203 protein-coding genes, 2 pseudogenes and 2 riboswitches (2 of these 207 cut by a window edge) are annotated in these 228,409 nt (G+C 72.3%); of the genes and pseudogenes, 81 read left to right on the forward strand and 124 right to left on the reverse strand.

Annotated features, from left to right (window positions below; genetic code table 11):
- Positions 1-1,206: the 5' end (the start) of a glutamate synthase large subunit gene (gene gltB, locus OG435_RS13310; RefSeq protein ID WP_266881700.1), read on the reverse strand. The gene continues 3,336 nt to the left of window position 1, outside the view; the window shows 1,206 of its 4,542 coding nt (coding positions 1-1,206); it begins with the start codon at positions 1,204-1,206; its stop codon lies off the left edge, out of view.
- Between the two features lie 376 nt (positions 1,207-1,582).
- Complete coding sequence (locus OG435_RS13315; RefSeq protein WP_266877033.1) at positions 1,583-2,314, reverse strand: VIT1/CCC1 transporter family protein; 732 nt, start codon at positions 2,312-2,314, stop codon at positions 1,583-1,585.
- Between the two features lie 279 nt (positions 2,315-2,593).
- Here OG435_RS13315 and OG435_RS13320 point away from each other — a divergent pair, with 279 nt between their 5' ends.
- From OG435_RS13320 to OG435_RS13350, 7 genes are all read left to right on the forward strand, one after another.
- The gene (locus OG435_RS13320) at positions 2,594-3,580 is read left to right on the forward strand and encodes an ADP-ribosylglycohydrolase family protein (protein WP_266877034.1); all 987 of its coding nucleotides are present in this window, start codon (positions 2,594-2,596) and stop codon (positions 3,578-3,580) included.
- 1,124 nt (positions 3,581-4,704) lie between these two features.
- A complete protein-coding gene (locus OG435_RS13325; protein ID WP_430625755.1) occupies positions 4,705-5,967 on the forward strand; it encodes an ADP-ribosylglycohydrolase family protein in 1,263 nt (420 codons plus the stop codon).
- Positions 5,964-7,172, forward strand: coding sequence for an ADP-ribosylglycohydrolase family protein (locus OG435_RS13330; RefSeq protein ID WP_266877035.1), 1,209 nt, complete (start codon positions 5,964-5,966; stop codon positions 7,170-7,172). The genes OG435_RS13325 and OG435_RS13330 overlap by 4 nt, the downstream gene beginning before the upstream one ends.
- Before the next feature lie 146 nt (positions 7,173-7,318).
- Positions 7,319-8,899 (forward strand): ADP-ribosylglycohydrolase family protein, encoded by a 1,581-nt coding sequence (locus OG435_RS13335; protein ID WP_430625625.1) that lies wholly within the window; start codon positions 7,319-7,321, stop codon positions 8,897-8,899.
- Positions 8,896-9,801 carry a ribokinase gene (gene rbsK, locus OG435_RS13340; protein WP_266877037.1) on the forward strand — a complete coding sequence of 302 codons (906 nt, stop codon included), beginning with the start codon at positions 8,896-8,898 and terminating at the stop codon, positions 9,799-9,801. Before OG435_RS13335 ends, rbsK begins: the two co-directional genes overlap by 4 nt.
- A 97-nt stretch (positions 9,802-9,898) precedes the next feature.
- Positions 9,899-11,110 (forward strand): CaiB/BaiF CoA transferase family protein, encoded by a 1,212-nt coding sequence (locus OG435_RS13345; RefSeq protein ID WP_266877038.1) that lies wholly within the window; start codon positions 9,899-9,901, stop codon positions 11,108-11,110.
- Positions 11,107-11,949: an HpcH/HpaI aldolase/citrate lyase family protein gene (locus OG435_RS13350; RefSeq protein ID WP_266877039.1), complete on the forward strand. Its 843-nt coding sequence runs from the start codon at positions 11,107-11,109 to the stop codon at positions 11,947-11,949. Before OG435_RS13345 ends, OG435_RS13350 begins: the two co-directional genes overlap by 4 nt.
- Positions 11,950-12,022: 73 nt before the next feature.
- Here OG435_RS13350 and lgt read toward each other — a convergent pair whose 3' ends face one another.
- From lgt to hisI, 11 genes and pseudogenes are all read right to left on the reverse strand, one after another.
- Complete coding sequence (gene lgt / locus OG435_RS13355; protein ID WP_266877040.1) at positions 12,023-13,018, reverse strand: prolipoprotein diacylglyceryl transferase; 996 nt, start codon at positions 13,016-13,018, stop codon at positions 12,023-12,025.
- A gap of 330 nt (positions 13,019-13,348) precedes the next feature.
- Positions 13,349-14,134, reverse strand: a pseudogene (locus OG435_RS13360) (DsbA family protein); the annotation flags it as partial.
- A 140-nt stretch (positions 14,135-14,274) separates the two neighbouring features.
- Positions 14,275-15,087 carry a tryptophan synthase subunit alpha gene (gene trpA / locus OG435_RS13365; protein WP_266877042.1) on the reverse strand — a complete coding sequence of 271 codons (813 nt, stop codon included), beginning with the start codon at positions 15,085-15,087 and terminating at the stop codon, positions 14,275-14,277.
- The gene (gene trpB / locus OG435_RS13370) at positions 15,084-16,349 is read right to left on the reverse strand and encodes a tryptophan synthase subunit beta (RefSeq protein WP_266877043.1); all 1,266 of its coding nucleotides are present in this window, start codon (positions 16,347-16,349) and stop codon (positions 15,084-15,086) included. Before trpB ends, trpA begins: the two co-directional genes overlap by 4 nt.
- A 196-nt stretch (positions 16,350-16,545) precedes the next feature.
- The gene (trpM, locus tag OG435_RS13375) at positions 16,546-16,755 is read right to left on the reverse strand and encodes a tryptophan biosynthesis modulator TrpM (RefSeq protein ID WP_266877044.1); all 210 of its coding nucleotides are present in this window, start codon (positions 16,753-16,755) and stop codon (positions 16,546-16,548) included.
- Positions 16,756-16,763: 8 nt separating this feature from the next.
- Positions 16,764-17,573 (reverse strand): indole-3-glycerol phosphate synthase TrpC, encoded by an 810-nt coding sequence (gene trpC / locus OG435_RS13380; protein ID WP_250743801.1) that lies wholly within the window; start codon positions 17,571-17,573, stop codon positions 16,764-16,766.
- A 162-nt stretch (positions 17,574-17,735) separates the two neighbouring features.
- On the reverse strand, positions 17,736-18,206 hold the full coding sequence (locus OG435_RS13385; protein WP_266877045.1) for a DUF2752 domain-containing protein: 471 nt from the start codon (positions 18,204-18,206) through the stop codon (positions 17,736-17,738).
- Between the two features lie 71 nt (positions 18,207-18,277).
- Positions 18,278-18,529: an HGxxPAAW family protein gene (locus tag OG435_RS13390; protein WP_266877046.1), complete on the reverse strand. Its 252-nt coding sequence runs from the start codon at positions 18,527-18,529 to the stop codon at positions 18,278-18,280.
- A gap of 215 nt (positions 18,530-18,744) precedes the next feature.
- The gene (locus OG435_RS13395) at positions 18,745-19,419 is read right to left on the reverse strand and encodes a TIGR02234 family membrane protein (RefSeq protein WP_266877047.1); all 675 of its coding nucleotides are present in this window, start codon (positions 19,417-19,419) and stop codon (positions 18,745-18,747) included.
- 14 nt (positions 19,420-19,433) lie between these two features.
- Entirely contained in the window at positions 19,434-20,924 is a 1,491-nt protein-coding gene (locus OG435_RS13400; protein WP_266877048.1) for an anthranilate synthase component I, read from the reverse strand.
- A gap of 31 nt (positions 20,925-20,955) precedes the next feature.
- Complete coding sequence (hisI, locus tag OG435_RS13405; RefSeq protein WP_266877049.1) at positions 20,956-21,336, reverse strand: phosphoribosyl-AMP cyclohydrolase; 381 nt, start codon at positions 21,334-21,336, stop codon at positions 20,956-20,958.
- 92 nt (positions 21,337-21,428) lie between these two features.
- Here hisI and OG435_RS13410 point away from each other — a divergent pair, with 92 nt between their 5' ends.
- The gene (locus OG435_RS13410) at positions 21,429-22,061 is read left to right on the forward strand and encodes a TIGR03085 family metal-binding protein (RefSeq protein ID WP_266877050.1); all 633 of its coding nucleotides are present in this window, start codon (positions 21,429-21,431) and stop codon (positions 22,059-22,061) included.
- A 438-nt stretch (positions 22,062-22,499) separates the two neighbouring features.
- Here OG435_RS13410 and OG435_RS13415 read toward each other — a convergent pair whose 3' ends face one another.
- Genes OG435_RS13415 through hisD form a run of 9 tightly spaced genes read right to left on the reverse strand, consistent with a single transcriptional unit; the run spans position 22,500 to position 29,565 of the window.
- Entirely contained in the window at positions 22,500-23,726 is a 1,227-nt protein-coding gene (locus OG435_RS13415; protein WP_266877051.1) for an MFS transporter, read from the reverse strand.
- A gap of 30 nt (positions 23,727-23,756) precedes the next feature.
- The gene (hisF, locus tag OG435_RS13420) at positions 23,757-24,512 is read right to left on the reverse strand and encodes an imidazole glycerol phosphate synthase subunit HisF (RefSeq protein WP_266877052.1); all 756 of its coding nucleotides are present in this window, start codon (positions 24,510-24,512) and stop codon (positions 23,757-23,759) included.
- A complete protein-coding gene (locus OG435_RS13425; protein WP_266877053.1) occupies positions 24,509-24,943 on the reverse strand; it encodes a RidA family protein in 435 nt (144 codons plus the stop codon). Before OG435_RS13425 ends, hisF begins: the two co-directional genes overlap by 4 nt.
- Entirely contained in the window at positions 24,940-25,674 is a 735-nt protein-coding gene (priA, locus tag OG435_RS13430) for a bifunctional 1-(5-phosphoribosyl)-5-((5-phosphoribosylamino)methylideneamino)imidazole-4-carboxamide isomerase/phosphoribosylanthranilate isomerase PriA (RefSeq protein ID WP_266877054.1), read from the reverse strand. Before priA ends, OG435_RS13425 begins: the two co-directional genes overlap by 4 nt.
- Complete coding sequence (gene hisH / locus OG435_RS13435; protein WP_250743832.1) at positions 25,674-26,315, reverse strand: imidazole glycerol phosphate synthase subunit HisH; 642 nt, start codon at positions 26,313-26,315, stop codon at positions 25,674-25,676. The genes priA and hisH overlap by 1 nt, the downstream gene beginning before the upstream one ends.
- 5 nt (positions 26,316-26,320) lie before the next feature.
- On the reverse strand, positions 26,321-26,488 hold the full coding sequence (locus OG435_RS13440; protein WP_266877055.1) for a hypothetical protein: 168 nt from the start codon (positions 26,486-26,488) through the stop codon (positions 26,321-26,323).
- 1 nt (position 26,489) lies between these two features.
- Complete coding sequence (gene hisB, locus OG435_RS13445) at positions 26,490-27,083, reverse strand: imidazoleglycerol-phosphate dehydratase HisB (RefSeq protein ID WP_215035049.1); 594 nt, start codon at positions 27,081-27,083, stop codon at positions 26,490-26,492.
- Positions 27,080-28,237, reverse strand: coding sequence for a histidinol-phosphate transaminase (locus tag OG435_RS13450; protein WP_266877056.1), 1,158 nt, complete (start codon positions 28,235-28,237; stop codon positions 27,080-27,082). The genes hisB and OG435_RS13450 overlap by 4 nt, the downstream gene beginning before the upstream one ends.
- Positions 28,234-29,565 (reverse strand): histidinol dehydrogenase, encoded by a 1,332-nt coding sequence (gene hisD, locus OG435_RS13455; protein ID WP_266877057.1) that lies wholly within the window; start codon positions 29,563-29,565, stop codon positions 28,234-28,236. The genes OG435_RS13450 and hisD overlap by 4 nt, the downstream gene beginning before the upstream one ends.
- Positions 29,566-29,713: 148 nt before the next feature.
- On the opposite strand from hisD, the gene OG435_RS13460 reads away from it, so the two are divergent.
- From OG435_RS13460 to ybaK, 3 genes are read left to right on the forward strand one after another with little or no spacing between them, the layout of a single operon-like run.
- The gene (locus tag OG435_RS13460; protein WP_266877058.1) at positions 29,714-31,318 is read left to right on the forward strand and encodes an oxidoreductase; all 1,605 of its coding nucleotides are present in this window, start codon (positions 29,714-29,716) and stop codon (positions 31,316-31,318) included.
- 57 nt (positions 31,319-31,375) lie between these two features.
- Positions 31,376-32,113, forward strand: a complete 738-nt coding sequence (locus tag OG435_RS13465) for an LON peptidase substrate-binding domain-containing protein (protein ID WP_266877059.1) — start codon at positions 31,376-31,378, stop codon at positions 32,111-32,113.
- Between the two features lie 20 nt (positions 32,114-32,133).
- Positions 32,134-32,622 (forward strand): Cys-tRNA(Pro) deacylase, encoded by a 489-nt coding sequence (gene ybaK / locus OG435_RS13470; protein ID WP_266877060.1) that lies wholly within the window; start codon positions 32,134-32,136, stop codon positions 32,620-32,622.
- Positions 32,623-32,781: 159 nt separating this feature from the next.
- Here ybaK and OG435_RS13475 read toward each other — a convergent pair whose 3' ends face one another.
- The 4 genes and pseudogenes from OG435_RS13475 to OG435_RS13490 form a co-directional block, all read right to left on the reverse strand.
- Positions 32,782-33,480 carry a hypothetical protein gene (locus tag OG435_RS13475; protein ID WP_266877061.1) on the reverse strand — a complete coding sequence of 233 codons (699 nt, stop codon included), beginning with the start codon at positions 33,478-33,480 and terminating at the stop codon, positions 32,782-32,784.
- Positions 33,481-33,554: 74 nt separating this feature from the next.
- Positions 33,555-34,409 carry an ABC transporter permease gene (locus tag OG435_RS13480; protein WP_430625756.1) on the reverse strand — a complete coding sequence of 285 codons (855 nt, stop codon included), beginning with the start codon at positions 34,407-34,409 and terminating at the stop codon, positions 33,555-33,557.
- A gap of 44 nt (positions 34,410-34,453) precedes the next feature.
- On the reverse strand, positions 34,454-35,503 hold the full coding sequence (locus OG435_RS13485) for an ABC transporter ATP-binding protein (protein ID WP_430625626.1): 1,050 nt from the start codon (positions 35,501-35,503) through the stop codon (positions 34,454-34,456).
- Positions 35,504-35,648: 145 nt separating this feature from the next.
- Positions 35,649-36,905: pseudogene (locus OG435_RS13490) on the reverse strand (NYN domain-containing protein); the annotation flags it as partial.
- A 229-nt stretch (positions 36,906-37,134) separates the two neighbouring features.
- Between OG435_RS13490 and OG435_RS13495 the strand changes: the two are divergent.
- Complete coding sequence (locus OG435_RS13495) at positions 37,135-37,305, forward strand: hypothetical protein (protein ID WP_266877064.1); 171 nt, start codon at positions 37,135-37,137, stop codon at positions 37,303-37,305.
- A gap of 73 nt (positions 37,306-37,378) precedes the next feature.
- Here the strand turns inward: OG435_RS13495 and dnaE are convergent, their stop codons facing one another.
- A complete protein-coding gene (dnaE, locus tag OG435_RS13500) occupies positions 37,379-40,924 on the reverse strand; it encodes a DNA polymerase III subunit alpha (RefSeq protein WP_266877065.1) in 3,546 nt (1,181 codons plus the stop codon).
- A gap of 158 nt (positions 40,925-41,082) precedes the next feature.
- Here dnaE and OG435_RS13505 point away from each other — a divergent pair, with 158 nt between their 5' ends.
- The 5 genes from OG435_RS13505 to OG435_RS13525 all read left to right on the forward strand — a co-directional run bounded on the left by OG435_RS13505 (position 41,083) and on the right by OG435_RS13525 (position 46,964).
- Positions 41,083-42,408 (forward strand): DUF2252 domain-containing protein, encoded by a 1,326-nt coding sequence (locus OG435_RS13505; protein ID WP_266881706.1) that lies wholly within the window; start codon positions 41,083-41,085, stop codon positions 42,406-42,408.
- A gap of 50 nt (positions 42,409-42,458) precedes the next feature.
- Positions 42,459-43,148: a hypothetical protein gene (locus OG435_RS13510; RefSeq protein ID WP_266877066.1), complete on the forward strand. Its 690-nt coding sequence runs from the start codon at positions 42,459-42,461 to the stop codon at positions 43,146-43,148.
- Between the two features lie 64 nt (positions 43,149-43,212).
- Positions 43,213-44,010: a DsbA family protein gene (locus OG435_RS13515; protein WP_266877067.1), complete on the forward strand. Its 798-nt coding sequence runs from the start codon at positions 43,213-43,215 to the stop codon at positions 44,008-44,010.
- A gap of 110 nt (positions 44,011-44,120) precedes the next feature.
- Entirely contained in the window at positions 44,121-45,800 is a 1,680-nt protein-coding gene (locus OG435_RS13520; RefSeq protein WP_266877068.1) for an alkaline phosphatase D family protein, read from the forward strand.
- Between the two features lie 222 nt (positions 45,801-46,022).
- A complete protein-coding gene (locus OG435_RS13525; protein WP_266881708.1) occupies positions 46,023-46,964 on the forward strand; it encodes a zinc metalloprotease in 942 nt (313 codons plus the stop codon).
- 94 nt (positions 46,965-47,058) lie between these two features.
- Here OG435_RS13525 and OG435_RS13530 read toward each other — a convergent pair whose 3' ends face one another.
- Positions 47,059-47,628, reverse strand: a complete 570-nt coding sequence (locus OG435_RS13530; RefSeq protein WP_266877069.1) for a dienelactone hydrolase family protein — start codon at positions 47,626-47,628, stop codon at positions 47,059-47,061.
- 50 nt (positions 47,629-47,678) lie between these two features.
- Between OG435_RS13530 and OG435_RS13535 the strand changes: the two genes are divergently transcribed.
- Positions 47,679-48,707 (forward strand): mechanosensitive ion channel family protein, encoded by a 1,029-nt coding sequence (locus OG435_RS13535; protein WP_266877070.1) that lies wholly within the window; start codon positions 47,679-47,681, stop codon positions 48,705-48,707.
- A gap of 205 nt (positions 48,708-48,912) precedes the next feature.
- Here the strand turns inward: OG435_RS13535 and OG435_RS13540 are convergent, their stop codons facing one another.
- Together OG435_RS13540 and OG435_RS13545 are read right to left on the reverse strand one after the other, a co-directional pair.
- Positions 48,913-50,313 (reverse strand): sensor histidine kinase, encoded by a 1,401-nt coding sequence (locus tag OG435_RS13540; RefSeq protein WP_266877071.1) that lies wholly within the window; start codon positions 50,311-50,313, stop codon positions 48,913-48,915.
- Positions 50,310-50,996: a response regulator transcription factor gene (locus OG435_RS13545; protein WP_266877072.1), complete on the reverse strand. Its 687-nt coding sequence runs from the start codon at positions 50,994-50,996 to the stop codon at positions 50,310-50,312. The genes OG435_RS13540 and OG435_RS13545 overlap by 4 nt, the downstream gene beginning before the upstream one ends.
- Before the next feature lie 72 nt (positions 50,997-51,068).
- On the opposite strand from OG435_RS13545, the gene OG435_RS13550 reads away from it, so the two are divergent.
- Both OG435_RS13550 and OG435_RS13555 read left to right on the forward strand, forming a co-directional pair.
- Positions 51,069-52,271 carry a UDP-N-acetylglucosamine--N-acetylmuramyl-(pentapeptide) pyrophosphoryl-undecaprenol N-acetylglucosamine transferase gene (locus OG435_RS13550; protein WP_266877073.1) on the forward strand — a complete coding sequence of 401 codons (1,203 nt, stop codon included), beginning with the start codon at positions 51,069-51,071 and terminating at the stop codon, positions 52,269-52,271.
- Positions 52,268-53,290, forward strand: a complete 1,023-nt coding sequence (locus OG435_RS13555) for an SDR family NAD(P)-dependent oxidoreductase (protein WP_266877074.1) — start codon at positions 52,268-52,270, stop codon at positions 53,288-53,290. The genes OG435_RS13550 and OG435_RS13555 overlap by 4 nt, the downstream gene beginning before the upstream one ends.
- An 83-nt stretch (positions 53,291-53,373) precedes the next feature.
- On the opposite strand, the gene OG435_RS13560 is transcribed toward OG435_RS13555, so the two are convergent.
- The 5 genes from OG435_RS13560 to OG435_RS13580 all read right to left on the reverse strand — a co-directional run bounded on the left by OG435_RS13560 (position 53,374) and on the right by OG435_RS13580 (position 58,174).
- On the reverse strand, positions 53,374-54,966 hold the full coding sequence (locus OG435_RS13560) for a Na+/H+ antiporter (protein WP_266877075.1): 1,593 nt from the start codon (positions 54,964-54,966) through the stop codon (positions 53,374-53,376).
- 68 nt (positions 54,967-55,034) lie between these two features.
- Positions 55,035-55,508 (reverse strand): GNAT family N-acetyltransferase, encoded by a 474-nt coding sequence (locus OG435_RS13565; RefSeq protein WP_266877076.1) that lies wholly within the window; start codon positions 55,506-55,508, stop codon positions 55,035-55,037.
- The gene (locus OG435_RS13570; protein WP_250743762.1) at positions 55,505-56,446 is read right to left on the reverse strand and encodes an RluA family pseudouridine synthase; all 942 of its coding nucleotides are present in this window, start codon (positions 56,444-56,446) and stop codon (positions 55,505-55,507) included. Before OG435_RS13570 ends, OG435_RS13565 begins: the two co-directional genes overlap by 4 nt.
- Before the next feature lie 41 nt (positions 56,447-56,487).
- Positions 56,488-57,051: a signal peptidase II gene (lspA, locus tag OG435_RS13575; RefSeq protein ID WP_266877077.1), complete on the reverse strand. Its 564-nt coding sequence runs from the start codon at positions 57,049-57,051 to the stop codon at positions 56,488-56,490.
- Positions 57,052-57,292: 241 nt separating this feature from the next.
- A complete protein-coding gene (locus OG435_RS13580; RefSeq protein WP_266877078.1) occupies positions 57,293-58,174 on the reverse strand; it encodes a TraR/DksA family transcriptional regulator in 882 nt (293 codons plus the stop codon).
- Positions 58,175-58,783: 609 nt separating this feature from the next.
- Here OG435_RS13580 and ileS point away from each other — a divergent pair.
- On the forward strand, positions 58,784-61,930 hold the full coding sequence (gene ileS, locus OG435_RS13585) for an isoleucine--tRNA ligase (RefSeq protein WP_266877079.1): 3,147 nt from the start codon (positions 58,784-58,786) through the stop codon (positions 61,928-61,930).
- Positions 61,931-62,282: 352 nt separating this feature from the next.
- Here the strand turns inward: ileS and OG435_RS13590 are convergent, their stop codons facing one another.
- The 16 genes from OG435_RS13590 to rsmH all read right to left on the reverse strand — a co-directional run bounded on the left by OG435_RS13590 (position 62,283) and on the right by rsmH (position 80,631).
- Positions 62,283-63,548: a DivIVA domain-containing protein gene (locus tag OG435_RS13590; RefSeq protein WP_266877080.1), complete on the reverse strand. Its 1,266-nt coding sequence runs from the start codon at positions 63,546-63,548 to the stop codon at positions 62,283-62,285.
- Between the two features lie 82 nt (positions 63,549-63,630).
- The gene (locus tag OG435_RS13595) at positions 63,631-63,927 is read right to left on the reverse strand and encodes a YggT family protein (protein ID WP_112450285.1); all 297 of its coding nucleotides are present in this window, start codon (positions 63,925-63,927) and stop codon (positions 63,631-63,633) included.
- A 60-nt stretch (positions 63,928-63,987) separates the two neighbouring features.
- Positions 63,988-64,608 carry a cell division protein SepF gene (locus OG435_RS13600; protein ID WP_266877081.1) on the reverse strand — a complete coding sequence of 207 codons (621 nt, stop codon included), beginning with the start codon at positions 64,606-64,608 and terminating at the stop codon, positions 63,988-63,990.
- A gap of 151 nt (positions 64,609-64,759) precedes the next feature.
- Positions 64,760-65,479: a YggS family pyridoxal phosphate-dependent enzyme gene (locus OG435_RS13605; protein WP_266877082.1), complete on the reverse strand. Its 720-nt coding sequence runs from the start codon at positions 65,477-65,479 to the stop codon at positions 64,760-64,762.
- 3 nt (positions 65,480-65,482) lie between these two features.
- Entirely contained in the window at positions 65,483-66,214 is a 732-nt protein-coding gene (pgeF, locus tag OG435_RS13610; RefSeq protein ID WP_266877083.1) for a peptidoglycan editing factor PgeF, read from the reverse strand.
- Positions 66,211-67,410, reverse strand: a complete 1,200-nt coding sequence (ftsZ, locus tag OG435_RS13615; RefSeq protein ID WP_243330151.1) for a cell division protein FtsZ — start codon at positions 67,408-67,410, stop codon at positions 66,211-66,213. Before ftsZ ends, pgeF begins: the two co-directional genes overlap by 4 nt.
- A 280-nt stretch (positions 67,411-67,690) precedes the next feature.
- Entirely contained in the window at positions 67,691-68,563 is an 873-nt protein-coding gene (locus OG435_RS13620; protein ID WP_323187824.1) for a cell division protein FtsQ/DivIB, read from the reverse strand.
- 31 nt (positions 68,564-68,594) lie between these two features.
- The gene (murG, locus tag OG435_RS13625) at positions 68,595-69,689 is read right to left on the reverse strand and encodes an undecaprenyldiphospho-muramoylpentapeptide beta-N-acetylglucosaminyltransferase (RefSeq protein ID WP_266877084.1); all 1,095 of its coding nucleotides are present in this window, start codon (positions 69,687-69,689) and stop codon (positions 68,595-68,597) included.
- 6 nt (positions 69,690-69,695) lie between these two features.
- Positions 69,696-71,120, reverse strand: coding sequence for a putative lipid II flippase FtsW (gene ftsW / locus OG435_RS13630; protein ID WP_266877085.1), 1,425 nt, complete (start codon positions 71,118-71,120; stop codon positions 69,696-69,698).
- Positions 71,121-71,197: 77 nt separating this feature from the next.
- Positions 71,198-72,667, reverse strand: coding sequence for a UDP-N-acetylmuramoyl-L-alanine--D-glutamate ligase (gene murD, locus OG435_RS13635; RefSeq protein ID WP_266877086.1), 1,470 nt, complete (start codon positions 72,665-72,667; stop codon positions 71,198-71,200).
- Positions 72,649-73,719: a phospho-N-acetylmuramoyl-pentapeptide-transferase gene (gene mraY / locus OG435_RS13640; RefSeq protein ID WP_266877087.1), complete on the reverse strand. Its 1,071-nt coding sequence runs from the start codon at positions 73,717-73,719 to the stop codon at positions 72,649-72,651. The genes murD and mraY overlap by 19 nt, the downstream gene beginning before the upstream one ends.
- Positions 73,716-75,134 carry a UDP-N-acetylmuramoyl-tripeptide--D-alanyl-D-alanine ligase gene (locus tag OG435_RS13645; protein ID WP_266877088.1) on the reverse strand — a complete coding sequence of 473 codons (1,419 nt, stop codon included), beginning with the start codon at positions 75,132-75,134 and terminating at the stop codon, positions 73,716-73,718. Before OG435_RS13645 ends, mraY begins: the two co-directional genes overlap by 4 nt.
- A complete protein-coding gene (locus OG435_RS13650; RefSeq protein ID WP_266877089.1) occupies positions 75,131-76,831 on the reverse strand; it encodes a UDP-N-acetylmuramoyl-L-alanyl-D-glutamate--2,6-diaminopimelate ligase in 1,701 nt (566 codons plus the stop codon). Before OG435_RS13650 ends, OG435_RS13645 begins: the two co-directional genes overlap by 4 nt.
- 48 nt (positions 76,832-76,879) lie before the next feature.
- Positions 76,880-78,889 (reverse strand): peptidoglycan D,D-transpeptidase FtsI family protein, encoded by a 2,010-nt coding sequence (locus OG435_RS13655; protein ID WP_266877090.1) that lies wholly within the window; start codon positions 78,887-78,889, stop codon positions 76,880-76,882.
- 294 nt (positions 78,890-79,183) lie between these two features.
- Positions 79,184-79,705, reverse strand: coding sequence for a hypothetical protein (locus OG435_RS13660; protein ID WP_266877091.1), 522 nt, complete (start codon positions 79,703-79,705; stop codon positions 79,184-79,186).
- A complete protein-coding gene (gene rsmH / locus OG435_RS13665; protein ID WP_430625757.1) occupies positions 79,702-80,631 on the reverse strand; it encodes a 16S rRNA (cytosine(1402)-N(4))-methyltransferase RsmH in 930 nt (309 codons plus the stop codon). Before rsmH ends, OG435_RS13660 begins: the two co-directional genes overlap by 4 nt.
- 341 nt (positions 80,632-80,972) lie before the next feature.
- Here rsmH and OG435_RS13670 point away from each other — a divergent pair, with 341 nt between their 5' ends.
- The 4 genes from OG435_RS13670 (at position 80,973) to OG435_RS13685 (ending at position 86,566) form a co-directional block, all read left to right on the forward strand.
- Positions 80,973-81,524, forward strand: coding sequence for a beta-class carbonic anhydrase (locus OG435_RS13670; protein ID WP_266877093.1), 552 nt, complete (start codon positions 80,973-80,975; stop codon positions 81,522-81,524).
- A 175-nt stretch (positions 81,525-81,699) separates the two neighbouring features.
- Positions 81,700-82,710, forward strand: a complete 1,011-nt coding sequence (locus tag OG435_RS13675) for an AAA family ATPase (protein ID WP_266877094.1) — start codon at positions 81,700-81,702, stop codon at positions 82,708-82,710.
- Positions 82,710-84,140, forward strand: a complete 1,431-nt coding sequence (locus OG435_RS13680; RefSeq protein WP_266877095.1) for a DUF58 domain-containing protein — start codon at positions 82,710-82,712, stop codon at positions 84,138-84,140. Before OG435_RS13675 ends, OG435_RS13680 begins: the two co-directional genes overlap by 1 nt.
- Positions 84,137-86,566, forward strand: coding sequence for a DUF3488 and transglutaminase-like domain-containing protein (locus OG435_RS13685; protein WP_266877096.1), 2,430 nt, complete (start codon positions 84,137-84,139; stop codon positions 86,564-86,566). The genes OG435_RS13680 and OG435_RS13685 overlap by 4 nt, the downstream gene beginning before the upstream one ends.
- 486 nt (positions 86,567-87,052) lie before the next feature.
- Here the strand turns inward: OG435_RS13685 and OG435_RS13690 are convergent, their stop codons facing one another.
- The 3 genes from OG435_RS13690 to OG435_RS13700 are packed head-to-tail and all read right to left on the reverse strand — an operon-like array spanning position 87,053 to position 90,779.
- Complete coding sequence (locus OG435_RS13690) at positions 87,053-87,685, reverse strand: TetR/AcrR family transcriptional regulator (RefSeq protein WP_323187825.1); 633 nt, start codon at positions 87,683-87,685, stop codon at positions 87,053-87,055.
- 36 nt (positions 87,686-87,721) lie between these two features.
- Complete coding sequence (locus tag OG435_RS13695; RefSeq protein WP_266877098.1) at positions 87,722-89,806, reverse strand: YhgE/Pip domain-containing protein; 2,085 nt, start codon at positions 89,804-89,806, stop codon at positions 87,722-87,724.
- A complete protein-coding gene (locus OG435_RS13700; RefSeq protein ID WP_266877099.1) occupies positions 89,778-90,779 on the reverse strand; it encodes an ATP-binding cassette domain-containing protein in 1,002 nt (333 codons plus the stop codon). The genes OG435_RS13695 and OG435_RS13700 overlap by 29 nt, the downstream gene beginning before the upstream one ends.
- 247 nt (positions 90,780-91,026) lie before the next feature.
- Here OG435_RS13700 and OG435_RS13705 point away from each other — a divergent pair, with 247 nt between their 5' ends.
- The 5 genes from OG435_RS13705 (at position 91,027) to OG435_RS13725 (ending at position 95,169) form a co-directional block, all read left to right on the forward strand.
- Positions 91,027-91,524 carry an SAV_6107 family HEPN domain-containing protein gene (locus OG435_RS13705; protein WP_266877100.1) on the forward strand — a complete coding sequence of 166 codons (498 nt, stop codon included), beginning with the start codon at positions 91,027-91,029 and terminating at the stop codon, positions 91,522-91,524.
- Positions 91,525-91,593: 69 nt separating this feature from the next.
- Positions 91,594-92,352 (forward strand): class I SAM-dependent methyltransferase, encoded by a 759-nt coding sequence (locus tag OG435_RS13710; RefSeq protein WP_266877101.1) that lies wholly within the window; start codon positions 91,594-91,596, stop codon positions 92,350-92,352.
- A gap of 286 nt (positions 92,353-92,638) precedes the next feature.
- Positions 92,639-93,040 carry a DUF3040 domain-containing protein gene (locus OG435_RS13715; protein ID WP_266877102.1) on the forward strand — a complete coding sequence of 134 codons (402 nt, stop codon included), beginning with the start codon at positions 92,639-92,641 and terminating at the stop codon, positions 93,038-93,040.
- A gap of 100 nt (positions 93,041-93,140) precedes the next feature.
- Positions 93,141-93,755 (forward strand): DUF4126 domain-containing protein, encoded by a 615-nt coding sequence (locus OG435_RS13720; RefSeq protein WP_266877103.1) that lies wholly within the window; start codon positions 93,141-93,143, stop codon positions 93,753-93,755.
- 10 nt (positions 93,756-93,765) lie between these two features.
- On the forward strand, positions 93,766-95,169 hold the full coding sequence (locus OG435_RS13725; RefSeq protein ID WP_266877104.1) for a phytoene desaturase family protein: 1,404 nt from the start codon (positions 93,766-93,768) through the stop codon (positions 95,167-95,169).
- Positions 95,170-95,207: 38 nt separating this feature from the next.
- Here OG435_RS13725 and OG435_RS13730 read toward each other — a convergent pair whose 3' ends face one another.
- The 5 genes from OG435_RS13730 to OG435_RS13750 form a co-directional block, all read right to left on the reverse strand.
- On the reverse strand, positions 95,208-96,140 hold the full coding sequence (locus OG435_RS13730; RefSeq protein ID WP_266877105.1) for a hypothetical protein: 933 nt from the start codon (positions 96,138-96,140) through the stop codon (positions 95,208-95,210).
- A 51-nt stretch (positions 96,141-96,191) separates the two neighbouring features.
- Entirely contained in the window at positions 96,192-97,106 is a 915-nt protein-coding gene (metF, locus tag OG435_RS13735) for a methylenetetrahydrofolate reductase [NAD(P)H] (RefSeq protein ID WP_266877106.1), read from the reverse strand.
- 121 nt (positions 97,107-97,227) lie between these two features.
- Positions 97,228-97,944 (reverse strand): thiamine phosphate synthase, encoded by a 717-nt coding sequence (locus OG435_RS13740; RefSeq protein WP_266877108.1) that lies wholly within the window; start codon positions 97,942-97,944, stop codon positions 97,228-97,230.
- A gap of 94 nt (positions 97,945-98,038) precedes the next feature.
- Positions 98,039-98,404, reverse strand: coding sequence for an Rv2175c family DNA-binding protein (locus tag OG435_RS13745; RefSeq protein ID WP_266877109.1), 366 nt, complete (start codon positions 98,402-98,404; stop codon positions 98,039-98,041).
- Between the two features lie 396 nt (positions 98,405-98,800).
- Positions 98,801-100,057 (reverse strand): NAD(P)/FAD-dependent oxidoreductase, encoded by a 1,257-nt coding sequence (locus tag OG435_RS13750; RefSeq protein ID WP_430625627.1) that lies wholly within the window; start codon positions 100,055-100,057, stop codon positions 98,801-98,803.
- A 125-nt stretch (positions 100,058-100,182) separates the two neighbouring features.
- A riboswitch (TPP riboswitch) is annotated at positions 100,183-100,295 on the forward strand.
- Between OG435_RS13750 and thiO the strand changes: the two genes are divergently transcribed.
- From thiO to OG435_RS13780, 6 genes are all read left to right on the forward strand, one after another.
- Positions 100,293-101,504 (forward strand): glycine oxidase ThiO, encoded by a 1,212-nt coding sequence (gene thiO, locus OG435_RS13755; RefSeq protein ID WP_266877110.1) that lies wholly within the window; start codon positions 100,293-100,295, stop codon positions 101,502-101,504. (Overlaps the previous riboswitch by 3 nt.)
- Positions 101,501-101,701, forward strand: coding sequence for a sulfur carrier protein ThiS (gene thiS / locus OG435_RS13760; protein WP_243330100.1), 201 nt, complete (start codon positions 101,501-101,503; stop codon positions 101,699-101,701). The genes thiO and thiS overlap by 4 nt, the downstream gene beginning before the upstream one ends.
- 4 nt (positions 101,702-101,705) lie before the next feature.
- Positions 101,706-102,500: a thiazole synthase gene (locus tag OG435_RS13765; RefSeq protein WP_266877111.1), complete on the forward strand. Its 795-nt coding sequence runs from the start codon at positions 101,706-101,708 to the stop codon at positions 102,498-102,500.
- A 364-nt stretch (positions 102,501-102,864) separates the two neighbouring features.
- Complete coding sequence (gene pknB, locus OG435_RS13770; protein WP_266877112.1) at positions 102,865-104,793, forward strand: Stk1 family PASTA domain-containing Ser/Thr kinase; 1,929 nt, start codon at positions 102,865-102,867, stop codon at positions 104,791-104,793.
- A 9-nt stretch (positions 104,794-104,802) separates the two neighbouring features.
- Positions 104,803-105,678 (forward strand): deoxyribonuclease IV, encoded by an 876-nt coding sequence (locus OG435_RS13775; protein WP_266877113.1) that lies wholly within the window; start codon positions 104,803-104,805, stop codon positions 105,676-105,678.
- An 88-nt stretch (positions 105,679-105,766) separates the two neighbouring features.
- On the forward strand, positions 105,767-106,273 hold the full coding sequence (locus tag OG435_RS13780) for a DUF4396 domain-containing protein (RefSeq protein ID WP_266877114.1): 507 nt from the start codon (positions 105,767-105,769) through the stop codon (positions 106,271-106,273).
- A 23-nt stretch (positions 106,274-106,296) separates the two neighbouring features.
- On the opposite strand, the gene OG435_RS13785 is transcribed toward OG435_RS13780, so the two are convergent.
- Positions 106,297-106,929 (reverse strand): sulfite oxidase-like oxidoreductase, encoded by a 633-nt coding sequence (locus tag OG435_RS13785; protein ID WP_266877115.1) that lies wholly within the window; start codon positions 106,927-106,929, stop codon positions 106,297-106,299.
- 173 nt (positions 106,930-107,102) lie between these two features.
- Between OG435_RS13785 and bfr the strand changes: the two genes are divergently transcribed.
- On the forward strand, positions 107,103-107,579 hold the full coding sequence (gene bfr / locus OG435_RS13790; protein ID WP_112446344.1) for a bacterioferritin: 477 nt from the start codon (positions 107,103-107,105) through the stop codon (positions 107,577-107,579).
- Positions 107,580-107,622: 43 nt separating this feature from the next.
- Here bfr and OG435_RS13795 read toward each other — a convergent pair whose 3' ends face one another.
- On the reverse strand, positions 107,623-107,889 hold the full coding sequence (locus OG435_RS13795) for a (2Fe-2S)-binding protein (protein WP_266877117.1): 267 nt from the start codon (positions 107,887-107,889) through the stop codon (positions 107,623-107,625).
- Between the two features lie 163 nt (positions 107,890-108,052).
- The gene (locus OG435_RS13800; protein WP_430625628.1) at positions 108,053-109,417 is read right to left on the reverse strand and encodes a class II 3-deoxy-7-phosphoheptulonate synthase; all 1,365 of its coding nucleotides are present in this window, start codon (positions 109,415-109,417) and stop codon (positions 108,053-108,055) included.
- 301 nt (positions 109,418-109,718) lie between these two features.
- On the opposite strand from OG435_RS13800, the gene OG435_RS13805 reads away from it, so the two are divergent.
- Positions 109,719-111,629, forward strand: a complete 1,911-nt coding sequence (locus OG435_RS13805; protein ID WP_266877119.1) for an anthranilate synthase family protein — start codon at positions 109,719-109,721, stop codon at positions 111,627-111,629.
- 22 nt (positions 111,630-111,651) lie between these two features.
- On the opposite strand, the gene OG435_RS13810 is transcribed toward OG435_RS13805, so the two are convergent.
- From OG435_RS13810 to OG435_RS13830, 5 genes are all read right to left on the reverse strand, one after another.
- A complete protein-coding gene (locus OG435_RS13810) occupies positions 111,652-112,653 on the reverse strand; it encodes a 2-hydroxyacid dehydrogenase (RefSeq protein WP_266877120.1) in 1,002 nt (333 codons plus the stop codon).
- A gap of 82 nt (positions 112,654-112,735) precedes the next feature.
- Positions 112,736-113,764 (reverse strand): 6-phosphofructokinase, encoded by a 1,029-nt coding sequence (locus OG435_RS13815; protein WP_266881714.1) that lies wholly within the window; start codon positions 113,762-113,764, stop codon positions 112,736-112,738.
- A 182-nt stretch (positions 113,765-113,946) separates the two neighbouring features.
- Positions 113,947-114,591: a response regulator gene (locus OG435_RS13820; RefSeq protein ID WP_266881716.1), complete on the reverse strand. Its 645-nt coding sequence runs from the start codon at positions 114,589-114,591 to the stop codon at positions 113,947-113,949.
- Positions 114,592-114,677: 86 nt separating this feature from the next.
- The gene (gene macS / locus OG435_RS13825) at positions 114,678-115,886 is read right to left on the reverse strand and encodes a MacS family sensor histidine kinase (protein ID WP_266877121.1); all 1,209 of its coding nucleotides are present in this window, start codon (positions 115,884-115,886) and stop codon (positions 114,678-114,680) included.
- Between the two features lie 41 nt (positions 115,887-115,927).
- Positions 115,928-116,683, reverse strand: coding sequence for a lysophospholipid acyltransferase family protein (locus OG435_RS13830; protein ID WP_266881718.1), 756 nt, complete (start codon positions 116,681-116,683; stop codon positions 115,928-115,930).
- A gap of 163 nt (positions 116,684-116,846) precedes the next feature.
- On the opposite strand from OG435_RS13830, the gene OG435_RS13835 reads away from it, so the two are divergent.
- Both OG435_RS13835 and OG435_RS13840 read left to right on the forward strand, forming a co-directional pair.
- Complete coding sequence (locus OG435_RS13835; protein WP_266877122.1) at positions 116,847-117,626, forward strand: alpha/beta hydrolase; 780 nt, start codon at positions 116,847-116,849, stop codon at positions 117,624-117,626.
- The gene (locus tag OG435_RS13840; RefSeq protein ID WP_266877123.1) at positions 117,619-118,215 is read left to right on the forward strand and encodes a hypothetical protein; all 597 of its coding nucleotides are present in this window, start codon (positions 117,619-117,621) and stop codon (positions 118,213-118,215) included. Before OG435_RS13835 ends, OG435_RS13840 begins: the two co-directional genes overlap by 8 nt.
- A gap of 103 nt (positions 118,216-118,318) precedes the next feature.
- Here the strand turns inward: OG435_RS13840 and OG435_RS13845 are convergent, their stop codons facing one another.
- From OG435_RS13845 to OG435_RS13870, 6 genes are all read right to left on the reverse strand, one after another.
- Positions 118,319-119,086, reverse strand: a complete 768-nt coding sequence (locus OG435_RS13845; protein ID WP_266877124.1) for an endonuclease/exonuclease/phosphatase family protein — start codon at positions 119,084-119,086, stop codon at positions 118,319-118,321.
- 84 nt (positions 119,087-119,170) lie between these two features.
- The gene (locus tag OG435_RS13850) at positions 119,171-120,112 is read right to left on the reverse strand and encodes an ROK family glucokinase (RefSeq protein ID WP_266877125.1); all 942 of its coding nucleotides are present in this window, start codon (positions 120,110-120,112) and stop codon (positions 119,171-119,173) included.
- A gap of 61 nt (positions 120,113-120,173) precedes the next feature.
- Entirely contained in the window at positions 120,174-120,677 is a 504-nt protein-coding gene (locus OG435_RS13855) for a DUF5304 domain-containing protein (RefSeq protein WP_266877126.1), read from the reverse strand.
- A 94-nt stretch (positions 120,678-120,771) separates the two neighbouring features.
- Positions 120,772-121,920: an ArsA family ATPase gene (locus OG435_RS13860; protein WP_266877127.1), complete on the reverse strand. Its 1,149-nt coding sequence runs from the start codon at positions 121,918-121,920 to the stop codon at positions 120,772-120,774.
- Positions 121,921-122,474: 554 nt separating this feature from the next.
- Positions 122,475-122,927, reverse strand: a complete 453-nt coding sequence (locus OG435_RS13865; protein ID WP_266877128.1) for an SRPBCC family protein — start codon at positions 122,925-122,927, stop codon at positions 122,475-122,477.
- Between the two features lie 107 nt (positions 122,928-123,034).
- Positions 123,035-123,817, reverse strand: a complete 783-nt coding sequence (locus OG435_RS13870; protein WP_266877129.1) for a metallophosphoesterase family protein — start codon at positions 123,815-123,817, stop codon at positions 123,035-123,037.
- A gap of 240 nt (positions 123,818-124,057) precedes the next feature.
- Here OG435_RS13870 and OG435_RS13875 point away from each other — a divergent pair, with 240 nt between their 5' ends.
- Positions 124,058-125,854, forward strand: coding sequence for an AMP-dependent synthetase/ligase (locus OG435_RS13875; RefSeq protein WP_266877130.1), 1,797 nt, complete (start codon positions 124,058-124,060; stop codon positions 125,852-125,854).
- A gap of 53 nt (positions 125,855-125,907) precedes the next feature.
- On the opposite strand, the gene OG435_RS13880 is transcribed toward OG435_RS13875, so the two are convergent.
- The 7 genes from OG435_RS13880 to OG435_RS13910 form a co-directional block, all read right to left on the reverse strand.
- Positions 125,908-127,524 (reverse strand): GMC oxidoreductase, encoded by a 1,617-nt coding sequence (locus tag OG435_RS13880; RefSeq protein ID WP_266877131.1) that lies wholly within the window; start codon positions 127,522-127,524, stop codon positions 125,908-125,910.
- A gap of 186 nt (positions 127,525-127,710) precedes the next feature.
- Positions 127,711-128,853, reverse strand: a complete 1,143-nt coding sequence (locus OG435_RS13885; protein ID WP_266877132.1) for a glycosyltransferase family 4 protein — start codon at positions 128,851-128,853, stop codon at positions 127,711-127,713.
- Between the two features lie 247 nt (positions 128,854-129,100).
- On the reverse strand, positions 129,101-130,288 hold the full coding sequence (locus tag OG435_RS13890) for a hypothetical protein (RefSeq protein ID WP_266877133.1): 1,188 nt from the start codon (positions 130,286-130,288) through the stop codon (positions 129,101-129,103).
- Between the two features lie 106 nt (positions 130,289-130,394).
- Positions 130,395-131,447 (reverse strand): C40 family peptidase, encoded by a 1,053-nt coding sequence (locus tag OG435_RS13895; RefSeq protein WP_266877134.1) that lies wholly within the window; start codon positions 131,445-131,447, stop codon positions 130,395-130,397.
- A 254-nt stretch (positions 131,448-131,701) separates the two neighbouring features.
- Positions 131,702-132,733 carry a C40 family peptidase gene (locus tag OG435_RS13900; RefSeq protein ID WP_266877135.1) on the reverse strand — a complete coding sequence of 344 codons (1,032 nt, stop codon included), beginning with the start codon at positions 132,731-132,733 and terminating at the stop codon, positions 131,702-131,704.
- 277 nt (positions 132,734-133,010) lie between these two features.
- The gene (locus OG435_RS13905) at positions 133,011-134,375 is read right to left on the reverse strand and encodes an NYN domain-containing protein (protein ID WP_266881720.1); all 1,365 of its coding nucleotides are present in this window, start codon (positions 134,373-134,375) and stop codon (positions 133,011-133,013) included.
- A 40-nt stretch (positions 134,376-134,415) separates the two neighbouring features.
- A complete protein-coding gene (locus tag OG435_RS13910; protein ID WP_008738811.1) occupies positions 134,416-134,655 on the reverse strand; it encodes a hypothetical protein in 240 nt (79 codons plus the stop codon).
- Positions 134,656-134,796: 141 nt separating this feature from the next.
- On the opposite strand from OG435_RS13910, the gene OG435_RS13915 reads away from it, so the two are divergent.
- Complete coding sequence (locus OG435_RS13915; RefSeq protein WP_266877136.1) at positions 134,797-135,531, forward strand: rhomboid family intramembrane serine protease; 735 nt, start codon at positions 134,797-134,799, stop codon at positions 135,529-135,531.
- Positions 135,528-135,809, forward strand: a complete 282-nt coding sequence (locus OG435_RS13920; RefSeq protein ID WP_266877137.1) for an Lrp/AsnC family transcriptional regulator — start codon at positions 135,528-135,530, stop codon at positions 135,807-135,809. The genes OG435_RS13915 and OG435_RS13920 overlap by 4 nt, the downstream gene beginning before the upstream one ends.
- 19 nt (positions 135,810-135,828) lie before the next feature.
- Here OG435_RS13920 and OG435_RS13925 read toward each other — a convergent pair whose 3' ends face one another.
- The 7 genes from OG435_RS13925 to ctaE all read right to left on the reverse strand — a co-directional run bounded on the left by OG435_RS13925 (position 135,829) and on the right by ctaE (position 143,692).
- Positions 135,829-136,404, reverse strand: a complete 576-nt coding sequence (locus OG435_RS13925) for a ferredoxin (protein ID WP_266877138.1) — start codon at positions 136,402-136,404, stop codon at positions 135,829-135,831.
- 13 nt (positions 136,405-136,417) lie between these two features.
- Positions 136,418-137,806: an aminotransferase class V-fold PLP-dependent enzyme gene (locus OG435_RS13930; protein WP_266877139.1), complete on the reverse strand. Its 1,389-nt coding sequence runs from the start codon at positions 137,804-137,806 to the stop codon at positions 136,418-136,420.
- Between the two features lie 233 nt (positions 137,807-138,039).
- Positions 138,040-138,156, reverse strand: a riboswitch (SAM riboswitch).
- A gap of 115 nt (positions 138,157-138,271) precedes the next feature.
- On the reverse strand, positions 138,272-139,336 hold the full coding sequence (gene trpD, locus OG435_RS13935) for an anthranilate phosphoribosyltransferase (protein ID WP_266877140.1): 1,065 nt from the start codon (positions 139,334-139,336) through the stop codon (positions 138,272-138,274).
- A 166-nt stretch (positions 139,337-139,502) separates the two neighbouring features.
- Positions 139,503-141,131: a cytochrome bc1 complex cytochrome b subunit gene (gene qcrB / locus OG435_RS13940; RefSeq protein WP_266877141.1), complete on the reverse strand. Its 1,629-nt coding sequence runs from the start codon at positions 141,129-141,131 to the stop codon at positions 139,503-139,505.
- Positions 141,128-142,189: a cytochrome bc1 complex Rieske iron-sulfur subunit gene (gene qcrA, locus OG435_RS13945; protein WP_266877142.1), complete on the reverse strand. Its 1,062-nt coding sequence runs from the start codon at positions 142,187-142,189 to the stop codon at positions 141,128-141,130. Before qcrA ends, qcrB begins: the two co-directional genes overlap by 4 nt.
- Positions 142,186-142,995: a cytochrome bc1 complex diheme cytochrome c subunit gene (qcrC, locus tag OG435_RS13950; RefSeq protein ID WP_266877143.1), complete on the reverse strand. Its 810-nt coding sequence runs from the start codon at positions 142,993-142,995 to the stop codon at positions 142,186-142,188. Before qcrC ends, qcrA begins: the two co-directional genes overlap by 4 nt.
- Positions 142,996-143,071: 76 nt before the next feature.
- Positions 143,072-143,692 (reverse strand): aa3-type cytochrome oxidase subunit III, encoded by a 621-nt coding sequence (gene ctaE, locus OG435_RS13955; RefSeq protein ID WP_008738823.1) that lies wholly within the window; start codon positions 143,690-143,692, stop codon positions 143,072-143,074.
- A gap of 212 nt (positions 143,693-143,904) precedes the next feature.
- Here ctaE and OG435_RS13960 point away from each other — a divergent pair, with 212 nt between their 5' ends.
- Positions 143,905-144,306, forward strand: coding sequence for a hypothetical protein (locus OG435_RS13960; protein ID WP_250742508.1), 402 nt, complete (start codon positions 143,905-143,907; stop codon positions 144,304-144,306).
- Positions 144,307-144,472: 166 nt separating this feature from the next.
- On the opposite strand, the gene OG435_RS13965 is transcribed toward OG435_RS13960, so the two are convergent.
- From OG435_RS13965 to ctaC, 4 genes are all read right to left on the reverse strand, one after another.
- Positions 144,473-145,720 (reverse strand): L,D-transpeptidase, encoded by a 1,248-nt coding sequence (locus OG435_RS13965; RefSeq protein ID WP_266877144.1) that lies wholly within the window; start codon positions 145,718-145,720, stop codon positions 144,473-144,475.
- Between the two features lie 138 nt (positions 145,721-145,858).
- The gene (locus OG435_RS13970; protein ID WP_266877145.1) at positions 145,859-146,257 is read right to left on the reverse strand and encodes a cytochrome c oxidase subunit 4; all 399 of its coding nucleotides are present in this window, start codon (positions 146,255-146,257) and stop codon (positions 145,859-145,861) included.
- Complete coding sequence (ctaD, locus tag OG435_RS13975) at positions 146,254-147,984, reverse strand: aa3-type cytochrome oxidase subunit I (protein ID WP_266877146.1); 1,731 nt, start codon at positions 147,982-147,984, stop codon at positions 146,254-146,256. The genes OG435_RS13970 and ctaD overlap by 4 nt, the downstream gene beginning before the upstream one ends.
- Positions 147,981-148,955 (reverse strand): aa3-type cytochrome oxidase subunit II, encoded by a 975-nt coding sequence (gene ctaC, locus OG435_RS13980; protein WP_266877147.1) that lies wholly within the window; start codon positions 148,953-148,955, stop codon positions 147,981-147,983. Before ctaC ends, ctaD begins: the two co-directional genes overlap by 4 nt.
- Before the next feature lie 294 nt (positions 148,956-149,249).
- Here ctaC and OG435_RS13985 point away from each other — a divergent pair, with 294 nt between their 5' ends.
- A complete protein-coding gene (locus tag OG435_RS13985) occupies positions 149,250-150,632 on the forward strand; it encodes a cysteine desulfurase/sulfurtransferase TusA family protein (RefSeq protein ID WP_266877148.1) in 1,383 nt (460 codons plus the stop codon).
- Positions 150,633-150,840: 208 nt separating this feature from the next.
- On the opposite strand, the gene OG435_RS13990 is transcribed toward OG435_RS13985, so the two are convergent.
- Complete coding sequence (locus OG435_RS13990) at positions 150,841-151,818, reverse strand: carbohydrate kinase family protein (protein ID WP_266877149.1); 978 nt, start codon at positions 151,816-151,818, stop codon at positions 150,841-150,843.
- A 131-nt stretch (positions 151,819-151,949) separates the two neighbouring features.
- On the opposite strand from OG435_RS13990, the gene OG435_RS13995 reads away from it, so the two are divergent.
- Positions 151,950-152,168: a hypothetical protein gene (locus OG435_RS13995; RefSeq protein ID WP_266877150.1), complete on the forward strand. Its 219-nt coding sequence runs from the start codon at positions 151,950-151,952 to the stop codon at positions 152,166-152,168.
- A 73-nt stretch (positions 152,169-152,241) separates the two neighbouring features.
- Positions 152,242-153,747 (forward strand): hypothetical protein, encoded by a 1,506-nt coding sequence (locus tag OG435_RS14000; RefSeq protein ID WP_266877151.1) that lies wholly within the window; start codon positions 152,242-152,244, stop codon positions 153,745-153,747.
- A gap of 99 nt (positions 153,748-153,846) precedes the next feature.
- On the opposite strand, the gene erpA is transcribed toward OG435_RS14000, so the two are convergent.
- Positions 153,847-154,203: an iron-sulfur cluster insertion protein ErpA gene (erpA, locus tag OG435_RS14005; RefSeq protein ID WP_243330017.1), complete on the reverse strand. Its 357-nt coding sequence runs from the start codon at positions 154,201-154,203 to the stop codon at positions 153,847-153,849.
- 318 nt (positions 154,204-154,521) lie between these two features.
- On the opposite strand from erpA, the gene nadA reads away from it, so the two are divergent.
- On the forward strand, positions 154,522-155,724 hold the full coding sequence (gene nadA, locus OG435_RS14010; protein WP_430625629.1) for a quinolinate synthase NadA: 1,203 nt from the start codon (positions 154,522-154,524) through the stop codon (positions 155,722-155,724).
- A gap of 88 nt (positions 155,725-155,812) precedes the next feature.
- Here nadA and OG435_RS14015 read toward each other — a convergent pair whose 3' ends face one another.
- The 3 genes from OG435_RS14015 to OG435_RS14025 all read right to left on the reverse strand — a co-directional run bounded on the left by OG435_RS14015 (position 155,813) and on the right by OG435_RS14025 (position 160,778).
- On the reverse strand, positions 155,813-158,944 hold the full coding sequence (locus tag OG435_RS14015) for an efflux RND transporter permease subunit (protein ID WP_266877153.1): 3,132 nt from the start codon (positions 158,942-158,944) through the stop codon (positions 155,813-155,815).
- A gap of 210 nt (positions 158,945-159,154) precedes the next feature.
- A complete protein-coding gene (locus tag OG435_RS14020) occupies positions 159,155-159,871 on the reverse strand; it encodes a response regulator (protein ID WP_266877154.1) in 717 nt (238 codons plus the stop codon).
- 85 nt (positions 159,872-159,956) lie between these two features.
- Positions 159,957-160,778 carry an adenosylcobinamide-GDP ribazoletransferase gene (locus OG435_RS14025; RefSeq protein WP_266877155.1) on the reverse strand — a complete coding sequence of 274 codons (822 nt, stop codon included), beginning with the start codon at positions 160,776-160,778 and terminating at the stop codon, positions 159,957-159,959.
- 70 nt (positions 160,779-160,848) lie between these two features.
- Here OG435_RS14025 and OG435_RS14030 point away from each other — a divergent pair, with 70 nt between their 5' ends.
- Complete coding sequence (locus OG435_RS14030) at positions 160,849-161,616, forward strand: hypothetical protein (protein WP_266877156.1); 768 nt, start codon at positions 160,849-160,851, stop codon at positions 161,614-161,616.
- A gap of 68 nt (positions 161,617-161,684) precedes the next feature.
- Here OG435_RS14030 and pspAA read toward each other — a convergent pair whose 3' ends face one another.
- Both pspAA and OG435_RS14040 read right to left on the reverse strand, forming a co-directional pair.
- Entirely contained in the window at positions 161,685-161,963 is a 279-nt protein-coding gene (gene pspAA / locus OG435_RS14035) for a PspA-associated protein PspAA (protein WP_266877157.1), read from the reverse strand.
- Positions 161,964-161,976: 13 nt separating this feature from the next.
- Positions 161,977-162,771 carry a PspA/IM30 family protein gene (locus OG435_RS14040; protein ID WP_266877158.1) on the reverse strand — a complete coding sequence of 265 codons (795 nt, stop codon included), beginning with the start codon at positions 162,769-162,771 and terminating at the stop codon, positions 161,977-161,979.
- 240 nt (positions 162,772-163,011) lie between these two features.
- On the opposite strand from OG435_RS14040, the gene OG435_RS14045 reads away from it, so the two are divergent.
- Entirely contained in the window at positions 163,012-163,611 is a 600-nt protein-coding gene (locus tag OG435_RS14045) for a DUF3043 domain-containing protein (RefSeq protein ID WP_266877159.1), read from the forward strand.
- A gap of 89 nt (positions 163,612-163,700) precedes the next feature.
- Positions 163,701-164,423: a class I SAM-dependent methyltransferase gene (locus OG435_RS14050; protein WP_266877160.1), complete on the forward strand. Its 723-nt coding sequence runs from the start codon at positions 163,701-163,703 to the stop codon at positions 164,421-164,423.
- Positions 164,424-164,509: 86 nt separating this feature from the next.
- On the opposite strand, the gene OG435_RS14055 is transcribed toward OG435_RS14050, so the two are convergent.
- Positions 164,510-164,722 (reverse strand): hypothetical protein, encoded by a 213-nt coding sequence (locus OG435_RS14055; protein WP_266877161.1) that lies wholly within the window; start codon positions 164,720-164,722, stop codon positions 164,510-164,512.
- Positions 164,723-164,826: 104 nt separating this feature from the next.
- Between OG435_RS14055 and OG435_RS14060 the strand changes: the two genes are divergently transcribed.
- The 6 genes from OG435_RS14060 (at position 164,827) to OG435_RS14085 (ending at position 172,361) form a co-directional block, all read left to right on the forward strand.
- On the forward strand, positions 164,827-166,032 hold the full coding sequence (locus OG435_RS14060) for a bifunctional adenosylcobinamide kinase/adenosylcobinamide-phosphate guanylyltransferase (RefSeq protein ID WP_266877162.1): 1,206 nt from the start codon (positions 164,827-164,829) through the stop codon (positions 166,030-166,032).
- Between the two features lie 74 nt (positions 166,033-166,106).
- Complete coding sequence (gene cobT / locus OG435_RS14065) at positions 166,107-167,168, forward strand: nicotinate-nucleotide--dimethylbenzimidazole phosphoribosyltransferase (RefSeq protein WP_266877163.1); 1,062 nt, start codon at positions 166,107-166,109, stop codon at positions 167,166-167,168.
- 83 nt (positions 167,169-167,251) lie between these two features.
- Positions 167,252-169,189 (forward strand): phosphatidylglycerol lysyltransferase domain-containing protein, encoded by a 1,938-nt coding sequence (locus OG435_RS14070; RefSeq protein WP_266877164.1) that lies wholly within the window; start codon positions 167,252-167,254, stop codon positions 169,187-169,189.
- Positions 169,186-169,941: a hypothetical protein gene (locus OG435_RS14075; protein ID WP_266877165.1), complete on the forward strand. Its 756-nt coding sequence runs from the start codon at positions 169,186-169,188 to the stop codon at positions 169,939-169,941. Before OG435_RS14070 ends, OG435_RS14075 begins: the two co-directional genes overlap by 4 nt.
- 71 nt (positions 169,942-170,012) lie before the next feature.
- Positions 170,013-171,194: a sensor histidine kinase gene (locus tag OG435_RS14080; protein WP_266881722.1), complete on the forward strand. Its 1,182-nt coding sequence runs from the start codon at positions 170,013-170,015 to the stop codon at positions 171,192-171,194.
- Between the two features lie 144 nt (positions 171,195-171,338).
- Positions 171,339-172,361 (forward strand): hypothetical protein, encoded by a 1,023-nt coding sequence (locus tag OG435_RS14085; RefSeq protein ID WP_266877166.1) that lies wholly within the window; start codon positions 171,339-171,341, stop codon positions 172,359-172,361.
- 31 nt (positions 172,362-172,392) lie between these two features.
- Here OG435_RS14085 and OG435_RS14090 read toward each other — a convergent pair whose 3' ends face one another.
- From OG435_RS14090 to OG435_RS14110, 5 genes are all read right to left on the reverse strand, one after another.
- The gene (locus OG435_RS14090) at positions 172,393-173,250 is read right to left on the reverse strand and encodes an endo alpha-1,4 polygalactosaminidase (protein WP_266877167.1); all 858 of its coding nucleotides are present in this window, start codon (positions 173,248-173,250) and stop codon (positions 172,393-172,395) included.
- Positions 173,247-173,906, reverse strand: coding sequence for a spherulation-specific family 4 protein (locus OG435_RS14095; protein WP_266881724.1), 660 nt, complete (start codon positions 173,904-173,906; stop codon positions 173,247-173,249). Before OG435_RS14095 ends, OG435_RS14090 begins: the two co-directional genes overlap by 4 nt.
- A gap of 62 nt (positions 173,907-173,968) precedes the next feature.
- Complete coding sequence (locus tag OG435_RS14100) at positions 173,969-175,603, reverse strand: hypothetical protein (protein ID WP_266877168.1); 1,635 nt, start codon at positions 175,601-175,603, stop codon at positions 173,969-173,971.
- The gene (gene pelF, locus OG435_RS14105; protein WP_266877169.1) at positions 175,600-177,123 is read right to left on the reverse strand and encodes a GT4 family glycosyltransferase PelF; all 1,524 of its coding nucleotides are present in this window, start codon (positions 177,121-177,123) and stop codon (positions 175,600-175,602) included. Before pelF ends, OG435_RS14100 begins: the two co-directional genes overlap by 4 nt.
- Before the next feature lie 118 nt (positions 177,124-177,241).
- Positions 177,242-179,266: a hypothetical protein gene (locus OG435_RS14110; RefSeq protein WP_266877170.1), complete on the reverse strand. Its 2,025-nt coding sequence runs from the start codon at positions 179,264-179,266 to the stop codon at positions 177,242-177,244.
- Between the two features lie 345 nt (positions 179,267-179,611).
- Here OG435_RS14110 and OG435_RS14115 point away from each other — a divergent pair, with 345 nt between their 5' ends.
- The 5 genes from OG435_RS14115 (at position 179,612) to aceE (ending at position 188,413) form a co-directional block, all read left to right on the forward strand.
- Entirely contained in the window at positions 179,612-181,147 is a 1,536-nt protein-coding gene (locus OG435_RS14115; RefSeq protein WP_266877171.1) for a leucyl aminopeptidase, read from the forward strand.
- 296 nt (positions 181,148-181,443) lie between these two features.
- The gene (gene lpdA, locus OG435_RS14120; RefSeq protein ID WP_250742547.1) at positions 181,444-182,832 is read left to right on the forward strand and encodes a dihydrolipoyl dehydrogenase; all 1,389 of its coding nucleotides are present in this window, start codon (positions 181,444-181,446) and stop codon (positions 182,830-182,832) included.
- A gap of 54 nt (positions 182,833-182,886) precedes the next feature.
- A complete protein-coding gene (gene sucB, locus OG435_RS14125) occupies positions 182,887-184,617 on the forward strand; it encodes a 2-oxoglutarate dehydrogenase, E2 component, dihydrolipoamide succinyltransferase (protein WP_266877172.1) in 1,731 nt (576 codons plus the stop codon).
- Positions 184,618-184,860: 243 nt separating this feature from the next.
- On the forward strand, positions 184,861-185,484 hold the full coding sequence (locus OG435_RS14130; RefSeq protein WP_266881726.1) for a GntR family transcriptional regulator: 624 nt from the start codon (positions 184,861-184,863) through the stop codon (positions 185,482-185,484).
- Between the two features lie 244 nt (positions 185,485-185,728).
- Entirely contained in the window at positions 185,729-188,413 is a 2,685-nt protein-coding gene (aceE, locus tag OG435_RS14135) for a pyruvate dehydrogenase (acetyl-transferring), homodimeric type (protein ID WP_266877173.1), read from the forward strand.
- 56 nt (positions 188,414-188,469) lie between these two features.
- Here aceE and OG435_RS14140 read toward each other — a convergent pair whose 3' ends face one another.
- On the reverse strand, positions 188,470-189,966 hold the full coding sequence (locus tag OG435_RS14140) for a serine/threonine-protein kinase (protein ID WP_266877174.1): 1,497 nt from the start codon (positions 189,964-189,966) through the stop codon (positions 188,470-188,472).
- A 134-nt stretch (positions 189,967-190,100) separates the two neighbouring features.
- Here OG435_RS14140 and OG435_RS14145 point away from each other — a divergent pair, with 134 nt between their 5' ends.
- Positions 190,101-190,619, forward strand: a complete 519-nt coding sequence (locus OG435_RS14145; protein WP_266881731.1) for a DUF4240 domain-containing protein — start codon at positions 190,101-190,103, stop codon at positions 190,617-190,619.
- A gap of 15 nt (positions 190,620-190,634) precedes the next feature.
- Here the strand turns inward: OG435_RS14145 and OG435_RS14150 are convergent, their stop codons facing one another.
- Positions 190,635-191,405 (reverse strand): SDR family NAD(P)-dependent oxidoreductase, encoded by a 771-nt coding sequence (locus tag OG435_RS14150; RefSeq protein ID WP_266877175.1) that lies wholly within the window; start codon positions 191,403-191,405, stop codon positions 190,635-190,637.
- An 86-nt stretch (positions 191,406-191,491) separates the two neighbouring features.
- Here OG435_RS14150 and OG435_RS14155 point away from each other — a divergent pair, with 86 nt between their 5' ends.
- Positions 191,492-192,145 carry a TetR/AcrR family transcriptional regulator gene (locus OG435_RS14155; RefSeq protein ID WP_266877176.1) on the forward strand — a complete coding sequence of 218 codons (654 nt, stop codon included), beginning with the start codon at positions 191,492-191,494 and terminating at the stop codon, positions 192,143-192,145.
- Between the two features lie 46 nt (positions 192,146-192,191).
- Here the strand turns inward: OG435_RS14155 and OG435_RS14160 are convergent, their stop codons facing one another.
- Together OG435_RS14160 and glnA are read right to left on the reverse strand one after the other, a co-directional pair.
- Positions 192,192-192,509: a MazG-like family protein gene (locus OG435_RS14160; RefSeq protein ID WP_266877177.1), complete on the reverse strand. Its 318-nt coding sequence runs from the start codon at positions 192,507-192,509 to the stop codon at positions 192,192-192,194.
- A gap of 109 nt (positions 192,510-192,618) precedes the next feature.
- Positions 192,619-194,028, reverse strand: a complete 1,410-nt coding sequence (gene glnA / locus OG435_RS14165) for a type I glutamate--ammonia ligase (protein ID WP_266877178.1) — start codon at positions 194,026-194,028, stop codon at positions 192,619-192,621.
- 186 nt (positions 194,029-194,214) lie between these two features.
- Between glnA and OG435_RS14170 the strand changes: the two genes are divergently transcribed.
- Positions 194,215-194,682 (forward strand): RDD family protein, encoded by a 468-nt coding sequence (locus OG435_RS14170; RefSeq protein WP_266877179.1) that lies wholly within the window; start codon positions 194,215-194,217, stop codon positions 194,680-194,682.
- 87 nt (positions 194,683-194,769) lie between these two features.
- Here the strand turns inward: OG435_RS14170 and OG435_RS14175 are convergent, their stop codons facing one another.
- The 5 genes from OG435_RS14175 to OG435_RS14195 all read right to left on the reverse strand — a co-directional run bounded on the left by OG435_RS14175 (position 194,770) and on the right by OG435_RS14195 (position 198,208).
- On the reverse strand, positions 194,770-195,468 hold the full coding sequence (locus tag OG435_RS14175) for a DUF4191 domain-containing protein (RefSeq protein ID WP_266877180.1): 699 nt from the start codon (positions 195,466-195,468) through the stop codon (positions 194,770-194,772).
- Between the two features lie 10 nt (positions 195,469-195,478).
- Positions 195,479-195,676, reverse strand: a complete 198-nt coding sequence (locus tag OG435_RS14180; RefSeq protein ID WP_250743563.1) for an SCO2195 family GlnR-regulated protein — start codon at positions 195,674-195,676, stop codon at positions 195,479-195,481.
- 247 nt (positions 195,677-195,923) lie between these two features.
- Positions 195,924-196,871: a lipoyl synthase gene (gene lipA / locus OG435_RS14185; RefSeq protein WP_266877181.1), complete on the reverse strand. Its 948-nt coding sequence runs from the start codon at positions 196,869-196,871 to the stop codon at positions 195,924-195,926.
- A gap of 109 nt (positions 196,872-196,980) precedes the next feature.
- The gene (gene lipB / locus OG435_RS14190; RefSeq protein WP_266877182.1) at positions 196,981-197,778 is read right to left on the reverse strand and encodes a lipoyl(octanoyl) transferase LipB; all 798 of its coding nucleotides are present in this window, start codon (positions 197,776-197,778) and stop codon (positions 196,981-196,983) included.
- 88 nt (positions 197,779-197,866) lie between these two features.
- Positions 197,867-198,208, reverse strand: a complete 342-nt coding sequence (locus OG435_RS14195; RefSeq protein ID WP_266877183.1) for a hypothetical protein — start codon at positions 198,206-198,208, stop codon at positions 197,867-197,869.
- Between the two features lie 173 nt (positions 198,209-198,381).
- Here OG435_RS14195 and OG435_RS14200 point away from each other — a divergent pair, with 173 nt between their 5' ends.
- Positions 198,382-199,881, forward strand: a complete 1,500-nt coding sequence (locus OG435_RS14200) for a regulator (protein ID WP_266877184.1) — start codon at positions 198,382-198,384, stop codon at positions 199,879-199,881.
- 190 nt (positions 199,882-200,071) lie between these two features.
- Here the strand turns inward: OG435_RS14200 and OG435_RS14205 are convergent, their stop codons facing one another.
- From OG435_RS14205 to OG435_RS14215, 3 genes are all read right to left on the reverse strand, one after another.
- Positions 200,072-201,289: an FAD-dependent oxidoreductase gene (locus tag OG435_RS14205; protein WP_323187828.1), complete on the reverse strand. Its 1,218-nt coding sequence runs from the start codon at positions 201,287-201,289 to the stop codon at positions 200,072-200,074.
- Positions 201,290-201,513: 224 nt separating this feature from the next.
- Positions 201,514-202,407, reverse strand: coding sequence for a TIGR01777 family oxidoreductase (locus tag OG435_RS14210; protein ID WP_266877186.1), 894 nt, complete (start codon positions 202,405-202,407; stop codon positions 201,514-201,516).
- A gap of 404 nt (positions 202,408-202,811) precedes the next feature.
- A complete protein-coding gene (locus tag OG435_RS14215) occupies positions 202,812-203,480 on the reverse strand; it encodes a VIT1/CCC1 transporter family protein (protein ID WP_266881733.1) in 669 nt (222 codons plus the stop codon).
- A 116-nt stretch (positions 203,481-203,596) separates the two neighbouring features.
- Between OG435_RS14215 and OG435_RS14220 the strand changes: the two genes are divergently transcribed.
- Positions 203,597-204,727: a PP2C family protein-serine/threonine phosphatase gene (locus OG435_RS14220; RefSeq protein WP_266877187.1), complete on the forward strand. Its 1,131-nt coding sequence runs from the start codon at positions 203,597-203,599 to the stop codon at positions 204,725-204,727.
- Positions 204,728-204,834: 107 nt separating this feature from the next.
- Positions 204,835-205,620, forward strand: coding sequence for a polysaccharide deacetylase family protein (locus tag OG435_RS14225; RefSeq protein ID WP_266877188.1), 786 nt, complete (start codon positions 204,835-204,837; stop codon positions 205,618-205,620).
- 3 nt (positions 205,621-205,623) lie between these two features.
- Here OG435_RS14225 and OG435_RS14230 read toward each other — a convergent pair whose 3' ends face one another.
- Positions 205,624-205,887 carry a hypothetical protein gene (locus OG435_RS14230; protein ID WP_266877189.1) on the reverse strand — a complete coding sequence of 88 codons (264 nt, stop codon included), beginning with the start codon at positions 205,885-205,887 and terminating at the stop codon, positions 205,624-205,626.
- A gap of 106 nt (positions 205,888-205,993) precedes the next feature.
- Here OG435_RS14230 and OG435_RS14235 point away from each other — a divergent pair, with 106 nt between their 5' ends.
- Positions 205,994-206,365, forward strand: a complete 372-nt coding sequence (locus OG435_RS14235) for an ArsC/Spx/MgsR family protein (protein WP_266877190.1) — start codon at positions 205,994-205,996, stop codon at positions 206,363-206,365.
- On the opposite strand, the gene OG435_RS14240 is transcribed toward OG435_RS14235, so the two are convergent.
- From OG435_RS14240 to OG435_RS14250, 3 genes are all read right to left on the reverse strand, one after another.
- Positions 206,362-207,456, reverse strand: a complete 1,095-nt coding sequence (locus tag OG435_RS14240; RefSeq protein ID WP_266877191.1) for a serine hydrolase domain-containing protein — start codon at positions 207,454-207,456, stop codon at positions 206,362-206,364. The genes OG435_RS14235 and OG435_RS14240 overlap by 4 nt on opposite strands.
- A gap of 172 nt (positions 207,457-207,628) precedes the next feature.
- Positions 207,629-208,555, reverse strand: coding sequence for a 2-dehydropantoate 2-reductase (locus OG435_RS14245; protein ID WP_266877192.1), 927 nt, complete (start codon positions 208,553-208,555; stop codon positions 207,629-207,631).
- Entirely contained in the window at positions 208,552-209,259 is a 708-nt protein-coding gene (locus tag OG435_RS14250) for an NADPH-dependent F420 reductase (RefSeq protein WP_266877193.1), read from the reverse strand. The genes OG435_RS14245 and OG435_RS14250 overlap by 4 nt, the downstream gene beginning before the upstream one ends.
- A 163-nt stretch (positions 209,260-209,422) precedes the next feature.
- On the opposite strand from OG435_RS14250, the gene OG435_RS14255 reads away from it, so the two are divergent.
- Complete coding sequence (locus OG435_RS14255; protein WP_266877194.1) at positions 209,423-209,995, forward strand: hypothetical protein; 573 nt, start codon at positions 209,423-209,425, stop codon at positions 209,993-209,995.
- A 53-nt stretch (positions 209,996-210,048) separates the two neighbouring features.
- Here the strand turns inward: OG435_RS14255 and OG435_RS14260 are convergent, their stop codons facing one another.
- Positions 210,049-210,978, reverse strand: a complete 930-nt coding sequence (locus OG435_RS14260) for a Gfo/Idh/MocA family protein (RefSeq protein ID WP_430625758.1) — start codon at positions 210,976-210,978, stop codon at positions 210,049-210,051.
- Positions 210,979-211,257: 279 nt separating this feature from the next.
- Here OG435_RS14260 and glnII point away from each other — a divergent pair, with 279 nt between their 5' ends.
- The 4 genes from glnII to OG435_RS14285 all read left to right on the forward strand — a co-directional run bounded on the left by glnII (position 211,258) and on the right by OG435_RS14285 (position 216,178).
- Positions 211,258-212,277 (forward strand): glutamine synthetase, encoded by a 1,020-nt coding sequence (gene glnII / locus OG435_RS14265; RefSeq protein ID WP_266877195.1) that lies wholly within the window; start codon positions 211,258-211,260, stop codon positions 212,275-212,277.
- A 93-nt stretch (positions 212,278-212,370) separates the two neighbouring features.
- Positions 212,371-213,279, forward strand: a complete 909-nt coding sequence (locus OG435_RS14270; RefSeq protein ID WP_266877196.1) for a DUF6891 domain-containing protein — start codon at positions 212,371-212,373, stop codon at positions 213,277-213,279.
- Positions 213,280-213,630: 351 nt separating this feature from the next.
- Entirely contained in the window at positions 213,631-214,224 is a 594-nt protein-coding gene (locus OG435_RS14280; protein ID WP_266877198.1) for a winged helix-turn-helix domain-containing protein, read from the forward strand.
- 160 nt (positions 214,225-214,384) lie between these two features.
- Positions 214,385-216,178, forward strand: coding sequence for a serine/threonine-protein kinase (locus OG435_RS14285; RefSeq protein ID WP_266877199.1), 1,794 nt, complete (start codon positions 214,385-214,387; stop codon positions 216,176-216,178).
- A gap of 48 nt (positions 216,179-216,226) precedes the next feature.
- Here the strand turns inward: OG435_RS14285 and OG435_RS14290 are convergent, their stop codons facing one another.
- Both OG435_RS14290 and OG435_RS14295 read right to left on the reverse strand, forming a co-directional pair.
- The gene (locus OG435_RS14290) at positions 216,227-217,708 is read right to left on the reverse strand and encodes a PepSY-associated TM helix domain-containing protein (RefSeq protein WP_266877200.1); all 1,482 of its coding nucleotides are present in this window, start codon (positions 217,706-217,708) and stop codon (positions 216,227-216,229) included.
- Between the two features lie 79 nt (positions 217,709-217,787).
- Positions 217,788-218,555, reverse strand: coding sequence for a hypothetical protein (locus tag OG435_RS14295; RefSeq protein WP_266877201.1), 768 nt, complete (start codon positions 218,553-218,555; stop codon positions 217,788-217,790).
- A 66-nt stretch (positions 218,556-218,621) separates the two neighbouring features.
- On the opposite strand from OG435_RS14295, the gene OG435_RS14300 reads away from it, so the two are divergent.
- The 7 genes from OG435_RS14300 (at position 218,622) to OG435_RS14330 (ending at position 225,568) form a co-directional block, all read left to right on the forward strand.
- Complete coding sequence (locus tag OG435_RS14300) at positions 218,622-219,254, forward strand: rhomboid-like protein (RefSeq protein WP_266877202.1); 633 nt, start codon at positions 218,622-218,624, stop codon at positions 219,252-219,254.
- A 66-nt stretch (positions 219,255-219,320) separates the two neighbouring features.
- The gene (locus OG435_RS14305) at positions 219,321-220,136 is read left to right on the forward strand and encodes a tyrosine-protein phosphatase (RefSeq protein WP_266877203.1); all 816 of its coding nucleotides are present in this window, start codon (positions 219,321-219,323) and stop codon (positions 220,134-220,136) included.
- Between the two features lie 75 nt (positions 220,137-220,211).
- Complete coding sequence (locus tag OG435_RS14310; RefSeq protein ID WP_430625630.1) at positions 220,212-222,140, forward strand: hypothetical protein; 1,929 nt, start codon at positions 220,212-220,214, stop codon at positions 222,138-222,140.
- Positions 222,141-222,222: 82 nt separating this feature from the next.
- A complete protein-coding gene (locus tag OG435_RS14315; RefSeq protein WP_266877204.1) occupies positions 222,223-223,125 on the forward strand; it encodes a metal-dependent hydrolase in 903 nt (300 codons plus the stop codon).
- A complete protein-coding gene (locus tag OG435_RS14320) occupies positions 223,122-224,174 on the forward strand; it encodes a PDR/VanB family oxidoreductase (RefSeq protein WP_266877205.1) in 1,053 nt (350 codons plus the stop codon). Before OG435_RS14315 ends, OG435_RS14320 begins: the two co-directional genes overlap by 4 nt.
- Positions 224,175-224,209: 35 nt before the next feature.
- Complete coding sequence (locus tag OG435_RS14325) at positions 224,210-224,983, forward strand: TetR/AcrR family transcriptional regulator (protein ID WP_266877206.1); 774 nt, start codon at positions 224,210-224,212, stop codon at positions 224,981-224,983.
- A 39-nt stretch (positions 224,984-225,022) separates the two neighbouring features.
- Positions 225,023-225,568 (forward strand): GNAT family N-acetyltransferase, encoded by a 546-nt coding sequence (locus tag OG435_RS14330; RefSeq protein WP_266877207.1) that lies wholly within the window; start codon positions 225,023-225,025, stop codon positions 225,566-225,568.
- Here OG435_RS14330 and pulA read toward each other — a convergent pair.
- Positions 225,555-228,409, reverse strand: the 3' portion of a protein-coding gene (gene pulA / locus OG435_RS14335; protein ID WP_266877208.1) for a pullulanase-type alpha-1,6-glucosidase. Its footprint extends 2,557 nt past the window's final position; only the last 2,855 of its 5,412 coding nucleotides appear in the window; the start codon falls outside the window, past its right edge; its stop codon occupies positions 225,555-225,557. The two genes, OG435_RS14330 and pulA, sit on opposite strands and share 14 nt — an antisense overlap.

Consider the following 228,409-nt stretch of genomic DNA (forward strand, 5'->3'; position numbering starts at 1 on the left):
GACGAGGAACATCTTGCCGGGCTGCAGGCGGCCCTTGCGGACGACCTTGGCCGGGTCGATGTCCAGGACGCCGACCTCGGAGGAGAGCACGACGAAGTCGTCGTCGGTGACCCAGTAGCGGCCGGGGCGCAGACCGTTGCGGTCGAGGACCGCGCCGACCTGGGTGCCGTCGGTGAAGGTGACGCAGGCGGGGCCGTCCCACGGCTCCATCTGCGTGGAGTGGTACTTGTAGAACGCGCGGCGGGCTGGCGACATGGAGGTGTGGTTCTCCCACGCCTCCGGGATCATCATCAGCACGCTGTGCGGCAGGGACCGGCCGCCGAGGTGGAGCAGCTCCAGGACCTCGTCGAAGGAGGCCGAGTCGGAGGCGTCCGGGGTGCAGATCGGGAAGATCCGCTCGAGGGCGCCCTCGCCGAAGAGGCCGGAGGCCAGCTGGGACTCGCGGGCCTTCATCCAGTTCCGGTTGCCCTTGACCGTATTGATCTCGCCGTTGTGCGCGACGAAGCGGTACGGGTGGGCCAGCGGCCACGACGGGAAGGTGTTCGTCGAGAACCGGGAGTGGACCAGGGCGATCGCGGAGGCGAAGCGGCGGTCGGAGAGGTCCGGGAAGAACGGCTCCAGCTGGCCGGTGGTCAGCATGCCCTTGTAGACGATCGTGCGGGCGGAGAGCGAGGGGAAGTAGACCCCGGCCTCGCGCTCGGCGCGCTTGCGCAGCACGAAGGCCTTGCGGTCCAGCTCGATGCCGGTCGTCCCGTTGCTCACGAAGAGCTGCGAGAAGGCCGGCATGGTGGCGCGGGCGCCGTTGCCGAGCAGGTCGGGGGTGACCGGGACCTCGCGCCAGCCGAGAACCGTGAGGTTCTCCTCGGCGGCGATGGCCTCGATCTGCTCCACGGCGACGGCCTGTGCGGTGCCGTCGGCGGGGAGGAAGGCGATGCCGACGGCGTACGCGCCGGCCTCGGGAAGGTCGAAACCGGCCACCTCGCGCAGGAACGCGTCGGGGACCTGGGAGAGGATGCCGGCGCCGTCGCCCGAGTCGGGCTCGGATCCGGTGGCGCCTCGGTGCTCGAGGTTCCGCAATACGGTCAGCGCCTGCTCGACCAGCGTGTGGCTGGCCTCGCCGGTGAGGTTGGCCACAAAGCCGACGCCACAGGCGTCGTGCTCGTTGCGCGGGTCGTACATGCCCTGCTGGGCGGGGCGACCGTCCATGGGCGACCAGGCGGTGTTGCTGAGGCCGGTCGCGGAGTGCGTGGATGCGGAACGCATCGGCTCTCCCGTCGTCGTCGTGGCATATGTGCATAGCCGAGGGACGACGTTGGCCCTCTGCGAAATTTCGTGCAGATTACATGATGACGACAATCCCGAGAAGCGGATATGTCATTCCAACATGCGGACACTGCACGGAGCAGACAAGAGGGGACTTTCGCAGGTGCCCGACTCTCGGGACACGGGACGAAGGTCCCGCAACGGGGCGGGCCTCATTGCCCGGCGCCCAGGGTCTGATGCCCGGCGGACACAGGATCGAAACCGCCGAGTAACTGACTACTTATGTTGTCTACTGCATAGTGTCTCACTCTCCGCGCGGTCAGCCTACGGCGCCACCGATCCAGGTTCCCAGGATGTACGTCACACCCGCGGCGGCGCCACCCAGGACGAGCTGGCGCATCCCGCTGTACCACCAGGACCGGGCCGTGACCCGGGAGACCACCGCGCCGCAGGCGAAGAGACCCAGCAGTGCGAGCAGGACCGCCGGCCACAGGGTGACCGCTCCGAGCAGGTACGGGAGCAGCGGGATCAGCGCGCCGAGGGCGAAGGACCCGAAGGAGGACACGGCCGCGACCATCGGCGACGGCAGGTCGTCCGGGTCGATCCCGAGCTCCTCGCGGGCGTGGATCTCCAGCGCCTGCTCCGGGTCGCGGGACAGCTGCATGGCCACCTCGCGGGCCAGCGCCGGCTCGACGCCTCGCGAGACGTAGAGCTCGGCCAGCTCCTCCATCTCGTCGATGGGGTGCTTGCGCAACTGCTGGCGTTCTATGTCCAGTTCGGCGAGGACGAGCTCGCGCTGCGAGGCGACCGAGGTGTACTCCCCCGCCGCCATGGAGAAGGCTCCGGCGGCGAGGCCGGCCAGGCCGGTGACGACGATGACGTGCGGGGCGACGGCGCCCCCGGCCACGCCGGTCATCAGGGCGAGGTTGGAGACGAGCCCGTCCATCGCACCGAAGACCGCCGGGCGCAGCCATCCGCCGTTGACGTCACGGTGGGTGTGGTTGTCGCGGTGGGCGGTGTGAAGCGGCGCTTCGATATCGATGATGGACATACCGGCTATCTCCTCTTTTGTACGAGTGAGCGCACAGAGCTGTGCCGTGCACGACGCGCGGACACCCACTCCCCCTGAACTCCTCGAAACTACGCACGATTTCCGCCGCCCGCCAGCAAGGAAGGCCGTACTTACCTGGGGTTTTGGGGATCGGCGACCGGGTGACGGGGACCTGCGGCGGGTGTTTCGCAACGAGCGACAAACCACATGCCATGGCACAAATCCCCCAAGGGCTCAATATGAGTTCCATCCAAGTGGGAGAGGCGCGCCATGGAGCTGATGAAGCAGATTGCATGCAATCCGCAGGTCCTCCTCGAACGGGCCCGGGGTGCTCTTCTCGGACTCGCGGTGGGTGACGCGCTGGGCGCCCCCGCGGAGAACATGAAGCCGTCGGAGATCCGTGCGAAGTGGGGCCGGATCGAGGGCTTCGTCTCGGACGACCCGGCGGGCACGGACGACACCGAGTACGCGATCTTCTCGGGCCTGCTGCTGGCCCGCCACGGATCGGCGCTGACGGTCGCCCACGTCGAACGGGCGTGGCACCACTGGATCGCCGACCTGGACGAGGGCCCGTTCCGCGGCGCGGGCTTCTCGGAGCGCGGCACCCTGGAGAACCTCCGCCGGGGCCTGGCGGCCCCCATCTCCGCGCAGCACCGGCACGCCTGGTCGGACGGTCTGGCCATGCGGGCGGCCCCCTTCGGCGTCTTCTCGGCGGGCCGGCCCGCCGAAGCCGCCCGGCTGGTCGCCATCGACGGCTGCGTCAGCCACGACGGCGAGGGCATCTACGGCGGCCAGGCCGTCGCGGCGGGGGTCGCGGCGGCGATGGCCGGCGGCTCCGCGGCCTCCGTCATCTCGGCCGCCCTCTCCGTCATCCCCTCCGACTCCTGGACGGCCCGCTCCCTGCGCCGGGCCGTGACGGCCGCCCCGCGCGGCGAGCGGGCGGTCCGCTCGGCGGTGGTCATCGGCGGCTACCCCTGGACGGACCTGGCCCCGGAGGCGGTGGGCCTCGCCTTCGGCGCGTTCGCCGCGTGCGGCGGCGACTTCGCCGGCTCCGTCCTCATGGCGGTCAACATGGGCCGCGACGCGGACACCACGGCCGCCGTCGCGGGCGCGCTCGCCGGAGCGATGTCCGGCGCCCCCGCCATCCCGGCCGCCTGGTCCTCGGCGATCGGCCCGGTCCGCGGAAGCTGCCTCCCCTCGATGCGCGGCTACCACGTCCTGGACATCGCGGACCTCCTCACTCCGGAAACCGAGACCCCCCGATGACCCTGACCCCCACCACCCCGCCCCCACCCCAGGAAGCCAACCCCCTGACGGGCCCTCCGCGCCCGTCCCCGGAGGACTCCGCCGGGCCCGAGCGGTCCCGGGAGGGCTACACACCGACCGGGCAGCCCCGACGTGGCGACGCCCTCACCGAACCGGCCCCGGAGGGCGACGCACCGGACGGGCAGACCCCACGAGGCAACGCCCCGACCGGGCCGGGCCCGGAGGGCGACCCCAAGCCCGAGCGCGCCCGGCAGGGCGACACCCTCACCGAGCTGGCCCCGGAGGGCAACGCACCGACCGGGCAGACCCCACGGGGCGACGCCCTCACCGGGCCGGGCAGGGGGCCCGCCGGTACGCCGGTGCCCCGGTTCCTTCGAGCCGCGACCGCGGTACGGGGCAACGCCGCCCCCGGGGCCGCGGAGGTGCCGGCCGCGCCGGTCCGGGGGCCCGGGGGCCTGCCCCCGGTTTCGGGAAGGGGCGGGTACGGGGAGAGTCCCCCCGCCCCGCACGACGCCCCGCCGCGCACGCAGGCCCGTACCGCCGACGCGCTCGAGGCCCCCGGCCAGGAAACCGGGGGCCACACCCCGCCCCCGCACGGGCCCGCCACCGGCCGGGAAACCCCGCCGAGCGGGACGCCACAGCCGTGCACCCCGGGGGCCGCCTCCGGCCCGGTCACCACCCCGTTGGGGGCCACGTCCAGCCCGGTCACCACCCCCACGGGCGCCCTCTCCGGCCCGGTCACCACCCCCACGGGGACCACGTCCAGCCCGCACACCACCCCCACGGGCGCCTCCTCCGGCCCGCACACCACCCCCACGGGGGCCCTCTCCGGCCCGGTCACCACCCCCACGGGGGCCTCGTCCCGCTCGCACACCGCCCCCACGGGCGCTCTCTCCGGCCCGGTCACCACCCCCGCGGGGACCACGTCCAGCCCGCACACCACCCCCGTGGGGGCTACGCCCAGCCCGCACACCACCCCCGTAGGCGCCGCCTCCGGCCCGCACACCACCCCCACAGAGGCCGCCCCCGGCCAGCGCGCCACCCCGCCCTACCCATCGACCCGCACCGCCCCGCCAGGGCCCTGGGCCACCCCCGGCCCCGCGGCCCGCACCGCCCCGGCGGAGGTGACGGGCGGCCCGCTCACCGCCCCGTCGGGACCCGCCCCGCGGGACGCGCAGGCCCGTACGACCACGGCCACCGCCCCCCAGGCCGAGGCGTCCCCCGGCCCCCGCCGCATCGAGGGCCTGCTCCTCGGGCTCGCCGCGGGCGACGCCGCCGGATGGCCCGCGGCCCGCCACCGCGCCAGCCGCATGCCCGAGTGGACCCGCCGCCTCACCCGCGAGCTCGACACCTTCGCGGAGCAGAACGCCACCACCACCCTCCCCGTCCCCATCGCCCTCAACCAGCCCCCGGAACCCCTGCGGCTGGGGCCGAGTGACGACGCCGAGTGGGCCGCCTTCGCCGCCGAGTCCGTCCTCACCGCCGCCGGCGTGCTGCTCAGCGACCTCTCCCGGTCCCGCCGCATGCGCGCCGCCATCGACCTCGCCTGGAACGCCCTGGCCAGCGAGGTCGCCGCGGCAGCGGAACGCGCGCCCGAGGTCGAGTCCGCCGTCCTGCCCCTCCGTGCCCGGATCTCCGTCCGCGCCGGCCTCGGCAACCTCGCCGCCGGCCTGCGTCCGCCCGCCACCGGCCACGACAACCCGCACTACTTCGACGACGCCGCCTGCATCCGCGCCTGCGTCCTCGCCGTCGTCCATCCCGGGGACCCCGAGGCCGCCGCGGACCTCGCGGAGTTCGACGCCCGCTACACGCAGGACGGCGACGGGGTCCACGGCGCCCGCGCCATGGCCGCCGCCATCGCCACCGCCCTCGCGGGCAGCGGAACCTGCACGGCCTCCGACACCGACGCGGCCGTCGACGCCGCCCTCGCGCAGCTCCCGGAGTCCACCGAGATCGGCCGCAACGCCCGGCACGCGGTGAAACTCGCCCGAGCCGAGACGAGCGGCGGGACCGGCGGAGCCTTCGCCATCGTCCCGCTCCTGGAGCACCAGATCGTCGACCACGTCTACAGCTACGGCATCGCCGCCGCGGAAACCGTCCCCGTGGCCCTGGCCCTCGCCACCGCCGCCCGCGGCCGGGTCGGCGAGGCGGTCCCGGCCGCCGCCTGCCTGTCGCGCGTCGCGGACTCCGCCCCCGCCCTCGCCGGCGCGCTGACCGGCGCGCTCGGCGGCGGCGACTCGCTCCCCGCCGCCTGGCGCGAAGCGTGCCGCACCCTCTCCGGCTGCGCCCTCCCCCGCCTCGCGGGCACCGACCTCGTCGAACTGGCCGCGTTGCTCACCCGTACGGAACTCACCTCACCCAAGCCCCAAGGAAAGCCCCGGACATGACGACCCTGACCCCCGTGGACCCCACCCCCCACACCACCTCGCCCACCACCTCGACCACCACCTCCCCCACCCTGGACGACCGGATCACCGGCGCCCTCGTCGGCGCGGCCGTCGGCGACGCGCTGGGCGGCCCGGTGGAGGGCTGGACCCCGGAACAGATCGTGGAGCGGCACGGCGGCCGGGTACGCGGCATCGTCGGCCCGTGGCACGAGGACTGGCGTACGGCCCGCCCGATCGCCCCGTACCACAAGGGCGACGGCCACGTCACCGACGACACCCTGATGACGCACGCGCTGGTACGGGTCTACGAGGCCGTACGGGACCACCTGGACGCCTACGCGATCGCCGAGCACCTGGTCCCGGACCTGATGACGACCCCCCGCTGGATCCCCGAACTGGAGGCGGAGGCCCTCCCCCTCCAGCGGATCTTCCTCGCCGAGAAGTGGATCGTGACCCGGCTGCACTACGCGCACGCGGACCCGCGGGAGGCGGGCAGCGGCAACATCGTCAACTGCGGCGCGGCGATGTACATGGCGCCGGTGGGCCTCGTCAACGCGGGCCATCCGGCCGGGGCGTACGCGGAGGCGCTGGACGTCACCGGCGCGCACCAGTCCTCGTACGGGCGGGAGGCGGCGGGCGTGTTCGCGGCGGCGGTCGCGGCGGCCTGCGTGCCGGGCGCCACCGCCTCCTCCGTGGTCGAAACGGCCCTCTCCCTGGCCAAGGACGGCACCCGCGCGGCCATCGCGGCGGTCTGCGAAGTCGCCGCCCGCCACCGGGACTTCGAGTCGGCGCTGGCCCCGCTCCGGGCGGCGGTCGCCCCGTACGACTCGGTCGGCCCGGACTACCGCAACCCGTCCCTGGGCGCACGGCGCCCCTCCCGCCTGCACTCCATCGAGGAACTCCCCATCGCCCTGGGCATGTTGCTCGTCGCGGACGGCTGCTACGAGACCTCCGTGCTCGGCGCGGTCAACTACGGCCGGGACTGCGACTCCATCGCCACCATGGCCGGTGCGATCGCGGGCGCCCTGTCGGGCGGGGCGGCGGTCCCGCCCGCCTGGGCGGACCGGGTCGCCGAGGCCAGCCGCCTGGACCTGCACGCCCCGGCGTCCGCCCTGGCCGCGGTGACCCGGGAGATCTTCACCCGCGACCACTCCCGCCGCCGCACCCACGAAGCCGCCTTCGCCACCCTGACGGCCCCCCGATGACCCCCACCTCCCCAACCCCGCCCGCTCCCCCGGCCACACCCACGGCCCCGCCGCCCTCTCGGGCCCAGGCCACGACCGGGACCGGGACCGGGACCGCGGCAGGGGCCGGGACCGCGGCAGGGGCCGGGACAGGCCGGCTGACCTGGGTGCAGCCCGAGGATCTGGTCGGACACGAGTTCCGGCAGGCCGCCGAGGACGGCCGCGGGGAGGCCGCGGAGCCGCTGCTGCGCGTCTGGCTCGCCGCGGGCGGCCACCTCGCCCCGGCCCGGGCGGGCGCCTCCCCCACCCCGGCCCCGCCGGAACTCCGCGCCCTCGCCACCGACCTCCTGACGGCCCTCGCGGCCCTCCCCCACCCCACCTCCGACACGGAACAAGCCCCCTGGGCCACCCCCACCCCGGGGTCCAGGGGCCTGCCCCCGGTTTCGGAAAGGGGCGGGGTGGGGGAACTCTCCCCCACCGGAGCCGCCGGCACCCGCACCCGGACCCCCAGCCCCGCGGCCGCAGCAAGGGCCGAGCCAGAACCCAGGGCAAAGGCCGGCCCCAGCCCCGCAAGCCCCGCCTCCGCCGGAGCCGGAGCCGGAGCCGAAGACGGAGGAGCCGAAGCCGCCGCCCGAGCGGTCAAGCCCGCCCCCCGGGCCAAGGCGTCCGCCCCCGACCCCGCCCTGCGCCGCCGCCTGGAGGCGGCATGGCTGGGCCGCGCCGTCGGGTGCGTGCTCGGGAAGCCCGTGGAGAAGCTGCCCCTGCACGGGATCCGGGCCCTGGCGCGGGCCGCCGGGAACTGGCCGCTCGCCGACTGGTTCACCGAGCGCGGCGTACCACCGGAGGTACTCGCCGCCCACCCCTGGAACCGCCGCTCCGCGCCCACCTCCCTCGCCGAGAACATCGACGGCACCCCCGAGGACGACGACCTCAACTACCCCCTCCTCGGCCTGCTGCTCCTCCAGCGCCACGGCAAGGCCTTCACCACCGCCGACGTCGGCCGGCTCTGGCTCGACGAGCTGCCGGCAGGCCGTACGTTCACGGCCGAGCGGGTCGCGTACCGCAATCTCCTCCAGGGGCTGGAGCCCCCCGCCACCGCCACCCACCACAACCCCTTCCGCGAATGGATCGGCGCACTGATCCGCGCCGACGTCCACGGCTGGACCAACCCGGGCGATCCGGCCGCCGCCGCGGCCCAGGCGCACCGGGACGCCGCCCTCACCCACACCGGCAACGGCGCCCACGCCGCCGCGTTCGTGGCCGCCGCCACCGCCGCCGCGGCCACCGGCCGGGCCGACGTGCACACGGCGCTCCGGGCCGGTCTGGCCGTCGTACCGCCCCGTTCCCGCCTCGCCGAGGCCGTCCGCTTCGGGATCGGGACCGCCTCCGACGCGCGCGCCACCGGCACCGACTTCGATGGCGTCGTCGACCTGCTCCACGCCCGCTACGGCCACTACCACTGGGTCCACGCCGTCCCCAACACCGCCGTGATCGCCGCCTCCCTCACCCACGCCGACGGGGACTTCACCCACTCCGTCTGCCGCGCCGTGTCCGGCGGCTGGGACACCGACTCCAACGGCGCCACCGCCGGCGCCCTCGCCGGACTGGTCGCCGGCTCCCCCGACGCCCTCCCGCACCGCTGGACGGCCCCGCTGAAGAACCGCCTCGCCACCACCGTTCCCGGCTTCGACGGCATCGGCTTCGACGCCCTCGCCCACCTCACCGCACAGGAGGCAGCCCGCTCATGACGGCCATCGCCGTGCTCGGCAGTACCAACATGGACCTCGTCGCCTACGTCTCCAAGGCCCCCCGCCTCGGCGAGACCGTCACCGGCCGCGAATTCCGCACGGTCCCCGGCGGGAAGGGTGCCAACCAGGCCGTCGCCGCCGCCCGCTGCGGCGCGGAGGTGGTGATGATCGGCGCGGTCGGGGCCGACGAGTTCGGCGTACGGCTGCGCTCCGCGCTCACCGGCGCCGGGGTCGGGACGACGGCCCTGCGCACCGTCGAGGGCGCCAGCGGCACCGCGCACATCACCGTGGACGACGAGGGCGGCAACAGCATCATCGTCATCCCCGGCGCCAACGCCCTCGTCACCTCCCTGGAACCGGGCGACGAAGGCCGCATCGGCGCCGCCGACTCCCTGCTCCTCCAGCTCGAACTGCCCCTGGAGGCGGTGCTCGCCGGCGCGCTGGCCGCCCGCGCCCACGGCGTACGGACCGTCCTCACTCCGGCCCCCGCCCAGCCGCTGCCCGCCGAACTCCTCGCCGCGACGGACCTGCTGGTGCCCAACGAGCACGAGGCCGCCGCCCTCACCGGGCTCACCGACGTGCACCTGGCCGCGGCCGCCCTGCTCCAGGACGTGCCGGAGGTGGTCGTCACCCTCGGCGCGGCCGGGGTGCTGTACGCCGCCCGCGGCCGCGAGTCCCTGACCGTGCCCGCGCCACGCGTACGGGCCGTGGACACCACCGCCGCCGGGGACACCTTCGTCGGCGCGCTCGCCGTGGCCCTGGGCGAGGGCCGGCCGATGCGCAGCGCCCTCGCCTGGGCCTCGTGTGCCGCCGCCCTGTCGGTACAGCGCCCCGGCGCCCAGGACTCGATGCCGACCCGTGCCGAGGTCGTCGCATTCGCGGCCGGACAGGATGTCCGCTGATGACCGAACCCCTCTCCGCACCCCGAACCGGCTCCGGATCCGGCGGCCGGGGCCGCGCATCCGTCTCCGGGCCGCACCCCTCTTCCGGAGCCGCCTCGTGAGTACCGACGCCCCGTCCCCCACCGCCCCGCCCCTGCGCGGACTCCGCGTCCTCGACCTCGCCACCCTCTTCGCCGGTCCCCTCGCCGCCACCCTCCTCGGCGACTTCGGCGCCGAGGTCGTCAAGGTCGAGCACCCGACCCGCCCCGACCCCTCGCGCGGCCACGGCCCCGCCAAGGACGGCATCGGCCTCTGGTGGAAGCTGCTCGGCCGCAACAAGCGGACGATGACCCTCGATCTGTCCACCCCCGGCGGCCGGGAGACCCTGCTGCGCCTGGTGGCCACCGCCGACGTGGTGATCGAGAACTTCCGCCCCGGCACCCTGGAGCGCTGGGGTCTGGGCTGGCCCGAACTGTCCGCCGCGAACCCGCGGCTGATCCTGACCCGCGTGACGGCCTTCGGCCAGGAGGGCCCGTACGCCCACCGCCCCGGCTTCGGCACCCTCGCGGAGGCGATGAGCGGGTTCGCCGCGATCACGGGCGAGCCCGAGGGGCCGCCCACCCTCCCGCCCTTCGGGCTCGCGGACTCGATCGCCGCGCTGACCACCGCGTACGCCGTGATGGCGGCGCTCGCCGGGCGCGACCGCACCGGGCACGGGCAGGTGGTGGACCTGGCGATCATCGAGCCGATCCTGACCGTCCTCGGGCCGCACCCGCTCTGGTACGACCAGCTCGGCTACGTCCAGCCGCGCACCGGCAACCGTTCCACCAACAACGCGCCCCGCAACACCTACCGCAGCCTGGACGGCCGCTGGCTGGCGGTCTCCACCTCCGCCCAGTCCATCGCCGAGCGCGTGATGCGGCTCGTGGGGCGGCCGGAGCTGATCTCCGAGCCGTGGTTCGCGTCGGGTTCCGGCCGGGCCGGTCACGCGGACGTGCTCGACGAGGCGGTCGGCGGGTGGATCGCCCGCCACAAGGCGGACGAGGTGACGGCCGCCTTCGAGGAGGCCGAGGCCGCCGTCGCGCTGGTCTACGACGTACGGGACGTCATGGCCGATCCGCAGTACGCGGCCCTGGACACGATCACCGAGGTCGAGGACCCGGAGCTGGGCCCGATCCGCATGCAGAACGTCCTCTTCCGGCTCTCGGACACCCCGGGCTCCATCCGCTGGGCGGGCCGCCCGCACGGCGCGGACACCGATGCCGTACTCGCCGAGATCGGCCTCTCCCCGGCCGAGATCACCGCTCTCCGCACGGAAGGGGCCCTGTGATCCTGACCTGGCTCTACGTCCCCGGCGACCGCCCGGAGGTGGTCTCCAAGGCCCTGCACGCCGGGGCCGACGCCGTGATCGTGGACCTGGAGGACGCGGTGTCGGCCTCCCGCAAGGAGTACGCCCGCCACGCCACCGCCGAGCTGCTCTCCGCCCACCACCCGGTCCCGGTCCACGTACGCGTCAACGCGCTGGACTCCCCCTGGGGCGGCGCCGACCTCAGCGCGCTGGGCGGGCTCCACGGCCTGGCCGGGCTGCGCCTGCCCAAGATCTCCTCGCCGGAGCAGATCGCCGCCTCCGCGGACCGCACCGCCGGGGTGGCCCTGTACGCCCTGCTGGAGTCGGCGATCGGCGTGGAACGGGCCTACGAGATCGCCCGCGCGCACCCCGCCCTGCGCGGGCTGTCCCTGGGCGAGGCCGACCTGCGGGCCGACCTGGGCGTCACCTCGGAGTCGGGCCTGGACTGGCCGCGTTCCCGGGTGGTGGTCGCGGCCCGCGCGGCCGGGCTGGCGCCGCCGGCCCAGTCGGTGTTCCCCGACATCCGGAACCTGGAGGCGCTGGCGGCCTCCTGCGCCAGGGGCCGCGCCCTCGGCTTCCTGGGCCGCGCGGCGATCCATCCGCGCCAGCTCCCGGTGATCGAGCGGGCCTACCTGCCCGGCCCGGCCGAGGTCAGTGCCGCCGAGGAGATCGTGGCGGCGGCCCGCCGCACCCCGGGCGCGGTGGCCCTCCCCGACGGCCGCTTCGTCGACCCGGCGATGCTGGCGGGCGCGGAACGGGTCGTGGCCCTGTCCCGCCGGAACGCGACCGCCCCTTGCCGGGAGGCCCCCGAACCCTCCTGAGCCCCCGCCGCACGAAAACGGGAGGGGCGCCGCGCGGATGCGCGGTGCCCCTCCCGTGCGACCGGCCCTCCGGTCAGAGCTTCTTGGCCCCGGGGACCTCGGCCTCGGCGTCAGCCGTGACCCCGTCCTCGGCCTCTGTGTCCTCAGGCTCGGGCTCGGCGTCCGCCTTGTTCCCGTCCTTGGCCTTGGCCTCGTCGCCCTCGGCCTTGCCGTCCCCGGCCGGGGTGTCCCCGTCCTTGGCGCCGGCCACGGCGTCAGCGTCGGGCTCGACGACCTCTTCGCGGCCCGGCCGCAGCTTCGCCGACAGCACCAGGTAGACCACGGCGAGCACGAAGACGACGATCGAGGTCCAGACGTTGAGTCGCAGGCCGAGGATGTGGTGGGCCTCGTCGACCCGCATGTACTCGATCCAGCCGCGCCCCACGCAGTACGCGGCGACGTACAGCGCGAACGCCCGCCCGTGTCCGAGCTTGAAGCGGCGGTCGGCCCAGATCACCAGCAGGGCGACACCGACGCACCAGAGGGACTCGTAGAGGAAGGTCGGGTGGTAGGTCCCGGCGACCCGGTTCGGGCCGTCGCTGATCTCCACCGCCCACGGCAGATCGGTGGCGCGGCCGTACAGCTCCTGGTTGAACCAGTTGCCCCAGCGTCCGCAGGCCTGGGCCAGCGCGATGCCGGGGGCCAGGGCGTCGGCCCAGGCCGGCAGCGGGATGCCCCGTCGGCGACAGCCGATCCAGGCACCGACCGCGCCCAGCGCGATGGCGCCCCAGATGCCGAGGCCGCCCTCCCAGATCTTGAAGGCGTCGACCCAGTCGCGGCCCTCGCCGAAGTAGAGCTGGTAGTCGGTGATCACGTGGTAGAGGCGACCGCCGACCAGGCCGAACGGCACCGCCCACACGGCGATGTCCGCGACCGTGCCCGGCTTACCGCCGCGCGCGACCCAGCGCTTGTTGCCGAGCCAGACGGCGACGAAGACGCCGATGATGATGCAGAACGCGTAGCCGCGCAGCGGGATCGGCCCGAGATGGAGCACGCCCGTCGACGGACTGGGAATGAAGGCAAGGTTCATGGCAAGAGCCGACGCTACCTTGCCGGACGGTGGTGACCGCAACCCGTCCGGCAAGCTGCTGCCGAATCGAGACGGCCGTCAGTGCCCCATGGGCATCCCGTCGTGGTCCGGGGAGGCGTCGGCGGAGCCCGGACCGCCCGTGGCCGGCCGTCCCGCCGAGCGCTCCGACGCGGAGGCCGAGGGCGCGCCCGAGCGGGCCTTCGCGGAGCCCGAAGCGGTCGGCGACGGCGACCCGGAGCCGGACTTGGACTTGGCGGACGAGCCGGATGCCGACGGGGACGGGGACGGGGACAGGGACGGGGACGGGGATCCCTTCACTCCGCCCGGGCCGCCCTTCCCGGCCGCCTCCACCTTCTCCTTCAGCTTCTGCGGGGTCAGCGGGTTGGCCTGGTCCGCGAAGATGTCCGTGCCGTCGAGCAGCACGGTCGGAGTGCCGCGGAAGTTGCCCGCGCCGAAGGCGTCCTGCGACTTGTTCACCCAGCTGTCGTGCGTGCCGTCCTCGACGCAGGTGCGGAACGCCGGGGTGTCCAGTCCGTCGACCTTCCCGGCCAGTTCCAGCAGCTTGGCGTTATTGCCGTAGGCGTCGTTGGTCTCCTCGGGCTGGTTCTCGAAGAGCACGTCGTGGTACGGGGCGAACTTCCCGGCGTCCTGCGCGCAGGCCGCGGCGTTGGCGCTCTTGAGGGAGCCGCTGCCGCCCATGTTCCCGTCGATCAGGGTGACGATGTGGTACTCGACCTTGAGGAGGCCCTTTGCCTCCAGCTCGTGGATCGTGTCCCGGTAGTTGGTCTCGAAGGCCTTGCAGGCCGGGCAGCGGAAGTCCTCCCACACGGTCAGCGTGGAGGGGGCCTCGTTCTTGCCGGTCGGGATGGCGAGCGCGTCTTTGCCCGTGGCCCCGGCCGGGGCCACCAGAGGGCCTCCCTTGGCGGAGGATCCGCCCTTGCCGGTGTTCGCCGCGATCAGGCCGACGACGGCCGCCAGTCCGAGTACGCCGACCACCGCCGCCGACACGACGAGGGTCCGCCGTCGCTTGTCCCTCGCCTTCTGTTTCTCGCGCTCCACCTGGAGTCGCTCGCGGGCCGATCGTTTCGTCGCATCGCGGTTCGCACCGTCGTTCATGTCGCTCACGTTCGGCCAAACGAAGCAGGGAGGCACTCTCGTGCCTCCCTGCCCCTACTTCCACCCGATCGGGCTACAGAACCCGCTCAGGGGTCCGCCTGCGCGATCGAACGCGCCGCCCGTCGGCTCCAGCGTACGCCTCAGCTCCGGCGCACGCCCGCGGCGAGCTCGCCCGCCAGTGCCTCGACGGCGGCCAGCCCGGCGGGCAGGTCCGGCGCGTCGAGCAGCAGCTTCACGAAGGCCGAGCCGACGATGACGCCGTCGGCGAAGCCCGCGACCTCCTTGGCCTGGGCGGCGTTGGAGACGCCCAGTCCCACGCAGACCGGCAGGTCGCTGGTGGCGCGGGTGCGGCGGACCAGGTCGGCCGCCTGGTTGCCGACCGACTCGCGGGTGCCGGTGACACCCATGAGGGACGCGGCGTAGACGAAGCCGGAACCGGCCGCCGTGATGGTGGCGAGGCGCTCGTCCTTGCTGCTGGGAGCCACGACGAAGACGGTCGCCAGACCGTGCTTCTCCGCGTGCTCGCGCCACAGCGCGGACTCCTGGACCGGCAGGTCGGGCAGGATGCAGCCCGCGCCGCCGGCCTCGGCGAGCTCCGCGGTGAACCGCTCGACGCCGTAGCGGTCGATGGGGTTCCAGTACGTCATGACGAGGATCGGGGCGCCCGTGGCCTCGTACGCCTCGCGGACGGTCCGCAGGGTGTCCGCGATCTTGACGCCGCCGCGCAGGGCGATGTCGTCGGCGGTCTGGATGATGGCGCCGTCCAGGACCGGGTCGCTGTGCGGGAGGCCGATCTCGACCACGTCCGCGCCGCCGGCGATGACGGCCTTGACGGCCTCGATGGCCCCGTCGACGGTCGGGAAGCCGGCCGGGAGGTAGGCGACGAGGGCCGCGCGGTCCTCGGACTTCGCCTTCGCGAGGGTCGCCGACAGGAGTTCGATGGTGCCGCTCACTTGGTCTCCCCCTCGGTGCTGCCGGTGGTCTCGGCGTCGTACAGGTCGAAGTACCGGGCGGCGGTGTCCATGTCCTTGTCGCCGCGGCCGGACAGGTTGACGACGAGCAGCCCGTCCTTGCCGAGCTCCTTGCCGAGGTCCAGCGCGCCCGCGAGGGCGTGCGCCGACTCGATGGCCGGGATGATGCCCTCGGTGCGCGAGAGCAGCCGCAGGGCCTGCATCGCCTGGTCGTCGGTGACCGCGCGGTACTCGGCGCGGCCCGCGTCCTTGAGGTACGAGTGCTCCGGGCCGATGCCCGGGTAGTCCAGACCGGCCGAGATGGAGTAGGGCTCGGTGATCTGGCCCTCCTCGTCCTGCAGGACGTAGGAGCGCGATCCGTGCAGGATGCCGGGCTCGCCCGCGGTCAGTGTCGCCGCGTGCTCGCCGGTCTCCACGCCGTGCCCGGCGGGCTCGAAGCCGACCAGGCGGACGTCGGCGTCCGGGATGAAGGCGTGGAACAGGCCGATCGCGTTGGATCCGCCGCCCACGCACGCCGCGACCGCGTCGGGCAGGCGTCCGGCGCGCTCCAGGATCTGGCGGCGGGCCTCGACACCGATGACGCGGTGGAAGTCGCGGACCATCGCCGGGAAGGGGTGCGGGCCCGCGACCGTGCCGAAGAGGTAGTGGGTGCGGTCCACGTTGGCGACCCAGTCGCGGAACGCCTCGTTGATGGCGTCCTTCAGCGTCCGGGAGCCGGACTTGACCGCGATGACCTCGGCGCCGAGGATCCGCATCCGCGCCACGTTCAGGGCCTGGCGCTGAGTGTCGATCTCACCCATGTAGATCGTGCACTCGAGACCGAACAGGGCGCAGGCGGTGGCGGTGGCCACGCCGTGCTGGCCGGCGCCGGTCTCGGCGATGACGCGGGTCTTGCCCATGCGCTTGGTGAGCAGCGCCTGGCCCAGCACGTTGTTGATCTTGTGCGAGCCGGTGTGGTTCAGGTCCTCGCGCTTGAGGAAGATCCGGGCCCCGCCGGCGTGCTCGGCGAACCGCGGCACCTCGGTCAGGGAGCTGGGGCGGCCGGTGTAGTTGACCATCAGGTCGTTGAGCTCGGCCGCGAAGGCCGGGTCGCCCTTGGCCTTCTCGTACTCGACGGCGACCTCGTCCACGGCGGCGGCGAGCGCCTCCGGGATGAACTTGCCGCCGAAGTCACCGAAGTAGCCCTCGGCGTTGGGGATGTGACCCTCGGGGTCCGGGATGAAGAAACTGCTGGCGCTGGACATGCCCAGGTACTCCTACGGATGCGACGCGGATGTCTTCACCGTATTGCGCCGTCCGCCCGCGACGCGCACACCCCGCTGGGGCATGGGCGTACGACGGTACGGAGCGGCCCGCCCCGGAGCCGACGGCTCGGGGGACGGACCGTAAGGGGGCGCCGACCGACGTGGGTGTACGACGTACACCGTCCGGCGGGCCTCGTTACGACGCGACGGGGGGTCGCCATCGCATGCCGTTGACCTGACCGGGCTCGGAGCCGATCACGTACCGGACCCGCCGCCCGCGCACGCGCCGGGCCGGGGCGCGGCAGCCGCGAGGGCGGCAGCCGCGCGCCAGGGGCGCGTGCGCCGTCGGCACACCGGCCAGGCCGGAGCCCGGTCGGGTGCGGACGGAGGGGCGGTTTCGGGCCATGGTGCGGGTCAGCTCCGCCCGTGGCGCAGGGCGGGGTGGGCGCCGGCGGCGACGAGGTCGGCCACGGCCGCCTTCGGGTCGCGGCCGGTCACCAGGGACTCCCCGACGAGGACGGCGTCCGCGCCCTCGTTCGCATAGGCGATCAGGTCGTGCGGCCCGCGGATGCCGGACTCGGCAACCTTCACGATGTGGGCCGGGATCTCTCCGACGATCCGCTCGAAGGTGGAGCGGTCGACCTTGAGGTCCTTCAGGTTGCGGGCGTTGACACCGATGATCTTGGCGCCCGCCGCGACCGCACGCTCGATCTCCTCCTCGTCGTGGACCTCGACGAGCGGGGTGAGACCGATGGACTCGGCCCGCTCGATGAGGGAGACGAGGGCCTCCTGCTCCAGGGCCGCGACGATCAGCAGCACGAGGTCGGCGCCGTAGGCGCGGGCCTCCCACAGCTGGTACGCCGTGACGATGAAGTCCTTGCGCAGGATCGGGATGTCCACGCGGGCGCGGACGGCCTCCAGGTCGGCCAGCGAGCCACCGAAACGACGCTGCTCGGTGAGGACGGAAATGACCGCCGCACCGCCCGCTTCGTAGTCGGCGGCGAGCCCGGCCGGATCGGCGATGGCGGCCAGCGCGCCCTTGGAGGGGCTGGAACGCTTGACCTCGCAGATCACCTTGACGCTGTCGCCGCGCAGGGCAGCGACGCCGTCCTTGGCCTGGGGCGCCTTGGCGGCACGCTCCTTGAGCTCGTCGAGGCTGACGCGCGCCTGCCGTTCGGCAAGGTCTTCGCGGACCCCTTCGATGATCTCGTCGAGCACACTCACGCGAGCGGCCCCCTTCCGGGTCGATGACGGTCGGCCGCCTTGCAGACACGTACAACTGCAAGGTCAGCAGTTCAAATGGTATCCGCAGGACGCCTTGCCCTCCGCACGCGGTTGACGGCGTCCCATTAAATGGACATCCGGAATCTTTACTTCAGCTATACCTCAGGGCGCCAGGAAAGAGCCCGCGGGCAGGTTCCGGACAACGGAGAAGAGCAGGGCCGCCGCACCGATCCCCCACGCGTACAACGGCCGTACGACGAGCCTCGGGGCCGGTACCCCGCGATAGGCCCGAACCAGCCACAGGAGCATGAAACCGGCGAAGAGGAAGTAGCCCGCGACCGCCAGGGCATTTGCCCCGATAGCCGTGACGAGATCGCCGTGGGCGAACGCGTGGGCGCTGCGCAGCCCGCCGCAGCCGGGGCACAGGACCCCGGTCAGCCGGAACAGCGGGCAGACCGGATAGTGGCCCGGCTCGTTCGGATCCACGGTCCCCACATAGGCGAGGGCCGCCGCGGCCGCCGCCAGCGTGAGCGCCGGACGCACCAGCCGGCCCGCCCGGGAGACGGGCGTGGGAGGCGGTGCGAGGTCGGTCGTTCCGGAGGAGGCGTCCACCCGCTGATTCTCTCCGCTCATGACAAAAGGCGCAGCCCGACAGGGCCGCGCCTTTCGAAAACCTGCGTACCCGCTACCGCCCGGTCGGCCCGTCAGACCTTCGCGGCGACGCGGTTCGCGGCGATGACCTCGGCGAGGTCGTTGTGCGCGGCCTTCGGCGCGCCCATGCCCGCGGCCTTCATCGCCATGCCCACGACACCGCCGATGACGACGACGACGAGGCCCGCGTAGAAGCCCAGCGGGTTCGCCAGCACCATGAAGGCACCGGAGATGCAGAAACCGATGAAGGCGATGATGACACCGGTCCAGGCGGCCGGGGTGTGTCCGTGGCTAGTGCCCGCCATGAGTTGCTCCTCGTACTCGGGTGTGCTCTGTCGCACGCCGCACGTGCTGTGTCGAACGGTGCTGTGGTCAACGCTCGGTGGTCATTGTCCCGCACCGGGCCGCGACCTCGTTCACGGGGTCGGGTCCGGGTCCACGCGTCGGGTCCGGGGGTTCCCGCGTCGGGTCCGGAGGTTCCCGCGTCGGGTCCGGAGGTTCCCGCGTCGCGGATGCGGGTTCAGCGGGCCGGGTCCTGGCCGGTGGGGTCCTCGCCCCGGTCCAGAGCCTTCCACAGGTCCTCCGGCCGGTCCGGGTCCACCACGGCCGCCTTGCGCGGTCGCGGGCTGCCGTCACGCTCGTGGCGGCCGCCCATCGTGGGCCAGGCGCTCCCGAAGCGCAGCGCGAGGAGTCCCGCCAGCAGGATCAGCGCCCCGCCGGCGGCCGTCACGTAGGGCCAGGCCGTCTGGGTCAGGCCGGCCACATGGGCCGCGGCGTCGGCCGTCGTACGGGCCGCCTCCGCGTCCAGCGCGCCGCGGCCGTCCGCGCCGGCCAGCGCGGCCACCGTCGCGCCCAGGCCACTCAGCGCGAGCAGCCCCGATACCAGCAGCCGGCTCCGGCCGCGTACGGCGAAGACGGCGACCAGGGCGGCGAGCCCCACGATGGCCAGGGCCGCGGGCAGGCCGGTGACGGCCCGCCCGTCGGCGGTCACCGGCAGCGAGCCGCCGCCGACGGCGGCGACGCCCCGGGCCCAGACGCGGCCGGAGGCGAGCAGGACGACGGTGGCGCCGAGCGCGCCGAACAGCAGGGCGACGGCCACGCTGCGGCGGCCGCCTCGGCCCGAGGGGGCCTCGGGCTCGGCGGTGGCATCGGCGTGTTCGGTTCGGGGCGGGGGTACGGCACTCACGTACCCCACTATCCCCTACGGGCTCAGGAGCCGTGGAGGCGGTTCGCCGCTGCCACCGCGCGGAGCACCGCCGCGGCCTTGTTGCGGCACTCGGCATCCTCCAGCTCGGGCACCGAGTCGGCGACGACCCCGGCGCCGGCCTGCACGTACGCCTTCCCGTCGCGCAGCAGCGCGGTGCGGATGGCGATGGCGGTGTCGGAGTCCCCGGCGAAGTCGAGGTAGCCGACGCAGCCGCCGTAGAGCCCGCGGCGGGTGGGCTCCAGCTCCTCGATGATCTGCATGGCGCGCGGCTTGGGCGCGCCGGACAGGGTGCCGGCCGGGAAGCAGGCCGTGAGCACGTCGAAGGCGGTCTTCCCCTCGGCGACGCGCCCGGTGACGGTGGAGACGATGTGCATGACGTGCGAGTACCGCTCGATGCTCATGAAGTCGACGACCTCCACCGAGCCCGGCTCGCAGACCCGGCCGAGGTCGTTGCGGCCGAGGTCGACGAGCATGAGGTGCTCGGCGCGCTCCTTGGGGTCGGCGAGCAGCTCGTCGGCGAGCTCGTTGTCCAGCTGCGGGGTGGCGCCGCGGTGCCGGGTGCCGGCGATGGGGTGGACCATGGCCCGCCCGTCCTCGACCTTGACCAGCGCCTCGGGGCTGGACCCGACGACGTCGAAGCCGTTCTCGAAGCGGAAGAGGTACATGTACGGGGAGGGGTTGGTGGCCCGCAGGACCCGGTACACGTCCAGGGCGGAGGCCGTGCACGGGGTCTCGAACCGCTGCGAGGGCACCACCTGGAAGGCCTCGCCGGCCCGGATCCGCTCCTTCACGTCCTCCACGGCGGCCTGGTACTTCTCGCCGCCCCACAGGACCGAGTACTCCGGCAGTTCGGAGGCGGGCAGCGGCATCGGAGCGTACGGGGCGGGCCGCGCGAGGTCGGCCTCCATGGCGTCGAGGCGGGCCACCGCGTCCGCGTACGCCTCGTCCACGCCCGCGGCGAGGTCGTTGTGGTTGATGGCGTTGGCGATGAGCTGGACGGTGCCGTCCCAGTGGTCCAGTACCGCCAGGTCGGAGGTGAGCAGCATCGTCAGCTCGGGCAGCCGCAGGTCGTCCTCGGTGTGCTCACCGATGCGCTCCAGGCGCCGCACGATGTCGTAGCCGAGGTAGCCGACCATGCCGCCGGTGAAGGGCGGCATGCCGGAGGCGAGGTCCCGGGGGGTGTGCAGGGCCTCCACGGTCTGCCGCAGGGCCTCCAGGGGGTCGCCCGAGACCGGGACGCCGACGGGCGGGGTGCCGATCCAGTGGGCCTGGCCGTCCTTGACCGTGAGGGTGGAGGCGCTGCGGACGCCGACGAAGGAGTAGCGCGACCAGGAGCGGCCGTTCTCGGCGGACTCCAGGAGGAACGTCCCGGGGCGTTCGGCGGCCAGCTTGCGGTAGAGCCCGACGGGCGTGTCACCGTCCGCCAGCAGCTTGCGGCTGACGGGGATGACGCGGCGGTCGGCCGCGAGCTTGCGGAACGTCTCAAGATCCATGGCGTGGGACCTTACTTGTGATCGGCTTCGGCTATTCGGCTTCGGCGGTGGGGCCGGGGGGACCGGCCAGGGGGAGCACATCGGCATCGAAACACGTCCGGGCACCGGTGTGGCAGGCCGCGCCGACCTGGTCCACCCGGACGAGCAAGGTGTCGGCGTCGCAGTCGAGCGCGACGGACTTCACGTGCTGGAAGTGACCGGAGGTGTCGCCTTTCACCCAGTACTCCTGACGGCTGCGCGACCAGTACGTGCACCGGCCGGTGGTCAGGGTGCGGTGCAGGGCCTCGTCATCCATCCAGCCGAGCATGAGCACCTCACCGGTGTCGTACTGCTGGGCGATGGCCGGGACCAGACTGTCCGCGGAGCGCTTGAGGCGGGCGGCGATGGCGGGATCGAGGGAGGACGTACTCATGGGGCCATTGTGCCGGGCCGGGGGGACGATCAAGGATCACTGTCCGCCTGATGGGCAGCCACGGGGCGGGTTCCAGCCGTAGGCTGGCCCGTATGTCTACCCATGCGAAGCGTGAACGACTGCTGCTGGCCGACCTGTTGGAATCCGCCGGCCCGGAGGCGCCGACGCTGTGCGAAGGCTGGCGGACGCGGGAGCTCGCCGCGCACGTGGTGGTCCGGGAGCGTCGCCCGGACGCGGCGGGCGGACTGCTGCTGAACGTCCTGAAGGCCCGCCTCGACAGGGCGATGGAGGAGTACGGGGCCAAGCCGTACGAGGAGCTCATCCAGCTGATCCGCACGGGCCCGCCGAAGCTGTCCCCCTACTCGCTGAAGCAGATCGACGAGCTGGCGAACGCGGTGGAGTTCTACGTCCACTCCGAGGACGTCCGCCGCGCCCAGCCGGACTGGTCCCCGCGTCCCCTGGACCCGGTCTTCTCCGACTCCCTCTGGTCCCGCCTGGAGAAGCTGTCCCGCCTGACGGGCCGCCGCTCCCCGGTGGGCCTGGTCCTGCGCCGCCCGAACGGCCAGACGGCGGTGGCGCACAAGGGCGCGCCGGTGGTGACGGTCACGGGCGAGCCGGGCGAGCTCACGCTCTTCTGCTTCGGCCGCCAGGACGCCGCCGCGGTGGAATTGGACGGCCCGAAGGAGGCCATCGCGCAGCTCACGGTGGCCCGCCTGGGCATGTGAGCCCTGCCCCCTCTTTGACGCGCCCCTCGCACCGCTGCGCGGGCACCTCCTTGACGCGCCGCTCGCTCCCCGCTGCGCGGGCTTCGTGGCGCTGCGCCGAACTCCGTCCGGCGGTGGCGGGTCGGCGCTTGCGCCACGGCCGTCCCGGCGTGGGGCCGGTGGGCGGGTGCGGCTGGGTCGGCCCTGCGGGGCTGGGTCCCCTACCCACCCTTCGCCCGTTCCCCGGGCTGCGCCCGGACCCTTTGCCGGGTGCGGCGCCGTTGCCGGGGGCCAGCCCCCGGACCCCCGCTCCTCAAACGCCGGAGGGGCTGGGCAGATCCAGCCTCGCCGGCGTTTGAGGACTGGGTCAGGGCAGGGCCCTGGGAACGGGCGAAGGGCGGGTAGGGGACTTCGCCCCGCAGGGCCGGACACCCGCACGGGCCCACCGGGCCGGGCCGCTCAGGCGAAGGCAAGCTCCGCGCGGCGGACCGCGGGGGCCGAGGTGCCGACGATCGCGCCGGCCATACTCACCGCCGCCCCTGCCAGGAAGACCGGGGTCACCCCCCACGCGTCCGCCGCGAAGCCGAAGACGGGGTAGGCCAGCGGGGCCAGGCCGACCGCCGTGAAGGCCATCACGGAGCTGACCCGCCCCAGGTACGAGGGATCCGTGGCCGTCTGGATGAGGGCGACGGCCAGGCCGCCGCAGATCCCGCACACCAGACCGGTCAGCACGGCCAGCCCCACCGCCACCGGCAGGCTCGGGGCGAGGACCAGGCCGCCGATGCCGGCCGAGCCGATGATCAGGGTGAGGTTCTGGATCGCCCCGGCCCGGGGGAACCTCGGGATCAGGGTGAGCACCAGCGCGCTCGACGCCGCGCCCGCGCCCATCCCGCCGATGATCCAGCCGACCCCGCCGGGCCCCCAGCCGCGCTCCTCGGAGACGAGGATGAGCCCCAGCGTCATCGGTGCGGACGTGCCCAGCTGACTCAGGGCCCCGGACAGCATCAGGGGGCCTATCAGCCCGTGCCTCCGGATGTACCCGAGCCCCGAGCGGAGCTGGCTCCAGGGGCTCTCGGAAGGGGGAGCCGCCGCGGGCTCCGCGGAGGCCGGCAGCGGGGCGATCCGTACCGCCACCAGCAGCGCCAGGGAGATCCCGAACAGCACCGACGCCACCGCGAACGCGGACGCCGGCCCGCCCAGCCCCATCGCCAGCCCCGCCACCGGCGGCCCGGCGGTGTGCCCGACGCGTTCGGCGAGGCTGCGCAGCCCCTGGACCCGTACCAGTTGCCCGGGCCCCGCGATCCGGGGCGGCAGCGCGCCGACGGCCGGCATGAACAGTGCGTCCACGATGCCGAAGACCAGCGCGACGAGTACGAGGACCCACAGGCCCGGGGAGCCGAGGGCCAAGGCGAGCGACAGTCCCAGGACGACACCGCAGCGCACCGCGTCGGAGGAGATGACCACCAGCCGGGGCCCGAAGCGGTCGGCGATCACCCCGCCGCCCAGCATGAGCAGGGCCCTCGGTATCGCGCCGACCGCCATGACCAGGCCGACCTCGGCCGGGCCGGCCGTCTGGGCGGCGGCCCAGCCGAGGGCGAGGAAGTAGACCCCGTCCCCGACGAGCGAAGCCCCGTAGGCGGCCAGCCAGCGCAGGACGTTGCCGTCCCGCCAGACGTTCCCGTTCACGAACCGGCCCCCCCACGGGCGAAGCGAACCTCAGCGGACCGGGTGGCCGGCTTCCCTCAGCGCTTCCTTGACCTGGCCGATGCGCAGGTCGCCGAAGTGGAACACCGACGCCGCGAGCACCGCGTCGGCGCCCGCCGCGATCGCCGGCGGGAAGTGCGCGAGCTTGCCCGCGCCGCCCGAGGCGATCACCGGGACCGTGACGTGCTTGCGCACGGCCGCGATCATCTCGGTGTCGTAGCCGTCCTTGGTACCGTCCGCGTCCATCGAGTTCAACAGGATTTCCCCGGCGCCCAGTTCGGCCGCCCGGTGCGCCCACTCGACGGCGTCGATGCCGGCGCTCCGCCGGCCGCCGTGGGTGGTCACCTCGAAGGAGCCGGAGGCGGTCCGGCGGGCGTCGACGGACAGGACGAGCACCTGCCGGCCGAAGCGTTCGGCGATCTCCTGGATGAGCTCGGGCCGGGCGATGGCGGCGGTGTTCACGCCGACCTTGTCGGCGCCGGCCCGCAGCAGCTTGTCGACGTCGTCCGCGGTGCGGACCCCGCCGCCCACGGTCAGCGGGATGAAGACCTGCTCGGCGGTGCGGCGCACCACGTCGCAGGTGGTCTCCCGGTTCCCGGAGGACGCGGTGATGTCGAGGAAGGTCAGCTCGTCGGCGCCCTCGGCGTCGTAGAGCTTGGCCATCTCGACGGGGTCGCCGGCGTCGCGCAGGTTCTGGAAGTTGACGCCCTTGACCACACGGCCGTTGTCCACGTCCAGGCAGGGGATCACCCGTACGGCGAGGGTCATGCCGAGCCTCCCGCGACGGGGGCGGGAGCGGGAGCGGGGCCGAAGGCCTCGACCTCCACCTCGACGACCATGCTCGGGTCCACGAACCCGTTGACGATGATCAGCGTCGAGGCGGGGCGGATCTTGTCGAAGAGCTCGCTGTGCGCGCGGCCGACCTCGTCCACGTCACGGGCGTGCGTGAGGTAGAGGCGGGTGCGGACCACGTGCTCGGGGCCGAGCCCGGCCTGCTCCAGCGCCGCGAAGGCCACGGAGAAGGCCTTCTTCGTCTGGTCGTACGGGCCACCCGCGTCGGCCCCGGTGCAGCCGGAGACCAGGACCAGCCCGTTGGGGAGCTGGACGGCGCGGGAGTAGCCGAGTACGTCCTCGTAGGCGCCGCCGGAGGAGATGCGCCGGACGTCGGAACGGTTCGTGGAGCTGTTCTCGGAACTCATGCGGAGACCACCTTCAGGGCTTCTTCGAGCGTGAACGCCTTGGCGTACAGGGCCTTGCCTACGATGGCGCCCTCGACGCCCGCCCCGACGAGCCCGGCCAGTGCGCGCAGGTCGTCGAGGGAGGAGATGCCGCCGGAGGCCACGACGGGCCGGTCGGTGGCGGCGCAGACGTTCTTCAGCAGCTCCAGGTTGGGGCCGGTGAGGGTGCCGTCCTTGCCGATGTCGGTGACGACGTACCGGGCGCAGCCCTCGGAGTCCAGGCGCGCGAGGGTCTCGTAGAGGTCCCCGCCCTCGCTGGTCCAGCCGCGGCCCTTGAGGGTGGTGCCGCGCACGTCGAGGCCCACCGCGATCTTGTCACCGTGCTCGGCGATGGCCTTGGCGGCCCACTCGGGGGTCTCCAGGGCGGCGGTGCCCAGGTTGACGCGGGTGCAGCCGGTGGCGAGGGCCGCGGCGAGCGAGGCGTCGTCGCGGATGCCGCCGGACAGCTCGACCTTGATGTCCATGGCGCCGGTGATCTCGGCGACGAGCGCGCGGTTGTCACCGGTCCCGAAGGCGGCGTCCAGGTCGACCAGGTGCAGCCATTCGGCGCCGGCGGACTGCCAGGCGAGGGCGGCCTGGAGCGGGGAGCCGTAGGAGGTCTCGCTGCCGGACACGCCGTGCACGAGGCGGACGGCCTGGCCGTCGCGGACGTCGACGGCGGGGAGCAGTTCGAGCTTCTTCGACGTCGTCATCACAGGGTCTCGATCCAGTTGGTGAGGAGCTGGGCGCCGGCGTCCCCGGACTTCTCGGGGTGGAACTGGGTGGCCCACAGGGCCCCGTTCTCCACCGCCGCGACGAACCGCTCGCCGTGCGTGGCCCAGGTGACCTTGGGGGCCTTGATCAGCGGGTTGGTGACTTCCAGCGACCAGTCGTGGGCCGCGTAGGAGTGCACGAAGTAGAAGCGGGCGTCCTCGTCCAGGCCGGCGAAGGCCTGGCTGTCGGCGGGCGCGTCCACCGTGTTCCAGCCCATGTGGGGGACGATCGGGGCCTGGAGCGGGCCGACCGTGCCGGGCCACTCGTCCAGTCCCTCGGTCTCCACGCCGTGCTCGATGCCGCGCTCGAAGAGGATCTGCATGCCGACGCAGATGCCCATGACCGGACGGCCGCCGGAGAGCCGGCGGCCGATGATCCAGTCGCCGCGCGCGTCCTTGAGCCCCTGCATGCAGGCGGAGAAGGCGCCGACGCCGGGGACGAGGAGTCCGTCGGCGTCCATGGCCTTGTCGTAGTCGCGGGTGATCTCCACGTCCGCGCCGGCGCGCGCGAGGGCGCGCTCGGCGGAGCGGACGTTGCCGAAGCCGTAGTCGAAGACGACGACCTTCTTGGTGGGGGTCAAAGCACTCACTCCCAAATCCCCTGGATCCGCAGCACTCCGGCGGCCAGGCACATCGCGGAGCCGAGGGCGAGCAGGACGACGACGGACGTGGAGATCTTCTGCTTCTTGAAGGAATAGGCGCCACCGGCCAGGAACAGGCCGAGGAAGATCAGGATCGAGTTGAGCCCGTTCACGCTAGAGGGCGCCCTTCGTGGAAGGCAGGATCCCGGCGGCGCGCGGGTCGAACTCGGCGGCGTAGCGCAGGGCCCGGGCCAGCGCCTTGAACTGGCACTCCACGATGTGGTGGGCGTTGCGGCCGTACGGCACGTGGATGTGCAGGGCGATCTGGGCCTGCGCGACGAAGGACTCGAAGATGTGCCGGGTCATCGTCGTGTCGTACGAGCCGATCATCGGCGCCATGTTCTCGGGCTCGGTGTGCACGAGGTACGGGCGGCCGGACAGGTCGACGGTCACCTGGGCGAGGGACTCGTCGAGCGGCACGGTGCAGTTGCCGAAGCGGTAGATGCCGACCTTGTCGCCGAGGGCCTGCTTGAAGGCGGCGCCGAGCGCCAGCGCGCTGTCCTCGATGGTGTGGTGGCTGTCGATGTGCAGGTCGCCCTCGGTCTTGACCGTGAGGTCGAAGAGGCCGTGGCGGCCGAGCTGGTCGAGCATGTGGTCGTAGAAGCCCACGCCCGTCGAGACGTCGACCTTGCCGGTGCCGTCGAGGTTTATCTCGACGAGGACCGAGGTCTCCTTCGTGGTCCGTTCGACCCGTCCGATGCGGCTCATGCGTGCTGCTCCTTCTTCAGTGCGCGAACCGCTTCCAGGAACGCGTCGTTCTCGGCCGGGGTGCCCGCGGTGACCCGCAGCCATCCCGGTACGCCGTTGTCCCGGACCAGGACGCCCTGGTCGAGGATCTTCTGCCAGGCGGTGTGGGAGTTCTCGAACCGGCCGAACTGTACGAAGTTCGAGTCGGAGTCGGTGACCTCGAAGCCGATCCCCCGCAGCTCGGTGACCAGGCGGTCCCGCTCGGCCTTGAGCTGCTCGACGTAGCCGAGCAGGGTGTCGGTGAATTCCAGGGCGGCCAGCGCGGTCGCCTGGGTGACGGCCGACAGGTGGTACGGCAGGCGTACGAGCTGTACGGCGTCCACGACGGCGGGGTGCGCGGCCAGGTAGCCCAGGCGCAGTCCGGCGGCGCCGAAGGCCTTGGACATGGTCCGGGAGATCACCAGGTTGGGGCGGCCCTCGATCAGCGGCAGCAGCGAGTCCCGGTGGCTGAACTCCACGTAGGCCTCGTCCACGATGACCAGGCTGGGCCGGGCCGCCTGCGCGGCCTCGTAGAGGGCCAGGACCGTCTCCGCCCCGACCGCGGTGCCCGTGGGGTTGTTGGGCGAGGTGATGAAGACGACGTCGGGCGCGTGCTCCGTGATGGCGCGCTCGGCGGCCTCCACGTCGATGGTGAAGTCCTCCCGGCGCGGCCCGGAGATCCAGTCGGTCCCGGTGCCGCGCGCGATCAGCGCGTGCATCGAGTACGAGGGCTCGAAGCCGATCGCGGTGCGGCCGGGCCCGCCGAAGGTCTGCAGCAGCTGCTGGAGGACCTCGTTGGAGCCGTTGGCGGCCCATACGTTCTCGCGCGCGACCGGGTGCTTGCCGGTACGGGTGAGGTAGGCGGCGAGCTCGGTGCGCAGCTCGACCGCGTCCCGGTCGGGGTACCGGTTGAGGGTGCGGGCGGCCTCGGCGACGCGCTCGGCGATGCGGGCGACGAGAGGCTCGGGCAGGCCGTACGGGTTCTCGTTGGTGTTGAGCTGGACGGGCACGTCCAGCTGCGGGGCGCCGTACGGGGTCTTGCCGCGGAGCTCGTCCCGGATGGGGAGGTCGTCGATGCCGATGACGGCCTCGGCGCCGGTGGCGGTGCCGTCCGTGCTGTCAGTGGTGCCGGTCATGCCTGCGGAACCTTCCAACCGAATCGTGCCTTGAGAGCCGCGCCGTGCGCGGGCAGGTCCTCGGCCTCGGCGAGGGTCACCACGTGGTGGGTGACCTCGGCGAGGGCGTCGCGCGTGTAGTCCACGATGTGGATGCCGCGCAGGAAGGACTGCACGGACAGGCCCGAGGAGTGGCAGGCGCAGCCGCCGGTGGGCAGTACGTGGTTGGAGCCGGCGCAGTAGTCGCCGAGCGAGACCGGGGACCACGGGCCGACGAAGATCGCTCCGGCGTTGCGCACACGGGCTGCCCAGGCGGCCGCGTCGGCGGTCTGGATCTCCAGGTGCTCGGCGCCGTACGCGTCGACGACCTTGAGGCCGTCCTCCAGGCTGTCGACCAGCACGATCGCGGACTGGCGGCCGGCCAGCGCGGGCTTGATCCGGTCCTCGATGTGCTTGGTGGCCGCGACCTGCGGCTCCAGCTCCTTCTCGACGGCGGCCGCGAGCTCCTCGGAGTCCGTGACGAGCACGGCGGCGGCCAGCGGGTCGTGCTCGGCCTGGCTGATCAGGTCGGCGGCGACGTGCACCGGGTCGGCCGTGGAGTCGGCGAGGACCGCGATCTCGGTCGGGCCGGCCTCGGTGTCGATGCCGATCCTGCCGGTGAAGTAGCGCTTGGCGGCGGCGACCCAGATGTTGCCGGGGCCCGTCACCATGTTGGCGGGAGGACACCCGTCCTCGCCGGTGGTTCCGTACGCGAACATCGCGACGGCCTGGGCGCCGCCCGCCGCGTACACCTCGTCCACGCCGAGCAGCGCGCAGGCGGCCAGGATCGTCGGGTGCGGCAGTCCGCCGAAGTCGGCCTGCGGCGGGGACGCGAGCGCGATGGACCGCACGCCCGCCTCCTGGGCCGGGACCACGTTCATGACGACGGAGGACGGGTACACCGAGCGGCCGCCCGGGGCGTACAGCCCCACGCGCTCCACCGGAACCCACTTCTCGGTCACCGTTCCGCCGGGGACCACCTGGGTGGTGTGCTCGGTGCGGCGCTGGCCCCGGTGCACGATCCGGGCGCGCCGGATCGACTCTTCCAGAGCGGCGCGGACGGCCGGGTCGAGCTGCTCCAGAGCGGTCCGCAGCGCCTCGACGGGCACCCTGACCTGCTTGAGCTCCACCCCGTCGAACTTCTGCGCGTACTCGATCAGCGCCGCCGTCCCACGATGGTGGACGTCCTCGCAGATGGGCCGCACCTTCTCCAGGGCGGCTTCCACGTCGAACTCGGCACGGGGCAGCAGATCGCGCAGGGCGCCACCCTCGGGGAGGGAGTCACCGCGCAGGTCGATACGAGAGATCACCCGGCAATTCTCTCAGACCGCCCAGCGCCACCGTTCGTCCGTATCACTGGCTGATACAAGCCACGGACGTTTCCCGATGTCACAGCGGCCCTCTAGCGTGCGGGTAGGCGCGGTGGGTGTCCGCGCGGACGAGCGGAGGGGGGCCGCCATGGCCGAAGCACGCCCGGACGGGGCACCGGACGATCTCACCGGCCCCGAACGGCTCATGTGGGACGCGTACCGGACCGGCAGCGTCTGCGATCTCAGCACCCGCACCGCCGAGCGGGACGATCCGCACGCCGACCGGGTCTGGGGCCCCGGGCGCAGCGTCCGCGCGGACGTGGTGGCCCTGCTGCTGCTCCACGGACCGGGCCCGGTGCCGGGCCGGGTGGCCTCCCTGAAACTGCGCGGCGTCCGGATCACGGGCCGCCTCGACCTCTCCGGGGGCACGGTCACCCCGTACGTGGAGCTCCAGTCCTGCCGCTTCGACGGCGAGGTGCAGCTCTCCGAGACCCGCTTCGGCACCCTGCGCCTGGTCAACTGCGCGATACCCCGGCTGGAGGCGGCCCGCCTGCAGACGGAAGGCGACCTGCACCTGCCGCGCTGCCGGGTGGCGCGCGGGATCCGGCTGACCGACGCGCAGATCGGCACCGACCTGCTGATCAGCGAGGCGGTGCTGCAGCGCGACAACAAGGGGCGGGCCCTGGCCGCCGACGGCATGTCGGTGGCGCAGGACTTCCAGGGCGAGCTGCTGCGGACCTACGGGGAGGTGAGCCTGCGCGGAGCCAAGGTCGGCGTGTCGATGAGCCTGCGCGGGGCCCGCCTGATCAATCCGGCCGGGAAGCGGGCGCTGAACGCCCCGCAGCTCACCGTCGAGCGCACCCTCTACCTGACCTCCATAGCCCTGGACTACACCCTGGGCGACTCCGGTTCCTCCACTCCCCCCTACGGGCAGGGCCACACCCCGCTGCGGGGCCGGCCCGCGCAGCACTTCGAGTGCCGGGGCGGCCTGCGGCTGGACGACGGCCGCTTCGGGGACGCCGTGGACTTCTACGGGGCCCGGTTCACCCTCACGGAGGACCAGGAGATCTCGCTGCGCCGCATCCACACCCCGGAGCTGCGGTTCGTGGGCGAGCGCCCGGAGCGGGGACGGGTGGTGCTGTCGGGCTCGCAGGTGGTCAAGCTCGTGGACATGGTCACGAGCTGGCCGGCCCGCCCGGGCCGGCTGTCCATCGAGGGATTCGCCTACGAGAACCTCGCGCCCCGGGGCCTCTTCCCGCCGGCCCGCCGGCTGGAGTGGGTCGAGGCGGCCACCCCCGAGTACTCCCCGGAACCGTACGAACGGCTCGCCGCGGTCCTGCGGGCCTCAGGGGAGGACTCGGACGCCCGCGGGGTGCTGCTGGCCAAACAGCGGCGCCGACGGGCGACGCTGCCGCCGGCGCTGCGCGCGTGGGGCTACCTGCAGGACTGGACGGTGGTCTACGGCTACCGGCCGGGCCGGGCGGCGCTGTGGATGGCCGTGCTGTGGGCGGCCGGAGCCGTGCTCTTCGCCGTGCACGGCGAGCCGCCGCCGGTCAAGGCGGACGAGCACCCCGACTGGGACGCGGCGCTGTTCGCCCTGGACCTGCTGCTGCCGGTGATCGACCTGGGCCTGCAGGACCAGTGGATCCTGCGGGGCGGCTGGCAGTGGGTCACGACGGCCCTGGTCATCCTGGGCTGGATCCTGGCCACGACGGTCGCGGCGGGAGCCTCCCGCGTCCTGAGGCGGGGATGACGGCAGGGGGTGTCCCAGGGACACGCCCTACGGCCCCCGGCCACTACCCTGTGCCTCGTGACCACCGTTCGCCTGCCCCTCTTCCCGCTGAACTCGGTGCTGTTCCCGGGACTCGTCCTCCCGCTGAACATCTTCGAGGAGCGTTATCGCGCCATGATGCGCGAGCTGCTGCAGGCGGGAGAGGACGAGCCCCGCCGCTTCGCGGTCGTCGCGATCCGCGACGGCCGGGAGGTCGCCCCGACCGCGCCCGGCCTGCCCGACCAGACGGCCGTGCCTGAGCGCGGCCCGGCCGCCGGTTTCGGCGCGGACCCGGTCCAGGCCTTCCACCGGGTGGGCTGCATCGCGGACGCGGCCTCCATCCGGGAACGGGAGGACGGCAGCTTCGAGGTGATGGCCACCGGCACGGTCCGGGTCCGGCTGCTGTCGGTCGACGCGTCCGGCCCGTTCCTCGTGGCGGAGCTGGAGGAGCTCCCGGAGGACGCGGGCGACGGCGCGGGCGCGCTGGCGGAGGGCGTGCTGCGGGCGTTCCGCACGTACCAGAAGCGGCTCGCGGGAGCCCGCGAACGGTCCCTGACCGGCATGGACCTCCCCGACGAGCCCTCGGTGGTCTCGTACCTGGTCGCGGCTGCCGCGGTGCTGGACATCCCGGCGAAGCAGCGCCTGCTCCAGGCCCCGGACACGGCGACCCGCCTCGCGGAGGAGCTGAAGCTGCTGCGCAGCGAGACGGCCGTCATCCGCCACCTCCCCTCGCTCCCGGCCGTGGACCTCACCCGCGCGCCGACGAGCCCCAACTGACGCGATCCGACGAGGGACCCATGGCGAAGAAGAAACCGGCGGGCACTCCGGCGATCGTGGCCCTGACGGCGGCCGGCGCCGCATTCACCGTGCACGCCTACGAGCACGACCCGGCCCACCCCTCCTACGGCGAGGAGGCGGCCCAGGCCCTCGGGGTCTCCCCCGCGCAGGTCTTCAAGACCCTCCTCGCCGACGTGGACGGCTCCCTGGTGGTCGCGGTGGTCCCGGTCTCGGGGAGCCTCGATCTGAAGGCCCTGGCCGCCGCGGTGGGCGGCAAGCGGGCGGCGATGGCCGATCCGGCCCTGGCCGAGCGCACCACGGGCTACGTCCTGGGCGGCATCTCCCCCCTGGGCCAGCGCAAGCGCCTCCCCACGGTCCTGGACGCCTCGGCCTCCGGCTTCCCCACGATCTGCGTCTCGGCGGGCCGCCGCGGCCTGGAGGTCGAACTGGCCCCGGCCACCCTGGCCGCCCTGACCTCGGCCCCCCTGGCCCCGATCGCCCGGGCGTAGCGCCCCCGGCCCTGCGGGGCGGAGTCCTCAAACGCCGGCGGGGCTGGATGTATCCAGCCCCGCCGGCGTTTGAGGCGCGGGGTCTGGGGCGGAGCCCCAGGGAACGGGCGAAGGGCGGGTAGGGGACAGCCCCGCAGGGCACCTCTCCCGAGCCGGGGGCTACGGGCGCGGAGGCTCCGTGCCGGACGGGTCCGGGGACGGCCCCGGGGAGTCGGCCGGGCCCGCAGGGGCCTGGTAGTACCCGGACGGCCACACCCCGGGCTCCGGCGCCGGATCCCGCGTCCCCCACAGCGCCGTCAGGGCGAGGTGGACGACGACCGCCGCCATCGGCCACCCGAGCAGCGCCCCGTGCGCGAGCAGCTCCAGCGGGGCGTCGAAGGGGACACCCTTCCCCGCCTTCCGCGCGGCCGCCACGAGGTCCGAGGACGGCCCCAGCCACAGACCCACCCGCCAGCCCACCAGCGCCGCGAAGACCGATCCGACCGCGAGCCCGACGACCTGCGCCGCGCCCCCGCTCCGGCGCCACAGGAAGACGGCCAGCGCGCTCAGCACGCCGAATCCGACGGACAGCAGGAGGAAGGTCCCGTCGGCGCCGATCCGCGCCTCGCTCTCGGTGTCCCGCAGGAACACCGCCTCACCGTTGGAGACGTACTGCACGCGCGGCGCGAGCCAGACCCACAGCAGCCCGAGGAGCACGCCGGCCACGCCGATCACGAGGGCGATGGCGGCCCCGTCGCGGATGTCGGACGGGGAGAAGGCGGGCTCGGGCGCGGGCCCGGCCCCAGCCTCTGTCGCAGCGGAAGACGGCTCCGACGGCGGCTGGTCGGGCTTGTCATAGGGGGTCACGGCTTCGGTCACCCCCACATCGTGCCAGGAAGTGTTTGATTTAACGATCGGCGCCGCCACGCCCGCCGCCACGCCCCTGGCGGGCCTCAGCGGACCGCTGCCCGCCGATAGGCCCAGGTCGCGACGGCCAGGGACAGCGCGCCCACCCCCGCGCACACGCCGAGGTCGAGGAGGACCGCCGCCCAGTCGGGATGCGGCTCGAAGGTCCGGGCGAACGCCTCCACGCCGTACGTCGACGGCAGCAGGTCCCGGGCCCAGACGATGACGTCCGGCATCCGCTCGGGCGGCAGCACGCCCAGCAGCAGGGCCGCGGACATGCCGAGCTGTCCGGCGAGGGTGGCCAGCTCCTGCCGGGGGGCGAGCAGGCCCAGCGCCGCGCCGAGCCCGGCGAGGGCGGCGCCGGCCAGCGGCACCACGGCGGCCAGGATCCACAGTCCGCCCATCGGCAGCCCGAACAGCACGCTGCCGAAGACGGCCGTCACCAGCGTGCCGGGCAGCGTGAAGGAGGCGTAGGCGGCGGCCGTTCCCAGCACCACGGACGCGGGCGGCACCGGCAGGGTGGCGTAGTGGTCGAGCCCGCCACTGGCCCGGAGCTGGCCGAAGTACTGCGCGAGCAGGTTCAGCGCGACGAAGGCGACGACCAGCACGGAGGAACCGGCGACGACGGCCCGCGCCTCGGAGCCCCCGTCGACCACGCCCCGCATCAGGATCATGATCCCGACGGACTGGAAGGTGGCCACGAACAGCAGGGGGATCCGCGAGACCCGCGCCCGGGACAGCTGGGCCCGGTAGACGGCGGCCAGCGCCGGAAAGAACCGGGCGCGGGGCGCCAGCGGCGCGGCGGCGGAGTGGTGTCGGACCGTGTTCGGCAAGGCGCCGCCCTGCCCGGCGGTCACGGGCGCGGCGGCGATCGGCACGCCGTTTGCGGGCACGCCGGCCATCGGCGCGGCTCCGATCGGCGCGACGGCGCCTGCGGGACGGTCGCTCACGACTTCACCAGCCCTTTCATCTTCCCGCCCAGCGCGAGGTACACGTCCTCAAGGCTCGGCGTGGCCAGTGTGAAATCGTCGAGGGCTCCGAAGGCCGGACCGCCGGTCACCGCGGCGACCGCGGCCCGCGCCTCGTCGGGCCCGAGCCTCAGCACCCAGCGCCGCCCCGTCTCCACTGCGAGCTCACGCAGCTCCGCGACCTCCGGAAAACCCAGCGGGGCGGACTCGCGCCAGACCAGTTCGAGCCGGACCTCGCCGGACACCTGCGCCTTGAGCCCGGCGGGGGTGTCACAGGCGATGACCCGGCCCTGGTCGATGACGGCGACCCGGTCGAGGACGGTCTCGGCCTCGATGACGTTGTGGGTGACCAGCAGCACGGTGGCCCCGGTCTCGGCGCGGCGGCGGTCGACGGCGGCCCAGACGGCCCGCCGGGCCACCGGGTCCATGCCGGTCGTGGGCTCGTCGAGCACCAGGACGGGCCGCTCCCCCACCAGCGCGGCGGCGAAGCACGCGAGGCGCCGCTGTCCGCCGGACAGCTTCTTCAGGGGGCGTCCGGCGATCCCGGTCAGGCCGAGCTCCTCCAGTACGGAGTCCCGTGCGGCCCGCGCCTCGCGCAGGCCGAGGCCGCGCAGCCGGCCGGTGGTCTCGGCGGCCAGCGAGACCGTGAGCTCGTCTAGGGCGGTGGATTCCTGCCCCAGGTAGGAGAGCAGCCGGGCGGAGCGGTCGGGGTGGCGTACGAGGTCGTGGCCGAGCAGGGTCACGGAGCCGGAGTCGGGCCGCAGCAGGCCGGTGAGCTGGCGGACCAGGGTCGATTTGCCGGCGCCGTTGGGGCCGAGCAGCCCGAAGATCTCACCGCGCCGCACGTCCAGGGAGATCCCGTCGGTGGCACGGGTCTCGGGCAGGGCCGGGGCCCCGCGCCGTCCTCGTACCGCGGGATACGTCTTGACCAGGTCACGTACCGCGCAGACCACGTCGGAGGCCGGTCCCGCGGCCCCTGCCGTGCGGCTACCGCGCGGCGGTCCTGCCTGTGCTGTCCCCGTACTCACGAGGGAGCAGCCTACGGGGTTGCGGCCCCTACTCGGCTGCCGGGGCCGCCTGGGCCACCGCCACGGGGGCCGCGGGAGCCCCGGTCGCCGCGGCCGGGACCGCGGCCGTGGCTCCCGCCGGGCCGGGCGTACCCCCGGCGGCGCCGCCGCCGGCCACGTGTTCCGCGGCCGCCCGTACGTCGATCTCGCGCCAGAAGCCGGCCCGGATGGCGTAGCGGTCGTGCTCGTCGATCTGGTCGTCCTTGTGCGCGAGGAGCCCGAAGCGGGCGGCGTAGCGCAGCAGCTCCCCGTCGATCCGGTGCGGGATCCGGGGGTACATCGTGGCGAGCTTCTGCAGGTGCACGGTCTCCGGGAGCCGTTCCATCCAGCGCCGGGCGAACACCTGGCCGACCTCGAAGGGGTCGCCGCCGACGGTGGTGATGTCCTCCTCGCGGTCCGCCCAGCGCTGCTCGGCGGAGGTGAGCTGGGCGAGGGTGGGCAGGGAAGCGGTCTCGGCGGGCTCGCCGAGCGGCCCGGCGCGGTCGACCCACCCCTTGTCGGAGGACCACCGCAGGGCGCTGCCCGCCGGGGCCGCGCCGAGGGCGTGTCCGGGCCCGGGGGCGGCTGCGGGGGCCCCAGGGGCGCGCAGGGCTCCCGCGAGATCCTTCGGGGTGGGGACGTTCCTGCCGTTGGCGGTGCCGGCCGCGGCGGTGGTGGCCGTTCCGCCCTCCTCGGGCTCCACGGAGGCCTCGGGCCGGCTTCCGCCGCCGCTGCCGCGGGCGGCCTCCGCGAGGGCGGCCTCGGGCAGCGGCGCGGAGAGGATGGCGGCGATCTCGGGGCGCGGGGCCGGCGCCGGGGCACAGAGTCCGGTGAGGTCGCGGGCGCGGACGGCGCGGGTGATCCAGGTGCGGTCCAGGACGCGGCGTTCGTCGGCTTCGGCGACGAGGTCCTCGGACTGGTTGTAGTCCCCGTCGGCGGCCTGGACGGCCCACAGGTGGACGGCGACCCCGTGTTCCTTGGCGGACATCAGGCCGGGCAGCAGGTCCCCGTCGCCGGTGACGAGCACGACGTCCGAGCAGGCCCGGTTGCGGGCGAGCTCGGTGAGCTCGGCGTGCATGGCCGCGTCGACGCCCTTCTGGGCCCAGCGGCCGTCGCTGCGGGTCAGGGCGCCCAGGCGGACGGTGACGCGAGGCATGACGCGCAGTCGCCGGTGCTCGGGCTGGGGTACCCGGTCGGGGGCGCCGTCGAACCAGTAGATCCGCAGGAGCGGCTGCTCGGTGTCGGCTTCGGCGCGCTCGCGCAGGCCCTGGATGAGCGCCGCATGGTCGACGGTGATCCGGGAGCGGGACGGCTCTCCTGCGAGGAGGCTCGCGGCGGCGCCCAGCAGGTAGCCGGCGTCCACCAGGACGACGCAGCGGTCCACGCGTACCACCCTCTTCCCCTGGGGGTCCTCTGTCTCTTTCGCGGTTTCCCCGAGTCTGCCCGACGGCAACGGCCTTGACGGCCGGAACTCGATCATCGGCGTGGCGTATCTCTCGGAGTGCCCCGGCAGGAGCCCCGACTACGCGCGGTAATGATCCAAAATGCGCCGTTTACGGCGCTGTGTGAGTGTGAAGGCGGCCCTGGCCCCTAAACCCCCACGGAGGCATCCCATGGCCAAGAACAAGAACCGCCAGCAGCCCGCCAAGTCCGAAGAGCGCTCGGCCGCACAGGATCCGGGGAAGAGTTCGATGGACTCCTCGTCCTCGGCCTCGACCCCGGCCGCCCCGAGCCCGCTGCAGATGGCCGGCAAGCGCAAGGAAAAGAAGTTCGGCCACAACTGACGCCTCCACCACGCACGAGGAGGGCCCGCCCCGGTCGACCGGGGCGGGCCCTCCTCGTGCGTGCCGGCTGCGGCTACCCGGCCAGGCAGGACGGGCCGAGCAGCACCTTGAGGTCGCCGAAGAGCGCCGGGTCGGGCTTGACCCGGTGCTTGTCGAGCCGGAGCACGGTGGTGGTGCGCGGCCCCTGGAGCTTGATCCGGACCTCGCTGTTGCCCTGGTGGTGGCGCAGGATCTCGCCGAGCCGGGTCACCATCGGCGGGGTGACCTTGACGGTCGGGATGGTGAGGACCACGGGGGCGTTGGTGCCGGCGTTGGACAGGTCGGGGACCATCATCTCCATGGCGACCAGCCGGGGGACGTCCTCGCGCTTGTCCAGGCGGCCCTTGACGAAGACGACGGTGTCCTCGACCAGCTGCGTGGAGACGAGCTGGTAGGTCGCGGGGAAGAACATGCACTCGATGGAGCCGGCCAGGTCCTCCACGGTGGCGATGGCCCAGGCGTTGCCCTGCTTGGTCATCTTGCGCTGGAGGCCCGAGATGATGCCGCCGATGGTGACGACCGCGCCGTCGCCGTGCTCCCCGCCGGTGAGCTGGGAGATGCCCGCGTCGGTCTTGTCGGAGAGCACGTGCTCCAGGCCGAAGAGCGGGTGGTCGGAGACGTAGAGGCCGAGCATCTCGCGCTCCTGGGCGAGCAGGTAGGCCTTCTCCCACTCGACGTCGGAGAACTCCACGTCGAGGCCGAAGCCGGGCTCGTCGCCCGCGTCCGCGTCACCCATTCCGCCGAAGAGGTCGAACTGCCCCTCGGCCTCCTTGCGCTTGACCGCGACCACGTTGTCGATCATCGGCTCGTGGTGGGCGACCAGGCCCTTGCGGGTGTGGCCCATCTCGTCGAAGGCGCCGGCCTTGATCAGGGACTCGATCGTGCGCTTGTTGCAGACGACCGCTTCGACCTTGTCGAGGAAGTCGGGGAAGGTGGAGTACTTCCCCTTCGCCTTCCTGCTCTTGATGATCGACTCGACGACGTTGGTGCCGACGTTGCGCACGGCGGTGAGGCCGAAGAGGATCACGTCGTCGCCCTGGGCGGCGAAGTTCGCCTCCGACTCGTTCACGTTCGGCGGGAGCACCTTGATGCCCATCCGGCGGCACTCGTTCAGGTAGATCGCGGACTTGTCCTTGTCGTCCTTGACCGAGGTGAGCAGGCCCGCCATGTACTCGGCCGGGAAATTGGCCTTGAGGTAGGCGGTCCAGTAGGAGACCAGGCCGTACGCGGCCGAGTGGGCCTTGTTGAAGGCGTAGCCGGCGAAGGGCACCAGGACGTCCCACAGCGCCTTGATCGCCTGGTCGCTGAAGCCCTTCTCCTTGGCTCCGGCCTCGAAGATGACGAAGTTCTTCGCCAGTTCGTCGGGCTTCTTCTTGCCCATCACGCGGCGCAGGATGTCGGCCTCGCCGAGCGAGTACCCGGCGATGATCTGGGCGGCCTTCTGGACCTGCTCCTGGTAGACGATGAGGCCGTAGGTGACGCCGAGGATCTCCCTGAGCGGCTCCTCCAGCTCCGGGTGGATCGGGGTGATCTCCTGCTGCTTGTTCTTGCGCAGCGCGTAGTTCGTGTGCGAGTTCATGCCCATCGGGCCCGGCCGGTACAGGGCCGAGACGGCGGAGATGTCCTCGAAGTTGTCGGGCTTCATCAGGCGCAGCAGGGAGCGCATCGGCCCGCCGTCGAACTGGAACACGCCGAGGGTGTCGCCGCGGCCGAGCAGTTCGAAGGTCTTGGGGTCGTCGAGCGGCAGGCCCAGGAGGTCGAGGTCGATCCCCTTGTTGGCCTTCACCATCTTGACGGCGTCGTCCATGATCGTGAGGTTGCGCAGGCCCAGGAAGTCCATCTTGATCAGGCCGAGCGACTCGCACTGGGGGTAGTCCCACTGCGTGATGGTCACGCCGTCCGTGTGCCGCACCCAGACCGGTGCGTGATCGACGATCGGCTCGCTGGACATGATCACGCCGGCGGCGTGCACGCCCATCTGGCGGACCAGGCCCTCCACACCGCGGGCGGTGTCGATGACCTTCTTCACGTCCGGCTCGTTCTCGTACATCGCCCGGATCTCGCCCGCCTCGCCGTAGCGCGGGTGCGAGGGGTCGGTGATGCCGTTGAGGTCGATGCCCTTGCCGAGGACGTCGGCGGGCATGGCCTTGGTGAGCCGGTCGCCCATGGCGTACGGGTAGCCGAGGACCCGGGCCGAGTCCTTGATGGCGTTCTTCGCCTTGATCTTTCCGTACGTACCGATCATGGCGACCTTGTCGTCGCCGTACTTGTCGGTCACGTACCGGATCACTTCGACGCGCCTGCGCTCGTCGAAGTCGATGTCGACATCGGGCATGGAGACGCGCTCGGGGTTCAGGAACCGCTCGAAGATCAGGCCGTGGGTGATCGGGTCGAGGTCGGTGATGCCCATGGCGTAGGCGACGATCGAGCCGGCGGCGGAGCCTCGGCCGGGGCCGACGGCGATGCCCTGGTTCTTGGCCCACATGATGAAGTCGGCGACGACGAGGAAGTAGCCCGGGAACCCCATCTGGATGATGACGTCCAGCTCGTACTCGGCCTGCTTCTGCCGGTCCTCGGGGACCCCTCCGGGGTAGCGGCGGGCCATGCCGCGCCGCACTTCCTCCTTGAACCAGGTGATCTCGGTGTAGCCGTCTTCCGGGATCTCGAACTTCGGCATGAGGTTCTTGGCCTCGAACATGCCGGTGGTGTCGATCTGCTCGGCCACCAGGAGGGTGTTGCGGCAGCCCTCCTGCCAGGCGTCCGAGGAGTCGACCGCGTACATCTCGTCCGTGGACTTGAGGTAGTAGCCGGTGCCGTCGAAGCGGAAGCGGTCCGGGTCGGAGAGGTTCTTGCCGGTCTGGATGCACAGCAGGGCGTCGTGCGCGGCCGACTCGTGCGCGTAGGTGTAGTGCGAGTCGTTCGTCACCAGCGGCGGGATGCCGAGCTTCTTGCCGACCTCCAGCAGCCCGTCGCGGACCCGGCGCTCGATCTCGATGCCGTGGTCCATCAGCTCCAGGAAGTAGCGGTCCTTGCCGAAGATGTCCTGGTATTCGGAGGCCGCCTTCAGGGCCTCGTCGAACTGGCCGAGGCGCAGCCTGGTCTGGAGCTCCCCGGAGGGGCAGCCGGTGGAGGCGATCAGCCCCTCCGACCACTGGGAGATGGTCTCCTTGTCCATGCGCGGCCACTTCGTGAGCCAGCCCTCGGCGTACGCGTCGGAGGACAGCCGGAAGAGGTTGTGCAGCCCGGTGGAGTTCGCCGCCCAGATCGTCTTGTGGGTGTAACCACCGGAACCGGACACGTCGTCGCGCTTCTGGTGCGGCTGGCCCCACTGGATGCGCCGCTTGTTGCGCCGGGACTCCGGAGCGACGTACGCCTCGATGCCGATGATCGGCGTCACACCGGCCTTCTTCGCCGTGTGGAAGAAGTCATAGGCCCCGTGCAGGTTGCCGTGGTCGGACATGGCGATGTGCGTCATGCCCATCTCGTTGCACGCGTTGAACATGTCCTTCAGCCGCGCGGCACCGTCCAGCAGGGAGTACTGGGTGTGGACGTGCAGGTGCGTGAACGGCGTCTTGGTCACGGTGGGGGCCTCCGGGCGGGGAGAGAGGGGCGGCAGCTATGAATCCTACGTGGCCCAAGTGACAGTTCCCGGGCACGGCGGGGTAGCTTCATCCGTTGCAGACCCAAGGACCCGTGTCCGATATGCGATCCACCCCGCGCCACCTGGAGGCACCCGCCATGGCGGTTCCCGAGACGACCGACGAGCAGCGCGCCGAGCAGATACTCGACGTGTTCGACATCGCCTTCGGCGAGCTGATCACCGCCGACCCCGCGGCCTTCCGGGTCAAGTTCCGCAAGATGGCGGCCTCGGCCTTCGCCTTCTACCGGGGCACCGCCTGCCTCTTCTACGCCGACCTGGAGCGCGAGCGGCACGGCGGCCCGTACCTGGACGAGCGCACCGGCCGGGTGTGGATCCACGGCGATCTGCACGCCGAGAACTTCGGCACCTACATGAACGCCCAGGGCCGGCTGGTCTTCAACGTCAACGACTTCGACGAGGCCTACGTCGGCCCCTTCACCTGGGACCTGAAGCGGTTCTCCGCCTCCGTGGCCCTGCTCGGCTACACCAAGGCGCTCAGCGACGACCAGATCAGCGAGCTGGTACGGATCTACGCGGCCGCCTACCGGGAGCGCATCCACGCACTGGCGACCGGGGCCAAGAACGACGAGGTGCCCGCCTTCACCCTGGACACCGCCGAGGGACCGCTGCTGGAGGCCCTGCGCCACGCCCGCCGCCGCACCCGCTTCTCGCTACTCGACTCGATGACCGAGATCCGCGAGTTCGAGCGCCGCTTCTCCCCCGGACCCGGGACCATCGAGCTGGACGCGGCCACCCGCTACAAGGTGCTCGCCGCCTTCGACGGCTATCTGGAGACCCTGCCCGACGAGTCCCTGGTCCGCCCGGACTCCTACCGGGTCAAGGACGTGGTGGGCCGCCGGGGCGTCGGGATCGGCTCGGCGGGCCTGCCCTCGTACAACATCCTGCTGGAGGGGCACAGCGACGCCCTGGAGAACGACGTCGTGATCTACCTCAAGCAGGCGCAGACCCCGGCGGTGTCCCGGCACGTGACCGACCGCGCGGTGCGCGAGTACTTCCTGCACGAGGGCCACCGCACGGTGATCTCCCAGCGGGCCCTGCAGGCGCACGCCGACCCGTGGCTCGGCTGGACCGAGCTGGACGGGGCCGGTCAGCTCGTCGCGGAGGTCTCCCCGTACGCGGTGGACCTGGACTGGTCCGACCTGGACGACCCGGAGGAGATCGCGGCCGTGGTCGCCGACCTGGGCCGGGCCACGGCGACCATGCACGGCGCGGCGGACGAGCAGGAGAGCGGCCACACGCTGGTCCCGTTCTCCACCGAGCGGGCCATCGACGCGGCCATCGCCGCCGACGAGGAGGGCTTCGCGAACCTGCTGGTGGACTTCGCCCACGCCTACGGCGCCCGGGCCCGCGCCGACCACCAGATCTTCGTGGACCTCTTCCGCAACGGCCGGATCCTCCCCTAGACGGGGACCTAGGGACCGTCCTCACAGGGACGCATGGCACACTCGCGACGATGGACATATCCGGGGTGGGTCTCCGAGGGCTGCGGGCCGCGCTTTTCAGCGCGGTCGTCGTGCTGCTCTCGACCGGCTCTCACGTCCTGATGTCCCGGGTGCCACTGCCTCCCGCCCTGGTGGGCGGGGCCTTCGCCGCGGTGTTCGCGATCGCCTTCGCCCTGGCCGGACGGGAGCGGGGCCTCGGTCGCATCGCCGGGCTGCTCGTCCCCCTGGAACTGGCCGCCGACACCCTCCTGACCTCCGGCCAGCACCTCTGCTACGGCCCCGCGGGCGGCCCCGTCTCGGGTCCGCTGCACGCCATGGGGCTCGCCGACTTCTGCGGCGGCAGCCCGGTGGGCGGTGCGCTGGCCGAGGTGGGCGGGCCCGTCGGCCCGGCCGCGCTGCTTCCCGCGCCCGGACCGTGGACGCCCTGGCTGCTGCTGGGTGCGCACGTATCGGTCGGACTGCTCGCCTCGCTGTGGCTGCACCGCGGGGAGCGGGCGCTCGGCCGGCTGCTGCGCGCGGCGTCCGCCGGCGCCTTCCGCCCGCTGCGGATGGCCTCGGCCCGTACGGCGCGGGCCCTGGCTCCGGTACGGCTCTCGCCGCCGCGGGCCCTGCGGAGCACGGTGGCCCGTACCCGCTTCCCCGCGCACTCCGTGGGACGGCGGGGACCTCCTCCCGCGTACGGCGCGTTCGCCCGCGCCTGACGTACGAGGACAGTCCCCCCTTCCAGCCGGCTCCACCGCGGAGCCACACCCCACGGAGAGAACGATGAGCGCACGCAACAGCCATGCGAACAAGGCGGCGGCCCGCGAGAAGCTGCGCATAGAGCGCGAGCAGCAGGCCAAGAAGGCCAAGGTCCGCCGGCAGGTGTTCGTGGCGGGCGGCGTCGTGGCCGCCCTCGCCCTGGCCGGCGGCGTCGGTTACGCCGTCGTCCAGTCCAACAAGCCGGGCGCCTGGGAGAAGGCCGCCGACGCGCCCCTGGTCGCGCCGAAGAACACCACGGGCGACAACGGCACGACGGTGGTCATCGGCAAGGCCGACGCCAAGAAGACCCTGGAGCTGTACGAGGACTCGCGCTGCCCGGTCTGCGCCAGCTTCGAACAGGCGGTCGGCCCGCAGCTCAAGAAGGACCTCGACGCCGGCAAGTACAAGATCCAGTACATCGGCGCCACCTTCCTGGACAAGGGCTTCCCCGGCAGCGGTTCGAAGAACGCCCTGAGCGCCCTGGGCGCGGCCCTCAACGTGAGCCCCGAGGCGTTCCTGGAGTACAAGACGGCCCTCTACTCCGCGGCGAACCACCCGGAGGAGAAGGACGACAAGTTCGCCAAGGACGACTACCTGCTGACGGTCGCGGACCAGGTCCCGGCCCTCAAGGGGAACGCCGAGTTCAAGAAGGCGGTCGAGGACGGCACCTACGACCGGTGGGCGCTGGAGATGTCCAAGACCTTCGACAAGAGCGGGGTGACGGGCACGCCGACGCTGAAGATGGACGGCAAGAAGATCGACCCGCTGCCGCAGTCGCCCGAGCAGTTCACGACGGCGATCGACAAGGCCATCGCCGGCTGACCCCTCCTTATCGCAGCACCCCGACGGACGGGCGAACTCCCAGAGTTCGCCCGTCCGTTGCTTTCACGGGTCTGGTCCGGAGCGGATACCCGTCGGTAATGTGATTGTCCGTGACCAGTCAACTCTCCCCCTCCGCCCCGGAATCGGCGACCGTGCCGACCCCCCGCCGCCGTACGGTCGTCCTGGCCGCGGCGGCCACGGCGGCACTCGTCCCGATCGCCGCGCTGGGCGCCGAAGCCGCCCACGCCGCCACCGGTGAAGACGTCCCCTCCTTCCTGCACGGCGTCGCCTCGGGCGACCCGCTCCCCGACGGGGTCCTGCTGTGGACCCGCGTCACCCCGACCGCCGCGGCCGTACCGGGCTCCGGCGCGGGCCCGGCCGTCGCGGTGGGCTGGGAGGTCGCCGAGGACAAGGCCTTCTCCCGGATCGTCGCGAGCGGCACCGTCACCGCGAGCGCGGCCTCCGACCACACCGTCAAGGCCGACGTACGGGGCCTGCGGCCGCAGACGGCCTACTGGTACCGGTTCACCGCCGGCACCACCGTCTCCCCGGCCGGGCGCACCCGTACCGCCCCCGCCACCACCACCGCGCCCGCCGGGGTGCGCTTCGGCGTGGTCTCCTGCGCCAACTGGGAGGCCGGGTACTTCTCCGCGTACCGCCACCTGGCCGCGCGGGCCGATCTGGACGCCGTACTGCACCTGGGCGACTACATCTACGAGTACCGGAGCGGCGGCTACCCGGAGGCGAAGTACGTCGTACGGCAGCACGAGCCGCTGCACGAGATCCTCACCCTGGCCGACTACCGCACCCGGCACGGGAAGTACAAGACCGACCCCGACCTCCAGGCCCTGCACCAGGCACACCCGGTCATCGCGATCTGGGACGACCACGAGATCGCCAACGACACCTGGTCCGGCGGCGCCGAGAACCACGACCCCGCCACCGAGGGCTCCTTCGCGGCCCGCGCGGCCGCCGCCCGGCAGGCGTACTTCGAGTGGATGCCGGTCCGCACCTCCACCGAGGGCACCGTCTACCGCCGGCTGCGCTTCGGCACCCTCGCCGACCTGCACCTGCTGGACCTGCGCACCTTCCGCTCGCAGCAGGCGGGCGTCGGCAGCGGCGCGGTGGACGACCCGGAGCGCAGCATCACCGGGCGCGCCCAGCTGGACTGGCTGAAGGCCGGACTGGCCGGCTCGCAGGCCACCTGGAAGCTGGTGGGCACCTCGGTGATGATCTCGCCGGTGGCCTTCGGCTCGCTTCCGGCGCACCTGCTGGGGCCCCTCACCGAACTGCTCGGCCTGCCCGCGGGCGGCCTCGCGGTCAACGTGGACCAGTGGGACGGGTACACGGACGACCGCCGGGAGCTGCTGGGGCACCTGACGGACCGTTCCGTCCGCAACACCGTCTTCCTGACCGGTGACATCCACATGGCCTGGGCGAACGACGTCCCGGTGACGGCGGCCACCTACCCGTGGTCGCGGTCGGCGGGCGTGGAGTTCGTGGTGACGTCGGTGACCTCCGACAACATCGACGACCTGCTGCACGTGCCGGCCGACACGGTCTCGCTGGTCGCGGAAACGGCCATCAAGGCCGCCAACCGGCACGTGAAGTGGCTGGACATGGACGCCCACGGCTACGGCGTGCTGGACGTGACGGCCGAGCGTTCCCAGATGGACTACTACGTGGTTTCGGACAAGCGGCGCCAGGACGCCACGACTGCCTGGGCACGCTCGTACCGCACGCTGAACGGGACCCAGAAGGTCGAGCGGGCGGACCGGCCGGTGCGCTGACATTCAGCCAGATTTACTGTGGGCAGGGGCGCTTGGCGTAGACCAGGCGCCCCTTCGTCATCAGAAGCAACAAATCTTTTACGTAGAGCACTTGACCCGTTTATGACATGCGCACGTAAGATTCCCGCCAGCTGAGGAGATCCCTCCCGCTCAACCCCCCACTCGCGAGGAGCACACGTGCGCGCTCTTGCCCGCATATCCCCCCTTCTTCGCCGCCGCCTGATGGGCGCCGCCGTACTCACCGGCACCCTGGCCTTCACCCCGCTCGGCGCCCCCACCGTCGTGTCGGCCGCGCCCAAGACCGGAGCCGAGGTGTGTGCCGAGAGCGCCTCCGGCCCCGCCAACGCCCGTGTGGCGCGCCCCAAGGACCAGCACGCGGCCGAGCCCAACGAGGTCACCGAGGCGCAGGCCAAGGCCATGGACGCCGACCTCAAGGCGAAGCTGGACACGATCTCGAAGGAACACCGGAGCCTGCGCGCCGCCGAGGCGGCCACGAGCATCCCCGTGTACTTCCACGTCATCCACTCCGGCACCACCGGAAAGCTGACGGCCACCGACATCAGCAAGCAGCTGGCGGTCCTCAACGCGGCCTACGCCGGCCAGGGCACCGGAAACGTCGACAGCACCTACCAGTTCACCCTGGCGGGCACCGACTACACGGACAACGCGAGCTGGTACAACCTGGCTTCCGGCTCCACGGCCGAGAAGAACATGAAGAACACCCTGCGCAAGGGCGGCGCGAACGCCCTCAACTTCTACACCGCCAACCTCTCCGGCGGGCTGCTGGGCTGGGCCACCTTCCCCAGCTCCTACGCCTCCCAGCCGAAGATGGACGGCGTCGTCGTCCTGGACACCTCGCTGCCGGGCGGCTCCGCCGCCAACTACAACGAGGGCGACACCGCGACCCACGAGGTCGGCCACTGGATGGGGCTCTACCACACCTTCCAGGGCGGCTGTAACGGCTCGGGCGACTCCGTTTCGGACACCCCGGCCGAGAAGAGCGCGGCCTTCGAGTGCCCGACCGGACGGGACACCTGCACCAGCAAGGCGGGCGTCGACCCGATCCACAACTTCATGGACTACACGTACGACTCGTGCATGTACCAGTTCACCGCCGGCCAGGTGGCCCGCATGAAGAGCATGTGGACGTCCTACCGCGGCTGAGGCCCCGGCACTCCGACGCACCCATGACGAAGGGGCCCCGCGAGCGGGGCCCCTTCCTCGCGTCTTCTTCGCGTCCGCTTCCCAGCGTCCGCGCCTAGAGCCCGTCGAGGAAGGCGAGGGCGACCGCCCAGGCCTGCTCCGCGGCCTCGGCGTCGTAGTCGTCCAGCCCCGGGTCGGTGAACAGGTGCCCGGCCCCCGGATAGCCGTGGACCTCCACGTCGGCCCCGGCCTTGCGCATCCGCAGGTACCAGGCCGTCAGCCAGTCGTGCGGCTCGAAGGGGTCCGGGTCGGCGATGTGCAGCTGCACCGGCAGCTCGTCGACGTAGACGCCCTCCTCCAGGTCGGCCGTCCCGTGCAGGAGCAGCAGCCCGCGCGTCTTCTCGTCGGCGAGCGCCAGGTGCTGGGCGATCGAGCCGCCGAAGGAGAAGCCGGCGTAGACCAGGCCCTGGTCGGAGTAGGGAGCGGCGGCCAGGACCGCCCGCTTGAGCAGCTCGTCACGGCCGATCTCGTCCCGGTGGGCCATGCCCTCCTCGACGGTCTCGAAGGTGCGCCCCTCGAAGAGGTCCGGCACCTGGACCTGGTGCCCGGCCGCGCGCAGCCGGTCGGCCGCCTCCCGCACGGCGGGCCGCAGCCCGTAGGTCGAATGGAAAAGCACGATGTTCATGCCCCCATCGTGCCAGTTGCGAGCGACCCCCTCCGGTTACGTTGGCCTGCATGGACACGGACTCCTTCCTGCGCCCGATCGCGGCCGTCGCCGGCACCCTGGCCGTCACCCTGCTCGCGGGCTGGCTCCTGGACCTGCTGCTGCGCCGCGCCGACGCCCGGCACAGCGAGACCCCGCTGTGGGGGCTGCTGCGCCGCTGCCGCCCGCCGTTCCTGGTGGTCCTGGCCGCCTCCCTGCTCCAGGCGGTGCGCCGGCGCGCGGACGGCCCCGGGCACGTGCTGACCCTGGTCCTGATCGCGGCGGCCGCGTGGCTGCTGATCCGCATCACGACGGCGATCGTGGACTCCACGTACGCCCGCTACGCGGCCGACGCCTCCGACCAGGCACGGGTCCGCAGGGTCCGCACGCAGGTCACCCTCATCCAGCGGGTGGTCACGGCGGTGGTGATCGTGGTGGCCCTCGGCGCGATGCTCCTGACGTTCCCCGAGATGCGGACGGTCGGCGCCTCGATGCTGGCCTCGGCGGGCGTGCTCGGCATCGTGGCGGGCATCGCGGCGCAGGCCGCCCTCGGCAACCTCTTCGCCGGACTCCAGATCGCCTTCGGCGACACCGTCCGGATCGGGGACACGGTGGTCGTGGACAAGGAGTGGGGCACGGTGGAGGAGATCACCCTCACCTTCCTCACGGTCCGCACCTGGGACGAGCGCCGGATCACGATGCCGGTCTCGTACTTCACGAGCAAGCCCTACGAGAACTGGTCGCGCGGTGGCGCGCAGATGACGGGCACCGTGTTCTGGCACCTGGACCACAGCGCTCCGGTGGACCTGATGCGCGAGGAACTCCAGCGGATCCTCAAGACCATCCCGGAATGGGACGGCCGCACCGGCACCCTGGCCGTCACCGACACCACCCCGCACACCATCCAGGTCCGCGCGGTGGTCACGGCGAAGGACGGCGACGCCGTCTGGACCGTCCGCTGCGCGGTCCGAGAACGCCTCATCACCTGGCTGACCACCCACCACCCGTACGCCCTCCCCCACATCGCCACGACGCAGGCGACGCCCCCACCGGGCCCGTAACCGCCGGGGTTTGGTCTTTTCAACCGTCCGGCGTTTGAGGGCCGGGGTCTGGGCGGAGCCCGGGGCTTTCAGCCGTCCGGCGTTTGAGAACCGGGGTCTGGGGCGGAGTCCCAGAAGGGGTCCGGGCGCAGCCCGGGGAACGGGCGAAGGGCGGGTAGGGGACCTCTCCCCGCAGGGCACGCCCCGCACAGACATGCGCCCTCCCTCAGCCCGGAGCGGCGAAGGTCAGCCGGAACAGCGCGCCCCCGCCGGGGGCGGCTTCGGCCACCAGCTCCGCCTCGTGCGCCCGCGCGATCTGCCGGGCCATCGCCAACCCCAGCCCCGACCCCGGCAGGGCCCGCGCCGCCCCGGCCCGGTAGAACCGGTCGAAGACGTACGGCAGATCCCCTTCCGAGATCCCCGGCCCGTGATCCCGTACGGTCACCTCCACACCCCCGCCCCGCACCACAAGACCGACCTCCACCTCCGCCCCCACCGGGCTGAACTTCGCCGCGTTGTCGAGCAGGTTCCCCAGCAGCCGGCTGAGCCGAGCCGGCACCCCCGCCACCACCACGGCCTCCTCCCGGGACGGCCCCCGCACGCGGAACCCCACCCCCGGCCAGTGCGCCCGCGCGGCCCCCACGCAGTACTCCACCAGCGGAGCCAGCCGCACCTGTTCCACCAGCAGCTGCGGCTCCTCGTCGCGGGCCAGCTCGATCAGGTCGTTGACCAGCCCCGTCACCTCCCGCAGCTGCCTGCCGAGCGCCAGCGAGGCCCGTTCCCGCTGCTCCCCCGTCAGCCGGTCACCCCGTGCGAGCAGTTCCGCGTTGGTGCGCAGCGCCGTCAGCGGGGTCCGCAGCTCGTGCGAGGCGTCCGCGACGAGCCGCCGCTGCGCGGTGACGGACTGCTCCAGCTCCCCGAGCATGGTGTTGAAGCTCCCGGCCAGCCGGGTGATCTCGTCCTCGCGGCCGCGCCCGGGAGCCGGCAGTTCGATCCGGTGTCTCGGATCCCTGGTGGCGGCGATCCGCTCGGCGGTGGCGGTGAGCCGGGTGACGGGTGCCAGCCCGGTCCGCGCGACCCAGTACCCGAGCAGCGCCGCGAGCAGCACCCCGGCCGCCGCCGTCAGCGCCAGCCACCACGCGGCCTGCTCGATGCCGTCCTCCACGGTGTCCGCCCGCAACGCCACCTGGAGCGCCCGCCCCTTGCCGTAGTCGGTGGTGAGCATCCGCGCCGGATGCCCGGCGTGCACGATGGCGGTGTAGTACGGGGCCCGCGTGCCCGCCGCCACGGCCCGCGCGGCCGGAGTCACCGGCAGCAGGTACGGCGCCTTGGGGTCCCGCGCCGGATCCGCCGGCACCACCTCCGCGCAGGCGGGCGCCGCCCGGAACCGGCATTCCCCGGACAGGGTTCCCGGCCCGGAGTCCAGGTTGCGCTGGGCGGCGAGGCGGGCGGACTGGGTCAGGCTGAGCTCGAGCTGCTGGTACAGCGCCCCGCGCACGACCAGGAAGGCCGCCGCGCACACGCCGAGGGCCACGAAGGCCACCGCGGCCGTGACGGCGAGCGCCAGCCGGGTCCGCAGCGGCCGCCTGCGCCGCCACCGCGCGCCGAGCCCGCGTCGCCGGCTCACGCGGCGTCCAGCCGGTAGCCGACCCCGTGCACGGTGTGCACCAGCCGGGGCTCGCCGCCCGCCTCCAGCTTGCGGCGCAGGTAGCCGACGTAGACGGCCAGGGAGTTGGAGTCCGGGCCGAAGTCCCGGCCCCAGACCAGTTCGAGGACCAGCTCGCGCGGCAGCACCTGCCCGGGGTGGCGCAGCAGCAGTTCGAGGAGCGCCGACTCGGTGCGGCTGAACTCCAGCGCCCGCTCGCCGCGCCGCCCGGTACGGGTGGCGGGGTCGAGGACGAGGTCCCCGTACGCGAGCACCTGCGCGCCCCCGGCCGGATCGTCGGGGGCGGCCCGCCGCAGGAGGGCCCGTACCCGGGCCACGAGCTCGTCGAGCGCGAACGGTTTGACCAGGTAGTCGTCGGCGCCCGCCTCCAGCCCGTCGACGCGGTCGCTCACCGCGTCCAGGGCCGTGAGGACGAGGACGGGCGTACGGTCGCCCACCGCGCGCAGCTGCCGGCAGACGGCGAGCCCGTCCAGCACCGGCATCATCACGTCGAGGACCACCGCGTCCGGCTGCCAGAGGGCCACCTCGGACAGCGCGGCCAGCCCGTCGGCCGCGCCGCGCACCTCGTACCCCTCGACGGCGAGGCCGTCCTCGACGGCGGCCCGCACCTCGGGCTCGTCGTCCACCACCAGAATCCGCTGCATGCGGCAAAGCCTCCCAAATACTCCGGGAGTACCTCTTAGAACCTTCTTAGGGCGCACCGGAAGTCTGCGTCCATGACCTCCTCACCCTCCCCCTCACTCTCACGCTGGCCGCTCTCCGTCGTGATCGGCGCGGGCGGAACCGGCGGCCACATCTATCCGGGCCTCGCCCTGGCGGAGGCGCTGCGCGCCGCCGTCCCGGACGCGACGATCTCGTTCATCGGCACCGAACGCGGGCTGGAGACCGAGCTGATCCCGGCCGCCGGCTACCGCCTGCACACCGTGGACATGATCCCCTTCGACCCGGCCCTGGGCGCCAAGCGCTACCTCCTCCCGGCGGCGCTGCTGCGCTCGGCCGGGCAGGCGCGGGCCGTGATCCGGGCGCAGGGCGCGCACGTGGCCGTCGGCATGGGCGGCTATCCGAGCGCGCCCGCCGTGCTCGGGGCCCGGCTGGCCGGACTGCCGGCGGTGATCCACGAGTCCAACGCGGTACCGGGCCGGGCCAACCAGTTCGCGGCCCGCCTCACCCCGCACATGGCGGTGGCCTTCGACCGCAGCCGGGAGCACCTGGCGGGCGGGGCGCGGGCGCTGACCACCGGAATGCCCATCTCCGCCGCGCTGTCGGGCCTCGCCGAGCTGCCCCGCCCCGAGCGGGCCGCCCTGCGCGCGCGGGCCCGGCGGGAGCTGGGGGTGCCGGACGGGCGGCGGCTCGTGGTGTTCAACGGCGGCAGCCTGGGCGCCGTACGCCTGACCACGGCGGCGGCCGGGCTGGCGGCCGCCTGGCAGGCGCGGGAGGACGTGCAGCTGCTGATCAAGACGGGGCCGGCGGCGCTCGCGGACACCGTGGCCGGGCTGTCCGCCTCGGGCGGGCGGCGGATCGCACAGGCCGTGCCCTACCTGGACCGGATGGACCTGGTCTACGCGGCCGCCGACCTGGTGGTGTGCCGGGCGGGCTCGGCGACGGTGGCGGAGCTCGCCGCGACCGGGGTCCCCGCGGTCCTGGTCCCCTACCCGTACGCCCCGGGCGACCACCAGACGCACAACGCCCGGGTGCTGTCCGACGCGGGCGCCGGCCTGCTGCTGGCGGACGCCGAGGCCACGGCCGGCCGCCTCGCGGAACTGCTCGCCCCGCTGCTGGCCGACCCGGCCCGGCTGGCGGCGATGGCCGGCGCGGCCGACCCGGGCCCGCACGCGCGGGCCGCCGAACTGCTGGCCTCGCAGGTCCTGCGGGTCGCCGGCTTCCCCTCCTACTCCCCCACTCCCCTGGAGCTCGTATGACCACGCACAAGCCCACGCCCGCACCCGCCGACTGGAGCGGCCGTACGGTCCTGGTCACGGGCGCCGAGGGGTTCATCGGCTCCACGCTCGTCGACCTGCTGGTCGCGCGGGGCGCGAAGGTGCGCGCCTTCGTGCACTACAAACCGTACGCCGAGAAGGGCCACCTGGCCCGCTACCTGGCCGACCCGGGCGGCCCGGTGGAGATGTGGGCCGGCGACGTCCGCGACGCGGGCCGGGTCAGCGACGCGGTGGCCGGCTGCGACACGGTCTTCCACCTGGCGGCACTGATCGGGATCCCGTACAGCTACGCCTCGCCCGGCGCGTACGTCCAGACCAACGTCACCGGCACCGAGAACATGGCCGAGGCCTGCCGCCGCCACGGCGTGCGCCGCCTCGTCCACACCTCCACCAGCGAGGTCTACGGCACCGCCCTGACGGCCCCGATCTCCGAGAGCCACCCGCTCCAGCCGCAGTCCCCGTACTCCGCTTCGAAGATCGGCGCCGACATGATGGCGCTCTCCTTCCACCACGCGTTCGAACTGCCGGTGACGGTGGTCCGGCCGTTCAACACCTACGGCCCCCGCCAGTCGGCCCGCGCGGTCATCCCCACCATCCTGGCCCAGCTCCACTCGGGTGCCCGCGAGATCCGCCTGGGCTCCCTGACGCCCACCCGGGACTTCACCTACGTGACCGACACCGCGGCCGGCTTCCTCGCCGTCGCCGCATGCGACCGGGCCCTGGGTGAGGTGGTGAACCTCGGCGCCGGAGAGGAGATCTCCATCGGCGACCTGGCCCGGGCCCTGATCACAGCGTCCGGCCGGGACGCGGAGGTGGTCGTCGACCCGGCCCGGCTGCGTCCCTCGGGGAGCGAGGTCCACCGCCTGCTCTCGGACAACACCCGGGCCCGCGACTGGGCCGGCTGGAAGCCTGAGGTCTCCCTCCAGGAGGGCCTGGCCCGCACCTCGGACTGGATAGCCGCCCACCTCCACCTCTTCGCCCCGGACCGCTACCAGGTGTAGCCCGCCGTCCTGCGGATCGAGCGCGGGGCCGGTCGCGGAACCGGACGACCGGCCCCGCGCCCGGCCGGCCACGGCCGCCAGCTCTACGGATTGCGCAGGCTGCGGACGTCCAGATGCCGCAGCACCCGGTCGACGATCTCCGGATCGGCGCCCGGTTCGCTGCGCGCGGCCAGCACCTCGTGCCGGGCGGCGGACATCATCTCCCGCTGGATGCGCGCCACGTCGCGGATCCGCTCCACCCGCTTCGCGTACGCCTCGCGCCGCTCCTCGTCGACCATGTCCGGGCTGATCCTGGCGCCCACGTCGTACGCCCTGCGGTAGAGCACCTCCACCAGGTCCTCGGGCAGGTCCTCCACCTCCTCGATCTCCTTCAGCCGTCGCTTCGCGGCCTTGGCGGCGCGGATCGCGAGCGCGCGGGCGATCTCCGCCTCCGCGTCGGAGTCGGCCTCCACCCCGAGCCGGCGGACCAGCCACGGCAGGGTGAGCCCCTGAACCACCAGGGTGCTCATGATCACGGCGAAGGCGATGAAGACGATCTCCTTCCGGGCCGGGAAGGGATCACCCGCGTCCGTCTCGAAGGGAATGGCGAGCGCGAGCGCCACCGAGGCCACGCCCCGCATGCCCGCCCACCACATCACCACGGACTCCCGCCAGCTCAGCGGGATCTCCTCCTCGTAGTCGCGCCGCGAGTGGAGCCGTTTGGCGAGCCAGCCGGCCGGCAGCAGCCACGCCAGCCGTACGCCGACCACCACCGCGACCACGGCCGCCGCCCACCCGGCCATCTCCCACGCCCGGCCGCCGGCGGTCCCGAACACGTGGTGCAGCTCCAGCCCGATCAGGCCGAAGGCCACACCGGTGACCAGCATGTCGACGACCTCCCAGAACGTGTGCCCGGCGAGCCTGCCCAGCACGTCGTCGGCGTCGGTGGCGTACTCGGCGAGGAACAGCGCCGTGGTCAGCACGGCCAGCACGCCGGACCCGAGGAACTCCTCCGCCACCACGTACGCCACGAACGGCACGAGCAGCGTCAGCCCGATCTGGAGCGTGGCATCGCCGAGCCGCCCCATGAGCCGGTTGGCGGCCCAGCCGAGCCCGAGCCCCACCACGACGGCCACGACGGCCGACAGCACGAACTCCCCGAGCGCCTCGGGCCACGAGAAGGTGCCGCTGACGGCGGCGGCGATGGCCACGTGGTAGAGCACGATGGCGGTGACGTCGTTGAAGAGCCCCTCGCCCTCCAGGATCGACACCATGCGCCGGGGCAGCCCGAGCGACCCGGCCACGGCGGTGGCGGCGACGGGGTCGGGCGGGGCGACGAGCGCGCCGAGCGCGACGGCCGCGGCGATCGAGAGCCCCGGTACGAGGGCGTGCGCGGTCCAGGCGACGGCCACGGTGGTCACGAAGACGAGGGCGACGGCCAGGAGCAGGATGGGCCGTAGGTTGGCGGCGAACTGCCGCCAGGAGGTCCGCTGCACGGAGGCGTACAGCAGCGGGGGCAGCACGAGCGGCAGGATGTACTCCGGCGGGATGTCGACATTGGGCACGGCGGGCACCAGGGCGAGCACCACCCCGCCGAGCGTCATCAGCACCGGCGAGGGAAGCCCCAACCGGTCCCCGAGCGGCACCGTCACCACGGCCCCGAGCAACAGCACGAACAACAGCAGGAGCTGATCCACTCCCACACACTGCCAGCCCGCCGCACCGAGCGACGCGGACCGCGGCGCGTGTCGGGCTCCGCCCGGGGCTACGGCAGCGCGCGCCGCATCGACCGGTGCGGGATCCCCGCGTCCAGGAACTCCGGCCCGTAGGCCGCGTACCCCAGCCGCTCGTAGAACCCCATCGCCTGGGTCTGCGCCCCGAGATCCACGGCCGCGAGGCCGAGCCGGCCCGCCTCCGCCTCGATCGCCCGCACCAGCGCGACGCCCACCCCGAGCCCGCGCGCGGCCTTGGTGACGGCGAGCCGTCCCAGCGAGCCGACCTCCGGGGAGCCCGTCTTGCCGAGGGCCTCCGGCCCGTACAGCAGCCGGCCGGTGCCCAGCGGCACCCCGTCCGGCCCCTCGGCCAGCACGTGCACCGCGATCTCGTCGTACGCGTCGTACTCGAGCGACTCCGGCACCGACTGCTCGACCACGAAGACCTCGGTGCGCACGCCGAAGCAGGCCTTCAGATCCTCATCCGTGACGACGACCCGTACGACGCCGCCGCCGCCCGCGGTCACTCGCTCTCCTTGCGGATCACGTCCAGCGCGTTCTGCAGGTCCGCCGGGTAGGTGCTCGCGAACTCCACCCACTGCCCGTCCGAGGGGTGCTCGAACCCGAGCCGCACCGCGTGCAGCCACTGCCGGGTGAGCCCGAGGCGCTTCGCGACGGTCGGGTCGGCGCCGTAGGTCAGGTCGCCGACGCAGGGGTGTTTGTGCGCGGCCATGTGCACGCGGATCTGGTGCGTGCGGCCGGTCTCCAGCTTGATGTCCAGCAGCGAGGCGGCGCGGAAGGCCTCGATCAGGTCGTAGTGGGTGACGGAGGGCTTGCCCTCCTGGGTCACGGCCCACTTGTAGTCGGCGCTGGGGTGGCGCCCGATCGGCGCGTCGATCGTGCCGCTCATCGGGTCCGGGTGGCCCTGCACCAGCGCGTGGTAGCGCTTGTCGACGATCCGCTCGCGGAACTGGTTCTTCAGCGAGGTGTACGCGCGCTCCGACTTCGCGACGGCCATCAGGCCGGAGGTGCCGACGTCGAGCCGGTGCACGATGCCCTGGCGCTCGGAGGCGCCGGAGGTGGAGATGCGGTAGCCGGCGGCGGCCAGGCCGCCGATGACGGTGGTTCCGGTCCAGCCGGGGCTGGGGTGGGCGGCGACGCCGACCGGCTTCATGATGACGACGATGTCGTCGTCGTCATGGACGATCTCCATGCCGGGGACGGGCTCGGCGACGAGCTCGACCTTGCGCGGCGGTTCGGGCATCTCGACCTCGAGCCAGGCGCCACCGTGCACACGCTCGGACTTCCCGACGACACTGCCGTCGACCAGCACCTTTCCCGCGGCCGCGAGTTCGGCCGCCTTCGTCCGGGAAAATCCGAACATACGGGCGATAGCGGCGTCGACGCGCTCGCCCTCGAGGCCATCGGGAACGGGCAGGGTGCGGATCTCGGGAATCGTACTCACCTGTCGAGTATGCAGGACTCGACAGAAGACCATTCCCGCGATCAGTCCTTGTGGACGGTGCCGTCCGGGTCCAGCCCCTTGAACGAGAGCAGGACGATCAGGATCCCGCCGCACACGATCGCCGAGTCCGCGAGGTTGAAGACGGCGAAGTGCGCGGGCGCGATGAAGTCGACGACCGCTCCGCGGAAGACGCCCGGCGAGCGGAAGATCCGGTCGGTCAGGTTGCCCAGCGCCCCGCCCAGCAGCAGGCCCAGCGCGATCGCCCAGGGCAGGCTGTACAGCTTCCGCGCGAGCCGCACGATCACCACGATGACGGTGGCGGCGATGCAGGTGAAGATGATCGTGAAGGCCTCGCCGAAGCCGAAGGCGGCTCCGGGGTTCCGGATCGCGTCGAACTTCAGCAGATCTCCGATGACCTGGATCGACGGCTGGTGCTCCAGCTTCGCGACGACCAGCATCTTGCTGCCCAGGTCGACCAGGTAGGCGAGAAGCGCCACGACGAGCAGCGCGACGATCCGCCGCCGCCCCTTGGGCGCGGCGGATTCGGGCTGGGCGCCGTCTTCCCCGACCTCCGGCGTACCGATGATGCGCTCCGCCTCTGCCACGTGAGTCCCTCGAACTAGCTCGAACCAGGTTGTAGGACGGCACGGCGCCGACCGACCCGCCAGGCTCCTGGACCCTGACGAGAAACGAGAGTACGTCAGGGCACCCTTCGGCCGCCGCCTCGGCCGCCGACCCGACCGGACCCGGGCCGGTCCCGCCGGCGCGGGGCCGGGCCCCCGCGGTGCCCGCTCAGGGCCGTCAGACGCCCGCCGGGCGCCCGTCCGTCCCGCTCGCGGCCCCCGCTCAGTGCCGCCGCTCCTGCTTCTGCTTGCAGTCCACGCACAGCGTGGCCCGCGGGAAGGCCTGCATCCGCGCCTTGCCGATGGGCTGCCCGCAGTTCTCGCAGAGGCCGTACGTGCCCGACTCCAGCCGTTCCAGCGCGCGCTCGGTCTGCTCCAGCATCGAGTTCGCGTTCGCGGCGAGGGCGAGCTCGGACTCCCGGGTGATGTTCTTGGTCCCCGTATCGGCCTGGTCGTCTCCGGCGCCGTCGCCGGAGTCCCTCATCAGCCCCGAGATGGCCGCGTCGGAGGCCTGGAGCTCGGCGCGCAGCCGCAGCACCTCGCTCTCCAGCTCGGCCCGCGCGTCGGCGACCTCGTCCGGGGTCCAGGGGTCCTCGCCGGGCCGTACGGCGAGCTCGCCGGGGGCCAGGCCCGCGGTGCCCCGCGTCTTCGGCAGCCCGCTGGTCGCGGCCGTGGCCGTCTTCCTGGCCGTGCCGGTGCTCTTCTTGGCAACCACTTTCCGGGCTCCCGTCTCGTGCGCGGCCTCGGCCGCCCCCTCGGCCGCGACCGTCTTGGCCGTGGCCTTCTTCGCGGCCGTCTTCTTCACGGCGGCCGCCTTCCCGGCAGGCGCCTTCCCGGCGGCCACTTCCTCCGCGCCGGTGGCCTTCGACCCGGCCGCCACCTTCTTCGTGGCCGCCTTGGTCCCGGCGGCCGCCTTCGTTCCAGCCGCCGTCTTCGCGGTCGCCTTCTTCACGGCCGCCGCCTTCTTCCCGGCGGCGGCCCCTTCCACCGGTCCGGCCTCCGGATCGGGGGCCGCCACCTCCGTCACCGGCTCCTTCGCCGGCTTCTCCGCAGCCTTCCCGACAGCCTTCTTGGCAGTACTCCCGGCGGTCTTCTTCGCCACCATGGCCGCGGCCCCTTCACATACTGTGATCATTGCTCGCGAATCGTGCCGGAACGATAAATCGACTCCGGCCCCGCGGCAACGGGGCACGCGTCCATCGAGGTCAACCTGCATCCGTTGTGCCCAGCGGGGAGCCCGATAATCCGCCCCACCGGCCCCCTCCGCACCCCGGAGCGGCCCGTCGGCCCATTCGGGTCATCCCGGCCCCCCTCCCGGCCCCCCTCCCGGCCCCCGCCCGCGCCCCGCCGCGGGCCCCGCGCCACGCCCCGTAAACCGGTCTGCCGACGGGCGCCCCGGCCCGTACACTGGGCCCAGCGAGAGGCATGGATGGGGACGAGTAGCGTCGGACGCAGCCAGGAGCGACCCGGGGACGGTGAGAGCCCGGGGGCGAGCGCGATGCGAAGGATCACCCCGGAGCCGCCGGAAGAAAGCCCGCCGGGATTCCCGTAGGGCGAGTAGAACCGGCTTCGCACCCCAATGAGGGGGCCGACGGACCACGGGTCCGCAGGCCAAGGAGGGTGGTACCGCGGGAGCAGCAGGTCCTTGGGAACGAGGGCGGCTCTCGTCCCTCCGGACGGAAGTGACACCCCGCCGGAGGAAGAGTTCAGCCTCATGACCACACCGCCGCAGTACCGCCCGGTACCCGCCCAGGTCGACCTGCCTGCCCTCGAGCACGCGGTCCTCGACTTCTGGCGCGAGAGCAAGACCTTCGCCAAGACCCTGGAGCAGTCCGAGGGCCGCCCCGAATGGGTCTTCTACGAGGGCCCGCCCACCGCGAACGGCATGCCCGGCGCGCACCACATCGAGGCCCGCGTCTTCAAGGACGTCTTCCCCCGGTTCCGCACCATGCGCGGCTACCACGTGGCCCGCAAGGCCGGCTGGGACTGCCACGGCCTGCCCGTCGAGCTCGCCGTCGAGAAGGAACTGGGCTTCAACGGCAAGAAGGACATCGAGGCCTACGGCATCGCCGAGTTCAACGCCAAGTGCCGCGAGTCGGTGACCCGGCACACCGACGCCTTCACCGAGCTCACGAACCGGATGGGCTACTGGGTCGACCTCGACGACGCCTACCGCACCATGGACCCCGAGTACGTCGAGTCCGTGTGGTGGTCGCTGAAGGAGATCTTCAACAAGGGCCTGCTCACCCAGGACCACCGCGTCGCCCCCTGGTGCCCCCGCTGCGGCACCGGCCTCTCCGACCACGAGCTGGCCCAGGGCTACGAGACGGTCATCGACCCCTCGGTCTACGTCCGCTTCCCGCTGACCTCCGGCCCCCTCGCGGGCGAGGCGGCGCTCCTGGTCTGGACGACCACGCCCTGGACCCTGGTGTCCAACACCGCGGTGGCCGCGCACCCCGACGTCACGTACGTCGTCGCGACCAATGGTGACGAGAAGGTCGTCGTCGCCCAGCCCCTCCTCGAGAAGTCCCTCGGCGAGGGCTGGGAGGCCACCGGCGAGTCCTTCACGGGCAAGGAGATGGAGCGCTGGACGTACCAGCGCCCCTTCGACCTGGTCGCGTTCCCGGAGCCCGCCCACTACGTCGTGAACGCCGAGTACGTCACGACCGAGGACGGCACCGGTCTGGTCCACCAGTCCCCCGCCTTCGGCGCCGACGACCTCGCGGTCTGCCGCGCGTACGGCCTGCCGGTCGTGAACCCGGTCCGCCCCGACGGCACCTTCGAGGAGGAGGTCCCGCTCGTCGGCGGCGTCTTCTTCAAGAAGGCCGACGAGAAGCTGACCGCCGACCTGGACGCGCGCGGCCTGCTCTTCAAGCACATCGCCTACGAGCACAGCTACCCGCACTGCTGGCGCTGCCACACCGCCCTGCTCTACTACGCGCAGCCGTCCTGGTACGTCCGCACCACCGCCGTCAAGGACGCGATGCTGCGGGAGAACGAGAAGACCAACTGGTTCCCGGACTCCGTCAAGCAGGGCCGCTTCGGCGACTGGCTGAACAACAACATCGACTGGGCGCTGTCCCGCAACCGCTACTGGGGCACCCCGCTGCCCATCTGGCGCTGCGAGGAGAACCACCTCACCTGCGTCGGCTCGCTCTCCGAGCTGAGCGACCTGACGGGCACGGACCAGTCGAACCTGGACCCGCACCGCCCCTACATCGACGAGGTCACCTTCCCCTGCACGGCGGAGGGCTGCGCGCTCACCTCGGTCCGCGTGCCGGAGGTCATCGACGCCTGGTACGACTCGGGTTCGATGCCGTTCGCGCAGTGGGGCTACCCGCACAAGAACAAGGAGATCTTCGAGAAGCGCTACCCGGCGCAGTTCATCTCGGAGGCCATCGACCAGACGCGCGGGTGGTTCTACACGCTGATGGCGGTCGGCACCCTCGTCTTCGACAAGTCCTCCTACGAGAACGTGGTCTGCCTGGGCCACATCCTCGCCGAGGACGGCCGCAAGATGTCCAAGCACCTGGGCAACACCCTCGAACCGATCCAGCTGATGGACACGCACGGCGCCGACGCCGTCCGCTGGTTCATGGCGGCCGGCGGCTCCCCGTGGGCGGCGCGCCGCGTCGGCCACGGCACCATCCAGGAGGTCGTCCGCAAGACGCTCCTCACGTACTGGAACACGGTCGCCTTCCAGGCCCTGTACGCCCGCACGTCGAACTGGGCCCCCTCGGCCTCCGACCCGGCGCCCGCGGACCGCACGGTCCTGGACCGCTGGCTGCTCTCGGAACTCCACACCCTGACGACCGAGGTCACGGAGGCGATGGAGTCCTACGACACCCAGCGCGCCGGCAAGCTCCTCTCGTCCTTCGTGGACGACCTCTCCAACTGGTACGTCCGCCGCTCTCGGCGCCGCTTCTGGCAGGGCGACGCGGCCGCGCTGCGCACCCTGCACGAGGTGGTGGAGACGGTCACCCTCCTCCTGGCCCCCCTCACCCCCTTCATCACGGAGCGGGTCTGGCAGGACATGGTCGTCCCGGTCACCCCGGACGCCCCGGAGTCGGTGCACCTGACCACCTGGCCGGTCCCGGACGCCTCGGCGATCGACCCGGAGCTGTCCCGGCAGATGCTGCTGGTACGCCGCCTCGTGGAGCTGGGCCGCGCCACGCGGGCCGAGTCGGGCGTGAAGACCCGCCAGCCGCTGTCCCGCGCGCTGGTCGCCGTATCGGGCTTCGAGACGCTCTCCCCCGAGCTGCACTCCCAGATCACGGAGGAGCTGAACGTCTCCTCCCTGGCCTCGCTCTCGGAGGTGGGCGGCTCCCTGGTCGACACCACGGCCAAGGCGAACTTCAGGGCGCTGGGCAAGCGCTTCGGCAAGGGCGTGCAGGACGTGGCGAAGGCGGTGGCCGCGGCCGACGCGGCGGCGCTGTCGCTGGCCCTGCGCTCCGGTGAGGCCTCGGTCGAGGTGAACGGTGAGCCGGTCGCCCTCACCCCGGAGGAGGTCATCATCACGGAGACCCCGCGCGAGGGCTGGTCGGTGGCGTCCGACTCCGGCGCGACGGTCGCCCTGGACCTGGAGATCACCCCGGAGCTGCGGCTCGCGGGCCTGGCCCGTGACGCGATCCGCCTGATCCAGGAGGCCCGGAAGAACTCCGGCCTCGACGTGGCGGACCGCATCGCCCTGCGCTGGTCCACCTCGGACCCTGAGCTGGTGACGGCCCTGACGGACCACGCGACGCTGATCGCGGACGAGGTCCTGGCCACGGACTACGCCTCCGGCGAGGCGGACGTGTCGTACGGCGATCCCTTCACGGACGAGCCCCTCGGCCTGACCTTCCGCCTCCGCAAGGCGTAGCCCTCCGGCCCTGTGGCCCGGCGTCCCCTCCTGGGGGGGGGTGCCGGGCCACAGCTGTTTCTTCTCCCCGCCCCGCCCTTTCTCCGTTTCCCGGGCTCCGCCCGGACCCCGTACGTGCGCTGCGCGCCCGTGCCCTCAAACGCCGGGCGGGCTGGATTGCCCGCAGGGCAACTCCAGCCCCGCCGGCGTTTGAGGCGCGGGGTCTGGGGCGGAGCCCCAGGGAACGGGCGAAGGGCGGGTAGGGGACAGCCCCCGCAGGGCCCCGTACCGCCCCTGGTACGCAAACGGGCCGGGCCCGGTGCCCCCGAAGGGGAACCGGGCCCGGCCCGAACCGTCTGCCGACGGCTACCGCTTAGTTGTCGTCCTCGTCGATCAGGAAGCCCCGCATGGGAGACGGCGCCTGCTGCATCGGCTGCGGACCAGCCGGCCGCACCGGAGCCATCGGCTGCGTCATCGCCGGGGACATCTGCTGCTGACCGCCACCGTAGGAGGGGGCCATCGGCGACGGACCACCCATCGGGGAGGGGCCACCGCCCATGGACGGACCGCCCATGGAGTGCATCGCACCGGCCGGAGCCATCGACGGGGTCGGCGACGGCGGCAGCGCGGGACCGGCGGGGTTCCGCGGCGGAGCCAGCGAGTCGTCGGCCTGCGTCTCCAGCTGGCGCAGCTGCGACTCCAGGTAGGACTTCAGACGGGTGCGGTACTCACGCTCGAAGCCCCGCAGGTCCTCGACCTTGCGCTCCAGCGTGGCGCGGGCGGACTCCAGGGAGCCCATCGCGACGCGGTGCTTCTCCTGCGCGTCCCGCTCCAGCGCGTCGGCCTTGGCGCGGGCGTCCCGCTCCAGACCCTCGGCGCGCGACCGGGCCTCTCCGACGATCTTGTTGGCCTCGGAGCGGGCCTCCGCGATCGCCTGGTCGGCGGTCTGCTGCGCGAGCGACAGGACGCGGGCGGCGCTGTCGCCACCGGGACCCTGCTGCGGGAGCTGCTGCGGCTGCTGGTGCATCTGCTGCCCCATGGGTTGCATCTGCTGGCCCATCGGCTGCATCTGCTGGCCCATGGGCTGGCCCATCTGCTGGCCGAGCGGGTTCTGGCCACCCATGGACTGCTGCTGCATCGGGTTGCCCATCGGGCCGGGACCCTGCTGGCCCATGCCCTGCTGGCCCATGCCCTGCTGCCCCATGCCCTGCTGGCCCATCTGCTGCTGCCCACCCATGGTGTGCTGCTGCATCGGGTTGCCCATCGGGCCGGGACCCTGCTGACCGTGCCCACCGGGGCCGGCCGGAAGCTGGGGCGGGCCACCCTGGAGCTGCGGCGGACCCATCTGGGGCTGCTGCTGCGGGGGGCCGGATATGGCCGCGGGCACGGGGGCGCCGGGGCCACGCTGGCCTCCGCCGTCCTGGGGGTCCGGCTTGCGCATGCCCTGCTGCTGGTTCTGCGCGGCGGCACGCGTGGCGGCCGCCAGCTTGGCGCGCAGGTCCTCGTTCTCTCGCAGCAGTCGCGTCAGTTCGGACTCGACCTCGTCGAGGAAGGCGTCGACCTCGTCCTCGTCATAGCCCTCTCGCAGGCGGACGGTCGTGAACTGCTTGTTCCGCACGTCCTCGGGAGTCAGCGGCATGTCTTCTTCACCTCTACGTAGTCGTCGGCAGTCGGCAGGACCGTATCGGGACTGTCCCCGCGCCTGCGGGGAAGCTCATCGTTCACACGCTTCTCGCAGCGGTGCTCACGAAACTGATGAGGATGTAAACGATGATCATCAGAACGAAGAAGGACAGGTCGAGTGCCACGCCCCCGAGACGCAACGGCGGGATGAGCCGCCGAAGGAGCTTGAGCGGTGGATCGGTGACAGTGTAGGTGGCCTCCAGAACGACCACCATCGCCTTGCCGGGTGTCCATGAGCGTGCGAACTGGAACACGTAGTCCATGACCAGTCGGAAGATCAGCACGATGAGGAAGCACATCAGCGCGATGTAAACCACTTGCAGTGCTACGCCCATCCCGCGCTTCCCTCTCCCCTGCTTCCGCCCTGTACCCGGTCCCGTATCTGACGGATCGGTCTAGCTTTGGTTGAAGAACCCGCCCTCCGCGATGCGGGCCTTGTCCTCCGCCGTGACATCGACGTTAGCAGGAGACAGCAGGAACACCTTCTGTGTCACGCGTTCAATGCTGCCGTGCAGACCGAAGACCAGGCCCGCGGCGAAGTCGACAAGGCGCTTCGCGTCTGTGTCGTCCATCTCCGTGAGATTCATGATCACCGGAGTGCCCTCACGGAAGTGTTCCCCGATGGTACGGGCCTCGTTGTAGGTCCGGGGGTGCAGCGTCGTGATGCGGTACGGCTCCCGCTCGGAGACGACCTTGGGCATGATCACGGGGGCGTTCTTCTCCATATTCGAGCGGTCGGGTGTGATGGACGCCACGGGGGCGATTCGCGCGGGACGTCCGTTTTCAACCGGCATTGGGAGGGGTTCTCTTGGTGCCGGAGGCTGGGCAACTCGTACCGGTTCGTCCGATACAGGCGTTTGATGCGAAACGGGTGGCTGTCGGCGGTCCCGCTCGCGCGACCGCTCCGGCTCCGGCTCGGGTTCGAACTCGTCGTCGGGGTCGTACCCCGGGTTGTCGTACCGGTCGTCCTCCACGAGGCCGAGGTAGACCGCCATCTTGCGCATCGCGCCGGCCATTCTCTGAGTCCTCCGCTCTGTGGTGGATCGCCCTGTCGCAGGTGTCTCGCCGTGTCACGAATGTCACCAACTGCCCGCGATCCACGTGGCCTGTCCGCTCATCAGCGGAAATGACCATATTTTCTGCTGTGGTCCGACTTTCTTCGCGACGTTACCCGAGCCGGGGTCTCGCGCCGAGTACCGCAGTGCCGACGCGTACATGTGTCGCACCGGCCGCAACGGCCTGTTCCAGGTCTGCGCTCATCCCGGCCGAGACCATCGTGGCAGCCGGATGGTCCGCGCGCAGGCGGGATGACAATTCCACCAGCCGCTCGAAGGCCGCTTGTTCGCGTCCCGCGTACAGCCCGGCCAGCGGAGCGACCGTCATGAGCCCGTCGATGCGCAGTCCGGGAGCCGCCGCCACGAGGTCCGCCAACTCGGCGAGCTGCTCGGGCGCCGCGCCGCCGCGGGCCCCCCGCTCGCCCGACTCGGCGTCGAGGGCGATCTGCACCAGGCAGCCCAGTTCCCGCCCGGCGCCCTCCGCGGCCGCCGAGAGGGCCGTCACGAGCTTGGGGCGGTCGACGGACTGCACGAGGTGCGCGTATCCCGCCACCGAACGGACTTTGTTCGTCTGCAACTGGCCCACGAAGTGCCAGGTGAGGGGCAGATCCGCACAGGCCTCGGCCTTGGGGGCCGCGTCCTGGTCCCGGTTTTCCGCCACGTGACGGACACCCAGGTCCGCCAGCAGTCGTACGTCGCTCGCCGGGTAGGTCTTGGTGACCACGATGAGGGTCACCTCTTCCCGCTTGCGCCCGGCGGCCGCGCAGGCGACCCCGATCCGCTCCTCCACCCGCGCGAGGTTCTCGGCGAGCTCGGACTTACGATCCGTCATTCTTCAGTCCAACCAGACATATCCGGCAAGCCGCCCGGTCATCCGGTCGCGGCGGTACGAGAAGTGGTCCCGCGACTCCAGTGTGCAGACCGGGGAGCGGCCGAGGTCGGCCAACCCCGCCTCCGCGAGCTGCGCGTGCACCCCGGCCACCACGTCGACGGCCGGTGTGCCCCAGCTCGTCTCGGCGTACGCGGCCGGCACCACCTCGGCGACCGCCGCCCGCATCTCGGCGGGGACTTCGTAGCACCGCCCGCACACCGCCGGTCCGGTACGGGCCACCATGTGCGCGGGGTCGGCCCCGAGCGAGACCATCGCCTCGACGGCGGCGCCCACGACTCCGGCCACCAGCCCGGGCCGCCCGGCGTGGGCGGCTCCGGCGATGCCGGCGACGGGGTCGGCCAGCAGGACGGGCGTGCAGTCGGCGGTGAGGACCGCGAGGGCGAGTCCCCGACGGGCGGTCACCACCGCGTCCACATCGGGGACCGGCCGGTCCGGCCCCCAGGGGCCGTCGACCACGGCCACGTCCCGCCCGTGCACCTGGTTCATCCAGACGACCAGATCCGGTGCGATGCCCAGCGCCTTCGCCGCGGCGGCCCGGTTCGCACGAACGGCGGCCGGGTCGTCTCCGACCGCGCCGCCGAGATTGAGCTCCTCGTACGGAACGGCGCTCACCCCGCCCCACCGGTCGGTGAAGGCGAAGTGGGCGCCGCTCTCGCTGTACTGCTCCAGGGTCACTTCAAGAAGTCCGGGACGTCCAGTTCCTCGGCCGGGCTGTCCTGGTACGGCCGGGCCGTCGGGACCTGCGGGGCCGGAGCCTCGGCGACCGGGACCGGCTCGCTGCGGACCGGCTCCTCGCGCGGGGTGACCGAGCCGAGTCCGCCGAAGGCCGGGCGGGCCGGCTCGGCGGCGCGGACCGGAGCCGGGGCCGGCTCCTCGCGCTTGGTGGAGGCCGCGCCGATGACGTTGTCGCGGCGGGCCGGGGGCTGTCCGCCGTCGAACCCGGCCGCGATGACGGTGACCCGTACCTCGTCGCCGAGCGCGTCGTCGATGACGGCTCCGAAGATGATGTTCGCCTCGGGGTGCGCGGCCTCGCTCACCAGCTGCGCGGCCTCGTTGATCTCGAAGAGACCGAGGTCCGAGCCACCGGAGATGGAGAGCAGCACGCCGCGGGCGCCGTCGATGGACGCCTCGAGGAGCGGCGAGGAGATCGCCATCTCGGCGGCGGCCACCGCGCGGTCGTCGCCGCGGGCCGAGCCGATGCCCATCAGCGCCGAGCCCGCCTCGGACATCACGGACTTGACGTCCGCGAAGTCGAGGTTGATCAGACCCGGGGTGGTGATGAGGTCGGTGATGCCCTGGACGCCGGACAGCAGGACCTGGTCGGCCGACTTGAAGGCGTCGAGCACGCTGACCTGGCGGTCCGAGATGGACAGCAGGCGGTCGTTGGGGATGACGATGAGGGTGTCGACCTGCTCGCGGAGCTGGGCGATGCCGTCCTCGGCCTGGTTCGCGCGGCGCCGACCCTCGAAGGTGAAGGGTCGGGTGACCACACCGATCGTCAGGGCGCCCAGCGAGCGCGCGATGTTGGCGACGACGGGTGCGCCACCGGTTCCGGTGCCACCGCCCTCACCGGCGGTGACGAAGACCATGTCGGCCCCCTTGAGGACCTCCTCGATCTCCTCGCGGTGGTCCTCTGCCGCCTTGCGACCGACATCCGGGTTGGCGCCTGCGCCGAGTCCCCGGGTCAGTTCGCGGCCGACGTCGAGCTTGACGTCGGCGTCGCTCATCAACAGCGCCTGGGCGTCTGTGTTGATGGCGATGAACTCGACGCCCTTGAGACCGACCTCGATCATTCGGTTGATGGCATTGACACCACCGCCGCCGACACCGATGACCTTGATGACTGCGAGGTAGTTCTGCGGTGCTGCCACGTCGAAGGCCTCTCGCCTCGAGTTACGTGTCGTTCGCCTCGCGGGCCTGCGGTGCGACGACTGATGCCGAAATTGGGACGGTTCGTACGCGCCGACCCGAACCCTAACCCTGAAGTTTAGGGTTATGAGTGTGTCTGTTCCTTGGACTCTTCCGAACAGGACACTAAGTCGACAAGTAGCGCGTGTTCAACGAACACGCCGAACCTCCCGTTTTTCTTTTCACCCTATGTGATCACCCGTATCGGTGGCCAACCAGGGTGCGACGCTGTTCGACCGGACGTCAACTACCGGACACCGCCGGGGCGGTGGGGACGCTCACGTCGAATCGGTCAGCCTTGGGCGAGGCCTTCAGGAGCGCCGTCAGCGCGCGGCCCTTCGCCTCGCCCTGTTCGCCGCTCCCCCAGACCACCGACCGGCCGCCGCTCAACTCCAGTACCACCGAGTCGTAGGACCTGACCTTGACCTGCAGGGTCTCCTTGCGGACGGATTCCGGGAGGACTCCGGCGATGTGGACGGCCTCGCGCAGCAGCCGCTCCTCGTCGAAACGGCGGCCGCTCGGAGACTGCTTGGAGCTCAGTTCGAGGAGCGGAACACCTGCCGGAGCCTGTCCGACCGTGTCGAATCGCACACCGGAAGCGTCCACTTCCACGAACTGCGCGCCCTTCTTGATGAGCAGAACGGGTTTGCGTTCCGTCACCTTCAAACCGATTCCGTGCGGCCAGGCCCGCACCACATCGACCGAATCGATACGGGGCAGGCGACCGCGGAGCCGGGCTTCGATCTCGTCGGTGTCCACGGACGCCAGGGGGGACCCGACGGGAACGGCCGCCGCCGCCAGCACCTGCTCCCGGGTCAGGACCTCGGTGCCGGCGGCGGTGACCTTCTCGACCCGGAGCCAGGAGGAGCCGTAGAGCACCCAGGTGCAGCCGACGGCCAGGAGCAGCACGAGGAGTACGCCGGCGACCACGAGGGGCCCCCGGCGCAGCCCTCCCGGGAGCCCGCCGGGGCGCGGCCCGCGGGGTCCCCCGGGGCCGGAGCCCTTGGGCGGCTTCGGCGGCTTGGGGGCCTTCGGGGTCCCCAGCCGCCCGAGGGGGCCGGAGCCCTTCCCCGCGGCTCCGGGGCCGCCACGCTGCGCGGTGCTCGCTCCGGCCACTCCTGTGCCTCCTGCGTCGGTGCTTCCCGCGTCAGCGGGCTCTGTTGGCTGCGATCGCCTCGTACACCATGCCGACGAGCAGTTCGTCGGCGTCCCGCCGGCCGAACTCGGCGGCGGCGCGGGACATCTCGTACAGGCGGTGCGGGTCGGCGAGCACCGGGAGGACCTGGCTGAGCACCCACTGGGGCGTCAGTTCCGCGTCGTCCACGAGCAGGCCGCCGCCGGCCTTGACCACCGACTGGGCGTTGAGCCGCTGTTCGCCGTTGCCGATCGGCAGCGGGACGTAGGCGGCGGGCAGCCCGACGGCGGACAGTTCGGCGACGGTCATCGCGCCCGCGCGGCAGAGCATCATGTCGGCGGCGGCGTACGCGAGATCCATCCGGTCCACATACGGTACCGGCACATAAGGCGGCATCCCGGGCATGTTGTCGACACGCGGCAGTTCGTTCTTCGGGCCGACCGCGTGCAGGATCTGGACCCCGGAGCGCTGGAGGGTCGGCGCGACCTGCTCGATCACCTCGTTGAGGCGCCGGGCGCCCTGCGAGCCGCCGGAGACCAGCAGCGTCGGCAGGTTGGGGTCCAGGCCGAAGGCGGCGCGCGCCTCCGGGCGGACCAGCGCCCGGTCGAGGGTGGAGATGGAGCGGCGCAGCGGGATGCCCACGTAGCGGGCGCCGCGCAGCTTGCTGTCGGGGGTGGAGACCGCGACGGCGAACGCGTACCGGGAGCCGATCTTGTTGGCCAGTCCGGGCCGCGCGTTGGCCTCGTGGACGATGATCGGCACCCCGAGGCGCTTGGCCGCGAGGTAGCCGGGCAGGGCCACGTAGCCGCCGAAGCCGACGACGCAGTCGGCCTTGGTGCGGATGAGGATCTCCTCCGCCGCCTTGATGGTGCCGCGCAGCCGTCCTGGGACGGTGATCAGCTCAGGCGTGGGCCTACGGGGCAACGGGACGGCCGGGATCAGTCCCAGCTCGTAGCCGCGCTCGGGCACCAGGCGGGTTTCGAGTCCGCGTTCAGTGCCGAGGGCGGTGATGCCCACAGAAGGGTCCTGCCTGCGCAGGGCGTCCGCGAGGGCCAGCGCCGGCTCGATGTGGCCGGCGGTCCCCCCACCGGCGAGTACGACATGCACCGAAATTCACCGCTCTCCGGACGGACGCTTCTTGACGCGCCGTCTCATCGACTTCCATCTCTGCCCGGTCCGCGGCCGGCCGTTCTTGGGCCTCCGCATCGCGAGCGCCGCCCGTGCCGCCGGCTCCTCACGCGCGAAGGCGATGAGCAGTCCGACCGCGAACATGGTCGGCAGCAAGGCTGACCCACCGTAGGAGAACAGCGGGAGCGGGACCCCGGCGATCGGCAGCAGACCGAGCACCGCACCGATGTTGATCACGGCTTGCGCCGTGATCCACGTGGTCACGCCTCCCGCGGCAAACCGTACGAAGGGATCCTCCGTGCGTCCGGCCACGCGGATACCCGCATAGCCTAGGGCCGCGAACAGGGCGAGCACCGACAGCGTCCCCGCCAGCCCCAGTTCCTCGCCGGTGATGGCGAAGATGAAGTCGGTATGGGCCTCTGGCAGTTGCCCCCATTTTTCCACACTGGCACCCAGTCCGGAACCGAACCATCCGCCCGACGCGAGGGCGTAGATTCCGTGGACGGCCTGCCAGCACAGCCCGTTTTCGGGCAGCTCGGAGACTCCGATGCACTGGAGCCGGTCCATGCGGTGCGGACTGGTCTTGATGAGCAGGGCGACGAGCACGCCCACGAAGGCCAGTACCGCCGCGAACATCCGCGTCGGGGCTCCGGCCAGCCACAACAGCCCGAAGAGGATGGCGCCGAGGATCATCGCGGTGCCCATGTCCCCGCCGAGCATGATGAGCCCGAGCAGCAGGAAGGTGACCGGGACCAGCGGGACCAGCAGGTGTTTCCACTGGCTCAGCAGGTCCTTGTCGCCCTTGCGCGCCAGCAGGTCGGCGCCCCAGAGGATCAGGGCCAGTTTGCCGAACTCACTGGGCTGCAACATGAACGGACCGCCAAGGGAGATCCAATTCTGGTTGCCGTTGATCGACACCCCTATCCCGGGGACCTGGACCAGGACCATCAGGAAGAGGGTGCCGGTGAGCACCGGATAGGACAGGGCCCGGTGGAGCTTGACGGGCATCCGGGAGGCGATCAGCAGCAGTCCGGTGCCGATCGTGGCCGCCAGGAACTGCTTCTTGAAGAAGTACGCGTCGCCCAGCCCGAGCTGGAGCGCCTTGATCATGGAGGCCGAGTAGACCATCACGAGACCGAGCACGGTGATGAGCAGCGCGCTGCCGAAGATCAGGTAATACGCCGTGAGGGGCCGGTCCCAGGCCCGGCGCAACTGCCGTTGCGTGCGCCGCAGCCGGGTCAGCGGGCCGCCTCCGGCGGGCCGCCCGGGACGCGCCGCGGGGCGCCCCCGGCCCAGCACCCCCCGGCCGGTCCTGGGCGTCCTGGGCGCGCCGGGCTTGGCGCCCCTGCCCTCTTTGGCGGTCCTGTCCGCGGACGGCCGCCGCCCCGGCAGGACTTGCTTGGCCGGCATCTGTGATCTTCCCCTCCAACTCGTACGGGGCGAGCTGCCGGTCGGCCGGAGGGAACCTGCCCAGGATCGAGCCGGACCTAGGCCTGCTCGGCTGCCAGTTCGCGCACCGCGTCGGCGAACGCGTCCCCACGCTTGCTGTAGTTCGCGAACATGTCCATCGAGGCACAGGCAGGTGCCAGCAGAACCGTGTCGCCGGGTTCCGCGAGCCGGGCCGCTTCCCGGACCGCCGCGAGCATCGCCCCAGTGTCGGTCCGTGCGAGGTCCACGACCGGGACCTCCGGGGCGTGTCGCGCCAGTGCCTCGGCGATCAGGGCCCGGTCGGCGCCCATCAGGACGACGCCCCGGAGCCGCTTCGCGGCCTTCTGCACGAGCTCGTCGAAGGTCGCGCCCTTGGCCAGGCCGCCGGCGATCCAGACCACCGGCTCGAAGGCCGCCAGGGAGGCTTCCGCGGCGTGGGTGTTGGTGGCCTTGGAGTCGTCCACGTACGTGACCCCGCCGACCTCGTCGACGTGGCTGACCCGGTGGGCGTCCGGCCGGAAGTCGCGCAGTCCGTCGCGGACGGCGCGCGGTTCCACGCCGAAGGCGCGGGCCAGGGCGGCGGCGGCGAGGGCGTTGGCGATGTTGTGCGGGGCGGGCGGATTGACGTCCGCGACCTCGGCGAGTTCCTGGGCGTTCTTCTGCCGGTTCTCCACGAAGGCCCGGTCGACGAGGATGCCGTCGACGACGCCGAACATGGAGGGGCCGGGGGCGCCGAGGGTGAAGCCGATGGCCCGGCAGCCCTCTTCCACGTCCGCCTCGACGACCAGGTCCTCGGTGGCCTTGTCCGCGGCGTTGTAGACGCAGGCCACCGTGTTGCCCTCGTAGATCCGGCCCTTGTCGGTGGCGTACGCCTCCATCGAGCCGTGCCAGTCGAGGTGGTCCGGGGCCAGGTTCAGGACGGCCGCGGAGTGGGGGCGCACCGAGGGCGCCCAGTGCAGCTGGTAGCTGGAGAGCTCGACGGCGAGTACGTCGTACGTCTCCTCGCCGAGCACCACGTCGATGATCGGGGTGCCGATGTTGCCGACGGCCGCGGTCCTGAGGCCGGCGGCCTTCAGGATCGAGGCGAGCATCTGGGTGGTGGTGGTCTTGCCGTTGGTGCCGGTGATCGCCAGCCAGGGGGCCGGTTCCCTGCGGGGCTCACCGGTCCGGGCTGCGCGCCGGTCCTCGGCGACCTCGCGCAGCAGCCAGGCGATCTCGACGTCGCCGACGACGTCCACGCCGGCCGCGGCGGCCGCCGCGAACAGCGGGCCGTCGGGCTTCCAGCCGGGCGAGGTGACGACCAGGTCGGTCCCCTCGGGCAGGGTCTGCGCGTCGCCCAGGCGTACGGAGACGCCCGCCGCCTCCAGCTCCGCGGCCCGCGCGCGGTGGCCCTCGCTGTCGCCGCCGTCCACGACGGTGACGAGCGCGCCGAGGCCGGCCAGGGCACGGGCGGCGCTGATGCCGCTCACGCCGAGGCCGGCGACGGTGATGTTCTTGCCGTGCCAGGCGGTCACTTGTCGGCTGCCCATCCCGCGTAGAAGACTCCGAGGCCCACGATCACGCACATGCCCTGGATGATCCAGAACCGGACGACGACCAGGACTTCCGACCACCCCTTGAGTTCGAAGTGGTGCTGTAGCGGTGCCATCCGGAAGACGCGCTTGCCGGTCAGCTTGAAGGAGCCGACCTGGATGACGACCGACATGGTGATCAGGACGAAGAGGCCGCCGAGGAGCGCCATCAGGAACTCGGTGCGGGAGCAGATCGCCAGGCCGGCGAGCGCGCCGCCGAGGGCCAGCGAACCGGTGTCGCCCATGAAGATCTTGGCGGGCGAGGTGTTCCACCACAGGAAGCCGAAGCAGGCGCCCATGAGGGCGGCGGCGACGACGGCCAGGTCCAATGGGTCGCGCACTTCGAAACAGGCGTTCGGGTTGGTCAGGGTCTGCGCGTTGGCGCAGGACTCCTGGTACTGCCAGACGCCGATGAAGGTGTAGGCGCCGAAGACCATCACGGCGGCGCCGGTGGCCAGGCCGTCGAGACCGTCGGTGAGGTTCACGCCGTTGGACATCGCCAGGATCATGAACAGCGCCCAGACCACGAACAGCACCGGGCCGATCGCCCAGCCGAAGTCCGTGACGAACGACAGCTTGGTGGAGGCCGGGGCCAGTCCGCGCGCGTCCTTGAACTGCAGGGAGAGCACCGCGAAGGCGATGCCGACGATCAGCTGGCCGGCCATCTTGGCCTTGGCCCGCAGACCGAGCGAACGCTGCTTGACGATCTTGATGTAGTCGTCGAGGAACCCGACCACGCCCATGCCCGCCATCAGGAAGAGGACGAGGAGGCCCGAGAAGGTCGGCTGGCTGCCGGTGATCACCTTGGTGAGGGCGTACGCGATCAGCGTGGCCAGGATGAAGGAGATGCCGCCCATGGTGGGCGTGCCCTTCTTCCCGGCGTGACCGCGCGGCCCGTCGTCCCGGATGAACTGGCCGTAGCCCTTGCGGGCCAGACCCTTGATCAACAGCGGGGTGCCGATGAGCGTGAGGAAGAGTCCGATGACTCCGGAGAACAGGATCTGCCTCATCGGCCGGCGACCTCGCCGTCGAGCAGGGCCTGGGCCACCCGCTCCAGGCCGGCTGACCTGGAAGCCTTCACCAGCACGACGTCTCCCGGGCGCAGTTCACTGCGCAACAGGTCGACCGCCGCCTGCGCGTCGGACACGAGCACCGACTCCTCACCCCACGAACCCTCGTTATATGCGCCCAGTTGCAGCCAGGAGGCTTCCCTGCCCCCGACCGCGACCAGCTTGCTCACGTTGAGCCGGACGACAAGCCGTCCGACCGCGTCGTGCTCGGCGAGCGCGTCGTCTCCGAGCTCGGCCATCGGGCCGAGCACCGCCCACGTGCGCCCCCCGTTCGCCTTGCCGGCACCGCCCATCGCGGCGAGTGCGCGCAGTGCGGCCCGCATGGACTCGGGGTTTGCGTTGTAGGCGTCGTTGACGATCGTCACGCCGTCCGCCCGCTCGGTGACCTCCATCCGCCACCGGGACAGGCTGCCCGCCCCGGAGAGCGCGGTGGCGATCTCCTCGGCGGACATGCCCAGTACGTGGGCGACGGCGGCCGCGGCGAGCGCGTTCGACACGTGGTGCTCACCGTACAGCCGCAAGGTCACGTCACTGCACCCGGTCGGTGTTCGCAATGTGAACGAAGGCTGTCCCCGGTCCGTCATCCGGACCTCGGTGGCCCTGATGTCGGCGTCCTCGGCCTCCCCGAACAGCACCGTACGGGCCTTCGTGCGCCCGGCCATGGCACGTACCAGCAGGTCATCGGCGTTGAGGACGGCGATGCCGCCCTCCGCCTCGGACGGCAGGGCCTCGACGAGCTCGCCCTTGGCCTGCGCGATCTGCTCCCGGCCGCCGAACTCCCCGATGTGTGCGGTGCCGACGTTGAGGACCACACCGATCCGCGGGGGCGTCAGTCCGGTGAGGTAGGCGATGTGGCCGATGCCGCGGGCACCCATCTCCAGGACCAGGTGCTGCGTCTCCTCGGTGACCCGCAGCGTCGTGATCGGCAGGCCGATCTCGTTGTTGAGGTTCCCGGGGGTCCACACGGTCGGCGCGTGGTGCTGCAGGACCTGGGCGATCAGGTCCTTGGTGGAGGTCTTGCCGGCGGAGCCGGTGAGGGCCACGACGTCGGTACCGAGGCGTTCGACGACGGATCGGGCGAGCGCGCCGAGGGCGGCCACCACGTCGGGGACGACGATGGCCGGGACGCCGACGGGCCGGGTCGCGAGGACGCCCACGGCCCCGGCGGCCAGGGCGCGTTCGGCGTAGTCGTGGCCGTCCACCCGCTCCCCGACGAAGGCGGCGAACAGGCTGCCGGCCTGGACCTCGCGGGAGTCGTAGACGACGGGGCCGGTGACCGTGACGGACGGATCCGGTATGTCGTGGGGCTGCCCGCCGGTGATCTCGGCGATCTCGGCGAGGGAAAGGGCGATCACTGGTTCACCTCGGCCTGTCGGGGACGCTGGCCTGCTTGGGTCTCGATGGCCGCGCGCAGGACGGCCCGGTCGTCGAAGGGACGTACGACGCCCGCGGTGTCCTGGCCCTGCTCGTGGCCCTTGCCGGCCACCAGCACCGTGTCGCCCGCCTCGGCGCGCGCGACGGCGGTGGCGATGGCCGCCGCCCGGTCGGCGTCGACGAGGACGGTGCCCCGCTCCGCGGGCGGCACGGACACGGCGCCGCGGAACATCGCGGCGAGGATCGCGAGGGGGTCCTCGGAGCGCGGGTTGTCGGAGGTCAGTACGGCGGTGTCGGCGAACCGGGCGGCCGCCGCGCCCATCGGGGCCCGCTTCGTGGTGTCGCGGTCGCCGCCGCAGCCCAGTACGACGTGCAGCTTGCCGGTGGTGACCTCGCGCAGGGCCCGCAGGACCGATTCGACGGCGTCCGTCTTGTGCGCGTAGTCCACGACGGCCAGGTACGGCTGTCCCGCGTCGACCCGCTCCAGCCGGCCGGGTACCCCGGGGACCGCGGCGACGCCGTCGGCGGCGGTCTGCGGGTCCAGGCCCGCGGCGGCGAGCGTGACCACGGCGGCCACGGTGTTGGCCACGTTGAACGGGCCGGGCAGCGGGGCGGTGGCCGTGACCCGCTCGCCGGACGGACCCACCAGGGTCAGGGTCGAGTCCATGTGGCGCGAGACCACGTCCTCGGCCCGCCAGTCGGCGGCCGGGTCGCCCGTGGCGGAGAAGGTCACGACCGGGATCGGCGACTCCTTCGCGAGGCGGCGGCCGTACTCGTCGTCGATGTTGACCACGCCGAGGCGGGCGCGGCGCTCGGTGAAGAGCTGCGCCTTGGCCTGGAAGTAGTCCTCCATGTCGGAGTGGAACTCCATGTGCTCCGGGCTCAGGTTGTTGAAGACGGCCACGTCGAAGACGCAGCCGTCCACCCGGCCGAGCACCAGGGCGTGGCTGGAGACCTCCATGGCGACGGCCTCGACGCCGCGTTCGCGCATGACCGCGAAGAGCGCCTGCAGGTCGGTGGCCTCGGGGGTGGTGCGCTCGGACTTGATGCGCTCGTCGCCGACGCGCATCTCGACGGTGCCGATGAGCCCCGTCCGGCGTCCGGCGCCGCGCAGGCCGCCCTCGACGAGGTACGCCGTGGTGGTCTTGCCGGAGGTGCCGGTGATGCCGATCTGGAGCAGGGTCTCGCCCGGGCGTCCGTAGACCGCGGCGGCCAGTTCTCCCATCCGGCCGCGCGGGTCGGCGACGGCGAGGACCGGCAGTCCGGTGGCCGCGGCGCGCTCGGCGCCGGCCGGGTCGGTCAGCACGGCGGCGGCGCCGAGGGCGGCCGCCTGCGCGGCGAAGTCCGCGCCGTGCAGCTTGGCGCCCGGCAGGGCCGCGTACAGGTCTCCGGGCCGCACGGCACGCGAATCGTGCGTGATGCCGGTGATCCGCGTCTGCGCGCCGGGGACTTCCACCCCCAGCAGCTCCGCCAGCTCGCCGAGCGGGGTCGGGCGGACGGACAGGGGGCGTGGCGCTCCCGGCGGCGCTGCCGGTGCGTCGTTCTGGGTGGTTCTGGGCTGATCAGCGTGGGGCACGGCGGTGAGCGTACCGGGCGCGGCGGGCCGCTCGCGAAGCGAGGGCCCGCCCTGGGGTGCGGCGGACGCGTGGTTCCCGGATTCGGGGGTGATCGTTGTCACTGATGGTGCCTCACGCTTTTCTGGGGCGGGCCGGGGCCGGGACGGCGGTCACTGGCCCGGCTGCGGGCTCGGCTTGGGGCCGGACGGCGCGCCGGGTTCGTAGGTGACCGGGAGTCCGGCGGGGGCGGTTCCGGTGGGAGCGATCTGGAGGGTTTTGAGGGCGAACTCCATGACCTTCTTGTAGATGGGCCCGCAGATCTGGCCACCGAAGTAACTGCCCTTGGTGGGGTTCTGGATGGCGCAGTACACGGTGATGCGGGGGTTGTCCGCAGGTGCGAATCCCGCGAACGAGGCGGTGTAGCCCTTGTAGCGGCCGGTGGCCGGATCCACCCGGTTGGAGGTGCCGGTCTTGCCGCCGACCCGGTAGCCGGGGATCCGGGCCCTGGTGCCGGTGCCCTCCTGGTCGTCGACCACCGACTCCAGCATTTCCGCGAGGGTCTTGGCGGTCTCCTTGCTGACCACCCGGTTCTTCGCGGGTGCGGGGGCCGGGGTGAAACGGCCGTCGGGGCCCTTGGTGCCGCGGACCAGGGTCGGGGCGATGCGCACCCCGCCGTTGGCGATGGTCGAGTACACGGAGGCCGCCTGCATGGCGTTGAGGGACAGGCCCTGGCCGAAGGGGATCGTGTACTGCTGGGAAGTGGACCACTTCTCGGGCGGGGCGAGGATGCCGCGGGACTCGCCGGGGTAGTTCAGGCCGGTGGGCCGGCCGATGCCGAACTTGTCCAGGTACGCGTGCAGGACCTTGTTGGACTCGGGCTGCGTCGGGCCGAGCTGGCCGGTCGCCAGGATGGTGCCGATGTTGGAGGACTTGGCCAGGACCCCGTTGAGGGTCAGGTACCAGGTCGGGTGGTCGATGTCGTCCTTGAAGAGCCGGTCGCCGCGGTGCAGCCGGTTGGGGACCTCGACGTGGGTGTCGGGCCTGGCCTTCTTCTCCTCCAGGACGGCCGCCATCGACATCACCTTGGCGGTGGAGCCGGGCTCGTAGACGTCCTGGAGCGCGGCGTTGCCCATGGCGGCGGAGCTGGCCTTGGAGAGGTCGTTGGGGTCGAAGCCGGGGGCGTTGGCCATCGCGAGGACCTCGCCGGTGGTGGTGTCCTGGACGATGACGTACCCGCGGTCGGCCTCCGACTTGGCGACCTGTTCGGTGATGGCGCTCTGCGCGGCCCACTGGATGTCGCGGTCGATGGTCAGCTCGATGTCCTCGCCGGGCACGGCGGGCTTCTCGCTGGACCCGGCGGTCGGCACGCGGCGGCCGCCCGACTGGGCGTAGGTGAGTGCGCCGTCCTTGCCGGACAGCTTCTTGTCGAGGGAGGACTCCAGGCCGCCGCCGCCCTTGCCCTCGGCGTTGACGTAACCCAGTATCCCGGCGGCGAGGTCGCCGTTCGGGTACACGCGCTTGCTGCTGTTCTCGTTGAAGACGCCGGCCAGGACGTTGGCGCCGGGGCCGTTGTTCCTCTTGTCGGCGGTCGCCTTCTCGGCGAAGACCTTCTTGAGGTCCTTGATCTGGTTCCAGACCTGGGGGGTCTGGCGGCGGGCGAGGACCACGTAGCGGGTGTTCTTCGTCTTCAGGCGCGCGGTGAGCTCCTTGGCGTCCTTGCCGAGGATCGGCGCGAGGAGCGCGGCCGCCTGCTCGGGGGCGTCGGGAGCCTTGCTCTCCTGGACGGTGAACATGTGCGGGTCCGCGGTGATGTCGTACGCGTCCACGCTGGTGGCGAGCGCCACGCCCTTGCGGTCGGTGATCTCCCCGCGCTCGGCGGCCAGGGTGTAGCTGGCGAAGCGGTTCTCGGAGGCCTTGGCGGAGTACGCGGACGCGTCGACGGCCTGCACCTGGAGCAGCCGTACGACGAACACCAGCATCACCATCGTCAGCCCGACGCTGACCAGCCGCAGCCGGGGCTTGGGAGCGCCGAGACGGATCGTGTGCGGCTTCCTCGCGGGGGCGGGGCGGCGGGTGGCGGGCCTGGCGGCCGGCCGCGCGGAAGCCCGCGCCCGGTCCCCACCGGGCCGGGGCCGCCCGGGCCCGGGCACCCGCCGGCGCGGCGGCTCCTGGGGGCTCATGCGGCGACCCCCCGGACGCGTGCGGAACCTGGCTGCGCCGGAGCTCCTGGGGCTCCGCCCCAGACCCCGCTCCTCAAACGCCGGAGGGGCTGGAATGCGTCGCCGTCAGCCTGCGCGGGCCCGCAGGTACACCCTGCGCCGCAGGGAAATCCAGCCCCTCCGGCGTTTGAGGAGCCGGGGTCCGGGGGCTGGCCCCCGGCGACGGCGCCGCACGCGGCAGGGGTCCGGGCGGAGCCCGGGGAACGGTGGAAGGGCGGGTAGGGGACCGGCCCCGCAGGGGTACGCGTCACGACGTCACCGTCCAGGGGTCTGGGAGGGCTGGGGGGCGCCGCCCGACGGCGCGGTGGAGGGACCGGGAGCGGCGGCGCCCGAGGGCGCCGGGGCCGGGGAGCCCGCCGGGCTCGGCACGGCTCCGCCCGGGGAGGGCGGGACCGGCGGAGCGGACACCGGCGGCGCGGGCGGCGACGGGGGCGGCGGCTCCGCGGCCGGGGAAGCGGTCCCGGCGACCTTCCCGTCGGGCCCGATGAAAACCGGGCTGCCGCCGGGGACGAGGCCCAGCTCGTGCGCCCGGCGCTGCAACGCGTCGGGCGCCGAGTGCCCGTCCACGTCCCGCTGCAGCGCCTGCTCCTCGTCCGTGAGCGCGGTGGTCTCCTTCTTCAGCTTGCTCAGCTGGAAGGAGCCCTGGTTGAGCGCCGAGTTCAGCAGCAGCAGGCTGATCAGCCCGCCGCCGAGCAGCGCCACGACCAGCAGGACGAACGGGGTCCGCGCCGCCTGTCCGGCGACCGGCCCCCCCAGCACCCGCCCCAGGCGTTTCACAGCCGCGCCTCCCGGATGCGCTCCACCCCGCGGCAGCGGGCCGGCGCCGCACGCCGGTTCTCCGCGATCTCCTCCTCCGTCGGCAGCTCCGCACCGCGCGTCAGCAGCTTCAGCTTCGGCTGGTACTTCTCCGGTACGACCGGCAGCCCGGGCGGGGCCGTCGAGGTCGCGCCGGCGGCGAAGACCTGCTTGACGAGGCGGTCCTCCAGCGACTGGTACGAGAGCACCACGATCCGGCCGCCGACGGCGATCCGGTCCACGGCCGCGGGGATCGCCCGCTCCAGTCCGGACAGCTCGCCGTTGACCTCGATGCGCAGGGCCTGGAAGGTGCGCTTGGCCGGGTTGCCGCCGGTCCGCTTCGCGGCCTGCGGCAGGGAGTCGCGGATCAGTTCGACGAGGCGGGCGCTGTTGGTGAAGGGATCCTTGTCCCGCTCGCGCACCACCGCGGACACGATCCGCTTGGCCTGCTTCTCCTCGCCGTACTGGCGCAGGATGCGGACCAGCTCGCCGGGCGCGTAGGTGTTGAGGACCTCGGCCGCGCTGATGCCCGTCGTCTGGTCCATCCGCATGTCGAGCGGGGCGTCCTGCGCGTAGGCGAAGCCGCGGTCGGCCTCGTCCAGCTGCATGGAGGAGACGCCGAGGTCGAAGAGGATGCCCTGCACGGTGGGGATGCGCAGGCCGTCCAGTACCTCGGCCAGGTCGGCGTAGATGGCGTGGACGAGGGTGACCCGGTCCCCGAAGGGCGCGAGGCGCTCCCCGGAGAGGCGCAGGGCTTCCTTGTCGCGGTCCAGGCCGATCAGGTGGGCCTCGGGGAACCGGGTGAGCAGGGCCTCGCTGTGCCCGCCGAGGCCGAGGGTGCAGTCGACGACGACGGCCCCGGGCCTCTCCAGTGCCGGGGCCAACAGGTCCAGGCACCGCTGGAGCATCACCGGGACGTGTCGGGACTCGCTAGTCAAAGCGCCCTCTCAGATAACGGCGCGGCAGGCATACGCCGCGCCGCGCACGCGGAGTCTTACCAAAGGGCCGGGCGGCCGGTCAGGGCCGGGCTCCGGCCGGTTCGCGTCACTTTAGTGCAACGGTCGCCGCGGTCAACGAACCGCCCCGCGCGGCGTGCGCCCCGCTGCGACCGAAGCCGCAAAAGCCGTGAATCACCCGGACAGCCGCGTGCGCCTCACCCCTGTGGGTTAGCTCACAACAGGATCAGGTGACCTTCTTTGTCCACCCTCACTCGATGCCCATACGCCCTGTGACCACTAACGTCGTATGCATGACGACTTCCGTACCCCTGCCCGCCGCCTCCGCGACCAAGGCCGCCGAGAAGCTCACCGTCACCGACCGCCTGGTCGACTCGAACCGCGCCTACGCGGCGAAGTTCACCGACCCGGGCATGGACGCCCGTCCGGTCCTCCAGGTGGCCGTCGTGGCCTGTATGGACGCCCGCCTCGACCTGCACGCCGCTCTCGGCCTGGAGCTGGGCGACTGTCACACGATCCGAAACGCGGGCGGAGTGGTCACCGACGACACCATCCGGTCCCTCACCATCAGCCAGCGGGCGCTCGGCACCCGCACGGTGATACTCATCCACCACACCGGATGTGGTCTCGAAAGCCTGACCGAGGACTTCCGGCACGAGCTGGAGGACGAGGTCGGCCAGCGCCCCGCGTGGGCCGTCGAAGCCTTCCGTGACGTGGACCAGGACGTCCGCCAGTCCATGCAGCGGGTTCGTACGAACCCCTTCCTGCCCCACAAGGACGATGTGCGAGGCTTCGTCTTCGATGTGCACACCGGGCTCCTGCGGGAGATCGATCCCACCTCTTGAGTGACACCAGGGCCAAGGGCCGTCAAGAATGCGGGGAGACGTCACCCGGAAGAAGCTTCCGGGCCGGTGATCGCGTTTCGACGTTCTTGACAGCTCGCGGTTTCTGAGGTGTTTCGGGGTGGGCCGGTCATGCGCCATGGGGCGCCGGCCCTGAGAAAGGGTCGAGGAGAACCAGGTGACCACGTATGACGACCGAGCGAGCCTCGCGGATCTGACCAGCACGGCGCAGCAGGTGCGGGAATCCATCGAGAGCGTGATCGAGGGCAAGCCGGAAGTGGTCCGCCTCGCGCTGACCGTCCTGCTCGCCGAGGGGCACCTGCTGATCGAGGACGTCCCCGGCGTCGGCAAGACGATGCTGGCCAAGGCGCTCGCCAAGTCCATCGACTGTTCGGTCCAGCGGATCCAGTTCACCCCGGACCTGCTGCCCTCGGACATCACCGGCGTGAGCATCTACGACCAGCAGCGCCGGGAGTTCGAGTTCAAGCCGGGCGCGATCTTCGCGCAGATCGTCATCGGCGACGAGATCAACCGCGCCTCCCCCAAGACCCAGTCCGCGCTGCTGGAGTCCATGGAGGAGCGGCAGGTCACCATCGACGGCACCACCTACACGCTGCCGAGCCCCTTCATGGTCGTCGCCACCCAGAACCCCGTGGAGATGGAGGGCACCTATCCCCTCCCCGAGGCCCAGCGCGACCGCTTCATGGCCCGGGTCTCGGTGGGCTACCCCAGCCCCGAGGCCGAGCTGCGGATGCTCGACGTGCACGGCGGGCTCTCCCCGCTCGACGACCTGACGGCCGTCGCGCACGCCCACGACATCGGCAAGCTCATCGAAGCCGTCCGCGAGGTGTACGTGGCCGAGCCCGTCCGGCGCTACGTCGTCGACCTGGTCTCCGCCACCCGCAGCCACCCCGACCTGCGGCTGGGCGCCTCGCCCCGCGCCACCCTGCACCTGCTGCGCGCCGTGAAGGCCTCCGCCGCCCTGTCCGGGCGTGACTACGTCCTGCCCGACGACGTCCAGGCCCTGGCCGGACCCGTGCTCGCGCACCGGCTGCTGCCCACCGCGCAGGCCCAGCTGAGCCGGCGCACCGCCGAGCAGGTCGTCGCCGACATCCTCCAGCGCACCCCCGTACCGGCCGCACAGTCCCGCGGCGAGATCCCGCCCGGCGCGGGCATCCGGGGCTTCTGATGAGCGCCGGCGCCCCGCACGACGACGCGGGCGGCCGGGGACCGCAGTCCACCGGGAGCGCCGCCGGGCTGCGCGCGTCCCTGTCCGGGCTGACCACCCGCGGCCGGTCCTTCCTGGCCGCCGGTATCGCCGCCGGGCTGTGCGCGTACGTACTGGGCCAGTCCGAGCTGCTCCGCGTCGGACTGCTGCTCGCCGTGCTGCCGCTGCTCTGCGTCCTGGCCCTGCACCGCACCCGCCACCGGGTCTCCGGCAACCGCCGGCTGACCCCGATGCGGGTGCCCGCGGGCTCCGAGGCCCGCGTGCAGCTGCGGCTCGACAACACCTCCCGGATGCCGACGGGGCTGCTGATGCTCCAGGACCGGGTGCCCTACGTGCTGGGGCCCCGGCCGCGCTTCGTCCTGGACCGGGTCGAGCCGGGCGGCCGCCGCGACGTCTCGTACCGGGTCCGCTCCGATCTGCGCGGCCGCTACCCGCTGGGCCCGCTCCAGCTGCGGCTCACCGACCCCTTCGGGCTGGTCGAACTGACCCGCTCCTTCTCCGCCTACGACACCCTCACCGTCATCCCGCGCACCGAGGCCCTGCCCCTGGTGCGCTTCACCGGCGAGTCCTCCGGCTACGGCGACGGCAGCCGCCGTTCGCTGGCCCTGGCGGGCGAGGACGACGTGATCCCGCGCGGCTACCGGCGCGGCGACGACCTGCGCCGCGTGCACTGGCGCTCCACCGCCCGCTACGGCGAGCTGATGGTGCGCCGCGAGGAGCAGCCGCAGCGCAGCCGGGCCACGGTGGTGCTGGACACCCGGCGCCTCGCCTACGAGGGCGCCGGCCCCGACTCGGCCTTCGAGTGGGCCGTCTCGGCCGCGGCGTCGACCCTGGTGCACCTGCTGGAGCAGGGCTTCTCCGTGCGGCTGCTGACCGACACCGGGGACTGCGTGCCCCGCGAGGGCGGCGGCTTCACCTCCGGCGGGCAGGAGTCCGCGGAGGCGACGGGGCTCCTGATGGACACCCTCGCGGTGATCGGCCACTCCGACGGCGCGGGCCTCTCGCGGGCCTGCGACGCGGTCCGGAGCAACGGCACCGGCAGCGGCTTCGGCGGAGCGGGCGGTGACGGGCTCCTCATCGCCTTCTTCGGAGACCTGGACGACGTACAGACGGGCCTGGCGGCCAGGATGTGCCGGCGCGGCGGAGGGGCCGTGGCGTTCGTCCTGGACTCCGCGGACTGGTCCGGGCGGCCCCAGGGCCTGGCTTCGGTGATGTCGGCGATGTCGGAGGGAGTGCCCCCGCTGGAGGAGCGCCTGGCCGCGCTGCGCGACGCGGGCTGGACGGCGCTGGCCGCCCCGCCCGGGGTGGCCTTCGGGGAACTGTGGCGGCAGGCGGGCAACGCGCCGATCGGCGCGGCGGGCGGTTCGGGTTCGGCGGGGGGCTGGGGATGAGCGGACGGGCGAGACTGACGGTCTTCGCGGCCCTGGCGACGCTGTTCACCGCCTGGTCGCTGACCCCGCTGGTGGAATCGACCACTTGGCTGCCACAGGCGGCGCTGCTGCTGGCGCTGCAGAGCGCGGTGGGCGCGGGGGCGCGGCGGGTACCGCTGGCCCGGACGCTGACCGTGGCTTCGCAGCTCCTCGTATCGCTGCTGGCGCTGATGCTGGTGTTCGGCGGGAAGTTGCCGTCCGCCGCCGGCGAGGGACTGCTGGACTATCTCGTCACGGACTTCGGCGCACTGTTCCGCCAGGGCGTGCAGGACGTGAACGAGTTCTCGATGCCGGCCCCGCTGACGGACGGGATCCGGCTGCTGCTGGTGTCCGGGGTACTGCTGATCGGGCTGCTGGTGGACCTGCTGGCGGTGACCGTACGGACGGCCGCCGCGGCCGGACTCCCGCTGCTCGCGCTGTACTCGGTGGCGGCGGGCCTGTCGGGCGCGGCCACCGGATCCGGCGGCGCCTCCTGGGTCGGCTTCCTGCTGGCGGGCTGCGGCTACCTCCTGCTCCTGCTGGCCGAGGGCCGCGACCGGCTCGCGCAGTGGGGACGGGTCTTCGGCGCGGCCCCGCGCAGCAAGGTCTCCGCCGGATCCGCGGGCGGCGGACAGGCCCTCGCCCCGGTGCGCACCGGGCGGCGGATCGGCGCGGTCGCGCTGGGTCTGGCGCTGGCGGTGCCCGTGGTGCTGCCCTCCATGGGCAGCGGACTCCTCGGCACGGGCGGCGGCGGCGCGGGAGAGGGCGAGGGCAACGGCCTCGGCCCGTCGATCCAGGCGGTCAACCCACTGGTCTCCCTGCAGAGCAGCCTGAACACCCAGGACAACCGGGTGGTGCTGCGCTACCGCACGGACAGCCCGCAGCTCAGCGAGCAGTACCTGCGGATCCTGGCGCTGGACCAGTTCAACGGCGTCAAGTGGGAGGCGTCGGGGCGGGCCCTGACGGACGTCCCGAAGCGCATGCCGGACCCGCCCGGGGTGAGCGAGAGCGTGCTGAACGGCGCGACCGAGGTGCAGACCTTCATCTCCTCGGCGCAGACGTACGCGCAGCGCTACCTGCCGATGCCCTATCCCGCGACGGGGGTGGACATCGCCGGGAAGTGGCGGTTCGAGCCGGCCGGGCGCACGCTCGTCGGGGACCAGCTGGGCAAGGACAAGTTCCAGAACGCCCAGGGCGTGCAGTACTCGGTGCGGAGCCTGTTGCTGAACCCGACGGCGGAACAGTTGCGCCGCGCACCGGCGGCGAACCCCGGGATCGCGGCCGAGTACACGAAGGTGCCGGACAACCTGCCGGCGATCGTCGTCCAGACGGCCCGCGACGTCACGCGCGGCACCAAGGACGACTACTCGGCGGCGGTCAAGCTCCAGGACTACTTCGCGGTGAGCGGCGGATTCCGCTACGACACGAAGGTCTCCTCGGGTACGGGTTCGCAGGCCATCGCCAAGTTCCTCGCCGACAAGGAGGGCTTCTGCGTCCACTTCGCCTTCTCGATGGCCTCGATGGCGCGCACCCTCGGGATCCCGGCGCGGGTCGCGGTCGGGTTCACGCCCGGGGTGAAGCAGTCCGACGGCGTCGTCAACGTCTCGATGCGGGACGCGCACGCCTGGCCCGAGCTGTACTTCGAGGGCGTGGGCTGGACCCGTTTCGAGCCGACGCCCCGGTCGGGCATCACGGTGCCGGACTACAGCCGGCCCACCACCCCGCAGACCCAGCCGAGCGCGCCGACGGCAGCTCCGTCCGCGAGCGCGGCACAGCCCTCGGCCGGGCCCTCGACGGCGGACGACTGCCCGCCGGAGCTGAGGAAGCTGGGCGAGTGCGGTCCGGCCGCGGGGCAGCGGAACACGGGCGCGGGGGGCGACGGCCCGTCCGCGGCCACGCTCCTGGGCTGGACGGCCGCGGGCATCCTGCTGCTGGCCGTGCCGCTCCTGCCGTTCCTGTGGCGCGGGCGGCTGCGGGCGCGGCGGCTCGGGTCGGGGCGGGTCCTGACCGCCTGGCGTGAGCTGGGCGACGCGGCGTGGGACGTCGGGATCGTCCCGGACGAGGCGCTGTCCCCGCGGGGGGCGGCGGACCGGGTGGTGACCCTGGGCCGGCTGGATCCGGCGGCGGCCGATGCCGTACGCCGGGTCGCGGGCGCGGTGGAGCGGGAACTGTACGCACCGCCGGGCGCGGAGCCCCCCTACGGGGAGCTGGCCCAGGACGTCCTGCTGGCCCGCGCCGGGCTCCTCGCCGGGGTGTCCCGGCGGTCCCGGCTGCGCGCCCTGTTCTTCCCCCGCTCGGCGGCGCGGGTCAGCTGGGCGGCCTCGTCCCGGTGGTCGGCCCTGATGGCCCGTTGCACGGACGCGGCGGCCCGAGCCCGAGCCCGCATCCCGCTGCGCGGCCGCGGCTGACGCCGGGGCGGGGGCGGACTCCGGGACCCTGCGGGGCTGGGTCCCCTACCCACCCTTCCACCGTTCCCCGGGCTCCGCCCGGACCCCGCTCCTCACACGCCGGAGAGGCTGGATTTGCCTGATGTAGCCCGCGCGTACAGGCTGACGCCGGCCAAAATCAGCCCCGCCGGCGTTTGAGGCGCGGGGTCTGGGGCGGAGCCCCAGGGGGGTCCGGGGCGCAGACGGCTGAGGCCGGGGCTCGATCCCCCCGAGCCCCGGCCTCAGCCTTGTTCCCACCCCGTCGGCCGGAGAGACCCGGTCCGCACCTGCCGCCCCGTGTCGGCGGTGCGCTCCGGGTCCCTGTCCGTCGCCCCCAGTCTGGCGCGGCGACACCCCGCACCCCATCCGCGCAGATACTCATTTCCGCGCCTAGGTACGGATACTCACCCGCCCCACCAGTTCTACGCGGCCCCGCCGCCCCCGCGGCACCGCCGATCGGGTCACCCGTCAGCGGTTCCCGCTCACCCGGCCCCGCAGCAGCAGCGACAGCGCCGAGTGCACGTCGTCCAGCGACCGCTCGCTCTGGAAGGACTGCCAGTCCAGCGCCGCCACCAGCACCATCCCGACCATCGCCGCGGCGGTCAGCGGTACGTCGATCTCCGCGCTGAGCTCACCCCGTTCCACGCCCTCCCGCAGCACCGTCTCCACGACGGCGACGGCCTCCCGCCGGACGACCATCAGGGTGGACTGCCAGGTCCGGTTGGTGCGCCACAGCTCGGCCACGTAGAGCTGGGTGAAGGCGGGGTAGCGGTCGATGAAGACCAGTCCGGCCCGGATCATCTCGTCGAGCGCCTCGACCCGGGTCCCGCCCCTGGCCTCGGTGGATTCCGCCGCCGTCCGCAGGGACTCGGTCAGGAGTCCGACCCCGTGGCGCAGCAGCTCCTCGAAGAGGTCGTTCTTGCTGGCGAAGTTGTAGTAGACGGTGCCCTTCGCCACGCCCGCCCGCTCGGCGATCTCCTCGACCGTGGTCGCGGAGAAGCCCTGCTCCGCTATGAGGGTGACGGCTGCTTCGTAGAGCTTCTGGCGTGTGGCCGCGCGGCGACCGCCGCCCGCGGCCGTACCGGTGCTGCTGCTTTCCATGGCGCTGATTCTCACAGGTCAACCTGTCCGCCCGGGCTACAGGCTCAGTTCCGGGCGCAGCCGGTCCATCGTCCACACCTGCTTGCCGCGGGCGGCGAGGGCGGTGAGGGCGAGGGCGCCCGCCGTGAAGGCGGTCAGGACCAGGCAGCCCTGCCAGACCGGGGCGAGGTCGCCGCCGGTGATGAGCCGGCGCAGGCTCTCGACCACGTAGGACATCGGCAGGTAGGGGTGGATGGCGTTGAAGAAGCCGGGGCTGGTCTGGACGGGGTAGGTGCCGCCCGCCGACGTGAGCTGGAGCATCAGGACGGCCAGGACCAGGATCCGGCCGGCCGCGCCGAACTTGGCGTTGAGCCACTGGACGATCGCGGCGAAGCAGCCGGTGACCAGCATCAGGAAGCCGACGGTGAGCGCGGGCCGGGCCATCTGCAGGCCGAGTCCCCAGTGGAGTACGGACATCAGTGCGCCCACCTGTGTGGCGCCGATCCCGGCCACCGGCAGCCAGCCCGCGAGGGCGATCCGCCAGGGCGAGGCTCCGGTGGCGAGCGCGCGCCGGTTCAGCGGTGCGATCAGCATGTAGGCGACCATCGCGCCGACCCAGAGGGAGAGCGGGATGAAGTACGGGGCGAAGCCGGTGCCGTAGTTGGGCGCCTTGTGCAGGGACTGGTTGGCGAGGCGTACCGGGTCCGCCATGACCTCGGTGCGGGCGTCGCGCTGCTGCTGGTCGTAGGCCGGGATCTTGCCCGCTCCGTCGTGCAGTCCGCCGGCGAGGTCGCCGTTGCCGTCGACGAGCTTGACCAGGCCGCCGTCGAGGTCGTGCGCGCCGGCACCGAGCTTGCCGACGCCCGCGCCGAGTGCGCCGGAGCCCTCGGTGGCGGAGCCGATGCCGGTGTGCAGCTTGACCATGCCGGCGGAGACCTTGTGGGCGCCGTCGTTGAGGGCGTTCACCTGGGTGACCGCGGCTTCCAGGTCCGCGGAGAGGCCGGGGGCCTTCGTGACGAGGAGGCGGGCTTCGCGCTCCAGGTCGGCGAGCTGCTTGTGGAGGGTGGCGAGGTCCCCCTTCGAGTTCCCCAGCAGGGTGTCCACGTCACCGGCGAGTTCGGCGGCCTCGGCCGCGTCGTCCTTGAGCCGCTTCAGCTGCGGGCAGGTCTCGGGGAGCGGCTTGGCGCCGGTGGTGCAGGTCTTCGCGTAGACGTCGGCGGCGCCGGTGGAGACGCGCCGGGTCACGGTCGCGGCGGCCGGGGCCGCCTTGGCGAAGGCTTCCAGGTGGTTGTCGACGACCTTGGCGGTGTCGGCGACGAGTTCGGCGCTGTCCGCGAGGCTCTTGGGGTCCTTGAGGAAGGGGCGGGCCTTGTCGGCGACGCCGCCGACCTTGTCGGCGAGCCGCTGGGTGCCGTCCGCAACGCCCTTCGAACCCGTTTCCAGCTGTCCGGCGGCCTCGTTCAGCTTCTTCAGGCCGCCGGTGAGCTCGCCGTTCTTCGCCTTCGCCGTGTCGAGCCCCTCGGCGAGGTCCTTGGCGCCCTTCTGCGCCTTGCCGGCGCCGTCGGTGAGCTTGTCGGCTCCGTCGGCGGCCTGCGCGGTCTTGTCGTGGAGGTCGGAGAAGTTGACGAAGATCTTGTCGAGGAAGCCGCGGGAGGCGTTGGTGGACGCCGCCGAGCGGACCTCGGAGAAGACGGTGCGCGAGATCGATCCGACGATGTAGTTGTTCGCGTCGTTGGTGCGGACCTGCAGGGCCCCGGTGGCGGGGTCCTCGCCGGAGCTGGAGGCGATCTTCGAGCTGAAGTCGGCGGGCATGGTGAGGGAGAGGTAGTACGTGCCGTTCTCCAGCCCCTCGGCCGCCTCCTCGGCGCTCACCTCGCGCCAGTCGAAGGTCTTGCTGTCGCGCAGCTTGCGGGTGATCTCGCCGCCGGCGTCGATCTGCTTCCCGTCGACGGTGGCGCCGCGGTCGGAGTTGACGAGGGCGACCGGCACCTTGTCGAGGCGGCTGTAGGGGTCCCAGAAGGACCACAGGTACAGGGCTCCGTAGAGCAGCGGCAGCAGGAGCAGCGCGACGAGGGCGGCCCGGGGCAGCTTCCCCCGCCCGAACCGCTTCAGCTCAAGCGCGGCCAGCTTCGGCGAGCGCATCGTCGTCCCCCTTCGTGTCGTGCGGGTCTTGGGCGACGGCAGGGATGCCGGGGCCGTCGGAGTCGGTGGTCGCGTCGGAGCCGTCCGAGTCGTCGGAGCCGTCCGAGTCGTGCGGGGCAGTGGTCTGCACGCCCCAGGTGACCTTGGAGTCCATGGGCCGGGGCACCGCGGCGGATTCCGCTGCCGAGGCGGTAACCGGGGCGTCTGCGGGGTCCGCGGCCGGTTCCGGGGACGGGCCCGTCTCGGGCGCCCCTGCCGGGTCGGTGGTGGTGGCCGGTTCCGGGCCCGTGCGCACGAGCGTGGCGTCGGAGGGGGCCTCGCTGCACACCGCGAGGACGGTGGTCCCGCGGGCGGCGAGGGAGCGCAGCAGGTCCCAGGCCTCAGCGCGTTCGGCGTCCGAGAGCTTGAGGTCCAGGTCGTCCAGGGCGAGCAGGCGGGGCGAGCCGAGCAGCGCGATGGCCACCGACAGCCGTACGGATTCCAGCCGTTCCAGGTCCCGTACGGAGGTGCGCGGCCCCTTCGGCAGGGTCTCGAGGTCGAGCCCGGCGGCGGCCAGCGCGTCGTCGATCCGGGCCGCCGTGGAGGTGCGGCGTTCGGCGCGCGGGCGCAGCAGGGCGCGGACGGGGCCGTCGTAGCGGCGCTGGAGCAGGGCGCCCTCGCGCAGTTGCTCGGCGACGGTGAGGGCCTGGTCGAGGTCGTTGACCCCGGGCACCGGGCCGAGGGCGGCGATGCGGCGGACCGCGGCCATCTTCTTCGGCAGCCGGTGGCGGCCGATCTCGGCGTGGCCCTCGGTGGGCTTCATCCGGCCGGTGAGGGCGAGGAGCAGGCAGGTCCGCCCGCTCCCGGAGGGGCCTTCGACCGCGATGAGCGAGCCGGGCGCCGCGTCGATCCCGATCCCCCGGAACACCCAGCCGCGCGGGCCCTTGACTCCGAAGTCCTCGGCTTTGACGGCCGCGCCGTGCGGGCTGTCCACGCCATCCCCCTTCTTTTGAACTGACCGGTCAGTTCAAAAACTAGCATCCCCGGTGGCATCGCCTGCGCACGGGGCGGCAGTTGCCGGGCCGCGACCCCGGCTTCGGGGACGAAACCGCTGGTCAGCGCGATTGTCAGTGGGTGCCGTCACGATGGGGACGTAAGAACGGCTCAACCCGCTCAAGCCGCTCGACCCGTAGGAGCTCCACCAGGCAGCGCGAAGCGCACGCGATGACAGGAGGTTCGTCATGGCCACACCGTCCCCGTCCCCTGTCCACCCCGTCCCCCGGAAGTCGGCGGCACCGCCCGCCGCCCTCGATCTGCTCACCAAGGCCCACGAGGGCCTGGCCGAAGCCGCCGTGCTGACCCGGCCCAACGAGCGGTACGCCACTGCCCATCTCGCCGCGCTGCGCACCGCCGCGGCCGTGCTCGCCGCGCGCGGGCGGCCCGAGCCGGTGCACCCCCGGCGCCGGCCGCGGATCCGCAGCGCGTGGGAGGTGCTCCCGGAGATAGCGCCCGAACTGACCGAGTGGAGCGCGCTCTTCGCCTCCGGAGCGGCCCGCCGGGCGCGGGCGGAAGCGGGCATAGCGGGAGCGGCCACCGGCCGGGACGCGGACGATCTGGTGCGTGCCGCCGCGATGTTCCTGCGGCTGGTGGAGCGGATGCTCTCGCTCCGCCCCCTGACGCCCCCGGGCCAGGCTCAGGGTCTGCCGCTCCCGCGTACGGAGCGTCCTGACGTGGGATGACCTGCCCGGCAGCGCGAGGCCATAGGGTGGGCAGCGACCGCTCACCAACGCGCCGAGGAGCCATCAGCCGTGTCGGACACTTCCCGCCCCCGCGCCTCCCTCCGCACCGCCGTGGTGTGGGAGGTTCTCAAGGAGGCGCTCGACCGCCGGGTGAAGGCGTCCGGGCGGGACGTGCTGGACGTGCTCGACACGGGTGGCGGCACCGGCAAGTTCGCCGTGCCGGTGGCCCGCCTCGGCCACCGGGTCACCGTGGTCGACCCGAGCCCCAACGCGCTGTTCGGTCTGGAGCGGCGGGTCGCCGAGGCCGGTGTGGCCGATCTGGTCCGCGGGGTGCAGGGCGACGCCCAGGGTCTGCTCGATGTCGTCGAGCGCGATTCCTACGACGTGGTGATCTGCCACGGCGTGCTGGAGTACGTGGACGACCCGGCCGAGGGCGTCGCCAACACCGTGGCCGCCCTGCGCCCCGGCGGCATCCTCAGCCTGCTCGGCGCCGGACTCGGCGGGGCCGTCCTGGCCCGCGCCCTGGCCGGGCACTTCACGGAGGCCCGTACGGCCCTGACCGACCCGGCCGGCCGCTGGGGCGCGGGCGACCCGGTCCCGCGCCGCTTCACCGCCGAGCAGCTCTCCGCCCTGGTCTCCGAGGCGGGTCTGTCCGTGGGCGCGGTGCATGGGGTCCGGATCTTCGCCGACCTCGTCCCGGGCGTCCTGGTCGACACCGAGCCGGGCGCCGTCGAGGCCCTGCTGCGGCTGGAAGAGGCCGCGGCAGAGCTGCCGGCCTTCCACGCGGTCGCCACGCAACTGCACGTCCTCGGCGAGAAGCCCGCCTGATCTGCGGGGCAGAGGGGGAACGCGGTGCGCCACTCACCCTCCGAACCGGGGTCGTGACCCGTATGATCGGGGTCAGCGACCGGCATGCCGAGCGGACCTCTGGGGAATAACGTCCTCAGTGAGCCGTTCAAGACGGCGCTGAGCATTCCCCAAGCGGTACTTTTTACGGGCAGTGTTTTTTTAGAACGTGGCGTAGAGGGCGGGTATCACGGGGGCGATTCCCCGCCTATCCTGAAGGGGACCCCTGGTCGCTACCCCCCGCGACCGACGGATGAGGAGGACTCCCGTGCCGCTCTCGGAGCACGAGCAGCGAATGCTCGAGCAGATGGAGCGAGCGCTGTACGCCGAAGATCCCAAATTCGCTACAGCGCTTGAGGGAAGCGGACTGCGCACGTATACCCGGCGACGGGTCTACCAGGCAGTCGCAGGCATTGTGGTGGGTATCGCGCTCCTCATGACCGGTGTGATCGTGCCGAACGTACTGTGGATCAGCGTGGTGGGATTCCTCGTCATGCTGGGATGCACAGTGCTCGTGGTCACCGGTTGGCGCAAGGCACCCAAGCCTGGTGAGCAACCCGCCTCCGGAAGTGCAGGCGGTTCGCCCCAAGGGCAGAACCGGCAGCGTCGGTCGATGATGGGCCGCATCGAGGAACGGTGGCAGCGCCGCCGTGACGAACAGGGGCAGTAGGCCCCACCGAACAGACTCGGGTGAGGGGACGGCCGCCGGAAGGCGGCCGTCCCTTCGCTGATTCCGCGCCGGATCACGGCTTCTGGGACATGATGACCAGATGAGTGAGCTCCCCCTGGTCTTCACCAGCGGCTGGGCCAGTGGGATCAACGCATACGCCGTGGTCCTCCTGCTCGGCATCTTCGGCCGGACCGGTCTGACCGACGAGGTCCCCGCGTCCCTGCAACGCACCGACGTGCTCATCGTCGCGGCCGCCCTCTTCCTCTGCGAGGCGGTCGCGGACAAGATCCCGTACGTGGACTCCCTCTGGGACACCGTCCACACCGTGATCCGCCCGGTGTCCGGAGCGGTGGTCGGCGCGCTGCTGGCGGGGCAGAGCGGCTCGCTCTCCGACATCACCGCCGGCGCGGTCGGCGGCTCCACCGCTCTGGCCAGCCATTTCGTCAAAGCCGGCACGCGCATGGCGATCAACACCTCGCCCGAGCCCTTCAGCAACGTCGTGATGAGCACCGCCGAGGACCTCGGCGTGGGCGGGATCGTCACCTTCGCGATGTTCAATCCCGAGGCCGCCGCGATCATCTGCGCCGTCCTGCTGATCATCGGACTCGCCCTGCTGATCTACCTCTGGGCCAAGATCCGCCGCTACCTGCGCCGCCGCGCCCAGCGCCGCGAGGAGAAGAGGCTCGCCGCCGAGGTCGCCCGGGTCGCTCGATAGGCTCAGCGGCATGGCACGAATTGCGGTGATCGGCGCCGGGATGGGCGCGATGGCGACGGCGGCACGGCTGGCCGTGGCCGGACATCAGGTGACGGTGTACGAGCGCGGGGCGACCTACGGCGGAGCCGTCGGCCGGTACGCCCGCGACGGCTTCGTCTTCGACACCGGTCCCGGGCTGGTGCACCTGCCCGCCGTCTACCGCGATCTGTTCGTCAAGACCGGCAAGCGCCCGCTGGAGGAGTGCGCGGAGCTGGTCCAGATCGACCCCGCCGTCCGCTACGTCCTCCCGGACGGCCGTACGCTCACCTTCCCCGGCGGCTCGCACGGCGGCGCCGCCGCCGCCGTCGACGCGGCCTTCGGGCCCGGCTCCGGGGACCGCTGGAGCGCGGTGCTGGGCCGTGCCCGGGACGCCTGGGACGCCACCCGCCGGCCGCTCCTGGAGGAGCCGCTGAAGCAGGACCGGTCGGCCCTGGGCCGCGATCCGTACCCCGCGCTGCGCGGGAGCGGACTGCTGCGCCGCCGGCCGCCGACCCTGGCCGAGGTGGCCGCCCGCGAGCTCGGCGGCGACGGCTTCGACGAGCTGCTCACCGCGCGCGTACGGGCGTACGGGGTCGATCCGGCGACCGCACCCGCCTCGGCGGCGGTGCTTCCCTACATGGAGCAGACCTTCGGCAGCTGGTACGTGCACGGCGGGGTCCGGGAGCTGGCCACCGCCGTGTACGAGCGGTGCCTGGAGCGGAAGGTCGCCTTCGAGTTCGGCGCCGAGGTGCGGGAGGTCCTCGTGCGCGAGGGCCGGGCGGCCGGGCTGGTGACGGCCGACGGCACCGAGGTCGCGGCCGACCACGTCGTGTGCGCCGCCGATCCCGGAGCGCTGCGGATCCCGCCCGGCGCGGACTGCGCGTCCACCCGTACGGCAGCGCCCGCCCGCTGGTACACCCTGTTCGCCGCGCTGCGCGGGGCCCGGGACGCCGGCGCCGCGCACCGCACGCTGCTGGGCCCGGTCACCGTGCTGCGCCCCGACGACCCGGCCACCCGGCCGGACGCGGAGCACGAGGCGGTCACCGTGCACGCGGTGCTGACCGGGGGTTCGGAGCCCGCCCCGTCCGCCGAGGACCTGCTGACGGCGGCCGCGCCGGCCGTCCCCGGGCTGCGGACACGGCTGCTGTGGCACGAGCTGCGCACCCCGGCCGACGTCGAGGCGGCCACGGGTGCGGTGGGCGGCCGGGTGCCCGCGCCCGCGCTGGCCGGGGCCGGGGGCCGACTGCTGCGCCCGGCGAACGCCACCGCCGTGCCCGGTCTGTATCTGGCGGGCGGCTGGGCGCACCCCGGCGGCGGACTGGCGCACGCCGGGATGACGGGGGCCCTGGTGGCCGGGCTGATCGTGGAGGGCGCGGACTTCCGCGGCTCCCGCTAGTCGGCCCGGGCGGCCGGGGGCCGGGGGCCGGGGGCCGGCTAGTAGCGGTACTGCTCGTAGTCGCCCGTGCCCTGGTACGGATACGGGTACGGCTGCTGCTGGTCTTCCGCCGGGTAGGGCTGGTTCACGTCGCGCTGCTGCGGGACCCAGACCCCGCCGGGCGGGGTGTCCATGGAGTACTGCTCCTGCTGCCCGGTCGTCGCGTAGGGGTCCGGGGCGTAGGCGTCGTACGGGGCCGCGTAGCCGTACGGCTGCTGCGGGGCGACGGCCCCGCCGGTGCCGATGTACGGGTCGGAGTAGGCGGCGTAGACCTGCTGCTCGCCGGGCGGCGGGTAGCCGGTGGTGTAGTCGTAGCCGCCCTGGGTCTGCGGGTCGTAGTACGCCGCGTACTGGTGGGCGTCCTGCTCGGCGGCCGGGGCGAACGGCGCGAAGGGGGAGGCGAAGGCGGAGGTCTCGCCGGGCACCCCGTACGGGCCCGGTTCGCCGGCGGCGGCCGGCTGCCCGGGGTGGAACCCCTGGACCTGTTCCCGCGCGTCGCCCCCGGTGAACGCACCGGAATCCTCGTCGGGACCGTCGGCGTACTTGTCGTACTCGTCTTCGTCCCCGGCCCGGTCGGGCCCGTACTCCAGGGCCGTGACCTCCAGGGCCGGCTCCGGGCGGGGTGCGCCCCCGGACCGACGGCGCCGGCTCTGCGGGAGCTCGGGCTCGGGGGCCTTGCCCCGGCGCAGCGCCCAGCCGGACACGAAGCCCTTGCGGAAGGAGAGGGTCACCAGCGTCTGGCCGATCGCGAACGCGACGGCGCCGGCCCCGATGACGAGCACCGACGGCAGCACGACACCTGCGACCACGCCGACGAACCCGGCGAAGGCGAGCAGGCGCCAGCGCAGCCGGGCCTTGTACTGCATCAGGACCTCGGCAAGCAGCCACAGCGCGACGAAACCGAACGCGATGTAGAGGACCGTCATTCCCATGCGGGGCCCCTCTCGGTACGGCCGCACGCCCGGGGGGAGCGGTACGGCCGGTCAGGCCCGCTGGTGCAGGCCCAAGTTCTCGTAGATCTCGAGCGTCGCCGTGGAATTGTTCAGCGTGATGAAGTGCAGCCCCGGGACACCCTCGGACAGCAGCCGCGCGCAGAACTCCGTGGCGAACTCGATGCCAATGGAGCGTACAGCGGCCGCGTCGTCCTTGACCGCGAGCATGCGCTCTTTCACAGCCGCGGGGAAGACTGCGTTGGTGAGCTGGGGCAGTCGGTCGAACTGCTTGATGCCCACAACAGGCATGACCTCGGGGATGATCGGGGTGTCGCAGCCCGCCTTCGCGACGCTGTCGCGCATCCGGAGGTAGTGCTCCGGATCGAAGAACATCTGTGTGATCGCATAGTCGGCGCCCGCGCGGCACTTGTCCACGAAGTGCCGGATGTCCGTGTCCCAGTCCGTGGAGCGCGGGTGCATCTCGGGGAAGGCCGCGACACCGACGCAGAAGTCGCCGGACTCCTTGACCAGCCGGACCAGGTCCGCCGCGTAGTGCACGCCCTCGGGGTGCGGCACCCACTCGCCCATGGGGTTGCCGGGCGGGTCTCCGCGCACGACGAGCATGTTCCGGATGCCCGCGTCGGCGAACTGTCCGATGACGTTGCGCAGCTCCGCGATCGAGTGGTCGACGGCCGTGAGGTGCGCGACCGGGGTCAGCGTGGTGTCCGCGGCGATCTGCTCGGTGGCACGGACGGTGCCGCCGCGGGTGGAGCCGCCGGCTCCGTAGGTGACGGACACGAAGCTCGGGGCCACCGCCTCGACCCGGCGGAGCGCGTTCCAGAGGTTGCGCTCCCCCTTCTCCGTCTTGGGGGCCCAGAACTCGAAGGAGTACGAGCGCCCGGACGCGATGAGGTCGCGGACCGTGTGTGCACGGTCCGACCAGGTGGAAGAGGTACCAAGGGCCATACGGGGAGGTTAGACGCGGTCCGGTGTCCATCGAAGCGCTGTCCACGGATTGGACGCGGAAATGAGACGACGGGTCGGCACGGGCGGGCGGCACGGGCCGCCCGGGCCTCCCGCGGGCCTGCTAGCCGAGCCGGGCGCGGACGCGCTTGGCGAGGTCGGCGGCGGCGGCGCCGGGGTCGGATGCCTCGGTGAGGGCCCGTACGACCACGACGCGCGAGGCGCCGGCGTCCAGAACCTCGTCCAGGTTCCCCGCGTCGATCCCGCCGATGGCGAACCACGGCCGGTCCTGGGTGAGGGAGGCCGCGTGCCGGACGAGGCCGAGGCCGGGGGCGAAGCGGCCGGGCTTGGTGGGGGTGGGCCAGCAGGGGCCGGTGCAGAAGTAGTCCACGCCGGGCTCGGCGGCGGCCGCGTCGACCTCCGCCTCGGAGTGGCAGGAGCGGCCGATCAGGACCTTGCCGGGCTCGGCGGCGGCCGCGTCGACCTCCGCCTCGGAGTGGCAGGAGCGGCCGATCAGGACCTTCCGGCCCAGGATGGCGCGGGCGGCGGGCACCGGGATGTCGCCCTGCCCGAGGTGCAGCACGTCCGAGCCGATGGCGTGCGCGACGTCGGCCCGGTCGTTGACGGCGAGCAGCTTGCCGTGGCGGCGGGCCGCTTCGGCGAAGACCTGGAGGTGTTCCAGCTCCTCGCCCGCCTCCATGCCCTTGTCGCGGAGCTGGACGATGTCCACGCCGCCGGCGAGGACCGCGTCCAGGAACTCGGGGAGGTCGCCCTGCCGCTTGCGGGCGTCCGTGCACAGGTAGAGCCGGGCATCGGACAGCTGGGCGGCGAGCGCGGACATGGGTACCCCCGGGTGGTGTGTGTCGTACGTGCATACGTACGCGGTGGGCGGGCCCCGGCCGGGACCCGCCCACCGCGCTTGAGGCGGAGTCAGCTCAGATGGCGAGCGCCTGAGCGCGGCGCTTCACCTCCGTGCCGCGATTCTCGCTCAGTGCCTGCACGGGGGTGCCGGGCAGGGTGTCGTCGGCGGTGAAGAGCCACTCCAGGATCTCCGCGTCGGTGAAGCGGTCGTCGCGCAGGACGGTCAGCAGACCGGCCAGGCCCTTGACGATCTTGTCTCCGTCGATGAAGGCCGCGGGGACCTGGAGGGAGCGGTTCTCGCCGCGGCGCACCGCGAGCAGCTGACCTTCCTTGACCAGCTGGCGAACCTTGGTCACTTCGATGTCGAGCATCTCCGCGATGTCGGGGAGGTACAGCCAGGCGGGAACAAGGGCATCGATCTTTGCGTCAATCTCGGTCACGAGCACAAGCCTGCCATCTCGGACTCGCTGCCGGTACCCGAGCGACCCCGTCCGGGGCGTGGACCCCGTGGCCGGGGCCGGAAACAGGGCCGGCTACGAGGCCCGCGCGCGGCCCCAGCCGGCCCCCGGGCCGGGTCCGGGGTCCTGGCGCGCAGCCCCGGCACGGGCCCGGGCGCAGCCTGGCGGGACGGGTCCGGACAGAGCCCGGGGGCCAGGGGCGAAGCCCCGGGACGGGTCCGGGCAGAGCCCGGGGAACGGGCGAAGGGCGGGTAGGGGACTTCGCCCGCAGGGCCGGGATCGGGGCCCGGCCCGGCCGGGCCGGGCCGGGCCGGGCCCCGCCGGGGCTGGTGGCCCCGGCGGGGGCCGGACCCGACTCCGCCGGGACCGGGCTTGCGGTCAGGCCAGGGGGGCCGACTTCAGTGCGGTCCCCGGGTCCGCGACCTTCGCCGGGTCGACCAGGGCGCCCGACTCGATGAGGCGCCGCCCCTGCGCCAGGTCGCGCGGCCTCCCCACCGCGAGGACCGCCGCCAGCCGGCCCTCCCGCAGCCAGCACACCGACCAGGTGTCGTCCGCCGGGTCGCCGCGCCACACCATCGCGTCCGCGGAGCCGTGGTGGCCCGCGTACTGCACGAAGCGGCCGAACTGCTCCGACCAGAAGTACGGCACCGGGTCGTAGACCTGCTCCCCGGAGCCCCCGGCCACGATGTCCGCCGCGACCACCCGCGGTCCCTGGAGCGCGTTGTCCCAGTGGTGCACCAGCAGCCGGGACCCGTAGCGCCCCGACGGGAAGGAGGCGCAGTCCCCCACCGCGTACACCCCGGGCACCGAGGTGCGCAGCCACTCGTCGGCGGCCACCGCCCCGTCCGCGCCGAGTTCCACGCCGGACCCCGCCAGCCATCCGGTGGCCGGCCGGGCGCCGACGCCCACCACCACCGCCCCGGCCGGCAGGGCCCGCCCGTCGGCCAGCAGGACCCGGCCCGGCTCCACGGAAGCCACCCGCGCGCCGGTCAGCAGCTCGGCGCCCGCCTGGGCGTACCAGCGGCCCATCGGCTCGGCGACCTCCGCGGGCAGCGCGCCCGCCAGCACCCGGTCGGCCGCCTCGACCACCGTCACGGCGCAGCCCGCCTCGCGGGCGGCGGTGGCGAACTCCGCGCCGATCCACCCGGCCCCGACCACCACCACCGCCGTGCCGGCCGCCAGGACGGGCCGCAGCCGGGCCGCGTCGTCCAGGGTGCGCAGCAGGTGCACCCCCGGGACGCCCTCCGCGCCGGGCAGGGTCAGCGGGAGGGCTCCGGTCGCCAGTACGAGGACCTCGTACGGGACCGGGCCGCCTTCGGTGTCCACCTCCCGGTCCGCGGCCCGCAGTCCGGTGACCTCGACCCCCAGGCGGAGCTCGATGCCGAGCTCCTCGAAGTCGACGTCGAAGGCCGAGTCCTCCGCCTTGCCGAGGAGCACCGCCTTGGACAGCGGGGGCCGGTCGTAGGGCTGGTGGGGTTCGGCTCCCAGCAGGGTGACGGGGCCGGTCCAGCCCTGCTCCCGGAGGGCGACCGCGGTCTGGACCCCGGCCATCCCGGCACCGACGATCACCACGCCGCGCCGGGTGTCTTCCGCCCGCTGCCCCTGCTGCTTCTGCTGTTGCGTCTGCTCGCTCACCCGGCCCAGCCTAATCAACTGACGGTCCGTCAGGAATAGTGGATGCCGACCTGCCGGGACCGGGGCGGACACCGCCGCCGGGGAGGCAGCCTTACCGGCCGTCGGCCACACCGTTACTCTGGCACGGAACCTATCGCGGGAGTCCGGGCGCACCGGGCTGAGAGGGAGGCTGGCCGGCCTCCGACCGTACGAACCTGATCCGGGTCATGCCGGCGAAGGGAGGGGCTGGACGCCCATGCATTCATCCAGGAACGGCCGGAGTCCCGGCCACGACGTCCTCGTCATCGGGGGCGGCATCATCGGCCTGGTCACCGCCTGGCGGGCGGCCCGGCGCGGGCTGCGCACCGCACTGGCCGACCCGGCCCCCGGCGGCGGCGCCGCCCAGGTCGCGGCCGGCATGCTGGCCCCCGTCACCGAGCTGCACTACGGCGAGGAGCCCCTCCTCGGGCTGGGCCTCGCCTCCGCCGCCCGCTACCCCGCGTTCGCCGCCGAACTCGCCGAAGCCAGCGGCGGCATGGACATCGGCTACCGCGCCTGCGGCACCCTCGCCGTCGCCCTCGACGCCGACGACCGGCTGCACCTGCGCGAACTGCACGCCCTCCAGCGCCGCTGCGGCCTGGAGTCCGAGTGGCTGACCGGCCGCGAGTGCCGCCGTCTGGAACCGATGCTGGCCCCGGGCGTACGCGGCGGCCTGCGCGTGGACGGCGACCACCAGGTCGACCCCCGCCGCCTCGCGGCCGCCCTGCTGGCCGCCTGCGAACGGGCCGGGGTCACCCTGCACCGCGCCGGGGCGGCCCGGCTGCTGACCGCCGCCGACCGGGCCTGCGGCGCGGTCCTCGACGACGCGGACGGTACGGAGCTGCGCGCCGACCAGGTGGTGCTGGCCGCGGGCTCGCTCAGCGGCCGGCTGGACGGCGTACCGCCCGAGGCGGTGGCGCCCGTACGGCCGGTGAAGGGTCAGGTGCTGCGCCTCGCGGTGCCGCCGTCGTACGCCCCGTTCCTGTCGCGGACCGTACGGGCCGTGGTGCGCGGCAGCCACGTCTACCTGGTCCCCCGCGAGAACGGCGAACTCGTCGTCGGCGCCACCAGCGAGGAACTCGGCTGGGACACCACCGTCACCGCGGGCGGGGTCTACGAACTCCTGCGCGACGCCCACGAACTGGTACCCGGGATCACCGAACTCCCCCTCGTGGAGACCCGGGCCGGGCTGCGCCCCGGATCACCGGACAACGCCCCGCTCCTCGGCCCGACCGAACTCCCGGGCCTGCACCTGGCCACCGGGCACTACCGCAACGGCGTCCTGCTCACCCCTCTCACGGGGGACGTGATGGCGGACCTCCTCACCACCGGCGAACTGCCGGAGATCGCCCGCCCCTTCACCCCGCGCCGCTTCACCCACACCCCCGCTCCCACCCCCACCCTCACGCGACAGGAGTCGTTCGCATGACCATTTCCGTCAACGGCGAGCCGCGCGAGATCGCGGACGGGACCATGCTCGCCACCGTGGTCGCCACCCTCACCGAGGCCACCAAGGGGGTCGCCGCCGCCCTCAACGAGACCGTGGTCCCGCGCGGCCAGTGGCCGTACACCTCCGTGACCGACGGCGACCGCGTCGAGGTCCTCACCGCGGTCCAGGGAGGCTGACCACATGGCGGACGACCTCTTCACCCTGGGCGGCCGGACCTTCTCCTCACGCCTGATCATGGGCACCGGCGGGGCTCCCAGCCTGGACATCCTGGAACGGGCGCTGGTCGCGTCCGGCACCGAACTCACCACGGTCGCGATGCGGCGCCTCGACCCGACGGTCCAGGGATCGGTCCTCTCCGTCCTGAACCGCCTGGGCATCGCTGTCCTCCCCAACACCGCGGGCTGCTTCACGGCCGGCGAGGCCGTCCTGACGGCACGCCTCGCACGGGAGGCCCTCGGCACGGACTGGATCAAACTGGAGGTCGTCGCGGACGAGCGCACCCTCCTGCCGGACGGGGTCGAACTGCTCGACGCGGCCGAGATCCTGGTCGACGAGGGCTTCACGGTCCTCCCGTACACGAACGACGACCCGGTCCTCGCCCGCAAACTGGAGGACGTCGGCTGCGCCGCGATCATGCCGCTCGGCTCCCCCATCGGCTCCGGCATGGGCATCCGCAACCCGCACAACTTCGAGCTGATCACCGAGCGGGCCGGGGTCCCCGTCATCCTGGACGCGGGCGCCGGAACGGCCTCGGACGTGGCCCTGGCCATGGAACTGGGCTGCGCGGCGGTCATGCTCGCCTCGGCGGTGACCCGGGCGCAGCTCCCCGTCCTGATGGCCGCGGCCATGCGGGACGCGGTCTCGGCGGGCCGCCTGGCCCACCGTGCGGGCCGCATCCCCCAACGCCGCTTCGCGGAAGCCTCCTCCCCGACGGAAGGCCGAGCCACCCTGGACCCGGAACGCCCGGCGTTCTGAGGGGAAGGGGCGGGACGGGGTCCGGCCGGAGGCTTCGCGAGGTTTGGGGTTGGTCAGAGAGACAGGGATGGGCCCAACAGGGAGGCGCGACCAAACTCCGCAAGGCCCACCCCGAGCCCGGGCGCCCATGAGCCGCCCGGGCCGACGGCGAGCGCATCAGATCGCTCCACGCATCCCACGGCTCAGCGACTGACCGCCGTCCGGTCGGTCCCGAGGGAGGCGGGTGGGCAGCCACCGGGCCGGGGTGGAGCGCGAGGGGGCGAGGGCACCCGCGCACGGAGGCCCGTACCGCCCCGCGTCACAGCTGCGCTGCAACCCCCACCGCCCGGGACTGCGCCGCGCGAGGCCCTCGTAGAATCGCCGGGTGGACACGACCCTGGATGACCCCCTCGTCGGGCAGACGCTCGACGGCCGCTACCGCGTGGACGCCCGCATCGCGGCCGGCGGCATGGCCACGGTCTACCGGGCCGTCGACACCCGGCTGGACCGGGTCCTCGCGCTGAAGGTGATGCACCCGGCCCTCGCCGCCGACCCCGGCTTCGTCGACCGGTTCATCCGCGAGGCGAAGTCCGTGGCCCGGCTGGCGCACCCCAACGTCGTGGCCGTGTTCGACCAGGGCACGCACGGCCCGTACACGTACCTCGCCATGGAGTACGTGTCCGGCTGCACCCTGCGCGACGTGCTCAGGGAGCGCGGGGCGCTCCAGCCCCGTGCGGCCCTCGACATCCTCGAACCGGTGCTCGCCGCCCTCGGCGCCGCGCACCGCGCCGGGTTCGTGCACCGGGACATGAAGCCCGAGAACGTGCTGATCGGCGACGACGGCCGGGTCAAGGTGGCCGACTTCGGGCTGGTCCGGTCCGTCGACTCCGTCACGAACACCACCGGGTCCGTCCTCGGCACCGTCTCCTACCTGGCCCCCGAGCAGATCGAGAACGGCGTCACCGACACCCGCGTGGACGTCTACGCCTGCGGGGTCGTCTTCTACGAGATGCTCACCGGCTCCAAGCCGCACACCGGCTCCAACCCCGCCCAGGTGCTCTACCAGCACCTCAACGAGGACGTCCCGCCGCCGTCGGCCGCCGTCCCCGGGCTGCCCGTCGCGCTCGACGAGCTCGTCGCCCAGGCCACCGCGCGCCACCCCGATCTGCGCCCCTACGACGCGGCCGCCCTCCTCGGGCTGGCCATAGGGGCCCGCGCCCAGCTCACCGACTCCGAGCTGGACGCCGTCCCGCCGCAGGCCCGGGCCGGGGAGCGGACCGCCGCGGAGGACCGTACGAGCGTGATCCCCCGCCCGGTGACCGTGCGGGCCGACAACGTCCCGCACGCCTCGCACGCCGAGCCCGTCTCCCACACCTCCCGGCTCGCGGCTCCGCCGCTGCCCCCGGCGCCGGCCGCCTCGCGGATCCGGCGCCCCGGGGCGCTGCTCGTCGTCCTGGGTGTCCTGCTCTTCCTCGGCCTCGGTACGGGGGTCTGGTACATCAGCTCCGGCCAGTTCACGAAGGTCCCGAACCTGCTCGGCAAGACCGAGGCCGAGGCCAAGTCCCAGCTGTCGGCGGCCGGGCTCGGGGTCAAGCGGGTCGACCGGAAGTTCAGCGCGGCCTTCGACAAGGGGACCGTGATGAACACCGACCCCGCTGGCGGCAAGCGCATCCGCGGCAACGGCGCCGTGACGCTCACCATCTCGCGCGGGCCCGAGGTCGTCATGGTTCCCGACCTCAAGGGCAAGCCCCTGGAGGCCGCGAAGGCCGAGCTGAAGTCGGCCGGCCTGACGCCGGGCGCCGTCACGCAGGCCTTCAGTCAGGACATCGCGCAGGGCTCGGTGATCAGCACCGACCCGACGGGCGGGCAGAAGCGGTCCCTCGACACCCTGGTCGCGATGGTGGTCAGCAAGGGCCGCCCGGTGCCGGTCCCGCGCGTCACGGGCACCTCCCTCGACCAGGCCCGTTCCACCCTGGAGGGCCTCGGCCTGAAGGTGGAGACGACCCCCGAGGAGGTCAATTCCCCCTCCCCCGCCGGTACGGTCGCCAACCAGTCGATCAGCGCCGGCAGCCAGGCCGCCGCGGGCGACACGGTCACCCTGACCGTGTCCAAGGGCCCCCGCCAGATCCCCGTCCCGGACGTCACCGGCCAGGAGGTCGACGCGGCCCGCACGACCCTGGAAGGGCTGGGCTTCAAGGTCAAGGTCGACAAGCCCTTCCTCTCCTTCAGCAACACCGTCGACTCCCAGTCGGTCCCCGCGGGCCAGAACGCCCCCGAGGGCAGCACGATCACCATCAGGACCAAGGGGCTGTAACAGCACGCCATGAACAACAATTCAACGGTCCGCAATCCAGTGGGCGGGCACGTGCCCGTCGCGGGCGGGCTGGCCTCGGTCGGGCTGGCGTACGCCCGCGAGATGGGTGCCGAGGCCGTGCAGGTCTTCGTCGCCAATCCGCGCGGCTGGGCCACTCCGCTCGGCAATCCGGCCCAGGACGAGCTGTTCCGCGAGGTCTGCGCGGCCGAGGGGATTCCGGCGTACGTCCACGCGCCGTACCTGATCAACTTCGGCTCGCACACCGAAGCCACCGCCCTGAAGTCCGTGGAATCGCTGCGGCACTCGCTGCGCCGGGCCCGGGCGATCGGCGCGCTCGGGGTGGTCGTGCACACCGGCTCGGCGACCGGGGGCCGGCCGCGCGAAGCGGCGTACGCGCAGGTCAGGGAGCACATGCTGCCGCTGCTGGACGAGCTGACGCATGACGACGACCCCTTCCTGCTGCTGGAGTCCACGGCCGGGCAGGGCTCCTCGCTGTGCTCGACCGCCGAGGAGTTCGGCCCGTACTTCGACGCCCTCGACCGTCATCCGATGCTCGGGATCTGCCTCGACACCTGCCACATCTTCGCGGCCGGGCACGATCTGGCCGAGCCGGGCGGGACGAAGCAGACGCTGGACCTGCTGGTGGACACGGTGGGCGAGGGCCGGCTGAAGCTGGTGCACGCCAACGACTCCAAGGAGGGCGTGGGCGCCCACAAGGACCGGCACGCGCAGATCGGTCAGGGGCACATCGGCCGGGACGCCTTCGCCGAGCTGTTCACGCACCCGGCGATGGAGGGCGTACCGCTGATCATCGAGACGCCCGGCGGCAAGGAAGGGCACGCGGCGGACGTGGCGCTACTGAAGGAGCTCCGAGCGCTCGGCTGACCCATTGAGGAATACCCCGGGGGGGTATACGGTTCTGTCGTATCGACCGACAGAGCCGCTATCCGGCGTTCCTCTCCAGGGGGTTCTCATGGAACACGCGCACGAGCAGCAGCACGAGCAGCACGGCCACGGCCACCCCGCCGCTGCCGGTGCCGGCAAGGTCACCTGGGCCGCCGCCGCGCAGGCCACGCTCCACTGCCTCACCGGGTGCGCCATCGGCGAGGTGCTCGGCATGGTCATCGGCACCGCGCTCGGCTGGGGGAACGCCCCGACGATGGTCCTCGCGATCGCCCTCGCGTTCTTCTTCGGCTACGCGCTCACCCTGCGCGGGATCCGCGCCGCCGGCCTGGACTTCCGTACGGCCATTCGGGTGGCGTTGGCGGCGGACACCCTGTCGATCGCCGTCATGGAACTGATCGACAACGGGGTGATCCTGCTCTGGCCCGGAGCCATGGACGCGATGCTGTCGGACGCGCTCTTCTGGGCGGCGCTCGGGATCGCGCTCGCGGTGGCCTTCGTCGTCACGACTCCGGTCAACAAGTGGATGATCGGCCGCGGCAAGGGTCACGCGGTGGTCCACCGGTACCACCACTGAGCCACCGAACCGATGAGCTACTGCTACAGCTCGGGGCCGTCGCCCGGCTCCTCCTGGTAGGAGTAGCGCTGCTCACGCCAGGGGTCGCCGATGTTGTGGTAGCCGCGCTCCTCCCAGAAGCCGCGGCGGTCGGCGGTCATGTACTCGATGCCGCGGACCCACTTGGGGCCCTTCCAGGCATAGAGGTGCGGTACGACCAGGCGGAGCGGGAAACCGTGCTCGGCGGTGAGCAGTTCACCGCCCTGGTGGGTGGCGAAGACGGTCCGCTCGGAGGCGAAGTCCGCGAGGCGCAAGTTGGAGCTGAAGCCGTACTCGGCCCACACCATCACGTGCGTGACCTGCGGGGACGGCGGAGCGAGGGCGAGGACCGTGCGGGCGAGCACGCCGCCCCATTCGGCGCCGGTCATGCTGAACTTCGTCACGCAGTGCAGGTCGGCCTCGACGGTTTCGAACGGCAGGGCCGCGAACTCCTCGTGGTTCCAGCAGTGCTTCTCACCGTCGGCCGTCGCGCCGAAGACGCGGAACTCCCAGCGCTCGGGCTTGAACTTGGGTACGGGCCCGTAGTGGGTGACCGGCCAGCCTCGCTGCAGCCTCTGCCCCGGGGGAAGCTCCAGTTGCTCTGATCCCGGAGATTCCCGGCTTTCCGGCTGACCCATGTCTCCATGGTGACAGACTTGGCGGGGTGGTCATGACCAGCTTCGCCCGGATTCGGGCAAGTCGCGGTAACTCCCACTAAGGAGGCACTTACTGGACGGCCTCCTGCGGCGGTGCAAGGATGCGCGCACCTGCCCCGTCACATTGCTGACATTGCTTGGAAGGAGCCTCTGCGATGCAGGGCGACCCCGAGGTCCTCGAGTTTCTCAACGAGCAGCTGACCGGCGAACTTACGGCCATCAACCAGTACTGGCTCCACTACCGGATCCAGGACAACAAGGGCTGGACGAAGCTCGCCAAGTACACGCGTGAAGAGTCCATCGATGAGATGAAGCACGCGGACAAGATCACCGAGCGCATCCTGATGCTCGACGGTCTGCCGAACTACCAGCGCCTCTTCCACGTCCGCGTGGGCCAGACGCTGACGGAGATGTTCCAGGCCGACCGGCAGGTCGAGGTCGAGGCGATCGACCGCCTCAAGCGCGGTATCGAGGTCATGCGCGGCAAGGGTGACGTCACCTCGGCGCGGCTCTTCGAGGAGATCCTCGAGGACGAGGAGCACCACATCGACTACCTCGACACCCAGCTGGAGCTGATCGAGTCCATCGGCGAGGCGCTCTACATCGCGCAGCTCATCGAGCAGCCGAGCTAGTCCGCACGCCACAGGCCGTGCGCCCTAAGCCGTCCGGGGCGGCCTACGCGGCTTCGGCGAGCTCCGCACCCGCGGGCACCAGCGGGTCGGCGGCAAGCACGGCGGCGGCGTCGCCCTTCTCCAGCAGCTCGCGACGCGGGCAGGCTCCGCGGCCGAGGAGGCCCTGGATGGTCCGCACGCAGGACCCGCAGTCGGTGCCGGCCTTGGTGGCCGAGGCGATCTGCCGGGGGGTGCAGGCCCCGGCGGCCGCGTGGTCCTTGACCTGCTTGTCGGTGATCCCGAAACAAGAGCAGACGTACACGCGGTTCACCTCCCTGTCCGGAACGGGTCGACCACCTCTCCCCGCATTCGGTGAGGCTTACCTAACCGTACCCAAACTTAGGGTTCCCTAAAAGACCCGGGTACGACGATGGGGCGCGGATCACATTCGATCCGCGCCCCATCGTCACGAGGTGCTCACACTGCGCCGACGTCTACTGGTCGCGGTACATCTCGGCGACCAGGAACGCCAGGTCCAGGGACTGGCTGCGGTTGAGGCGCGGGTCGCAGGCCGTCTCGTAGCGCTGGTGCAGGTCGTCGACGAAGATCTCGTCGCCGCCGCCCACGCACTCGGTGACGTCGTCACCGGTGAGCTCGACGTGGATGCCGCCCGGGTGGGTGCCGAGGCCCTTGTGGACCTCGAAGAAGCCCTTGACCTCGTCGAGCACGTCGTCGAAGCGACGCGTCTTGTGGCCGGAGGCCGCCTCGAAGGTGTTGCCGTGCATCGGGTCGGTGACCCAGCCCACGGTCGCGCCGGAGGCGGTGACCTTCTCGACCAGCTCGGGGAGCTTGTCGCGGACCTTGTCGGCGCCCATGCGGACGACGAAGGTCAGCCGGCCCGGCTCGCGCTCGGGGTCGAGGCGGTCGATGTAGGTGAGCGCCTCGTCCACCGTGGTGGTGGGGCCGAGCTTGATGCCGATCGGGTTGGCGATCTGCGAGCAGAACTCGATGTGCGCGTGGTCGAGCTGGCGGGTGCGCTCACCGATCCAGACCATGTGGCCCGAGGTGTCGTACAGCCGGCCGGTGCGGGAGTCCGTGCGGGTGAGGGCGCCCTCGTAGTCGAGGAGCAGCGCCTCGTGGGAGGCGTAGAACTCGACGGCCTTGAACTCCGCCGGGTCGGTGCCACAGGCCTTCATGAAGTTCAGGGCGTTGTCGATCTCCCGCGCGAGCTGCTCGTAGCGCTGCCCGGACGGGGAGTTCTTCACGAAGTCCTGGTTCCAGGCGTGCACCTGGCGCAGGTCGGCGTAGCCACCGGTGGTGAAGGCGCGCACCAGGTTCAGCGTGGAGGCCGACGCGTGGTACATGCGCTTGAGGCGCTCGGGGTCCGGGACGCGGGACTCCTCCGTGAAGGCGAAGCCGTTCACGGAGTCGCCGCGGTAGGTCGGCAGGGTGATGCCGTCGCGGGTCTCGGTGTCCTTGGAGCGCGGCTTGGAGTACTGGCCCGCGATGCGGCCGACCTTGACGACCGGCACGGAGGCCGCGTACGTCAGGACGGCACTCATCTGGAGCAGCGTCTTCAGCTTGGCGCGGATGTGGTCGGCGGAGACGGCATCGAAGGCCTCGGCGCAGTCGCCACCCTGCAGCAGGAACGCCTCGCCCTTGGCGACGGCTCCCAGACGGGCGCGCAGCTGGTCGCATTCACCCGCGAAAACGAGGGGAGGATACGACTCGAGGTCCGCGACGACAGCGCGCAGGGCCTCGGCATCGGGGTACGAAGGCTGCTGCGCCGCGGGAAGGTCTCGCCAGGTCGCCTTGGAGGCGGGGGCTTGGGTTTCAGCGTTCACGGTCACCCCACACACATTACGGCGTCACACCCCGTCTCCCGGTCGAGGACCACTACGTGAGACGGATGTCTCTCACTGTGTTACTCACGCGTTCACATCTCTTCGCCGGACCGGTGGGCTAGGCTGGGAGCATGCTCGCGCACTCGAACCAGAACTGGTGGTGGCCCGCTCCCGGCGGCCCACTTCTCGCGCGTACCTGAAGACACGAGCGACACGAAGGCCGCCCCGAGGGGCGGCCTTCCGCGTTTGTGAGTCGACACAGCCGCTGGAAACCCGGGCCGTCCCACCCTCCGACACCGGATAGGACGCCCACACCATGCACCACTCCACGCACCAGCCCCAGCACCCGCTCCTGAGCCGCCTGCTCGACGACTCCTGCCCGCCCTTCGCGCTGCTGCGCCGCCGCACCCCCGGCCGCGATCACGACACCGTCGAGGTGCTGATCGGCCCGGTCCACGAGGCCGGGCAGCTGGCCGACCTGCCCGTCGGCGAGCGGCCCACCCTGGCGCTCGTCCCCTTCCGCCAGATGCGCGAGCGCGGGTTCGACGTACGGGACGACGGCACGCCGCTGAGCGTGCTGGTCGCCGAGGAGACGTACGAGATCCCGCTCGCCGAGGCACTGGCCGCGCTGCCGTCCCACGCGGTACGGGTCGACGACGGCGGCTTCGACGTCCCCGACGAGGAGTACGCGGACACCGTCCGGCGGGTCATCGAGGACGAGATCGGCCGGGGCGAGGGCGCGAACTTCGTCATCCGGCGCACCTACCGGGGCCGGATCGAGGGCTTCGGCCTCGCCGACGCCCTGGCGCTGTTCCGGCGGCTGCTGGAGGGCGAGCGGGGCGCGTACTGGACGTACGTGGTCCACACCGGGGACCGCACCCTGGTCGGGGCCAGCCCCGAGGTGCACGTGCGGATGACCGGGGGCACGGTCGTGATGAACCCGATCAGCGGTACGTACCGGTATCCGGCCGGCGGGCCGACGGCCGGGTCCCTCCTCGCCTTCCTCGAGGACCGCAAGGAGACCGAGGAGCTGTCCATGGTGGTGGACGAGGAGCTCAAGATGATGTGCACGGTCGGGGACATGGGCGGGGTGGTCGTCGGCCCCCGCCTCAAGGAGATGGCGCACCTCGCGCACACCGAGTACGAGCTGCGCGGCCGGTCCTCGCTGGACGTGCGCGAGGTGCTGAAGGAGACGATGTTCGCGGCGACGGTGACCGGATCGCCGGTGCAGAACGCCTGCCGGGTCATCGAGCGGTACGAGACGGGCGGCCGCGGCTACTACGCGGGCGCGCTGGCCCTGCTGGGCGTCGACGCCTCGGGCGCCCAGACCCTCGACTCCCCCATCCTCATCCGGACGGCCGACATCGCGCCGGACGGCGCGCTGCGGGTGCCCGTCGGTGCCACCCTCGTACGGCACTCCGACCCGGCGGGCGAGGTGGCGGAGACGCACGCGAAGGCGGCCGGGGTGCTGGCGGCGCTGGGGGTGCGCCCGGCGGCGGTACGGCCCTCCTTCTCCGGTCCGCGGCTGGCCGACGACCCCCGGGTCCAGGCGGCCCTGGCCGCACGCCGCGAGGACCTGGCGCCGTTCTGGCTGCGGATGCGGGAGCGGCCGGCGGAGGTGACGGGACACGCGCTGGTGGTGGACGGGGAGGACACCTTCACCTCGATGCTCCGCCACGTCCTGCGGGTGGCCGGGCTGGAGGTGACCGTACGCCGCTACGACGACCCGGGGCTGCGGGCGGCCGCCCTGGCCTGGGACGGGCCGATCGTGCTCGGCCCCGGCCCGGGCGACCCGGGGGACTTCGGCGACCCGAAGATCCGCATGATGCGCGAGCTGACGGCGAAACTCCTGGCCTCGCACCGGGGCGGCCTGCTCGGGGTCTGCCTCAGCCACCAGCTGCTCGCCGCCGAACTGGGGCTCCCGCTGGTCCGCAAGGTGGAGCCGGCGCAGGGGGCGCAGACGCGGATCCCGCTGTTCGGCGCCGAGGAGGTCGTCGGCTTCTACAACACATACGCGGCGCACTGCTCGGCGGAGCGTGAGCGGTCCCTGGCCCTGCGGGGCATCGAGGTCTCCCGCGACCCCGCCACGGGCGAGGTGCACGCCCTGCGCTCGGCCTCCGGCGGCTTCGCGGGGGTCCAGTTCCACCCGGAGTCGGTCCTGACCCTGCGCGGCACGGACCTGGTCCGCGACCTGATCGCCGGAGTCCGCACGGCCGCCCGGACGTAGCCGCTTCCCGTCCCCGCCGGCGTCAGGAAGGGTCGGCGGGGCTCAGGGTGTTCTCCGAGCGGCGGCCCGCCAGGTAGTCCGCGACGTTGGCGACGGTGGTGTCGATGATCTGGCCCACCGCGTCGAAGGTGTAGTACGCCTGGTGGGAGGTGACGACCACGTTGGGGAAGGTGATCAGCCGCGCCAGGGTGTCGTCTTCGACGACCACCAGGGACTTGTCCAGGAAGAAGAGTCCGGCCTCGGCCTCGTACACGTCGAGGCCGACCCCCGTGAAGCGACCGGACCGCAGCTCCGTGACCAGCGCGTCCGTGTCGACGAGCCCGCCGCGGCTGGAGTTCACCAGGATCGCGTCGTCCTTCATCGTCTTCAGCGCCTCGGCGCCGATGATGTGGTGCGTGGACTCCAGCAGCGGCACGTGCAGGCTGATCAGGTCCGAGGAGGCGAACAGCTCGTCCTTGTCCACGTACTTCATGCCCAGCTCCACGCACGCCGGGTTCTGCGCCACGTCCCAGCCCAGCAGGTTCATCCCGAAGCCGTGGGCGATCCGGGTGAACGCCTCCCCGATCTTGCCGGTGCCGAGCACCCCCACCGTGCGGCCGCGCATGTCGCGGCCCATCAGGCCGTTCAGCCGGAAGTCGAAGTCCCGCGTGCGGTTCGAGGCCCGGACGATCCTCCGGTTCACCGCCATCGCCAGGGTCCACGCGAACTCGGCCACCGAGTACGGGGAGTAGTAGGAGACCCGGCCGACCGTCAGGCCGAGCTGCCGCGCGACGTCCAGGTCGATGTTGTTGAAGCCGGTGGAGCGCTGGGCGATCATCTTCGTCCCGCCGGCCGCCAGGGTGCGCAGCACTCGCCCGCTCAGGTCGGCGTTGACGCTGGAGGAGACGATCTCGTACCCGGTCGCGATGGGGGCGGTGTCCTCGCTCAGGAAGACGTCCAGGCAGCGCACCTCGTGCTGCCCCGCGAATGCCTTCTCGATGAGCGGCTTCTCGTCCGCCGTCACCCCGAATGCCAGGATTTCCACGTTCGCTCCCGTACTGCGCGAAGAATCGGACCATGGGTCGTTTGTCACCTTACGACCCATGATCCGGGCTCGCGCCCCCGGCTCAGCCGAAGAACACTCCGGCCTCCTTGTACAGCGCCGGGTCCACCGTCTTCAGCTTCGCCGTCGCCTCGGCGATCGGCACCCGCACGATGTCCGTCCCCTTCAGCGCGACCATCTTCCCGAAGTCCCCGTCGCGCACCGCGTCGATCGCGTGCAGCCCGAAGCGGGTGGCCAGCCACCGGTCGAACGCGCTGGGGGTGCCGCCCCGCTGGATGTGCCCGAGTACGGTCGTACGGGCCTCCTTGCCGGTCCGCGCCTCGATCTCCTTGGCCAGCCATTCGCCCACGCCGGACAGCCGGACGTGCCCGAAGGAGTCCTTCGTCGCGTCCTTCAGCACCATGTCGCCGTCCTTGGGCATCGCCCCCTCGGCGACGCACACGATCGGCGCGTAGCTCGCCTTGAACCGGGAGTTCACCCAGGCGCAGACCTGGTCCACGTCGAAGCGCTGCTCCGGGATGAGGATGACGTTGGCGCCGCCCGCGAGCCCCGAGTGCAGGGCGATCCAGCCGGCGTGCCGGCCCATCACCTCGACGACCAGCACCCGCATGTGGGATTCGGCGGTGGTGTGCAGCCGGTCGATGGCCTCGGTGGCGATCCCGACCGCGGTGTCGAAGCCGAAGGTGTAGTCGGTGGCCGACAGGTCGTTGTCGATGGTCTTCGGTACCCCGACGCAGGGGATGCCGTACTCCTCGTAGAGCTTCGCGGCCACGCCCAGGGTGTCCTCGCCGCCGATCGCGACGAGGGCGTCGACCTCGTACTTGGCGAGGTTCTCCTTGATCAGGCGGACGCCGTCGTCCAGCTTGAACGGGTTGGTGCGCGAGGAGCCGAGAATGGTCCCGCCGCGCGGCAGGATCCCGCGCACCGCGGGGATGTCGAGCGGGACGGTGCGGCCCTCGACCGCGCCGCGCCAGCCGTCCTTGAACCCGATGAACCCGTACGCGTACTCCTGGACGCCCTTGCGCACGACACTGCGGATCACCGCGTTGAGCCCGGGGCAGTCGCCGCCGCCCGTCAGCACTCCGACCTTCATGGCCTTCATGGAATTTTCCCTTCGCCACAGGGCCCGCTGAGGCCGCGGGGCCCGCATGACGGTCACGCTAGTGGTGACTCAGGTCACAGCAAGGTCACGGGATGGGTCAATTCCGGGGGAATTACAGGGCCTTGCGTACGCCCGTTCACTCGTACGAGCGGCTGGCTCGGCCACCCGCCGCCCTACTCGTCGTCGAGGCCGCGCTCAATCGCGTACCGGACGAGCTCCACCCGGTTGTGCAACTGGAGCTTGCCCAGGGTGTTCTGCACGTGGTTCTGCACGGTGCGGTGGGAGATGACCAGGCGCTCCGCGATCTGCTTGTACGAGAGCCCCTTGGCCACCAGCCGCAGCACCTCGGTCTCCCGGTCGGTGAGCTGCGGGGCCTTCGGCTCGTCGGAGGCGGCCGGCGCCGGGTCGGTGGCGAGGCGGCGGTACTCGCCGAGGACCAGTCCGGCCAGGCCCGGGGTGAACACGGGGTCGCCCGCGGCCGTGCGGCGCACGGCGTCGATGAGCTCCTGGGCGCCGGCGGACTTCAGCAGGTAGCCGGTCGCGCCGGACTTCACGGCTTCCAGGACGTCGGCGTGCTCGCCGCTCGCGGAGAGCACGAGGACCCGCAGCGCCGGGTTGGCCCCGACCAGTTCCTTGCAGACCTGCACGCCGGGCATGCCGGGGAGGTTGAGGTCGAGGACCAGCACGTGCGGAGCCGCCGCGCGGGCCCTGCGGACGGCCTCCGGCCCGTCGCCCGCGGTGGCCACCAGGTCGAAGCCGGCCGCGGCCAGGTCGCGGGCGACCGCGTCCCGCCACATCGGATGGTCGTCGACGACCATGACCTTGATGCCGCCGAGGCCACCCTGGCCGTTCTGGCCGTTCTGGCCGTTCTGGCCGCCCTGCTCGCTCTGCCCGCTCGACTCGTTCATCGGGTGCTCCCCCTCGGTACTTTCAGTTCCACTTCGGTGCCCTGCCCCGGGACGGACACCAGCTCGGCGCTGCCGCCGAGGTCGCGCAGCCTGCCCCGGATGGACAGGGCCACTCCCATCCGGCCCTCCCCCTCGGCCTGGTCGAGCCGGCCGGCCGGGATGCCCGGACCGTCGTCGCGGACGGTCACGATCACCTCGTCGCCCCAGTCCTCGACCAGGATCCAGGCGCTGGCTCCCTCGCCCGCGTGCTTGCGCACGTTGTCGAGGGCCGCTCCGACCGCCGCGGCCAGCTCCCTCGCCGCGGGCACGGGCAGCGGCACCGGGGTGCCCGGTTCGGCGAAGCTCACCCGCGAACCGGCGTGCGGGGCCAGGAGGGCCCGTAGGTCCAGCTCGCCCTCCTCCTCGCCGGGTTCCTCCACCTCGAAGGCGGCCACGATCGCGCCGAGCGCCTCGTCATGGGAGATCCGGGAGGGGCGCGCCAGCCCGCTGGAGACCAGGGTGCGCAGCGCCACCTCCTGTTCGCCCGCCATCCGGCCCAGCTCCGCGGCCTCCCCGCCCAGTTCGGTGCCGCGCCGCTGGACCATGGCGAGGACCTGGAGGACCCCGTCGTGGATGTCGCGGGCGAGGCGTTCGCGCTCGCGGGTGGCGGCCTCGATCTCCAGGGCGCGGGCGAGGGTGGCCTCACTGGCCCGGGCGACCTCGACGACGTAGCCGATGGCGATGGAGGCGACCCAGACCAGGAGCACGTTGTGCAGGGTGTCCCGGGTGGGCTCGCCGCGCTGCACGAGGTTGGCGGCGGCGACGAAGCTGGAGGCGAAACAGGCCCAGCGCCAGCCGCCCTTGAGGGCGAAGGCGAGGACCGCGCCCGCGGTCCATATGGAGGGCAGCGTGGGGCCGCCGCCCGTGACGCGTTCGTGGCTGTCGGCGAGCGGGGTGAGCAGGATCCCGACGCAGGCGACGGTGAGGTCGGCGCCCAGGAACCGCTTGGTGCAACTGGCGGCGTTGGCCACCTTGGGGAGCGTGACCAGGGTCCAGGCGGCCAGGAAGGCCAGGTAGGCGGCCGCGATCCAGGGACGGTCGAACTTCTTGTAGGCGGAGGCGAACAGCAGGGCCGCGTAGACCATGGTGAGCAGCCGGTAGGCCGTCAGGGCACGCCACAGCGGCTGCTCGACCGACATGCGTACGACGCGCTCGCGCTTCGCCATCTCCCCCACCCCGTACGGGCGGTCCGCCCGTGTGCTTGCTGCTACTTGTCGCCGTCCGAGGCGGCCGGTTCGGCCTTCTCGGCACTCTGGGCGGCCTCGGCCTTCTCGCTCCTCGCGGCGGCCTTCTCCGCGTCGGCGATCTGGCGCTTGGCTGCCGTCGCGTAGATGTCGACGTACTCCTGGCCGGAGAGCTTCATGATCTCGTACATGACCTCGTCGGTCACCGACCGGAGGATGAAGCGGTCCCCGTCCATGCCGTGGTAGCGGCTGAAGTCCAGCGGCTTGCCGATCCGGATGCCCGGGCGCATCAGCTTGGGCACCACCTTGCCGGGCGGCTGGATCTTCTCCGTGTCGATCATCGCGACGGGGATCACGGGCGCTCCGGTGGCCAGTGCCACCCGGGCCAGACCGCCGGGCTTCCCCCGGTACAGCCGGCCGTCGGGTGAACGCGTCCCCTCGGGGTAAATACCGAACAGCTCTCCGCGTTCGATGACGTCGATGCCGCTCTTGATGGCGGCCTCGCCGGCCCCGCGCGCACCGGAACGGTCCACCGGGAGCTGGCCGACGCCCTTGAAGAAGGCTGCCGTCAGCTTGCCCTTGACGCCCGGGGAGGTGAAGTACTCCGCCTTCGCGATGAAGGTCACCTTGCGGTCCAGCACGGCCGGGAGGAAGAAGGAGTCGGAGAACGACAGGTGGTTGCTCGCGAGGATCGCCGGCCCCTCTGCGGGAATGTTCTCGAGGCCCTCCACCCACGGCCTGAAGGCGAGCTTCAGGGAACCGCCGATCGAGAACTTCATTGCGCCGTAGATCAACTCGAAAGCCTTCCTGTGTCTGTCGAACAGACCTTATCCCCTGGTCGTACCCGGAGCCGTCCGACGACCCTGGTCGGTGTCACCCCCGTCGCGTACGGTGAAGTCACACAGCGCTACGCACCCCCCGCCCCCCTCGAAGGAGACCCTGGTGCCCGTCCTCCCTGGAGCCGAGCCGTTCCGCCACGAGGGCGGAAAGGTCGGCGTCCTCCTCTGCCACGGCTTCACCGGTTCCCCCCAGTCGATGCGGCCCTGGGCCGAGCATCTGGCCGCGCAGGGACTGACGGTGTCGCTGCCCCTGCTTCCCGGGCACGGCACGCGCTGGCAGGACATGCAGCTCACCGGCTGGCAGGACTGGTACGCCGAGGTGGACCGCGCGCTGCGGGAGCTGCTCGACAGCTGCGACCAGGTGTTCGTCTTCGGACTGTCGATGGGCGGCGCGCTGACGCTGCGCCTGGCGGCGAAGCACGGGGACAGCATCAGCGGCATCGTCCTCGTCAACCCGGTCAACAAGATCCACGACCCGCTGGCGGTGGCCCTGCCGGTGGTCAAGCACTTCATCCGGTCGACGCCGGGCATCGCGAGCGACATCGCCAAGCCGGGCGCGGACGAGGTCGGCTACGACCGGGTCCCGACCCGGGCCGCGCACTCGCTGCGGAAGTTCCTGCAGATGCTGGACACCGAACTGCCGCAGGTGACGCAGCCGCTGCTGCTGCTGCACAGCCCGCAGGACCACGTGGTGCGGCCGACGGACTCGACGCGGATCCTGGCGCGGGTGTCCTCCACGGACGTCACCGAGACACTGCTGGAACAGAGTTACCACGTCGCGACGTTGGACCATGACGCGGAGCGGATCTTCGCGGACAGCTACGCGTTCGTCGGACGGCTGTCGGAGAGCTTGGGCAGGGAGGGGGCGGCCAGCGGTGGCTGAGCACGAGGAGTCCTCGGGGGGTGTCCCCCCGCTGGACGAGGAAGCGGCGTGGGCGGCGATCGTGGCCGGCTACGGGCAGGAGCCGGCGGATCCGCCGGGCGCGAGACCGTTCCGGCCGATCGAGAACCTCCTCCTGCCGGAGGAGGACGTGAAACCGGTCGGCGCGGCGCCGGCGCCGGCCGACCCGGCGAGCCCCGCGGGCCCCTCGGGCCCGGCCGCCCCGGAGCCGCCGTCGGCGGCGGCCCTGGGCAGCTCGGTGGTGTTCGCCCCGGGCGTGGGCGGAGCGGGGCCCCGGGACCACTCCCTGGCCGAGCCCGACGACTCCCCCGAGGCGGCGAAGGAGGAGGGGCACTTCGTCCCTCCGGAGCCGGAGCTGCCGGAGGCCGACGCGACGTCGAAGTTCGCCTGGCTGGCGGTGGTGGGCGGACCGGTCCTGCTGCTCCTGGCGGTGCTGCTGCAGTGGGAGATGACCTGGTGGCTGACGACGCTCGGCGTCGGCGGCTTCCTGGGCGGCTTCGCGACGCTGGTCGCGCGGATGTCCACGGACGAGGACGGCGACGATGACCCCGGTCGGGGCGCGGTGGTTTGATCCTTCTTGACGCGTCGCTCGCACCGCTGCGCGGGCTTCGCGGCGCGTCAAGAAGGTGCCCGGCGCAGCGAGGCGAAGCCCGCGAAGCGGTGCGAGCGGCGCGTCAAAAGGGGAGCCGGAGGGTGGCCAGGACCGGGAGGTGGTCCGTGGCGCGGGTCAGGTCCTCCGGGGTGACCCCGGGCAGCCCCGCGGGGACACCGCAGGCGAGGACCTCCACCCCCGCACTCGCGAAGACCGCATCGATCCGCCGCGGCGACGCCGACCGCACCCACGTGTGCTCCCCACCCCACGGCGCCACCGCCCGGCAGTCCTGCAGGGCCCCCGCCAGCCGGCGGAAGGCGGGCCCCGACGGGCCCTCGTTGATGTCCCCCGCGGCGATCGCGTACGGCACGTCCATCCCGGCGAGCCGGTCCAGGAGCAGTTCCGCCTGGGCGAGGCGTTCGGGCCCGTCCAGCGACAGGTGCGCGCTCAGCACCCCGACCCGGACCCCGCCCAGCCGTACGACCGCCGTGGCGAAGCCCCGCCGGTGGCGGCCCGGTGTCAACGGCAGCAGGACGTCCTCGGTCCGCTCCACGAAGGCCCGTAGGGAACACAGGAGCAGCGGTCCCGCCGCCGTCGCGCCGCCCGACAGGACCACCAGGTCACACTTCGAGGCCAGCCGCGCCGCGTGCTTGCGCCAGCGGAAGAACCGCGGCGCCTCCTGGACGCACACCAGGTCCGGTGCGCAGGCGCGGATGACCCGCGCGAGCGCGTCCTCGTCGTCGCGCAGCGAGCGGACGTTGTAGGAGAGCACCCGGATCACCGCGGAACCATCGGCCTCGGTACGGGAGTTCGGCAGCTCGGCGAGTTCCTGTTCCTGTTCCAGATCCATGCACCGCAACATAACGAGACTGCCCGCCGTGCCCCAGGGGGCGCGGCGGGCAGTCCGACGATACGGGTGGCCGCGGGGCGGGCTTCAGCCCTGGCGTGCCAGGTCCGCCGCGCCGACCAGACCGGCCTTGCCGCCCAGCTGGGCGGCGAGCACCTGCGCGTGCGGACGCCACGCGCCGCCGATCAGCCAGCGCTTGAAGGACTTGCGGATCGGGTCGAGGACCAGGTCGCCCTCGTCCGAGACGCCGCCGCCGACGATGAACGCCGACGGGTCGAAGAGCGAGGCCAGGTCCGCGAGGCCGGCGCCCGCCCAACGGGCCAGCTCACGGAAGGAGTCGATGGCCACCAGGTCACCGGCGCGGGCCGCCTCGCTGATGTGCTTGCCCTCGATGCCCTCGGGGGTGCCGTCGCCGAGCGCGAGGAGTGCCTTCGCGTTCTCGGGGGTGGCGTTGGCGCGCTGCCTGGCGTACCGGACGAGCGCGCGCCCGGAGGCGTACTGCTCCCAGCAGCCCTGGCTGCCGCAGCCGCACAGCAGACCGTCGGGGACCACCCGGATGTGGCCGAACTCGGCGGCCACGCCGAAGCGTCCGCGCCGGAGCTTGTTGCCGATGATGATGCCGCCGCCCAGGCCCGTGCCGAGCGTGATGCAGATGACGTCCTCGTGGCCCTGGCCGGCGCCGAAGCGGTACTCGCCCCAGGCGGCGCAGTTGGCGTCGTTCTCGACGACCACGGGCAGGCCGATGCGCTGCTCGACCTTGTCCTTCAGCGGCTCGTGCCGCCAGTTGATGTTCGGCGCGAAGAGTACGGTCGCGCGCTTGTCGTCGACGTATCCGGCGGCGCCGATGCCGACCGCGTCGATGGTGTGGCTGGCGCTGACCTCGGAGACGGCGGCGCAGATCGCGTCCGTCACTCCGTCCGGGGTCGGCGGCGTGGGCACCTTGTACGTCTCAAGGATGGTGCCGTCTTCGTCGACCACGCCGGCCGCGATCTTCGTGCCGCCGATGTCGACGCCGATGGTGAGTCCCATTAGTCCCTCGGTTTCCGGTCAAACCCCGCCGCTATCAACCGTACCCGAGGGCGGGCGGGGTTCAGTCGAGATCGATCCGCTCGGTCGGGCCGTCTTCGCCCTCGTCACGGGGGTCCTTCGCGTTTCCGGCGGCGTTTTCGGTCGTCCCCCGGCCGGGGGCCGGTTCGTCGCGCGTCCAGCGGCGCTCGTGGCCCTCGACCGCGGAACGGTAGGCGGCGAGCAGCTCCGAGCCGGCCGCCGCGAGGTGGTCGAAGACCTCGGGGTTGCGCTCGACGACGGGCTTGGCGGCGGTCTTCGCCTGGTTGACGAACTGGCGTACGGCGCCCTGCGCGGCGACGCCGAACAGCGGGTTGTTCAATGCGGAGACCTTGTCGGACACCTTGTCGGCGACGGCCTCGAAGAGCTTGAACAGCTCCTCGGCGGCGGTCCCGGTGCCGGCGCCCCCGGAGGCGCCCCGCTCGGACCTGCGGCGCTCCCGCTCGGCGGCGAGGTCCTCGGCGCAGGCCTCGGCCCAGGCGTCGTCCCCGGAGGAAGGATCGGTGGGACGGTCGGTGGCCTCGCTCATGGCGGACTCTCCTGCGGCGGCGGGCGTGCGGATTCCTACTACCTCCGACGTTACCCGAACGGCGGTACGCGCCCCAGGCCGCCAGGGCCTCGGGCTACGCCTTCTCGCCGCCCCGGGGCCACAGGTCCGGGTCCGGGGTGAGGCGGATGCGGAGCTCGTCGTCGGCGAGGGCGGCGCCGGAGACGGTGCAGCGGCGCAGCGCCGCGGGCAGCGGAACGATCCTGCGGTACGGGCCCACCGTGAGCAGCAGCTCGTCGCCGCGCCGGACCAGGCCGAGCTCGCGCTTCTGCGCGCGGGGCAGCGGGACCCGCCAGAGCAGCACCCCGTCCGCGGCGATCCGGTCCTCGACGGTCCAGACGGGGCGGGGCGCGGTCGCCGGGGCGGGCGCCGGGGCCAGCTCCGCGAGGTCCTCAGGGCCGTGCGGGTCCCGGCCCAGGTGGGGTACGGGGAGCACCGGGAGGCTCCCGTCGCCGGCCCACTGGGCCGCGTACTTCTCCTGCTGGGCGGCGAGTCCCGCCAGCCAGGGGTCGGTGGATCCGGCGGGCAGCATCCGGTTGGCGACGAGCGCCGAGACGGGCAGCCGGTACAGGGCGAGCCCGAGCATGCCCAGGCGCAGCGCGGCGTCGGCGCCGGGTCCCGGCTCGGCGACGAGCCGTACGGAGGTGGTGGGGGCCTCCAGCACCTCCTGCACGGCCGCCAGGTCCTCGTCCCAGCGGGCGGCCGCCTCGTACAGCCACTGCGCGGGCATGGGGACACCGGCGAGCTGGGCCAGTACGGGGCGCAGGGCGCGGGCCGCCTGGCGCTCCGCGGGGAGCAGCCGGGCGAGGTAGCGGCGGAGCTGGGCGGGGAGGGCGAGGGCGGTGACGGCCTGGTGCAGCGGGGGCAGGTCGACCACCAAGAGGTCGGTGCCGGGTTCGTCCGCGGCCCGCCGTACGGCGCGGAGCAGGGCGAACTGCTCGGCGCCGGGCAGTTCGGTGATCTCGTCGGCGTGCAGCGGGCGGGCGCCGAGCATGCCGAGGACGGCGGAGCCGCGCTCCTGGAGCTCGACGAACTCGCGCCGGAACTCCTCGCCGGAGTCGACGCGGGCCACGCCGAGGGTGCCGTGCGGGGTGACGGGCGGGTCGGTGGGGTCCGCGGTGAGGAGCAGCACCCGGTGCCCCTGCCGTGCGGCGGCGAGTGCGGTGGCCGCCGCGACGGTACTCCGCCCGGCGCCGCCGGGGCCGGTGACGAGAAGGGTGTGCATGCTGCTCCTAGCTCCGCGTGTGCCTGGCCCCTGCGCCCCTGCGGGGCCCCTGGTGGCCCCCGCCAGCCTGCCACGCCCCCGGAGCGGGCTCCGCCCTGCCCCTTCGGCCGGCGCCGGCTGCGACCTTTGCCGCTGCGCGGGGCTGGGTCCCCTACCCGCCCTTCCACCGTTCCCCGGGCGCTGCCCGGACCCCGGTCCTCAAACGCCGGACGGGCTGAAAGCCCCTGGGGCTCCGCCCCGGACCCCGCGCCTCAAACGCCGGCGAGGCTGGATCTGCCCAGCCCCTCCGGCGTTTGAGGAGCGGGGGTTCCGAGGGCCGGCCCCCGGCAACGGCGCCGCACCCGGCAAAGGGTCCGGGCGCAGCCCGGGGAACGGGCGAAGGGCGGGTAGGGGACCCAGCCCCGCAGGGCCGACCCAGCCGCACCCGCCCACCCGCCCCGCGCCGGGACGGCCATGGCGCAAGCGCCGACCCGCCACCGCCGGACGGAGTCCGGCGCAGCGCCGCGAAGCCCGCGCAGCGGTACGAGCGGCGCGTCAAGAAGGTGCCCGGCGCGTTAAGAAGGGTTGGGGTGGCTTTCCACGCGCTTCTTCAGGCCCGCCAGCGCCCGGTCGATGATGACCTTCTCCGCCTTGCGCTTGATCATCCCGAGCATCGGGATCTTGACGTCCACGGTCAGCGAGTACGTCACCTCGGTGCGCGCACCGCCCGCGACCGGCGCCAGCTGGTAGGACCCGTCGAGCTGCCGCAGCATCTGGGACTTGTCCAGCGTCCAGCTGACCGTGTTCTCCGCCGGCCAGGTGTAGGCCAGCGTGTGGTCGTCCTTGATCGCGCCCGCGTCCAGCAGCAGCCGGACGAGGGAGGCCCGGCCGGCGTCGTCCTTCGCCAGGATCTCGGCCTCCTTCACCTCGCCGGTCCACTCCGGGTAGCGGGCGAAGTCGGCGATCACGGCCATGACGTCCGCCGGGGACGCCTCGATCATGATGCTCGAGCTGGTGTGTTCCGCCATCGCGGTCGCTCCTCCGGGGGGAGTTCGAGGAAGTGTGCGGACGGCCTGGGCCTGGGCCGGGCCGCCGCGTGAAGGCTATCGCGCGTCACGAGCTCACCGATCACCACTCACCACTCCAGGGCCCACGGCCTTCCCGTGGCGGCGAAGTGTCCGACGTTCACGCACTCGGTGGCGCCGATCCGCATCCGCCGGGCGAGCGGCTGGTGGACGTGGCCGAAGAGCGCGTACCGGGGCCGCACCCGGCGGATCGCGGCGAGCAGGGCCCCGCTCCCCCGCTCGAAGCGCCGCGCCACGGTGTCGTAGCAGAGCTCCGGCACCTCCGGCGGGATGTGCGAGCACAGCACGTCGACCTCGCCCAGCGCCTCCACCTTGGCCGCGTACTCCTCCTCGGGCACCTCGTACGGCGTGCGCATCGGCGAGGGCAGGCCGCCGCCGACGAAGCCGAAGACCCGGCCCCCGATCTCGGCCCTCTGTCCGTCGAGCACGGTCAGGCCGGGGCCGGCGTACTCGGGCCAGAGCCCGGGGATGTCCACGTTGCCGTACGTGGCGTACGTGGGGTGCGGGAAGGCGGCGAACATCTCGGCGTACTGACGGCGGACCGCGCCCTCGACGAGCCGTTCCCGGTCCCGCCCGGCCCACAGCCCGCGGGCGAACTCCCGGGCCTCCTCGAAACGGCGGGCGGTGCGCAGATTCACGATGTGATCGGCGTTCTCGACGCCGAAGAGGTCGGGGAAGATGCCGCGCGAGTGGTCGGCGTAGTCGAGGAAGAGGACGAGGTCGCCGAGGCAGATCAGCGCGTCGGCGCCCCTCCCGGCCCGTGCCAGGGCCTCGGTGTTGCCGTGGACGTCGCTGACGACGTGGACCCGTGTCCGGTTTTTCGTGCCACCCATAGAGCCACCCATGCGGCCACCCTAGGCGCGCTTGGCCACCGCGGGGAGGGAATCGGGTCAGGCGGCCGGACCTGCGGTTACTTCCGAGTCGCAAACCGGGTCGACTAATGTCGGCAGGACACGGCCGCGACATGTGACGCAGGGAACATCTGGCCGGTTCCCTCTATCCGGAACCCCCTACCGGTGGGTAACGTCCGGTCGGTCCACATGGTGGCGATGGCGCCCAGAGGAGCAGCAGTCTTGCGCGAGTTCAGCCTTCCGGCCCTGTACGAGGTCCCGTCGGACGGGAACCTGACGGATCTCATCCGCCGCAACGCCGCTCAGCATCCCGACACCGCCGTCATGGCCCGCAAGGTCGGCGGCGCGTGGCAGGACGTCACCGCGACCGAGTTCCTCGCCGAGGTCCGCAGCGCGGCGAAGGGCCTGATCGCGGCCGGCATCGAGCCCGGCGACCGGGTCGCGCTGATCTCCCGCACCCGCTACGAGTGGGTGCTGTTCGACTTCGCGATCTGGAGCGCGGGCGGCGTCACCGTCCCCGTGTACGAGACCAGCTCCCCCGAGCAGATCCAGTGGATCCTCGGCGACTCCGGCGCCGTCGCCGTCGTCGTGGAGTCCCCCGGGCACGCCGCGTCCGTGGCCGCCCTGCGCGACCGGCTGCCGGAGCTGCGCGAGGTCTGGGAGATCGAGCAGGGCGCCCTGAAGACGCTGAAGGCCGCCGGCGCCGGGGTCTCCGACGCCGAGGTCGACGAGCGCAGCGCCCTGGCGGGCGCCGACGACCCGGCCACCATCGTCTACACCTCCGGCACCACCGGCCGGCCCAAGGGCTGCGTGCTGACCCACCGCAGCTTCTTCGCCGAGGTCGGCAACATCGTGGCCCGGCTGCACCCGCTCTTCCGGACCGGCGAGTGCTCCGTGCTGCTCTTCCTGCCGGCCGCGCACGTCTTCGGCCGCCTGGTGGAGGTGGCGGCCGTGCTGGCGCCGATCCGGCTGGGCTGCGTACCGGACATCAAGAACCTCACCGACGAGCTGCAGTCCTTCCGGCCCACGCTGATCCTCGGCGTGCCGCGCGTCTTCGAGAAGGTCTACAACTCGGCCCGCGCCAAGGCCCAGGCCGACGGCAAGGGCAAGATCTTCGACGCGGCGGCCGAGACGGCGATCGCGTACAGCCGCGCGCTGGACCTGCCGGGCGGACCGTCCTTCGGGCTCAGGCTCAAGCACAAGCTCTTCTCGAAGCTGGTCTACAGCAAGCTCCACACGGTCCTCGGCGGGCGCGGCGAGTACGCGATCTCCGGCGGGGCCCCGCTGGGCGAGCGGCTCGGCCACTTCTTCCGCGGCATCGGCTTCACCGTGCTGGAGGGCTACGGTCTGACCGAGTCCTGCGCGGCCACGGCCTTCAACCCGTGGGACAAGACGAAGATCGGTACGGTCGGCCAGCCGCTCCCCGGCTCCGTGGTGCGGATCGCCGACGACGGCGAGGTGCTGCTGCACGGCGAGCACATCTTCAAGGAGTACTGGAACAACCCGACGGCCACCGCCGACGCGCTGACCGACGGCTGGTTCCACACAGGCGACGTCGGCACCCTCGACGAGGACGGCTACCTGGCGATCACCGGGCGCAAGAAGGAGCTCATCGTCACGGCGGGGGGCAAGAACGTCGCCCCCGCGGTGATCGAGGACCGGATCCGGGCGCACGCCCTGGTCGCGGAGTGCATGGTGGTCGGCGACGCGCGGCCGTTCGTGGCCGCGCTGGTCACCATCGACGAGGAGTTCCTGGGCCGGTGGGCCGCGGAGAACGGCAAGCCCGCCGGTGTGACGGCGGCCCAGCTGCGCGAGGACGCGGACCTCATCGCCGCCGTCCAGAAGGCGGTGGACGACGGCAACGCGGCGGTTTCCAAGGCGGAATCGGTGCGGAAATTCCGCATTCTGCCCTCCCAGTTCACGGAGGAGTCCGGGCACATCACGCCTTCGCTGAAGCTGAAGCGCAATGTGGTGGCGAAGGACTTCGCGGACGAGATCGAAGCCCTCTACCGGGGCTGAGGGCGGTTCCCGGGCCTGAGGACAGCTCCCGGGGCTGAGGACGGTTCCCGGGACTAGCGCGGGTCCTCGGCGAGCACCCTGGCCATGTTCCGCTCCGCGAGGGCGGTGACGGTCACGAAGGGGTTCACGCCGAGGGATCCGGGGATCAGCGAGCTGTCGGTGACGTAGAGGCCCTGGTAGCCCTTGACGCGGCCGAAGTCGTCGGTCGCCTCCCCCAGCACGCAGCCGCCCAGCGGGTGGTAGGTGAAGTTGTCGGCGAAGTTCTTGTTGTCGCCGAACAGGTCGTAGCGGTAGATGGTGAAGTTGGCCCGGTTGATCCGGTCGAAGAGGCGCTTGGCGGCCTGCACGGACGGGGTGTTCTGGTCCCGGGTCCACTGGAGCTTCGCCGAGTCGCTGGCGGCGTCGTAGGTGAAGTGCCCGCGCTCCGGGTTCTTGGTGATGGCCAGGTACATCGAGATCCAGTGCTCGAACCCCATCGGGAGCGGGGCGATCTCGGCGAAGACCGGGTTCGAGGCGTTGTCCCAGTCGTCGATGCCGAGGGCGGGCATGGTGGCCTGGTTGGCGCCCACCGTGTCCCAGAGGTGGTTGGCCCGGGCGGTCATGACGTTGCCGTTGTGGCCCCAGCCAAGGCCCACCTTGTCGTTCAGGGCGGGCAGGGTGCCCCGCTCGCGGGCGCGCAGCAGGATCTCCGTGGTGCCGAGGCTGCCGGCGCCGAGGAAGAGCTGCTTGCAGCCCAGTTCGCGGACCTGGGTGACCCGGCCGGTGAGGTCGCTGGTCTGCACCGTCAGCACGTACCCGCCGGCCGGGTCCTGCCGTACGCCGACCACGCGCTGCATGGTCTCGATGGTGACGTTCCCCGTCCCCAGGGCGGCGGCGAGGTAGGTCTTGTCCACGCTCTTCTTGCCGTGGTTGTTGCCGTAGATGACCTCGCCCGCGAGGGCCGACCTGGTGGCGGTGCCGGCGGCCTCGCGCTTCATGTACTCGAAGTCGTAGACGTTGGGGACGAAGGTGGTCCTCAGCCCGGTCTTCTGGGCGTGCTTGCGGGAGATCCGGGCGAAGCGGTACCACTCCGTGGACTCGAACCAGGCCGGGTCGATGTCGTTGACCCCGAGCATGGCGCGGGCCCGGGGGTAGTAGGTGCCGTACATCTCGTCGGCGTCGACCCGGGGCAGGATCTCGGTGAAGTACGAGCGCTTCGGCGTGGGGGCCATACCGCCGTTGACCAGGGAGCCGCCGCCGACGCCGCGGCCCACGTACACCGACATGTCGCCGTAGTTCACGCGGTCCAGGACGCCGGGGTACGGGCTGATGTTGCGGTTGACCACGTCCAGCCAGAGGAACTGGGCCAGCGGGGCCTCCGTGCGGTTGCGGAACCACATCGAGCGCTGGTCGGGGGCGGAGGTGGCGGGGAAGATCTTCCCGTCGGCTCCCGGGGTGTCCCAGAGCCGGCCCATCTCCAGGACCACGGTCCGCACGCCGGCCTGCCCGAGGCGGAGTGCGGCGACGGCGGATCCGTAGCCGGAGCCGACGACGATGGCCGGGGCGTACGTGGCGGCCGCGGGCTCGGCGGCGGCAGCGGACTGCAGCCCGATCCGGGTGAAGCCGAGGGCGGCCGCGGTGTGCAGGGCGCCCAGACCAAGAACGTGACGACGCGTCAGGTTTGGTGTCATGCGCGCATCATGAGCGGATTCCGCCCAACCGGCCATAACCCGCACTGACACGCTTCTGAGTAACAGTCAGACATGGCTCGACCGTAGGCGGGTACCGCAGGGGCCCGTGCGGTTTGATCGACTCTGCCCGGCCCCTTCCGGATCTTGACCGGTCGGGCAAGATCCGGAAGCGAACGCCTGGAGCGCCTACAGCAGCTCGCGCAGGCGCTCCGCCAGCAGGTCCCAGCGCCACTTCTCCTCGACCCAGGCCCGGCCGCGCTCACCCATGCGCGCGCGCAGGGCCGGGTCCCCGAGCAGGGCGACGACGCGGGCCGCGGTCTCGGCCGGGGCGCCGCCCGGGACCACCCAGCCCGTCTCCCCGTCCAGTACGGCGTCGGGGGCGCCGCCGGAGTCGCCCGCGATCACCGGCAGGCCCGTGGCGGAGGCCTCCAGGTAGACGATGCCGAGGCCCTCCACGTCGAGCCCGCCGCGCCGGGTCCGGCAGGGCATCGCGAAGACGTCGCCGGCCCCGTAGTGGGCGGGCAGTTCGGACCACGGGACCGCGCCCGTGAAGACCACGGACTCGGCGACCCCGACCTTGCCTGCCAACGCCGACAGGTCGGCCTCGTAGGGGCCGCCGCCCACGATGAGCAGGACGGCGTCGGGCACCGACGCCAGGATCCGCGGCATCGCCTCGATCAGCGTGTCCTGCCCCTTGCGGGGGACGAGCCGCGAGACGCAGACGACCACCGGCCGGTCCGTCAGGCCCAGCCGCGCCCGGACCTCCGCGCCGCCCGACGCCGGGTGGAAGGTCTTCTCGTCCACCCCCGGCGGGAGCTGCGTCATGCGCGCCGCCGCCCGGTCCGTCAGAGCCGGGGCGATCCGCGAACGGGTGTACTCCCCCAGGTAGGTCAGGGTGTCCGTGCCCTCGCCGATGCGCCGCAGCAGCCCGCGAGCGACCGGCAGCTGCGCCCAGCCCGCCTCGTGCCCGTGCGTGGTCGCCACGATCCGGCGCGCCCCGGCCCGGCGCAGCGCGGGCCCCATCAGCCCCAGCGGGGCCGCGGCTCCGAACCACACCGACGAGCAGCCGTGTTCGCGCAGCAGGCCGACGGCCCGGCGGGTGACCCGGGGGGTCGGCAGCAGCATCGTCGTGCGGTCGCGGATCACCTGGAAGGGCTGCTCCGCGTCGAAGGCGGCGGTGGCTTCCCGGCCCTCCGCGGAGTGCTTCCAGGTGGAGGCGTAGACCACGACCCGGTCGGGGTCGAGGCGCAGCGCCATGTTGTGCAGGAAGGCCTGGATGCCCCCCGGCCGCGGCGGGAAGTCGTTGGTCACGATCAGCGTCTTGTCCATCGCCTGCCGACCCTACCGGAGGCCCCCGGCGGGGCCGCGGAGCCGGGCTGCGCCCGAGACCCCTGGGGCTCCGCCCCAGACCCCGGGCCTCAAACGCCGGCGGGGCTAGATGTGGCCGGCGCCGGGTCACAAGTGCCGACGGCAGCCGACCCGGACGGGCCCGGCACCGCCGGGGAAATCAGCCCCTCCGGCGTTTGAGGAGCGGGGATCCGGGGGCTGGCCCCCGGCAACGGCGCCGGGGCCCCGGCTAGCGGAGCTCTCGGGTCAGGGCCTGTTGCCAGGCGCGGGTCAGGGCCGCTGGGTCCGTCCCCAGGGTGTACTCCAGCGCCGTCGGGAGGGAGTCCCGGCCCGACCGCTCGTAGAGGGAGACCAGTGCCGTGTCCCCCCATCGCCCGGCGATGAGCCGGCAGGCCAGCCAGGAGCCCTCGTAGGCCCGGGCCAGTGCGTCCGGGTCCCCGCCGAAGGCGAAGGCCCCGGGCTCCGGGAGGGTGACCGGCAGGTCGCCCTGCCGCACCGCCCGGGCGAGGGACGGGGCGACTTCGGCCGGGGTGCGGGCGCTGTCGCGGTACGCGGCCCAGTCGGCGAAGCCCTCGGAGAGCCAGAGCGGGGTCCGGGAGGTGGTCACCGCCCGGGTGGCCACGTGGGTGGTCTCGTGGGTCAGGATCACCTGGCGCCCCTCCGCCGTGAGCTGCCCGTACCCCTCCGGGTTCACCACGACCCGGTCCGCGGGGGCGGGGCCGGCCCCGGTCCGCCCGGTGGTGACGGCGCCCAGGCCCCGGTACTCGTCCGCGGGCCGCCCCAGCAGCGCCGCCATCGCGTCCAGCGACCCGGGCACCAGCACCACCACCCGGCCCGCCCACGGCCGCGGCCAGGCCGCGCTCGCCGCGGGCACCGCCTTGTCCGCCTCGGCGGCGATCGCGGAGAGGGAGCCGGAGCTCTGGCCGGCGCCGCCGAGCACCAGGGCGTGCGCCCCGCGCTCCACGGACACCGGGCCCTGGTCCCACAGCTGTGGCAGGGCTCCGGGGGCGGGCCGGTCGGCGGTCACCGCCCAGGAGCCGCCGCCCCGGGCGAGCTCCACCTCGCGGGCGGAGCCGGCCGGGGCGGCGTCGTAGCCGGTGAGCCGGTAGCGCAGCTCGGCGCGCGCGATGGCCCGTACGCCGTCCACCCGGACCGCGGAGACCTCGTACGACCAACCCTCCAGCGGGATCGCCGCGAGGGCCGCGGGCGGGGCCGCCGACCAGTCGGCGACGGCCCGCCGGACGTCCTGCTCGACGGGACCCACAGAAGCCGAAGCCGAGGCCGAACCCGAGGCCGCTGGCGAACCGCTGCCGCATCCCGCGAGCGGCACGCACAGCAGCAGGCAGAGCAGCACCGGCGGCAGGACGTGCGGGGGCCGCGGGCCACGACGACGGGTACCGCCCAGGACCGGGAACATCACCCGATCGTACGCAGCCGAGCCCCTAGGCCGTCTCTTTCGGATCTTGCCGGGCCCGCGACGCCCGGCACCGCGGACTCGGCCGACAAGATCCGAAAGAGACGACCTAGGGCCGGGTGACCGAGGACACCGGCATCATCCCGACGGGGTCGTACCGCACCCGCGCCCCCGGGTACGGGGCGTGCACCACCTGGCCGTTGCCGACGTACATGCCGACGTGGCTGGCGTCCGAGCGGTACGTCACCAGGTCCCCCGGGCGCGCCTCCGACAGGGAGACCCGCCGCCCGGCGTGCCGCTGCGCCTGCGAGGTGCGGGGCAGGGCGACGCCCGCCTGCCGGTACGACCACACCATCAGTCCGGAGCAGTCGAAGCCGGAGGGGCCGGTGGAGCCCCAGACGTAGGGCCGCCCCACCGCGGACCGGGCCGCCATCACGGCGGTCATGGCGCGCCCGGACGAGGGCCCGGAGGCCGCGGCGTCGGGGAGGTCGGGCAGGGCGTCGGGGCGCCCGCCGGAGCGCGAAGCGCGGTCGAAGTCGGCGCGCTCCTGCGTGGGCATCGCGTTCAGCAGCCGACGCGCGGCGGCGAGCTTGGCGGTGACGGCGCGCTTCTCCTTCGCCACGTCGGCGCGCAGGGCGTCGAGTTCGGAGAGCTTGCGGGAGGCCTCCCGGCGTTCCTGGCCGAGTCGGCCCTGCTCGAAGCGCAGTTCGTCGAGCTGGCGGGCCTGCCGGCCGGTGAGCCGGTCGAGGGCGGAGGCCTTGGCGAGGTAGTCGTCGGGATCGTCGGAGAGCATCAGCTCGACGGCGGGGTCGATGCCGCCGGACCGGTACTGGGCTCCGGCGTAGGCGCCGAGCACCCCGCGCATGGTGTTGATGCGGTCCTGTCCGCGGGCCACCGCGTCCTGGATCCGGTCGACTTCGGTGCGGAGCCGGCCGGCTCGCTCGCCCGCCTGGTTGAAGCGTTCGGTGGCCTGTTCGGCCTCTTCGAAGAGCCGGTCGACCTGGGCGCGGGTGCCCGCGGAGGGCTCCTGCGGGAGCCCGGGGGCCGCACCGGCGGGTGCGCCCGACATGACGACCGCCGCTCCCGCCGCGGCGGCGGTGAGGACGGTGACCTTGGTGTTCCGGTCGAGGGCGCTGGGCCCGGACCGGCGATGGGACGCCACGTGAAACCGCTCCCTCCTGCTGAGCGGGACCCGGGTCCGCCCTCCGTGGACGGCCGTGTGCCGGGGTTCCGCGCTGGCAGACAGTAGCCGCGCGGGAGGGCACCGGCCAACGACCTCCGGTGGGCACACACAGTGACGCCCCGTCGGAGACGCAGGTCACCGGCGGGGCGTGTGGTCAGAGCGGGGCCTCGTAATTCGCCCGGATGGGCGGTGTACGGCGCGTCCCGACGGACCCTGTGCGCATGAGCGGGGCGTCAGCCGACGCGCACGCCGAACTGGAACGGCATGTTGTCGATCGATTCGTACTTGACGCCGCTGCGCGGGTTCGAGGCGTGCAGCACCGTGTTGCCGCCCGCGTACAGGCCGACGTGGTGCAGGTCGCCGTAGAAGAACACCAGGTCGCCGGGCTGGAGCTGGCTCCTGCCGATCCGGGTGCCGTCGTTGATCTGCGTGAACGTGGTGCGCGATATCGACACGTTGGCCTGCTTGTACGCCCACTGGGTCAGGCCCGAGCAGTCGAACGTGTTGGGGCCTTCGTGCCCGGATATGTACGCGCTGCCGATCTTGGTCTTGGCGGCGGCGAGGGCGGCGCCGGCCCGGCCGGAGGGCTTCACGTTGCCGAGGTCGGGAACGCGCTGGCCGGCACCGCGGCTGGCGCGGGAGTCGTCGTCCTTGATCTGCTGCCGCTCCTGGGCGGTCAGCGTGTTGAGCAGCGCCTGGGCCTCGGCGAGCTTGTCCTGGGACGCCTTCTTCTTGTCGCCGAGCTCCTTGCGGGTGGCGTCGAGGTCGGTGAGCTTGCCCGCGGCCTCCTGGCGCTGCTGCGCGAGGGTGCGCTGCTTGGCCTGGATCTTCTGGACCGCGTCGACTTGCTGACCGCTCAGCTGCTCCAGGGTGGAGGCCTTGTCGAGGTAGTTGTCCGGGTCGGCCGAGAGGAAGAGCGCGAGGGACTGGTCGATGCCGCCGCTGCGGTACTGGGCGCTGGCCATCGAACCGAGCGTGCCGCGCAGGGTGTTGAGCTCGGCCTGGCCGCGGGCGACCTGGTCCTGGAGCTGCCCGATCTCGGTTTCGAGCTTGTCCTGGCGCTCCTGGGCCCCGTTGAACTTCTCGGTGGCCTGCTCCGCCTCTTCGTAGAGGGCGTCGACCTTGGCCTTGACCTCGTCCTTGGTCGGCTTGGCGGGAGCGGCGTTCGCGGCCTGCCCCGAGAGGACCACGGCGGCTGCCGCGGTGACGCCGAGCACGGTCGTGCGCATGCGGGTCGGCTGCTTGGGTCGACGGTGGGACGCCACGAAGGCGAGCTCCTTCTTCCTAGAGCCGCCGAAGAACGCAATCCGTGAACGCAATCCGTCCTACAGACTCGGCGACACCTTCGCCATCACCCCGAATGAGTGAACTACCGCACGAAGGTTTGACTGACCCTAGTGACCCTTCTGTGATCAGTTCAAATCCTGTCGGCAAAAAAATCGCCCTCCGACCAGGTTCTTTACCTACAGTGCACGCTCCGTGCTGGTGACTTGACGTTCCGTCCCCCCGATCACATGCCAATTCCGGCATATGTGCCAGCAGTTACGAAACGCGCGAAAGCCGCTTCAGCAGCAAGGCGGACGCCACCGGCCGGGCCCCGGCCTTGGCCACACCGTCGGCGACTTCCCGGTCGGTGGAGACCACGACCACCGGGCGGCCCGACGGTTCGGCGCGCACCAACTGACGGATCAGCTCGTCCGCCGTCACCCCCGCCTTCGAGAACAGCACCCGCACCCCGCGCGGCGGCGCGAGCAGCACGGGGGCCGCCAGCTCCGCCCCGTCGAAGACACAGGTCATCTCGGCGCCCGTCTGCGCGGCGAGCATCGACAGCCCGCCCAGCAGCCGCAGCCGCTGCTTCTCCAGCGGCATCGTCGGGTAGCCGGTCTTGGTGACGTTGTAGCCGTCGACCACCAGATGGGCCTGGGGCAGCGCCAGCAGCTGGTCCAGCAGCGCCGGGTCGGTCTCCGACAGGGCGCGCGCCGCGATGTCCTTCGGCGTCATCCGGCCCGGCTCCACGGCTTCCACCGTGTCGGCGGGGCGCGTGGACACCGGGGGCAGCGCGAGCTCCCGGCGCAGTCCCGCGGCGGCGTCCAGCACGGTGTCCAGCAGCAGCCGCAGCCGCATGTCCTCGATGCTGCGCCCCTCGCGGGTGGCCCGGCGGGAGGTCTCCAGCGCCGATTCCACCTCCGCGAGGCGGGACTTGAGCCGACGGGTCTCGCTCTCCGCGGTGGTCACCTGGGCGGCCGCCTCGGCACGGATGCCGTCGACCTCCGCATTGATCTTCCGCAGGGCGGCGTCGCCCCGCTTGACGTCGCTCAGGGCGCTGCGCAGCTTGCGCTGAAGCGATTCCGCTTCCTTGCGCGCCGCGTCCAGCTCCGCCCGCACCTGGTCGACACCCGTGCGCTGCAGTTCCCGTACGTGGGCCAGCTCCTCGCGGAGCCGCTCCATCTCGCGGCGGGCCTCCTCGTCGACCCGCTCGGCGTCGGCGCGCTGCGCCTCCTCGCCCGCGGCGGCGACCAGCTTGACCCAGCCGGCCGGCCGCAGCACGTACGCGGCGGCCGCCACGTCCAGCGGATCGGCGGCGGCGGGCGGCGCGCCCGACTCCAGCGCGGAGGCCAGATCGGCCTGCGCCTCGCGGAGCTTCTCGGCGACCCTGCCCCGGAAGACGGGGTCGCTCTCCACGGCCGTGGCCATGGCGTTGCCCGCGAACTTGGCGCGCCGGCTCGGGGTGAAACGGGCGTACTGGCGCAGCTGCGCCGGGAGGTCCGCGACCGTCAGCCCGCCGAAGGCGTCGGAGACGAGCGCGACGACCCGGCGCCGCACGCCTTCCGGCAGCGGGCGGTCGAGCACCTCGGCGGCGTCACCGGCCGAGTCGGCCGGCTCAGCGCCGCTTGCTGGCTCCACAATCCGTCACCCCTACCGTCATTCACCTGCGGGCGGGGCTCCTTCAGGAGTCCGCGCCCGGCCTGTCCACGAGCTCGATCTGGTCCACCGCGTTGCACCAGCGGCAGCGCACCGACTCGATGGTCTCATTGACCACCTCGCGCTCCTCGACCTTGGGCTCCCCGGCGAGGTCCAGGTGGACGTACTCCACGACCTTCGACGAACGGGTGACGTCGAATCGCGTGAGGTTGCCACACAGGGTGCAGCGCCACCGGGTGGTGTCGGTCGGCAGGGGAACCGTCATCAGGCCGCTCTCTCCTTCTATCCTTCTCTGGCGTACGCGTACGCGCGCGGTACACCCGCCCGTGTCGTCACGGGTACGTGCGTGCGTGCGTAGCTCGTAACCCTACGGCCTGCCGCACCCGCCGGTGGGCCCGGCTGGGTCATGCTCGGTCGCATGATCGTAAGGTGGCAGGCCGTACGCGAGGCCGCCCGGGGCCCGGTGATCACCCATGCGCTGATCGCGGGCTGCTGCGTGGTGTTCGTCCTGAGCCCGGCGTCGGGGCTGAACCCGGTCTACGGGACGGGCGATCAGCTGCTCGCCAACGGGACGGCGTACTTCCGGCGCTGGGGCGTGGTCCCGGACGAGCTGTTCACCGGCTCGGGCCGGGCGGCGCTGACCCCCCTCACGGCCCTGTTCGTGCACGGGAGCTGGCTGCACCTGCTGGGCAACATGCTGTTCCTCTACGTCTTCGGGGCGATGACGGAGCGCCGCATGGGCCGGGTCGTGTTCCTCTGCTTCTACGTCTGTACGGGCTACCTGGCCCTGGCGGCGTACGCGGCGGCCTACGCCTCCTCCGACCAGACCCTGGTCGGAGCCTCCGGGGCGATCTCCGCGGTCCTGGGGGCCTTCCTGTACCTCTTCCCCAAGGCGCGGGTGACGAGCCTGTTCCCGTTCCTGTTCTTCCTGCCGCTGCGCTTCCCCGCGTGGATCGTGCTGCTGTTCTGGTTCGGCCTGCAGTGGCTGGCGGCGCACCGGGCGGCGAGCGGGCCCGGAGTCGCCTATCTGGCCCACGTGGTGGGCTTCTCGGTGGGCTTCCTCTACGCGTGGGCCCGCTACCGGCGTGGGACTAGAGTGGGTCGTCCAGTGACAGTAGGCGAGGGAGACAGCCAACCGTGATCACCGCACTCGTGCTCATCAAGACCAGCGTGGACCGGATCCCCGAGATCGCCGAGGCCATCGCCGCGCTGGACAGCGTCAGCGAGGTCTACTCCGTCACGGGTACGTACGACCTCATCGCGATGGTCCGGGTGTCCCGGCACGAGGACCTGGCCGACATCATCCCCGGCAGCATCAGCAAGATCCCGGGCGTGGAGGCCACGGACACCCACGTGGCGTTCCGCACGTACTCCCAGCACGACCTGGAAGCGGCCTTCGCGATCGGCCTGGACGCGTAGCCCTTCGCCGCCCCGCGGTTCACAGCCCCGGCAGGGTCTCCCCCGGCCGGGGCGCACGGCCCTCCTGGAGCCGGAACAGGTACCCGCGCAGGTAGTCGGCGAGATCGCGGTCGATGTGGGCCACGTACGCCCGCGCTCCGGCGTCGTTGCCACCGAGCGCCCACGCGGCCTCCTCGCCCGCACCCCACCCCTGGACCATGGCCCACTCCCGTACCCGGCCGCGCTCGCGCCACCAGTCGCGGACCAGCTCCGGGGTCCAGTGCAGGTCGCCGTCTCCCCCGTACCCGCCGAACGGTTCGCAGTCGGCGGCGCAGATGAACCGGTGGACCTCCTCCTGGGTGCGGGGCTGGCGGTAGAGGAACTCGGAGCCGTACTCGTCCTCGTACATCACGAGATCGGGTGCGCACTGCCTCCCCGTGAGACAGGTGTCCGTGTTCGCCGCGTACAGCGGTCCCGGGACGCTGCGCCAGTCCCGCTGCTCCCAACCGTCGGGGGCCGGAAGGGACCAGTCCCTGTCGACGAGGGCGCCTCGCCAGAGGGGCAGCGGCTCACCGGGCATGGCGCGAAGCGTCGGTATCGGATCCCAGTAGGTCATGCCCCGCAGCCTGTCAGACGGCCGGGACGCAGCGGCCCTCTTCGGTGCGGTACTGCCACTTGGCGCCGTCCGCGACGAGCTCCTTGACCGCGCGGACGAAGCGCTCCACGTGCTCGTCGGGGGTGCCGGCGCCGAAGCTGACGCGGATCGCGTTCAGGGACCGCTCCCCCGGGGCGGCCTCCGGGGCTCCGCACTCGCCCTGGGCCTGCGGCTCGCTGCCGAGCAGGGTGCGGACCAGCGGGTGGGCGCAGAACAGGCCGTCGCGGACGCCGATGCCGTACTCGGCGGAGAGTGCGGCCGCGAAGTGCGAGCTGTTCCAGCCGTCCACCACGAAGGAGATGACGCCGACGCGCGGGGCGTCGTCGCCGAAGAGGGACAGGACGCGGACCGCCGGGACCTCGGCGAGGCCTTCGCGGACCTTGGTGATGAGGCGCTGCTCACGGGCGACGAGGTTCTCGAAGCCGGCCTCGTTCAGCGCCTTGCAGGCGGAGGCGATCGAGTAGACGCCGATGACGTTCGGGGAGCCGGCCTCGTGGCGGGCCGCGGTGGTGTGCCACTCGACGTCCACGCCGCCGTCCTCGCGACGGGCCACCTTGCGGGAGGCCCCACCGCCGGCGAGGTACGGGTCCGCCTCCTGGAGCCAGTCCGCGCGGCCGGCGAGCACGCCCGAGCCGAAGGGCGCGTAGAGCTTGTGGCCGGAGAAGGCGACCCAGTCCACGTCGAGGTCCTGGACCGAGACGGGGTGGTGCGGGGCGAGCTGGGCGGCGTCCAGGACGATCCGGGCGCCGTGGGCGTGCGCGGCGGCGGCGAGTTCCTTGACGGGCCACAGCTCGCCGGTGACGTTGGAGGCTCCGGTCACGCAGACCAGGGCCGGGCCGTACGGGTCGCGGTCGGCCAGGGCCCGCTCCAGGGTGGCGACGGCCTCGTCCGGGGTGCGGGGGGCGTTGAGGTAGGTGACCTGCGCGTTCGTCCAGGGGAGCAGCGAGGCGTGGTGCTCGGTCTCGAAGACGAAGACCTGGCAGTCGGCCGGGAGGACGGCGGCGAGCAGGTTGAGGGAGTCGGTGGTGGACCGGGTGAAGACCACCTGGTCGGAGGGGCGGCAGTCGAGGAACTCGGCGACCGTGAACCGGCTCTGCTCGAACAGGTCGGTGGAGAGCTGCGAGAGGTACCCGGCCCCGCGGTGGACGCTGCCGTAGTACGGGGCGTACGCGGCCACGTCGTCCCAGACCCGCTGCAGCGCGGGGGCGCTGGCCGCGTAGTCGAGAGCGGCGTAGGTGACCTCGCCACCGGTGACGAGCGGCACGGTGACCTCGCGGCCGAGGACGGCCAGCGGCTCGGCACAGGCGGGGTCCACGGCGGCGGAAGCGGTGGCGGTGGCGGTGGCGTTCAGGGTTGCGGACATGGCGGTATCTCCCGGCAGGCAGGTCTGAATGGCTTCGGTGTGCCCGTACGCGGATATGGCGCTGCGGCCGTTCGGGGTACGGGAGTGCCTCGGGCTCCGGGCCGGCGTACGCGGATGTGCGGGTACGCGGAAGTGGCCCTGTCCGAGGGGTGAAGAAGGGGCGGACTCGCCCTATCGCATTCGCTTGCTCACGGAAACGCTCCTCGAGAGACCAGGACCCCTGGTGTTCGAGGGATCCGCGCTTGCCGTAGACCTCACTGCCTACGACCTGGTCATCACCCGGGGCACCCCGCCACGGAAGGAGGGTTGCCGGACAGCAAGCCGGGGCCTAAACGCTGTCACTCGTGACCTGATGAGCATCCTGCCACATGGCCTTCCGAACGCACGACCCCGGTCCACATGGCGGACCGGGGTCGTGGCTTGATCTTGGCCGGATCCCGTCGGAAGGGCTCGGCTCAGGCTCCCCTACGCGTTGCTCGCCGCCACCCAGCGGGCCAGCGCCTCGCGGGCCGCGCCCGAGTCCACCGACTCCGCCGCCCGTGCGACACCGGCGGCGAGCTGCTCCTCCAGGGTGCCCGCACCCGGGTCCAGGGCCACCAGGGCGGCCGCCGAATTCAGGAGCACGGCATCGCGGACCGGGCCGGTCTCGCCGGCCAGCAGGCGCCGGGCCACGTCCGCGTTGTACGAGGCGTCCGCGCCTCCCAGCGCGGAGACGTCCACCAGCGGGATGCCGATGTCGCGCGGGTCGAAGCCCTGCTCGCGGACCTCTCCGTCGCGGACCCACCAGACCCGGGAGGTCGCCGTGGTGGTGAGCTCGTCGAGCCCGTCGTCACCGCGGAAGACCAGCGCCGAGGAGCCCCGCTCCGCCAGGACGCCCGCGACGATCGGGGCCACCCGCGCGTCGGCCACACCGGTGGCCTGCGCCCGGACCCGCGCCGGGTTGGTCAGCGGGCCGAGGAAGTTGAAGGTGGTGCGGATGCCGAGCTCCCGGCGGGCTGCCGCCACATGCCGCAGCGCGGGGTGGAACTTGACCGCGAAGCAGAAGGTGATCCCGGCTTCCTCGGCGACCTCCACGACCCGTGCGGGGGTGAGGTCGAGGTTGACGCCCAGCTTCTCCAGGACGTCCGAGGAGCCGCTCGCGGAGGAGGCGGCCCGGTTGCCGTGCTTGACCACCTTGGCGCCCGTACCGGCCACCACGATCGCCGACATCGTGGAGATGTTCACCGTCTTGGCCCCGTCGCCGCCGGTGCCGACGATGTCCACCGTCCGGCCCGGCACCTCGATCAGGTTGGCGTGTTCGTACATGGCGCGGACCAGGCCGTTGATCTCGGCCACGGTCTCCCCCTTGGCCCGCAGCGCGACGGCGAAGCCGGCGATCTGGGCGTCGGTGGCCTCCCCCCGCATGATCCGGTCCATGGCCCAGGCCGTGTCGTCGGCGCCGAGGTCCCGGCCGGACAGCAGTGCGTCCAGAACGCCCGGCCAACCGCGGGCCGCCACGCTGTCGCCACCTGCCGGGGTCACGAGGGTCATGGTCCGCTCCTGCTGCTCGTCGAGGATTCCACGTCGAAAGGGGAAGGGTCCCAGCCTATCCAGCCCCGGGGACGGCAAAGAGCCCCGTCCAGACGCTGGACGGGGCTCTCGCCGTGGCGACACCAGGACTGACCGAAATCAGTCCCTCAAGCTGTCAAGCCGGAGATCAGTGGTGGCCGTGGCCGCTCTGGATCTCCTTGTACTCCTCGACCGTGGGCTTGGGGATCTGGTTGTTCTCCCCGTAGTAGCCCTTGCTCAGCTTGGCGCGGACCTTCTCCAGCGGCTTCACCTTGCGCTCGACACCGTTCTCGTCGACCGTCGGGCCGATCTCGACCGGCTCGTACTGGTCGTACGAGGTGAGCGCGTGCAGCTTGCCCTGCGAGAGCGGCTCGTGGACCTCGACGAACTCACCGTGCGGCAGGCGCTTGATGATGCCGGTCTCGCGACCGTGCAGCACCTTGTCCCGGTCCCGGCGCTGGAGGCCGAGGCAGATCCGCTTGGTGATGATGAACGCGATGACCGGACCGACGAAGAACCCGATGCGGGCGAACCAGGTGATCGAGTTGATCGACAGGTGGAAGTACTGCGCGAACATGTCGTTTCCACCGGCGATCAGCAGGATGACGTACCACGTCAGCCATGCCACACCGAAGCCCGTGCGCGTCGGGGCGTTGCGCGGGCGGTCCAGGATGTGGTGCTCGCGCTTGTCCCCGGTGACCCAGGACTCGATGAACGGGTAGACCGCGATGGTGGCCAGGACCAGCGGGAAGATCGTGAACGGAATGAACACGCCCAGGGCCAGGGTGTGGCCCCAGAGGTTGATCTCCCAGCCGGGCATCGCACGGATCAGGCCCTCGGAGAAGCCCATGTACCAGTCGGGCTGCGCACCGGTGGACACGTGGTCCGGGCGGTACGGGCCGAGCGCCCAGATCGGGTTGATCGAGGCGATGCCCGCGATCAGCGCGATGACGCCGAAGACCAGGAAGAAGAAGCCTCCGGCCTTGGCCATGTAGACCGGGAGCAGCGGCATGCCGACGACGTTCTTCTCCGTCTTGCCGGGGCCCGCGAACTGGGTGTGCTTGTGGTAGAAGACCAGGATCAGGTGGGCCACCAGCAGGCCCATCATGATGCCGGGCAGCAGCAGGATGTGCACCGAGTAGAGCCGGCCCACGAAGTCGCCGCCGGGGAACTCCCCGCCGAAGAAGAAGAACGACAGGTACGTGCCCACGATCGGCACGGACAGCATCGCGCCTTCCATGAAGCGGACACCGGTGCCCGAGAGCAGGTCGTCCGGCAGGGAGTAACCGGTGAAACCGGTGAACATGCCGAGGACCAGCAGCAGGAAGCCGAAGACCCAGTTGACCTCACGCGGCTTGCGGAACGCGCCGGTGAAGAACACGCGCATCATGTGCACGAGCATCGCCGAGATGAAGATCAGCGCCGACCAGTGGTGGATCTGCCGGATGAGCAGACCGCCGCGGACGTCGAAGCTGATTTCCAGGGTGGACTTGAAGGCCTCCGACATCGCGACACCCTGCATGGGGATGTACGAACCGTCGTAGTGCACTTCGTTCATGCTCGGGTGGAAGAACAGCGTCAGGTACACACCCGTGAGGATGAGGATGATGAAGCTGTAGAGGCAGATCTCGCCCAGCATGAAGGACCAGTGGTCCGGGAAGATCTTGCGCATGTTGGCCTTGGCGAGGCTGTAGATGCCCAGCCGGCCGTCGGCCCAGTCGGCTACGCGCTCGCCGGCCGGAGCCTTGCGCTCTTTGGTTTGAGTGGCAGTGCTCATCCGCGCTCCCAGAAAGAGGGACCGACGGGCTCTTCGAAGTCGCCGAGCGCCTCGAGGAAGCCTTCGTCATTGACGCCGATCCGCAGCTGCGGGAGCGCGTGACCAGCCGGGCCGAAGATGACTCGGGCGCCGTCGGAGAGGTCGAAGGTGGACTGGTGGCACGGGCAGAGCACGTGGTGCGACTGCTGCTCGTACAGGCTGATCGGGCAGCCGACGTGGGTGCAGATCTTGGAGTAGGCGACGATCCCGTCGTGGGACCACTCCAGCTCCTTCTTGTCCTTGATGTTCTCCGGCTGGATGCGGACGATCATCAGGGCGGCCTTGGCGATCTGCGTCTGGAAGTCGTGCGCGTCCTCCTCCAGGCCTTCCGGCATGGCGAAGGTCAGCGAACCGACCACGATGTCCTCGGGACGAAGCGGCTCCATCGTGTTCTGGTTGATGAGCATCTTGCCCTTCGCCCAGATGGTCTTGCGCAGCTTGTCCTCGGGCAGCGGGCCCAGGTCGCGCAGGATCACGACGGCGGAGAGCGGCAGCAGGGCCAGCGCACCGAACATCGTGTTGCGGATGAGCGGGCGGCGGCCGATGGCCGACTCGCGCGCGCCGTCCGCGAAGTCCTGCAGGACCTGCGCCTTGACCTCCGGCGGGGCCGCGATCTCGTGGCGCTCGGCGGCGACCTCCACGTCGGACATCAGGGTGCGGGCCCAGTGGACCGCACCCGCGCCGATGGAGAAGAGGGCCACGCCGAGGCTCACGCCGAGGGCGAAGTTGAGAGCGCTCACCTTCCCGATGGGGAAGATGTAGACGATCTTATCGACCGGCAGGATCACGTACGAGGCGATGAAGGCGATCGTCGCCAGCATCGACAGCGTGAACAGCATGGCCACCGTGCGCTCGGAGCGCTTCGCGGCCCGCTCGTCGATGTCCTGGATCCGCGGCCGGTGGACCGGCAGGCCGGGGTCGGCGAACGGGTCGCTGTCCGGCACTGACACGTCACCGTGGTGCGCGTCGCCCTGCTCGCTCGGCAGGTGCTTCTCTTCGGGAATGTCTTGGCTACTCATGACTTCTTGGCCTTAGCGGTGTGGGCCGCGACCCAGACGGCGACAGCGATCAGCGCACCCAGTCCGAAGATCCAGCCGAAGAGACCCTCGGAGACGGGGCCGAGGCCACCGAGCTTGAGGCCACCGGGGTTGGTCGACTTCTCGCCGTTGACGTGCTGGAGGTACGCGATGATGTCCTTCTTCTGCTTCTCCGGCATGGTGCTGTCGGGGAAGGAGGGCATGTTCTGCGGGCCGGTGAGCATGGCCTCGTAGATGTACTTCGGATCGACGCCCTCGAGGTTCGGGGCGTACTTGCCGTTCGTCAGTGCGCCGCCCTCGCCCGTGAAGTTGTGGCACTGCGCGCAGTTGTTGCGGAACAGTTCGCCACCCTTCGCGATGTCGGCACCCGCCGGGTCGTACTGCTTCTCGGTCGGCCTGATCGGGCCGGCTCCGAGGGAAGCGATGTACGCGGCGAGCTGGTCGGTCTGCGCCTGGGTGTAGATGACCGGCTTCTTCGGCACCTGGGCGCCGGGCTGCTGGGCGGGCATACGGCCCGTCATGACCTGGAAGTCGACGGCAGCGGAGCCGACGCCAACCAGGCTGGGGCCGTCAGAGGAACCCTGACCGCCGGTCCCGTGGCAGCTTGCGCAGCCGACGGCGTAGAGCTTCTGGCCCTCCTCGATGGCGAGGGACTGGACGGTTTCGTCGGCCTTCGCATTGCCCGCGGGCGCGAAGGCGCTGTACAGCCCCCCGGTAACCGCCAGCGCGAAGAGTAGAACGACGACCGCCGCCAGCGGATGGCGTCGTCGTGCGGAGAGCTTTTTCACGGATTACCCCGGTGTCAGGATCTTCTGCGTCGGTGTGTCTGGATGGAGTGCCGGGTCGGGCCCGGCGACGTGTTCGCTACTTGATCAGGTAGATCGTTGCGAAGAGGCCGATCCAGACGACATCGACGAAGTGCCAGTAGTAGGACACGACGATGGCCGACGTGGCCTGTTCGTGGGTGAACCTCTTGGCCGCGTACGTCCGGCCGAGGACCAGCAGGAAGGCGATGAGACCGCCCGTCACGTGCAGACCGTGGAAGCCGGTGGTCAGGTAGAAGACCGAGCCGTACGGACCGGACGAGAGGCTCATGCCCTCGTGCTTGACCAGCTCGGTGTACTCGAACACCTGGCCGCCAATGAAGATCGCACCCATGACGAACGTGATGATGAACCACGTCCTGAGCTTCTTCACGTCACCGCGCTCGGCGGCGAATACGCCGAGCTGGCAGGTGAGCGAGGAAAGCACCAGGATCGTCGTGTTCGTCGCCGAGAAGGGCAGATTCAAGGCCGAAGCCTGTTCTGTCCAGTACTCGGCGCCTGTCACGGATCGCAGGGTGAAGTACATCGCGAAGAGGGCCGCGAAGAACATCAGCTCGGAACTCAACCAGATGATGGTTCCCACGCTGACGAGGTTCGGCCTGTTGACCGTCGGGTGCGCGTGCCCGGTATCTACTGTCGTTGCTGTCGCCACGACCGACATTATGTCGGTCCCTTATCCCGCCCTCACCCCGGGGGGTGCCGTTCGGAGTGTCAGGGGCGTGTGCAAGGCCCGAACGGCCCATCAGATCGCCCTGCCGACGCCCGTGGGCCGTCCCTCGGGCAAGGCTGTACGAACCGATGTTGACACCGGGTCGGACGGAGTAGCATCCCGCGCAACATCAACGTGATTCACGGGACACGTGGAGGAACGAAATGCGGGCGACTGCGCGGGTTCTGGTCTACAGCGACGACGCGGGCACCCGGGAGCAGGTGCGGCTGGCGGCCGGTCGCAGGCCGGCCGCAGACCTGCCGCCGGTGGAGTTCCTGGAGTGCGCCACGCTGCCGGCCGTCCTGAAGGAGCTGGACGCGGGCGGCATCGACGTGTGCGTGCTGGACGGCGAGGCGGTTCCGGCCGGGGGGATGGGGGTGTGCCGGCAGATCAAGGACGAGATCTTCCAGTGCCCGCCCGTCCTGCTCCTGATGGGCCGTCCGCAGGACGCCTGGCTGGCCACCTGGAGCCGCGCGGACGCCGCGGTCACCCTTCCGGTTGATCCGGTGGACTTCGCGCAGGCCCTGGCGGGTCTGCTGCGCGCACGGCTCTCTCCGGCGGCCTGACGCGGCCTGCGGGGCCTGCGGGGCCTGCGGGGCCTGCGGGGCCTGTGCGCCCCGCAGGGGCCCGCACAGGCCTGTACCGGCGCATACCGGGGCACGGGCACCCGTACGGTCCGTACGGGTGCCCGTGCCCCGGCTGCGGCCTCTCCCGGCGCTCCTGGCCCGGTGGTTACACCTGCGGGCGCAGGCGGGCCTGGTCGACGGGGCTGCGGCCCTCCTGGGTGCCCTTGAGGAGGGCGCTGCCCTCGCGCCAGTCCTTCCAGTCCATGTTCCAGTCGCCGTAGCCGTTGCCGAAGGTGTCCATGTCGTCGCCGATGCTGTTGATGACGCGGACGATGTCGCCTTCGGTGATGTTCTCGTAGAACCAGGCGGCGTTGCCCGTGCTCATGCCGGTGCAGCCGTGGCTGACGTTCTCGTAGCCCTGGGAGCCGACGGACCACGGCGCGGCGTGGACGTATTCACCGCTCCAGGTGACGCGCGTCGCGTAGTAGACGGGCAGGTTGTAGTACTCGCTGCCGCCGATGCCCACGGTGTCCCCGCGCATCTGGACGTAGTACTGCTTGCCGAGGACCACCTTGACGCCGTTGCGGGTGGAGAAGCCCGGCTTTCCGGTGGTCACCGGGATGGAATTGATCACTTCTCCGTTGCGCTTGAAGGTGAGCCAGTGCGAGGAGGCGTCCGTGGTGACCTCGACGCGGTCGCCGATCTCCAGCTTCAGCGGCTTGGAGGCGGCGCCGTGCAGGTCGTCGGAGATCTTGATGCCCTCCAGGTTGCTCCGTACGGAGACCGTGGTGTTGGCGGGCCAGTACTCCTTGGGCCGGTAGTGGAGCTTCTTGTCGTCCACCCAGTGCCAGGCGCCCACGGCCTCCGGCGGGGCGTCGACGATCAGGCCCCGCTCGATGACGGCGCGGGCGGCCTTGTCCTTCACGGGCTCGTTGAGTTCGGCCGTGAGGGGCTGTCCGACGCCGTACTTGCCCTCGTCCGGGCCGAATTCGACCTTGAGGACCTTCTTGGCCGGGGTGGTGTCGAAGGTGAGCGTGCGCTGCCCGGGGGCGCCCCGCTCGTCCTCGGTGCTCACGAGGACGGTGTAGCGGACACCTGCGGCCATCGGGACGGTGCTGTGCCAGCGGTCGCCGGAGGCGGACAACTCGCCCGCCAGGCGGCGTCCGTGGGTGTCCACGGCGCTCACGTCGGTGATCCGGCCGTCCCCGCTCTTGGCGGTGACTTCCAGGGGCCGGTCCGGGTCGACCGGGCGACTGCCGGTGGACTGGTTGAGGGCGACTTGGTCGCCCGCGTCGTAGGGGCGGGCGGACAGCGGGTTGTCGTCGCCCGACCCGCATGCGGTGGCGCCGGCCCCGAGGGACGCGACCAGCAGGGAGCAGCCGATAACGGTCCAAAGACGCGGTGACTGGTTCATGGAGCCAACGCTATGAAGATATGACAATTACGGCGCGCGGGGTGACTGCAAACGAGGGGCCCGGACTCCTCCATTGGAGGTGTCCGGGCCCCTGGTCTCACGTTGCGACCGCTCCGGGGAGCGGCTGCGGGGGTGCGGCTACTGGTTCTGGTTCTCGCCGCGGTAGTACTCGTACACCCAGCCCCACAGACCCACGAGGATCAGCGGCGCGGAGAAGTACATCAGCCACCAGCCGAAGATGACGCCCATGAAGGCGAAGGCGCCACCGATGGCCAGCGAGAGCGGCTGCCAGCTGTGCGGGGAGAAGAACCCCAGCTCGCCCGCCTCGTCGGCGACGTCGGCCTCCAGGTTGTCCTGGGCCATCTCGTCCACACGCGCGGCCGTGAAGGCCAGGTAGTAGCCGATCATGGCGCTCAGGCCGAAGGCCAGTGCGAGCGCGGTGGTGCCGACCGGCTCCTTCGACCACACGCCGTACACGACGGTCATGATCAGGATGAAGGCGGCGAGCCACAGGAACATCCTGCCCTGGATCTTCACTTGCCGGCCTCCTTGCCACCAGCGACGGCCTTGGCGGCCACGGAGTGGTCCTCAAGGTGGTCGAGGGCCGCGATCTCGGGGTGGTGCAGATCGAATGCCGGGGATTCGGACCGGATCCTCGGCAGGGTGAGGAAGTTGTGCCGCGGCGGCGGGCAAGACGTCGCCCATTCGAGCGAACGGCCGTAGCCCCACGGGTCGTCGACCTCGACCTTCTTGCCGTACTTCGCCGTCTTCCAGACGTTGTACATGAAGGGGAGCATCGACAGGCCCAGCAGGAACGAACTGATCGTCGAGATCGTGTTCAGCAGCGTGAAGCCGTCCGCCGCGAGGTAGTCCGCGTAACGACGCGGCATGCCCTCGGCGCCCAGCCAGTGCTGCACCAGGAAGGTGCCGTGGAAGCCCACGAACAGCGTCCAGAAGGTGATCTTGCCGAGGCGCTCGTCCAGCATCTTGCCCGTGAACTTCGGCCACCAGAAGTGGAACCCGGAGAACATCGCGAAGACCACGGTGCCGAAGATGACGTAGTGGAAGTGCGCGACGACGAAGTACGAGTCGGAGACGTGGAAGTCCATCGGGGGCGAAGCCAGGATGACGCCGGTCAGGCCACCGAAGGTGAAGGTGACCAGGAAGCCGACGGCCCAGAGCATCGGGGTCTCGAAGGAAAGCGAGCCCTTCCACATCGTGCCGATCCAGTTGAAGAACTTCACACCGGTCGGAACCGCGATGAGGAACGTCATGAAGGAGAAGAACGGCAGCAGCACACCGCCGGTGACGTACATGTGGTGGGCCCACACGGTCACCGAAAGGCCGGCGATGGAAATCGTCGCGGCGATCAGACCGATGTAACCGAACATCGGCTTGCGCGAGAAGACCGGGATGACTTCGGAAATGATTCCGAAGAACGGCAGCGCGATGATGTACACCTCTGGGTGTCCGAAGAACCAGAAGAGGTGTTGCCACAGTAGGGCGCCGCCGTTTGCCGCGTCGAAGACGTGCGCACCGAACTTCCGGTCGGCCTCCAGCGCGAAGAGCGCGGCGGCCAGCACCGGGAAGGCGAGCAGGACCAGGACACCGGTCAGCAGCACGTTCCAGGTGAAGATCGGCATGCGGAACATCGTCATGCCGGGAGCGCGCATGCAGATGATCGTGGTGATGAAGTTGACCGAACCGAGGATCGTGCCGAAGCCCGAGAAGGCCAGACCCATGATCCACATGTCGGCGCCGATGCCCGGCGAGCGGACGGCGTCCGACAGCGGGGAGTAGGCGAACCAGCCGAAGTCGGCGGCACCCGAGGGGGTGACGAAGCCGGCCACCGCGATGGTCGAGCCGAAGAGGTACAGCCAGTACGCGAACATGTTCAGCCGCGGGAACGCCACGTCGGGCGCGCCGATCTGCAGCGGCATGATCCAGTTCGCGAAGCCCGCGAACAGCGGGGTGGCGAACATCAGCAGCATGATCGTGCCATGCATGGTGAACGCCTGGTTGAACTGCTCGTTCGACATGATCTGCGTGCCCGGACGGGCCAGCTCGGCGCGCATGAAGAGCGCCATGATCCCGCCGATGATGAAGAACACGAACGACGTGAGCAGGTACATCGTGCCGATGGTCTTGTGGTCGGTGGTGGTAAGCCACTTCACGACCACGCTGCCCGGCTGCTTGGTCCGGACCGGCGTCTCGTTCTCGTACGAGTCCGCCTCGGCACCCTGAGGCTGGTTGAGGATGCTCACAGTTTGTTCACCTCAGCATTGCGGGCCGGGTCGGTCTGCTGGATGCCGGCCGGGAGGAAGCCGGTCTGCCCCTTCTCCGCGAGCTCCTTCAGGTGCGCCTTGTACGCCTCCGGGGAGACGACCTTGACGTTGAAGAGCATTCGGGAGTGGTCGACACCGCAGAGCTCGGCACACTTGCCCATGAAGACGCCCTCTTCGGTCGGGGTGACCTCGAAGACGTTGGTGTGGCCCGGAATGACGTCCTGCTTGAACAGGAAGGGGACCACCCAGAAGGAGTGGATGACGTCGTTCGACGACAGGATGAAGCGGACCTTCTCACCCTTCGGCAGCCAGAGCGTCGGGCCGGGGTTGCCGGTCTCCGCGTTCCGGTCGCTCGGGACGCCCTTGGTGTAGACGCCTTCGGCGCCTGCCGGGAAGTCCTTGGTGTAGCGGTCCGGGATGGCGGAGAGTTCCTTGGGAACCTCGTCCGCCTTCGGGGTCGCCGCGTCGCCGTCGACGTCCTCGACGTAGTTGAAGCCCCAGCTCCACTGGTAGCCGATCACGTTGATCGTGTGCGCCGGCTTGGCGGAGAGGGAGAGCAGCTTCGACTCGTCGCGCGCGGTGAAGTAGAAGAGCACCGAGACGATGATGAGCGGGACCACGGTGTACAGGGCCTCGATGGGCATGTTGTACCGGGTCTGCGGGGGAACCTCGACCTTGGTCCGGCTGCGCCGGTGGAAGATGACGCTCCACATGATCAGGCCCCACACGAGGATGCCGGTGATCAGAGCGGCCGCCCAGGACCCCTGCCACAGGGAGAGGATGCGAGGCGCCTCTTCAGTGACCGGGGTGGGCAATCCGAGGCGGGGGAAGTCTTTCCATGTATACGAGCAACCAGTGGCGGTCGCCAGGACCACGCCCGCAGTCAGCGCCTGCAGCAGCTTCCGCCGCATCGGGCGCCGCGGCGAGCGGTCGGAGCCGTAGGGACTCACGTAGCGCCTTCCCGAGAGTCTCGGCCCGCGCGGCCGGCCGCGGCCGCATTCGGGTCGGTCGCCGGCCCTGACGCAGGCAGGGGTTTGGATGTTTATGCGGACCAAACCCTACTGGACGCTATTTGGGGTCGCGCGGGGAGGGTGCCCAACGCGCCGTTACTGACCCCGAAGGGATGGATCCGCCGTACGGGGGACGGCCCAATCGACCCCGAATGGCAGCATCCTGCCCCCTTCTGACGACCCCTGACCTCGTCCGATCGCCACGCCGGCGCGGCGGCCGGTTAGCGTGACCGGATGCCGTACTTCGACACCGCGTCCGCCGCCCCGCTGCACCCCGTGGCCCGGCAGGCGCTCCAGGCCTCCCTTGACGAAGGCTGGGCCGATCCGGCCCGGCTGTACCGCGAAGGGCGCCGGGCCCGGCTGCTGCTGGACGCGGCGCGGGAGGCGGCGGCGGAGGCGGTGGGCTGCCGCCCCGACGAGCTCGTATTCACTCCTTCGGGGACGCATGCGGTCCACTCGGGCATGGCCGGGGTCCTGGCGGGGCGTCGGCGCGTCGGCGGGCATCTGGTCGTATCAGCGGTGGAACACAGCTCCGTACTGCACGCGGCGGAACTCCACGCGGCGGGCGGCGGGCGGGTCGAGGAGGTCCCGGTGGACCGGTTCGGCCGGGTCTCGGCCTCCTCGTACGGGGAACTCGTGGGCCCCGCCACCGCGCTGGCCTGCCTCCAGTCGGCCAACCACGAGGTCGGCACCGTCCAGCCGGTGGCGGAGGTCGCCGAGGCGTGCGCCGCCGCCGGGGTCCCGTTGCTGGTGGACGCCGCGCAGTCGCTGGGCTGGGGTCCGGTCCCCGGCGGCTGGTCCGTGCTGTGCGCGAGCGCCCACAAATGGGGCGGGCCGGCCGGGGTCGGCCTGCTGGCGGTCCGTAAGGGCGTGCGCTTCGCACCCCAAGGCCCCGCCGACGAAAGGGAGTCGGGGCGCTCCCCCGGTTTCGTCAACCTCCCCGCGGTCGTCGCCGCGGCGGCCTCCCTGCGGGCGGTGCGCGCCGAGGCGGACGCGGAGGCGGCCCGGCTGCGGATCCTGGTGGACCGGCTGCGGCGGCGGGTGGCCCGGCTGGTGCCGGACGTGGAGGTGGTGGGCCATCCGGACCTGCGGCTCCCGCACCTGGTCACCTTCTCCTGCCTGTACGTGGACGGCGAGACCCTGCTCCACGGGCTGGACCGGGCGGGCTACTCCGTGTCCTCCGGCTCCTCGTGCACCAGCTCGACGCTGACGCCGTCCCATGTCCTGCGGGCCATGGGGGTGCTGTCGGAGGGGAACGTACGGGTCTCCCTGCCGGCCGGTACGACGGCGGCGGAGGTCAACAGCTTCCTGGAGGTCCTGCCGGGGCTGGTGGCGGGGGTCCGCGAGCAACTCGGCGTGGTGGAACCGGTGATGGCCGCCGATCCGGAGGCGGAGTCCCTGGAGCTGGACACCCTCGGGCTGCGGTGTCCGCAGCCGGTGATCGAGCTGGGGCGGGCGATCGGGCGGGTGCCGGTGGGGGGGACGGTGACCGTCCTGTCGGACGACGAGGTGGCGCGGTTGGACATTCCGGCGTGGTGCGCGATGCGGGGGCAGACCTACGTGGGCGAGGCCCCGCGTCCCCTTGGTACTGCGTACACGGTCCGCCGGGCGGTCTGACCCGGGTCGCGGCGGCCTGCGGGTGGGGCGGCCCTGCGGGGGCTGTCCCCTACCCGCCCTTCCACCGTTCCCCGGGGCTGCGCCCCGGACCCCCTGGGGCTCCGCCCCAGACCCCGGTCAGCGCCCGGGGAACGGGCGAAGGGCGGGTAGGGGACAGCCCCCGCAGGGCCGAGTCCCCCCGCACTCGCCCACCGGGCCCCGCGAGGGGCTACGCCGGGAGGTGGGACTGGACTTGCGTCGCCGCCTCGTCACCGTAGGCCTTCGTGAAGCGCTCCATGAAGTGGGCCCGGCCCAGGGTGTACTCCTGGGTGCCGAGGGTCTCGATGACGAGCGTGGCCAGCATGCAGCCGACCTGCGCGGCCCGCTCCAAGCCGACGCCCCAGCCGAGCCCCGTCAGGAAGCCCGCGCGGAACGCGTCGCCGACGCCCGTCGGGTCGACCTTCGCGGTCTCCTCCGGGCAGCCGACCACGATCGGGTCGTGGCCGACCCGGTCGATGCGGACGCCGTTCGAGCCGAGCGTGGTGACCCGGGTGCCGACCTTCGCCAGGATCTCCGCGTCGCTCCAGCCGGACTTCGCCTCGATGAGGCCCTTCTCGTACTCGTTCGAGAAGAGGTACGTCGCGCCCTCCATCAGGGTGCGGATGTTGTCGCCGTCCATCCGGGCGATCTGCTGCGAGAAGTCCGCCGCGAAGGGGATCCCCCGCGTCCGGCACTCCTCCGTGTGGCGCAGCATCGCCTCGGGGTCGTCCGCGCCGATCAGGACGAGGTCCAGGCCGCCGACCCGGTCCGCGACCGACTTCAGTTCGATCAGGCGGGCCTCGCTCATCGCGCCCGTGTAGAAGGAGCCGATCTGGTTGTGGTCGGCGTCCGTCGTGCAGACGAAGCGCGCGGTGTGCAGGACCTCGGAGATCCGTACGGACTGGGTGTCGACGCCGTGCCGGTCGAGCCAGGCGCGGTACTCGTCGAAGTCGGAGCCGGCCGCGCCGACGAGGATCGGCCGGGCGCCGAGCTGCCCCATGCCGAAGCAGATGTTCGGGCCGACGCCGCCGCGCCGCACGTCGAGGTTGTCGACGAGGAAGGAGAGAGAGACCGTGTGCAGCTGGTCCGCGACCAACTGGTCGGCGAAGCGGCCGGGGAAGGTCATGAGGTGGTCGGTGGCGATGGAGCCGGTGACTGCGATACGCACGGCGTGGACGCTCCTGCGAGGGAAGGCAAGGGGACATTCAAAACTACCCGCTCGGCGGGCCGAGGCCGACCTGCCGAAACTACCCCGTAGTAGCTCTTTCTTCACCCGCGGTCGCGTGCCTACCGTGCCCCATGACCTACACCGATGGCTTCGGGCACGTCCGGCTCTCCGAGAACGCGGCGGGCACCGCCTTCGAACAGCTGCTGGGCGACTGCGCCCGGATGGCCCCCCACTGGCAGGTTCCCGCCGATCCGCGGCCGGACCGGGTGGCGCCCTCCCAGATCAGCGGGATCCGCGTCCCGGCGGCCTCGGCCCGCCTGATCGCCGCCACGGCGGTCTACGGCTACTAGCCGGGGAACCGGATCCGCGTCTGTTCCGTCACACCCGCATCACCCCATGCGGGACTGGCAAAGGAGCGATGCGGTGACCAGCGAACACCCCGATGGACTGGAAGCACCCGACGGAGCCGGGACACCCGAGGTGCCCGCCACCCCCGGTGCGTCACGTGTCACACGACGGCGGCCGGTCTGGGTCGTAGGTTCGATCGCGGCCGCCGTCCTGCTCACCGGCGGCGGCACCGCGTACCTGGCGTCGACCGCTCACGGCGAGGGGCGTACGGGCGACAGCGCGGCCTCCGCACCCCGCGCGGCGGCGGCCACTCCGCCCGGGCCCGGCATCGCCCCCGGCGAGCCCGACCCCTCCGGCGGCGGGGTCACGTACACCGCCGACGTCCCCCTCCCGGACGGCCCCGCCACCGCGCCGGCCTTCGCGGCGAGCGGTGAGGTGACCTCCGCGGAGGTGGCACGGCTCGCCACGGCGCTCGGGATCTCCGGCGCGCCCCGGCTGGTCGGGGAGACCTGGCAGGCCGGGGAGGCGGCGGACGGCTCCGGGCCCCGGCTCACGGTGAACCTCAAGGCGCCCGGGACCTGGAACTTCTCCCGCTTCCAGGTCGGCGGCACCGGGGACGACTGCGTGCGCGGCAAGGACACCTGCGGCCCGGCCACGCTCCCCCAGGACCTGGGTCAGGAGCACGGCGGCACCGGCGGGACGCCCGTCTCGGAGGAGGCCGCCAAGGCCGCCTCGGCGCCCGTGCTGGCGGCCGTGGGGCAGGGCGCGGCCGCGCTCGACGCCCGGATCGCCCAGGGCTCCGTACGCCTGGTGACGGCCGACCCGGTGATCGATGGCCTGCGCACGCAGGGCTGGTCCACCCGGGTCGGTGTCGGTGCGGACTCCCAGGTGGTGTCGGGCAGCGGCGAGCTGAAGGCGCCCGCGCGGGCCGCCGAGCAGCCGGTGATCGGCGCCGTCGACGCGCTGGCCCGCCTCAACGACAAGTCCCGGGGCTCCGGCGCCAAGGATCCCGGTCCGAGCGGCTGCGCCACGAGCGTGCCGCTGACTCCGGACACCCCGGACGGTGCCACGGACACGCTGCCGTGCAACCCGGAGCCCCGCCCGATGAAGCCGACGCGGACGGAGTCGGTGAAGGGTGCCGAGCTCGGGCTGGTCCCGGGCACGGTCGACGGGGCCCGCGGCCTGGTGCCGGCCTGGCTGTTCGAGGTGGCCGGCAAGGGCGGCGCCCCGGGCCACACGGTGGCCCAGCCGGCGGCCCTGACCGGGGAGACTCCCCCGGTGGACCTGCCCACCCCGGTCGACCCGCCCGCGAAGGGGCAGGCCGTGCCCGGGTTCTCGTACGCCTCGGCCGACCGGACGCTGACCGTGAACTTCTGGGGCGGGGTGTGCAGCACCTACGCCCTGGAGGTCCGGGAGCAGCCGGAGTCGGTGATGGTGAAGATCACGGACACCCCGAACAAGCCGGGGCAGGTCTGCATCCTGATCGCGAAGGAGATGACCGTGACGGGCACGCTCCAGCAGCCGCTGGGCGACCGCAAGGTGATCGACGCGACCAACGGCAAGGCCGTCCCCCGCCAGTAGGCGCCAGGACGCGCGAGAGGGGCCCGCCCGCGGATGTCCGCGGGCGGGCCCCTCTCGTCTGCTCTGCGAGCTCAGCCGGGCCGTGAGGCCCCGCGGGGCCTAGTTGAACGAGTCGCCGCAGGCGCAGGAGCCCGTGGCGTTCGGGTTGTCGATCGTGAAGCCCTGCTTCTCGATGGTGTCGACGAAGTCGATCGACGCACCGTGCAGGTACGGGGAGCTCATCCGGTCGGTGACGACCTTCACACCGTCGAAGTCCTTCACGACGTCGCCGTCGAGGGAGCGCTCGTCGAAGAAGAGCTGGTAGCGCAGGCCCGAGCAGCCACCGGGCTGGACGGCGACGCGCAGCGCCAGGTCGTCACGGCCTTCCTGCTCCAGCAGGGTCCTGACCTTCTCGGCGGCGGCGTCGGACAGGAGGATGCCGTCGCTCACGGTGGTCTTTTCGTCCTGTACGGACATCTGCATTCACTCCCGAAGTGGGCGGCTCCCCGCCGGGAGCGGGGAAACGTCGGACTCTTGCCGTCGGTGGCAACGAGCGGGACCGCGGATTCATTCCGGGACCCGACGCGTGTTTCAGAAATTCCATGCTCGCACACCACCGCGCGGTGGTGGGTCCCGGCGAGGCACCCGCGACGGGCGGGCGAATGCGTCACATCGACACTATCGGCATCGTCAAAGTGACGTGAAGCAGTTATGATAGATAGCGTCAAATAGACGAGAAGTCGAAGCGATGGCTTCAGAGTGGCTTCAGAAGTCCCTTGTCGCAGAACAGAAAGGGTGCGTGTCGTGACCACCGCCCAGCCTTTGGACAACCAGCCTTTGGACGTCCAGCCGACGCCCCTTGCCTTGCTGCTGCTCGGCCGCGAAGCCGACCCCAAGAGCGAGCGCGGGGTGGAGTGCCCCGGCGACCTGCCCTCGCCGTCGGACCCGGACCTCGTGGCGCGCGCCCGTGCCGCCAAGGAGAAGCTCGGGGACAAGGTCTTCATCCTCGGCCACCACTACCAGCGTGACGAGGTCATCGAGTTCGCCGACGTCACCGGTGACTCCTTCAAGCTCGCCAAGGACGCGGCCGCCAAGCCGGAGGCCGAGTACATCGTCTTCTGCGGCGTCCACTTCATGGCCGAGTCCGCGGACATCCTCACCTCGGACGACCAGAAGGTCGTCCTGCCGGACCTGGCCGCGGGCTGCTCGATGGCCGACATGGCCACCGCCGAGCAGGTCGCGGAGTGCTGGGACGTGCTGACCGACGCCGGCATCGCCGGTGAGACGGTCCCCGTCTCGTACATGAACTCCTCCGCCGACATCAAGGCCTTCACCGGCAAGCACGGCGGCACGATCTGCACCTCGTCCAACGCCAAGAAGGCCCTGGAGTGGGCGTTCGAGCAGGGCGAGAAGATCCTCTTCCTCCCGGACCAGCACCTGGGCCGCAACACCGCCGTCCGCGACATGGGCATGTCCCTGGACGACTGCGTGCTCTACAACCCGCACAAGCCGAACGGCGGCCTGACCGTCGAGCAGCTGCGGAACGCCAAGATGATCCTGTGGCGCGGGCACTGCTCGGTGCACGGCCGGTTCTCGGTCGACTCGGTCAACGACGTGCGCGCCCGCATCCCCGGCGTGAACGTCCTGGTCCACCCGGAGTGCAAGCACGAGGTCGTGGCGGCCGCGGACTACGTCGGCTCCACCGAGTACATCATCAAGGCGCTGGAGGCGGCCCCGGCCGGCTCCAAGTGGGCCATCGGCACCGAGCTGAACCTCGTCCAGCGTCTGGCGAACCGATTCGCCCCGGAGGGCAAGGAGGTCGTCTTCCTCGACAAGACGGTCTGCTTCTGCTCGACCATGAACCGCATCGACCTCCCCCACCTGGTGTGGACCCTGGAGTCCCTGGCCGAGGGCAACCTCGTCAACCAGATCCAGGTCGACAAGGAGACCGCGGACTTCGCCAAGCTCGCCCTGGAGCGGATGCTCGCGCTTCCGTAGCCGGTCCGGGAACCCCGGTGACGACGACCGAAGGGCCGCCCCTCCTGCGAGGGGCGGCCCTTCAGCGTGTACGGGTCTCCCGCGTCCGTCAGACCTTGACGGGGCTCTCGTCCTCCGCGGAGGCGGCCGGGGCCGGGACCACGGTCAGGCGGGCCCTCTTCTTCGCGCTGCGGCGCTCCTTGCGGAGCTCCAGCATCGTGTAGAGGGTCGGCACCAGGAGCAGGGTCAGCAGGGTGGAGCTGATCAGGCCGCCGATGACGACCACCGCGAGCGGCTGCGAGATGAAGCCGCCCTCTCCGGTGACGCCCAGCGCCATCGGGAGCAGCGCGAAGATCGTCGCCAGTGCCGTCATCAGGATCGGGCGCAGTCGGTGCCGGCCGCCCTCGACGACCGCCTCGACGATGCCGTAGCCCTGGGCCCGGTACTGGTTGACCAGGTCGATCAGGACGATCGCGTTGGTCACGACGATGCCGATGAGCATCAGCATGCCGATCAGCGCCGGGACGCCGAGCGGGGTGCCCGTGATCAGCAGCAGGCCGAGCGCGCCGGTCGCCGCGAAGGGGATCGAGACCAGCAGGATCAGCGGCTGGACCAGCGAGCGGAACGTCGCGACCAGCAGCATGAACACGATCGCGATGGCCGCGAGCATGGCCAGGCCCAGCTGGCCGAAGGCCTCGCTCTGGTCCTGTCCGACGCCGCCGATGGTGGCCGTGGCGCCCTCGGGCAGGTCCAGGGCTTTGATCTTCGTCTGCAGGGTGGAGCTGACGGCGCCGGTGTTGTCACCGACCGGCTTCGCGCTGATGGTCGCGGCGCGGGCGCCGTCGATCCGGGTCATCGCGACGGGGCCGGGGACCTCCTTGACCTCGGCGATGTCGCCGAGCTTCACGGGGCCGACGGGCAGCGCCCGCAGCTGGGCCAGGGTGGTGGCCGGCTGCGCGGACTTGATGACGATGTCCCGCTCGGTGTCGTCCAGTACGGCCTTGCCCGCCGGGTTGCCGCGTACGGCCTGGCCGACGATGGCGCCGAGCGCCGCCTGGTTCAGGCCGAACTCCGCAGCCTTGGGGGTGGCGGTGACCGAGATCCGGGGCACGGACTGGGACAGGTCGCTCTGGACGTCGGTGACGTCCTCGATCTTCGCCACCTCGGCGCGGACCTGCTCGGCGGCCTGGGCCAGGACGGCCCCGTCGCCGGCCTTGACGACCACGCTGAGGTTCTGGCTGCCGAAGCCGTCACCGGCCGCGATGGTGGTCTCGCCGATGCCGTCGAGCCCCTTCAGGGCGGTCTCGATGTGCTTCTTGGCGGCCTCGGTCTTGCCGGAGTCCTCCAGCGTGACCTGGTACGAGGCCTGGTTGGAGCCCGTACCGCCGCCGAAGGCGGCCATGAAGCCGGAGGAGCCGACGGTGACCTGGTAGTCCTTGACCCCGTCGGTCCCGTCCAGGACCTTCTCGACCTTGCGGCTCGCCTCGTCCGCGGCGGCCAGCGAGGTGCCGGGCGGCAACTGCTGCTTGATGCTGAGGACTTCCTGCTCGCCCTGGTCGAAGAAGTTCGTCTTGAGCAGCGGGGTCATGCCCAGCGTCGCGACGAGCACCACGACGGCGACGATCAGGGTGGCGACCCGGCGGCGGGTGACCAGGCCCAGCGCCCGTACGTAGAACTGCTGGAGCTTGCTGCGGGACTCCTTCTCCTCGGCCTCGCGGCGGGCCTTCTCGATGCTCGCGGCGTCCCCTTCGCTGACGCCCTTCGGCGCGCGCAGGAACCAGTACGAGAGCACCGGCACGACCGTCAGGGAGACGAGCAGCGAGGCCAGCAGGGCCGCGGTGACGGTGATGGAGAACGGGCCGAAGAACTGGCCGACCATGCCGCCGACGAAGGCGATCGGCAGGAAGACGGCGACGGTGGTGAGCGTGGAGGAGGTGACCGCGCCGGCCACCTCCTTGACCGCGGTGATGATCGCGTGCTGCCGCTCCTCGCCGTAGCCGAGGTGGCGCTTGATGTTCTCCAGGACCACGATCGAGTCGTCGACGACCCGGCCGATGGCGATGGTGAGCGCGCCCAGCGTCAGCATGTTGAGGGAGAGGTCCCGGGTCCACAGCACGATCAGCGCGAGCACGACCGACAGCGGGATGGAGACCGCGGTGACCAGCGTCGAGCGCAGCGAGCCGAGGAAGACCAGGATCACGACGACCGCGAAGACCAGGCCGAGCAGGCCCTCGGTGGTCAGGCCCGAGATGGACTTGGCGACGGCCGGGCCCTGGTCGCTGACCACGGCCAGGTCGGCGCCGGAGCCGAGGGTGGTGCGGAGCTCGGGCAGCTTGTCCTTGACCGCGTCCGAGATGGCGACGGCGCTGCCGTCCTTGTCCATGGTGAGGACCAGGGCCAGGCTGGGCTTGCCGTTGGTGCGGGTGAGGGAGTCCGCCTTGGCCGGCTCCTGCTTCACGCTCGCCACGTCGCCGAGGCGCACGGCGGGCTTGCCCGGTCCGGCGGTGAGGCGCAGGTCCTCCAGCTGGGCGAGCGAGGTGTAGCCCGAACCGACGCGCACGGTGCGGTTCTTGCCCGCCTCGTCGAAGGAGCCGGCGGGGACGGTGGCGCCGCCCGCCTGGAGGCCCTGGGCCAGGGCCGCGCCGTCGAGTCCGGCGGCGGCGAGCTTGGCGTCGTCGGGGGTGACGGTGACCTGGAGGTCCCGGACCCCGTCGACGGTGACCTGGCCGACGCCCGCGATGTCCTCCAGCGCGGGGACCACGGACGTGGTCAGCTGGTCGGCCAGCGCCTGCTGGTCCTTGTCGGAGGTGACGGCGAGGACCACGGTCGGGATGTCGTCGGTGGAACCGGCGATCACCTGCGGGTCGACCTCGGCGGGCAGCCGTACGCGGGCCCGGTTGACTGCCTGCTGGACGTCGGCGACGAGCTGCTTGGTGCCCTCGTCGCCGTAGTCGAAGGTCGCCATGATGAGGGCGTTGCCCTCGCTGGCGGTGGAGGTGATGCCGGTGATGCCGTCGACGCCCTTGAGCAGGGCCTCGATCGGTTCGACGACCTGCTTCTCCACCACGTCGGGCGAGGCGCCCTGGTACGGCGCGAGCACGGTCACCATCGGCAGGTCGATGGAGGGCAGCAGCTGCTGCTTGAGCTGCGGGATGGCAATGGCGCCGAAGAGCAGCGCGACGAGCGACACGAGGCCGATCAGCGCCCTCTGGGCGAGGCTGAAGCGGGACAGCCGGAACATGGCTATGGGGATCTCTCTGCAGGGACGCGGTGACGTCTACGAGGCATGACGGACGGCCGTGCCTTCGGGCACGCGCGGGGCCCCTCAGCCTCTCCCGCGCACGGGCACGCCGACGTCGCTCCCAGGTCCCGTCCTTATCCAGGGCATACCGCGTCCGCAGTAGGCGCGGACTACTCCGGACTGCTCAGAACCGCTCCGAACCACCGCGAACTAGTCGGCCCTGGGCCGCACAAGTCCCGATTCGTACGCGATGACCACCAATTGCGCCCGATCGCGGGCGCCGAGCTTGGACATGGCCCGGTTCACGTGGGTCTTGACGGTGAGCGGGCTGACTTCCAGCCGGCGGGCGATCTCGTCGTTGGACAGGCCCGCCGCCACGAGGACGAGGACCTCGCGCTCGCGTCCGGTCAGTGCCGCCAGGCGCTGCAGGTGGGCGGCGCCCGCGGCGGGGGTGTCCCCCTCGCCGCCGCCCTGCGCGAGGAAGGTGGCGATGAGCCCCTTCGTGGCGGCCGGGGAGAGCAGCGCGTCGCCGGCGGCCGCGACGCGGATGGCGTTGAGCAGCTCCTCGGGCTCGGCTCCCTTGCCGAGGAACCCGGAGGCGCCCGCCCGCAGGGAGGCCGCCACGTACTCGTCCACCTCGAAGGTCGTCAGCATCACCACGCGGACCCCGGCCAGTTCGGGGTCGGCGCTGATCAGCCGGGTGGCGGCGAGGCCGTCGGTGCCGGGCATCCGGATGTCCATGAGCACGACGTCGGGCCGCTCCGTGCGCGCCAGCTCGAAGGCCTGCGCCCCGTCGGAGGCCTCCCCGACGACACACATGTCGGCCTCGGAGTCGACGAGCACCTTGAACGCGCTGCGCAGCAGGGCCTGGTCGTCGGCGAGGAGCACCCGGATGGGCGTCGGGGCCTGGTTCGGGGTCTTTTCCACGCCCCGACCCTACGTCGTCCCGCGCGGCGGGGGCCCGGCGGGCGGGCGGGACCTGGCGGGTGGCCGGTGCCGGCCAAGACACCCCCTAGCCCAGGGCCAGTACGACCAGGGCCGCGGTCGCCGAGACCTCGGCCAGGGCTCCGAACACGTCACCGGTGACCCCGTCGAAGCGGCCTACGCAGCGGCGGAGCAGGGCTTCCGCGGCCAGCAGGGCGGCCAGGACCGCCGCCGCGTGCTGCGCGGCGGCCGGCAGGCCCAGCGGCAGCGCGGCGGCGGCGGACAGCACCAGCACGAGTCCGGCGACCGCGGCGGCGGCCTCGCGCGGGACGACTCCGGCGACCGCCGCGCCCAGCCCCTCGGGGCGGGCCGCGGGGACCCCGTCGCGGGAGGCCAGGGTCATGGCGAGCCGGGCGGTGACGGAGGCGACCACGGCGGCCAGGGCGCCCCGGATCCAGCTGTCGGCGTACACGTCGGCCAGGGCGGCGACCTGGACCAGCAGCGTGAACACCAGCACCACCACCCCGAAGGGCCCGATGTCGGACTGCTTCATGATGCGCAGCGCGGCGTCGGCCGGCTTGGCGCTGCCCAGCCCGTCCGCCGTGTCGGCGAGGCCGTCCAGGTGCAGGGCGCGGGTCAGGGCCGCCGGTACGGCGACGGTGACGGCGGCGGCGAGCAGCGGACCCCCGCCGCACAGCAGCAGGACCACGCCGGGCGCGGCCGCGAGGAGCCCCACGACGAGCCCGGCGAGCGGGGCGCAGGCCATGCCGGTGCGGGCGGCGGGGCGGTCCCAGCGGGTGATGCGGGTGGGCAGCACGGTGAGCGTGCCGAAGGCGAAGCGCACCCCGTCGAGCAGCGAGGCGCGCTCCGGGGGCGGGGTCGGGGACGGGCCGTCGTACGAATCTGTCATCGGCGCGAACGCTACCCGCTCGACGAGGCAGGTAGGTTACCCAATACACCCCAAATCGGGAGGTGGTGGCATGGGTCACTGGTGGTATCGCAACATCGTGGAGCCGGGGAAGCTCCCGCTGCTCCTCGCGCTGGTCTCCTTCGTCGTGTCCTTCCTGGTCACCCGCGTGATCACCCGCATGATCCGGGTCGGCCGGGGGCCCTTCAAGAACGTCACGCCGGGCGGGATGCACATCCACCACGTGGTCCCGGGCGTGATCCTCGTGATCATCGGCGGCTTCGGTGCGATCGGCAGCGCCCGGCACAGCTTCGGGGCGGGCCTGTCGGCCGTGATCTTCGGGCTGGGAGCGGGGCTGGTGCTGGACGAGTTCGCGCTGATCCTGCACCTGGACGACGTCTACTGGAGCGAGCAGGGACGCAAGAGCGTGGAGATCGTGGTCCTGACGGCGGCGATCGTGGCGCTGGTGCTGGGCGGCTTCCTGCCGTTCGGGGTCAACGACCTCACCGAGGACGAGCGGCACAACCGCGGGCTGGTCGCCATGAACACGGCGACCAACTTCTTCCTCGCCCTGATCGCCCTGTGGAAGGGCAAGGCGCGCACCGCCTTCTTCGGCACGGTCATCCCCTTCGTCGCGCTGATCGGCGCGATCCGGCTGGCCCGGCCCGATTCCCCGTACGCGAAGAAGTTCTACGCCAACCGCCCGAAGGCCCGCGCCAAGGCCGGGCTGCGCGCCTTCCACCACGACCGCCGGTGGGCCTCGCCGCGGCGCAAGTTCGAGAACTTCATCGGCGGGACGCCCGACCCGGAGCGGCGGGCCTCGAAGAAGGAGCCGCACTGACGTAGGAGAGGAGGGCCCGCCCCCGTGGGGCGTGCCCTCCTCTCTCTTCTACGTCCGTCCGTCCCCGGTCAGCCCGGGATCAGCCCGTCGTCCTTGAGCATCTCCCGTACCTCGTCCAGCGAGGCGTCGGGGCCGGGCAGGATCAGCTCGGACGGCTCCAGCGCCTCGTCGGGCAGTGGTGTGCCGAGCCGCCGTACGGCTTCGAGGAGCTGGCCCAGCGTGCGCCGGAAGCCCTCCTCGTCGCCGCTCTCCATCTCCGCGAGCAGTTCGTCGTCCAGCTTGTTGAGCTCGGTGAAGTGGCTGTCCGCCAGCTCCACCTGACCTTCCCCCATGACGCGGACAATCATGACGGGCCCCGTCCTACTGCTTGTCGAACCGGTGCTGGGTCTGCGACTGCTGGCCGGCGCCCGGGGCGCCGCCCTCGATGGACTGCTGCTGGGCGGAGGGGCCGCCCGCCAGCTCGGCCTTCATGCGCTGGAGCTCCAGCTCCACGTCGGTCCCGCCGGAGAGCCGGTCGAGCTCGGCCTGGATGTCGTCCTTGGAGCCGAGGCCGCTCTGGTCGTCGAGCGCGCCGGAGGCGAGCAGCTCGTCGATCGCGCCGGCGCGGGCCTGGAGCTGCGCCGTCTTGTCCTCGGCCCGCTGGATGGCGAGGCCGACGTCGCTCATCTCCTCGGAGATGCCGGAGAAGGACTCGGCGATCCGCGTCTGCGCCTGGGCGGCCGTGTACGTGGCCTTGATGGTCTCCTTCTTGGTGCGGAAGGCGTCCACCTTGGCCTGCAGCCGCTGCGCGGCCAGCGTCAGCTTCTCCTCCTCGCCCTGGAGGGTCTGGTGCTGCACCTCCAGGTCGCTGACCTGCTGCTGCAGCGAGGCGCGGCGGGACAGGGCCTCGCGGGCCAGGTCCTCGCGGCCCAGGGCCAGCGCCTTGCGGCCCTGGTCCTCCAGCTTGCTGGACTGGCCCTGGAGCTGGTTGAGCTGCAGCTCCAGCCGCTTGCGGGAGGTCGCCACGTCGGCGACGCCGCGGCGCACCTTCTGAAGCAGTTCGAGCTGCTTCTGGTACGAGTAGTCGAGGGTCTCGCGCGGGTCCTCGGCCCGGTCCAGGGCCTTGTTCGCCTTCGCGCGGAAGATCATCCCCATACGCTTCATGACACCGCTCATGGGCTTCGCGCGCCCCCTTCTAGACGGACTGTGCTCCAGGTCACCAACAAGACCCACAGTACGGGCCCTGTCTCTATTACCGCACTGTTCGAGCGGGGATGCGCTCCTCCTCCAGGACGACTGCTCGTCGGCCGTGTCAGGCGTAAGGAGTAGGTGCTCCCCCAGGTAGGACGCCCGCCGTTGCCGGATCGTTCCCCGCCGGGACGGGGCGCGTGCCCACAACCACGTACCCTTGGGTTTGTGTTTGGTAGCCGATCCTCCAAGGAAGAGAAGGACGCCGCCACCGACAAGGTGAGCGCCGACCTCTCGCAGTCCCGTGACCCTCAGGCCCCGAAGGGCCGCCCGACGCCGAAGCGTGCTGTGGCCCAGTCGCAGCGCAAGGCCGTGGTGGCTTCGACCGGCAACCGCAAGGAGGATGCCAAGCGGGCTCGTGAGCGCCGCCGGGTCGAGATGACCAAGCAGCGCGAAGCCCTCGCCAATGGCGACGAGCGTTATCTGCCCAACCGGGACAAGGGTCCCGTGCGCCGGTACGTGCGCGACTTCGTGGACTCCCGCTTCTCCGTCGCCGAGATGTTCCTGCCGCTGGCCGTGATCATCCTGGTGCTGAGCATGGTGCGGGTGTCGTCCATCCAGAACATCGCGCTGCTGCTGTGGCTCGGCGTGATCGCGCTGATCATCGTCGACTCCATCGGCATGTTCATCCGCCTGCGCAAGGCCCTGAACGAGCGCTTCCCGAACGAGCCCAAGCGCGGCGCCGTCGCGTACGGCCTGATGCGCACCCTCCAGATGCGCCGGCTGCGTCTGCCGAAGCCGCAGGTCAAGCGCGGGGAACGGCCCTGAGCCGAGGAACGCCCGGAGCGTTCGGCGGGGGTGGCTTCGCGGACGGGGCCCGGCTGTGGCTGGAAGGCCTCGGCGGGCTCCGCAACGCGGTGCGCCAGGAGCTCGTCGGCCGGCAGGTCGACGAGCAGATCGCGCACCGCTTCCCCGTGGGGCAGCGGCTGCGCGTCCTCGACGTCGGCATGGGCCAGGGCACGCAGGCACTGCGCCTGGCCCGCGCCGGGCACATGGTGACCGGGCTGGAGCAGGATCCGGCGATGCTGACCGTCGCCCGTGAGGTGCTGGCTGCCGAGCCCCCCGGGATCCAGGACCGCGTCCGCCTCATGGAGGGCGACGGCCGGGAGACCGGCGCGCACTTCCTGCCGGGCAGCTTCGACGTCGTGCTCTGCCACGGCGTCCTCATGTACGTCGCCGAGCCGGACGCCATGCTGGCCGGGCTCGCCCGGATGCTGGCCCCCGGCGGGCTGCTGTCCCTGCTGGTGCGCAACGGCGACGCCCTCGCCATGCGGCCCGGCCTGCACGGTGACTGGACGGCGGCGCTGTCCGCCTTCGAAGGCGTCGACTACACGAACCGGCTGGGCCTGGACGTGCGCGCCGACCGGCTGGCCACGCTGACCGCGACCCTGTCCGGGATCGGCGCCCCGCTGCAGACCTGGTACGGCGTACGCGTCTTCACCGACGGCACCGAGGCCGGAGACGAGCTCCCGGCCGACGCGGAGCTGGAGCGGCTGCTCGCCGCCGAGGACCGCGCCGGGCGGACCGACCCCTACCGCGGGGTCGCCGCGCTGCTGCACCTGTGCGGCGTACGGGGCTGAGCCCCGAGGTGTTCTTCACGTGGCAGAGCCCGGACCCCTGAGGGGTCCGGGCTCTCGCGTACCCGGGCAGCGCCGGGCAGCGCCGGTTAGAGTTCCGCGGCCTCGCGCAGGCTCATCGTGTAGAGCTGGACCCCTTTGTCGTCGGACAGCTTCACCTGTTCGGTGCCGCCCTCCAGCAGGTCCTTCCAGTACTCGCCGATCCAGGATTCGGCGTCCCCCTGCGTGGTGAACTCCTCCGGCACCACCGACGGGCTCGCCTCATCGCCGTCGGCCGCCTCGAACCGCCACGTCCACGCCATGTCCGCCTCCGTTGCTCGTCCGCTTCTCACACGCTTCTCGCCTTGAGTGTGCCCGCAGACTAACCGGGCGCGCAGCAGTCCCGGCGACGCGGGAGGATCGTCCTGTGGAACTCACTCTGCTCGGCACCGGCACACCCGAAGGACTGCCCCGCCCCGGCTGTCCCTGCGCCGCGTGCGCACTCTCCGTGGGGCCCCGGGCGCGCGCCGCCACCTCCGTGCTCGTGGACGGGGCGCTGCTGCTGGACCTGACCCCCGGGGCGGTGCTCGCCGGCGCCCGGGCGGGGCATTCGCTGGCCGCCGTACGGCAGGTCCTGCTGACCCACCCGCACGACGGCCCGCCCGTGGAGCTGCCGCCGGGGCTGCCGGCGGCCGGGCGGGTCCCGGACGGGCGGGAGCTCGCGGTGATCTCCGGGCACCGGGTGCGGGCCGTGCCGATGGACGCGCCGGGCACCGGGTACGAGGTGACCGGGCCGGACGGTGCCCGGATGCTGTACCTGCCGCCGGGCGGCGCCCCGGCCGGGACGTCCGGCACCAGCGGGCGGCGCCCGTACGACGTGGTCCTCGCGGACGTGCTCAGCCGGCCGGAGGCACTGGCGCGGCTGCGGGCCAGCGGGGCGGTGGGCCCGGCGACGGACGTGATCGCGGTCCACCTGGACCACGACACCCCGCCGGGCGCGGAACTGGAGCGCCGCTGCGCCGCAGCGGGCGCGCGGACGGTGACGGACGGGACCACCGTGGCGGCCGGGGAGTACCGGCCGGCGCCCGAGGTGCCGCGGCGGACCCTGGTCCTGGGCGGGGCCCGCTCGGGCAAGTCGTACGAGGCCGAGCGCCGGCTGGCCGGCTACCCGGAGGTCGTCTACGTGGCCACGGGCGGTACCCGCGAGGGCGACCCGGAGTGGGCCGCGCGGGTCGGGCTCCACCGCGAGCGCAGGGCGGCGTCCTGGCGGACGGTGGAGACCTGCGACCTGGTGCCGCTGCTGGAGCAGGAGGGGCCGGCGCTGCTCGTCGACTGCCTGGCGCTGTGGCTCACGGACGCGATGGACCGGGCCGGTGCCTGGGACGACTCCGTCTGGGCGGGCGGGGGGAGCAAGGAGCTGGCCGCGCGCATCGGTGAACTGGTGGCGGCGGTCCGGGCCACCCGTCGCCAGGTGGTGCTGGTCAGCAACGAGGTCGGCTCCGGGGTCGTTCCCGCGACGGCGTCGGGGCGGCGGTTCCGCGACGAGCTGGGGCGGCTGAACGCCGGGGTCGCCGGGGAGTGCGAGCACGTGCTCCTGGTGGTGGCGGGGCAGGCGCTGGTCCTGAAGCAGTAGCCGCGGGGACCGGTGGTGAAAGGTGGTGCACGGACCGTTCGGGCAGCCCGGGAGGCCGCTGTACCCTCTGGCAAATGACCACGCTGAATCTCGACGACTTCTCCGATCTGATCGAGCGCCCCGACGGGGGCGTCCGGCGTGACGCCGAGGAACGCCGTGAACGGCTGGCCGTGCCGGTCGGGGCGCTGGGGCGGCTCGACGAACTCGCCGAGTGGCTCGCCGCCGCGCAGGGCCGGGTGCCGGTCAAGCCGATCGAGCGGCCGCGCGTCGTGCTGTTCGCCGCCGACCACGGGGTGGCCTCCGAGGGGGTCTCCGTACGTGCCGCCGGCACCGCGCACGAGCTGGTGCGGGCCGTCCTGGACGGCCGGAGCCCGGTGGCGGTGCTGGCCGCGCGGCTCGGGGCCTCCGTACGGATCGTGGACGCCGGCCTGGACTGCCACCTCGACCTGCTGCCCCCGGAGATCACCAAGCACCGCGTCCGGCGCGGCAGCGGGCGGATCGACGTCGAGGACGCGCTGACGACCGAGGAGGCCGAGGCCGCGCTGCTCCTCGGGATGCGGATCGCCGACGAGGAAGCCGACTCCGGGACCGACCTGGTCGTGCTCGGCGACCTGAGCGTCGGCGGAACCACCGTCGCCGCGACCCTGGTCGCCGCCCTGTGCGGGACGGACGCCTCCGTGGTCACCGGCCGCGGCGGCATGCCGATCGACGACCTGACCTGGATGCGCAAGTGCGCGGCCATCCGCGACGCGCTGCGACGCGCCCGGCCCGTCCTCGGGGATCAGGTGGCGCTGCTCGCCACCGTGGGCGGCGCCGACGTCGCGGCGATCACCGGCTTCCTGCTCCAGTGCGCGGTGCGCCGCACCCCCGTGATCCTCGACGGGGTCGTCTCGGCGGCCTGCGGGCTGGTGGCCCAGCGGGCCGCTTTCCGGGCCCCGGACTGGTGGCTGGCCGGACAGGCCAGCGGGGAGCCGGGCCAGGCGAAGGCACTGGACCGGATGGCACTCAACCCCGTGCTCGACCACGGCGTCACTGTGGGAGAAGGAACCGGGGCGCTGCTGGCTCTCCCCCTCGTCCAGGCGGCCGCCGCACTCGCGGCGGAACTCCCCGAGCGAGCGGCCGAGCCGACCGAATGAGTCACCGGGGCCCGCGGTCCTGACCAGGCCGCGGCCCTCAGGGACCCCAGCACGGACCGCGATGCCCCATATCATCGCTTTTTATGGGAGAGGTCCGTTTGACCAGCGCAGAGACCGATCGGAAGACCGACCGAGGAACCGGTGGGGATCCGAACGGCAGAAACAATCCGGGGGGCGCGCGGGGGAACACCCAGGCCAACGCCCAGGGGAACCCACAGGGAGCCACGTCTCCCGGCCGGGAGAACGGCCGCGGAAGTGTCCGCTCGCGGCGCAGCGCCACGTTCGCGGTGTGGTACCTGCGCGCCGTCACCTTCGTCAACCTGCTCAGCGCGGTGTGGTTCTCGCTCGGCCAGGACCTGCGCCGGCACAGCACCGCCGATTTCTACACCCCGTACCTGCTCACGGCGGGCTTCGCCTCGGCGGCCTTCTCGCTGCTGCTGACCGTCACCATGGGCCGCCGCAAACGCGCGGCCTGGATCCTGAACCTGGTGCTCAGCGGGCTGCTGCTGGCGGCCTTCGTGATGGCCGCCGCCGCCTCCTTCACCCCGTGCTCGGGGGGCGGGTACGAGTTCTGCTACCCGGAGTTCCGCGTCCACCCGCAGAACTGGGTGGCCTTCGGGCTGACCGCGCTCTTCGTCGGCGCCCTGCTGCTGGGCCGCCGGGAGTTCTACGCCAAGGGCGACCGCTCCAACCCGCTCCTGGCCAGCCTGGTCGCCTCCGTCGGCCTGCTGGTGACCTCGCTGGTCGCCGCCCTGGTCGTCGGCGCGACCAACACCGACCCGGACGCCGCGGACGCCACGTTCCTGGCCCGCTGGCGGTACGGCGTGATGCGGCTGGTCACCCTGGCTCCGGACGACAAGGCCTACAACACGATCACCACCCCGGGCTGGGTGGACGTGGCCATCAACGTCATGTCCACGCTGCTGCTCCTCGCCGTCCTGTTCGCCGCCTTCCGCTCGCGCCGCGCCGTGGACCCGCTCGGCGAGGAGGACGAGGAGAAGCTGCGCCTGCTGCTCGCCCGGCACGGCGACCGCGACTCGCTGGGCTACTTCGCGCTGCGCCGCGAGAAGTCCGTCATCTGGTCCCCCACCGGCAAGGCCGCGGTCACCTACCGCGTCGTCGGCGGGGTCTCCCTGGCCTCCGGCGACCCGATCGGCGACCCCGAGGCCTGGCCCGGCGCCATCGACCCGTGGCTGGCCGAGGCCCGCGAGCACGGCTGGGTGCCCGCCGTGATGGGCGCGAGCGAGGAGGCCGGGCAGATCTACGCCCGGCACGGACTGGACGCACTGGAGCTGGGCGACGAGGCCATCGTCGAGACCGACGAGTTCACCCTGGAGGGCCGCGCCATGCGCACCGTCCGCCAGGCGTACAACCGCGTCAAGCGGGCCGGGTACACCGTCCGCATCCGCCGCCACGCCGACATCCCGGCCGAGGAGATGGACGTACTCCTGCTGCGCGCCGACGACTGGCGCGACGGCGCGACCGAGCGCGGCTTCTCCATGGCACTGGGCCGGCTGGGCGATCCCGACGACGGCCAGTGCGTGATGCTGGAGTGCTTCGACGGCGAGGGCGAGCTGCGCGCCGTGCTGTCCTTCGTGCCCTGGGGACCCAAGGGGCTGTCGCTGGACCTGATGCGCCGTGACCGGGATTCCGAGAACGGTCTGATGGAGTTCATGGTCATCGAACTCCTGGAGCGGTCAAAGGAGATCGGGGTCACACAGGTCTCGCTGAACTTCGCGATGTTCCGTTCCGTCTTCGAGCGCGGGTCGAAGCTCGGCGCCGGTCCGGTGCTGCGCATGTGGCGCTCGCTGCTGAGCTTCTTCTCGCGCTGGTGGCAGATCGAGTCCCTCTACCGGGCCAACGCCAAATACCGGCCGATCTGGGAACCGCGGTTCATGCTCTTCGAGAAGAGTTCGGACCTTCTGCGGATCGGGATCGCGGCGGGCCGGGCCGAGGGCTTCCTGGAAGCACCCGGGCTGCCGAAGTGGATGCACCGCAGACATCTGGAGAGCAAGCGTTGACCACTGCCTCACTGCGGCGGTTCGCCGACCGCGAGTGGGGGCCCCTGTACCGGACGGTCCGGGACGCGCTCGTCCGCGACACGTGGCGGGCGATCCCGATGACCCTCGGCGCGGTCTGCCTGACCCTGGTGTTCCAGATCGTCCAGCAGACGTCATGGGGCTTCCAGCCGGTGCAGGACCTCGGGTCGGTCAAAGCCGTGGACCCGCTGTGGCTGGCCCTGCTGCGGACCCCGCTGTCGCTGTTCGTCCCCGCGCTGGACCTGCCGGTGTGGGGGGCGCTCGCACAGATCCTGCTCGTCTTCGGGATCTCGGAGATCTGCATCGGCTGGTGGCGCACGCTGGTCATCGGCTACGTGGCCACCCTGGCCGGGACCACGTACGCGCGGATCGGGCTCTCACTGGGCCCGCACCACCCCTTCGGGCTGCCCGACTCGGACCGGATCGTCAACGACACCGGGCCCTCGGCGGCGGTGGTCGGGCTCGCCGTGTACGTCTGCTGGCGCTACCGGGCGTACCTGACCGGCTCCTTGGTGATCCTGGTGATGATCGGCGAGCTGCTCTTCAAGGACAACCTGGCGGGCAAGGAGCACCTGGCCGCCATCGCCTCGGTGATGCTGATCTGCCTGGTCCGCGCCAAGTGGGGCCCGGAGCGCTCCCGCACCCCGCTGGGGCGGCCCCCGGCCGGGGCGCCGCCCCCGGTCCCTCCCCCCGCCCCGCCCGGGACGCCGCCCGTCCCGCCGCCGCGGGTCTGATCCGGCGTGCGGGGCCGTACCGTATCGGGGTGACGACACACCTCGGGCCGCTCGCTCCCACGCGGCAGTGGATGCGGGACCATCCGCTGGCCACCGACGCCGTACTGGCGCTCGGGGCGCTCGTCGCCATGGTCGTGGCGTCCTTCGCCGACCCGCACGGGGAGTACGGGCCGACCTTCGGGACCCGTACCCCCGAGCCGTTCTCGCTCGTCCTCATGGTGCTCGGCGCGGGCACCCTGGTGTTGCGGCGCCGACGGCCGCGCGCGGTGCTGGCCGTGACCGTCGGGCTCTCGCTGCTGGAACTCACGACCGGGGAGCCGCGGGCGCCCGTCGCCATGTGCACGGTGATCGCCCTCTACACCGTGGCCTCGCGCACCGACCGGCCCACCACCTGGCGGCTCGGCCTGCTCACCATGGCCGGGCTGACGGGAGTGGCCATGCTGGCCGGGCCGCTGCCCTGGTACTCCCAGGAGAACCTCGGCATCTTCGCCTGGACCGGCATGGCCGCCGCCGCCGGGGACGCGGTGCGCAGCCGGCGGGCCTTCATCGACGCCATCCAGGAGCGGGCCGAGCGCGCCGAGCGGACCCGCGAGGAGGAGGCCCGGCGCCGGGTCGCCGAGGAGCGGCTGCGGATCGCCCGGGACCTGCACGACGTGGTGGCCCACCACATCGCCCTGGTCAACGTGCAGGCGGGAGTGGCCGCGCACGTCATGGACAAGCGCCCGGACCAGGCCAAGGAGGCCCTCGCCCACGTACGGGACGCCAGCCGCTCGGCGCTGAACGAACTGCGGGCGACCGTCGGGCTGCTGCGCCAGTCCGGCGACCCGGAGGCGCCGACCGAGCCGGCGCCCGGTCTGGCCGTCCTGGACGACCTGGTGGGCACCTTCCGGCACGCCGGGCTCCCGGTGAAGGTGATGGTCCAGCTGGGCCCGGCCGCCGCGGTTCCGCTGCCCGCCGCCGTGGACCTGGCGGCGTACCGGGTGATCCAGGAGGCGCTGACCAACGTCCGCAAGCACGCGGGGCCGGGGGCCGGCGCCGAGGTCAGCGTGGTGCGGGTGGGCGGCTCGGTGGAGGTGACCGTGCTGGACGACGGCGGCTCCGCGGCGGACCCCTCGCCGGAGCCCCGCGACCCGGGCGGCGGGCACGGTCTGCTCGGCATGCGCGAGCGGGCGGTGGCCCTGGGCGGTTCCTGCTTCGCCGGGCCCCGCTTCGGGGGCGGCTACCGGGTGCACGCGATCCTTCCGGTGGGCTGAGGGGCCTCCCGGTGGGCTGAGCGGACCGGCCGAAAGAGGCCCTCCCCGGCCGGGATTCGGCTTGTCCCGATGCCTGACAAATCATCAACTCCCCTACAGACTTCAGGCATTGATTCGGTGTGAGTCGAGGTCCGGGGGGACGTCATGGCAATGGATCTGGCGGCGGCGACGGTGGACGCGGTGGCTCGGGCGGCCACCGCGGCGGTGACCTCGGCCGGCGGCGCGGCCGGCGGAATGGTCGTCGACCTGGTGCGCGGCAGGCTGAACGGCGTGGACCAGGGGGCCGAGGCCGTCGCCGCGGTGGAGCGGACACCGGAGGATCCCGACGCCCGCTCGCAGCTGCGCGAGAAGCTCGCGGCGGTGCTGTCTGAGGACCCCGCGTTCGCCGCGTACCTGGCGAGCGTGCTGGCCCCGCCCCCGCCGGCCTCGCCGCCCAGCCTCGTCGGCAGCATCAACATCGACCGCAACGGCCGGGCCCGGGGCACCTTCGTCCTCGGCGACCAGGCGGTCACCAAGATCCGCCAGGGCAGCCCGGGCGCGCTCGTGGGCCTCCTGCTGATCGCCGCGCTGCTGGTCACGGCCATCTACGGGCTCGGCCGGCTGGTCACGGACGACGACGGGCAGTCGCCCGGCGGAAGCCGCGGAGGCGGGCGCCAGGTCAAGGTGCTCGATGACCCGGCGGTGGTCTCGTCCGTCGCGCCCGACCTCCACAGCATGCCGACCGGCTGGACCACCCGCTCCACGGACTCCCTCGAATCCGGCGCCGACGCCTGCCCGGACGGCACGGACTGCAAGGGGGTGCTGCACACGGCCCAGGCATCGTTCCGCAACCCCTTCGACCAGTCGGCGTCCTTCGCGGTGGTCGCCTGCGCCTCCGCCGCCGACGCGCAACGCGTCTACGAGGACATCGCCGGGACGAGCCTGCGGAGCGGCCGCCCGCTGGCCATGCCGGCGCTCGGCGACCAGTCGTCCGCCGCCGAGATGTCCAAGGGGCAGGGCCTGGCACTCGCCCGCGTCGGCACCGTGGTCGTCTACGTGTCCGAGAAGGGCAGCAACGACGACTACGAGGTCGAAACGCTGCAGGCGCTCGCGCAGATGGTGGCGCAGCGCGCCCAGGAGGCCCAGAACGGCCAAACCCCCTCCTCCCGGGCGAACCTGCGGAGCTGAGCCGCCCCGGCCCGTGCCCGGACCGGCCGGATCACCGCGCCCGGCCGCAGGTCCTGCGCCAGGCGCCCAGGTCGTACTTCTTCTCCAGGGAGCTGAGCTTCAGCGTGGTGGTGCCGGCGCAGAACCGGCCCGCCGGGAGTTCGTACTCCACGTGGAAGACCGCCTTGCCCGCCGCGATGAACGGGGTCAGCCGGGCGCACTCGTCGTACTGGGCGCACTGCTCGTTGACCGCGAAGTCGAAGTCCCCCACCAGCTCCGGGATCTGGTCCAGATCGTTCTTCAGCCCGACCGACAGCCCCCGGTCGTGCGCGAGCCGCGCGATCAGCCGGTTGTACTTCAGCTGGTCGCCGGCGGTGAGAGGGAAGCCGGACGTGTTGCGGTAGGCGTCCATGTTGTCCGGCTCCACCGCGTCGAAGCCCTTGTCCCGGCACATGTCGAACCGCTTGGCGATCAGCGGTTCCAGTTCCGTGAGCCGCCGGATGTCGAGCCAGCGCTCGCCCTCCCAGCCGTTGCCCGTCCCGCGCATCGACGGCGGGAAGGCCTCGGCGTCCGGGCGGAAGTCCTCCCACGCCCCGGTGGAGAGGTAGCAGATGGTCCGCCGGCCGGCCGCGTTCAGCTCGGCGACCTGCTCCTTGGTGGTGGTGAACCCGTCGATGTCGTAGACCGCGGCCTTCACGGAGGTGTCGAGCTTCCCGGTGAGCTGCCACTGCCAGCTGACCCCGGGCGCCGGCCGCCAGCGCTCGCCCGGCGCCGGGGCCGGCGAGAGGTCGTCGGGCCGGTCCTCGTCCCCGTCCGGGCCGGAGGTGCAGGCCGCGAGCAGGAGGACGGGGACGAGGGCGAGGAGCAGCAGGGCGCGGCGGCCGGCCCGGCGGGTGGGCGGGCGTCTCATCCGGCGGCCTCCAGTGCGTACGGCAGGGTCCCCCACGGGTGCGCGCCGGTCCCCGGGACCGCGCAGTGCACCCCCGCCCCGCGCTGGGCCGCGAGCCGTTCGGCGAGTTCGGCGGCCGGGGCGCCCGGCGGGACGGCGTAGACGAGGTGGCAGAACCGCTGGGCGGGATGGTCGGCGGTCCACGGGGGAACGGCCGCGTCCCGGTAGGCGTCCCAGGGGCCCTCGAAGGTGACGAGCAGGTCGGCGAGTTCGGCGTAGCCCGGGTGCGGGTGCACTCCGTGGTTCAGGACCACGGTACGGGCCCCGGCGGCCCGCGCCGCGACGGCGAGCCGCCGGTAGTGCGGCAGGAACTCCGGGCCCGCCGCGGCCTGGTCCAGGAAGGTCCCGTCGGCGGCGTACCAGTCGCGGTGGCGCAGCAGGTCCTGGACCACGGCGGCGTGCGGGCGGCGCCCGTAGTCGGTGTCGACGTACCCCAGGACGGGCACCCCGGCCCCGCGCAGCCGCTCCGCCACGGCGGCGAACCGCTCGTCGGGGGCCTCGCCCGGCCCGCTGGCGGGGTTGAGCACCACGGAGTGCAGCCGGCCCGCGGAGCGGATGAGCCGCTCCCAGTACTCGGGGCGGTCGGCGGGGTGCTCGTAGAGGGGCACCAGGAGCATGAGGTCCTTCTTCTCGTACGGGTTCACGTGCGGCGGGGACGGGAGGGGGAAGGGGCGGGGCCTCAGCGGTGGGCCGTGGCGCGGCCGAGCAGCAGGCACACCAGCGTGCCCAGCGCGAGCGCCGCGGCTCCGGCGACGGCCAGTTGCACGGCGCGCGGCTGTCCGAGGCCCAGGAGCAGGGCCAGGCTCTGCGCGACGGCGGCCGAGGCGCAGACCACCGCGGCGGGCCGGACCGCCCCGAAGGACTGCAGGAGCAGCCCGGTCCACATCACGGCGCCGAGCAGCAGCAGGGTGGCGACCCGGACCCCGGTCAGGCCGGGTGCGCCGGGCCAGAGCAGGGTTCCGGTGAGGCCGAGGGCCAGCAGCACCACCAGGTAGGTGGCGAGGCACCGGGCGAGGGTGCTGAGCATCCGCAGCCGGAACTGCCGGGGCGAACGGGCCGCGCGCAGCCCGGCGAGGCTGCCGCTGCGGAACCGGTGGAGCAGCCATTCGGCGGGGCCCATGCTGAGGGTGAGCGCCACCGCCGAGGGGGCGGCGACCGCCTCGGCGGGGCCGCCGGCGAGCACCTCCCCCAGGGCCGCGTACAGCACGAGCAGACCGGTGCCCAGGCCGAACACCCCGTACGGGACGGAGTCCCCGAGCCGGGGTCCGCGCGGTGCGTACTCCTCCTCGGCGCCGCGCAGCATCTGCCAGCGCACCGGGCCCCCGCGGCCCGGCCGGTGTTCCGTCCAGGCGCGGACGCGGAGCACGAGGGTCCGTACGCCGTCGGCCAGCGGGAGTTCCCGTACGGCCAGGGCGCAGGCGGCCAGGAGGGAGGCCGTCAGGAGGAACACCCTGACCGGAACGGGCAGTTCCACGAGGAGCGTGAGCAGCGCCCCGGCGGCCATCGGGGCGAGCGCGGCCAGCAGCAGCCGCTCCCGCCCGAGGACGAGCAGGACGGTGGCGGCCCCGACGTACAGGGCCTGACCGGCCGCGAAGGCGTAGGAGAAGGGGGGCCCGCCGGGTACCGCCAGCGCGGCGGCGGTCCCCAGGAGGGCCCCCGCCGGGGCTCCGGCGAGCAGGGTCCGCCCGGCGGCGGCCCGGTCGCCGAGGCCGAGCCAGGAGTACGCCCGGTGGGACAGGGTCTGGTCCCAGACCCAGCCGATGAGCGCCCCGGCGAGCAGGGTGAGCGTCCCGGCGGGCAGCCCCAGCCGGTCCTTGGGCCCGTCCAGCAGGGGCGCGCCCAGCAGGTAGGCGAGCCCGGGCAGGGCGAAGATCACCCCGCGCAGGAGGCAGGCGGTGAGGGGCACCTTCCAGGGGTCGGGGACCCGGTCGGGCTCCGGGAAGGAGCGCGGCACCCGGGCGTAGAGCTCCTCGGCGAGGCCGAAGGAGTCCTGGCGTCCGTAGGCGAGGCGGATGTGCTCGTCGGTCATGCCGTCGGATTCCAGGACGGCGGCGATCTCGTCGGGGTGGACGGCGGCGGCGATGAAAGCGTCGAGGCGCTCGGCGAGTTCGTCCATCGGGTCGGCGGCCGGTCCGTCGCGTCCGTCGCGTCCTTCGCGTCCTTCGCGTCCTTCGCGGCGCGGCCGGGGGATGCCGGGCAGGGCGTCGGCCGCGTCGGCGGCGGGCGCCGTACCGCGCCCGGCGGCCGCGGCGTGCGCGACGGAAACCCAGCTCCCGTCCGGGCCGGGGGGCTTGAGCCAGAGCGATCCGCTCACCACAGGCTCCCGTCGGCGGCGAGTTCCTTGTACCAGGGGTCGGCGAGGCGCTGCGTCCACTCGTCGCCCACGTGGACGGGCAGGACGGGCTGGCCGGCGAGCTCGCGGTAGATGTGGCGGAAGCCGTCCACGGACTGGTGGAGCGTGAACTTCTCGACCACCCGCTTGCGGGACATCCGGCCCAGCTCCGCACGGCGTTCGTCGTCGCGGAGCAGGGCCAGGGTGGCGCGGGCCATGGTCTCGGGCTCGCGCGGCGGGACGACGAGGCCGGTGTCGCCGACGGCCTCGCGGACCCCGCCCACGTCGGTGGAGACGGTGGTGCGGCCGCAGGACATGGCCTCGATGATGGAGAAGGGGAAGCCCTCGCTGATGGAGGAGAGCATCACGATGGAGCCGGCCCCGTAGGCGCGGGCCACGTCGTCGATGCGGCCCTCGTAGGTGATCCCGTCGCTCACGCCGAGTTCGGCGGCGAGCTTCTCCAGCTTGAGCTTGTAGTCCTCGCAGCCCGCCGGGACCGGGCCGAAGAGGCGCAGCCGCAGGGCGGGGAGTTCCTCGCGCATGAACGCGTAGGCCCGGACGAGGGTTTCGAGGTCCTTGATGGGGTCGATGCGGCCGCACCAGCTCAGGGTGGGGACCTCCGGTTCGGGGCCCGCCTGGGGGAAGGCGTGCGGGTCGACGCCGTTGTAGACGGTGCGGATCCGCTCGGAGTCGGCGCCCCCGCGCTCCTCCCAGCGGCGGTTGTACTGGTTGCACGGGGTGATCAGGTCGGCCTGGCGGTAGCCCTCGGTGTTGAGCTCGCGGTAGAAGCCGAGCATGAGTGCCTTGACGGGCCAGCGCTGTTCGGCGCTGCGGTAGCCGAGGTAGCGCTCGCGCAGGTAGATGCCGTGCTCGGTGAGCAGGAACGGGACCTCGTCGAGGTACTTCGCGGCGAGCGCGGGGAGGGTGGCCAGTCCGCTGCTGACGGCGTGGGCGACGCTGTCGGGCGGGATCCGCACGGACAGCGGGCGCAGCGCGTGTTCCAGCAGGTCGGTGGCGGTGAGCGCGTCGTGGATGGTGGGCTCGGCGGCGGTGGTGACCAGACCGGGGCGGGTCCAGACGGTCATCAGCAGGCGCAGCACCGATTCGGACCGCAGGGCCGCGGCGAGCCGCCCGGCGCGGGCGAGCCGGGCCAGTTCGCGCAGGGATTCGGAGAACCCGCGTGCCGCGTCGGGAGCCGGGTCGAGCAGGGAGAGCAGGAAGGTCTCGTAGGTCTCGGCGAACGCGCGTCGGGCCTTGCCGCGCAGTCCGGAGCGCAGTCTGCGGGCCGGCGGAGCGCCCCAGAGGGGAACGCTGGTGTGGCGGTAGACGTTGCGCGGCAACTCCCAGGTGACCGGCTCGCGTCCCGAGCCGGTCAGGGCTATGACGTTGAAGTCGACCTCCGGCATGCCGCGGACCAGTTGGTCGCACCACGTGCTGACGCCCCCGTGGACGTGCGGGTAGGTGCCTTCGGTGAGCATGGTGACATGACGCCCATGGCTCATGCGGTGTGTCCCCCCAAGGACGGAAAAGGGGCCGGCGCCCGTGGTTGGCGGAGCGCCGGCGCTAGGTGGTACGCGTGGCTGTCTTGTACGTGCCCGGCTGGTCAGGGCAGGCGGAGCGTCACGGCATGTGCAGCGTGACGGCGCTCTGGAGCAGCTCGGGGGCCGTCCAGGTGGAGCGGGTGCCGGCGTAGGCGGTGCCGAAGTCCGCGGTGCCCAGCAGGAGCTGCTTCTTCGTGCCGGTGGGCGCGGTGACCGGGGCCACGACTCCGGAGGGCGCCTTGACGGTGACGTCCTTGCCGATGCGGTAGGCGGTGACCTGGTTGGCGGCGATCGCTGCGTTCCAGGCCGCGCGGCGCTGGAGCTCGACGCCGGTGTCCTTCATGCTCTGGTTCACGAGCGGCGCGCTGGGCGCGTAGAGGGTGCGGTAGCCGTCGAGGACCTGGTTGAGCACCGGGTAGAGGGTGCGGTCCTCGGCGAGGTTGGACTGGTGGACGTAGTGCGGGCGCGGGTCGTTGTTCAGGACGTGCCGCATGGCGGTCCTGGCCTCGGCCGGGACGATGTAGTTCAGGTAGCCGGTGGCGGCGTCGAGCGGGGCCGGCAGGCAGGTGGAGGTGCCGGGGTTGTCCTCGCAGATGCCGCTGCCGCCGTCGGCCCGGCTGGTGTAGATCCAGTTGTACTCGTCGGCCATCTCGGCGTTGGTGCCCGTGTTGTAGTACACGTTCATCGGGTACCGGGGGACGGTCAGCGCGGCGCCCACGGGCCGCTGCACGGGTTCGCGGGAGTTGTCGCTGCCCGCCCACTTCACGCCGTTGTCGGCGAGCGCGCCGGCCAGGTTGGGGTTGTCCTGGGGCTGCTGCGGAAGGGTCTTGAGGCCGGAGTGCTCACCGGTGACCAGTTCGGTGCGGTCGGTGGTGATGCCCTTGGAGGCGGCCCAGTTGTTGTTGTCCCGGATCTGCGCGGAGATCTCGGAGCGGCTCATGTAGTTGATCGCGCCGGCGCTGTTCTTCGTACAGGTCCAGGGCACGGTGGTGGTGTTCTGGACGCAGCCGAGGAACGGGTGGGTGTAGGTGTGGTTCATCCACCGGTACTTCGCCCGGTCGGCGATCAGCTGGGCGGTGAGGGCGTCGGTGTTGCCGTTCTCGGCCTTCCACTCCTCGCCCGCGCCCGCGTTGAAGAGCAGGTCGAGCTTGAAGTTCTTGGACGTCTGCCACTGCGCCAGGTACTGGGCGTCGGCGGCCGTCATCCGGATCGTGGACTCCTTGCCCTCGCCGCCGGCGCAGGCGTAGTCGCCCGGGGTGCAGTTCAGGTCCTTGTTCCAGCGGGCGTCGGGGGCGAAGACGTCGTCGACGTGGACCGCGAAGTAGTTGCGCTCCTGGCCGAGGTGGACTCCCTGGGTGACCCACTCGACGATGCCCCGGGCTAGCAGCCGGAACTGCTGCTGGTGCTGGTTGTAGCCGAAGGTGACGACCAGCTCGCTGCGCCCGTCGTGGGTGTACTCGCCGACCAGCGAGGCCCGTCCGGAACCGACCGGGGCGTCCAGGTAACTGGTGTAGCCGGTCCGCGGCTTGGCCATGAACCCGTAGCTCTCGGGGATCAGCGGCGAGTTGTCCTCGAAGGCCACCTGCCCCCCGAGGTAGGCGAAGGGGCCGGCCTTGCCGGCGGTGGTGACGGCGGCCTGCGTGCCGTCCAGGGTGCCGCTGAAGCCTCCGTTGTCGGTGTACTCCAGGCCGACGCCCGGGTGCGCCCAGGTGTAGGCGTCGACCTGACGGATCCCGTACGCCGTCTCGTACGCGGTGAGCGCGGCCATCTCCGCCGAGCCCTCCCCGAACGGGTTCTCGTTCGGCAGCACCACGCCCTGGAACTTGGCGCGCGGCCGCCCGTCGACCGTGTCGGCGAGGAAGGCCGCGTTGACGACCGGCCGGCTGCCGCTGCCCAGGTCGACGCGGGTGTACGGAACCCCCGTGTCACGGAGTTCCGCCGTGATCGCCTCGACCGAGCTCCCGCCGTCGTCGACGACGAGGACCCGCAGGTCGATCCGCGGAGTCACCGCGGCCTGCGCGGCCGCTCCGGGTACCGCGACGGATGCTATGGCCGCAGCGAGGCAGACGGCGGCGAGCCTGTTCATCCGGTTCTTGTGGACCATTTCGGCCTTTCCCCCCGCAGATCCTCGACTTCGGTCCGTGGCGCTGGGCCGGACCGGGGAGGCTTCTGTGGAAATGATGCAAAGGAACCCCGCGTCCCCTTGCGAGAGTGGTCCGAGTGTTTCGGACCTCATGAGGTCCGAGGGGCAAACGTGCAACAGAGGCCACAGATGGGTGAACCCGACGGCCACATGATCGAACAACTTGCCAAATCTTCGAGTGGCGTGCGGACGAGCGCGTGCGCGTAGGCTCGTTTCCGGCGGCCGACGGGCCCGAATACGATCGCTACGGATGGCCGTCCACCCACTCGGCCCACACCATCAAAACGGAAGCGAGAATTCACCACCGTGACTGCTCTGACTCTCAGCACTGCCGGACCGGCGACGCTGCGCGCCGACGCCCTCGTCGTCGGCGTGGCGAAGGGCCCCAAGGGCCCCGTCGTCGCCGCGGGCGCCGAGGCCGTGGACAAGGCGTACGACGGCAAGCTCGCCGCCGTGCTCGACGCGCTCGGTGCCTCGGGCGCCGAAGGCGAGACCACCAAGCTGCCGGCGCCGGACGGCCTCAAGGTCCCGGTCGTGCTGGCGGTCGGACTGGGCGCCCTTCCCGACACGGACGAGTCCTACGACGAGGAGGTGCTGCGCCGCGCCGCCGGCGCCGCCGCCCGTGCCCTGCACGGCACCAAGAAGGCCGCCTTCGCGCTCCCCCTCGACGACGCCTCCGCCGTCACGGCCGTGGCCGAGGGCGCGCTGCTGGGCGCGTACGCCTTCACCGCCTACCAGGGCGGCGAGAAGAAGGCCGCCGGCGCCAAGAACGGCGGCCCGAAGCAGCCGCTCGCCGAGATCGCCCTGCTCGGCGCCAAGCCGCGCGACAAGGACCACAAGGCCGCGGTCGAGCGCGCCACGATCCTGGCGACCGAGATCAACATCGCCCGTGACCTCGTCAACACCCCGCCGAACGACCTCACCCCCGAGGCCTTCGCCGCGGTCGCCTCCGCGGCCGCGAAGGAGAACGGCATCAAGGTCCAGGTCCTGGACGAGAAGGCCCTGGTCAAGGGCGGCTACGGCGGCATCATGGGCGTCGGCAAGGGCTCCGAGAACCCGCCGCGCCTGGTGAAGCTCACCTACACCCACCCCAAGGCGGAGAAGTCCCTCGCCTACGTCGGCAAGGGCATCACCTACGACTCGGGCGGCATCTCCCTGAAGCCGGCCGGCCACAACGAGACGATGAAGTGCGACATGGCCGGCGCCGCCGCCGTCTTCGCCTCCGTCGTCGCGGCGGCCAAGCTCGGCCTCCAGGTCAACGTCACCGGCTGGCTCGCGCTCGCCGAGAACATGCCCTCCGGCTCGGCCACCAAGCCCGGTGACGTGCTGCGCATGTACAGCGGCAAGACCGTCGAGGTCCTCAACACGGACGCCGAGGGCCGGCTGGTCCTGGGCGACGCGCTGACCAGGGCCTCCGAGGAGAACCCGGACGCGATCGTCGACGTGGCGACCCTGACCGGCGCCATGGTGATGGCCCTGGGTGACCGCACCTTCGGCATCATGGCCAACGACGACGCCTTCCGTACCTCCATCCACGAGATCGCCGAGGAGGTCGGCGAGGCCTCCTGGCCGATGCCGCTCCCCGAGGACCTGCGCAAGACCATGGACTCCCCCACCGCCGACATCGCCAACATGGGTGTCCGCATGGGCGGCGGCCTGATCGCCGGCCTCTTCCTCCAGGAGTTCGTCGGCGAGGGCATCACCTGGGCCCACCTCGACATCGCGGGCCCCGCCTTCCACGAGGGCGCCCCGTACGGCTACACCCCCAAGGGCGGCACCGGCTCCGCCGTCCGCACCCTGGTCCGGCTGGCCGAGCGCACGGCCACGGGCGACCTGGGCTGACACCCGGGAACCCGGCTCCACCCAGGCCCCGGCCGTGATCAGATTTTCTGATCACGGCCGGGGCCTGTTCGCTGCCAACGAAATCCGTAGGTTTCTACGCTGCGGTAACCCCCGGTTCGGGCAGAAGGACCTGACGCAGGGCAGGCCCGGCGTCCCGCGTTCCGCCGACAAATGCGAAGATGGGTTCTCGGCAGGACAGGGCCCCCACCACAGGGCCGAAGAAAAAGCGGCCGTATACCAGCCGCCGCCCGGTCACAGAGGACCGGTGCTCGGCGCACATGCATGGAGGACGTGACGTGGCGAACGACGCCAGCACCGTTTTCGACCTAGTGATCCTCGGCGGCGGCAGTGGCGGTTACGCCGCGGCGCTGCGCGCATCCCAGCTGGGTCTGGACGTTGCCCTGATCGAGAAGAACAAGCTCGGCGGCACCTGCCTGCACAACGGCTGCATCCCCACGAAGGCTCTGCTGCACGCGGGCGAGATCGCGGACCAGGCTCGCGAGGCCGCCCAGTTCGGTGTCAAGGCCACCTTCGAGGGCATCGACATCGCGGGTGTGCACAAGTACAAGGACGACATCATCGCGGGCCTGTACAAGGGCCTGCAGGGCCTTGTCGCCTCCCGCAAGCTGACCTACATCGAGGGTGAGGGCCGCCTCTCCTCGCCGACGTCCGTCGACGTGAACGGCCAGCGCATCCAGGGCCGCCACGTGCTCCTGGCGACCGGCTCCGTGCCGCGCTCGCTGCCGGGCCTGAACATCGACGGCAACCGCATCATCTCCTCGGACCACGCGCTGGTCCTGGACCGCGTGCCGGAGTCCGCCATCGTCCTGGGCGGCGGCGTCATCGGCGTCGAGTTCGCCTCGGCCTGGAAGTCCTTCGGCACCGACGTCACCATCGTCGAGGGCCTCAAGCACCTCGTGCCGGTCGAGGACGAGAACAGCTCCAAGCTGCTGGAGCGCGCGTTCCGCAAGCGGGGCATCAAGTTCAACCTCGGCACCTTCTTCGACAAGGCCGAGTACACCGAGAACGGCGTTCGCGTCACCCTCGCCGACGGCAAGACCTTCGAGGCGGAGGTGCTGCTGGTCGCGATCGGCCGCGGCCCCGTCTCCCAGGGCCTGGGCTACGAGGAGCAGGGCGTCGCGATGGACCGCGGCTACGTCGTGGTCGACGAGTACATGCAGACCAACGTGCCGACCATCTCGGCCGTCGGTGACCTCGCCCCGACCCTCCAGCTCGCGCACGTCGGCTTCGCCGAGGGCATCCTGGTCGCGGAGCGTCTGGCCGGCCTCAAGGCCGTCCCGATCGACTACGACGGTGTGCCGCGCGTCACGTACTGCCACCCCGAGGTCGCCTCCGTCGGCATCACCGAGGCCAAGGCCAAGGAGATCTACGGCGCGGACAAGGTCGTGGCCCTCAAGTACAACCTGGCGGGCAACGGCAAGAGCAAGATCCTGAAGACCGCGGGCGAGATCAAGCTCGTCCAGGTCAAGGACGGTGCCGTGGTCGGCGTCCACATGGTCGGTGACCGGATGGGCGAGCAGGTCGGCGAGGCCCAGCTGATCTACAACTGGGAAGCCCTGCCGGCCGAGGTCGCGCAGCTCATCCACGCGCACCCGACGCAGAACGAGGCGATGGGCGAGGCCCACCTGGCACTCGCCGGCAAGCCGCTGCACGCACACGACTAATCGTCACTGGGCGCGACGACCACTTCCGCACTTTCGTTAGGAGCAACTGAAACCATGTCGGTTTCCGTAACCCTTCCGGCGCTCGGTGAGAGCGTCACCGAGGGCACCGTCACCCGTTGGCTCAAGGCCGAGGGCGAGCGCGTCGAGGCCGACGAGCCGCTGCTCGAGGTCTCGACCGACAAGGTCGACACCGAGATCCCGTCCCCCGTGTCGGGCATCCTGGCCTCCATCAAGGTCGCCGAGGACGAGACCGTCGAGGTCGGCGCCGAGCTGGCCGTCATCGACGACGGTTCGGGCGCGCCGGCCGCTGCCGCGGCTCCGGCCGCCGAGGCCCCCGCGGCCCCGGCCGCCGAGGCTCCGGCCGCTCCGGCCCCCGTCGCCGAGGCCCCCGCGGCCCCGGCCGCCGCTGCCGCACCGGCTGCCGCCGGTACCGATGTCGTGCTCCCCGCCCTGGGCGAGTCCGTCACCGAGGGCACCGTCACCCGCTGGCTGAAGCAGGTCGGCGAGTCGGTCGAGGCCGACGAGCCGCTACTGGAGGTCTCGACCGACAAGGTCGACACCGAGATCCCCGCCCCGGTCGCCGGCGTCCTGCTGGAGATCCTGGTCGCCGAGGACGAGAACGCCGAGGTCGGCGCGCGTCTGGCCGTCATCGGCGCGGCGGGCGCGGCTCCCGCGGCCGCTCCGGCCGCCGCCGCTCCGGCTCCGGTCGCCGCCCCGGCTCCGGTCGTGGCCGCTCCCCCGGTCGCCGCTCCGGCTCCGGTCGCCCCCGCGGCCCCCGTGGCCGCTCCGGCTCCGGTCGCCGCTCCGGCTCCGGTCGCTCCGGCCGCCCCCGCCGCCGCCCCGGTTTCCACCGGTGACGAGGGTGCCTACGTGACCCCGCTGGTGCGCAAGCTCGCCACGGAGTCCGGCGTCGACCTGTCCGCGGTCTCGGGCACCGGTGTCGGTGGCCGCATCCGCAAGCAGGACGTCCTGGCCGCCGCCGAGGCCGCCAAGGCCGCCGCTGCCGCCCCGGCTCCGGCTGCTGCCGCTCCGGCCGCCAAGGCTCCGGCCGCCGCGGTCTCCGAGCTGCGCGGCCAGACCGTCAAGATGACCCGCATGCGCAAGGTCATCGGCGACAACATGATGAAGGCCCTGCACTCGCAGGCGCAGCTCAGCTCCGTGGTCGAGGTGGACATCACCAAGATCATGAAGCTGCGCGAGAAGGCCAAGGCCGGCTTCCTCGCCCGCGAGGGCGTCAAGCTGTCCCCGATGCCGTTCTTCGTCAAGGCCGCGGCCCAGGCACTGAAGGCCCACGCGGTCGTCAACGCCCGGATCAACGAGGACGAGGGCACCATCACCTACTTCGACTCGGAGAACATCGGCATCGCCGTGGACTCCGAGAAGGGCCTGATGACCCCGGTCATCAAGGGTGCCGGTGGCCTCAACCTGGCGGGCATCTCCAAGGCGACCGCCGACCTGGCCTCCAAGGTCCGCGGCAACAAGATCACGCCGGACGAGCTGTCGGGCGCGACCTTCACCATCAGCAACACCGGCTCGCGCGGTGCGCTGTTCGACACGGTCATCGTGCCCCCGAACCAGGTCGCCATCCTGGGCATCGGCGCGACGGTCAAGCGCCCGGTGGTCATCGAGACCGCCGAGGGCACGAACATCGGCATCCGCGACATGACGTACCTGACCCTGTCCTACGACCACCGCCTGGTGGACGGCGCGGACGCGGCCCGGTACCTCTCGGCCGTCAAGGCGATCCTCGAGGCCGGCGAGTTCGAGGTCGAGCTCGGCCTGTAAGGCTCTCCGCAACGGCGTTTCGACGCCCGTCGCACACGGCGCCCCCGCCCGGGATGAAAGTCCCGGGCGGGGGCGCCGTCGTCGTACCCTGGGCCCCTCCGGCCGACGGCTGTAACCAGCCTCACCCTGCGCCTCTGACCAGGAACGCATCGCGACGAGCGGCGCCGCCGTATTGTCTACGCATCAAGGCCCCGCATGCTCGCGCGTGCCCCTGCACACCCCCCAGGAGATGAAGCCCCGATGATCACCCCACCCGTCGTGCACTCGCTGCGCGAGCAGATCCGCGAGCACATCGTGGAGGGGATCGTCAGCGGGCGCTGGAAGCCCGGTGAGCGGATCGTGGAGCGCCGGATCGCCGTGGAGCTGGAGGTCAGCCAGACCCCCGTGCGCGAGGCCCTGCGCGAGCTGGAGACGCTGCGGCTGATCGAATCGGCGCCGAACAAGGGCGTGCGCGTACGGAACCTGTCGGCGGCGGACCTGGAGGAGATCTATCCGGTCCGCGCGGGCCTGGAGCAGATCGCGGCCGAGCTGGCCGCACCCCGGCTGGCGGCCGACTGCGCGGCCCTGGAGCCGCACGTGGCGGCCCTGTGGGAGGCCGACCGCAGCGCGGACGGCACGGCCCAGGTGCGGCACACCGTCGGCTTCCACCGGGAGATGGTGCGGGCCGCCGGGAACAGCGTGCTGCTGCACACCTGGGAGTCCCTGGGCATCGAGGTCTTCACGGCCCTGTCCATCCGGTGGCTGGGAACCGTCCAGAAGTCCTACGCCGAGGAGCACGAAGCCCTTGTGGACGCCTTCCGCAACCAGGACCCGGACATCGGCCTGCTCGTGAAGCGGCATGTTCTGGGGTGCGCGCCGAGGGCTTGACCTCACGCCTCGAGACCCGCCCGACCAGCCGCTTTAGCCCGTTTTGCCCGGCACTGGGTGCCCATTTTCATGGCACCCGGTGCCGACTTTTGTCAGATTGACGTTTCTTCGTCACTTTCATTTGATCGATCATCGATCAGCGCCTTACAGTCATCCGCGGACCCCACCCGGGTCCAACGACCCTGTCCTGCCCGTCAGGGATTTCTTCACCACCTCTCCTTTGTCCGGAAGGCGGCGCACACCGATGTCCGACCCCGTAGGAAAGCTTCCGAGCGAGCTCGACCAGCTCCCGGACCGCGACACCGAGGAGACCGCCGAATGGGCGGCCTCACTCGACGCCGTCGCCAAGGCCGCCGGTACGCGCCGCGCCGAATACCTGCTCCGTCGCACCCTTCAGCACGCCGAGGCCGCCGGCCTCGCGCTGCCGAAGCTCCTTGAGACGGACTACGTCAACACCATCCCCACCGCCGCGGAGCCGGAGTTCCCCGGCGACGAGGCGATGGAAGCCCGCATCACCGCGTGGAACCGCTGGAACGCGGCCGCCATGGTGACCCGCGGCTCCAAGTACGGCGTCGGCGGCCACATCGCCACCTTCGCCTCCGCCGCGTGGCTGTACGAGACCGGCTTCCAGCACTTCTTCCGCGGGAAGGAGGCCGACGGATCGGGCGACCAGCTCTACATCCAGGGCCACGCCTCCCCCGGCATCTACGCCCGCGCCTTCCTCGACGGCCGGATCTCCGAGCAGCAGCTCGACAAGTTCCGCCAGGAGTCCGGCGGCAACGGCCTGCCGTCCTACCCGCACCCGCGGCGCCTGCCGTGGCTGTGGGAGTTCCCGACGGTCTCCATGGGCCTCGGCCCGCTCTCCGCGATCTACCAGGCGCGCTTCAACCGCTACCTGCAGAACCGGAGCATCAAGGACACCGCCAACTCGCACGTCTGGGCCTTCCTGGGCGACGGCGAGATGGACGAGCCCGAGTCGACCGCCGCCCTGGCCCTGGCCTCGCGCGAGCAGCTCGACAACCTGACCTTCGTCATCAACTGCAACCTGCAGCGCCTCGACGGTCCGGTCCGCGCGAACTTCCGCGTGGTGCAGGAGCTGGAAGCCCAGTTCCGCGGCGCCGGCTGGAACGTCATCAAGTCGCTGTGGGGCTCCGCCTGGGACGAGCTGTTCCAACTCGACACCACGGGTGCCCTGGTACGCCGCCTGCGCGAGGTACCCGACGCGCAGTTCCAGACGTACGCGACCCGCGACGTGGCCTACATCCGCCAGCACTTCTTCGGCGCCAACGCCGAGCTCGTGCAGCTGGCCGGTGTGCTCTCCGACGCGAAGATCGCCGAGTGCTTCCACACCTCCCGCGGCGGCCACGAGCCCCGCAAGGTGTACGCCGCGTACAAGGCCGCCCTGGAGCACAAGGGTGCTCCGACGGTCATCCTCGCGCAGACCGTCAAGGGCTACACGCTGGGCGCCGGGTTCGAGTCGAAGAACGCGAACCACCAGATGAAGAAGCTGACGATCGACGAGTTCAAGGACATGCGTGACCTCCTTGGCCTCCCGATCCCGGACAGCGCCTTCGCCGACGGCCAGGTCCCGTACGGCCACCCGGGCGCGAACAGCCCCGAGGTGCAGTACCTGAACGAGCGCCGCGCGGCGCTCGGCGGCCCGGCCCCGGCCCGCAAGGTCAAGCACGTGGCCCTGCCGGCTCCGGCGGACCGTTCCTTCGCCCCGCTGCTCAAGGGCTCCGGCAAGCAGGAGATGGCCACCACCATGGCCTTCGTCCGGCTCGTCAAGGACCTGATGCGGGACAAGGAGACCGGCAAGCGCTGGGTTCCGATCGTCCCGGACGAGGCCCGCACCTTCGGTATGGAGTCCCTCTTCCCGTCGGCCGGCATCTACTCGCCGCTGGGCCAGACGTACGAGCCGGTCGACCGCGACCAGCTCATGTACTACAAGGAAGCCAAGGACGGCCAGATCCTCAACGAGGGGATCACCGAGGCCGGCGCCATGGCCGACTTCATCGCCGCCTGCACGTCGTACGCGACGCACGGCGAGCCGATGATCCCGTTCTACATCTTCTACTCGATGTTCGGCTGGCAGCGCACCGCCGACCAGATGTGGCAGCTCGCCGACCAGCTCGGCAAGGGCTTCATCGTCGGCGCCACCGCCGGCCGCACCACCCTGACGGGTGAGGGCCTGCAGCACGCGGACGGCCACTCGCACCTGATCGCGTCCACGAACCCGGCGTCGCTCAACTACGACCCGGCCTTCGCGTACGAGATCGCGGTGATCGTCAAGGACGGTCTGCGCCGGATGTACGGCGAGAAGCCGGAAGACGTCTTCTACTACCTGACGGTCTACAACGAGCCGAAGCCGCAGCCGGCCATGCCCGAGGGCGTGGAAGAGGGCATCCTCAAGGGTCTGTACCGCTTCAACACGGCGGCGGACCTGGCGGAGGCCGCTCCGGCCGCCGACGCCCCGAAGATCCAGCTGATGGCCTCCGGTACGGCCATCCACTGGGCCCTGGACGCGCAGAAGCTGCTCGCCGCCGACTGGAACGTGGCCGCCGACGTCTGGTCCGCCACCTCCTGGGGCGAGCTGCGCCGCGACGCGCTGGAGTGCGACGAGGCCCTCCTGCGAGGAGAGCTGCGCACCCCGTTCGTCACCAGCGCCCTGGAGGGCGTCACCAGCCCGGTGCTCGCCGTCTCCGACTGGATGCGTCAGGTCCCGGACCAGATCAGCCAGTGGGTCGAGCAGGACTACACCTCGCTGGGCACGGACGGCTTCGGCCTCTCCGACACCCGTGAGGGTGCCCGCCGCCACTTCGGTGTCGACGCCCAGTCGATCGTGGTGGCCGCGCTGGCCCAGCTCGCCCGCCGCGGCGAGGTCCCGGCGTCCTCCATCAAGGAGGCCCGGGAGCGCTACGGCCTATAGGCCCCCGCGTTCTTCAGCGACCGTGAGGCGGTCCGTCCCTTCGGGGGCGGACCGCCTCACGGCGTTGCCGGGGACTGCCCCGGCGGGTGCGCCGCGACCTCGCGCTCGGCTCGCCGGCGGATGAGGTCGGCCTTGGCCCTTGCGTCGGCGACGATCTCCTCGGCCTGGCTCCAGGTCCTGTCGAGGATCTCCTGGGCACGGCGCTCGGCGTCCCCCGTCATCCGCTGGGCCCGCTGGGCCAGCTGCTCCGCCTGCTCCGCGATCTCCGCGAGGCGGACCCGCGCCTCGGCGTGCCGGGCGAGCTCGGCGGATTCCGCCTGCCTGCGGCGCTCGGCGAGGCGGGTCTCGAACTCCGCGGCCGCCCGGGCCGTGGCGGCCCGGACCTCCTCCAGTTCCGCGGCCGCCTGTTCCCGCGCCTCGGTGCGCTCCCGCAGGGCGGCCGCGCGCAGACCCGCCACGTCCCGCTCGAACTGCGTCCGCAGGGCCCGTACGTCCTCCTCCGCCACCCGGCGCATCTGCGCGACCTCCCGTTCGGCGAGCTCGCGCATCCGGGCGACGTCGGCCGGATGCGCGGCGCCGGGTCCGGCCGCCGCCGGGACCTCCGGCGGGCCGGCTGCCCGATGGGTGGCGTCCCCGTGGGCGGTGTCCCGGCGGGCCGCGTCCCGGTGGGCGGCCAGCTCGCGCCGGAGCTCCGCCACCACCGTGTCCGCGTCCGGGGGCCGCCGCGTGCGGTCCTTGGCGAGGAGCCGGGTCACCAGTGCGGCGACGCCCGGCGGGACCCCGGGCGCGTTCTCGGCGGTGAGCGGGCGCGGGTCCTCGTACAACTGCTGGTGGAGCATGACGTGCGGCGCGGTGGCCGTGAAGGGCGGACGTCCGGTGAGCCCCTCGTAGAGCAGGCAGCCGAGGCTGTAGAGGTCGGTGCGGTGGTCGATGTCGGTCTCCCCGCGGCACTGCTCGGGAGACATGTACGGGAGGGTGCCCAGTGCGGTGCCGGTGTCGGTGAGGGCGCCGACCCGCAGGCTCTCGCGGAGGATCTTGGCCAGCCCGAAGTCCAGGACCTTGATCACGCCGTCGCCGGTCAGCATGACGTTCTGCGGCTTGATGTCCCGGTGCAGGATGCCGAGCCGGTGGGCGGCGGAGAGCGCGGAGGCGACCTGCGCGGCCCAGTCCAGGACGTCGTACCAGGGCACGCGCGGGCCGCCGGGCGCCCCGGTCCGCGCCCCCGCCCGCGAGCGGGGGTGGAACACGTCGGAGAGGTCGCGGCCGTCGAGGCGCTCCATGACGAGGTAGAGCGTCCGGCGGCCCGCCACGACGGCTTCGCCGCAGTCGTGGACGGTCACGGTGTGCCGGTGCGGAAGGTTGGCCGCGGAGCGCACCTCGTGGGTGAAGCGCCGCTCCAGCTGCTGCGCGTACCTGCCCGGTGCGACGTCGACGAGTTTGGCGGCGACGGGCCGGCGCATCCGTACGTCCTCGGCGGCCCAGACCTCGCCCATGCCGCCCGCGCCCAGGCGCTCCTCCAGCCGGTACCGGCCTTCGAGCAGTTCTCCCCGCATACCCGTGCCCCTCCCCCGACGGCCGCGTGATCCGTTTCCCGGTCCGAGTATGCGGCCGTGCGGGGGGCGTGCACCGGCCTTTCGCGGCACGCGCGGTGGCGGCGAGGGGGTGGACCCGTGATGCTGGAGCGGTGATGGACGAGACGGAGTTCTGGGAGATGGTCGACCGTACCCGCGAGGCCGCCGAGGGCGACCCCGAGGAACACGCCGAGCTGCTCGTGGAGCGGTTGGCGCAGCTCGACCCGGACTCCGTCCTGGACTTCGCGCGGCACTTCGAGTCGCGGTACAACCGGGCGTACACCTGGGACCTGTGGGGCGCGGCGTGGGTGCTGCTCGACGGGGCGAGCGACGACGCGTTCGACTACTTCAGGTGCTGGCTGATCGGCCAGGGCCGGGAGGTCTTCGAGGGCGGGGTGCACGATCCGGACCAGCTCGCGGAGCTCCTCGACGAGTTCGACGAGGAGATCGACGGGGACGGCGAGGAGCTGGGGTACGCGGCGGACGAGGCGTACGAGCAGCTGACCGGGTCGGTGGCGCCGGATCTGGGGATCCCGCTGCAGCCGGCCGAGCCGGAGGGCGCCGCGCTGGACTTCGAGAACGAAGCCGTGCTCGCGGAGCGCTTCCCCCGGCTGTGGGACCGCTTCAGGGGCTGACGCCCCCGCCTCGCATCAGTAGTGCGTGCCGCCGTCGATGCGGATCTCCGTACCGGTGATGAAGGCGCCGTCCTCGGAGCCCAGCATGGCGACGACGCCGGCGACCGTCTGCGGGCCGGCGAACCCCTGGCCGAGGGCCGGGGCGAGCTTGGCGAACAGGCTCCAGTCGGTGTCCTCGGGCAGACCGGGGCCGGTGCCGGTGGTCATGCCGCTCTCGATGGAGCCGGGCGCGACCGCGACGAACCGCAGCCCCTGCTTGCTGTACTCGGCGGCGAGCGCGTGGGTCATCGACTGGATGCCGCCCTTGCTGGCCGCGTAGGCGGACATGTAGGGGTGGGCGAAGGACGCCGAGGTGGAGCTGAAGTTGACGACGACCGGCTGGTCGCCCGCCAGCAGCGCGGGGAGCGACTCCCGGATGACCAGGAACGTACCGGTCAGGTTCACCGCGATGATCTTGTTCCAGAATTCCAGCGTGGTCTGGTGGGTGTGCGCGGAGCGCAGGATGCCCGCGGCGTTGACCAGCACGTCGATCCCCGTCAGGGCGTCGACCGCGGTGGCCACGCCCGCCTTGACGGCGGCCTCGTCGGATATGTCGAGGACCGCGGTGGTGAGGCGGCCCGCGTGCCCGTCGGCGGCCGCCCGGTCGGCGGTGGCCTTGAGGCCGGCCTCGTTGACGTCCACGGTGTGGACCCGGCCGCCTTCGGAAAGGATGCGGTGGACGGTGGCCTGGCCGATGCCGGAGCCGCCGCCGGTGATGAGGACGCGACGTCCTTCGTAACGGTTCATGGGGAGGAGCGTACTCCCGCGATGACACGTTTTGCCAGCCTGTCAAAACGTGCATTTGCCGCTCGGGGCCGAGGTATCCTTCCCCGGTGAGATCCCCTCGTCCGTACTCTCCCCAGGCCGGCCCCGGAGCCCAGTCGCTGAACGAGCGCCGCAAGGCGGCCACCCAGCTCGACATCGCCCGCGCGGCCTGCGAACTCTTCGCCGAGCACGGCCCCGACGGCACCACCGCCGAGGACATCGCCCACCGCGCGGGCGTGGCGCTGCGCACGTTCTACCGCTACTTCCGCAACAAGCAGGAGGCCGTCGCGCCCCTGCTCGCGGGCGGCGGCGACGCCTGGCGCGCACTGCTCGCCGAGGAGGACCCCGGCACCCCGCTCACCGAGGCCCTGGAGCGCGCCGTCACCCGCTCCCTCACGGGCCCCCAGGCGCTCGAGGAGGGCCTGGAGGTCACCCGCGGCCTGCTGCGCGCCGCCACGACCGACGAGGCCCTGCGGGCCGTCTGGTACCGGGTCAACCAGGACTCCGAGGAGCGCCTGGTCCCGGTCCTCGCCCGGCTCGCCGGCCCGGACGCCGAACCCCTCGCCGTCCGCCTCCTCGCGGCGGCGGCCACGGACGCGATCCGCATCGCCCTGGAACTCTGGTCCACCACGGACACCCCGCCCGCGGGCCCCGGCTCCCCCTCGGAACTCGCCCTCCGCTGCCTGCGCGACCTCACGGGCGCGATGCCGCTGACGCGCTGAGCCGGGGCGCCCGGTCCGGGGCCCGGCCGGTCAGAGGCCCGGCCCGTCAGAGGAACCGGGCGGACTTCTCCTTCAGGTGCTCCGCGAAGAAGGCGGGGGCGTCGGGCCGCATCCGGGCCAGCGCCACCATCGCCGTGACGATGACGTCGGCGACCTCCGCCTCCACATCGCCCCAGGTGTGCGAGTTCCCCTTCCGCTGATTCGTGCCCTTGGCCCCGATCACGGCCTGCGCGGCCTCCCCGAACTCCTCCCCGATCTTCAGGATCTGCAGCGTCGCGCTCTCCTCGCGCCCCACCCCGCGCTCCCGGTCGTAGGCGTCGAACCGCGCCGCGAGGGCCCCGATGGTCTTCCAGGATTCGTCCATCCCCCGAAGTTAGCGCCGCGCCGCCGCAACGCAGAAGCCCCGCCCCCCCCTCTCGGAGAGGGGGGCGGGGCTTCGTTCGATCAGTGCGTCAGCACGACCGCGGCACGGCTTAGAGGTCGAAGTAGAGCTCGAACTCGTGCGGGTGCGGGCGCTGCGCGATCGGGGCGATCTCGTGGGTGCGCTTGTAGTCGATCCAGGTCTCGATCAGGTCGGGGGTGAAGACACCGCCGGCCAGGAGGTACTCGTGGTCCTCCTCGAGGGCCTTGAGGACGTCCTCGAGGCTGGTCGGGACCTGCGGGACGCTCGCGTGCTCGTCCGGGGAGAGCTCGTAGAGGTCCTTGTCGATCGGCTCCATCGGCTCGATCTTGTTCTTCACACCGTCGAGGCCCGCGAGGAGCAGCGCCGCGAACGCCAGGTACGGGTTCGAGGACGGGTCCGGGGCGCGGAACTCGACGCGCTTGGCCTTCGGGTTCGAGCCCGTGATCGGGATGCGCATCGCGGCGGAGCGGTTGCGCTGCGAGTACACCATGTTGACCGGCGCCTCGAAGCCCGGGACCAGGCGGTGGTAGGAGTTCACCGTCGGGTTGGTGAAGGCCAGCAGCGACGGGGCGTGCTTGAGGATGCCGCCGATGTAGTAGCGGGCGGTGTCCGACAGGCCCGCGTAGCCGGCCTCGTCGTAGAACAGCGGGTCGCCGTTCGCCCACAGCGACTGGTGCACGTGCATGCCCGAGCCGTTGTCACCGAAGATCGGCTTCGGCATGAAAGTCGCGGTCTTGCCGTTCTTCCACGCGACGTTCTTCACGATGTACTTGAAGAGCATCAGGTCGTCGGCCGCGGCGAGCAGCGTGTTGAACTTGTAGTTGATCTCGGCCTGGCCACCGGTGCCGACCTCGTGGTGCTGACGCTCGACCTGGAGGCCCTGGGCGTCCAGCTCGAGGGAGATCTCGGCGCGCAGGTCGGCGAAGTGGTCGACCGGGGCTACGGGGAAGTAACCACCCTTGTAGCGGACCTTGTAACCACGGTTGTTCTCCTCGGAGCCCGTGTTCCAGGCACCGGCCTCGGAGTCGATGTGGTAGAAGCTCTCGTTCGCGGTGGTCGCGAAGCGCACGCTGTCGAACACGTAGAACTCGGCCTCGGGGCCGAAGTACGCGGTGTCGGCGATGCCGGTCGAGGCCAGGTACGCCTCGGCCTTCTTCGCGACGTTGCGCGGGTCACGGCTGTAGGCCTCGCCCGTGATCGGGTCGTGGATGAAGAAGTTGATGTTGAGCGTCTTGTCCTTGCGGAACGGGTCCAGGCGCGCGGTGGTGATGTCGGCGCGCAGCGCCATGTCGGACTCGTGGATCGCCTGGAAGCCGCGGATCGAGGAGCCGTCGAAGGCCAGCTCCTCGTTCGGGTCGAACGCGCGCCCCGGGATGGTGAAGTGCTGCATCACACCAGGCAGGTCGCAGAAGCGGACGTCAACGAACTTGACGTCGTTGTCCTGGATGTACTGCGTCACTTCGTCGGCGTTCTTGAACATCCAACTCCTCCTACTCCCGACCCCGGGGCAGGGGCGGGCTTTTATAGCTAGTGGTGCGTCAGTGCGGTGCCGCACGCTGACCCGACCATAAGCAGACGGGGTTTCTCAAGCATGACCCATTTGTTTCGCACAAGTTAACCAGGGTCCCGCCGGAAGGGCGTCCCACGGCACGGGTACCGTGTTCGCGTGGACAAGAGGCAAGCAATCGGATCCTGGCTCTCCGGCCCCCGCGAGGCCGCCGAGGAGATGGGTGCCGACTTCGGGTACCCCGGCAAGCAGCTCGGCCTGCCGCAGCACGGGAGCGGCTCGGTGGCCCGTTTCGGCCGCCGGCTCGGCGCCGTGGCCATCGACTGGCTGGGCTGCCAGCTGATCGCGTACGGCCTGCTCACCGGCCGTGACTGGAACGGTTCGGGGAACTGGACCCTGGCCGTCTTCATCGCCCTGGTGATCCTGACGGTCGGCACCGTGGGCTTTACCCCCGGGAAGCGGATCCTGGGCCTCCGGGTCGTCTCGCAGGACGGCGGCCGGCTCGGATTCGGCCGCGTGGTGCTCCGTACCGCCCTCCTCGCCCTGCTGATCCCGGCCCTCGTCTGGGACCGCGACGGCCGCGGACTGCACGACCGTCTCAGCCGCGCCGTGCAGGTCAGGATCTGAGACGCGGGAACGAGAACGGACGAAAACAGAGGGGCGCCCCGGGCCATCGGCCCGGGGCGCCCCTCTGTGTCGTATACGAAAAGCGGATCAGCGCATCTTTCCGCCGCGCGGCATGCGCATCCCCTTGGGCATCGGGCCCTTCGGGATCGGCATGTTGCTCAGCAAGTCGCCCATGGCCCGCAGTTTGTCGTTGACCTGGGTGATCTGGGGCCCGGAGAGCACGCGGGGCAGCTTCATCAGGGTCGTACGGACCTTCTTGAGCGGCACCTCGCCCTCGCCCGTGCCCACGATGAAGGTGTGGACCGGGATGTCGGGCATGATCCGGGCCAGCTTCTTCTTCTCGTTCGCGAGCATCGGCTTCACCCGGTTCGGGTTGCCCTCGGCGATCAGGACCACGCCGGCCTTGCCCACGGCACGGTGGACGATGTCCTGCTGCTTGCTCATCGCGACGGCAGGGGTGGTGGTCCAGCCCCTGCCCACGTTGTCCAGTACGGCCGCGGCCGCGCCCGGCTGTCCCTCCATCTGCCCGAAGGCGGCCGTCTCGGCACGCCGTCCGAAGATGATCGCCATCGCCAGGAACGCCACCAGGAAGCCCAGGATGCCCAGGTAGACCGGGTGGCCGATCAGGAAGCCGATCGCAAGGAACACACCAAAGGTGACGATTCCCACGCCCGCGACGATCAGACCGACCTTCGGGTCGGCCTTGCGCGTCATCTTGTACGTCAGGGCGATCTGCTTCAGTCGCCCGGGGTTCGCAGCAGTCTCTGCGTTTGACTTCCTCGCCATGCAGCGAAGTTTACGTGGCCTTCTCGGTCCGGGTCGCCGCGGCCTCGAGTACGTGCTCGGTTTCGACCCGGTCCTTGGCCCTGCGGCGGTCTTCGAGGACGGCCGTCCAGGCGTTCCGGCGGGCGCCGCTCATGAGCAGCGACTCCAGTCCGCGGACGGCGTCGGTGAAGGACGGAATGGCGATGGCGCGTACGGGCGCGGCCTGCATGGTGTCGACCCTTTCACGGTGCTCACGTAGGAGGTTGCCAAGCGTGTGTGCAGTGCGTCGAACAATCGTCACTGACTGGTGTTACCAGCGCATGACCGACTGGTCAAACAGTGATGAAACCTTGATGCGGCCCACCAGGTCTCTCGCTAGAGAGAGCCTAGGGGCCGCATCGGTGTGGGGTTACCCGTAAGTAAGACTTTGTGCGCGAGTTCACATACCTCCCGCACCATGCGACTCAGGAGTCGCCTCAGACGGTCGCGCGCTTCTCCATCGCCTGCTGGTAGAGACGGCCGGCCCGGTACGAGGAACGGACCAGCGGGCCGGACATGACTCCGGAGAAACCGATCTCCTCGGCCTCCTGCGCCAGCTCCACGAACTCGGCCGGCTTGACCCAGCGCTCGACGGGGTGGTGCCGCGGCGAGGGCCGCAGGTACTGGGTGATGGTGATGAGCTCGCAGCCCGCCTCGTGGAGGTCCTTCAGCGCCTGGCTGACCTCCTCGCGCTCCTCGCCCATGCCCAGGATCAGGTTGGACTTGGTGACGAGGCCGTAGGCGCGCGCCCGGGTGATGACGTCCATCGAGCGCTCGTAGCGGAAGCCGGGGCGGATGCGCTTGAAGATGCGCGGCACCGTCTCGATGTTGTGGGCGAAGACCTCGGGGCGGGAGGCGAAGACCTCTTCCAGCAGCTCCGGGACCGCGTTGAAGTCCGGGGCGAGCAGCTCGACCTTGGTGTGGCCGGTCTCGCGGCCCGCCGTCTGCTGGTGGATCTGGCGCACGGTCTCCGCGTAGAGCCAGGCTCCGCCGTCCGCCAGGTCGTCGCGCGCGACGCCCGTGATGGTGGCGTAGTTCAGGTCCATGGTGACCACGGACTCGCCGACGCGGCGGGGCTCGTCGCGGTCCAGCGCCTCGGGCTTGCCCGTGTCGATCTGGCAGAAGTCACAGCGCCGGGTGCACTGGTCGCCACCGATGAGGAAGGTGGCCTCGCGGTCCTCCCAGCATTCGTAGATGTTCGGACAGCCGGCTTCCTGGCACACCGTGTGCAGTCCTTCGCCCTTCACCAGGGCCTGCATCTTGGTGTACTCGGGACCCATCTTGGCCCGCGTCTTGATCCACTCGGGCTTGCGCTCGATGGGCGTCTGGGCGTTACGGACCTCTAGGCGCAGCATCTTGCGTCCGTCGGGTGCGACTGCGGACACGACCGGCTCCCTGTGACTTCGATTCTTCGGCGCCCACCAGGGTACGCCCGTAATTTCATACGTTCTTACGTCGGCCAACCTGCGGGCGGCCCGACCCATTCCCCCGGACTCAGCCGGCGGCCGGCTCTATCTCCCGGGGCCGCAGCTCCGCCTGCTCCAGCACGTCCTTCAGGTGCCGTTCGATCACCGGCAGCACCTCGGCGATGGTGATCTCCCGCCCCAGTTCGTACGAGAGCGAGGTCACACCGGCGTCCCGGATCCCGCAGGGGATGATCCGGTCGAACCAGGTGCTGTCCGGGTTCACGTTGATCGCGAACCCGTGCATGGTGACGCCCTTGGCGACCCGGATGCCGATGGCGGCGAGCTTGCGGTCCTCGCGGCGCTGGCCGGCGTTGGACGGGGCGTACTCGGGGCCGTTCAGCCGCGCGTCGAACTCCTCGTCGTGCAGCCTCGGGTCGAGATCCAGCGAGAGGCCGCCGATCTTCGGGCGCTCCGCCACCGGGTCGCCGAGCACCCAGACCCCGCTGCGCCCCTCGACGCGGGTGGTCTCCAGGCCGAACTCGGCGGCCGTGCGGATCAGCGCGTCCTCCAGGCGGCGGACGTGGGCGACCACGTCGACCGGGCGGGGCAGCTTCATGATCGGGTAGCCGACGAGCTGGCCCGGGCCGTGCCAGGTGATCTTTCCGCCGCGGTCCACGTCCACGACGGGGGTGCCGTCGAGCGGGCGCTCGTTGTCGGCGGTGCGCCGGCCGGCCGTGTAGACCGGCTGGTGCTCCAGCAGCAGGCAGGTGTCCTCGATCTCGTCCGCGAAGCGGGCCGCGTGCACCCGGCGCTGCTCTTCCCAGGCCACCGTGTACTCGACCGCCTCCGGGCCGAAGCCCATGCGGACAAACCCAAGCTCAGCCACCGCGGCGCCTCCTCGTTGAACCTGCCGACGAACTTGCTGTGTGCATCTATCGCACCAAGCAAGGGTACGGCGGCTCCCGCCGCCCCTGTCAGCCGCCCGTCCCGGACAGGGCGAAAGCCCCGGGATCGGGGGGTCCGGGGAGCAGTTTCGGGCGCCTGCGGCCCTTCGGCGGCCGGTCCGGGTCCTCGTCCGCACCGGGCAGCCGGCGGTGCCCTTCGGTGTGGTCGTTCACCCAGCCGCAGACCCCGCACGCGTACCGCCCGTCGAGACCCGCGATGTAGGTCCCGCAGCGCCGGCACTCCGCCTCGGTGAGCTCGGGCGCGGCCGGCCGGGGCACCTGCGGCGGGGCCGTGGACTCTGCGTGGCTGCCGTCGCCTCCGGGGCGCTCGCAGCTGCCGGGGGGAGGCTCCCCGGTGGGCCGGCGGGTCATGGGGCGCAGCGTACGCGGGTGGAGGGGGTCGGTCCGTAAAGAGACCCACCGGTTCTGCACACGATCGGATGAATGTGGGACAGAGAGGGCGGTGCGGGCGAGGTTCGCCGCTACATTCACGCCGTTCACAGGGCCGGGACTCCGGTCCGTCACGTCAGGAGACCGTGGAGCCGATGACGGAACGACCTGCCCAGCGTGTCCCCAACCGGCAGCTCTCGGCGCTGATCGCCGAGGCCGGGTTCTCCAACGCCGGGCTCGCCCGCCGTGTCGACCAGCTCGGTCTGGAGCACGGTCTCGATCTGCGGTACGACAAGACCTCCGTGACCCGCTGGCTGCGCGGGCAGCAGCCGCGCGGGACCACCCCGGCGCTGATCGCGGAGGTGTTCACCCGGCGCCTGGGGCGGCGGCTGTCGGCCCAGGACCTGGGCCTGGACGCGTGCGCCCCGGTGTACGCGGGGCTGGAGTTCGCGGCCACCCCCGAGGAGGCCGTCGACATCGCGAGCGGGCTGTGGCGCAAGGACTCCGGTTCGCACGCCGAGCTGCGCAAGATCGCCTTCACCCCGGCCGGGCTGGTGGTGCCCAGCCGGGACTGGCTGATCGGGCGGGCCGACGAACGGGTCGGCCGGGGCGCGGAGCAGGCCGCCTTGCGCGTTCCCGAACAGGGCCGTCCCGAGCAGAGCCGCCTCGACCAGGGCCGTCCCGACCAGAGCCGGCCCGTGCCCGGCCGGGCCTCGGTGCCCCGGCAGCGGCAGATCGACCGCGGGCCCGGGCAGCGGGTGACGGGCGGTGACATCGCGGCGCTCAGATCGGTGGGCGAGCTGTTCCGCACCCTGGACCACGCCTACGGGGGCGGCCATGCCCGCCAGGCCCTGGTGCGGTACCTGGAGCACGAGGCCGAACCGATGCTGCGCGGCACCTACGGGGAGACCACCGGGCGCCGGCTGTTCTCCGCCGCCGCCGATCTGACCCGGCTCGCGGGCTGGACCTCGTACGACATCGCCGCGCACGGGCTCGCCCAGCGGTACTTCGTCCAGGCGCTGCGGCTGGCCCAGGCCGCCGGGGACCGGCCGTACGGGGCGTACGTGCTGATCACGATGAGCCGGCAGGCGGTCTACCTCGGGCACGGCCGGGAGGCGGTGCAGCTGGCCCGGGTGGCCCAGCAGGGCGTCGGCTCCGGGCCGCCGCCGGTGGTGCAGGCGCTGCTGCACTCGGCGGAGGCGCGCGGGCACGCGGTGCTCGGCGAGGTCAGGGCGTCGACGGCCTCGCTGGTGCGGGCCGAGCGGGCGCTGGGCGCGGCCCGGCCGGGGGACGACGTACCGCACTGGGCGCGGGACTACGACGAGGCGCAGCTCGCGGACGAGTTCGGGCACTGCCACCGGGACCTGCAGCAGTACCGGGCCTCGGCGCAGCACGCGGAGCGGTCCCTGCAGCTGCGGGCGCCCTCGTACGCGCGGTCGCGGCTGTTCTGCCGGGTGGTGCTGGCGACGGCGCGGCTGGGGCTGGGCGAGCTGGACCAGGCGTGCGCGCTGGGCGCGGAGGCGGCGCAGCAGGCGATGGAGATGCGATCGGTGCGGGCGGTGGAGTACGTACGGGACTTCGAGCGGCGGCTCGAGCCGTACCGGGACGCGTCCGCGGTGCGGGGGTACCGGGACCGGGTGGCCGCCTTGTCCTGACCCTGCGGGTCGGGCTGCGCCCCCCGGGGCCCGGCGGGGGCGGCTGCGCCGTGGTGCCCCTGCGGGTCCGCTCCCGGGGCTCCGCCCCGGACCCCGTTCCTCAAACGCCGGAGTCGCTGATTTCGCCCTGCGGGCAACCGGCCCGAGGTGGGTGGTTGCCCGCAGGGCGGACCTGCGGTGCGTGGTTGGGTCAGGCTGCCACCGGGAGGGCGGCTTCCTGCGTGGTCGGGACGGGGATGCCGAAGTCGCGCAGGGCCGCGGCCGCGGCGCGGCGGGCGGAGCGCAGGGCTCCCTCGACGGTGTTGGTGTCGCGGTGGTCGCCGCACACGTACAGCCCGGCCAGGACCCTGACGGTGCGCCGGGTGTCCTGTGGCGGCGGCATGGCGGGGACGGCCTCGGGGGTGTGGTGGACGGCGAGCAGCTCCCAGTCCCGGGTGGCGGTCTCGTAGAGCCGGGCCAGTCGCGAGGCGACCGTCCGGGTGGGCGGTGGCGGGCCGAGCACGGTGGTGGTGACCAGGCTGCGGCCGGCGGGGGCGCGCGTCGGGTCGACCGCGCTCATCACGGCGGTGTGGGCGACGGGCCAGTCCGGGTCCCCGTCCAGGAGCAGCGAGCCGTCCGAGGGGAGCGGGGTGGTGGTGGCGTGGTGCATCACGGTCACCTGGTGGAAGGCGGGCACGCGCAGGCCCGGGAGCAGTTCGGCGGCGGCCCGGGCGCCGGTGGCCAGGACCACGGAGCGGCAGCTGAAGTCGCCGTGTTCCTCGGTGGTGACCAGGTTGGTGGCGACGGAGCGGACCCGGACCCCGGTGCGTACGGTCCCGGGCGGCAGCGCGGCGGCGAGCAGTCCGGGCAGGGTGGCGGCGCCGCCCTCGGGTACGGCGAGGCGGCCGCGCGCGAAGGTGCGCAGCGCCAGGTCGGCGACGCGGCTGGAGGTGGTGAGCGCGGGGTCGCGCAGGAGCGCCGCGAGGAGCGGGCGCAGCGTCGTACCGAGGCTCCTGGAGCTCAGGGCGGCGTGCGCGGTGCGCTCGGGGCGGGCCAGGAGGCGTTCCTCGGGCAGGGCGGCGAGGCGGCCGAGCGCCGCACCGATCCGGGCCTGGTCGAGGGAGCCGCTGGTCAGGGCGCGGGCGGGGGTGAGGGCCCCGGCGCGCAGCGTCCTGCCTTCGCTGTGGACGAGGGCGCCGGGTGCGAAGGGCTTGAGGACCAGGCCTTCCAGGCCCGGGGTGCGGGCCGGTTCGGTGTAGGCGGTGTTCAGGAGCTGGCCGATCCGGTCGAGCCGGAAGCCGTCCACGGTCTCGGTGGCCATCCGGCCGCCCGCGTCGTCCGCGCCCTCCAGGACGGTGACGGTGACCCCGGCCGCGATCAGGTGGTGCGCTGCCGCGAGTCCGGAGACTCCGGCTCCTACGATGACCACGTCCGCATGGTGTGCGTGTGCGTGTGCGCTGTTGAGCACGTGCCCCTCCCCGAGGTCGGCCCGGCTGTGTGGGGAACCTCCTTCCCCCAACGGGGTCCAGCGGAACCCGAGTTGGGCGGACCATTACGGGTAATGCGGTCAACTCCGGTCGCACGACGGTCGCATTCGGCTCACATGCGGTCGCACACGTGCGCCGGGGCGCTCCCCCGGAGCCCCGGGGTGTTTCAGGCCTCCAGGGCGGCCCTGATCGACTCCTCGATCCCCGGGTACCGGAAGACGAACCCGGACTCCAGCAGCCGGGTCGGACGCACCCGCTGACTCCCCAGCACGTCCTGGGCGAACTCCCCGAGCACCACGCGCATGACCGGCGCGGGCACGGCGAACACCGCCGGGCGGTGCAGGACCCGGCCCATCGCGGCGGTGACCTCGCGGTTGGTGAGGGGCTCGGGAGCGGTCAGGTTCACCGGCCCGGTCAGGGAGGGCGTGTCGATGATGTGGCGCAGCGCGGCGATCTCGTCGTGCATCGAGATGTGCGACCAGTACTGGCGGCCGTCGCCGAGGCGGCCGCCGATGCCGGCCTTGAAGATCGGGAACAGCTTCCCCCAGGCCCCGCCCTCGGCGGCGACGACCAGTCCGGTACGGGCGAACGCGGTCCGGACGCCGGCCGCCCGGGCGGGCGCGGCGGCGGCCTCCCACGCGACGCAGACCTCGGGGAGGAACCCCTCCCCCGCCGGGGCGTCCTCGTCGACCGTCCGGTCGCCGGTGTCCCCGTAGTACCCGACGGCGGAGCCGCAGACGAGCGTGGCGGGGGGCTCGTCCATGGCGGCGACGGCGGAGGCGATGGCGGCCGTGCCCTTGACCCGGCTGTCGCGGATCTCCCGCTTGTAGGCGGCCGTCCAGCGGTGGTCGCCGACCCCGGCGCCGGCGAGGTGCACGACGGCTTCGCAGCCGGCGAGCCCGGCCGGGTCCACGTACCCCCGCGCGGGGTCCCACCGTGCCTCGCCGGGCCCGGCGGGCTCGCGCCGCACGAAGCGGACGACCTCGTGTCCGTCGGCCTTCAGTGACCGCCCGAGGGCGCTGCCGATGAGCCCGGTGGCACCGGTGACTGCGATACGCATGCCCCCATCTTGGCAGCGGTCCCCCCGCCGGGTCCGCCGGGACCCGGTTCCCCGCACCCCGATGGCCAACGCTCTGGTGGGAACGGCGCCCCCTGCGCGGGCCCACCCGGACGCTGCCCGACCCCGCGCCTCACACGCCGGCGGGGCTGGATTCGACGGCACCGGCTCACACGGGACCGGGACGAAGCCGCCGGCACCTCGGCAGCGACTCCGGAACCACCCCCGTCCCGCCGGGCATACCCGCCCTGCGGGCGATCGAGGCGCGGGGCCGGGGGCCGGAGGCCGGGGCCAGAGGCCGGGGCCGGGGCCGGGGCCGGGGCCGGGGCCGGGGCCGGGGCCGGGGCCAGAGGCCGGGGCCGGGGTCAGAGGCCGGGGCCGGGGTCAGAGGCCGGGGCCGGGGGCCGTCAGGTGGCTGTGCCCAGCCAGGTGCCTACCGCGTAGGTCACCGCCATGGCCAGGGCGCCGCCCGTGACGTTGCGCAGGATCGCCCGGGGTACGGGCGCGCCGCCCAGGCGGGCGCTGAGCACCCCGCACAGGGTCAGGGAGAGCAGGACCGCGACCACGGTCACCGGGACCCGCTGCGAGGCGTCCGGCAGGACGATCGCCAGGAGGGGCAGCAGCGCGCCCACCGTGAACGCCACCAGGCTCGCCGCCGCCGCGTGCCAGGGGTTGGCCAGCTCGTCGGGGTTGATCCCCAGCTCCACCCGCGCGTGCGCCCGCAGCGCGTCCCGCTCCGTCAGCTGCTCGGCCGCCTCCCGGGCCACCGGCTCGCTCAGCCCCCTGCCCACCAGCAGCCCCGTCAGTTCCTCCAGTTCCTCCTCCGGAGACTCCTCCAGCTCCCGGCGCTCCAGGTCCAGCGCGGCCCGCTCCGAGTCCCGCTGGGAGCTGACCGACACGTACTCCCCCGCCGCCATCGACAGCGCGCCCGCCAGCAGCCCGGCGACGCCCGCCGCCAGGATGGCCGCACGCGAGGTCGTCGCCCCGGCGACGCCGACGACCAGGCCCGCCGTGGAGATGATCCCGTCGTTCGCGCCGAGCACCCCCGCGCGCAGCCAGTTCAGCCGTGTGCTCATCGCCGCGCTCTGCGTCGCCGCCCCATCCGCTTCCGTCACGCCCCCCACTGTCGCGGGCGCCGCCGGAAGGAGCCACCCGGCGTGCGCGCCTTCGGCGCCGGGATCAGGGTGGAGGGGTGAGACGCCGACGCGAGGAGCCGGGCTGGCTGCGCGGGGCGCCGCCGCCGCGCTGGGCCCGCCTCGCGCCCGCGGTGGCCCTTGTCGTGCTGGTGTTCGTGCAGCGCATCACCCCCGGCGACATCGAGCTGGGCTTCTTCCTGGCCGGGCTCCCCCCGGTGGCCGCCTTCGCCTACGGGGCCGCCGGGACGGCGGTCTTCGCCACAGTGGTGCTGCTCCTCGTCGGCCTGCCCTCACTCGGGATCGCCCACGCCCGGGGCTCCGACCTCGCGACCGTCGCGGCGATCGGGCTGCTCAGCGTGGTGGTCGCCTGGGTCCGAAAACGCCGCGACGCCCAGCTGGTGAGCGTGCGCACCGTCGCGGAGGCGGCGCAGCTCGCGGTCCTGCCGCCGGTCCCCGAACGGGTCGGCGCGATCGGCTGCGCGGGCCTCTACCGGGCCGCCCAGCACGGCACCCTGGTCGGCGGCGACCTGTACGACGTACGGGTCGGCCCCTACGGCGTGCGCGCCCTGATCGGTGACGTCCAGGGCCACGGCCTGGCCGCCGTCGGCACCGTGGCCTCGCTGCTCGGCGCCTTCCGGGAGGGGGTGCTGGACGACGCGGAACTCGCGACGGTGGCGGCCCGGCTGGACCGGCGGCTGCTGGCGGACTCGGCGGCCGAATCGGTGGCGCACGCGGAGCTCTTCGCGACGGCGGTGCTGCTGGAGTTCCCGCCCGGGCTCGAACTCGTGCGCATCGTGTCGTGCGGGCATCCCCCGCCCCTGCTGCTACGGGGTTTCACGGTCTCGGAAGTCGACGTGGACCCGGGCCCCCCGCTGGGCCTGGGCCTGGCCGGTCCCACCCCGGCGGCGCCGGCCGAGCTCCGCACCGCCCCCGGGGACCGGCTGGTCATGTACACGGACGGGGTGACGGAGGCCCGCGACTCCGCGGGGAACTTCTACCCACTGGCCGCGCGCGTGCCCGTCCTGGCGTCGGATCCGGCGGGACTGGCCCCGGCGGTGTGGCGGGACTTGAGGTCCTTCACCGGGGGCGGGCCGCGCGACGACGTGGCCCTGCTGGTGCTGTCCCTGGACCCGGAGCGGGGTGGCACGGGGGATCGGTCCGGGCGCGGGATGACCGCGCCGTACTGATCACATGACGAAACGATGACAAGCGCCATCAAGCACCCATTTGGGTGAATTTCCGTGTTTTGCTCGGGTCTTCCAGCCCTTCGAGCACGGAAACCGAGGCCCATTCGATGCGCGCACCGTACAAGCACAACCAGCGGATCACGGCGGTCGTCGCGGCGGCCGGCGCCGTCGCCCTGATCATCGGCTCGATCGTGCTCGGCCTCGCCGGGGAGGACGCTGCGGCGGGACCGGATTCGGCGAAGAACCAGCAGATCGAGGCCCCCGCCCCGCTCATGGTCGGCTCGGCCCTGACGCGCGCGGCCGAGGACGTGGGCAAGGTCGTCAACCTCACCCTCGACGACGGCCCGGACCCGAAGTGGACCCCGAAGGCACTCGAACTCCTCAAGTCCCACGAGGTCAAGGCCACCTTCTGCCTGACCGGGCCGAACGCGAAGAAGCACCCGGACCTGGTGAAGGAGATCGCGTCGGCCGGCCACCGCCTGTGCAACCACGCGGTCAGCCACGACACCGCCATGGACAAGAAGGACGTCGCGTACCAGAAGAAGGAGATCATGGACGCGAAGCGGATGATCGACGAGGCGAGCGGCTCCACCCGCGTCTGGTACTACCGCGCCCCCGGCGGCGCCTTCACCCCCGACAGCCGCGAGATCGCCGCCCGCGGCGGGATGGCCAGCCTCGGCTGGAACGTCGACCCCGGCGACTTCAACCGGCCCGGCGCGGACAGGATCGTCAGTGCCGTGCAGGACCAGCTGAAGTCCAAAGGCCCCACGATCCTCATGCACGACGGGGGCGGCGACCGCTCCCAGTCCGTCGAGGCCCTCGAAAAGCTGCTGCCGTGGCTCAAGGAGCAGGGCTACGGCTTCAGCTTCCCGAAGGTCCCCGAGGCGGGCTGAGGCCTACCCGGCGTCGCGGATGAAGGAACGGACCATCTTGCAGGTGACGTTCGACGGGCGGCGGATGCCCGTCCGGACGGCCATCGTGCGGATCTTGCGGTTGGTGGCGCGCTGAGCGTCATACGTGCCGGAGTCGAGCAGCGATATCGCCAGCCGCATGGCCTTCAGCCGCCGGTTGTGGCTCTCGTACCACTCGCGGGGCAGCCCCGGCGGCAGCGGCTTCTTCTTGACGGGCTCGATGGTGTGCAGGGTCATGGCAGTGGCCATCTACAGCCTCCCAAAGGCAAGTTGGCGTCCTGTCCTTCTCCTTGAATTTTACCTGCGCCCACTGACAAAGGACCTGGCCAGGCGGCACCTCGCTAAGCTTTCGGGCATGGAGATCTGGATCAATCCCGCCTGCTCGAAGTGCCGTAGCGCGCTGACCCTGCTGGATGCCGAGGGCGCCGAGTACACCGTCCGCCGCTACCTGGAGGACGTGCCCTCCGAGGCCGAGATCCGCGAGGTCCTGGGCCGGCTGGGCCTGGAGCCCTGGGACATCACCCGCGCCTCGGACCCGCTGGCCAAGGAGACGGGCGTACGGGACCTCCCGCGCGAGGAGACCGAGGAGGCCCGCGGAGCCTGGATCAGCCACCTGGCGACGCACCCGAAGCTGATCCAGCGCCCGATCATCACGGCCGAGGACGGCACGGCGGTGGTGGCCCGCTCGGAGGAGGCCGTCCGCGAAGCCCTCTCCCGCACGGCCTAGCCGGCGAAGCCCGCGTCCACGAACTGCACGACGCGGCCGATCTGCCGCTTCTTGGACGTGCCGGGCTTCGGGTTGTGGGCGTAGACGAGCCGGCGGCCGGCCTGCTCGGTGGCGAACACTCCGGTCGACCAGCCGGGGCCGGAGCCCGTCTTGCCCCAGACCGTGGCGCCGGCCGTCTCGTGGCGCATCAGGCCGGCCGCACTGAAGCAGGCCTTCGGCGACAGGCAGGTGTTCCCCTTGGCGTTGGGCACGTCCGGGACCTCGTACAGGTGCCGCTGCTGCGCGGGCGGCAGCAGCCGGCCGCCCAGCAGCGCGGCCATGAACCGGTCCAGGTCGGCCGCGGTGGAGACCAGGCCGCCCTCCGCCCAGAACCGGGCCGTGCGGGGATCCGTCGACATCCGGGTCTGGCGCAGCCCCAGGGGGCGCACGATGCGGCGCTGCACCTCCTCCTCGTAGGTCCGGCCGGATATCCGCTCCACCAGCAGGCCGGCGACGAGGCTGTTCGTCCCGTTGTACTGCTGGACCGTGCCCGGGGCCGGTATGCGGTCCGGGCGGGCCGCCGCGTCCGCCGCGAACGTGTCGAGCACCATGGCGCGCGGATCGGCGGACTCGCTGGCGACCATCGGCAGATCGGCGGTGTGGTCCATGAGCTGCCGTACGGTCACTCCGGCGTAGGCGCCGGGTATCAGGTCGGGCAGGTAGCGGCGCACGGGTGCGTCGATCTCCACCTGGTGCTCCGCGACGAGCCGCAGCACCAGGGCGTTCGTGAACAGCTTGGTGACACTGCCGATCGGGACTTCCGCGTCCGCCGCGACCGGCCCGGCGGTCCCGGTCCACGGCGTGCGCGACCCCGCGCCGGACAGCCGCACCAGGGCCCCCGTGGACACCTCGTCGGGCAGGGTCGCCAGCAAGGCCCGCAGCGCGGCGGGATCGTGGACGGCCACCGGCCGGGCGTGGGCCGTCGCCGCGGCGGACCCCGCCGACCCTCCGGGCGCGGCCAGTGCGGCCGGGGCGCCCGCACCCACCGTGAGGGCCGCCAGGGCGATGCCGGTGACGGCGATCCGGCGGAGGGTGCGGGGGCGTGCGTTCATCGGTGGCTCCTGGAGAAGGCGGCTCGGTGGGCTCTGACACCAACACTCCGCCACCCAGGGCACGTTGCCCATCGGTGATCACCCTGACCGGACCCCCAGGACACCCCGAGGGGGCCCACAGGACCGCCCCTTAGGCCGCCTGGGTCCGCCGTGCGGGCCCCCTCACCCTCCCCTACTCCCCCGCCGTCAGCCGCCGCTGATGAACCCTCAGCTGGAGGGTGGCGAGGTCCAGGAGCGGGGTGGGGACGGCGAAGCCACGGGCCCGGGCCGACAGGTCGCCGAGCACGTGCTCGACCTCGGTCGGGTGACCGGCGAGCAGGTCCCGGTACAGCGACGGGGTCAGCGCCGAGTCCGGTGCGGCCAGCGTCCGCACGGTGAAGGCGAGTTCGGACTCCGGGACCGGGTACCCGGCGGCGGCCGACACCGCGGCCGCCTCGGCGAGGACCGCGAGGCCGAACCCGGTCCCGCCGGGCACGGCGTTGATCTCGCCGACGGCTCCGCGGGCCAGGGAGGTCACCGCCACCAGGGTGGTGATGAAGACCCACTTGTGCCACATGGCAGCGATGATGTCGGGCACTTCGGGGGTGTCGATCCCCGCCCCGGCCAGCACCTCGCGGACGGCGTCCACCCGCGCCGAGGGACGGCCGTCGCGTTCGCCGGTGAGCACCACGGTGGGCGGCGCCATCCGGAGGATGTCGCCGTGCTCGTTCAGGGTGGTGACCACCTTGGCCACGCCGCCGAGCACCGCCGCGTCCCCGAACCGGTCCGCGAGGAGGTCGAGGTGGGCCATCCCGTTGAGCAGGGGCAGGATCGCCGTCCCGGGACCGACCGCCGGTACGAGGTCCCGGACGGCCGCTTCGAGGGAGGTGGACTTCACCGACAGCAGGACGAGGTCGTACGTCCCCTCCAGCGCGTCGGCGGTGACGAGCCGCGGGACGAGGGCGATCTCCTCCCCCGGCCCGCTCACGCGCAGCCCGCGCGTCCGCAGGGCCTCGGCCCGCCGGGGGCGCACCAGGAAGGTGACGTCCTGCCCCGCCCGGGCGAGGCGCGCGCCGAAGTAGCCTCCCGCGGCCCCGGCTCCGACCGTCAGGATCCTCATCCGGCGGAGCCCGCCGGACGGACGGCCTTCGCCAGGGCGGCGCGCACGGCCGCCGCGTCGGCGACGGTGCCCGGGTCCTCGGCGAGGCCCCCCGGACCGGCCGGGTTCTCGGCGTACGGGAGGACGTACACAGGCGTGTCGCGCTGGAAGCGCCAGCTCCCGGCGAGGTCCCCCGCGTCGACCGCGTCGTAGCCGAGCAGGTCGAGGAGGCGGGTGGCGGACGCGCGGGCGGCCGGGTCGTCGCCGGCGATCGGCAGGGCCGAGCGGTCCGGGGAGCCGGCCGGGCGGGCAAGGGCGAGCAGGTGCTTGAAGTAGATGTTGTTGAACGCCTTGACGACCTGCGCCCCGGCCAGGTGTTCCTGGACGAGCCCGCTGGTGGTGGCCTCCTCGGCCTCCAGGGCGGGGAAGACCCCGTCCCGCTGCGGGTAGTAGTTGAGCGTGTCGAGGACGACCTTGCCCGCCAGCGCGTCGGCGGGCAGGTCGCGGTGGTTCCCCAGCGGGATGGTGGCCACGACCCAGTCGCCGGCCGCGGCCGCCTCGGCCGGGGAGGCGGCCCGGGCCCGCGGGCCGAGCTCGGCGACCAGCGCGTCCAGAGTCCGCGGCCCCCTGGAATTACTGAGGACCACGTCCAGCCCCGCGTCCACGGCGAGCCGCGCGAGGGTGCTTCCGATGTTGCCGCTTCCGATGAGTCCAAGAGTTGCCATGCGGGGTTCAAGTCGCCCGCGATCCACGGTATTCCGCGGCTGAGCCACCAAGGTGAGGCGCCCCGTCCAGCACGCCCCCTCACGACCCTTCACCTCGGCCGCATCCCGCGCCTCGTAGGGTGAGGTCAGCACAAAGGGGACGTACCGCACCAAAGGATCCATCGTGAACGAGCAGCAGCACCCGCGGCCCACCACGCCCGGCGAGCCGCCGGCGCCGCCGGGCCTCCCGGGGTCCGCGCTCCCCCCGCTCCCCCCGCCCCGGCGCGGCGCCGACTGGATGTTCGGCGGGGTGTACGGGACCGTCCTCGCGTCCGGGCTGCTGGCCGCGCTCGACCAGAAGGGCGGGGAGTACACCCCCTTCTACGACGCCAGCTGGGTGCTCGTCACCGCCGCCACGGCGGGGCTCGCGCACGGGTACTCGCACCACATGAGCACCCATCAGGCCGGCTCCGCCGGTCATCGGTGGCGGATCCTCGGGCGGGCGCTGTGGAACGAGTGGCCCATGATCGCGGCCACCCTGCCCACGGTCCTGCTCCTGCTCGTCGCCGGACTAGCCGACTGGGACTCGCACGCGGTCACGGCCGTCGGGCTCGGCGTGAACACCGCGATGCTGTTCGCCTGGGGGGCCTTCGTGGCCCTCAGGGTCGGCTACAAACTCGCCTCGGCGCTGCTCATCGGAGTCGCCGACGCCACGATCGGACTGGCCATCATCGCGGCCAACGCGGTCATCAAATAGCACCGCCCCGCCCGACGGGGTGCCCGTCCGGGCGGGGCGGCGTGCCCGCGGGCTCACTCCGGCAGCTGGCCCTCCGCCTCCGCCAGGATCTCCGTCAGCCGGGCCCCGAACTCCGCGCCCCGTACGTCCGGCACCCCGGTGCGGGCCGAGGTGAGGAGGGCGTCCAGGGCGCGGCCGTAGGCACCCGGGACGTTGCTCCAGTCCGGCAGGCCGAAGACGCCGGCGGTCCCGCGCAGTTCCAGCCCCACCCCGGCGGCCGCGCGCGGGGAGCTGAGGCTGAGCACGGCGGTGCTGGCCGCGCCCGAGGTGTGGCGCAGGGCCAGCTGGACCACGTCGGCGGGGCCGCGGGTCGCGCTGACCGCGGTGACCTCGCCGAGGACAGGGATGAGTACGGACAGGGCGTGCGGGCCCACGTCCCACAGCCCGCCCTTGGCCTTGCGCCAGGGCGAGTCCGCGTAGGCGCTGGGCTCGCCGTCGGGCGGGAAGACCGCGCCGAGCCAGTGCGCGGCGGCGGTGAACCAGCCCGTGCGCTCCGCCTGCTCCTCGACCCAGCCGGCGGTCGGCTCGGCGAAGCGCAGGGTGAGGAAGACCACGGAGGCGACCCCGTGCTCGGCCACGGCCGCGGCGACCGCGCGGGCGTCGGCCGGGGTCGTGGCGACGGGCTTGTCGAGCAGCAGGTGGCAGCCGGCGGCGGCCGCGCGCACGGCGAGCGGGGCCTGCACGTCGGGCGGGAGCGCGAAGGCCACGGCGTCACAGTCGGCGAACAGCGCGTCGGGGTCTTCGTACACCGTCACCCCGTACTCGCGCGCCAGCTCGGCCGCGGCTTCGGGACGCCGGCCCCAGACTCCGACGAACTCGGAGCCAGGGTGCGCGGCGAGGGCGGGGGCGTGCGTGCGGTGGGCCCATGGGCCGGTGCCCAGCAGCCCGACCCGGGGGCGGGGCCCGGAAGCGGCCTCAGCGGCGGCATCTCCGGCGGACGTCAAATCGTACGAAATGCTCACCCGCCCAGTCTGCCCCACCCGGACGGGTGTCCGGACGCCAACCCTCTCGACCACGCCCACCTGCGGCGCAAACCTCGGTAACACGGGGTTCACACACGGGCAACGGAAGAGAAATCGCGAGCGGGCACTCTGCGGTCAACACCGCAGAACGAATTCGCAGTACGCGAGCCACAGGGACGTGAACCGCCGTACGCGATCCGCAGGACGCAGCGCAGCACCCGCAGAGTCTGCGCCGGAGCGACGCACCGAAGGATGGGGCCCGTGAGCTACAAGGCTGAGTACATCTGGATCGACGGAACCGAGCCGACGGCGAAGCTGCGCTCCAAGACCAAGATCATGGCGGACGGCGACGCGCTGCCGATCTGGGGCTTCGACGGTTCGAGTACCAACCAGGCCGAGGGCCACGCCTCCGACCGCGTACTGCAGCCTGTGTTCACCTGCCCGGACCCGATCCGCGGCGGCGACAACGTCCTCGTCCTGTGCGAGGTCCTGAACATCGACATGACCCCGCACGAGTCGAACACCCGCGCGCTGCTGCGTCCGATCGCCGAGAAGTTCGCCGCTCAGGAGCCGATCTACGGCATCGAGCAGGAGTACACCTTCTTCGACGGCACCCGCCCGCTGGGCTTCCCGGTCAACGGCTTCCCGGCCGCGCAGGGCGGCTACTACTGCGGCGTCGGCTCGGACGAGATCTTCGGCCGCGAGATCGTCGAGAAGCACCTGGACCACTGCCTCGCGGCGGGCCTGGCCATCTCCGGCATCAACGCCGAGGTCATGCCCGGCCAGTGGGAGTTCCAGGTCGGCCCGGTCGGCCCGCTGGAGGTCTCCGACCAGCTGTGGATCGCGCGCTGGCTGCTCTACCGCACCGCCGAGGACTTCAACGTCTCCGCGACGCTGAACCCGAAGCCGGTCAAGGGCGACTGGAACGGCGCGGGTGCGCACACCAACTTCTCCACGAAGGCGATGCGCGAGGACTACCGCGCGATCATCTCCGCGGCCGAGTCGCTGGGCGAGGGCAGCAAGCCGCTGGACCACGTCAAGAACTACGGCGCGGGCATCGACGAGCGTCTGACGGGCCTGCACGAGACCGCCCCGTGGAACGAGTACAGCTACGGCGTCTCGGACCGCGGCGCGTCCGTCCGCATCCCGTGGCAGGTCGAGAAGGACGGCAAGGGCTACATCGAGGACCGCCGCCCGAACGCGAACGTGGACCCGTACGTGGTGACCCGCCTCATCACGGACACCTGCTGCACCGCCCTGGAGAAGGACGGCCTGGTCTGACCCCGGCCGGCCACCACTGACAGCACGGCGCCCGTCCTCCCCTCGGGGAGGACGGGCGCCGTGCTGTCAGTGGCTGCTGTCATCGTGGGGGCCATGCTGCCCGTCACCCTGCGCACCGAGCCCGCCGAGACCTACCGCCGCCCCGCGCTGCCCTGGCTGTCCGAGCTCGTCGGGCGCATCGGCGCCGACGGGGACCACTTCCTCGTCGTGGAGCGGCTGCCCGACGAGCCCGACGTGTTCGTCCAGGTCTGGCACGAGACCGGCGGGGACTACCAGCTGGAGTTCCGCGACGGCGCTGCCGACCGGCACTTCCAGGCCTTCGTCCCGACGGCGGCCGAGGTGGTGGACGTGATGACCCGCTGGGCCCGCCGGGAGAAGGGCTGGGACCTCGGCCCGGCCTGGGAGCGGCTGGAGTTCGCGGTGGAGGAGGTGGCGCCGCTCGCGCCGGAGGTGGAGGAGGAGCTGACCGGGCTCGTACGGGACGGGCTGCGGTGCGGTTACGACGACCGGGCGGCCCTGAGCGAGAACGCCGAGGAGTACCTCGTCGCGGACGGCGTCCGGCCGGTGTCGCGCGCGCAGGCCGAGCAGCCGGTGGACCGGCTCTGGCGGGAGCGGCTGGCGGAACAGGCCGGCTGGGTGGGCGAGACCGATCCCGATCGGCTCGCACGGGCCTTCGCCGCGCTCGACTCCGCCGGCATCACCGCGCGGGAGAACTTCGCCTGCTGCCGCTCCTGCGGCCTCGCGGAAATCCGGGGGGCGGGGCCGGAGGACGCCCGGGGGTTCGTCTTCTTCCACGCGCAGTGCACCGAGGGCGCGGCGGCGGGCGGCGACCTGTGGCTGCTCTACGGGGGCTTCGAGCAGAGCGAGGAGCTCACGGCCTCCGTGGGCCAGGAGGTCACCCGCGCGCTCGACGCGGTGGGGCTGTCGTGGACCTGGGACGGATCCGCCCAGGATGCGATACGGGTCACCGGGATGGAGTGGAAAAAGCGGCTGGACGGGTGACGGATTGTCGGGATTGCAATGGTCCGTTCATGCCATGATCACGGAATATGGGATTCCGCTCCATAGAGTGAGACGGGGTCTGCCCCGGGGGCCGTGCATCTGCTTGAATGGGGCCATGGCCAGCTACTCGTACACCTCGACAGGTCGCAGCGACCTCGAGCCGTTCTGGCCTTCCCGTCAGGACCACGATTTCGACCGGGTGTGTTGCCGCGCGAAGAACGCGCCGGCCCTCTAAAGCCTCCGGGACTCCAACCGACTTCCCCCAGGCCTTCGGTCTGCGCGGTACGACACAAGACGACGCCACTCCGCACGTCTCCTGCCGACCACTCCGCGTGAAAGAGCTGACCACTCATGGCGAACACCCGTTCCTTCGCTTCTGCCGCCTCCGCTGCGACCTCTCCCCTGACCTACCCGAGCTTCCCGCCCAGTCCGCGCCACCGCCTGCGGGCCGTGGACCGCGACGAGGTGGCGCGCGTCGTGGACTTCCTGCCGCCCGGTGCCACCTGGCTGCCCGCCCCGGCGCACACCCTGCCCAGCCTCCCCGGCCAGCCGCCGATGGTCGGCTACCTGGTGCTCGTACCGGCCGACCAGCAGCCGCCGATCGCCTTCTCCCCGCAGTCCGTTCCCGCCGCCGCGACCCCGGGCGCGGCGGCCGTCACCGGGGACTCCCTGGTCCGCATCGACCCCGCGCAGCGCACCGCCGAGGTGGACGGCGAGGTCCTGGACCTGACGTACCTGGAGTTCGAGCTGCTGGCCCACCTGGTCGCGCACCCGCACCGGGTCCACAGCCGCGACCAGCTGGTCACCACCGTCTGGGGCTACGGCCACGTCGGCGACGGCCGTACGGTCGACGTCCACGTCGCGCGGCTGCGGCGCAAGCTGGGCGCGGCCCACCGCGGCGCGATCCAGACCGTACGCCGGGTGGGGTACAAGTACGCCCCCTGACCGGACCACGGACAGAGCGGCGCGGGCCCGTACTCACGAGGGGGAGTACGGGCCCGATGCCGTGAAGCGTCAGGGGTCGGTCAACTCGGGCCGCCACAAAGGGGATTTCCTCGTACATCCGTGCTGATCAGACCCGGTCCCTGACGTAGGCTTTTCCGTCGTGACCACCGGAACCGGCAGCGTACTTGCCCCACTTGAGCCCCAGGACCCCCGCGAGACCGCCGGCTACCGGCTGATCGCCCGGATCGGCGAGGGCGGCATGGGCACCGTCTACCTCTCGCACACGCGCGGCGGGCAGCCGGTCGCGCTGAAGCTGATCCGCCGGGAGTTCGGGCAGGACCCGGACTTCCGGAGCCGGTTCGAGCAGGAGGTGCGGGCCGCGCGCCGGGTGCAGGGCTACCACCTCGTACCGGTCCTCGACCACGACACCACGGGCGCCTCGCCCTGGCTCGCCTCGGTGTTCGTACCGGGACTGTCGCTGCACGACGCCCTGAGCGCCTACGGACCGCTCCCGCTCCCCGCGGTCTTCCAGCTGATCGGCTGCACGGCGCGGGCCCTCGGCTCCATCCACGCCGCGGGGGTGGTGCACCGCGATCTGAAGCCCGCCAACCTCCTGCTCGGCGCGGCCGGACCGTACGTCATCGACTTCGGGATCGCCCGGGCCGCCGACAGCACGCAGCTCACCCGCACCGGCGGGGTCATCGGCACTCCGCAGTACATGTCCCCCGAACACGCGCTGGGCGCCGAGGTCACCACCGCGAGCGACCTGTTCGCGGTCGGGCTCATCGCGGCGGTCGCGGCCACCGGGCGGCATCCGTACGGGGAGGGCGGGGCCACCGCCATCGGCGTGCGGATCGCCAACACCGACCGGCTGCCTCCGGACCTGAACGGCTACCCGGCGGAACTGCGGCCCTTGCTGGAGCGCTGCCTGACGGCGGACCCGGCGGCGCGGATCGGTACGGACGAGCTCGCCGCGATGTGCGAACTGTTCGCCGGGCGGCCGCTGAACGACTTCGACGGCTGGCTTCCGGAGCCGGTCGGGCAGGAGATCGCCCGGCGGGTACGGGCCGCGGAGAATCCGCCTGTGCCCACGGTGGCGGACCGGGGCGCGGGTGCGGGTGCAGGAGGCGGCGCCGGCGGGTTCGGCCCGGCCGATACGGGCCCGGGCGCCGGGGCCTCCGGCGCCTCCGGCGGGATCCACTCCGCCGACACGGCGTTCGCACCGCCCCGGCCCGCCGGGCCGCCACGGCCGGGCCACCCGACGCCCGCGCCCACGGCGCCGCCGGCTCCGGCCCCCAAGGGGTTCCGTGGCGGGCTCGTCGCCGCCTCGCTCGTCCTCGCGGTCGCCGCGGGAGCCGGCACGGTCTGGCTGCTGGACGGGGACGACTCCAAGGACGACGCGAAGACGCCCGCCGCCCGGCAGGAGACCCCGGCCGCGCCCGCGTCCGGATCACCGGACCCGGCCAATGCCTCCTCCTCGCCGAAGGCCTCGGCCTCGGCCTCCTCCTCGCCGAAGTCCGCGTACACGCCGGTCTTCCAGGACAAACCCCTGACCCTGCGCGCGCCCTCCTCCAGCACCGGGACCCACGTCGACCTGGACGCCCCGCAGATCTTCCCGAAAGGAGGCATCGGCAAGACCCAGGGCATGGAGCTCACCTACCAGGACTGGGGCGACGCCGATCTGCGCTTCCTGACGGCCATGGGCAAGAGCACCGGCACCACGCCGGAGGAGTGCCGGGACGCCGTCGCCACCAACACCTTGGCCTCCAGGGTGGGCAAGGACGAGCTGAAGGCGGGCAAGACGCTCACGAAGGGGACGGTGCTGTGCACCGTCACCGGTGACAACAACCTGGCGATGCTCCGCATCACCGAGGTCGTGCTCGACACGAGCAAGGGGTCCATCGGCCCCATGCCGGACTACGTCACCGCACTCACCCTCTGGAAGATCGGCTGACGCCGTGGGCCGGGGCTCCCGGGGAAGCCCCGGCCCACGGACGCTGCCCTAGACGCCGGCGCCGGCCCCGGCCCGGCGCCGCGACGCGGCGAAGCCCAGCGCCACGTCGGCCGCCAGGAACACCAGCAGACTGATCCCGAGCAGCGGTACGAACCAGCCCACGAGGGCCGTCGCGGCGGCCAGCGGCAGCAGCACCGTCACCGGCAGCTTCCGCCAGGCCCCGCGCGGCTGGGCGCGGCCGACCGAGAGCGTGCGGTCCTTGGTCGGACGGCGCAGCCACCACATGCGGTAGCCCCAGACGACCATGGCCATCACCAGGACCGCCAGCACGGCCAGCGCCAGCTGGTTGACGAGCCCGAAGGTCAGGCCCATGTGCAGGTCGATGCCGAAGCGGGTCAGCTGCGCGAGCAGCGGGTGGTCGGCGAAGCGGAGCACGTCCATGACCCGCCCGTCGGCGGGGTCCACGGAGACCGCGTCCAGGTGCACCGGCACCTGCTTGTCCTGCTCCTTGACCACGTACCCCTTGCCCTGGGCGGGCAGGGTGATCCGCAGCGATTCGGTGACCCCGGCGGACCGGGCCGCCGCCACCGCTCCGTCGATGCCGATGGCATCGGCCGGCGCCGACGGGGCGGGCGCCGCCGCCTGGTCACCGCCGGCCGCGCCGTGCCCGGCGTGCTCGCCGCCGGCGTCCGCGGCCGGGGCGCCGGGCAGCTTGGCGGCCACGGCCGGGGTGCCCCCGCCGAGACCGTCCTTCAGTTCCCCGATGTTCTCGCCGGCGTACCTCGACCAGGTCAGGCCGGTGGCGGAGAGCCCGACGAGGCCGAGCACGATCCAGACGCCGACGGAGCCGTGCCAGGACAGGGTCTTGCGCCGGCCGGTCGCCTTGCGGTCGGGCAGGACGAGCGCGGCACGGCCGGCCTTACGGGCCCGCTTGCGGCCGATCCACAGCGCGAGTCCGCCGAGCGCGACCACCCACAGCCAGCTCGCGGCGAGCTCGCTGTAGTTCCGGCCGAACTCCCCGAGGTGGAGGCTGGCGTGGAACTCGCTCAGCCAGGCCCGCAGCGGCAGCGCGTCGCCGACGGTGGTGAGCTTCCCGCGGACCTCGGCCGTATACGGATCGACGAACACGGTGAGGGTCTCACCCTCGGCGAGTCCCGGGCTCTCCATGATCACCCGGGTGGTGGCGTCCGCCTCCGGTGCGGGCCACACGGCCGAGACCGTGCCCTGGGGCGCGGCGTTCACGGCCGCCGCGACCTGGGCGCTGAGCGGCTGCGCGCTCGCGCCGACGCGGTCGACCGTCAGCTGGTCGGCGTAGAGGATCTTCTCGGCCTGCCAGGAACCGGCGTAGAGCAGCCCGGTGGTGGCGGCGACCAGCAGGAGCGGGGCGATCAGCACCCCGGCGTAGAAGTGCAGGCGCAGCAGCAGCGGCCGCAGGGCGGCCCAGGTGCCGGGCGTACGGACGGGGGTATCGGGGGTGTCGGGTGCGTCGGGATCCGCTGCGCGGAGTTGCCCGACCTCGTCGAGAGACATGGGTGTCCTAGGTGTTGGCGAAGACATGGGTGAGCAGCCCCAGGTCTCGCCCCCCTCACCAGGAAGGTGCGCCGTTCGGTCAGGCGCGGGCAGGACGGCCGGGGGCCGTGATACGGATCCGTCCGCGCGCGGGCGGCCCGCGCCGCTCGGCGGTGTGCGCGTGCACGGCCCCGCGCAGGGTCCGCCGCCGCGAGTACCCGGCGGGCCGCAGCGGCCGCGCCGGCGGTACGGGGAGCACGCGCGCCCGGAGCAGGGCGAGGACCCGGGAGAGCGGCCGGGCGGCGAGCAGCGCCCCGGCCGCGAGGGCGGCGGCGAGCCGGAAGACGGCGGCCTCGCCCCAGGCCAGCCAGAGCGCGCAGAACAGCCCGGCGAGGGCGTGGGCGGCGATCATGCCGAGCCCGTCGTGGGCGTGGCCGGCGGCGATGTCGCCCATGCCGGCCATACCGCTCATGCCCTCCAGGCCGCTCATACCGTCCATGGAGTGCATGCCGTCCATCGCGTGCATGCCGTGCGCTCCGTGCGCGGCACCCGCCGCATCCGGGGCACCGATGTCCGCACCCGCACCCACCTGGTGCCCGCCGCCCGCCGGGGCCGGGGCCGAGGCGGAGAAGACGAGGTGCAGGACCGCCTGGACGGCGAGCAACGCGGCCGTGATGGAGAGCGGTCCGCGCCGGCGCGCGGCGGAGAGCCAGGCGAGCCCTCCGGTCACCCCGAAGGCGGACAGAAGTCCCAGTGCGGGAAGGTCCGTACCGGACATGTACGAATGCCCCGTCGCACCCAGTGCGACGGCCACCGCCGCGAAGAGTGCGGCCCGCAGGGCGCGCATCGGCGCGGGGCTGTGTGACATGACCTGCGAATATTGGCACGGCCTCCCGCCTCGCCGTACGGCACCCCCGTGGCCGATCATGGTGCGATGAGCCCCCTGTCCTTGACGGTCCCGCTGAGCACGGTGTACACGGGCGCGGTCCAGCTCGGGGCGTACGCCCTGGAGCGGCTGGATCCGGCGGCGCGGGAGCGGTTGCTGCGCCGCTGCTCCACCAATGCCGACAACCTGGACGCCGGCCGCTGGGAGACCCTGCCGGCCAGTGCCCTCCTCGTCGAGGAGCCGATGCCGCTGCCGTACGCGCTCCTGCTGGTGGCCGTTCTCGGGTACGCCGAGTACGCCCGCGGGGCCTGGTGGACGGCGGCCGCCTTGCTGTTCGGGCACGTCACGGCCACCCTGCTGGTGTACGCGGTGCTCCGCCGGACGGCCGACCCCCGGACCCGGCGGGCGGTGGACGTGGGCACCAGCTACGGCCTCAACACCGTCCTCGGGGCGCTGACGTCGGCGCTGCCGCGCGGGCCGGTGCGCACCACCGCCCGGGCCGGTCTGCTGGCGCTCGCCGTCCGGCCGGTGCTGCGGCGGGAGCGGACCTTCACCGATGCCGGGCACCTGGTGGCCCTGGGGCTCGGACTCGGCGTTTCACTGGCCGCCGATTGCCTTTCCGGAGCGAAATCTCCGAACATCATACGGATGACACGCGTCACCCAGCGCGCTTCGTCCTGAGCCATCCATTTCTCTGATCATTCGATTCTCTGATCATGTTTCCCTGATCACGTTGGAGCCGCCACGATGACCGCCACCCCCGCCAAGACCGTCGCCAACCTCCGGGACCTCGGCGGCACCCCGCTCGCCGGGGGCCGCACCGTCCGCCCGGGTCTCGTGCTGCGCTCCGGCCAGCTCGACCGGCTCGACCTCGACGTCGACCGGGTGGTGGCCGCGCTGGGCATCGGCACCGTCATCGACTTCCGGACCGGCGTGGAACGCGGCGAACACCCCGACCAGGTGCCGGCCGGTGCCCGGCTGCTCATAGCCGACGCCCTGGCCGACAAGATGGCCGCCGACGGCAGCCGTGACGGCGGCCCGGGGAAGATTCCCGCCGCCCAGCTCAAGGACATCCTGTCCGACCCGGTGGTCGCGGAGGAGCACCTCGGCGGCGGCAAGGCGCAGGCCCTGTTCACCAGCCTCTACCGCTCCCTGGTCAGCTCCGCCTCCGCGCAGGCCGCGTACCGGCTGCTGCTCACCGAGCTCGCCGACCCGCAGGCCGGGCCGCTGCTCTTCCACTGCACGGCGGGCAAGGACCGTACGGGCTGGGGCGCGACCGTGATCCTGTCGCTGCTCGGCGCGGACGACGAGACGCTGATGAGCGAGTACCTGTCGGTCAACCCGGCGGTGCGGATCGCCTTCGCCCCGATGATCGAAGGCTTCACGGCGGCCGGCGGCGACCCGGACATCGCGCTGGCCCTGATCGGCGTCTTTCCCTCCTACCTGGAGGCCGCGCTGGACGAGGTGAACACGCGCTACGGCTCGATGGAGAAGTACGTGCGCGAGGGCCTCGGCGTCCCCGACGAAACGATCGAGGCACTGCGCACCCGCCTGATCGCGTAGCCCCGGAGGGAGATCGGCCCGAACGCGCGCGCTGGGACCGGGTGACCATCCGACCATTCGCTCGTTCTGCTGAACGTGACTGCGCCGGATACCGCCACCCGCCCCCTCTCCCCCGATGTCGAGCAGGCCGAGGCCGCCATCGTCGAGCACTATCCCCGGCTGGTCCGGCTGGCCTACCTGGTGCTGCCGCCCGCCCTCGGCCGTAACCGGCGGGTGCTCACCGCCCACTCGCTGGCCCAGCGCGCCCTGCCGCGCGGGCGGCGGGACGGTGCGGCCGCCGCGCAGGCGGCGGTGCAGGGCGGGGTGCCGGGGCAGCGGGGCGGTGCGGGTCCCGAGTCCGGGTACGCGTACGTACGGCTGCGCGTGCTGCGGGCCGCGCTGGAAGCCGGGATCCCGCTGACGTTCCGCGCGCTGCCCCGGCGGGCCCAACTGCCGCCGTTGCTCCCCCAGGTGTGGGGGCTGCGGCTGTTCCCGCGCTCGGGCGGGGCCGAGGAGCTGGCGCTCGACCAGTGGCTGGCCACCCTCGACGGGCCGGGCCGGGCCGCGTGCGTCCTGCGGGCGCTGGAGCGGCTGCCCGAGCCGGAGGTGCTGCGGGTACTGGCGGAGGCGGGCGTGGTCAATCCGGCCGCCGCCGTCGCGGAGTCGGGGGATCCGTCGACCGACGAGCTGTTCGCCTCACCGGAGTTCGACCCCTGCGTGCTCCAGGCCCGGCCCACCGACCTGCTGCGCCGCCGGCGGCTGGTGCGGGCGGGGATCGCCGCCGGGGCCGCCCTCGCCGTGTGCGGGGTGCTGCTCTCGCTGCCCGGCGGGGGCTGGGGGGCCGACGGGGCCGCCGCCCCGCTGTACGCGAGGAACGCCGCGGCGGAGCAGGCCCTGGACCCCGGGCAGCTGGTCCGGGTCGCGCCCACGGTCTGGCGCACCTCCTCCCGTACCGACTACTCCGGCTGGCCCGCGCGCGGCGACCGCGTCGACGATGCCGCACTGCTGCGGCGGGCGCTGGCCGTCTGGGCCCGGCCGGGCCGCTCGGTCGTGGTCTCGGCCACACCCGGCACCCCGTCCGGACCGCCGATGGGGCCCCCGCAGCTGCTGTTCGCCGGGACCGTCGACCAGGCCGTCGTGGTCCTGCTGTACGACGGCCTGCGCGTGGCCCGGTACGCCGAACCGCGCTCCGGCACCGAGATCGCCGCCCTCGACTTCGCCCGGACCGACGGCGCCTCGGCGGACACGGCGGCGGCCCTGGTGCTCAGCAGGGTCGACGGCAACGTCCGCTATCTGACGGCGCCGTGGGTGACGGCCGCGACGCAGCGGGACCTGCTCAAGCCGGGGGACGCCCCGACGGGACTGGAGCTCACGGCGGACGGGGTCACCCCGCCGGTGCCGAGCCCCGCCCCCGCGGGAACCTGTACGAGCTGGAACGCGCTGGCCGTGACCGGTGACGGCGCGACCCGGCTCTTCACCGACCTGGGCGAACTGACCCCGGCCCGGCTGACCTCGGGGGCGCCTGGCGCCGAGCGGAACGTGACGGAGGGCGCGGAGCTGGGCGACTGGTCGCGGATCGCGTGCCTGCTGCCCTCGGTGCGCTCGCACGGGGTGCGCACGGTCAACGCGTGGACGTACGCGAAGCAGCCGCTGCCGGAGGGCGACGGCACGGCGACCTGGCTGTGCACCCGGGCGGAGACCTGGCAGGGCACGGCGGACCGGGTGCAGGCACAGTTCCTGGCCCCGGGCGCGCCGCTGGCCGCCCAGGCGGCGAAGGCGGAGGGTTCGCCGGCGTGCGGGCCGCGGGAGCCGCGGGTGCTGGCCGGGGTGCTGTGGAAGTCGAAGGCCGGGCAGTGGTACGTCCTGGCGGCGGGCAGTGCGCAGTTCGCCTCGCTGACCGTGGGCGGCGGCCAGGTGAGCGGGGTCGCGGTGGGCAACCGGCTGGCGGTGAAGGCTCCGGCGGGGGCGCAGGTGGAACTGACGGGCAAGCTCACGGACGGTTCGAAGGCGGGGGTGTTGAGGTAGTCCCGGCGCCGGTCCGGACCAGGGCGCAGGAAGTGTCGGTAGAGGGGTTTCCCTCCCCTCTACCCATCAGTACATTGACGCCATGTCTAATACGCCGCCCGCGTCGCCCGCCCCCGTGGCGTCTGAACACATAGAGCTGAAGGCCCGCAACGTGTCCTTCTCCTGGGAGGACACCCCGCTCCACTGGCTGCCCGGCGACCCCTTCGCGAACCACACGATCAACGTGCTGCACCTGCTGCTCCCGGCGGGCGAGCGCTGGTTCGTGCACGTCTACAAGCAGGTGCTCCCGTACATCACGGACGAGCGACTGCGCGAGGACGTCGTGGGGTTCATCGGCCAGGAGGCCATGCACGCGAGCGCGCACGACGACGTGCTCCCCCACCTGAAGCGGCTGGGCCTGGACCCGACGCCCTACACGGCGCAGATCGACTGGCTCTTCGAGAAGATGCTCGGGGACCGGACGCTGCCGCCGGGCGCGCCCCGCAAGTGGTGGCTGATGGAGCGCGTGGCGATGATCGCCGCGATCGAGCACTACACGGCCTTCCTGGGCAACTGGGTGCTCAACGCGGAGGAACTGGACCGGCGCGGCGCGGACCCGGTGATGCTGGACCTGCTGCGCTGGCACGGTGCGGAGGAGGTCGAGCACCGGTCGGTGGCCTTCGACCTGTTCATGCACCTGGACGGCAACTACCGCCGCCGGGCGCGGACCTGGGCCACGGCCTTCACGGCGCTGGTCTTCCTGTGGCAGCGCGGATCGCGCTACTTCATGGAACACGACCCCGGACTCCCGCCCGGCTCCAGGGCATCGGTGGGCCAGTTCTACCGCTCGGGCCGCAAGGGGACCCTGCCGTCGACCGGCGCGATGCTGAAGTCGATCCCGACGTACCTCTCGCGCACCTACCACCCCTCGCAGGAGGGCTCCACGGCGCAGGCCGTCGCCTACCTGGCCTCCTCCCCCGGCGCGAACGGCGGTGGCCGCGGATGAGGCGTGCCCTCACGGTGACCGCGCTCGCGGGCGCCGCCTGGCTGGCGAAGCGTGCGATCGGCCGGCGCATCGACGCCGGATCGCCGCTGTGGCCGCTGCCCGCGCTGGAGACCCCGGTCTCGGGGTACTCGCCGCGCCGGTGGATTCCGGCGCTGATCGTCTCCCGTACCGAGCCCGCGGAGGGGGTGCTGTCCCTGACGCTGGAATCGGCGGAACTCCCGGAGTGGGCCCCGGGTGCGCACCTGGACGTGCGGCTCCCGTCGGGGCTGGTGCGCCAGTACTCCCTGTGCGGCGACCCCGCCGACCGGGGCCGCTACACGATCGCGGTCCGGCTCGTGGAAGACGGCCGCGGCGGCTCGCGCGAGGCGCACGCCCAGCTGGTGGAGGGCGCGGAGCTCGCGGTCCGCCCGCCGCGCAACCGCTTCCCCCTCGTCCCCGCCCCGTCCTACGCCTTCGTCGCGGGCGGGATCGGCATCACCCCGGTCCTCCCGATGCTCCGGGCGGCCACGGCGGCGGGCGCGGACTGGACCCTGCTCTACGGGGGCCGCTCGCGGGCCTCGATGCCCTTCCTGGCCGAACTCGCGCGGTACGGGGACCGGGTCACGGTCGTCGCCGAGGACGAGGCGGGCCTCCCCGACCTGAGCGCCCTCGGCGCGTCCCTCGGCCCGGGCACCCTGGTCTACTGCTGCGGCCCGGCCCCGCTGATGGCGGCGGTCGAGGCGGCCGTTCCCGCGGGAGTCCCGGTCCACTTGGAGCGGTTTTCCCCGGCGGCCGCGGGCGGGGACGCGAAGCCCTTCACCGTGGAACTGCACCGCTCGGGCCGGGTCGTGGAGGTCGCGGCGGCGGAATCCGCCCTGACCGCCGTCCGCCGGGAGCTGCCCGATACCCCGTACTCCTGCGAGCAGGGCTTCTGCGGCACCTGCCAACACCGGGTGCTGTCGGGGGACATCGACCACCGCGACACCCTCCTCACGGACGGCGAACGCGAGGATTCCATGCTGCTGTGCGTGTCCCGCGCGGCCTCGGACCGGCTGGTCCTGGACCTGTAGGGGGCCCCTACGGGGGTGCGCAGTAGGGTGTCCGCATGACAACCGGGGTGCGGCGCAGGATGGGTGTCGAGGAGCGGCGGCAGCAGCTGATCGGGGTGGCGCTGGAACTGTTCAGCCACCGCTCGCCCGACGATGTGTCCATCGACGAGATCGCGGCGGCCGCGGGGATATCGCGGCCGCTGGTCTACCACTACTTTCCCGGCAAGCTGAGCCTCTACGAGGCTGCGCTGCGGCGGGCCGCCGACGAGCTCGCGCTGCGGTTCGTGGAGCCGAGGGAGGGGCCGCTCGGGGCGCGGCTGCTCCGGGTCATGGGGCGGTTCTTCGCCTTCGTGGACGAGCACGGGCCCGGTTTCTCGGCGCTGATGCGGGGCGGTCCGGCGGTCGGCAGCAGCCGGGCCAACGCGATGATCGACGAGGTCCGCCAGGCGGCGTACGAGCAGATCCTCGCGCACCTGGGCGTCGACCTCAAGGCTCCGCCCGCCCGGCTGGAGCTCGTGGTGCGCTCGTGGGTGTCGCTGGCCGAGTCGACGGCGCTGATCTGGCTGGACGGCCGGCGGATCCCGCGCGCCGAGCTGGAGTTGCAGCTGGTGCACGATTTCGCGGCGCTGGCCGCGGTGAGCGCCGCCTACGACGCGGAGATGGCGGGAATCCTCGTACGGATCCTGGTGGACGAGCCGCCCGATGGGCCGTTCGGGGAACTGGTGGGGCGGCTGGTGGCCCTCGTCCCCACAGGAGCCGCCCCCTCAGGAGCCGCCCCCACGGGGTCCGTCCCCACCGGGTCCGGCCCCTCGGTGCCCGGTCCGCGTTGATGGACCGTTCTTGATCGAATAGCGCGCAATAATGCCCGCGTGATCATTGACGACGGGATCGTGTTCCGCCAGGCCGAGGAGAAGGACGCCGGCACGCTGGTGGCACTGTACGACCAGGCCGCCCGCTGGATGGCCGCGCACGGGATCGAGCAGTGGAAGCCCGGGGAGAAGGATCCCGCGCACTTCCTGGCGGTCATGCGCGAGGGCGAGGTGTGGCTGGCCTCGGACGGCAACGGGCACGCCGTCGGGGCCTACGAGCTGTGGTGGTCCGACGAGGACGCCTGGGGGATCCAGCCGCCCGTGGCCGGCTACGCGCACCGGCTCATGGTCGAACGCGAGGCCGCGCCCGCCGGGGCCGGCCGGCGGCTGCTCGAACACTTCGAGCGGCGCATCGCCAGGACCGGCCGCGAACGGGCGCGGCTGGACTGCGTCTCCACCAACCCCCGGCTGGTCGCGTACTACCAGTCCGCGGGCTACCGGGTGGTCGGGGAGTTCCCCCACAAGGTGGGCAAGGACGGACGGGTCTACGGGGTGATCCTGCTGGAGAAGCGGCTGGACCAGCTCACTCTGGTCAACCCCGCTTGAAGACGGCCGCCGTGCGCGCCGGGACGGCGAACTCCCCCTTCGCCCGGTCGTACGCCGCCTGCCGGACCACCGCGTCCGCACCCGAGGCCTGGACCGGATGCAGGGCGTACGCCGTGCCCGCGAGGGCCGGGACCCGCTGGGTCAGGGCGGTGGGAGCGGCGTTGAAGACCACCACCAGGTCGCCCAGGGCCATCGTGATCACGCCCGGGGTCTCCTCGGGCCCCGAGAGGGGGAAGGCCAGCTTCGCCTGGACCGCGTCGGCGGTGGTGAGGGCGAAGGCCGGTTCCGTCGTACGGATCCTCAGCAGGTCCCCGTACGCGGCCGAGGCGCCGCCGATCTCCGCGCAGCCGGGTGCGGGCGCTGCCAGCAGGGGCTTCGCGTAGGTCCACTTCGGGCGGTTGTCGGCCGCCGGGGGCAGGCCGCGGCCGAAGCCGTTGCCGTCCTCGCAGTCCCAGTGGATGGCGTTGAACCAGTCCCCGCTGTCGTAGGAGTTGCGGTCCAGGGACTTGGAGCGGAGCAGGTCCGTGCCCGCCTGGGAGAGGGCCGGGCCCTGGGAGAGGGCGGCCACGGACATCGCCAGGACCTGGGCGCGGGACCGGTCGGCCGGCGTGGTGCCCTCCGGGAGCTTGAAGGCGAGGGCGTCGAAGAGGGTCTCGTTGTCGTGGGCGTCGACGTACGCGAGCGCGTCGCCAGGGGCTGCCGCGTACCCGGCCGGGGCTCCGTTGTAGTCCACCTCGGAGCCCTTGACCGTACGGCCGGTGGAGTCCGTGAAGGCGTACGTGGCGAGGTTGCCGGTCAGCCCGACCTTGATCAGGTCCTGGTCGTGGAGGAGCCGGGCGCGCTGCTGCGCCGGAGTGCCGTTCGCCGGGGAAGCGTTGGGCGCGGTGAACAGGCCGGAGGCGAAGCCCTGGACGCGCGGGTCCTCGTCGAAGGGGCCGCCGCCGCGGACCGCGTCGCGGGCCCGGTCGGAGAAGGTGGCGATGCCGGTGCCGGCCATGTTCCGCTGCGTGGCCTGCACGAAGCGGGCGTCGTCGGCGACCTCGCCGAAGTTCCAGCCCTCGCCGTAGAGGACGATCTTCTTCCCGTCGACCCCGTCCTTCCGGGGCGTCAGCGCGTCGAGGGCGGCTCGCACGGCCAGGATGTTGGCCTTGGGGTGGTGGCCCATGAGGTCGAAGCGGAAGCCGTCGACCTTGTACTGCTTGGCCCAGGTGACCACCGAGTCCACGACGAGGCGGCCCATCATGGCGTTCTCGGGGGCGGTGTTGGCGCAGCAGGTGGAGTTGGCGACGGAGCCGTCGGCGAGCAGCCGCTGGTAGTAGCCGGGGACGATGCGGTCGAGCACCGACGTTTCGGACTGGCCGGCGGCCACGGTGTGGTTGTAGACCACGTCCATGACCGTGCGCAGGCCCGCGCCGTTCAGGGACTGCACCATGCGGCGGAACTCCACCGTGCGGGCCGTGCCGTTCGGGTCGCTCGCGTACGAGCCCTCGGGGACCGTGTAGTGCAGCGGGTCGTAGCCCCAGTTGTAGGCGTCCTTCGCGGCCGCGGCGGCCACGCAGGCCTGCTGCTCCTCGGAGTCGGGGGCGTAGACCTTCAGGTCGCAGGCGGGCTCGGTGCGGTCCCCGGGCTTCTCGGGAATGGTGCCGATGTCGAAGGCGGGCAGCAGGTGGACGTACGAGGTGCCGGCGGCGGCCAGGTCGCGCAGGTGGCGCATGCCCGCCGAGGCGGTGTCGGTGAAGGCCAGGTACTGGCCGGGGTGGGTGGTGGTGCGGTCGGCGACCGAGAAGTCGCGGACGTGCAGCTCCTGGATCTGCGCGGAGGTGAAGGGGACGGGCGCGGGCTTCTTCAGCTCGCGCCAGCCCGCCGGGGCCAGCTTCGGGTCGGCGAGGTCCACGGCCAGGCTGTACGCGGAGTCCGTGGTCAGGGCGGTGGAGTACGGGTCGGTGACCAGGTTGCGGACTACCTGGCCGGTGCTCGGGGCCCAGACGGTGACGGCGTAGCGGTAGCGCTTGCCGGTCCAGTCGCGTTCGCCGCGCACCGACCAGACGCCGGTGGCGTCGTCGCGGCGCATGGGGACGGTGCGGCCGCCGTCGAGTTCGAGGGCGACCTGCTGGGCGGTCGGGGCCCACACGGAGAGGGCGGGGCGGCCGTCCTTGAAGACGGGGCCGAGGGCGGCCTGCTCCGCGCCGGTCGCGTAGAGGTCGTCGAGGACCCCGGCGAGCTGCACCCCGGTGGCGGCGAGTACGGCGCCGTTGGCGGCGCGGGCACTGGCGACGAGCTGGCCGCGCAGGGCCTCGCGGACGCGGTCCCGGTCGCGCGGGTCGATCGTCCAGGCTATATACGCGGCCAGGTGCGGGTACTTCTGCTTCTGGGCGGCGCTCAGCTCGGTCTTCGCTAGGCGCAGCCATTGCGCCCGGCCGGTCAGGGTGCCGTTCTCGGCCTTGACGGCGCCTTCGCGGGAGGCGAGGAGCTGGAGGGAGGCGGCGGCGGACGGGGCGTTCCAGGCGACGGTGTCGCGGTCGATCCAGACGGCCTGGGCCTTGGTGAGGTCCAGTGCGGCGGCGCTGCCGGCGGGCTGCGGGAGGAGGTACTTCTCCTTGCCTCCCAGCATCCACACCTCGTGCCCGTTGGCCTTCAGGTCGAGGGACTGGTCGGAGGGGAGGTCCTTCTCGTCGCCCTTGTGGAGGATGTAGCTGAGGGTGGTGGCTCCGGCGGCGAGGGGGACCTCGTAGACGGCGCCGTAGGAGTCGGTGCGGGAGGGGAGGATCGGCTTGGACCAGTCGGTGGGCGTGGCCGCTCCGGTCCAGACGTGCAGGCCCCAGCCCTCGTAGGCGCCGTCGG

The sequence above is a fragment of the Streptomyces sp. NBC_01264 genome, assembly GCF_026340675.1.
Classification (GTDB): Bacteria; Actinomycetota; Actinomycetes; order Streptomycetales; family Streptomycetaceae; genus Streptomyces.

Bases quoted from the DNA above. Each gene is read 5' to 3' on its own strand.
- OG435_RS13885 (WP_266877132.1), bottom strand. From the start codon at position 128,853: ATGGACAAGACGCTGATCGTGACCAACGACTTCCCGCCGCGGCCGGGG.
- OG435_RS13725 (WP_266877104.1), top strand. From the start codon at position 93,766: ATGGCACGAATTGCGGTGATCGGCGCCGGGATGGGCGCGATGGCGACG.
- OG435_RS14080 (WP_266881722.1), top strand. From the start codon at position 170,013: ATGCGGGACCATCCGCTGGCCACCGACGCCGTACTGGCGCTCGGGGCG.
- OG435_RS14025 (WP_266877155.1), bottom strand. From the start codon at position 160,778: ATGACAGATTCGTACGACGGCCCGTCCCCGACCCCGCCCCCGGAGCGC.
- OG435_RS13400 (WP_266877048.1), bottom strand. From the start codon at position 20,924: ATGGATCTTGAGACGTTCCGCAAGCTCGCGGCCGACCGCCGCGTCATC.
- OG435_RS13805 (WP_266877119.1), top strand. From the start codon at position 109,719: ATGCACCACTCCACGCACCAGCCCCAGCACCCGCTCCTGAGCCGCCTG.
- OG435_RS14295 (WP_266877201.1), bottom strand. From the start codon at position 218,555: ATGTCACACAGCCCCGCGCCGATGCGCGCCCTGCGGGCCGCACTCTTC.
- hisI (WP_266877049.1), bottom strand. From the start codon at position 21,336: ATGAGTACGTCCTCCCTCGATCCCGCCATCGCCGCCCGCCTCAAGCGC.
- qcrA (WP_266877142.1), bottom strand. From the start codon at position 142,189: ATGAGTAGCCAAGACATTCCCGAAGAGAAGCACCTGCCGAGCGAGCAG.
- OG435_RS13855 (WP_266877126.1), bottom strand. From the start codon at position 120,677: ATGAGCGAGGCCACCGACCGTCCCACCGATCCTTCCTCCGGGGACGAC.
- OG435_RS13600 (WP_266877081.1), bottom strand. From the start codon at position 64,608: ATGGCCGGCGCGATGCGCAAGATGGCGGTCTACCTCGGCCTCGTGGAG.
- OG435_RS13425 (WP_266877053.1), bottom strand. From the start codon at position 24,943: ATGAGTTCCGAGAACAGCTCCACGAACCGTTCCGACGTCCGGCGCATC.
- murD (WP_266877086.1), bottom strand. From the start codon at position 72,667: ATGGGCAGCCGACAAGTGACCGCCTGGCACGGCAAGAACATCACCGTC.
- OG435_RS14325 (WP_266877206.1), top strand. From the start codon at position 224,210: ATGACAACCGGGGTGCGGCGCAGGATGGGTGTCGAGGAGCGGCGGCAG.
- OG435_RS14305 (WP_266877203.1), top strand. From the start codon at position 219,321: ATGACCGCCACCCCCGCCAAGACCGTCGCCAACCTCCGGGACCTCGGC.
- OG435_RS13590 (WP_266877080.1), bottom strand. From the start codon at position 63,548: ATGCCGCTGACTCCCGAGGACGTGCGGAACAAGCAGTTCACGACCGTC.
- OG435_RS13685 (WP_266877096.1), top strand. From the start codon at position 84,137: ATGAGCGGACGGGCGAGACTGACGGTCTTCGCGGCCCTGGCGACGCTG.
- OG435_RS13910 (WP_008738811.1), bottom strand. From the start codon at position 134,655: ATGACGGTTCCCCTGCCGACCGACACCACCCGGTGGCGCTGCACCCTG.
- OG435_RS13995 (WP_266877150.1), top strand. From the start codon at position 151,950: ATGACCTACACCGATGGCTTCGGGCACGTCCGGCTCTCCGAGAACGCG.
- OG435_RS13740 (WP_266877108.1), bottom strand. From the start codon at position 97,944: ATGTCCGCGCTCGCCGCCCAGCTGTCCGATGCCCGGCTCTACCTGTGC.
- OG435_RS13410 (WP_266877050.1), top strand. From the start codon at position 21,429: ATGTCTACCCATGCGAAGCGTGAACGACTGCTGCTGGCCGACCTGTTG.
- OG435_RS13720 (WP_266877103.1), top strand. From the start codon at position 93,141: ATGAGTGAGCTCCCCCTGGTCTTCACCAGCGGCTGGGCCAGTGGGATC.
- OG435_RS14230 (WP_266877189.1), bottom strand. From the start codon at position 205,887: ATGGCCACTGCCATGACCCTGCACACCATCGAGCCCGTCAAGAAGAAG.
- OG435_RS13930 (WP_266877139.1), bottom strand. From the start codon at position 137,806: ATGTCCGCAACCCTGAACGCCACCGCCACCGCCACCGCTTCCGCCGCC.
- trpD (WP_266877140.1), bottom strand. From the start codon at position 139,336: ATGACCCTCGTGACCCCGGCAGGTGGCGACAGCGTGGCGGCCCGCGGT.
- ctaE (WP_008738823.1), bottom strand. From the start codon at position 143,692: ATGTCGGTCGTGGCGACAGCAACGACAGTAGATACCGGGCACGCGCAC.
- OG435_RS13530 (WP_266877069.1), bottom strand. From the start codon at position 47,628: ATGAACATCGTGCTTTTCCATTCGACCTACGGGCTGCGGCCCGCCGTG.
- OG435_RS14145 (WP_266881731.1), top strand. From the start codon at position 190,101: ATGGACGAGACGGAGTTCTGGGAGATGGTCGACCGTACCCGCGAGGCC.
- OG435_RS13515 (WP_266877067.1), top strand. From the start codon at position 43,213: ATGAGCGCACGCAACAGCCATGCGAACAAGGCGGCGGCCCGCGAGAAG.
- OG435_RS14175 (WP_266877180.1), bottom strand. From the start codon at position 195,468: ATGGCGAGGAAGTCAAACGCAGAGACTGCTGCGAACCCCGGGCGACTG.
- OG435_RS13860 (WP_266877127.1), bottom strand. From the start codon at position 121,920: ATGCACACCCTTCTCGTCACCGGCCCCGGCGGCGCCGGGCGGAGTACC.
- OG435_RS13505 (WP_266881706.1), top strand. From the start codon at position 41,083: ATGGCGGTTCCCGAGACGACCGACGAGCAGCGCGCCGAGCAGATACTC.
- OG435_RS14245 (WP_266877192.1), bottom strand. From the start codon at position 208,555: ATGAGGATCCTGACGGTCGGAGCCGGGGCCGCGGGAGGCTACTTCGGC.
- pspAA (WP_266877157.1), bottom strand. From the start codon at position 161,963: ATGATTGTCCGCGTCATGGGGGAAGGTCAGGTGGAGCTGGCGGACAGC.
- OG435_RS13845 (WP_266877124.1), bottom strand. From the start codon at position 119,086: ATGGATCTGGAACAGGAACAGGAACTCGCCGAGCTGCCGAACTCCCGT.
- OG435_RS13925 (WP_266877138.1), bottom strand. From the start codon at position 136,404: ATGACCTACTGGGATCCGATACCGACGCTTCGCGCCATGCCCGGTGAG.
- metF (WP_266877106.1), bottom strand. From the start codon at position 97,106: ATGGCCCTTGGTACCTCTTCCACCTGGTCGGACCGTGCACACACGGTC.
- OG435_RS13890 (WP_266877133.1), bottom strand. From the start codon at position 130,288: ATGTTCCCGGTCCTGGGCGGTACCCGTCGTCGTGGCCCGCGGCCCCCG.
- OG435_RS13315 (WP_266877033.1), bottom strand. From the start codon at position 2,314: ATGTCCATCATCGATATCGAAGCGCCGCTTCACACCGCCCACCGCGAC.
- OG435_RS13535 (WP_266877070.1), top strand. From the start codon at position 47,679: ATGGACACGGACTCCTTCCTGCGCCCGATCGCGGCCGTCGCCGGCACC.
- lgt (WP_266877040.1), bottom strand. From the start codon at position 13,018: ATGAACCTTGCCTTCATTCCCAGTCCGTCGACGGGCGTGCTCCATCTC.
- OG435_RS13510 (WP_266877066.1), top strand. From the start codon at position 42,459: ATGGACATATCCGGGGTGGGTCTCCGAGGGCTGCGGGCCGCGCTTTTC.
- OG435_RS14210 (WP_266877186.1), bottom strand. From the start codon at position 202,407: ATGCGTATCGCAGTCACCGGTGCCACCGGGCTCATCGGCAGCGCCCTC.
- OG435_RS13480 (WP_430625756.1), bottom strand. From the start codon at position 34,409: ATGGCCGGCGTGCCCGCAAACGGCGTGCCGATCGCCGCCGCGCCCGTG.
- OG435_RS14240 (WP_266877191.1), bottom strand. From the start codon at position 207,456: ATGAACGCACGCCCCCGCACCCTCCGCCGGATCGCCGTCACCGGCATC.
- OG435_RS14160 (WP_266877177.1), bottom strand. From the start codon at position 192,509: ATGGACGAATCCTGGAAGACCATCGGGGCCCTCGCGGCGCGGTTCGAC.
- OG435_RS13965 (WP_266877144.1), bottom strand. From the start codon at position 145,720: ATGAACCAGTCACCGCGTCTTTGGACCGTTATCGGCTGCTCCCTGCTG.
- rbsK (WP_266877037.1), top strand. From the start codon at position 8,896: ATGACGGCCATCGCCGTGCTCGGCAGTACCAACATGGACCTCGTCGCC.
- OG435_RS13765 (WP_266877111.1), top strand. From the start codon at position 101,706: ATGGCGGACGACCTCTTCACCCTGGGCGGCCGGACCTTCTCCTCACGC.
- OG435_RS14250 (WP_266877193.1), bottom strand. From the start codon at position 209,259: ATGGCAACTCTTGGACTCATCGGAAGCGGCAACATCGGAAGCACCCTC.
- thiS (WP_243330100.1), top strand. From the start codon at position 101,501: ATGACCATTTCCGTCAACGGCGAGCCGCGCGAGATCGCGGACGGGACC.
- OG435_RS13830 (WP_266881718.1), bottom strand. From the start codon at position 116,683: ATGAAGTTCTCGATCGGCGGTTCCCTGAAGCTCGCCTTCAGGCCGTGG.
- aceE (WP_266877173.1), top strand. From the start codon at position 185,729: ATGTCCGACCCCGTAGGAAAGCTTCCGAGCGAGCTCGACCAGCTCCCG.
- OG435_RS14015 (WP_266877153.1), bottom strand. From the start codon at position 158,944: ATGTTCCGGCTGTCCCGCTTCAGCCTCGCCCAGAGGGCGCTGATCGGC.
- OG435_RS14280 (WP_266877198.1), top strand. From the start codon at position 213,631: ATGGCGAACACCCGTTCCTTCGCTTCTGCCGCCTCCGCTGCGACCTCT.
- OG435_RS13815 (WP_266881714.1), bottom strand. From the start codon at position 113,764: ATGAAGGTCGGAGTGCTGACGGGCGGCGGCGACTGCCCCGGGCTCAAC.
- OG435_RS13670 (WP_266877093.1), top strand. From the start codon at position 80,973: ATGACGACTTCCGTACCCCTGCCCGCCGCCTCCGCGACCAAGGCCGCC.
- OG435_RS14030 (WP_266877156.1), top strand. From the start codon at position 160,849: ATGGGTCACTGGTGGTATCGCAACATCGTGGAGCCGGGGAAGCTCCCG.
- OG435_RS13680 (WP_266877095.1), top strand. From the start codon at position 82,710: ATGAGCGCCGGCGCCCCGCACGACGACGCGGGCGGCCGGGGACCGCAG.
- OG435_RS14070 (WP_266877164.1), top strand. From the start codon at position 167,252: ATGGGAGAGGTCCGTTTGACCAGCGCAGAGACCGATCGGAAGACCGAC.
- OG435_RS13730 (WP_266877105.1), bottom strand. From the start codon at position 96,140: ATGGGAATGACGGTCCTCTACATCGCGTTCGGTTTCGTCGCGCTGTGG.
- OG435_RS13545 (WP_266877072.1), bottom strand. From the start codon at position 50,996: ATGCAGCGGATTCTGGTGGTGGACGACGAGCCCGAGGTGCGGGCCGCC.
- OG435_RS13775 (WP_266877113.1), top strand. From the start codon at position 104,803: ATGAACAACAATTCAACGGTCCGCAATCCAGTGGGCGGGCACGTGCCC.
- OG435_RS14090 (WP_266877167.1), bottom strand. From the start codon at position 173,250: ATGAGACGCCCGCCCACCCGCCGGGCCGGCCGCCGCGCCCTGCTGCTC.
- OG435_RS13695 (WP_266877098.1), bottom strand. From the start codon at position 89,806: ATGCGCTCGCCGAAGCTGGCCGCGCTTGAGCTGAAGCGGTTCGGGCGG.
- OG435_RS13495 (WP_266877064.1), top strand. From the start codon at position 37,135: ATGGCCAAGAACAAGAACCGCCAGCAGCCCGCCAAGTCCGAAGAGCGC.
- OG435_RS13985 (WP_266877148.1), top strand. From the start codon at position 149,250: ATGCCGTACTTCGACACCGCGTCCGCCGCCCCGCTGCACCCCGTGGCC.
- OG435_RS14110 (WP_266877170.1), bottom strand. From the start codon at position 179,266: ATGGTCCACAAGAACCGGATGAACAGGCTCGCCGCCGTCTGCCTCGCT.
- OG435_RS13820 (WP_266881716.1), bottom strand. From the start codon at position 114,591: ATGGTCGTCGACGACCATCCGATGTGGCGGGACGCGGTCGCCCGCGAC.
- priA (WP_266877054.1), bottom strand. From the start codon at position 25,674: ATGACGACGTCGAAGAAGCTCGAACTGCTCCCCGCCGTCGACGTCCGC.
- OG435_RS14215 (WP_266881733.1), bottom strand. From the start codon at position 203,480: ATGAGCACACGGCTGAACTGGCTGCGCGCGGGGGTGCTCGGCGCGAAC.
- thiO (WP_266877110.1), top strand. From the start codon at position 100,293: ATGCATTCATCCAGGAACGGCCGGAGTCCCGGCCACGACGTCCTCGTC.
- hisF (WP_266877052.1), bottom strand. From the start codon at position 24,512: ATGACCCTCGCCGTACGGGTGATCCCCTGCCTGGACGTGGACAACGGC.
- pelF (WP_266877169.1), bottom strand. From the start codon at position 177,123: ATGAGCCATGGGCGTCATGTCACCATGCTCACCGAAGGCACCTACCCG.
- macS (WP_266877121.1), bottom strand. From the start codon at position 115,886: ATGGCGAAGCGCGAGCGCGTCGTACGCATGTCGGTCGAGCAGCCGCTG.
- OG435_RS13655 (WP_266877090.1), bottom strand. From the start codon at position 78,889: ATGAGCCCCCAGGAGCCGCCGCGCCGGCGGGTGCCCGGGCCCGGGCGG.
- OG435_RS14150 (WP_266877175.1), bottom strand. From the start codon at position 191,405: ATGAACCGTTACGAAGGACGTCGCGTCCTCATCACCGGCGGCGGCTCC.
- OG435_RS13865 (WP_266877128.1), bottom strand. From the start codon at position 122,927: ATGGCGGAACACACCAGCTCGAGCATCATGATCGAGGCGTCCCCGGCG.
- rsmH (WP_430625757.1), bottom strand. From the start codon at position 80,631: ATGCTCCAGCGGTGCCTGGACCTGTTGGCCCCGGCACTGGAGAGGCCC.
- OG435_RS14225 (WP_266877188.1), top strand. From the start codon at position 204,835: ATGCGCGCACCGTACAAGCACAACCAGCGGATCACGGCGGTCGTCGCG.
- OG435_RS13780 (WP_266877114.1), top strand. From the start codon at position 105,767: ATGGAACACGCGCACGAGCAGCAGCACGAGCAGCACGGCCACGGCCAC.
- OG435_RS13605 (WP_266877082.1), bottom strand. From the start codon at position 65,479: ATGACGGATCGTAAGTCCGAGCTCGCCGAGAACCTCGCGCGGGTGGAG.
- OG435_RS13880 (WP_266877131.1), bottom strand. From the start codon at position 127,524: ATGACACCAAACCTGACGCGTCGTCACGTTCTTGGTCTGGGCGCCCTG.
- OG435_RS14040 (WP_266877158.1), bottom strand. From the start codon at position 162,771: ATGAGCGGTGTCATGAAGCGTATGGGGATGATCTTCCGCGCGAAGGCG.
- OG435_RS13705 (WP_266877100.1), top strand. From the start codon at position 91,027: ATGGCCACACCGTCCCCGTCCCCTGTCCACCCCGTCCCCCGGAAGTCG.
- OG435_RS13330 (WP_266877035.1), top strand. From the start codon at position 5,964: ATGACGACCCTGACCCCCGTGGACCCCACCCCCCACACCACCTCGCCC.
- OG435_RS14195 (WP_266877183.1), bottom strand. From the start codon at position 198,208: ATGACCCGCCGGCCCACCGGGGAGCCTCCCCCCGGCAGCTGCGAGCGC.
- OG435_RS13555 (WP_266877074.1), top strand. From the start codon at position 52,268: ATGACCACGCACAAGCCCACGCCCGCACCCGCCGACTGGAGCGGCCGT.
- OG435_RS13550 (WP_266877073.1), top strand. From the start codon at position 51,069: ATGACCTCCTCACCCTCCCCCTCACTCTCACGCTGGCCGCTCTCCGTC.
- OG435_RS13390 (WP_266877046.1), bottom strand. From the start codon at position 18,529: ATGGCGGGCACTAGCCACGGACACACCCCGGCCGCCTGGACCGGTGTC.
- ybaK (WP_266877060.1), top strand. From the start codon at position 32,134: ATGGCGAAGAAGAAACCGGCGGGCACTCCGGCGATCGTGGCCCTGACG.
- OG435_RS14290 (WP_266877200.1), bottom strand. From the start codon at position 217,708: ATGTCTCTCGACGAGGTCGGGCAACTCCGCGCAGCGGATCCCGACGCA.
- ileS (WP_266877079.1), top strand. From the start codon at position 58,784: ATGACCACACCGCCGCAGTACCGCCCGGTACCCGCCCAGGTCGACCTG.
- OG435_RS13385 (WP_266877045.1), bottom strand. From the start codon at position 18,206: ATGAGCGGAGAGAATCAGCGGGTGGACGCCTCCTCCGGAACGACCGAC.
- OG435_RS13960 (WP_250742508.1), top strand. From the start codon at position 143,905: ATGCGGGCGACTGCGCGGGTTCTGGTCTACAGCGACGACGCGGGCACC.
- OG435_RS13870 (WP_266877129.1), bottom strand. From the start codon at position 123,817: ATGGGTGGCACGAAAAACCGGACACGGGTCCACGTCGTCAGCGACGTC.
- OG435_RS13460 (WP_266877058.1), top strand. From the start codon at position 29,714: ATGGCCGAAGCACGCCCGGACGGGGCACCGGACGATCTCACCGGCCCC.
- OG435_RS13915 (WP_266877136.1), top strand. From the start codon at position 134,797: ATGCTCGGTCGCATGATCGTAAGGTGGCAGGCCGTACGCGAGGCCGCC.
- OG435_RS14235 (WP_266877190.1), top strand. From the start codon at position 205,994: ATGGAGATCTGGATCAATCCCGCCTGCTCGAAGTGCCGTAGCGCGCTG.
- trpB (WP_266877043.1), bottom strand. From the start codon at position 16,349: ATGTCCAGCGCCAGCAGTTTCTTCATCCCGGACCCCGAGGGTCACATC.
- OG435_RS13320 (WP_266877034.1), top strand. From the start codon at position 2,594: ATGAAGCAGATTGCATGCAATCCGCAGGTCCTCCTCGAACGGGCCCGG.
- OG435_RS14270 (WP_266877196.1), top strand. From the start codon at position 212,371: ATGCTGCCCGTCACCCTGCGCACCGAGCCCGCCGAGACCTACCGCCGC.
- ftsW (WP_266877085.1), bottom strand. From the start codon at position 71,120: ATGCCGGCCAAGCAAGTCCTGCCGGGGCGGCGGCCGTCCGCGGACAGG.
- glnA (WP_266877178.1), bottom strand. From the start codon at position 194,028: ATGTTCAAGAACGCCGACGAAGTGACGCAGTACATCCAGGACAACGAC.
- sucB (WP_266877172.1), top strand. From the start codon at position 182,887: ATGTCGGTTTCCGTAACCCTTCCGGCGCTCGGTGAGAGCGTCACCGAG.
- OG435_RS13525 (WP_266881708.1), top strand. From the start codon at position 46,023: ATGGGCGCCGCCGTACTCACCGGCACCCTGGCCTTCACCCCGCTCGGC.
- OG435_RS14320 (WP_266877205.1), top strand. From the start codon at position 223,122: ATGAGGCGTGCCCTCACGGTGACCGCGCTCGCGGGCGCCGCCTGGCTG.
- qcrB (WP_266877141.1), bottom strand. From the start codon at position 141,131: ATGAGCACTGCCACTCAAACCAAAGAGCGCAAGGCTCCGGCCGGCGAG.
- OG435_RS13595 (WP_112450285.1), bottom strand. From the start codon at position 63,927: ATGGGCGTAGCACTGCAAGTGGTTTACATCGCGCTGATGTGCTTCCTC.
- OG435_RS14095 (WP_266881724.1), bottom strand. From the start codon at position 173,906: ATGCTCCTGGTGCCCCTCTACGAGCACCCCGCCGACCGCCCCGAGTAC.
- hisB (WP_215035049.1), bottom strand. From the start codon at position 27,083: ATGAGCCGCATCGGACGGGTCGAACGGACCACGAAGGAGACCTCGGTC.
- cobT (WP_266877163.1), top strand. From the start codon at position 166,107: ATGACCACGCTGAATCTCGACGACTTCTCCGATCTGATCGAGCGCCCC.
- OG435_RS14140 (WP_266877174.1), bottom strand. From the start codon at position 189,966: ATGCGGGGAGAACTGCTCGAAGGCCGGTACCGGCTGGAGGAGCGCCTG.
- erpA (WP_243330017.1), bottom strand. From the start codon at position 154,203: ATGTCCGTACAGGACGAAAAGACCACCGTGAGCGACGGCATCCTCCTG.
- OG435_RS14315 (WP_266877204.1), top strand. From the start codon at position 222,223: ATGTCTAATACGCCGCCCGCGTCGCCCGCCCCCGTGGCGTCTGAACAC.
- trpM (WP_266877044.1), bottom strand. From the start codon at position 16,755: ATGGCCCGAAACCGCCCCTCCGTCCGCACCCGACCGGGCTCCGGCCTG.
- mraY (WP_266877087.1), bottom strand. From the start codon at position 73,719: ATGAGGCAGATCCTGTTCTCCGGAGTCATCGGACTCTTCCTCACGCTC.
- OG435_RS13450 (WP_266877056.1), bottom strand. From the start codon at position 28,237: ATGACCGGCACCACTGACAGCACGGACGGCACCGCCACCGGCGCCGAG.
- OG435_RS14200 (WP_266877184.1), top strand. From the start codon at position 198,382: ATGACGGAACGACCTGCCCAGCGTGTCCCCAACCGGCAGCTCTCGGCG.
- OG435_RS14055 (WP_266877161.1), bottom strand. From the start codon at position 164,722: ATGGCGTGGACGTGGCGGTTCGAGGCGGCCGACGGCGATGAGGCGAGC.
- bfr (WP_112446344.1), top strand. From the start codon at position 107,103: ATGCAGGGCGACCCCGAGGTCCTCGAGTTTCTCAACGAGCAGCTGACC.
- OG435_RS13850 (WP_266877125.1), bottom strand. From the start codon at position 120,112: ATGGGACTCACCATCGGCGTCGACATCGGCGGCACGAAGATCGCGGCC.
- OG435_RS14180 (WP_250743563.1), bottom strand. From the start codon at position 195,676: ATGCAGGCCGCGCCCGTACGCGCCATCGCCATTCCGTCCTTCACCGAC.
- OG435_RS13785 (WP_266877115.1), bottom strand. From the start codon at position 106,929: ATGGGTCAGCCGGAAAGCCGGGAATCTCCGGGATCAGAGCAACTGGAG.
- OG435_RS14085 (WP_266877166.1), top strand. From the start codon at position 171,339: ATGGCAATGGATCTGGCGGCGGCGACGGTGGACGCGGTGGCTCGGGCG.
- OG435_RS13580 (WP_266877078.1), bottom strand. From the start codon at position 58,174: ATGGTGGCGAAGAAGACCGCCGGGAGTACTGCCAAGAAGGCTGTCGGG.
- OG435_RS14300 (WP_266877202.1), top strand. From the start codon at position 218,622: ATGAGCCCCCTGTCCTTGACGGTCCCGCTGAGCACGGTGTACACGGGC.
- OG435_RS13690 (WP_323187825.1), bottom strand. From the start codon at position 87,685: ATGGAAAGCAGCAGCACCGGTACGGCCGCGGGCGGCGGTCGCCGCGCG.